211 protein-coding genes and 7 pseudogenes (1 of these 218 only partly in view) are annotated in these 227,616 nt (G+C 58.6%); 110 read left to right on the top strand and 108 right to left on the bottom strand.

The window, feature by feature from the left end:
* The 3 genes from urtC to urtA all read right to left on the bottom strand — a co-directional run.
* Positions 1–57, bottom strand: partial view of an urea ABC transporter permease subunit UrtC gene (gene urtC / locus GGE33_RS22135; RefSeq protein ID WP_183828059.1) — the 5' portion only. Its footprint begins 1,074 nt before the window's first position; 57 of the gene's 1,131 nt are visible here — the first part of the coding sequence; its start codon is at positions 55–57; the stop codon falls past the left edge of the window.
* Positions 58–67: 10 nt separating this feature from the next.
* Positions 68–994 (bottom strand): urea ABC transporter permease subunit UrtB, encoded by a 927-nt coding sequence (gene urtB, locus GGE33_RS22130; protein ID WP_183828056.1) that lies wholly within the window; start codon positions 992–994, stop codon positions 68–70.
* An 89-nt stretch (positions 995–1,083) separates the two neighbouring features.
* Positions 1,084–2,346, bottom strand: coding sequence for an urea ABC transporter substrate-binding protein (gene urtA / locus GGE33_RS22125; protein WP_183828053.1), 1,263 nt, complete (start codon positions 2,344–2,346; stop codon positions 1,084–1,086).
* A gap of 325 nt (positions 2,347–2,671) precedes the next feature.
* On the opposite strand from urtA, the gene GGE33_RS22120 reads away from it, so the two are divergent.
* A complete protein-coding gene (locus GGE33_RS22120; protein ID WP_183828132.1) occupies positions 2,672–6,046 on the top strand; it encodes a hybrid sensor histidine kinase/response regulator in 3,375 nt (1,124 codons plus the stop codon).
* On the top strand, positions 6,039–6,965 hold the full coding sequence (locus GGE33_RS22115; protein WP_183828050.1) for a response regulator transcription factor: 927 nt from the start codon (positions 6,039–6,041) through the stop codon (positions 6,963–6,965). Before GGE33_RS22120 ends, GGE33_RS22115 begins: the two co-directional genes overlap by 8 nt.
* 234 nt (positions 6,966–7,199) lie before the next feature.
* Here the strand turns inward: GGE33_RS22115 and GGE33_RS22110 are convergent, their stop codons facing one another.
* Positions 7,200–8,327 (bottom strand): NAD(P)/FAD-dependent oxidoreductase, encoded by a 1,128-nt coding sequence (locus GGE33_RS22110; RefSeq protein ID WP_183828047.1) that lies wholly within the window; start codon positions 8,325–8,327, stop codon positions 7,200–7,202.
* A gap of 212 nt (positions 8,328–8,539) precedes the next feature.
* Here GGE33_RS22110 and GGE33_RS22105 point away from each other — a divergent pair, with 212 nt between their 5' ends.
* From GGE33_RS22105 to GGE33_RS22090, 4 genes are read left to right on the top strand one after another with little or no spacing between them, the layout of a single operon-like run.
* Positions 8,540–10,624 (top strand): hydantoinase/oxoprolinase family protein, encoded by a 2,085-nt coding sequence (locus GGE33_RS22105; RefSeq protein WP_183828044.1) that lies wholly within the window; start codon positions 8,540–8,542, stop codon positions 10,622–10,624.
* 6 nt (positions 10,625–10,630) lie between these two features.
* Complete coding sequence (locus GGE33_RS22100; protein WP_183828041.1) at positions 10,631–12,616, top strand: hydantoinase B/oxoprolinase family protein; 1,986 nt, start codon at positions 10,631–10,633, stop codon at positions 12,614–12,616.
* Positions 12,613–12,927 (top strand): (2Fe-2S)-binding protein, encoded by a 315-nt coding sequence (locus GGE33_RS22095; RefSeq protein ID WP_183828038.1) that lies wholly within the window; start codon positions 12,613–12,615, stop codon positions 12,925–12,927. Before GGE33_RS22100 ends, GGE33_RS22095 begins: the two co-directional genes overlap by 4 nt.
* On the top strand, positions 12,924–14,288 hold the full coding sequence (locus GGE33_RS22090) for an FAD/NAD(P)-dependent oxidoreductase (RefSeq protein WP_183828035.1): 1,365 nt from the start codon (positions 12,924–12,926) through the stop codon (positions 14,286–14,288). Before GGE33_RS22095 ends, GGE33_RS22090 begins: the two co-directional genes overlap by 4 nt.
* 6 nt (positions 14,289–14,294) lie before the next feature.
* On the opposite strand, the gene GGE33_RS22085 is transcribed toward GGE33_RS22090, so the two are convergent.
* Together GGE33_RS22085 and GGE33_RS22080 are read right to left on the bottom strand one after the other, a co-directional pair.
* Positions 14,295–15,203 (bottom strand): LysR family transcriptional regulator, encoded by a 909-nt coding sequence (locus tag GGE33_RS22085; RefSeq protein WP_183828032.1) that lies wholly within the window; start codon positions 15,201–15,203, stop codon positions 14,295–14,297.
* A 55-nt stretch (positions 15,204–15,258) separates the two neighbouring features.
* Positions 15,259–16,584 (bottom strand): NAD(P)/FAD-dependent oxidoreductase, encoded by a 1,326-nt coding sequence (locus GGE33_RS22080; RefSeq protein WP_183828029.1) that lies wholly within the window; start codon positions 16,582–16,584, stop codon positions 15,259–15,261.
* A 230-nt stretch (positions 16,585–16,814) separates the two neighbouring features.
* On the opposite strand from GGE33_RS22080, the gene GGE33_RS22075 reads away from it, so the two are divergent.
* Positions 16,815–17,291 (top strand): Lrp/AsnC family transcriptional regulator, encoded by a 477-nt coding sequence (locus GGE33_RS22075; protein WP_112509010.1) that lies wholly within the window; start codon positions 16,815–16,817, stop codon positions 17,289–17,291.
* 59 nt (positions 17,292–17,350) lie between these two features.
* Here the strand turns inward: GGE33_RS22075 and GGE33_RS22070 are convergent, their stop codons facing one another.
* The 7 genes from GGE33_RS22070 to GGE33_RS22040 form a co-directional block, all read right to left on the bottom strand.
* The gene (locus GGE33_RS22070; protein ID WP_183828026.1) at positions 17,351–19,006 is read right to left on the bottom strand and encodes an ABC transporter ATP-binding protein; all 1,656 of its coding nucleotides are present in this window, start codon (positions 19,004–19,006) and stop codon (positions 17,351–17,353) included.
* Positions 19,007–19,849 carry an ABC transporter permease gene (locus GGE33_RS22065; protein ID WP_112509013.1) on the bottom strand — a complete coding sequence of 281 codons (843 nt, stop codon included), beginning with the start codon at positions 19,847–19,849 and terminating at the stop codon, positions 19,007–19,009.
* 1 nt (position 19,850) lies between these two features.
* On the bottom strand, positions 19,851–20,801 hold the full coding sequence (locus GGE33_RS22060; RefSeq protein ID WP_183828023.1) for an ABC transporter permease: 951 nt from the start codon (positions 20,799–20,801) through the stop codon (positions 19,851–19,853).
* Positions 20,802–20,922: 121 nt separating this feature from the next.
* Complete coding sequence (locus tag GGE33_RS22055; protein WP_183828020.1) at positions 20,923–22,533, bottom strand: ABC transporter substrate-binding protein; 1,611 nt, start codon at positions 22,531–22,533, stop codon at positions 20,923–20,925.
* Positions 22,534–22,609: 76 nt separating this feature from the next.
* Positions 22,610–23,326, bottom strand: a complete 717-nt coding sequence (locus tag GGE33_RS22050; RefSeq protein ID WP_183828017.1) for an HAD-IA family hydrolase — start codon at positions 23,324–23,326, stop codon at positions 22,610–22,612.
* Between the two features lie 237 nt (positions 23,327–23,563).
* Positions 23,564–24,943 (bottom strand): aspartate aminotransferase family protein, encoded by a 1,380-nt coding sequence (locus tag GGE33_RS22045; RefSeq protein ID WP_183828014.1) that lies wholly within the window; start codon positions 24,941–24,943, stop codon positions 23,564–23,566.
* A gap of 13 nt (positions 24,944–24,956) precedes the next feature.
* Positions 24,957–25,796, bottom strand: a complete 840-nt coding sequence (locus GGE33_RS22040; protein ID WP_183828012.1) for a GNAT family N-acetyltransferase — start codon at positions 25,794–25,796, stop codon at positions 24,957–24,959.
* A gap of 335 nt (positions 25,797–26,131) precedes the next feature.
* Between GGE33_RS22040 and GGE33_RS22035 the strand changes: the two genes are divergently transcribed.
* A complete protein-coding gene (locus GGE33_RS22035; RefSeq protein ID WP_183828009.1) occupies positions 26,132–26,800 on the top strand; it encodes a haloacid dehalogenase type II in 669 nt (222 codons plus the stop codon).
* Positions 26,801–26,815: 15 nt separating this feature from the next.
* Complete coding sequence (locus GGE33_RS22030; RefSeq protein WP_183828006.1) at positions 26,816–28,090, top strand: NAD(P)/FAD-dependent oxidoreductase; 1,275 nt, start codon at positions 26,816–26,818, stop codon at positions 28,088–28,090.
* Positions 28,091–28,181: 91 nt separating this feature from the next.
* Here the strand turns inward: GGE33_RS22030 and GGE33_RS22025 are convergent, their stop codons facing one another.
* The 6 genes from GGE33_RS22025 to argE all read right to left on the bottom strand — a co-directional run bounded on the left by GGE33_RS22025 (position 28,182) and on the right by argE (position 34,747).
* On the bottom strand, positions 28,182–29,639 hold the full coding sequence (locus GGE33_RS22025; protein ID WP_183828003.1) for an NAD-dependent succinate-semialdehyde dehydrogenase: 1,458 nt from the start codon (positions 29,637–29,639) through the stop codon (positions 28,182–28,184).
* A 20-nt stretch (positions 29,640–29,659) separates the two neighbouring features.
* Positions 29,660–30,700, bottom strand: a complete 1,041-nt coding sequence (locus tag GGE33_RS22020; RefSeq protein ID WP_183828001.1) for a tartrate dehydrogenase — start codon at positions 30,698–30,700, stop codon at positions 29,660–29,662.
* An 11-nt stretch (positions 30,701–30,711) separates the two neighbouring features.
* The gene (locus GGE33_RS22015; protein ID WP_183827999.1) at positions 30,712–32,175 is read right to left on the bottom strand and encodes an aldehyde dehydrogenase family protein; all 1,464 of its coding nucleotides are present in this window, start codon (positions 32,173–32,175) and stop codon (positions 30,712–30,714) included.
* 121 nt (positions 32,176–32,296) lie between these two features.
* Entirely contained in the window at positions 32,297–32,653 is a 357-nt protein-coding gene (locus GGE33_RS22010) for a cupin domain-containing protein (protein ID WP_183827997.1), read from the bottom strand.
* Between the two features lie 24 nt (positions 32,654–32,677).
* A complete protein-coding gene (locus GGE33_RS22005) occupies positions 32,678–33,601 on the bottom strand; it encodes a 2-hydroxyacid dehydrogenase (RefSeq protein ID WP_183827995.1) in 924 nt (307 codons plus the stop codon).
* 15 nt (positions 33,602–33,616) lie between these two features.
* Positions 33,617–34,747: an acetylornithine deacetylase gene (gene argE / locus GGE33_RS22000; RefSeq protein ID WP_183828129.1), complete on the bottom strand. Its 1,131-nt coding sequence runs from the start codon at positions 34,745–34,747 to the stop codon at positions 33,617–33,619.
* A 241-nt stretch (positions 34,748–34,988) separates the two neighbouring features.
* Between argE and GGE33_RS21995 the strand changes: the two genes are divergently transcribed.
* Complete coding sequence (locus tag GGE33_RS21995; RefSeq protein ID WP_183827993.1) at positions 34,989–35,888, top strand: GNAT family N-acetyltransferase; 900 nt, start codon at positions 34,989–34,991, stop codon at positions 35,886–35,888.
* A 46-nt stretch (positions 35,889–35,934) separates the two neighbouring features.
* Here the strand turns inward: GGE33_RS21995 and GGE33_RS21990 are convergent, their stop codons facing one another.
* The 4 genes from GGE33_RS21990 to GGE33_RS21975 are packed head-to-tail and all read right to left on the bottom strand — an operon-like array spanning position 35,935 to position 39,400.
* Positions 35,935–37,245, bottom strand: a complete 1,311-nt coding sequence (locus GGE33_RS21990; RefSeq protein ID WP_183827991.1) for an NAD(P)/FAD-dependent oxidoreductase — start codon at positions 37,243–37,245, stop codon at positions 35,935–35,937.
* A gap of 5 nt (positions 37,246–37,250) precedes the next feature.
* A complete protein-coding gene (locus GGE33_RS21985; protein WP_183828126.1) occupies positions 37,251–37,979 on the bottom strand; it encodes an ATP-binding cassette domain-containing protein in 729 nt (242 codons plus the stop codon).
* 2 nt (positions 37,980–37,981) lie between these two features.
* Positions 37,982–38,638, bottom strand: coding sequence for an amino acid ABC transporter permease (locus GGE33_RS21980; protein WP_183827988.1), 657 nt, complete (start codon positions 38,636–38,638; stop codon positions 37,982–37,984).
* Positions 38,639–38,656: 18 nt separating this feature from the next.
* On the bottom strand, positions 38,657–39,400 hold the full coding sequence (locus tag GGE33_RS21975) for an ABC transporter substrate-binding protein (RefSeq protein WP_183827985.1): 744 nt from the start codon (positions 39,398–39,400) through the stop codon (positions 38,657–38,659).
* A gap of 176 nt (positions 39,401–39,576) precedes the next feature.
* Between GGE33_RS21975 and GGE33_RS21970 the strand changes: the two genes are divergently transcribed.
* Together GGE33_RS21970 and GGE33_RS21965 are read left to right on the top strand one after the other, a co-directional pair.
* Positions 39,577–39,810 (top strand): hypothetical protein, encoded by a 234-nt coding sequence (locus GGE33_RS21970; RefSeq protein ID WP_183827982.1) that lies wholly within the window; start codon positions 39,577–39,579, stop codon positions 39,808–39,810.
* A gap of 45 nt (positions 39,811–39,855) precedes the next feature.
* A complete protein-coding gene (locus GGE33_RS21965) occupies positions 39,856–40,341 on the top strand; it encodes a hypothetical protein (RefSeq protein WP_183827979.1) in 486 nt (161 codons plus the stop codon).
* A 159-nt stretch (positions 40,342–40,500) separates the two neighbouring features.
* Here the strand turns inward: GGE33_RS21965 and pqqE are convergent, their stop codons facing one another.
* Genes pqqE through pqqB form a run of 4 tightly spaced genes read right to left on the bottom strand, consistent with a single transcriptional unit; the run spans position 40,501 to position 43,632 of the window.
* Positions 40,501–41,649: a pyrroloquinoline quinone biosynthesis protein PqqE gene (gene pqqE, locus GGE33_RS21960; RefSeq protein WP_183827976.1), complete on the bottom strand. Its 1,149-nt coding sequence runs from the start codon at positions 41,647–41,649 to the stop codon at positions 40,501–40,503.
* On the bottom strand, positions 41,646–41,945 hold the full coding sequence (gene pqqD / locus GGE33_RS21955) for a pyrroloquinoline quinone biosynthesis peptide chaperone PqqD (RefSeq protein ID WP_246436364.1): 300 nt from the start codon (positions 41,943–41,945) through the stop codon (positions 41,646–41,648). Before pqqD ends, pqqE begins: the two co-directional genes overlap by 4 nt.
* The gene (gene pqqC / locus GGE33_RS21950; RefSeq protein ID WP_183827972.1) at positions 41,942–42,697 is read right to left on the bottom strand and encodes a pyrroloquinoline-quinone synthase PqqC; all 756 of its coding nucleotides are present in this window, start codon (positions 42,695–42,697) and stop codon (positions 41,942–41,944) included. Before pqqC ends, pqqD begins: the two co-directional genes overlap by 4 nt.
* Entirely contained in the window at positions 42,694–43,632 is a 939-nt protein-coding gene (gene pqqB, locus GGE33_RS21945; RefSeq protein WP_183827969.1) for a pyrroloquinoline quinone biosynthesis protein PqqB, read from the bottom strand. The genes pqqC and pqqB overlap by 4 nt, the downstream gene beginning before the upstream one ends.
* A 511-nt stretch (positions 43,633–44,143) precedes the next feature.
* Here pqqB and GGE33_RS21940 point away from each other — a divergent pair.
* From GGE33_RS21940 to GGE33_RS21915, 6 genes are read left to right on the top strand one after another with little or no spacing between them, the layout of a single operon-like run.
* Positions 44,144–45,277: an ABC transporter substrate-binding protein gene (locus GGE33_RS21940; protein ID WP_246436388.1), complete on the top strand. Its 1,134-nt coding sequence runs from the start codon at positions 44,144–44,146 to the stop codon at positions 45,275–45,277.
* 33 nt (positions 45,278–45,310) lie between these two features.
* On the top strand, positions 45,311–46,300 hold the full coding sequence (locus tag GGE33_RS21935; RefSeq protein WP_183827963.1) for a YVTN family beta-propeller repeat protein: 990 nt from the start codon (positions 45,311–45,313) through the stop codon (positions 46,298–46,300).
* A 28-nt stretch (positions 46,301–46,328) separates the two neighbouring features.
* Complete coding sequence (locus GGE33_RS21930) at positions 46,329–46,817, top strand: cupredoxin domain-containing protein (RefSeq protein WP_183827960.1); 489 nt, start codon at positions 46,329–46,331, stop codon at positions 46,815–46,817.
* Positions 46,818–46,869: 52 nt separating this feature from the next.
* Positions 46,870–47,742, top strand: coding sequence for an ATP-binding cassette domain-containing protein (locus GGE33_RS21925; protein ID WP_425486664.1), 873 nt, complete (start codon positions 46,870–46,872; stop codon positions 47,740–47,742).
* Positions 47,739–48,605 (top strand): ABC transporter permease, encoded by an 867-nt coding sequence (locus GGE33_RS21920; protein ID WP_183827954.1) that lies wholly within the window; start codon positions 47,739–47,741, stop codon positions 48,603–48,605. The genes GGE33_RS21925 and GGE33_RS21920 overlap by 4 nt, the downstream gene beginning before the upstream one ends.
* A complete protein-coding gene (locus tag GGE33_RS21915) occupies positions 48,605–49,234 on the top strand; it encodes a hypothetical protein (protein WP_183827951.1) in 630 nt (209 codons plus the stop codon). The genes GGE33_RS21920 and GGE33_RS21915 overlap by 1 nt, the downstream gene beginning before the upstream one ends.
* Positions 49,235–49,261: 27 nt before the next feature.
* On the opposite strand, the gene GGE33_RS21910 is transcribed toward GGE33_RS21915, so the two are convergent.
* Positions 49,262–49,642, bottom strand: coding sequence for a c-type cytochrome (locus GGE33_RS21910; RefSeq protein ID WP_183827948.1), 381 nt, complete (start codon positions 49,640–49,642; stop codon positions 49,262–49,264).
* Positions 49,643–49,899: 257 nt separating this feature from the next.
* Here GGE33_RS21910 and GGE33_RS21905 point away from each other — a divergent pair, with 257 nt between their 5' ends.
* Positions 49,900–50,109: a hypothetical protein gene (locus GGE33_RS21905; RefSeq protein WP_183827945.1), complete on the top strand. Its 210-nt coding sequence runs from the start codon at positions 49,900–49,902 to the stop codon at positions 50,107–50,109.
* 31 nt (positions 50,110–50,140) lie between these two features.
* Here GGE33_RS21905 and GGE33_RS21900 read toward each other — a convergent pair whose 3' ends face one another.
* Positions 50,141–50,485, bottom strand: a complete 345-nt coding sequence (locus tag GGE33_RS21900; protein ID WP_246436362.1) for a hypothetical protein — start codon at positions 50,483–50,485, stop codon at positions 50,141–50,143.
* Between the two features lie 416 nt (positions 50,486–50,901).
* Between GGE33_RS21900 and GGE33_RS21895 the strand changes: the two genes are divergently transcribed.
* From GGE33_RS21895 to gfa, 5 genes are all read left to right on the top strand, one after another.
* Entirely contained in the window at positions 50,902–52,824 is a 1,923-nt protein-coding gene (locus GGE33_RS21895; protein ID WP_183827942.1) for a methanol/ethanol family PQQ-dependent dehydrogenase, read from the top strand.
* A gap of 239 nt (positions 52,825–53,063) precedes the next feature.
* Positions 53,064–53,528 (top strand): c-type cytochrome, methanol metabolism-related, encoded by a 465-nt coding sequence (locus GGE33_RS21890; protein WP_246436381.1) that lies wholly within the window; start codon positions 53,064–53,066, stop codon positions 53,526–53,528.
* A gap of 64 nt (positions 53,529–53,592) precedes the next feature.
* Complete coding sequence (locus tag GGE33_RS21885) at positions 53,593–54,426, top strand: substrate-binding domain-containing protein (protein ID WP_183828118.1); 834 nt, start codon at positions 53,593–53,595, stop codon at positions 54,424–54,426.
* Positions 54,427–54,496: 70 nt separating this feature from the next.
* Positions 54,497–55,624 carry an S-(hydroxymethyl)glutathione dehydrogenase/class III alcohol dehydrogenase gene (locus GGE33_RS21880; RefSeq protein WP_183828115.1) on the top strand — a complete coding sequence of 376 codons (1,128 nt, stop codon included), beginning with the start codon at positions 54,497–54,499 and terminating at the stop codon, positions 55,622–55,624.
* An 83-nt stretch (positions 55,625–55,707) separates the two neighbouring features.
* Positions 55,708–56,289 (top strand): S-(hydroxymethyl)glutathione synthase, encoded by a 582-nt coding sequence (gene gfa / locus GGE33_RS21875; protein WP_183827936.1) that lies wholly within the window; start codon positions 55,708–55,710, stop codon positions 56,287–56,289.
* Between the two features lie 779 nt (positions 56,290–57,068).
* Here gfa and GGE33_RS21870 read toward each other — a convergent pair.
* The 5 genes and pseudogenes from GGE33_RS21870 to GGE33_RS27570 all read right to left on the bottom strand — a co-directional run bounded on the left by GGE33_RS21870 (position 57,069) and on the right by GGE33_RS27570 (position 60,974).
* Complete coding sequence (locus GGE33_RS21870) at positions 57,069–57,953, bottom strand: FAD:protein FMN transferase (RefSeq protein WP_183827933.1); 885 nt, start codon at positions 57,951–57,953, stop codon at positions 57,069–57,071.
* Position 57,954: 1 nt separating this feature from the next.
* Positions 57,955–58,944: an aldo/keto reductase gene (locus GGE33_RS21865; RefSeq protein ID WP_183827930.1), complete on the bottom strand. Its 990-nt coding sequence runs from the start codon at positions 58,942–58,944 to the stop codon at positions 57,955–57,957.
* Positions 58,945–59,039: 95 nt separating this feature from the next.
* Positions 59,040–59,522 (bottom strand): annotated as a pseudogene (locus GGE33_RS21860) (aldo/keto reductase); the annotation flags it as partial.
* 14 nt (positions 59,523–59,536) lie between these two features.
* Positions 59,537–60,340, bottom strand: a complete 804-nt coding sequence (locus GGE33_RS27575; protein WP_246436357.1) for an MFS transporter — start codon at positions 60,338–60,340, stop codon at positions 59,537–59,539.
* The gene (locus GGE33_RS27570; protein WP_246436355.1) at positions 60,228–60,974 is read right to left on the bottom strand and encodes an MFS transporter; all 747 of its coding nucleotides are present in this window, start codon (positions 60,972–60,974) and stop codon (positions 60,228–60,230) included. Before GGE33_RS27570 ends, GGE33_RS27575 begins: the two co-directional genes overlap by 113 nt.
* A gap of 134 nt (positions 60,975–61,108) precedes the next feature.
* On the opposite strand from GGE33_RS27570, the gene GGE33_RS21850 reads away from it, so the two are divergent.
* The 8 genes from GGE33_RS21850 to GGE33_RS21815 all read left to right on the top strand — a co-directional run bounded on the left by GGE33_RS21850 (position 61,109) and on the right by GGE33_RS21815 (position 67,001).
* Positions 61,109–62,002 (top strand): LysR family transcriptional regulator, encoded by an 894-nt coding sequence (locus GGE33_RS21850; RefSeq protein ID WP_183827927.1) that lies wholly within the window; start codon positions 61,109–61,111, stop codon positions 62,000–62,002.
* Positions 62,003–62,130: 128 nt separating this feature from the next.
* Entirely contained in the window at positions 62,131–63,207 is a 1,077-nt protein-coding gene (locus GGE33_RS21845; protein ID WP_183827924.1) for an alpha/beta hydrolase, read from the top strand.
* 153 nt (positions 63,208–63,360) lie between these two features.
* Positions 63,361–64,374 (top strand): alpha/beta hydrolase, encoded by a 1,014-nt coding sequence (locus GGE33_RS21840; RefSeq protein ID WP_246436354.1) that lies wholly within the window; start codon positions 63,361–63,363, stop codon positions 64,372–64,374.
* Between the two features lie 150 nt (positions 64,375–64,524).
* Complete coding sequence (locus tag GGE33_RS21835) at positions 64,525–64,869, top strand: carboxymuconolactone decarboxylase family protein (RefSeq protein ID WP_394353683.1); 345 nt, start codon at positions 64,525–64,527, stop codon at positions 64,867–64,869.
* A gap of 3 nt (positions 64,870–64,872) precedes the next feature.
* Positions 64,873–65,364, top strand: coding sequence for a (R)-mandelonitrile lyase (locus GGE33_RS21830; protein WP_183827919.1), 492 nt, complete (start codon positions 64,873–64,875; stop codon positions 65,362–65,364).
* 58 nt (positions 65,365–65,422) lie between these two features.
* Positions 65,423–65,830, top strand: coding sequence for a cytochrome P460 family protein (locus GGE33_RS21825; RefSeq protein ID WP_246436379.1), 408 nt, complete (start codon positions 65,423–65,425; stop codon positions 65,828–65,830).
* Complete coding sequence (locus tag GGE33_RS21820; protein WP_183827913.1) at positions 65,827–66,498, top strand: DUF4405 domain-containing protein; 672 nt, start codon at positions 65,827–65,829, stop codon at positions 66,496–66,498. Before GGE33_RS21825 ends, GGE33_RS21820 begins: the two co-directional genes overlap by 4 nt.
* 8 nt (positions 66,499–66,506) lie before the next feature.
* Positions 66,507–67,001, top strand: coding sequence for a hypothetical protein (locus tag GGE33_RS21815; protein WP_183827910.1), 495 nt, complete (start codon positions 66,507–66,509; stop codon positions 66,999–67,001).
* Positions 67,002–67,024: 23 nt separating this feature from the next.
* Here GGE33_RS21815 and GGE33_RS21810 read toward each other — a convergent pair whose 3' ends face one another.
* The 10 genes from GGE33_RS21810 to GGE33_RS21765 all read right to left on the bottom strand — a co-directional run bounded on the left by GGE33_RS21810 (position 67,025) and on the right by GGE33_RS21765 (position 76,546).
* Entirely contained in the window at positions 67,025–67,309 is a 285-nt protein-coding gene (locus GGE33_RS21810) for a DsbA family oxidoreductase (protein WP_281388865.1), read from the bottom strand.
* Between the two features lie 204 nt (positions 67,310–67,513).
* Positions 67,514–67,879, bottom strand: a complete 366-nt coding sequence (locus GGE33_RS21805; RefSeq protein WP_183827904.1) for a hypothetical protein — start codon at positions 67,877–67,879, stop codon at positions 67,514–67,516.
* A gap of 235 nt (positions 67,880–68,114) precedes the next feature.
* Entirely contained in the window at positions 68,115–68,414 is a 300-nt protein-coding gene (locus GGE33_RS21800) for a hypothetical protein (RefSeq protein WP_183828109.1), read from the bottom strand.
* Between the two features lie 159 nt (positions 68,415–68,573).
* Positions 68,574–70,199, bottom strand: a complete 1,626-nt coding sequence (locus tag GGE33_RS21795) for a bifunctional aspartate transaminase/aspartate 4-decarboxylase (RefSeq protein WP_183827901.1) — start codon at positions 70,197–70,199, stop codon at positions 68,574–68,576.
* 154 nt (positions 70,200–70,353) lie between these two features.
* Positions 70,354–70,947, bottom strand: a complete 594-nt coding sequence (locus GGE33_RS21790) for an OmpA family protein (RefSeq protein ID WP_183827898.1) — start codon at positions 70,945–70,947, stop codon at positions 70,354–70,356.
* Positions 70,948–70,951: 4 nt separating this feature from the next.
* Positions 70,952–71,374 carry a cysteine rich repeat-containing protein gene (locus GGE33_RS21785; RefSeq protein WP_183827895.1) on the bottom strand — a complete coding sequence of 141 codons (423 nt, stop codon included), beginning with the start codon at positions 71,372–71,374 and terminating at the stop codon, positions 70,952–70,954.
* 159 nt (positions 71,375–71,533) lie between these two features.
* Entirely contained in the window at positions 71,534–72,751 is a 1,218-nt protein-coding gene (locus tag GGE33_RS21780; RefSeq protein WP_183827892.1) for an alpha/beta hydrolase, read from the bottom strand.
* A gap of 121 nt (positions 72,752–72,872) precedes the next feature.
* Positions 72,873–74,624 carry a hypothetical protein gene (locus tag GGE33_RS21775; RefSeq protein ID WP_183827890.1) on the bottom strand — a complete coding sequence of 584 codons (1,752 nt, stop codon included), beginning with the start codon at positions 74,622–74,624 and terminating at the stop codon, positions 72,873–72,875.
* 252 nt (positions 74,625–74,876) lie between these two features.
* On the bottom strand, positions 74,877–76,103 hold the full coding sequence (locus tag GGE33_RS21770) for an HlyD family secretion protein (RefSeq protein ID WP_183827887.1): 1,227 nt from the start codon (positions 76,101–76,103) through the stop codon (positions 74,877–74,879).
* 2 nt (positions 76,104–76,105) lie between these two features.
* Entirely contained in the window at positions 76,106–76,546 is a 441-nt protein-coding gene (locus GGE33_RS21765; protein WP_246436351.1) for a hypothetical protein, read from the bottom strand.
* Positions 76,547–77,145: 599 nt separating this feature from the next.
* Between GGE33_RS21765 and GGE33_RS21760 the strand changes: the two genes are divergently transcribed.
* From GGE33_RS21760 to GGE33_RS21750, 3 genes are all read left to right on the top strand, one after another.
* Positions 77,146–78,543 (top strand): DUF3300 domain-containing protein, encoded by a 1,398-nt coding sequence (locus GGE33_RS21760; protein ID WP_183827884.1) that lies wholly within the window; start codon positions 77,146–77,148, stop codon positions 78,541–78,543.
* Between the two features lie 29 nt (positions 78,544–78,572).
* Complete coding sequence (locus GGE33_RS21755; protein WP_183827881.1) at positions 78,573–79,508, top strand: DUF2950 domain-containing protein; 936 nt, start codon at positions 78,573–78,575, stop codon at positions 79,506–79,508.
* A 233-nt stretch (positions 79,509–79,741) separates the two neighbouring features.
* Positions 79,742–79,990 carry a hypothetical protein gene (locus GGE33_RS21750; RefSeq protein ID WP_183827878.1) on the top strand — a complete coding sequence of 83 codons (249 nt, stop codon included), beginning with the start codon at positions 79,742–79,744 and terminating at the stop codon, positions 79,988–79,990.
* A 22-nt stretch (positions 79,991–80,012) separates the two neighbouring features.
* Here GGE33_RS21750 and GGE33_RS21745 read toward each other — a convergent pair whose 3' ends face one another.
* Both GGE33_RS21745 and ppk2 read right to left on the bottom strand, forming a co-directional pair.
* Positions 80,013–81,173 (bottom strand): AI-2E family transporter, encoded by a 1,161-nt coding sequence (locus tag GGE33_RS21745; protein WP_183827875.1) that lies wholly within the window; start codon positions 81,171–81,173, stop codon positions 80,013–80,015.
* A gap of 29 nt (positions 81,174–81,202) precedes the next feature.
* A complete protein-coding gene (gene ppk2, locus GGE33_RS21740) occupies positions 81,203–82,039 on the bottom strand; it encodes a polyphosphate kinase 2 (protein WP_183827872.1) in 837 nt (278 codons plus the stop codon).
* Between the two features lie 450 nt (positions 82,040–82,489).
* Here ppk2 and GGE33_RS21735 point away from each other — a divergent pair, with 450 nt between their 5' ends.
* The 9 genes from GGE33_RS21735 to GGE33_RS21700 all read left to right on the top strand — a co-directional run bounded on the left by GGE33_RS21735 (position 82,490) and on the right by GGE33_RS21700 (position 94,808).
* Entirely contained in the window at positions 82,490–82,786 is a 297-nt protein-coding gene (locus tag GGE33_RS21735; protein WP_148144265.1) for a hypothetical protein, read from the top strand.
* A gap of 226 nt (positions 82,787–83,012) precedes the next feature.
* Positions 83,013–84,704 (top strand): aspartate-alanine antiporter, encoded by a 1,692-nt coding sequence (aspT, locus tag GGE33_RS21730; RefSeq protein WP_183827868.1) that lies wholly within the window; start codon positions 83,013–83,015, stop codon positions 84,702–84,704.
* Between the two features lie 19 nt (positions 84,705–84,723).
* The gene (locus GGE33_RS27750) at positions 84,724–84,855 is read left to right on the top strand and encodes a hypothetical protein (RefSeq protein ID WP_281388862.1); all 132 of its coding nucleotides are present in this window, start codon (positions 84,724–84,726) and stop codon (positions 84,853–84,855) included.
* A 1-nt stretch (position 84,856) separates the two neighbouring features.
* Positions 84,857–87,598, top strand: a complete 2,742-nt coding sequence (locus tag GGE33_RS21725) for an aminotransferase class I/II-fold pyridoxal phosphate-dependent enzyme (protein ID WP_183827865.1) — start codon at positions 84,857–84,859, stop codon at positions 87,596–87,598.
* Positions 87,599–87,670: 72 nt separating this feature from the next.
* Positions 87,671–89,362: an aspartate-alanine antiporter gene (aspT, locus tag GGE33_RS21720; RefSeq protein WP_183827862.1), complete on the top strand. Its 1,692-nt coding sequence runs from the start codon at positions 87,671–87,673 to the stop codon at positions 89,360–89,362.
* An 89-nt stretch (positions 89,363–89,451) separates the two neighbouring features.
* Positions 89,452–91,158, top strand: a complete 1,707-nt coding sequence (locus tag GGE33_RS21715; RefSeq protein WP_183827859.1) for a SulP family inorganic anion transporter — start codon at positions 89,452–89,454, stop codon at positions 91,156–91,158.
* Positions 91,159–91,225: 67 nt separating this feature from the next.
* Entirely contained in the window at positions 91,226–91,672 is a 447-nt protein-coding gene (locus tag GGE33_RS21710) for an ion channel (RefSeq protein WP_183827856.1), read from the top strand.
* A 148-nt stretch (positions 91,673–91,820) separates the two neighbouring features.
* Positions 91,821–93,755, top strand: a complete 1,935-nt coding sequence (locus GGE33_RS21705; protein WP_183827853.1) for a mechanosensitive ion channel family protein — start codon at positions 91,821–91,823, stop codon at positions 93,753–93,755.
* Between the two features lie 618 nt (positions 93,756–94,373).
* On the top strand, positions 94,374–94,808 hold the full coding sequence (locus GGE33_RS21700; protein ID WP_183827850.1) for a DUF2721 domain-containing protein: 435 nt from the start codon (positions 94,374–94,376) through the stop codon (positions 94,806–94,808).
* 656 nt (positions 94,809–95,464) lie between these two features.
* On the opposite strand, the gene GGE33_RS21695 is transcribed toward GGE33_RS21700, so the two are convergent.
* From GGE33_RS21695 to GGE33_RS21665, 7 genes are all read right to left on the bottom strand, one after another.
* Positions 95,465–97,696, bottom strand: a complete 2,232-nt coding sequence (locus tag GGE33_RS21695) for a methyl-accepting chemotaxis protein (RefSeq protein ID WP_183827848.1) — start codon at positions 97,694–97,696, stop codon at positions 95,465–95,467.
* Positions 97,697–98,473: 777 nt separating this feature from the next.
* On the bottom strand, positions 98,474–99,637 hold the full coding sequence (locus GGE33_RS21690) for an ABC transporter ATP-binding protein (protein ID WP_183827846.1): 1,164 nt from the start codon (positions 99,635–99,637) through the stop codon (positions 98,474–98,476).
* A 15-nt stretch (positions 99,638–99,652) separates the two neighbouring features.
* Positions 99,653–100,576, bottom strand: a complete 924-nt coding sequence (locus tag GGE33_RS21685) for a carbohydrate ABC transporter permease (protein WP_183827843.1) — start codon at positions 100,574–100,576, stop codon at positions 99,653–99,655.
* Positions 100,573–101,460, bottom strand: coding sequence for a carbohydrate ABC transporter permease (locus tag GGE33_RS21680; RefSeq protein WP_183827840.1), 888 nt, complete (start codon positions 101,458–101,460; stop codon positions 100,573–100,575). The genes GGE33_RS21685 and GGE33_RS21680 overlap by 4 nt, the downstream gene beginning before the upstream one ends.
* 126 nt (positions 101,461–101,586) lie before the next feature.
* Positions 101,587–102,882: an ABC transporter substrate-binding protein gene (locus tag GGE33_RS21675; RefSeq protein ID WP_183827837.1), complete on the bottom strand. Its 1,296-nt coding sequence runs from the start codon at positions 102,880–102,882 to the stop codon at positions 101,587–101,589.
* Positions 102,883–102,912: 30 nt separating this feature from the next.
* Positions 102,913–104,658 (bottom strand): DUF2264 domain-containing protein, encoded by a 1,746-nt coding sequence (locus tag GGE33_RS21670; protein ID WP_183827833.1) that lies wholly within the window; start codon positions 104,656–104,658, stop codon positions 102,913–102,915.
* A gap of 8 nt (positions 104,659–104,666) precedes the next feature.
* A complete protein-coding gene (locus tag GGE33_RS21665) occupies positions 104,667–105,848 on the bottom strand; it encodes a YyaL domain-containing protein (protein WP_183827830.1) in 1,182 nt (393 codons plus the stop codon).
* Between the two features lie 272 nt (positions 105,849–106,120).
* Here GGE33_RS21665 and GGE33_RS21660 point away from each other — a divergent pair, with 272 nt between their 5' ends.
* Positions 106,121–107,167: a LacI family DNA-binding transcriptional regulator gene (locus GGE33_RS21660; RefSeq protein WP_183833784.1), complete on the top strand. Its 1,047-nt coding sequence runs from the start codon at positions 106,121–106,123 to the stop codon at positions 107,165–107,167.
* 83 nt (positions 107,168–107,250) lie between these two features.
* Here the strand turns inward: GGE33_RS21660 and GGE33_RS21655 are convergent, their stop codons facing one another.
* From GGE33_RS21655 to GGE33_RS21615, 9 genes are all read right to left on the bottom strand, one after another.
* On the bottom strand, positions 107,251–108,438 hold the full coding sequence (locus GGE33_RS21655; protein WP_183827824.1) for an NnrS family protein: 1,188 nt from the start codon (positions 108,436–108,438) through the stop codon (positions 107,251–107,253).
* Between the two features lie 2 nt (positions 108,439–108,440).
* Positions 108,441–109,652, bottom strand: a complete 1,212-nt coding sequence (locus GGE33_RS21650; protein ID WP_183827822.1) for an NnrS family protein — start codon at positions 109,650–109,652, stop codon at positions 108,441–108,443.
* 5 nt (positions 109,653–109,657) lie between these two features.
* A complete protein-coding gene (locus tag GGE33_RS21645) occupies positions 109,658–110,404 on the bottom strand; it encodes an ABC transporter ATP-binding protein (protein WP_183827819.1) in 747 nt (248 codons plus the stop codon).
* The gene (locus GGE33_RS21640) at positions 110,401–111,210 is read right to left on the bottom strand and encodes an ABC transporter permease (RefSeq protein WP_183827815.1); all 810 of its coding nucleotides are present in this window, start codon (positions 111,208–111,210) and stop codon (positions 110,401–110,403) included. Before GGE33_RS21640 ends, GGE33_RS21645 begins: the two co-directional genes overlap by 4 nt.
* Positions 111,211–111,218: 8 nt before the next feature.
* Positions 111,219–112,235, bottom strand: a complete 1,017-nt coding sequence (locus GGE33_RS27875) for an ABC transporter substrate-binding protein (protein WP_210303820.1) — start codon at positions 112,233–112,235, stop codon at positions 111,219–111,221.
* 98 nt (positions 112,236–112,333) lie between these two features.
* Positions 112,334–114,610 (bottom strand): TonB-dependent receptor family protein, encoded by a 2,277-nt coding sequence (locus GGE33_RS21630; protein WP_183827811.1) that lies wholly within the window; start codon positions 114,608–114,610, stop codon positions 112,334–112,336.
* 204 nt (positions 114,611–114,814) lie between these two features.
* The gene (locus GGE33_RS21625) at positions 114,815–115,498 is read right to left on the bottom strand and encodes an NnrU family protein (protein ID WP_183827808.1); all 684 of its coding nucleotides are present in this window, start codon (positions 115,496–115,498) and stop codon (positions 114,815–114,817) included.
* Positions 115,495–115,971: a hemerythrin domain-containing protein gene (locus GGE33_RS21620; RefSeq protein WP_183827805.1), complete on the bottom strand. Its 477-nt coding sequence runs from the start codon at positions 115,969–115,971 to the stop codon at positions 115,495–115,497. The genes GGE33_RS21625 and GGE33_RS21620 overlap by 4 nt, the downstream gene beginning before the upstream one ends.
* Before the next feature lie 13 nt (positions 115,972–115,984).
* Positions 115,985–116,140 (bottom strand): hypothetical protein, encoded by a 156-nt coding sequence (locus GGE33_RS21615; protein ID WP_183827802.1) that lies wholly within the window; start codon positions 116,138–116,140, stop codon positions 115,985–115,987.
* Between the two features lie 105 nt (positions 116,141–116,245).
* On the opposite strand from GGE33_RS21615, the gene GGE33_RS21610 reads away from it, so the two are divergent.
* From GGE33_RS21610 to GGE33_RS21585, 6 genes are all read left to right on the top strand, one after another.
* The gene (locus GGE33_RS21610) at positions 116,246–116,815 is read left to right on the top strand and encodes a cytochrome c oxidase subunit 3 (RefSeq protein WP_183827799.1); all 570 of its coding nucleotides are present in this window, start codon (positions 116,246–116,248) and stop codon (positions 116,813–116,815) included.
* Positions 116,816–116,820: 5 nt separating this feature from the next.
* Complete coding sequence (locus GGE33_RS21605; protein ID WP_183827796.1) at positions 116,821–117,093, top strand: cytochrome C oxidase subunit IV family protein; 273 nt, start codon at positions 116,821–116,823, stop codon at positions 117,091–117,093.
* 160 nt (positions 117,094–117,253) lie between these two features.
* Complete coding sequence (locus tag GGE33_RS21600; protein ID WP_148144240.1) at positions 117,254–117,706, top strand: c-type cytochrome; 453 nt, start codon at positions 117,254–117,256, stop codon at positions 117,704–117,706.
* 28 nt (positions 117,707–117,734) lie between these two features.
* Entirely contained in the window at positions 117,735–119,081 is a 1,347-nt protein-coding gene (locus GGE33_RS21595) for a nitric-oxide reductase large subunit (protein WP_183827793.1), read from the top strand.
* A 69-nt stretch (positions 119,082–119,150) separates the two neighbouring features.
* On the top strand, positions 119,151–119,954 hold the full coding sequence (locus GGE33_RS21590) for a CbbQ/NirQ/NorQ/GpvN family protein (protein WP_183827790.1): 804 nt from the start codon (positions 119,151–119,153) through the stop codon (positions 119,952–119,954).
* A gap of 11 nt (positions 119,955–119,965) precedes the next feature.
* The gene (locus GGE33_RS21585) at positions 119,966–121,864 is read left to right on the top strand and encodes a nitric oxide reductase activation protein NorD (RefSeq protein ID WP_183827787.1); all 1,899 of its coding nucleotides are present in this window, start codon (positions 119,966–119,968) and stop codon (positions 121,862–121,864) included.
* 68 nt (positions 121,865–121,932) lie between these two features.
* Here GGE33_RS21585 and hemN read toward each other — a convergent pair whose 3' ends face one another.
* A complete protein-coding gene (gene hemN / locus GGE33_RS21580; protein WP_183827784.1) occupies positions 121,933–123,285 on the bottom strand; it encodes an oxygen-independent coproporphyrinogen III oxidase in 1,353 nt (450 codons plus the stop codon).
* Between the two features lie 204 nt (positions 123,286–123,489).
* Here hemN and GGE33_RS21575 point away from each other — a divergent pair, with 204 nt between their 5' ends.
* Positions 123,490–123,771, top strand: a complete 282-nt coding sequence (locus GGE33_RS21575; protein ID WP_183827782.1) for a DUF2249 domain-containing protein — start codon at positions 123,490–123,492, stop codon at positions 123,769–123,771.
* Positions 123,772–123,841: 70 nt separating this feature from the next.
* Positions 123,842–124,351, top strand: a complete 510-nt coding sequence (locus tag GGE33_RS21570) for a DUF2249 domain-containing protein (RefSeq protein ID WP_183827779.1) — start codon at positions 123,842–123,844, stop codon at positions 124,349–124,351.
* A gap of 94 nt (positions 124,352–124,445) precedes the next feature.
* Here GGE33_RS21570 and GGE33_RS21565 read toward each other — a convergent pair whose 3' ends face one another.
* The 6 genes from GGE33_RS21565 to napE are packed head-to-tail and all read right to left on the bottom strand — an operon-like array spanning position 124,446 to position 129,082.
* Positions 124,446–125,147 (bottom strand): NapC/NirT family cytochrome c, encoded by a 702-nt coding sequence (locus GGE33_RS21565; RefSeq protein ID WP_343062610.1) that lies wholly within the window; start codon positions 125,145–125,147, stop codon positions 124,446–124,448.
* Entirely contained in the window at positions 125,147–125,638 is a 492-nt protein-coding gene (locus tag GGE33_RS21560; protein ID WP_148144233.1) for a nitrate reductase cytochrome c-type subunit, read from the bottom strand. Before GGE33_RS21560 ends, GGE33_RS21565 begins: the two co-directional genes overlap by 1 nt.
* Positions 125,608–128,112, bottom strand: a complete 2,505-nt coding sequence (napA, locus tag GGE33_RS21555) for a periplasmic nitrate reductase subunit alpha (protein WP_183827775.1) — start codon at positions 128,110–128,112, stop codon at positions 125,608–125,610. Before napA ends, GGE33_RS21560 begins: the two co-directional genes overlap by 31 nt.
* On the bottom strand, positions 128,087–128,368 hold the full coding sequence (locus tag GGE33_RS21550; RefSeq protein WP_148144231.1) for a chaperone NapD: 282 nt from the start codon (positions 128,366–128,368) through the stop codon (positions 128,087–128,089). The genes napA and GGE33_RS21550 overlap by 26 nt, the downstream gene beginning before the upstream one ends.
* Complete coding sequence (gene napF / locus GGE33_RS21545) at positions 128,361–128,861, bottom strand: ferredoxin-type protein NapF (RefSeq protein ID WP_148144230.1); 501 nt, start codon at positions 128,859–128,861, stop codon at positions 128,361–128,363. Before napF ends, GGE33_RS21550 begins: the two co-directional genes overlap by 8 nt.
* Positions 128,862–128,866: 5 nt before the next feature.
* Positions 128,867–129,082, bottom strand: a complete 216-nt coding sequence (gene napE, locus GGE33_RS21540; protein WP_183827772.1) for a periplasmic nitrate reductase, NapE protein — start codon at positions 129,080–129,082, stop codon at positions 128,867–128,869.
* A 459-nt stretch (positions 129,083–129,541) separates the two neighbouring features.
* On the opposite strand from napE, the gene nirK reads away from it, so the two are divergent.
* From nirK to GGE33_RS21510, 6 genes are all read left to right on the top strand, one after another.
* The gene (gene nirK / locus GGE33_RS21535) at positions 129,542–130,681 is read left to right on the top strand and encodes a copper-containing nitrite reductase (RefSeq protein WP_183686749.1); all 1,140 of its coding nucleotides are present in this window, start codon (positions 129,542–129,544) and stop codon (positions 130,679–130,681) included.
* Positions 130,682–130,763: 82 nt separating this feature from the next.
* Positions 130,764–131,660, top strand: a complete 897-nt coding sequence (locus GGE33_RS21530) for a formylglycine-generating enzyme family protein (protein ID WP_183686747.1) — start codon at positions 130,764–130,766, stop codon at positions 131,658–131,660.
* A 91-nt stretch (positions 131,661–131,751) separates the two neighbouring features.
* A complete protein-coding gene (locus GGE33_RS21525) occupies positions 131,752–132,456 on the top strand; it encodes a Crp/Fnr family transcriptional regulator (protein WP_148144226.1) in 705 nt (234 codons plus the stop codon).
* A 443-nt stretch (positions 132,457–132,899) separates the two neighbouring features.
* Positions 132,900–134,864, top strand: a complete 1,965-nt coding sequence (locus GGE33_RS21520; protein WP_343062601.1) for a PAS domain S-box protein — start codon at positions 132,900–132,902, stop codon at positions 134,862–134,864.
* A gap of 61 nt (positions 134,865–134,925) precedes the next feature.
* Positions 134,926–136,053, top strand: coding sequence for a PAS domain-containing protein (locus GGE33_RS21515; RefSeq protein WP_148144224.1), 1,128 nt, complete (start codon positions 134,926–134,928; stop codon positions 136,051–136,053).
* Complete coding sequence (locus GGE33_RS21510) at positions 136,050–136,475, top strand: response regulator (RefSeq protein WP_183827766.1); 426 nt, start codon at positions 136,050–136,052, stop codon at positions 136,473–136,475. Before GGE33_RS21515 ends, GGE33_RS21510 begins: the two co-directional genes overlap by 4 nt.
* 148 nt (positions 136,476–136,623) lie before the next feature.
* Here GGE33_RS21510 and GGE33_RS21505 read toward each other — a convergent pair whose 3' ends face one another.
* From GGE33_RS21505 to GGE33_RS21480, 6 genes and pseudogenes are all read right to left on the bottom strand, one after another.
* A complete protein-coding gene (locus GGE33_RS21505) occupies positions 136,624–137,034 on the bottom strand; it encodes a TIGR02588 family protein (RefSeq protein WP_183827763.1) in 411 nt (136 codons plus the stop codon).
* A gap of 7 nt (positions 137,035–137,041) precedes the next feature.
* Complete coding sequence (locus GGE33_RS21500; protein WP_183827760.1) at positions 137,042–137,911, bottom strand: TIGR02587 family membrane protein; 870 nt, start codon at positions 137,909–137,911, stop codon at positions 137,042–137,044.
* Between the two features lie 116 nt (positions 137,912–138,027).
* Positions 138,028–138,361 (bottom strand): annotated as a pseudogene (locus tag GGE33_RS21495) (exonuclease/endonuclease/phosphatase family protein); the annotation flags it as partial.
* Positions 138,362–138,505: 144 nt separating this feature from the next.
* A complete protein-coding gene (locus GGE33_RS21490; RefSeq protein WP_183827757.1) occupies positions 138,506–138,958 on the bottom strand; it encodes a pyridoxamine 5'-phosphate oxidase family protein in 453 nt (150 codons plus the stop codon).
* 93 nt (positions 138,959–139,051) lie between these two features.
* Positions 139,052–139,585 carry a TspO/MBR family protein gene (locus GGE33_RS21485; protein ID WP_343062599.1) on the bottom strand — a complete coding sequence of 178 codons (534 nt, stop codon included), beginning with the start codon at positions 139,583–139,585 and terminating at the stop codon, positions 139,052–139,054.
* A 2-nt stretch (positions 139,586–139,587) separates the two neighbouring features.
* Positions 139,588–139,845, bottom strand: a complete 258-nt coding sequence (locus GGE33_RS21480) for a DUF982 domain-containing protein (RefSeq protein ID WP_183827750.1) — start codon at positions 139,843–139,845, stop codon at positions 139,588–139,590.
* Positions 139,846–140,290: 445 nt separating this feature from the next.
* Here GGE33_RS21480 and GGE33_RS21475 point away from each other — a divergent pair, with 445 nt between their 5' ends.
* Positions 140,291–140,677, top strand: a complete 387-nt coding sequence (locus tag GGE33_RS21475; RefSeq protein WP_183686728.1) for a DUF4174 domain-containing protein — start codon at positions 140,291–140,293, stop codon at positions 140,675–140,677.
* 18 nt (positions 140,678–140,695) lie between these two features.
* On the opposite strand, the gene GGE33_RS21470 is transcribed toward GGE33_RS21475, so the two are convergent.
* From GGE33_RS21470 to GGE33_RS21460, 3 genes are all read right to left on the bottom strand, one after another.
* Positions 140,696–142,741: an ABC transporter ATP-binding protein/permease gene (locus tag GGE33_RS21470; protein ID WP_484477022.1), complete on the bottom strand. Its 2,046-nt coding sequence runs from the start codon at positions 142,739–142,741 to the stop codon at positions 140,696–140,698.
* Between the two features lie 164 nt (positions 142,742–142,905).
* Complete coding sequence (locus tag GGE33_RS21465; RefSeq protein WP_183827747.1) at positions 142,906–143,805, bottom strand: hypothetical protein; 900 nt, start codon at positions 143,803–143,805, stop codon at positions 142,906–142,908.
* 284 nt (positions 143,806–144,089) lie between these two features.
* Complete coding sequence (locus tag GGE33_RS21460; RefSeq protein ID WP_183827744.1) at positions 144,090–144,530, bottom strand: hypothetical protein; 441 nt, start codon at positions 144,528–144,530, stop codon at positions 144,090–144,092.
* A gap of 286 nt (positions 144,531–144,816) precedes the next feature.
* Between GGE33_RS21460 and GGE33_RS21455 the strand changes: the two genes are divergently transcribed.
* The gene (locus tag GGE33_RS21455) at positions 144,817–146,088 is read left to right on the top strand and encodes an NAD(P)/FAD-dependent oxidoreductase (protein WP_183827741.1); all 1,272 of its coding nucleotides are present in this window, start codon (positions 144,817–144,819) and stop codon (positions 146,086–146,088) included.
* Between the two features lie 67 nt (positions 146,089–146,155).
* Here the strand turns inward: GGE33_RS21455 and GGE33_RS21450 are convergent, their stop codons facing one another.
* Together GGE33_RS21450 and ku are read right to left on the bottom strand one after the other, a co-directional pair.
* On the bottom strand, positions 146,156–146,392 hold the full coding sequence (locus GGE33_RS21450; RefSeq protein ID WP_183686718.1) for a DUF6894 family protein: 237 nt from the start codon (positions 146,390–146,392) through the stop codon (positions 146,156–146,158).
* A gap of 383 nt (positions 146,393–146,775) precedes the next feature.
* Positions 146,776–147,615 (bottom strand): annotated as a pseudogene (ku, locus tag GGE33_RS21445) (non-homologous end joining protein Ku).
* Positions 147,616–147,867: 252 nt separating this feature from the next.
* Between ku and GGE33_RS21440 the strand changes: the two are divergent.
* From GGE33_RS21440 to GGE33_RS21415, 6 genes and pseudogenes are all read left to right on the top strand, one after another.
* Complete coding sequence (locus tag GGE33_RS21440; protein WP_183827738.1) at positions 147,868–148,863, top strand: MsnO8 family LLM class oxidoreductase; 996 nt, start codon at positions 147,868–147,870, stop codon at positions 148,861–148,863.
* Positions 148,864–148,908: 45 nt separating this feature from the next.
* Entirely contained in the window at positions 148,909–150,219 is a 1,311-nt protein-coding gene (locus GGE33_RS21435; protein WP_210303845.1) for an LLM class flavin-dependent oxidoreductase, read from the top strand.
* Between the two features lie 64 nt (positions 150,220–150,283).
* A complete protein-coding gene (locus GGE33_RS21430) occupies positions 150,284–151,471 on the top strand; it encodes a M20 aminoacylase family protein (protein WP_183827734.1) in 1,188 nt (395 codons plus the stop codon).
* Positions 151,472–151,494: 23 nt separating this feature from the next.
* Positions 151,495–152,037 (top strand): GNAT family N-acetyltransferase, encoded by a 543-nt coding sequence (locus GGE33_RS21425; protein ID WP_183827731.1) that lies wholly within the window; start codon positions 151,495–151,497, stop codon positions 152,035–152,037.
* Between the two features lie 8 nt (positions 152,038–152,045).
* Positions 152,046–152,945, top strand: a pseudogene (locus GGE33_RS21420) (amino acid ABC transporter permease); the annotation flags it as partial.
* A gap of 1 nt (position 152,946) precedes the next feature.
* Positions 152,947–153,300 (top strand): annotated as a pseudogene (locus tag GGE33_RS21415) (PLP-dependent transferase); the annotation flags it as partial.
* A gap of 19 nt (positions 153,301–153,319) precedes the next feature.
* Here GGE33_RS21415 and GGE33_RS21410 read toward each other — a convergent pair.
* The 6 genes from GGE33_RS21410 to GGE33_RS21385 form a co-directional block, all read right to left on the bottom strand.
* Complete coding sequence (locus tag GGE33_RS21410) at positions 153,320–154,321, bottom strand: GlxA family transcriptional regulator (RefSeq protein ID WP_183827725.1); 1,002 nt, start codon at positions 154,319–154,321, stop codon at positions 153,320–153,322.
* Positions 154,318–154,878 (bottom strand): isochorismatase family protein, encoded by a 561-nt coding sequence (locus GGE33_RS21405; protein ID WP_183686702.1) that lies wholly within the window; start codon positions 154,876–154,878, stop codon positions 154,318–154,320. Before GGE33_RS21405 ends, GGE33_RS21410 begins: the two co-directional genes overlap by 4 nt.
* Before the next feature lie 116 nt (positions 154,879–154,994).
* Complete coding sequence (locus tag GGE33_RS21400; RefSeq protein WP_183827722.1) at positions 154,995–156,689, bottom strand: ABC transporter ATP-binding protein; 1,695 nt, start codon at positions 156,687–156,689, stop codon at positions 154,995–154,997.
* Positions 156,686–157,642 (bottom strand): ABC transporter permease, encoded by a 957-nt coding sequence (locus GGE33_RS21395; RefSeq protein WP_183686697.1) that lies wholly within the window; start codon positions 157,640–157,642, stop codon positions 156,686–156,688. Before GGE33_RS21395 ends, GGE33_RS21400 begins: the two co-directional genes overlap by 4 nt.
* Position 157,643: 1 nt before the next feature.
* Positions 157,644–158,627, bottom strand: coding sequence for an ABC transporter permease (locus GGE33_RS21390; RefSeq protein ID WP_183827719.1), 984 nt, complete (start codon positions 158,625–158,627; stop codon positions 157,644–157,646).
* 60 nt (positions 158,628–158,687) lie between these two features.
* Positions 158,688–160,274, bottom strand: coding sequence for an ABC transporter substrate-binding protein (locus GGE33_RS21385; RefSeq protein WP_183827716.1), 1,587 nt, complete (start codon positions 160,272–160,274; stop codon positions 158,688–158,690).
* 406 nt (positions 160,275–160,680) lie between these two features.
* Between GGE33_RS21385 and GGE33_RS21380 the strand changes: the two genes are divergently transcribed.
* The 5 genes from GGE33_RS21380 to GGE33_RS21360 are packed head-to-tail and all read left to right on the top strand — an operon-like array spanning position 160,681 to position 165,870.
* A complete protein-coding gene (locus GGE33_RS21380) occupies positions 160,681–161,676 on the top strand; it encodes an aliphatic sulfonate ABC transporter substrate-binding protein (protein ID WP_183827712.1) in 996 nt (331 codons plus the stop codon).
* A complete protein-coding gene (locus tag GGE33_RS21375; protein ID WP_183827710.1) occupies positions 161,673–162,536 on the top strand; it encodes an ABC transporter permease in 864 nt (287 codons plus the stop codon). Before GGE33_RS21380 ends, GGE33_RS21375 begins: the two co-directional genes overlap by 4 nt.
* Positions 162,533–163,264: an ABC transporter ATP-binding protein gene (locus GGE33_RS21370; RefSeq protein WP_183686687.1), complete on the top strand. Its 732-nt coding sequence runs from the start codon at positions 162,533–162,535 to the stop codon at positions 163,262–163,264. The genes GGE33_RS21375 and GGE33_RS21370 overlap by 4 nt, the downstream gene beginning before the upstream one ends.
* Before the next feature lie 48 nt (positions 163,265–163,312).
* Positions 163,313–164,389 (top strand): LLM class flavin-dependent oxidoreductase, encoded by a 1,077-nt coding sequence (locus GGE33_RS21365; RefSeq protein WP_183827708.1) that lies wholly within the window; start codon positions 163,313–163,315, stop codon positions 164,387–164,389.
* Positions 164,386–165,870 (top strand): FAD/NAD(P)-binding protein, encoded by a 1,485-nt coding sequence (locus GGE33_RS21360; protein WP_183827705.1) that lies wholly within the window; start codon positions 164,386–164,388, stop codon positions 165,868–165,870. The genes GGE33_RS21365 and GGE33_RS21360 overlap by 4 nt, the downstream gene beginning before the upstream one ends.
* Positions 165,871–165,872: 2 nt before the next feature.
* Here the strand turns inward: GGE33_RS21360 and GGE33_RS21355 are convergent, their stop codons facing one another.
* The 4 genes from GGE33_RS21355 to GGE33_RS21340 are packed head-to-tail and all read right to left on the bottom strand — an operon-like array spanning position 165,873 to position 169,926.
* A complete protein-coding gene (locus GGE33_RS21355) occupies positions 165,873–167,144 on the bottom strand; it encodes an LLM class flavin-dependent oxidoreductase (RefSeq protein WP_183827702.1) in 1,272 nt (423 codons plus the stop codon).
* A gap of 18 nt (positions 167,145–167,162) precedes the next feature.
* Positions 167,163–168,182, bottom strand: a complete 1,020-nt coding sequence (locus tag GGE33_RS21350) for an LLM class flavin-dependent oxidoreductase (protein ID WP_183827699.1) — start codon at positions 168,180–168,182, stop codon at positions 167,163–167,165.
* 39 nt (positions 168,183–168,221) lie between these two features.
* Complete coding sequence (locus GGE33_RS21345) at positions 168,222–169,244, bottom strand: LLM class flavin-dependent oxidoreductase (protein WP_183827696.1); 1,023 nt, start codon at positions 169,242–169,244, stop codon at positions 168,222–168,224.
* A 52-nt stretch (positions 169,245–169,296) separates the two neighbouring features.
* The gene (locus GGE33_RS21340; protein ID WP_183827693.1) at positions 169,297–169,926 is read right to left on the bottom strand and encodes a GNAT family N-acetyltransferase; all 630 of its coding nucleotides are present in this window, start codon (positions 169,924–169,926) and stop codon (positions 169,297–169,299) included.
* Between the two features lie 233 nt (positions 169,927–170,159).
* Here GGE33_RS21340 and GGE33_RS21335 point away from each other — a divergent pair, with 233 nt between their 5' ends.
* The 9 genes from GGE33_RS21335 (at position 170,160) to GGE33_RS21295 (ending at position 181,199) form a co-directional block, all read left to right on the top strand.
* Complete coding sequence (locus tag GGE33_RS21335; protein WP_183827690.1) at positions 170,160–171,161, top strand: MsnO8 family LLM class oxidoreductase; 1,002 nt, start codon at positions 170,160–170,162, stop codon at positions 171,159–171,161.
* Between the two features lie 28 nt (positions 171,162–171,189).
* Positions 171,190–172,827: an ABC transporter substrate-binding protein gene (locus tag GGE33_RS21330; RefSeq protein ID WP_183827687.1), complete on the top strand. Its 1,638-nt coding sequence runs from the start codon at positions 171,190–171,192 to the stop codon at positions 172,825–172,827.
* Positions 172,828–172,864: 37 nt separating this feature from the next.
* Entirely contained in the window at positions 172,865–174,487 is a 1,623-nt protein-coding gene (locus GGE33_RS21325) for an ABC transporter substrate-binding protein (RefSeq protein WP_183827683.1), read from the top strand.
* A gap of 50 nt (positions 174,488–174,537) precedes the next feature.
* Positions 174,538–175,554: an ABC transporter permease gene (locus GGE33_RS21320; protein WP_183827679.1), complete on the top strand. Its 1,017-nt coding sequence runs from the start codon at positions 174,538–174,540 to the stop codon at positions 175,552–175,554.
* Positions 175,551–176,423, top strand: coding sequence for an ABC transporter permease (locus GGE33_RS21315; RefSeq protein WP_183827675.1), 873 nt, complete (start codon positions 175,551–175,553; stop codon positions 176,421–176,423). The genes GGE33_RS21320 and GGE33_RS21315 overlap by 4 nt, the downstream gene beginning before the upstream one ends.
* Positions 176,420–178,075 carry a dipeptide ABC transporter ATP-binding protein gene (locus GGE33_RS21310; protein ID WP_183827672.1) on the top strand — a complete coding sequence of 552 codons (1,656 nt, stop codon included), beginning with the start codon at positions 176,420–176,422 and terminating at the stop codon, positions 178,073–178,075. Before GGE33_RS21315 ends, GGE33_RS21310 begins: the two co-directional genes overlap by 4 nt.
* 62 nt (positions 178,076–178,137) lie before the next feature.
* Positions 178,138–179,460, top strand: a complete 1,323-nt coding sequence (locus GGE33_RS21305; RefSeq protein ID WP_183827669.1) for an NtaA/DmoA family FMN-dependent monooxygenase — start codon at positions 178,138–178,140, stop codon at positions 179,458–179,460.
* Positions 179,461–179,537: 77 nt separating this feature from the next.
* Positions 179,538–179,972 (top strand): VOC family protein, encoded by a 435-nt coding sequence (locus GGE33_RS21300; RefSeq protein ID WP_183827666.1) that lies wholly within the window; start codon positions 179,538–179,540, stop codon positions 179,970–179,972.
* 780 nt (positions 179,973–180,752) lie between these two features.
* The gene (locus GGE33_RS21295; protein ID WP_183686657.1) at positions 180,753–181,199 is read left to right on the top strand and encodes an RrF2 family transcriptional regulator; all 447 of its coding nucleotides are present in this window, start codon (positions 180,753–180,755) and stop codon (positions 181,197–181,199) included.
* Between the two features lie 368 nt (positions 181,200–181,567).
* On the opposite strand, the gene GGE33_RS21290 is transcribed toward GGE33_RS21295, so the two are convergent.
* Positions 181,568–182,617: an isopenicillin N synthase family oxygenase gene (locus tag GGE33_RS21290; RefSeq protein ID WP_183827663.1), complete on the bottom strand. Its 1,050-nt coding sequence runs from the start codon at positions 182,615–182,617 to the stop codon at positions 181,568–181,570.
* Between the two features lie 493 nt (positions 182,618–183,110).
* On the opposite strand from GGE33_RS21290, the gene GGE33_RS21285 reads away from it, so the two are divergent.
* Entirely contained in the window at positions 183,111–183,308 is a 198-nt protein-coding gene (locus tag GGE33_RS21285; RefSeq protein WP_183827660.1) for a hypothetical protein, read from the top strand.
* Between the two features lie 303 nt (positions 183,309–183,611).
* On the opposite strand, the gene GGE33_RS21280 is transcribed toward GGE33_RS21285, so the two are convergent.
* Genes GGE33_RS21280 through GGE33_RS21270 form a run of 3 tightly spaced genes read right to left on the bottom strand, consistent with a single transcriptional unit; the run spans position 183,612 to position 186,918 of the window.
* On the bottom strand, positions 183,612–184,688 hold the full coding sequence (locus GGE33_RS21280; RefSeq protein WP_183827657.1) for an amino acid ABC transporter permease: 1,077 nt from the start codon (positions 184,686–184,688) through the stop codon (positions 183,612–183,614).
* Positions 184,685–185,869: an amino acid ABC transporter permease gene (locus GGE33_RS21275; RefSeq protein WP_183827654.1), complete on the bottom strand. Its 1,185-nt coding sequence runs from the start codon at positions 185,867–185,869 to the stop codon at positions 184,685–184,687. The genes GGE33_RS21280 and GGE33_RS21275 overlap by 4 nt, the downstream gene beginning before the upstream one ends.
* 17 nt (positions 185,870–185,886) lie before the next feature.
* Complete coding sequence (locus tag GGE33_RS21270; protein WP_183686646.1) at positions 185,887–186,918, bottom strand: amino acid ABC transporter substrate-binding protein; 1,032 nt, start codon at positions 186,916–186,918, stop codon at positions 185,887–185,889.
* Between the two features lie 335 nt (positions 186,919–187,253).
* Here GGE33_RS21270 and GGE33_RS27560 point away from each other — a divergent pair.
* The 6 genes and pseudogenes from GGE33_RS27560 to GGE33_RS21245 all read left to right on the top strand — a co-directional run.
* Positions 187,254–187,393 (top strand): annotated as a pseudogene (locus tag GGE33_RS27560) (alkanesulfonate monooxygenase); the annotation flags it as partial.
* 392 nt (positions 187,394–187,785) lie between these two features.
* Positions 187,786–188,223 carry a PPC domain-containing DNA-binding protein gene (locus GGE33_RS21265; RefSeq protein WP_183686642.1) on the top strand — a complete coding sequence of 146 codons (438 nt, stop codon included), beginning with the start codon at positions 187,786–187,788 and terminating at the stop codon, positions 188,221–188,223.
* Between the two features lie 66 nt (positions 188,224–188,289).
* Positions 188,290–188,886: an ECF transporter S component gene (locus tag GGE33_RS21260; protein WP_183686639.1), complete on the top strand. Its 597-nt coding sequence runs from the start codon at positions 188,290–188,292 to the stop codon at positions 188,884–188,886.
* The gene (locus GGE33_RS21255) at positions 188,886–189,650 is read left to right on the top strand and encodes an energy-coupling factor transporter transmembrane component T family protein (protein WP_281388856.1); all 765 of its coding nucleotides are present in this window, start codon (positions 188,886–188,888) and stop codon (positions 189,648–189,650) included. Before GGE33_RS21260 ends, GGE33_RS21255 begins: the two co-directional genes overlap by 1 nt.
* Positions 189,647–190,498 (top strand): energy-coupling factor ABC transporter ATP-binding protein, encoded by an 852-nt coding sequence (locus tag GGE33_RS21250; protein ID WP_183827648.1) that lies wholly within the window; start codon positions 189,647–189,649, stop codon positions 190,496–190,498. Before GGE33_RS21255 ends, GGE33_RS21250 begins: the two co-directional genes overlap by 4 nt.
* Entirely contained in the window at positions 190,485–191,225 is a 741-nt protein-coding gene (locus GGE33_RS21245) for an energy-coupling factor ABC transporter ATP-binding protein (protein WP_183827645.1), read from the top strand. The genes GGE33_RS21250 and GGE33_RS21245 overlap by 14 nt, the downstream gene beginning before the upstream one ends.
* 73 nt (positions 191,226–191,298) lie before the next feature.
* On the opposite strand, the gene GGE33_RS21240 is transcribed toward GGE33_RS21245, so the two are convergent.
* Both GGE33_RS21240 and GGE33_RS21235 read right to left on the bottom strand, forming a co-directional pair.
* Entirely contained in the window at positions 191,299–192,486 is a 1,188-nt protein-coding gene (locus GGE33_RS21240; protein ID WP_183827641.1) for a YeeE/YedE family protein, read from the bottom strand.
* Positions 192,487–192,570: 84 nt separating this feature from the next.
* Positions 192,571–193,447 (bottom strand): annotated as a pseudogene (locus GGE33_RS21235) (sulfurtransferase).
* Between the two features lie 748 nt (positions 193,448–194,195).
* On the opposite strand from GGE33_RS21235, the gene tauA reads away from it, so the two are divergent.
* From tauA to GGE33_RS21205, 6 genes are all read left to right on the top strand, one after another.
* Positions 194,196–195,209: a taurine ABC transporter substrate-binding protein gene (gene tauA / locus GGE33_RS21230; protein ID WP_183827638.1), complete on the top strand. Its 1,014-nt coding sequence runs from the start codon at positions 194,196–194,198 to the stop codon at positions 195,207–195,209.
* A 55-nt stretch (positions 195,210–195,264) separates the two neighbouring features.
* The gene (locus GGE33_RS21225; RefSeq protein ID WP_183827635.1) at positions 195,265–196,056 is read left to right on the top strand and encodes a taurine ABC transporter ATP-binding protein; all 792 of its coding nucleotides are present in this window, start codon (positions 195,265–195,267) and stop codon (positions 196,054–196,056) included.
* Positions 196,053–196,907, top strand: a complete 855-nt coding sequence (locus GGE33_RS21220) for an ABC transporter permease subunit (protein ID WP_183827632.1) — start codon at positions 196,053–196,055, stop codon at positions 196,905–196,907. Before GGE33_RS21225 ends, GGE33_RS21220 begins: the two co-directional genes overlap by 4 nt.
* A 149-nt stretch (positions 196,908–197,056) precedes the next feature.
* Entirely contained in the window at positions 197,057–198,268 is a 1,212-nt protein-coding gene (locus GGE33_RS21215) for a trans-sulfuration enzyme family protein (RefSeq protein ID WP_183827629.1), read from the top strand.
* 196 nt (positions 198,269–198,464) lie between these two features.
* Positions 198,465–198,659, top strand: a complete 195-nt coding sequence (locus tag GGE33_RS21210; protein WP_183827626.1) for a hypothetical protein — start codon at positions 198,465–198,467, stop codon at positions 198,657–198,659.
* 93 nt (positions 198,660–198,752) lie between these two features.
* Positions 198,753–199,115 carry a BRA0787 family protein gene (locus tag GGE33_RS21205; protein ID WP_183827623.1) on the top strand — a complete coding sequence of 121 codons (363 nt, stop codon included), beginning with the start codon at positions 198,753–198,755 and terminating at the stop codon, positions 199,113–199,115.
* 26 nt (positions 199,116–199,141) lie between these two features.
* Here GGE33_RS21205 and GGE33_RS21200 read toward each other — a convergent pair whose 3' ends face one another.
* The 5 genes from GGE33_RS21200 to GGE33_RS21180 form a co-directional block, all read right to left on the bottom strand.
* Complete coding sequence (locus GGE33_RS21200; protein ID WP_183827620.1) at positions 199,142–199,909, bottom strand: ABC transporter ATP-binding protein; 768 nt, start codon at positions 199,907–199,909, stop codon at positions 199,142–199,144.
* Entirely contained in the window at positions 199,906–200,715 is an 810-nt protein-coding gene (locus GGE33_RS21195) for an ATP-binding cassette domain-containing protein (RefSeq protein WP_183827617.1), read from the bottom strand. The genes GGE33_RS21200 and GGE33_RS21195 overlap by 4 nt, the downstream gene beginning before the upstream one ends.
* A complete protein-coding gene (locus GGE33_RS21190; RefSeq protein WP_246436367.1) occupies positions 200,712–201,551 on the bottom strand; it encodes an ABC transporter permease in 840 nt (279 codons plus the stop codon). The genes GGE33_RS21195 and GGE33_RS21190 overlap by 4 nt, the downstream gene beginning before the upstream one ends.
* 14 nt (positions 201,552–201,565) lie before the next feature.
* On the bottom strand, positions 201,566–202,540 hold the full coding sequence (locus GGE33_RS21185) for an ABC transporter permease (protein ID WP_343062594.1): 975 nt from the start codon (positions 202,538–202,540) through the stop codon (positions 201,566–201,568).
* A gap of 82 nt (positions 202,541–202,622) precedes the next feature.
* Positions 202,623–204,131, bottom strand: coding sequence for an ABC transporter substrate-binding protein (locus tag GGE33_RS21180; RefSeq protein WP_183828094.1), 1,509 nt, complete (start codon positions 204,129–204,131; stop codon positions 202,623–202,625).
* Positions 204,132–204,368: 237 nt separating this feature from the next.
* Between GGE33_RS21180 and GGE33_RS21175 the strand changes: the two genes are divergently transcribed.
* Positions 204,369–205,601 (top strand): M24 family metallopeptidase, encoded by a 1,233-nt coding sequence (locus tag GGE33_RS21175; RefSeq protein WP_183827611.1) that lies wholly within the window; start codon positions 204,369–204,371, stop codon positions 205,599–205,601.
* Between the two features lie 86 nt (positions 205,602–205,687).
* Here GGE33_RS21175 and GGE33_RS21170 read toward each other — a convergent pair whose 3' ends face one another.
* The gene (locus GGE33_RS21170; RefSeq protein WP_183827608.1) at positions 205,688–206,401 is read right to left on the bottom strand and encodes an IclR family transcriptional regulator; all 714 of its coding nucleotides are present in this window, start codon (positions 206,399–206,401) and stop codon (positions 205,688–205,690) included.
* Between the two features lie 193 nt (positions 206,402–206,594).
* Between GGE33_RS21170 and dgoD the strand changes: the two genes are divergently transcribed.
* The 6 genes from dgoD to GGE33_RS21140 all read left to right on the top strand — a co-directional run bounded on the left by dgoD (position 206,595) and on the right by GGE33_RS21140 (position 213,307).
* Positions 206,595–207,758: a galactonate dehydratase gene (dgoD, locus tag GGE33_RS21165; RefSeq protein WP_183686605.1), complete on the top strand. Its 1,164-nt coding sequence runs from the start codon at positions 206,595–206,597 to the stop codon at positions 207,756–207,758.
* A 71-nt stretch (positions 207,759–207,829) separates the two neighbouring features.
* A complete protein-coding gene (locus tag GGE33_RS21160) occupies positions 207,830–209,491 on the top strand; it encodes an ABC transporter substrate-binding protein (RefSeq protein ID WP_246436346.1) in 1,662 nt (553 codons plus the stop codon).
* A 63-nt stretch (positions 209,492–209,554) separates the two neighbouring features.
* Positions 209,555–210,499, top strand: a complete 945-nt coding sequence (locus GGE33_RS21155) for an ABC transporter permease (RefSeq protein WP_183827605.1) — start codon at positions 209,555–209,557, stop codon at positions 210,497–210,499.
* Between the two features lie 8 nt (positions 210,500–210,507).
* The gene (locus GGE33_RS21150) at positions 210,508–211,482 is read left to right on the top strand and encodes an ABC transporter permease (RefSeq protein ID WP_394353682.1); all 975 of its coding nucleotides are present in this window, start codon (positions 210,508–210,510) and stop codon (positions 211,480–211,482) included.
* The gene (locus tag GGE33_RS21145; RefSeq protein ID WP_183827603.1) at positions 211,479–212,486 is read left to right on the top strand and encodes an ABC transporter ATP-binding protein; all 1,008 of its coding nucleotides are present in this window, start codon (positions 211,479–211,481) and stop codon (positions 212,484–212,486) included. Before GGE33_RS21150 ends, GGE33_RS21145 begins: the two co-directional genes overlap by 4 nt.
* Positions 212,483–213,307, top strand: coding sequence for an ATP-binding cassette domain-containing protein (locus tag GGE33_RS21140; RefSeq protein WP_183827600.1), 825 nt, complete (start codon positions 212,483–212,485; stop codon positions 213,305–213,307). The genes GGE33_RS21145 and GGE33_RS21140 overlap by 4 nt, the downstream gene beginning before the upstream one ends.
* A gap of 272 nt (positions 213,308–213,579) precedes the next feature.
* On the opposite strand, the gene GGE33_RS21130 is transcribed toward GGE33_RS21140, so the two are convergent.
* Together GGE33_RS21130 and GGE33_RS21125 are read right to left on the bottom strand one after the other, a co-directional pair.
* The gene (locus GGE33_RS21130) at positions 213,580–214,233 is read right to left on the bottom strand and encodes a GDSL-type esterase/lipase family protein (RefSeq protein WP_183827597.1); all 654 of its coding nucleotides are present in this window, start codon (positions 214,231–214,233) and stop codon (positions 213,580–213,582) included.
* Positions 214,234–214,297: 64 nt separating this feature from the next.
* Positions 214,298–215,209: a 2-dehydro-3-deoxygalactonokinase gene (locus GGE33_RS21125; RefSeq protein WP_183686593.1), complete on the bottom strand. Its 912-nt coding sequence runs from the start codon at positions 215,207–215,209 to the stop codon at positions 214,298–214,300.
* Between the two features lie 117 nt (positions 215,210–215,326).
* Here GGE33_RS21125 and GGE33_RS21120 point away from each other — a divergent pair, with 117 nt between their 5' ends.
* The 9 genes from GGE33_RS21120 to GGE33_RS21080 all read left to right on the top strand — a co-directional run bounded on the left by GGE33_RS21120 (position 215,327) and on the right by GGE33_RS21080 (position 225,038).
* Positions 215,327–216,235, top strand: coding sequence for a dihydrodipicolinate synthase family protein (locus tag GGE33_RS21120; protein ID WP_183827594.1), 909 nt, complete (start codon positions 215,327–215,329; stop codon positions 216,233–216,235).
* Entirely contained in the window at positions 216,232–217,398 is a 1,167-nt protein-coding gene (locus GGE33_RS21115) for a mandelate racemase/muconate lactonizing enzyme family protein (RefSeq protein WP_183827591.1), read from the top strand. The genes GGE33_RS21120 and GGE33_RS21115 overlap by 4 nt, the downstream gene beginning before the upstream one ends.
* A gap of 24 nt (positions 217,399–217,422) precedes the next feature.
* Positions 217,423–218,694, top strand: coding sequence for an ABC transporter substrate-binding protein (locus tag GGE33_RS21110; RefSeq protein ID WP_183827588.1), 1,272 nt, complete (start codon positions 217,423–217,425; stop codon positions 218,692–218,694).
* Positions 218,695–218,763: 69 nt separating this feature from the next.
* On the top strand, positions 218,764–219,690 hold the full coding sequence (locus GGE33_RS21105) for a carbohydrate ABC transporter permease (protein WP_183686585.1): 927 nt from the start codon (positions 218,764–218,766) through the stop codon (positions 219,688–219,690).
* A gap of 10 nt (positions 219,691–219,700) precedes the next feature.
* Entirely contained in the window at positions 219,701–220,531 is an 831-nt protein-coding gene (locus tag GGE33_RS21100) for a carbohydrate ABC transporter permease (protein WP_148144203.1), read from the top strand.
* Positions 220,532–220,533: 2 nt separating this feature from the next.
* Positions 220,534–221,616: an ABC transporter ATP-binding protein gene (locus GGE33_RS21095; protein ID WP_183827585.1), complete on the top strand. Its 1,083-nt coding sequence runs from the start codon at positions 220,534–220,536 to the stop codon at positions 221,614–221,616.
* Positions 221,613–222,596, top strand: a complete 984-nt coding sequence (locus tag GGE33_RS21090; protein ID WP_183827583.1) for an NAD-dependent epimerase/dehydratase family protein — start codon at positions 221,613–221,615, stop codon at positions 222,594–222,596. The genes GGE33_RS21095 and GGE33_RS21090 overlap by 4 nt, the downstream gene beginning before the upstream one ends.
* Positions 222,593–224,287 (top strand): SMP-30/gluconolactonase/LRE family protein, encoded by a 1,695-nt coding sequence (locus tag GGE33_RS21085; protein WP_183827580.1) that lies wholly within the window; start codon positions 222,593–222,595, stop codon positions 224,285–224,287. Before GGE33_RS21090 ends, GGE33_RS21085 begins: the two co-directional genes overlap by 4 nt.
* Positions 224,277–225,038, top strand: a complete 762-nt coding sequence (locus tag GGE33_RS21080) for an SDR family NAD(P)-dependent oxidoreductase (protein ID WP_183827578.1) — start codon at positions 224,277–224,279, stop codon at positions 225,036–225,038. Before GGE33_RS21085 ends, GGE33_RS21080 begins: the two co-directional genes overlap by 11 nt.
* Positions 225,039–225,185: 147 nt before the next feature.
* Here the strand turns inward: GGE33_RS21080 and GGE33_RS21075 are convergent, their stop codons facing one another.
* The 4 genes from GGE33_RS21075 to GGE33_RS21060 form a co-directional block, all read right to left on the bottom strand.
* On the bottom strand, positions 225,186–225,713 hold the full coding sequence (locus GGE33_RS21075; RefSeq protein ID WP_183827575.1) for a lipocalin family protein: 528 nt from the start codon (positions 225,711–225,713) through the stop codon (positions 225,186–225,188).
* Between the two features lie 21 nt (positions 225,714–225,734).
* Positions 225,735–226,286: a hypothetical protein gene (locus GGE33_RS21070; protein WP_183827572.1), complete on the bottom strand. Its 552-nt coding sequence runs from the start codon at positions 226,284–226,286 to the stop codon at positions 225,735–225,737.
* The gene (locus GGE33_RS21065; RefSeq protein WP_183827569.1) at positions 226,283–227,314 is read right to left on the bottom strand and encodes an SAM-dependent methyltransferase; all 1,032 of its coding nucleotides are present in this window, start codon (positions 227,312–227,314) and stop codon (positions 226,283–226,285) included. Before GGE33_RS21065 ends, GGE33_RS21070 begins: the two co-directional genes overlap by 4 nt.
* On the bottom strand, positions 227,311–227,616 hold a 306-nt coding region (locus GGE33_RS21060), incomplete at its 5' end, for a DUF1295 domain-containing protein (protein WP_183827567.1). The genes GGE33_RS21065 and GGE33_RS21060, both read right to left, overlap by 4 nt.

Below are 227,616 nucleotides of genomic sequence, written 5' to 3'. Positions count from 1 at the left end.
CAGGATGGCGAAAGAAATCCATCCCTGCTTCGAAAAGAAAATGCTTTCGAATTTCATTGGATGCTCCTCAGCGGCGAATGTTGAGTGTGAAAAGGCCCTGCGGGCGCAACATCAGGATTCCGACGACCGTCAGCAGGGTCAGCACCTTGGCCATCGATCCACTCAGGAAGAATTCCAGGGTGGACTGGGCCTGCGAGATGGTGAAGGCGGAGGCGATCGTACCGATCAGGCTGCCGGCGCCGCCGAAGACCACGACGAGAAATGTATCCACGATGTAAAGCTGACCGGCCGTCGGCCCGGTTGAACCGATCATGGTGAAGGCCGCGCCGGCGATCCCCGCGATGCCGCAACCGAGGCCGAATGTCATGCTGTCGACCCGCTTCGTGTTGATGCCGACAGCCCCCGCCATCACCCGGTTCTGCAACACGGCGCGGACCTGCTTGCCCCAGGCGGAACGGAACATGATGAAATAGACGGCGAACGAGACCAGAAGCGTCAAAGCCATGACGAACAGGCCATTGATGGGGATCTCGATCATGTCGGTGAGCGCGATCGAACCCATCATCCAGTCCGGCAGGGTGACGCCGACCTCACGAGCACCGAACACCGAGCGATAGACCTGCTGCAGGATCAGCGACAGGCCCCAGGTCGCCAGCAGCGTGTCGAGTGGCCTGCGGTAAAGGAACCGGATCATTCCCCATTCCACCAGCACGCCGAGCGCGAAGGACGCGACGAAAGCGGCGGCCATGGCGATGAAGAAATAGACGGGAAACAGGACCGGAATATATTCGGTGACGATATGCGAGCATATGTAGGTCACATAGGCTCCCAGGATCATGAATTCGCCATGCGCCATGTTGATGACGCCCATCTGGCCGAAGATGATCGCAAGCCCCAGCGCCATCAGGACGAAGACGGAGAAGAGGCTGAGCCCCGCAAAGCCCTGCATCGCAAGGATCGAGGTGAATTCGCCGAAAGTATAGTCGCCAATCATCGTGGCCTCGCCGGACAGGAAGCTGATATTTCAGATGACATCGAGGAAAGTGCTGCCCACGGGTGACCCGCGGGCAGCAAGGTCAAGGCTTATTGATAGCCTTCGGGGAATGGATCGGGCTCCATCAGGTCAGCCGTCTCGTAGACCAGTTCATACTGGCCGTCCGTCTTGGCGCGGCCGACTCTCGCCTTTGACCAGAGATGATGGTTCTCGTGGATCTTCACATAACCTTCCGGAGCCGTGGTCAGCTCGATGCCCGGCGAGGCTGCCTTGATCTTGTCGATGTCGAAAGAGCCGGCCTTCTCGACTGCAGCCTTCCACAGCCATGGGCCAAGGTAGGCAGCCTGGGTCACGTCGCCGATGACGATATTATCGCCCCACATCTTCTTGAATGCTTCGACGAATGCCTTGTTGTTAGGATTGTCGAGGCTCTGGAAGTATTTCATCATCGCATAGGCGCCGGCCATGTTCTCGCCGCCGATGCCGAGGATTTCGTCTTCCGTGACGGAAATGGTCAGGAGCAGCGGCTTTTCCTTGGCGAGGTCGATACCGGCAGCCTTGAGCTGCTTGTAGAAGGCGACATTGGAGCCGCCGACAACGATGGCATAGATCACGTCGGGCTTGCGCAGTTTGATCTTGTTGATCACCGAGTTGAACTGGGTGTGGCCGAGCGGGTAATATTCCTCGCCGACGACCTCAAGGCCCAGCTTTTCGATATGCTTGCGCGCGATCTTGTTGGACGTGCGCGGCCAGATATAGTCCGATCCGAGCAGGTAGAAGCTTTTGGCACCCTTCTCCTTCACCACCCAGTCGATGCCGGCAAGAATCTGCTGTGTCGCTTCCTGGCCGGTATAGATGACGTTCGGGCTCTCTTCGAGGCCTTCGTAGAAGGTCGGGTAATAGAGCATACCGTTATACTGCTCGAAAACCGGCAGAACCGCCTTGCGGGATGCTGATGTCCAGCAGCCGAATACGGATGCGACTTTGTCCTGTACCAGCAGCTTCTTTGCCTTTTCGGCGAATGTCGGCCAGTCGGACGCTCCGTCTTCTTGAACAAACTCGATCTTGCGGCCGAGAACGCCGCCCATGGCATTGATCTGCTCGATGGCAAGCTTTTCAGCCTGGACCGAGCCGGTCTCGCTGATCGCCATCGTGCCGGTGACGGAATGCAATATGCCGACCTTCACCGTGCTGTCGGTAACGGCCAGACCGGTCGTATTGACGGTGGCTGTCGGATAATCGGCGGCCGAAAGCGGCGCGCCCATCAGCGAAAGCAGCGGCAGGCTGGCAAATCCTGCAAGCAGTGTCCGTCGGTTCACGGACAAGACATTTCCCGGAACATCATCGCTCATAGCAACCCCTCTTCATGTCGCTCGTTTTTCGGCTTGAACTGGCTGATCAACCGCCAGCTGCACGAAGTTCGACAGGAATGATGCGATGCAACAATGGAGTATTTGACGTATTTCCCCCCGAGTATTTTGCCCGTACTATGTGCTCAATGGTTTGAAATAAAAACATCAAGATACTGAATTTCATAAGAAAAATGTCGCCGGATAATTGTCCGACACGAGGCCTAAGGCCTCCTGGATTTCCTTGCAAAGACCGTTGCGGAAGACTGGAACGAAGTTTGCTTTCGTTTCGTCGGTGCAAACACTGCAGAGTTGAGGGGGCTTGAGTTTGAACACGGCGCAGCGCATTCCGAGAAACCGGCGCACCTACAACAAGTGGGTGGCGAACCAGACCCTCGAAGACTATGCCCTGCGTTTCACCGCCTACAAGGTTCGCCGCTTCTCGAACTGGCGGATCGCCAATACCGCCATAGGCGCGATTTCATTTCTGGCATTGGAGGCAATCGGCGGAGCAATCACCCTCAACTATGGTTTCGCCAATGCCATCGCGGCCATCGCAGTCTCTTGCTCCATCATCATCCTGATGGGCATTCCGATCGCCTATCACTCGGTTAAATATGGCGTCGACATCGACCTTCTGACCCGTGGCGCAGGTTTCGGTTATATCGGCTCCACCTTCACGTCGCTGATCTATGCTACGTTCACCTTCATCTTCTTCGCAATCGAAGCGGCGATCATCGCGACCGCACTGCAGCTCTGCATCGGCTTGCCACTGCCGATCGGTTATATCGTAAGCGCGCTCGTCATCATTCCGCTCGTCACTCATGGGGTCACGTTTATCAGCCGTTTCCAGGCATGGACCCAACCATTCTGGGTGGTGCTGCAACTGGCCCCCTTCGTCTTCATTGCCTCCCAAAGCATGCCGTCGGTGCGCCAGTGGACAGGCTATTCCGGCCTGTTCGGACATCCGGATGGAAGCATTAACCTCGCTCATTTCGGCGCGGCATCCGCAGTGATCTTTTCGCTGGTGGCGCAGATCGGCGAACAGGTCGATTTCCTCCGTTTTCTGCCGCGACGAACCCATGCGAACCGGCTGCGCTGGTGGGCAGCCTTGCTCGCTGCCGGTCCAGGCTGGATGGTGATCGGCGGGCTGAAGATAACGGCAGGCTCGTTTCTCGCCTTCTATGCCTTTCAGCAGGGCGTCGATTTCAAGGATGCTTCCGATCCGACGCAGATGTATCTGAGCGTTTTCCGCGAGATGCTGGGATCACCCGAGATGGCGCTTGGCCTTGCCGGCATCTTCGTGGTCATCTGCCAGCTGAAGATCAACGTCACGAACAGTTATGCCGGCTCGATCGCCTGGTCGAACTTCTTTTCACGGCTTACCCACAGCCATCCCGGTCGTGTTGTCTGGCTGGTGTTCAATGTCATGCTCGGCCTGCTGCTGATGGAGTTCGGCGTCTACAAGGCTCTGGAACAGACATTGGGGCTCTACTCCATCCTTGCGGTTTCCTGGATGGGCGCGATCGTCGCCGATCTCGTGATCAACAAGCCTCTGGGCCTGTCGCCACGATCGATCGAGTTCAAACGTGCGCATCTCTATGACATCAATCCCGTCGGGTTTGGCTCAATGGCGATCTCGGCTCTGGCCGGACTGATCGCCTATCTCGGAGTCTTCGGCCCAACGCTGGCTGCCATTTACACTTATGTCGCGCTCATCTCCGCCTTTGTGCTTGCTCCTGTGCTCGCGCTCGCGACCCGTGGTCAATATTACATTGCCAGACAGTCTCCCGCAGACTGGAAAAGCGGGCAGGCGATCGAGTGCTGTATCTGCGAGCATCACTTTGACAGCGAGGATATGGCGCGTTGCCCGATCTATTCGGGGCCGATATGCTCGCTCTGCTGCTCGCTGGATGCGCGCTGCGTCGACGCCTGCAAGACCGACGCTCGTTTGATGCAGCAGGTCCGAGGCTTTGCCGTCACTTTCCTGCCGGGCCGCTTTTCCGCTTTCCTTGAGAGCCGTCTTGCCCGTTATATCGCGGTTCTGACGGTCGTCACCGCATTGATCGGGCTGGTTTTCTGGCTCATCCACTTTCAAAGCAGCCTCGACAAGACCATGCCCGCGGCCGAGATCGCCACGGTGCTGTGGAAGCTGTTCATCATCGTCTTCATCATCGCGGGCATCATTGTCTGGCTGTTCGTGCTTGCTCAGGAAAGCCGCAATTTTGCCGAGGACGAGGCGCGCAAACATACGCGGCTGTTGATGGATGAGATCCAGGCGCATGGGGAAACCGATCGTCAGCTGCAGAGGGCAAAGGAGGTCGCTGAGCAGGCCAATGTGGCGAAAAGCAAATATGTCGTTGGCCTCAGCCACGAACTGCGAACGCCGCTCAGCGCCATTCTAGGCTACGCACAGCTTCTGGAACGCCAGAAGGGACTACCCGTCTACATCCATAACGCCGCGCGGACGATCAAGCGAAGCGGCGAGCATCTGGCGGATATGATCGAAGGATTGCTCGACATCTCCAAGATCGAAGCAGGACGGCTGGAGATTTTTCGCCACAAGATCGCGCTGCGCCCCTTCCTCGATCAGATTGTCGACATGCTGACGCTGCAGGCCCATGCGAAAGGCATCGAATTCGAGTTTCGCGCCAGTTCGTCGATGCCTGACTATGTCGTCACCGATGAAAAGCGGCTGCGGCAGGTGCTTATCAACCTCCTTTCGAACGCGATCAAGTTCACCGATCACGGCAAGGTCTGCCTTGCCGTTACCTATCGCGGGCAGGTAGCGACCTTCGAAATCGAGGACACGGGTATTGGCATACGAGAGGCGGACATCGAGCGGGTATTTCTCCCCTTCGAGCGTGTGGAGCAGGCCGGTGATGTCATTCGCCCGCCCGGCACCGGATTGGGACTGACGATCACCAAGCTGCTGGTGGAAATCATGGGTGGCGAACTTGTGGTTCGCAGCGTTGCGGGTGCCGGTACCTATGTGTCCGTACGCCTGCATCTTTCCTCCGCCAGCAGTTCTGAGGATGCTCCTGCGGTTGTTTCGCGTATCAGTGGCTATGAGGGGGCACGCCGCACGGTGCTGGTCGCGGACGATGATGCCAACCAGCGGGCGCTGCTGGAGGATGTCCTGCGGCCGCTTGGGTTTACCGTCATCGTCGCGGCGGATGGACCGGCATGCCTTTCGGCGCTTTCGCTCTACCGTCCGGACATCCTTGTTCTCGATATCGCGATGCCGGGCATGTCGGGTTGGGATGTTGCGCGGCAGGTGCGCAAGCGTATCGGGCGGGGACTGCCGATCGTGATGCTGTCTGCAGACGCGGGCAACGAACGCACGCGGCCGGAATTCGCCGACCTTTGCGACGCTTACCTGATCAAGCCCTTCAGCTTCGACGAACTTTTCGACTGCTTTGCGACGCTGGTGCCGCTGACCTGGATGCATGCGGGCGAAGAGACAGTGGAAGCTGATCTGCAGCCGAACTTCGCTTCGGCGGAACTGCCCGAGCCACGCAAGCTCAAGCAATTGCGTACATTGGGGGAGACCGGCTTCGTCCGTTCGATCGAAGCCATGCTGAACGATATAGAGGCATCCTCGCCAGGGACGGCACGGTTCTGTCGCCATATGCGGTTCCTCGTCGCGAACTATCGGCTTCGCGATTTTCTGGCCGTCATTGAGGAGGTGAAGAATGTCTGACCTTGCCGCCGCCAACCGCGTCCTCGTGGTCGACGATTCACCTGACGCGCTTTTCATGCTGTCGGACGCCCTGACGCTCGAAGGCATGGATGTGCTGACCTGCAATAGCGGCCGGCAGGCAATTTCGCTGGCAAACAGCAGTTCCCCGGATATCGTTCTGATGGACGCGGTGATGCCCGGCCTTGACGGTTTCCAGACATGCCAGATCCTGAAAGCGGAGCGCGGCTTCGAGGACATCCCGATCATATTCATGACCGGCTTCAACGAGAGCGAACATGTCGTGCGGGCACTGGCCGCGGGAGGGGTCGATTTCATCAGCAAGCCGATCGAACTGAACGAACTGTTCGCCCGCATGCGCGTCCATCTGGGCAATGCGCGACGGGCTCGTTCCGCGCGGCGCGCGCTGGATTCCACCGGGCGCTGGATCGTCGCCTGCGACAGGAACGGACGGATCCACTGGTCGACACAACAGGCCGCCGACCTGATGCAACGCGCCGGGATCCGGTCCGACCAGGGCGCCTACCTGCCGTGGGAGGTCGTGGAACTGGTTGGCCTTGCCGTCGAGCAGTTGCCATCCGCCGCGCTTGGCCAGGCGCTTCGTTATTCACGCAACGGACAGGATCTGGAATTCCGGATATTGTCCGATGACGGGAATGACGAATTGCTGTTGCGGCTTGTCGACCGGCACCGTGGAACGGATGAGGAGCAACTCGCAAAAGCCTTCGCTCTGACGCTACGGGAAGCGGAGGTGCTGCTCTGGATAGCGCACGGCAAGGCGAACAAGGAGATTGCTGACATCCTGGAAATGTCGCCGCGCACCGTCAACAAGCACCTGGAGCAAATCTTCAACAAGCTTTCCGTCGAGAAGCGAACCTCCGCAGCGACGATGGCGGTGAGGGTTCTGTGGCGGGATAGCTGATAACCAGAGAAACCGTGGATTGCTTAGCTGCGTTTTGGACTGGCCGGAGAGTTTTTATTATCCTCTGAACCAAGAGATCAAAGCCTAGTTTCTTCCGCATGAAGAGCCATGTGATTGATAATTGATCAACCAGCTCAAGAGCGCTCGGTTACGGCCAGAGTGTTCTCGAAATTTCAGCCACATGCACTTTTCAAAGTCACCATTTCGATGCCAAGATCGGTGATCTTTATCTGCTCAAGAACTTGCCTGTCCCACCGGCGAAAACCGCCCAATCCGGAAATCTTTCAGGGGTATTTGCGTTTGGCCCGTTGCGATAAACTCCGCCATGACGTCACCCACTCCGGGTCCAAGCTGGAACCCGTGTCCACAAAAGCCGAAGGCGTGGTAAAGGCCTTCAGTCGTCGTGGATTGTCCGATGACGGGCAGGCCATCGGCGACATAACCTTCACAGCCCGACCAGGTGCGGATCACCGAGACGTTCGCAAGCGCTGGCAGCAAGGGCAGAAGTGCCCTTAGCTGTCCCGGCAGGCGGGCGGGATCGGCCTTGGCATGGCCGCTGTCCAGCGACACGTCGGTGCGTTCCGCTCCGCCGCCAAACACGATATTGCCGCGTTCGACCTGGCGAAGATAACCGCCGCCATGGTCATGGCCCCAGACGCCGACGACCGGCAGAACCCGATGTGGAAGCGGTTCGGTGACGCCCATTTGCGGACCTTTGGCGACGATCGGTACCGGTTCGGAAAATTGCTCGGCAATTCGTGCGCCCCAGGCGCCGGCCGTGTTGAGGAGTATCGGCGACGAATACAGGCCTTTCGAGGTTCGAACTTCGAAACCGTGTGGCGTTTTCCCTATGCTCTCGACAGTGGTTTCCTCGACGATTTCCGCGCCGAGCCGGCGCGCAGCATCCGCAAAGGCGGGCGCAATAAGGCGAGGATTGCCGCTTCCGTCCCGCGGGGAAAAGGAGGCGCCGATTGCGGTCGGGCCGAGGCCCGGAAAACGGTTCTGCACCTCTTTCGGGCCGAGTTCCTCCAGATCCAACCCCCAGGGCCGCGCCGCCTCGGAGAAGCTCCGCATCTCATTCAGCCCCTTCTCGGTAAAGATGAGACGAAGATGGCCGGTGGCGCGAAACTCGACATCGCGCCCAAGCAGCTTTTCCGCCTCCCTCCAAAGGGCCAGCGACCGGTGGGCGAGGGGGAGTTGGGGCAGATATCTGCCGCTTCTACGGATATTCCCGAACGATGCGACGGTCGCACCACTGCCGACGCGGTTTCGCTCGATGAGCGTAACGCGCAGCCCGCGGCGCGCCAGGAAAAAGGTCGAGGCTGCGCCCATGAGGCCACCACCGACAACAATCACATCCATCCGGCTTCCTCGTCATCATGAAAATCGCATGAAGAGTGACCGATCCGGCATCGGTAAGTCAAAGTCGAGCTTTAGGCAGTCCCATAAGTCGGACCTATGGGTTGGTCCGTTCGAGGGCATAAGTTCTGCTTATGGGATCTCGCCCTTTCCGTCTTGGACCGACGTGGTTCCATCGTGCCAGCTTTGCATAACCAGACGGAAAGGGATCCAATATGGACAATGCGCCAGCGCTCGGCAAAGGCCATCTCAAGGAACAGGATTGGAAGGTCGGCGTCGATATCGGCGGAACCTTCATCGACTTCTGCGCTCTCGAAACTCGCTCAGGCAGGGTCGCCTCCTTGAAGGTTCTGACCACGCCGGACGATCCGGGCGCGGAACTGATGACCGGGCTTTCGCTTCTCGCTGAGCGCGAAGGGCTCGATCCGACTTCGATCAGCCGCTTCGTGCATGGTACGACGGTCGGCATCAACACCGTCATCCAGAGGCGCGGCGTATCGCTGGCGCTGATGACCAATGCCGGCTTCGAGGACGTGATCGAACTGGCGCGCCTGAGAATGCCGGACGTCTATTCGCTCTTCTGCTCGCGTCCCGACCAGCTCATCTCGCGTGACATGGTCTTCGGCATTCCGGCGCGACTGAGGGCCGATGGCAGCGAAGCGCAGGCGCCGGACATGCAGGCCGTCATCGAAGCCGTTGCAACCGCCAAGGCAAGGGGTGCATCGGGCATAATCATCTCCTTCCTCCATTCCTGGCGCAACGATGCCCAGGAAGCGGCGGTCAAGGCGCAGATTGCAAAGTCGGCCCCTGATCTGTTCGTTTTCACATCCTCGGAAGTCTGGCCGGTCATTCGCGAATACGAGCGCACCACCACAGCCATCCTCAACGGCTACGTCCATCCGCGTGTTTCCGGATATCTGACGGCGCTGGAGGACAAGCTGGTTTCCCGTGGAGTGACGGCTCCGGCGCTGCTGACCAAGTCGAATGGCGGGGTCATGAATGCGGCGGAGGGCAAGCGCTCCTGCGTGCAGATGCTGCTTTCCGGTACCGCATCCGGCGTTATCGGCGCCGCCTGGCTTGCTCGCCGCGCCGGTGAAAAGCATATCCTGACGCTCGATATCGGCGGTACTTCGGCCGATTTCGCGCTGATCATCGACGGCGAGCCGCAATTCGGCACGGGCGAACTGATCGGCGAGTTTCCGCTGCATATTCCATCGGTCTCGGTCAGCTCCATCGGCATCGGGGGCGGTTCGATTGCAAGCGTCGATGCGCAGGGCGTCTTGCGTGTAGGACCGGAATCGGCCGGATCGACGCCGGGACCGGCGTGCTATGGGCGTGGTGGCACTCAGGCGACCGTGACGGATGCGATGGCGGTCTGCGGCTGGCTCGGCCATAGCCAGATGGCTTACGGCCAGTTGCAGATCAATGTCGGCCTGGCACGCGCGGCGGTCTCGAAGCTCGCCGACCAGATCGGCCGTACGGCCGAAGAGGCAGCGCAGGCCATTCTCGATATCGCCATTTCCGAAATGTTCGTAGAGGTCGAGAAGCTTGCCTCGCGTGCAGGCGTCGATTTGCGGGAATTCACCTTGATGCCGTTCGGCGGCGGCGGACCGATGCTCGGCGCTTTCCTGGCGCGGGAGTTCAAGATGGCGAAGGTCATCGGGCCACCGCGTCCGGGCGTCGTCTCGGCGCTGGGCGGCCTGGTGGCGGATCTTCGCGGCGACTTCATCCGCACTGTTTTCACGCATCTTTCCGCCGAGGCGACACCGCAGTTGCGCAAGGCGCTGGATTCGCTCTCTGCCGAAGGTCTGGCATGGCTTTCGAAGCAGGGACATGAGGGGCCGGCGACGCTGAATGTTTCCGCCGACATGCGCTATGTCGGCCAGAGCTTCGAGATCGAGGTGCCGGTTCTGGCAGCCTGGATCGCCGAGGGTAAGCTCAGCCCCATCAAAGATGCCTTCCATGCCATGCATGCGAAGCTCTACGATTTCGACGATCCGGACGGAGAGATCGAGATCGTCAACCTGCGCCTTTCGGCGATCGGTGCCGGTCCGGCTCTGGAGCTTCCGCTCGAGGCCGAACATGCCGCTGCTGCGGCTGTGCCGGAGCGGGAGATCCCCGTCTTCACCGGCAAGGAATTCGAATGGATCGGCCTTTACCGGCGAGATCTTCTGCATCCGGGCGGCCGGTTCTCAGGGCCGGCGGTAGTGGCGCAGGAAGATACGACCTTTGCCATTCCGGCTGGCGCCACGGTCGATGTCGACCGCCACCTGAACCTGCATCTGACCTTCTCGGAGTAACCAGCCATGTTTGACCCATTGAGCCTTCAGGTCTTTGCCAATCACACCCGCGCGGCTGCCGAGAACATGGCCTATACGCTGCAGCGGACCGCACATTCCGCCTTCGTCAAGGAGACGGAGGATTTCACGGTGATGCTGATAAACCGCAATGGCGACACGTTCGGCGTGCCGATGGGGCTCGGCGCCACATGGTATCCAGGGCTGACCTATACGCGGGCAATCGACATGGTCGCCGACTACAAGCCCGGCGATGTCGCCTTCACCAACGATCCCTATTCCTGCTTCGTCGCGACCCACGCGCCCGACACGCATCTCTGGAAGCCGGTGTTCTACGAGGGTGAGATCATCGCCTGGACCGGCGGCCACATCCATAATACCGACATGGGCGGCGCCGTGCCGGCGTCTCTTTCGCGCGCCCTGACCGAAATCCATCAGGAAGGCATCCGCTTTCCCCCGATGAAGCTGGTCAATGAAGGTGTCTTCGACGAGGACATCCTGAAGATCATGACCACCAATGTTCGCAAGCCCGATCTCAACATCGGGGATATCAAGGCGCTGGTGGGTGCGCTCAATACCGGCGAGCGTAAGATCCTCGCAATGGTCGAGAAATTCGGGAAAGAGGCCTTTCTCGAAGGCGCGGAAGTGCTGCTCGATCATGCCGAAGCGCAGGCGCGTGACATTCTGCGCTCCATGCCGGACGGTACCTATGTCTTCGTTGATTACGCGGACGAGGATTCCGTCGAAGCCAATCCATGCCGGCTGAAACTGACGATGACGATCAAGGGCGACGAGGCGATCCTCGATTTCACCGGTTCCGATCCGCAGCTCGGGTCTTCGCTTAATGTTCCCTCGGGTGGCGATCCGCGGCATACGATGCTGCTCGTCGGCGTCTATTATGTGCTCTACACGATCAATCCGAAGATCCTGCTGAATACCGGCCTGACACGCCCGTTTACCTGCATTGCGCCGCAGGGCAGCGTGCTCAACCCGATTTCGCCGGCTGCCGTCGGCATGCGGTCGCTTACCTGCGCCCGCCTGCGTTCGGTGATCTTCGGCGCCTTCTGCCAGGCCGTGCCCGAAAAACTTCCGGCAGCACCTGCTGGCAACAACTGCATCGTCAACGTTATGACCACCGACGAGCGAGGTCATACTGTCATCGCGGCCGTCAATCCGGTCGTTGGCGGAGGTGGTGGCATGCCGCATCGCGATGGCACCAACGGCTCCGGGGCTGATGCAGCTTACCTCAAGAACACGCCGATCGAGATTACAGAGACCGAAGTGCCGATTGAATTCGTCAAATATGGGTTGGCGAAGGACAGTGGCGGTGCGGGCCGCTGGCGTGGCGGTCTTGCGACCGAGATGGCGTTCCGGGTGTTCAGCCCGGGCAGCCGGATTACCGCGCGAAACCGTGACCGCAGCTTCTTCCGGCCCTGGGGGCTGCTCGGCGGCAAGGCTGCGGGCCTGTCCGACATGGTGCTCAACCCTGGTCGGGATGACTATCGCCGACTCGGCAATATCGATACCGCCATCCTGCAGCCCGGTGACGTGCTGGAGATCCGCTCGGCAGGCGGCGGCGGGCGCGGCAATCCGCTGGAACGTGAGGTCTGGCGCGTGGTTCGCGATGTCGAGCGCGGATATGTCTCTGCAGAGGCCGCAGAGCGCGACTATGGGGTCGTCATTCGTGATGGTGTTGCGGATGAGGAAGCGACCGAAAGCCTGAGGGCATCGCGTTCCGCATCTGCCGGCCACTTCCACTACGGTCCCGAGCGCGACGGTTATGAGGCGCAATGGACGCCGGCCGCCTACGATCTCCTGACCGACATTCTTGTCGGTCTGCCGATCCATTGGCGCTTCTTCACCAAGACGGAAATCTTCCGTCGGATGAAGGGCCGTGTCGGACCGGAAGGCGTGTCTGCGGCCCTGGCGGATGTCCGGGCGCGCTTCAGGGAAATGCCGGAGCCCGCGATCGAGGCGAAGGAGGCTGCTGAATGAAACCGCACCCGCGAACCGGGCGAATTGTCCGTCTGTCGGAAACGGCAAGACCGCGGGTGCATTTTCATCTGGATGGCTCGCCCTGCGAGGCTCTTGCCGGTGATACGGTGCTGACGGCGGTGTTGTCCTCTTCCCATCACCTGCGGCAATCGGAATTCGGGCCGGAGAGGCGGGCGGGTTTCTGCCTGATGGGCGCCTGCCAGGATTGCTGGATCTGGCAGGCCGATGGCGAAAGGCTTCGTGCCTGTTCGACGCCGGTCATGGACGGCATGCAAGTGCTGACAGAAGCGCCTGCCGGGTGGCCGTCATGAGTTCAGGCGCTGAAAAGGTCGTCATCGTCGGCGCGGGGCCGGCAGGCATTCGCGCCGCCGAGATGCTGGTATCGGCGGGTATAAAGCCCGTTGTCATTGACGAGGGAATGAAGGCCGGTGGCCAGATCTATCGCCGGCCGCCGGATGGTTTTACCCGATCTGCGCGGCAACTCTACGGAACCGAAGCCGACAAGGCGGTCGCATTGCATGGTCGGTTCGACCAGATGGTGGCCGAGGGGCAGGTAGATTACCATCCGCAGAGTTCCGTCCTTGCCTGCGCCAACCGAAGCCTGCATGCGTTGACCCCTTCGGGGCGGCGCGAATTCAGCTATGACCGGCTGATCCTTGCGACAGGCGCCACCGATCGCCTCGCACCGGTGCCAGGGTGGCAGTCACCCGGTGTCTACAGTCTCGGCGCAACCCAGATCGCTCTCAAGGCTCAGGGTGTCGCGCTCGGGCAGAAGATCGTGCTTGCCGGCTCGGGGCCGCTGCTGACGCTGGTCGCAACGCAATTGCTGAAGGCCGGGGCCGAGATTGCGGCCGTTCTCGACACTTCGTCATTGCGGACGCAGATGACGGGACTTCCCGGCATGCTGGCAAGGCCGGGACTTGTCCTGCGCGGGATGATGATGCGCGCCAAGCTGGGACGGCTTTATCATGCTGGCGTGAAGATACTCGGTATCGATTCCGACGAATGCGGCCCGGTGAGCATCCGCTGGCAGGATGCGCGTGGCGCAATGCGGAAAAGCGATTGCGACATGGTAGGTATCGGATGGCATTTGCGGGCAGAAACGCAGCTTGCCGGGCTTGCCGGTTGCCAGTTCGATTACGATGCCGGCTGGGCGCAATGGCTTCCACGCACCGACCGAATGGGAAGGGCTGCAGAACGGCTCTATCTTGCCGGTGACGGCTTGCGCATTCTCGGAGCCGATGGGGCGGAAGTCGCCGGTCGCCTAGCGGCGCATGCCTGTCTCTCCGATATGGGTCTGACTGCGCCGGACAGTTCTGCGGATCTGCGGCTGCTCACACGGTATGAGCGTTTCGCCCGTGGCATGGCGCGCGCCTTTCCCTGGCCGGCCGAGATGGTTCGCAGGACGCCCAACGAGACGGTGGTTTGCCGCTGTGAGGGGATCACTGCCGGTCAGTTGCGCGAGGGTGTCGATTACGGCGGTGCGGAAGCCAATCGGGTAAAGTCGCTCGCGCGGGTCGGCATGGGCCGCTGCCAGGGGCGTTATTGCCAATTGGCCGGTGCCGAACTGATTGCAGCAAAGGCCGGGATTTCCGTCTGCGACGCCGGGCGTCTGCGGGAACAGGCGCCGGTCAGGCCTGCTCCGATCGGAGCATGGGTCCGGGATGCCTGAAAGGCTCTAACGATTGAGATCTTCCGCCTTGGCCAAGACCGAGGCGCAGGCGTCGCGAATATTGTCGCGCATCGCCAGGTGGCTTCCCGTGAGCGGCCGGTCGCGGCTGGTGAGCAGCGCGATCGGCACCATCGCCTTGTGAGACAGCGGTTTGCGGATAAGGCCGGGAAACTGATCCCATGGAAGCAATCCATCGACCACGGCGACACCATAACCGTCACGGACAAAGGGCAGGGCAGTCAGCGAGATGTCGATCTCGATTGCCGGATTGAACATATGCTTTTCGGCCGCCGCCGCACTCAAAAGTATGCGGCCGGGATAGGTGCCGGCCCTGTAGGAGATCAGCGTTTCTTCCTGCAAGTCGGCGAAATTGATATGTTCGCGATCCGCCAGCCGGTGTCCTTCGGGCAGGATGCAGATCAGCTCGGTATGGCCGAGCGTCTCGACCTCGATGCCTGGTCTCGCCATGTTGTTCATCACAAGCCCGAGTGCGGCATCGCCGTTGCGGATCATGTCGACGACATTGACCAGCGGTGCGATGAGTGAGCGGATCACAACATCCGGATGGGCTTCGCGAAACGATGCGAGCGCCTTCGGCACGATCGACATGGCCGGTGGTGCGGAGGCCGCAACCCGGATGATGCCGGTGCGGCCGAAGCGCATGTCGGTCGTATGCCGCTTCAATGCGCCCAGTTCCGAGAAGATTCTCTCACATTCGGGATAAAGCTCCTCGGCCTCGCGGGTGGGGACCAGCTTGCCGCGAACTCGATTGAACAGCTTGAAGCCCAGCTGGTCTTCCGCATGAAGCAGGATCTGGCTGAGAGCGGGCTGCGATATGTTGAGCATGGCGGCGGCGCCGGTCACAGTCCCGCAGCGCATCAGCATGCAGAAAACTTCCAGTTGGCGTGCCTGCATGCGTTCTTCCGTGTCCGTTGGTGGCCAGTCTCAGCTTACATCAAAGGGTAATCAGTCAGAAGTCGGCGACCTTGCCCCATGAAGACCGCTCGAAGCGCTCGGGACGGTAAGGGACAGGATCAACGATGGGCTGCGCGCCGGTAATGATATCGGCGATCAGGCGGCCGGCGCCCGGACCAATGCCGAAGCCGTGGCCGCTGAAGCCCGCAGCAAGTACGAGGCCGGGAACGACTGCAGTCTCGCCGATGGCGGGTACGCCATCCGGCGTGGAATCGATATAGCCAGCCCATGCTGCCGTGACCGGCCGCCCCTTGAAGTCGGGCAGAAGTTCGGTGGCCCGCTCATGCGTCAGCTTGACCGTGTGGCGATCGACTACGGGATCGAGGATGCGCATCTCTTCCATCGGCGTCGGCCGATCGAGGCGCCACATCTTCAGGCTTTCATGGCCGCTGCGAATGCCTTCTAATCCACCGGGAGAGAGGCTGCGCCAGCGCCGCATGAACATGGGGAGAAACTGTGCCGAGAAACGCATGTTCTGCGCTGTCGGGTCGACACGGCCACGTCCGCTGATCGCCAGCGTGTGTCCGCCGTCGCCGCGGCGGGTAACCGATACCCGCGCCGTATGGAGAGCATCCGGAAGATCGCCCTGGCCCGGGCCGACGGAGAGGATGGATGAGCGGATTGAAGCCTGCGGGAAGCGGATGCCGAGCTGGCGGCAGAAGGACGAAGCCCATGCGCCGCCGGACAGGATCGCCACCTTCGTCCTGATCGTTCCGTGTTCGGTGACGACGGCCGAAAGCCTGCCGCCTTCCATCTCTATACCGCGGGCTGCGCAGTTCTGGTGTACGGAACTACCCAGCTTGATGATTGCACGGGCGACCGCGGGGGCGGCATTGGCGGGATCGGCCGTGCCGTCCGTGGGCGAAAATACGCCACCCTTCCATGAGCGGCCGGTCGCCTTTCCGCGTTCGCCGGCTGCAACGCTGTCCAGCATATGCGTGGTGACGCCTACGGTCCTTGCAAAATCCCGCCATCTGGCCCAGCCGGCGATCTCTTCCTCGTTGTCGCTCAGATAAAGGAGACCGCAGCGGCGGAAGCCCGTGTCTTCTCCCGTTTCTGCGGCAAAACGCTGCCACAGATCGAGGCTTTTCGTTGCCATCGGGAGTTCGCGGGCATCGCGGTTTTGCTGGCGGCACCAGCCCCAGTTGCGGCTCGATTGTTCGGCGCCGACAAAGCCCTTTTCAACCAGCGCAACCTTCAGGCCGCGCGTCGCCAGATAATAAGCGGTAAAGACACCGACAATGCCGGCGCCGATAACGACAGCGTCGGCAGACTGCGGGAGATCGTGGGACGTCGGGACGAGCGTGAGCGGCGCTGGCATGGCATTTCTTCTCCTTGTCGCCGCAAGCATAGCGAGACGAACCATCCATCGGTTACCGGACAGATGGCGCGGACGGCATTAAATGCTGCATGATCCGGAATAAGCAGATTTTCCTGCCGTAGCGCTTGCTGCACAATGGAATAGACAAGCGTCTTCATAGTGTTAAGCTGGTTTTCAGAAAACGGCAGAATAAAATGCTGCCGAGTGCTGGTCGCAAGGAGAGATCGCAGATGAAGCTCGACCGTATCGACATCAAGATTCTCTACGAACTCCAGAAGAATGGCCGCATCACCAATGTCGAGCTTGCCGAACTGGTCAATCTTTCCCCCAGCCCATGCCTGATGCGGGTGAAGAAATTGCAGCAGGAGGGCTATATCGACGGATATTCGGCCCAGATCAATATCGGCAAACTGGGCCAGACCCTGACCGTATTCACCGAGATTACGCTCAAGAACCATCGGCAGATCGACTTTGCCCGTTTCCTTGCGGCGGTCGAGAAAGTCGATCAGGTCATCGAATGCCATCTCGTTTCCGGCGGCTATGACTATCTGCTGAAATTCGTCACCGCCGGTATCGGCGAATACCAGACGATCATGGAACGCCTGACGGACATGGATATCGGCATCGACAAATATTTCAGCTTCGTGGTGCTGAAATCGCCGATCGTGAAGGCGCACATGCCGCTCACCAGCCTGTTCCTCGTTTAGCGCATTCCATTTTCTTGTCAGAGGGATCACCGGCATTCGCAATGCGGTGATCCTGGCGTTCAGGCATGTCCGTAAGCCTTCACCAGTTCGGGATCGCGTTCGAGGCTGTCGAGCCAATTGGGGTCCAGCTTGGGCACCGACGAAAAGAGCAGTTGCGAGTAGGGATGCTGCGGGACCTTGGAGATGGCCGGTGTGATCTGCTCGACTTTCTTTCCGCGATACATGACGACAATCTCGTCGCAGATGGCTTCCACCACCGACAGGTCGTGACTGATGAAGATGTAGGAAAGCGCAAGTTCGCGCTGCAATTCCTTTAGAAGATCAATGACCGCAGCGGCGACGACCGTATCGAGTGCCGAGGTGATCTCGTCGCAGAGGATGATCTTCGGCTCGGCGGCTAGCGCGCGTGCGAAATTGACGCGCTGTTTCTGGCCGCCGGAAAGTTCTGCCGGCGTTCTGCTGCGCAGTGCTTTCGGCAGATGCACCATGTCGAGCAATTGATCGATGCGGGTGCTGCGCTGGCTGCCCTTCATGCCGTGATAGAAGGTGAGGGGGCGGCCGAGAATGTCCTCGATCGATTTTGCCGGATTGAGAGATGTATCGGCGTGCTGGAAGACGATCTGCAATTCGCGAAGCTGCTCGCGGCTTCTCTGTCGTGCCGAGGGTGCCAGTTGGCGCCCGTCGAGGGTCAGTTTGCCGGATGAAGCTGGCAGGATGCCGGCGATCGAACGGGCAAGCGTGGATTTGCCGCAGCCCGATTCACCGATGATGCCAAGATTGCGTCCCTTTTGCACCGTGATGCTGGCTTCCTGAACGGCGCGCACCAGCGGCAATCCGTCTTCCTGAACCGGTCCATAACCTGCGGTCAGGGCATTGATCTCGAGCAGAGGTTTTGCTTCGGCAGCAAGGTCCAGCTGATCGCCACGTGGCTTGGGTTCGAAAGCGGACAGAAGTTCGCGCGTGTAGGGATGTTTGGCATCGTTGAGAATGGTTTCGGTGGAGCCGACTTCCTGCACTTCGCCATTGCGCAGTACGAGAATGCGGTCAGCGATCTGGGCGACGACAGCCAGATCGTGAGACACGTAGACACCGGCAATTCCGCTCTTCTTCATGACGGACTTGAAGGCGCGCAGAACCTCGATCTGGGTCGTCACATCCAATGCCGTCGTCGGCTCGTCGAAAATCACGAGTTTCGGATCGCTGATCAGCGCCATCGCGGCGGCGAGGCGCTGCAGCTGACCACCGGAAACCTGGTGGGGGTAACGTTCGCCGATCTGCTCCGGATTGGGCAGGGAGAGTGCCTTGAACAGAGAGATGGCCTTCTGCCTGGCCTCGGCCGGTGGCAGGAGCTTATGGATATGCGTGACCTCGACGACCTGATCGATGATGCGCTTGGTCGGATTGAAGGCAGCGGCGGCCGATTGCGGCACGTAGGATATTTCCCGACCCCGGATCATGGCCCGTTGCCGCTCGCTCAGCGTCACCATGTCCTTGCCGGCGACACGGATGCTGCCGCCGGATATGCGGCAGCCGGTGCGGGTATAGCCCATCAGGGTGAGGGCAATGGTGGTCTTGCCGGAGCCGCTTTCGCCGATCAGCGCGACGATCTCCCCCGGTGCTATATCGAGATCGACGCCTTTGATGATGTCCAGGCGGCGGCCGGAATCGGTTGTCGCTTCGACCTTCAGCCCGCGAATTTCTACGAGATTTTCCATTCACGCACTCCGGTCGCGGATCTTCTTGGGCAGGTTGTCGATCAGCAGGTTGACGCTGATCGTGAGGCTGGCAATCGCAAGCGAGGGCACGATGACAGCCGGTGCGCCGAAAGGCAGGCCGCTGATGTTTTCGTGAACAAGCGCACCCCAATCGGCATAGGGCGGCTGTACACCGAGGCCGAGGAAGGAGAGGCCGGACAGAAGCAGCGTGATGAAGACGAAACGAATGCCGAAATCCGCCAGCAACGGGCCGATGATGTTTGGCAGGATCTCGGAAAAGATGATGTAAAGGATGCTTTCGCCACGGGTACGCGCGACAGTGATGTAGTCCATCGTGTTGACGTTGACGGCAAGCGCGCGGGCAAAGCGATAGGCGCCGGGGGTGTAGATCACCGCCAGCATGACAATCAGGACATTGATCGAGGAACCGATCGCCGCAGCAACGACCAGGCCGGAAAGCTTGCTGGGAATGGAGTTTAGCGCATCGAGAAAGCGGCTGAGGATCGTGTCGAACCAGCCGCCGATGACGGCTGCGGCCATGCCAAGCGCGGTTCCGGTGAAGCAGGCGATGCAGACGGCTGCGAGCGAGATGCCGACGGTGTAACGCGCACCCATCATCAACCTGGAGAGCATGTCACGACCGAGATAATCGGAACCAAGAAGCAGCTTGCTGCTCATCGGGCCGAAATAATCCTCGTCGACGATTTCTCCGATCGGGTAGGGAATGATGTGCGGGGCCGCCAGTGCGATGACCGCCCAGAAGACGATGATCGCAAGCCCGACCATTCCGACCCAGCTGAAGCTGTAGCTGACTTTGCTCGAAAAGGGCGTGGATAGGGTCATGTCAGCGCAGCCTCGGATTGGCAAGAATGGCAACGATATCTGCAAGCGTGATCAGGGCGAGATAGCCGATGCAGAAGATGATGGCGCAGGATTGGATGAGCGGCAGGTCGCGGGTCGAGACACCATCTACCATCAGCTTGGCAACACCCGGATAGTTGAAGATGGTTTCGACGATGATGACGCCGCCGACGAGATAGGAAAGCGACAGCGCGATCGCGTTGGCGATGGGGCCGACCGCGTTGGGCAGCGCATGGTATAGCACGGCGCGCGGAGGCGAAGCGCCTTTCAGAAGGGCTGCTTCCACATAGGGCGTGTTGATCGTGTCGATGACGGCTGCGCGGGTCATGCGGATCATCTGTGCCGAGACGACGAAAGCAAGGGTAATGACCGGCATGGCATAGACTTTCAACACCTGCCAGAAGGAGGTCACCTCGTTGGCAAAGGAAAGTGCGGGCAGCCACTTCAGATAGACGGAAAAGACGAGGACCGCAGACGTGGCGATCATGAATTCGGGTACGGAGATCACGCCGATCGTCAGGATTGTGACGATGCGGTCATAGATGGAGCCGCGGAACATGGCCGAGGTGATGCCGAGCGTCAGGGCAACGGGTACGGCGATTAGCGTCGTGATGCCGGCAAGGCGCATCGTGTTGACGAAACGTCCGCCGATCAGATCCGCCACCGCGACATTGTTGACGTAAGACGTGCCGAGATCTCCCTGGGCCAGGCCGGCGAGCCAGCGGAAGAAACGGAACACGGCAGGTTCGTCGAGATGCATGGCGGCGCGAAGACCGGCCACGGCTTCGGGTGTTGCCGCCTGCCCCAGCAGGATGCTGGCGGTATCGCCGGGCAGCATGGCCGTTGCGAAAAACACCGCGAACGAGACGATCAGCAGCGTCAGACCTGCGATGAGAAGCCGGTGCACAATGAGATTGAGTACGAATGTCCTCAAGATCGGCTCCCTGGTTTTGAGAAGTTCCAATTGCCGGCATGCTCCCGTCTAGAGCGGAATATGCCGGAACATGCGGCACGAATGGCAGGAGACGGATGTCTCCTGCCATCATGCATGAGCCTCAGGCGTCGATCCAGACGTATTCGGCAAACGCGTAGCCCATCATGCCGCCAAGCGGGTTGGCCTGAAGGCCCTTCAGCTTTTCGGTGATTGCATCGACATTCGAGATGTAGACCGGAATGATCGTACCTGCCTCTTCGGCGATCATGATCTGCATCTGGCCGTAGATTTCCTTACGCTTGGCTTCATCAAGAAGGCCGCGTGCTTCGACCAGCATGCTGTCGAACTTTTCGGACTTGTACTGGCTTTCGTTCCACGGCGCATTGGACGCGTAGAGAAGCGAGAACAGGATATCCGGTGTCGGACGCGGATTTATGTTGCCGAAATGGATCGGCGCCTTCAGCCAGTAGTTCGACCAGTAGCCGTCGTTCGGAACACGCTGGACGTCGAGATTCATGCCGATTTCGGCAGCCGATTGCTGCACGATGGTCGCCATTTCGACGGCAGAGGTTGCTGCATCGGAGGTGATGACCGGGATCTTCTGCCCGAGCACGCCGGCTTTTTCGAAGTGGAACTTCGCCTTGTCCGGATCGAAGGCCTTCGGCTTGAGTTCCGCATTGTGATAGATGCTGGCCGGGGAAACCGGCTGGTCGTTGGCGACGTCGGCCAAGCCACGCAGAACCGACTTCTGGATCTGTTCGCGGTTGGTGATGTACTTCATGCCCTTGACGAAGTCGGCCTTGTCGCCCGGTGTCATGTCAAGACGGATATTCAGGTCGGTATAGTTACCGGATGTGGTCTTGGAGAGGACGAAGCCGGGCTGGCTTTCGACCAGACGCATGGAGCGCGGCTTGATCGAGGCGGCAAGATGGATGTCGCCGGAAAGAAGCGCATTCACGCGGGCATTGTCGTCCGAGATAGCAAAGAATTCGAACGAGTCCACATGAGCGCCGCCCGACTTGAAGTAGTTCGGGTTCTTGGCGAAAATCGACTTCACGCCCGGTTCGAAAGTCTCGAGCTTGAAGGCGCCGGTGCCGATGCCCTTGGAGAAATCGGTCGTGCCGTCCTGGACGATCATGAAATGGTGCATCGACAGGATGGTCGGAAGGTCGGCATTGGGGTTGGCGAGTGTGATCTCGACCGTTGTCGGGTCAACCGCCTTGACGTCGGTGATCTGCTTGGCGATCGCGTTGACCTTGGAGCCCACGGCCGGATCAAGGTGACGCTTCAGCGAGAAGACGACGTCAGCGGAGGTGAGCGACTTGCCGTCATGGAAGGTAACGCCCGAGCGTAGCTTGACGGTCCAGGTCTTGGCATCTGCGCTTTCGACCTTCTCGGCAAGTTCCATCTGCACGAGGCCGGCCTGATCGAGGAAGGTGAGACGGTTGTAAAGCGCGCAGCAGCGGACGTAATCGGTGGAAAGAGAGGCTTTCGCCGGGTCGAGCGTGTCGGCTGTCGAGGACGACCAGCCGGCCGCTTTGAGGTTGCCGCCGCTCTTCGGGGTGGCAGCGAGGGCATCGGATGCCCGGCCGAGGATCATGCCTCCGGCGGACATTGCGACGCCGCCTGCAAGCATCATGCTGAGCAATTCGCGCCGTGTGGCTCCGCGGCGAATGGCATTCTCGACCATTGCGTCGTCTGACGCGGTCCAATTGGTGATCCTGTTATGCATGTCATTCCCCTTTTCACCGTTGGCGGACGGCCGGTCTTCAGCCGGCTTGGCCCGATGTTACGAAGATCGTTGATGGTCAGTTCTCGTTGGCAATCCTCACGGCTTCGGCCAGTTCGACCATCGAAGTGAAGTGGTAGTCAGGCTTGGTGAATTCGGCAGGCTCGATAGTGCCGCCATAACCTTTCTGGGCATGCCGGCGCTGGATCCAGCAATTGGTCATGCCGAGCTGACGGGAGATGCCGATGTCATGATATTGGCTCTGGGCGACGTGGAGGATGTCGTCCTTGCTTGCGCCCTCTGAGGAGACGAAGTCGAAGACCTGATGGAAGAAGGCCGGATCGGGTTTCTCGGTGCCGGTATCATCGGCTGTGAAGGCGGCATGAAATGGATTGCCGAGTTCTTTGGAGAAAAACTCGAATGCCCAGCGACGCGCATTGGTCATCGCGATCAGGCGATAATGCTGCTTCAAGTCGGCCAGGGCCTTTACGCTGTCCGGGAAGGCCTTCCAGCTCTTTGCGGAGTCGCGCAGGCGTTCGCCATAGGCCTTTTCTGCAGGCAGGCCGAGTTTCGGCGCGATCAGGAGGTAAACGCGAACAAGATCATCCGGGAAAAGGTCTGTCGCGTCCGAATAGCGGGCTGCGCGGTAGAGCGCCAGCGCTTCCTCGCCATCGACCTCTACACCGCTTTCGGTACCTATTTCCTTGAGACAGGAGGTCAATCCGCCTTCAAAATCGATCAGCGTGCCAACGACGTCGAAGGACAGATATTTGAATGTTGTCAGAGATTTCGTCACGTTAGCATCCCGTTTTATGGGCAATTGGCGCGCTGTGCAGCCGAGTGCCAAAGATTATGCTGTTCCGTGCCCTGTTGTTTTTCCCCTTCCTTGGCAGGTTTTATGGGGTTTTGGGCTTTTGTTAGATTGAAGTTTGACAGTTCGGCCCCGCCATTTTCTCCGAATTGGCGGGGTAGTGCGGCACATAATTCTGAAATTTGCCGGTTGGCGGTATAAGGCCCGGTACGTTATCCAGGCTCAATCCTTCATGGCGCGGCGGACATCAGGATCATCCAGCGTCTGATCGAGGGTCTTTGCGGTACGCTCGATGATCGCATCGATCTCGTCATCCGTGCAGCAGAGCGGTGGAGCATAACCGAGAACGCCATTGGCGAAGGCGCGGATCACAAGGCCATTATCCCAGGCGCGGTCGAAGACCCGCCGTGCCGGAGCCGCCTCTACGGGAAGCGGGGTCTTGGCGACCTTGTCGGTCACGAGTTCGACGGCGGCCAGCATGCCGCGTCCGCGAATATCCCCGACCAGCGGATGATCTCTGAGGCCTTCGAGGCCGGCCATCAGCCGTGCGCCAGCTTTGACGCCGTTTTCCAGCAGGCCGCCTTCTTCGTAGAGTTTCAGGACTTCGAGACCGACTGCTGCACTGACCGGATGAGCCGAATATGTGTAGCCGTGGCCGACTGCCGAGGCACCCGCACCATCGGCGATCACCTGATAGACGTGGTCCGCCATGAACACGGCGCCCATGGGAACGTATCCGGATGTCAGGCCCTTGGCAGTCGTCATGAAATCGGGAACGATTTCGTCTTCGGTGCAGGCGAAGAGCGGCCCGGTGCGACCGAAGCCGGTTATGACTTCATCTGCGACGAACAGGATGCCGTATTCCTTGCAGAGATTGCGCATTGCCTTCAGCCAGCCCTTGGGCGGCACGATGACGCCGCCGGAGCCCTGGATAGGCTCGGCATAGAATGCCGCAACCCGATCCGGACCGATCGTCTCGATCTTGTCCTTCAACTGGGCAAGCGAAGCATCGATGATCGCCTGAGGATCCTGGCCGACAGGATTGCGGTAGGGATAGGGCGACGGGATCTTGTGCTGCCATTCGAAGGGAATGCCGAAGCCTGTGTGGAAGTTGGCAAGCGCTGTCAGGCCGGCGCCGACCGTCGAGGAGCCATGATAACCTTGTTCGATGGAGATGAACTGGTCACGCTGCGGCTGACCTCTGGCAATCCAGTAGTAGCGGATGAAGCGGATTGTGCTGTCGATGGCATCAGAACCGCCAAGCGTGAAATAGATATGCTTAAGATCGCCGGGCGCGCGATCGGCCAGTTCCGCAGCGAGGCGGATGGGGGCTTCTGAACCCAGTCCGAAATAGGCTGTCGCATAGGGCAGTTCACGCATCTGGCGCGCCGCGGCTTCGACGATCGAGTCATGTCCGTAACCGGCATTGACGCACCAGAGTCCGGCAAACCCGTCGATCAGCTGATGACCGCGGGCATCCGTGACAGTCGCGCCCTTGGCAGATGCAAGCACCCGCACGCCCTGCTGTTCATGGCCGCGATAGGATGCGACCGGATGGACCAGATGGGCGCGATCGAGTTCGATGAGCGAATTACTGAGCATGATGTTCTCCGGATCAGCCAAGGGCCTGATTGGCAAGGGCAAAGGTTGTCGCCGTAGAGGCGGCGGATTGAATGGAATGAGGCCGCGACATGGCGATGCCGCCGCCGACATGGGAAAGAGCGTGCTCCGAAAGCCAGGGAGCGAGGCCGGCAGCAGCGATGGTATCAACTCGAACGAAACTGCCGATCCGCTGAGCCAGGAAATGAGACACCAGTGATTGCGCGTCCTCAAGATTGCCGGTGACCACCGGTCCGATGACCTCGCCGCGACCGAAAACACGGATGCAGGCAAAGCCGGTGATTTCACTGTCATTGCGGATGACGGCAAACTCGCCGATCTCGAAGAGCTTGCGCATGAGCGATGTGCGGTCTGCGCCAAAGGCCTGTCTGTCGAGTGCAGTTATCGCGGGCAGGTCATCAGCGGTTACGGCCTGCGTATTGGCTGAAGATCGTGCCGAGGCGACAATCCCCTGGTGCTGGAGGATCGCGCCGGTTTGCCCAAAGCCGAGCTTTTCATAAAGAGGAAGCCCGTCGCTGGTGGCGATCAGGCGAAGAGGCCGTGCGCCACCGATAGCCAAGGCCGCATCCATCAGCCGGCGCCCGAGGCCGCGGCCGCGCATGGCGGAGTCGACGATGACCATATTGATCGTCGCACAATCCGAACCATAGGGCGTGACGAGAGCTGTGCCGACCACGTTGCCGTTCTCTTCTACAGCAACCACGCCCTCGCTCAATTGCTGGGCGACCAGCCAGTCTTCTGGACGGTGCGGCCAGCCGGCCTCCTGCGAGAGACGAACGGCCGACGCAAGGTGTTCGGCGGCAAAGGCCCTGATCTCGATGTCACCCATCTGCATGGACGATGCTCCCTTTTCTGCATTCGAGTTTCGGGGGGAATAGGCCGGACTATTATCCAAAGGCGGCGGCTGTAACGATATCTTCCGCCAAAGCGGCGGCTCGTTGCCGCATCTTATGCCGCGCGTTGATCTTGCCGCTGCGTTTCAGGGTGGTTTTGGCCGGGCCTCAGGCCTGGTTTCTGCAAGCAAATGCCAAAGCGGCGGCAGGATACGGAACTTTCTGCTTCGAAAGAGGGGAAATCAGTCGGCAGACGCGCGGGAAGCAGTTCTATTATCGATCATCACCCGAAAGGCCAGCCAGGCCTTCCCAAAGGCCCCATGCAAGGATGAAGCGCATGACCACCTTCCGCCCGAAATACATCACCTTCGATTGCCATGGTACCCTGATCAACTTCCAGATGGCCGAAGCGGCGCGCGACCTTTATGGCGACCGTCTCGATGAGCCGGCCATGCTGGAGTTCATCAAAAATTTTGCAGGTTATCGGTTCGATGAGATCATGGGCGCCTGGAAGCCCTATGCCGAGGTTGTCTACAACTCGCTGGAACGGTCATGCAAGCGCAATGGCGTGACCTTCACGGACGAGGATGCCAAGATGGTCTATGAGCGCGTCCCGACGTGGGGGCCGCATGCGGATGTGCCGGCAGGGCTTGCCAAGGTTGCCAAGGAAATTCCGCTGGTCATTCTCTCCAACGCCATGAACGACCAGATCCCTTCCAACGTCGCCAAGCTCGGTGCTCCATTCCATGCCGTTTATACGGCCGAACAGGCCAATGCCTACAAGCCGCGCTTCCAGGCCTTCGAATATATGTTCGACATGCTCGGCTGCGGCCCGGAATATATTCTCCATTGCTCCTCTTCCTTCCGCTACGATCTGATGTCGGCCCATGATCTCGGCATCAAGAACAAGGTCTGGGTCAATCGTCGCCATGAGCCGGCCAACCCCTATTACGGCTATACGGAAATCGCCGATATCTCCGGCCTGGCCGGCGTTGTCGGGCTCTAGGAAGGGCCGAGGCTGATGAAATACGTCTCTTATTGGCATGATACGGCATCCCGCTTCGCGGGAGCCGTTCAGGGACCTGTCGAGGGTCATTACGACGTTGCCGTCATCGGCGGAGGATTTACGGGACTTGGCGCTGCGCGGCAGCTTGCGATGGCGGGCGCCAAGGTCGTCGTACTCGAGCGAGATACCGTCGGTTTCGGTGCTTCGGGACGCAATGGCGGCCATCTGAACAATGGCCTGGCGCATAGTTATCTTGCCGCCAAGCAAGAACTGGGCAAGGAGCGGGCGATTGCGCTTTACAAGGCGCTCGACGATTCCATCGACACGCTCGAGGCAATCATTGCCGAGGAAGGCATAGACTGCAATTTTCGTCGTGCGGGCAAGTTGAAGCTCGCTTCCAAGCCGCAGCATTTCGCAGGACTGGCGAAGAACTTCGAGGCCGTGCATGCGGAGGTCGATCCGGATACGGCACTTCTGTCTCCCACTGATCTGAAAAGTGAAGTCGGCTCACCCTTCCATGGCGCAATGCTGTCAAAGAAAAGCGCCATGATGCATATGGGGCGCTATGCCGTGGGCCTTGCCGAGGCCGCGGCGGGACGCGGTGCAACGATCGTCGAAAATGCCCTGGTGACGGAGCATTCGCAGGCCGGTGGGCGTCATATCCTCAAAACCGCAAAGGGTGTCGTGACGGCTGACAACGTGCTTGTGGCGACAGGTGCCTACACGACGCCAAACTTCGGCTATTTCCGCCGCCGCATCATGGCGGTCGGCAGTTTCATCATCGCGACACGGCCGCTCACCGATGCGGAAGTGGCTGCCACCATGCCCGGTAACCGCACCTGCGTGAACACGATGAACATCGGCAATTACTGGCGCTTGTCGCCGGATAACCGGCTGATCTTCGGTGGCAGGGCGCGATTTTCCGCCACATCCGATCAGCGTTCGGACGCCAAGAGCGGGGAAATCCTGCGCGAAAGCCTGGGCAAGATCTTTCCGCAGCTGGCGAAGGTCGAAATCGACTATTGCTGGGGCGGTCTCGTCGATGTCACCAAGGACCGTTATCCGCGTGCCGGTTACCATGACGGCCTGTGGTACGCGATGGGCTATTCGGGCCATGGCGCCCAGCTTTCCACTCATCTCGGCATGGCGATGGCTGACGCGATCCTTGGCAGACCGGACAGAAACCCGGTGAAGGATCTCGATTGGCCGGCCGTGCCCGGTCACTTTGGCAAGCCCTGGTTCCTGCCGTTTGTCGGCCTGTATTTCAAGATGCTCGACAAGATCCAGTAGGCCAACGCTGGTTCCGTCATCAGTCGTGAAAACAAAAAAGAGTGGGGTTGCGTGCAACTCCACTCTTTTTCGTGACACCTTGAGGTCGGGCTCAGGCGAGCCCGCCAACATGGAAGGTCTTCACTTCCAGATATTCATCGATACCGAGCTGTGATCCCTCACGACCGAGGCCGGATTGCTTGACGCCGCCGAATGGGGCGACCTCCGTCGATATCGCGCCGGTATTCAATCCGACCATGCCGAATTCGAGCGCCTCGCCGACCCGCCATGCCCGCCGGAGACTTTCGGTGTAGAAATAGGCGGCGAGACCGAAGGGCGTGCCATTGGCAATGGCGATCGCCTCGTCTTCCGTCTCGAAGCGGAAGAGGGGAGCAACGGGGCCGAAGGTCTCTTCGTTTGCAAGCTGCATGTCCGTCGTTGCGCCGGTCAATACGATAGGAGCGGTATACTGCCCGCCTGTCGGCAGTTCAGGCTTGTCGGAGATGATCTTAGCGCCCTTGGCGAGTGCGTCTTCAACGTGGCGGTTGATCTTGGCGATGGCGGCCTGGTTGATCATCGGGCCGATCGAAACGCCTTTCTCCGTGCCGGGGCCGACCTTCATGGCATTGACCCGTGCCGTGAGTTTTTCGGCGAAACGCTCGTAGACGCCGGACTGTACCAGGATCCTGTTGGCGCAGACGCAGGTCTGCCCGCCATTGCGGAATTTCGAGATGATCGCGCCTTCGACGGCAAGATCGAGATCGGCATCGTCGAACACGATGAAAGGCGCGTTGCCGCCGAGCTCCAGAGACAGGCGTTTGACGCTGTCGGCAGCGCCGCGCATCAGGAGCGAGCCAACAGGGGTGGAGCCGGTAAAGGAGATCTTGCGCACAGTCTGATTGGCCATGATCTCGTTGCCGATTTCCTTCGGCATGCCGGTAACGATATTGACCACGCCGGCCGGAATTCCCGCCATTTCGGCGAGCACGCCCAGCGCCAGCGCTGAGTAGGGAGTGAATTCGGATGGTTTTACGACGACCGTGCAGCCGGCGGCGAGCGCCGGGGCAATCTTGCGGGTAATCATCGCATTCGGGAAATTCCACGGCGTGATGATGCCGCAGACACCGACCGGCTCCTTCAGCACGATGATGCGGCGATCCGGCGTCGGCGACGGGATGGTCTGGCCGCCGATGCGGCGGGCCTCTTCCGCGAACCATTTGACGAAGGATGCGCCGTAGCGGATTTCGCCGCGCGCCTCATCGAGAGGTTTGCCCTGTTCGGTGGTGAGGATCAGTGCCAGATCCTCGATATGCTCGATCATCAGGCCATACCAGGCTTCGAGCAGCGCTGCGCGCTCGGCATGGGTTTTCTTCTTCCATGCCGGATAGGCCTTGTTGGCCGCTTCGATCGCCGCACGCGTCTCGTCACCGCCCATATCCGGAACAGTGCCTATGACCGTCTGGCTGGCCGGGTCGGTGACGTCAACCGTCTTGCCTGATCGGGCAGAGACCCATGTTCCGCCGATCAGGCCTTCCTGCCGAAACAGGGACGAGAGGTTCAAATTCTGCATTGGTCCGGTCCTCGGTAATGTTAGATCGCGGCAAGCAGCGCGCTGGTGATGGCGTCCGTCCGGTCCTTGCCGGGGACGCTACCGATGCCGCTTGCGGTGGTAGCCTCGACCGCCTTCATGATCGTGGTGGCGGCTTCCTTTTCTCCCAAATGGTCGAGCATCATGGCGCCGGACCAGACCGTGGCGATCGGATTGGCGATGCCGAGATGGGCGATATCGGGAGCGGAGCCGTGTACCGGCTCGAACATCGACGGGGCGTTGCGCTCGGGATTGATATTGGCGGAAGCGGCGAAGCCAAGCCCGCCCTGGATGGCAGCGCCAAGATCGGTCAGGATATCGCCGAACAGGTTGGAGGCAACCACGACGTCGAGGCTTTCAGGGGCCATCACCATGCGTGCTGCCATGGCGTCGATATGATAGCTGGTGACCTCGACATCCGGATATTCGGCGGAAAGCTCTCTCGTCACGTCGTCCCAGAACACCATCGAATATTTCTGGGCGTTCGATTTGGTGACGGATGCAAGCTTGCCGCGACGGCTGCGTGCCTGTTCGAAGGCAAAACGAAGGATACGCTCCACGCCTCTGCGGGTGAAGATCGAGGTCTCGACGGCGACTTCGTCGGAACTGCCCTGGTGGATGCGTCCGCCGGCGCCCGAATATTCGCCCTCGGTATTCTCGCGGATGCATAGGATATCGAATTGCGTCGCCTTGAGCGGGCCTTCAACGCCCGGCAGCAGGCGATGCGGGCGGATATTGGCAAATTGCACGAAGCTCTTGCGGATCGGCAGAAGCAGTCCGTGCAGCGAAACCGAATCCGGAACCTCTGCCGGCCAACCGACAGCGCCGAGCAGGATCGCGTCGAAGCCGCGCAGGATCTCGATGCCATTGGCCGGCATCATCGCACCGGTCTCCTTGTAGAAGGCGCAGGACCAGGGGAACTCGGTGCCCTTCAGCTCAAATCCGTATTTGCCGGCGGCCTTTTGCAGCACCGACCAGGCGGCCGCGGTCATGTCGCGGCCGATACCGTCACCGGGGATCAGGGCTATCGTGTGTGTGTTCATGTTCTTCATCCTTAGAGGCTGATCAGGACACTCTTGCTTTTACGGTTGGCCTGGAATGCTTCCCGGCCGAGATCCTTGCCAATACCCGACTGCTTGTAGCCGCCTGTCGGCAAAATGTGGTCGCGCGAACGGCCGTAGCGGTTGACCCAGATCGTGCCGGCCTGCAGGCGGCGGGTGAGCCGGATTGCGCGCGAAAGATCGCTGGTGAAGAGGCCGGCGGCCAGCCCGTAGCTCGGGTGGTCGGCAAGCGCCATGGCTTCTTCCTCCTCTTCGAATGTCTGTATGGTCAAAACAGGCCCGAAGATCTCCTCGACCACCGCCGGAGACGTCTGGTCGATGCCGGTCAGGAGCGTTGGCGCGTAGAAATAACCGGGTAAATCCATGGAACTGCCGCCCGTCAGCCGTTCCGCGCCGGCTGCGACCGAGGCGGTGACGATGTCATCGATGCGCTGGCGCTGCCTGTCGGAAATGATCGGTGAATACTGGCTTGCCGCATCCCAGGTCGGGCCTGGAACAATGGTCTTCATCCGTTTCAGGATGGCTTCGATAAGCCGAGCGGAGGCGTTCTTTTCGACGATCAGCCGGGATCCTGCAACACAGGCCTGTCCGGCATTGCTGGTGATGCTTGCCGTCACCGCCGCAGCCGCCTTCTCGATATCTGCATCTGCAAAGACGATCTGCGGGCTCTTGCCGCCAAGCTCAAGGGTCATCGGCTTTATGCCGGTGCGGGCGATATTCTCCATGATCGCCGAGCCGGCGCGCGTCGAGCCGGTAAAACTTACCTTGGCAATGTCGGGGTGCCCGGTAATGGCGTTGCCGGTGGTCATTCCGTCGCCGAGCACGATGTTGATCAGGCCCGCCGGTATGCCGGCCCGAACTGCGAGTTCGGCAAGATAGAGCGTCGAAAAGGGTGTCATCTCGGATGGCTTGAGGACAACGGCATTGCCGGCGGCAAGTGCCGGGCCGAGTTTCCACGCTGCCATGTTGATCGGGAAATTCCATGGGGTGATGGCACCGACCACTCCATAGGGTTCCGTCATGATCATGCCGAGATTGCCATCGTCGGTCGGCACCAGCTCGCCGCCTTCCTTGTCGGCGAATTCGGCGAAGAAGCGGATCTGCTCGGCGGAGACCGCGATATCGCCCGAGACCAGCTGACCGACTGGGCGGGTGGAGGATATGGCTTCCAGCCGGGCCAGCGTTTCCGCCTCCTGCTCGATGAGATCGGCCCAGCGATGCAGGAGGTTCAGTCGCTCGCGCGGGCGGAGGCCGCCCCAATTGCTGGTTTTCAGCGCCGATTTCGCGGTCTGGACTGCCTGATCAACGACATCGGCGTCGGCAACCGGGCAGCCGGCATAGTTTTTCCCGTCAGATGGCCGTTTCATCGGGATCATGCCCTCGGCAGCGACAAGCCGATCGCCGATAAAATGCCCCACAGGCAAGGTCAGGCTGTCGGGATCGAAACTCAGGCTCATCGCTATGCCTCCGGTTACGTGACGACGATACCGTCGTTTGCGCAATGCCTGTCCATGGGGTTTCGGCACATGGCCGAATGCGGCGCGGCTTGACCATCAAACCGCGCCGCCTGCATTCGTGTCAGGGCGTGACCGTGATGTAGATCTTGCGAACTGTTTCGATGGTCTTCCAGACACCGACGAAACCCGGCTTCATGACAAAGCTGTCGCCGGCCTTGTAGACGACCGGCTCGCCATCCTTGGGAGTGATTTCGACGATGCCGGAAATGATGTGGCAGAACTCGAAGGTCTCGCCCTTGATCGAGTGGGTGAGGCCAGGGGTCGCTTCCCAGACACCGGTATGGATAAGCTCGCCATGTGCTTCATCCTGCGCCCATGTCTTGAACTGCGGGTCGCCGGAAATCAGCCTTTCGGGCGTGGGGCGTCCTTCACGCGGGGCGAAGGACGGGTTGGTTTCGATGGTCTTGAGGAGCGACATGGTTGTCCTTTCGATGTCGATGTTTCAATATCCGCGCTGTCTGTCGACGAGGCCGACCGGATCCAGTCCGGCGCGAAGCCTCTTGATATTGTCGATCACGGCACGCGCGGCTGTATGGGGTTGGGTGATGCTGGCGATATGCGGCGTGAGCAGGATTTTCTCATGCCGCCAGAATGGATGGCCGGCCGGGAGCGGCTCCGGGTCTGTCACGTCGATGACGGCTGCCGAAAGCTGGCCGTTATCAAGGGCGGACAGCAATGCATCATGATCGAGTTGTGGGCCGCGTCCGACATGCACGAGGCCTGCACCCTTGGGCATCGCGTTGAAGATATCGGAGTTCAGGAAGCCGCGTGTCTCGTCGGTCAGGGGAAGCAGACAGATGAGAATGTCTGTTTCGGACAACATGGCCTTCAGACCATCCGCGCCGCTGTAGCAGCGAACTCCATCGATGCTGCGCTCCGACCTGTTCCAGCCGGCAAGAGGAAAGCCAAAGGGCTTCAGGCGATCGAGCACGGCCTGGCCGAGATTGCCGAGGCCGAGGACGCCGATACGGCGTTCGCCGGCCTGTGGTTGCGGCAATACCTTCCACGCTTCGGCCTTCTGCTGCAGCAGATAGGCGGGAAGGTTGCGGTGAAGCGCGAGCACGCCGAGCACCACATATTCCTGCATCATCCGCACGATGCCTTCTTCGACCATCCGTACGATCTTTACATGCTCTGGCACCGAGGCCGTGCTAAACTGGTCTATGCCGGCTCCGGTGGAAAACAGCACTTCGAGGTTGCGGTAACGTGCAAGGTTTTCCGGAACCGTCCAGGTGATGAGGTAACGAACTGCGTCGGGATCGACGGTCGAAGGGTTCATGGAATAGGGCAGGTCAGGAAGTTCTCGGGCAAAGGCGTCCCGGAAAATCTGGCCGCGCACGGCGTCTGAGTGGAAAAGGAAGGTCATGATGCTGTTCCCATCTCAAGTTTGCCGGCAGCATATCTGGCCGAGCATCTCGATCATCGTCTGGCAAGCAGCCAGTTCGCTCGTCAGGATGAATTCGTTCGGCTTATGGGCGCGGGCGATATCCCCCGGCCCGCAGACGATCGCGTCAATGCCCGCCTGCTGATAGAGACCTGCCTCCGTGCCATAGCTGACCGCGGCGAGCGGCTCGATGCCGGTTAGGTCTTCAAGAAGGGCCGCGAGCGGTGACGAGGAGGCAAGTAGAAGGGCAGGGTAGGCGCTGAGCAATTGCCAGTCGACTTCGAAACCTCTGGCGGTGAGTGCTGCTGCTACCGTTCGCACGGGAGCAAGCAGTGTCTGCGGTTCCGCGGACGAAATGGCTCGTGCCTCTATCTCGAGCGAGCAGTGGTCCGGAATGACGTTGACGGCCTGGCCACCGCGGATCGTTCCGACGGAAATGGAGGAATAGGGCGGCTCGAATTCTCTTTCGAACGGACCGTTTGTCAGCTCCGCTGCCGCAGCGACGGAGGCCTGCAATACTTCGGTCATCGCATGAATAGCATTGAGGCCGAGATCGGGCCTCGAGGAATGTCCCGTTCGCCCCGTGATCGTGACCCTGGCTGCGGCTTTTCCCTTGTGCGCAAGGATCGCCTGCATGCCGCTCGGTTCTCCGATGATGGCGCCAAGCGGGGCCAGGCACAGGTCCGGCAACCGGGTAAGTAGATGCGGCACACCCCGGCAACCGGCCTCCTCGTCATAGGAGAAAGCAAGATGGATCGGGCGTGCAAGGGGGGCAGCGACAAGCGCGGGAACGGCTGCCAGAACCGCTGCCAGAAAACCTTTCATGTCGCTGGTGCCGCGGCCATACAGCTTTTCGCCATCGGCTCTCAATGCGAAAGGATCGCTATTCCATCCGGCCTCGCCGGCCGGCACCACATCCATGTGACCTGAAAGTATATAGCCGGGCCTGTCAACAGGGCCGATCGTCGCGAAAAGATTGGCTCGGTCGCCCTCAGGGCCTGCCAGCACATGCGACTTGATGCCAAACGAGGAGAGATAGGCCGCAATCCACTCAACGATATCGTTGTTTGGCGTGCCGACGATGGAAGGGAAACCAACCAGTTTTTCCAGGATCTCGTAGGTGCGCATCGATCTTGCCGTCATGCCCAGTTGCTATGTGCCGTAATGGCGGCATCTCCCCGATTTGAAGACCAAGGTTAGTCGTCGGGAAAAGGGATGGCTGCTGAAAGTCGAAGGGATACGGTGCAATCTTGTGCCGAAACTCGTCTTCGCAGTGAAATGTTTCGCCAGGTACGGGCTAACATAATCACTGGGAGTGATGGGCTTTTTACCGGGCCTGCAAGAAAGTCCTGTCGCGGCTGGGTGAAGGATGAATACGAAGATACCTCAGACATTGCATGTCGATGCGTTCGAGATGCGTACGGCCGACATCGCGGATGTCGAGCTTTCACAACTTCAGGCATTGTCGATTTCCGTTGGATGGCCGCATCGGGCGCCCGATTGGCAGCACGCACGCGATGTCGGCCACGGCTTCGTCGCGCTTGACGAGATCGGGCGAATATCCGCATCCACCATGTGGTTTCCTCATGGAGATCAGTTCGCCACTTTCGGCATGCTGATTACCGCCCCTCGACTGCAGGCGAACGGCGCTGCGAGATGGCTGATGGAACGTGTGCTTGCGGATTGTTCCGGCCGGCATATTCGTCTCAACTCGACCCGTGAGGCACGCCGCCTTTACGTCTCGTTCGGCTTTCGCCCGCAACGGACGATATTTCAATGTCAGGGCGAGGCCGTTGCGCCGCCGGCAACTGCCGCAATCGCCGACGGCCTGACGCTCAGACGCCTGGATCGCGCCGATATCGAAGCCGTGATTGCACTCGATACACCCGCCTTTGGCGCGGAGCGGCGGGTTCATCTCATCCGTCTGCTTGAAAGCTCGATCTGCTACGGTCTTTATGACGGCGACCGGTTGCTGGCCTATTCGATGAGACGCCGGTTCGGGCGCGGGCATGTGATCGGCCCGATCGTCGCGTCCTGCGATGCGGATGCCATCGTCGTGACACGTCCGCATATCGTTGCGCATGTCGGGAGTTTCCTGCGGATCGACCTTCGTTTCGAGACCGGCGACTTTGCGAATTTTGTCCAGCAGTCCGGCATGTCCGTCTACGACACGGTCAAGACGATGGTGACATCCGAGGCCGCGAGTTATGGCGAAAGCGACGGCGGCCGGCCGATCGTTTATGGGTTGGCTTCGCAATCCTTCGGCTGAAGGTGCGCGTTAGCGGAACTGCCTGATGGAAGCATTCGGGCCTGCGTTACCGCTGGTCCCAGCGGTCACGCATCTCGTAATAGAGAACGACGAGGGGTAAAAACCAAGGCTTGCCGTAATAGAGATGACGGCTGCGGAAGGGCAGATCTTCGTAGGCACTCGGTTCATCTTCGATACCCAGCATGCGTTGGGCTATCTTGTGGCCAAACCAGCTGGCGCGCGCGATGCCGGTCCCGTTATAACCGCAGGCGTAATAAACACCCTCATGTTGACCGAGATGCGGCAGCTTGTCGAAGGTGAAACCGGTCTGCCCGTGCCAATAGTGGGAAATCCCTGCATCCGCCAGTTCGGGAAAAACCTGCAGCATCTGTTTACGCAGATGCGCGGCATTTGTTTCCACTACGTCCTCACCGGTAACCTTTAGCACGCGGCCGCCGAAGAGGATGCGCGTCCCGTCCGGCGATGGCCGGAAATAGGTGACGACACGCTGGCTTCCGGCAAGCATGCGCCGCTTCGGCATCAACCGGCTCATGACGGCGGATGGCAGAGGTTCGGTTGCTATGATTGCACTGCGGATCGGGATGATACGGCGCTGCAGGAAAGGATAGAGCGGGCCGGTATAACCGTTCGTGGCGAGCAGAACCTGCTTTGCCCCGATCTGCCTCTTGCCGTCCGACACCCGGAAGCCTGCTGCTTGCCGTTCGAGTGCCGTCACGCGCACGCCAGCAACGATGTTTACGCCCGCTCGTTTGACAGCATGTGCCAGGCCTGCAACGTATCGGGCCGGATGTAACCCGGCATAGCCGGGAATGGCGAGGCCTCCATGATAGAAATCGGTGCCTATCTCGCCATGTTGTTCCGCATATGGCACGAGATAAGCATCACAGGGCATGACTTTGCGGATACGCTCCAGCTGCGCGCCCATCGCATCGTAAGCGCGCGGTGTAACAGCGCCGCGGAAATATCCGACGACTGCCAGATCGCAATCGATTCTCTCCTGGTCGACGACATCCTTTACGTGCTGCAGGGCCTGAAAGCTCTCGGTGACGATTGCCCTTGCCTTGTCGGGACCATAGGCCATGGCCGTGTCGAATGTTGCCCAGCCCGGCCCCAACATGCCTCCGTTTCGTGAAGAGGCGCCCCAGCCGGGGGCTTCGGCATCCAATACGGTAACCTGTCGGCCTGCCCTGGCAAGCGTCAGGGCCGCATTGAGGCCGGTGAAGCCGCCGCCGACAATGACCACCTCGCTGTGGGAAGGCAGATCCGCTTCCAGGGTTGCTGTCGGTTTCGCATCCTCCCACCAATAGGGTTCATTGACGGCGTCATGGGTGAAAAAGCGGCTTTTCAGCTTTGTCATGGCCGTTACGCTTCCAGAACGCGTCGCAGGAAATCCTGTGTGCGCGGGTTTTGCGGACGGCTCAACACTTCTTCGGGAGGCCCCTGTTCGACCAGGACCCCACCATCGAGAAAGAGCACGCGATCGGCAACTTCCCGCGCAAAGCCCATCTCATGCGTAACGACAACCATGGTCATGCCTTCCGCGGCCAGTGATCGCATGACGGCAAGAACCTCGCCGACGAGTTCGGGATCGAGCGCGGATGTCGGTTCGTCGAACAGAATGGCGTCCGGCTGCATTCCGAGCGCCCTGGCGATGGCCACACGCTGCTGCTGGCCACCCGACAGTTGGGGCGGATAGCTGTCTGCCTTCGCGGCAAGTCCAACGCGTGTCAGGAGTTCGCGGGCATGTTCGAGCGCTTTCTCTCGCGGTTCCTTCTTAACGTAGATCGGCCCTTCCGCGACATTCTCCAACGCCGTCATATGAGGGAAGAGGTTGAAGCGCTGAAACACCATGGCCACCCGGGTGCGGATGCGCCGGATGCTTTTGCTGGCGGTATCGACGCGATCGCCATGAACCCTGATCTCGCCGCCCTGATAGGTCTCAAGTCCGTTGATGCAGCGAAGCAAGGTCGATTTGCCGGATCCCGAAGGGCCAATGATGCAGACGACCTCGCCCTTTTTCACCGAGAAGGAGATGTCGTGGATGACTTCGATCGTGCCGAAACTCTTGCGGATGTTCTTCAGTTCGATGATGCTCATCGCGATTTCCCCAGACGTCGTTCAAGCCATGAATTGAAAGCCGTCAGCGGCAGGCTCATGGCAAGATAGATGAATGCGACAAGCGTGAAGATGATCGTGTTTTCGAAGGTCGAGGAGGCAAGCAACTTTCCTTGCAGCGACAGCTCCGCGACGGTGATCGTCGAAGCGAGCGAGGAATCCTTGAGCAGCATGATCATCGTGCTGCCGTAGGGTGGTAATGCAACACGGATCGCCTGGGGCAGGATGATCCGTCGCATCAGCAGGCCCCAGCCCATGCCGATCGAAAGCGCCGCTTCCGTCTGGCCCCGGTCGATGGCTTCTATGCCTGAGTGGAAGACCTCCGCCATGTAAGGCGAATAGGCTATGCCCAGGCCGATTATGGCTGACTGAACGGCCGTCAGCGACAGGCCGAGATCCGGCATGACGAAGTAGATATAGAACAGGATCACCATTCCGGGAATGCCGCGGACGATGATGATGATCGTGCTGGCGGTAAAGGCGAGCGGCGCAATGCCGCTCACCCGCATCGAAGCCCAGACCAGACCGAGCACGGTCGCAAGGACAAATGCTCCAATGGTCACGAGCACGGTCAGATAGACGCCCTGCATCAGGATCGGCAGATAGCTGGGCGCCTGCTCGAAGAAATGAGACATGATCTTTGTTGCCGAGTCTTAGAGGCCCCACTTCTTCTTGATCGCGTCGAAGCGGCCGTCCTCTTTCATCTTGGCAAGCCCGGTATTGATCTTTTCCAGAAGCTCGGCATTGCCTTTGGTGACCGCGATATTGATCGGACCGACGACAGCCGGCTTGTAGGATTGAACGAGGCGAAGTCCCGGGAAACGTCCCTGAGCAATATTATAGGAGAGAATCGGATAGTCGCCGACGCCGCCGTCCAGGCGACCATTGGTGACATCGCGCAGGATGTCGGGCAGAGATTCATAGGCGTTTACCTCAGACGGCGCGCCGGATGATTTCATGTAATCGATGTAGCGGGTGCCGACCTGAGCCCCGAGCTTCTTGCCCTTGAGATCTTGGACGCTGATGTAATCGGTCGTGTCCTTGTCAGATACGACCAGGCCTTCGCCATAGGCGTAAACATCCTGGCTGAAGTCGACGACTTTGGCGCGCTCGGGCGAGCCATACATAGCTGCTGAGATGATATCGATCTTCCCGGAGGTCAGCGCTGCAATCAACGCCGAGAACTGCATCGGCTGGATCTCGATCTTGAACCCGCCGTCCTTGGCGATCCCCTCGATGACATCCACCATCACTCCCTGGATGGTATTGGTTTTCGCATCGAGGAAGGTGAAGGGAGTACCCGTCGGTGTCGACCCGACCTTATAGACCGTCTGCGCCTGAGCTGTATGCGCGGCGACTGCGAAAGATATGGCAACCAGAGTAGTCTTGAACCACATTTTACCTGTTCCCTTTTTATATTTTTCAAGAAAATGCATCGCGGATTATCTCCGACAGACAAACGTAATCTCTCGGAAACATTGTTGCGTGTGCAGAGCATTGAAGCCCGGTGCAGGATTATAAAAATCGTCCGGTAGGACAGAGTGTCTCATCTCGGAATCGTACGATGTTGCGAATGGCGAATACTTCACAGCAGATAATGCTGAATCATGAGCTCATTCAAAATCATTGGGATGACCGCGCATTTGATTTATCAATTCCGCTTGGCTGGGTGATGGTCGCGCGAGCTTGTAAGATAACTTCCATGGATAAGAATTCACGCCGTATGATTTCATCCAACACAGCGGTTTGCTGCCTGAAAGATATGGTCAAAAGTTCGTATCTCATTAATAGCTTAATTACGCTCTGACCCGCAGCGAGTTTTCCGGAGGCCGTCAAAGCATACACGGAGGAAATGAACCGGCTGACCCGGGATCGCCGCGCGCAGGCGCAGAACGATCGGAAGTCGCTCGCTAAGGTCGAGAAGGCCATCGCCGGGATCATTGCGGCCATCGAGGACGGCGTGTACCAGCCGTCCATGAAAGCCCGCATGGACGACCTTGAGCGACAGAAGGCGGAGATCGTCGCCCGCCTTGGGCAAGTGCCGGCGGACATGCCCGACATTCACCTTAATCGCGCCGACCTCTACTGCCGCCGCGTCGAGCGTCTGTCCGACATCCTCCAGCGCCCCCCGGACGGCGGCAGGCAGGCGGCGGAAGCTCTCCGCTCACTCATCTGGGAAATCGTCCTTACCCCACACAACCAAGCGGGGCTAAGTTCACGCGAACCTACGCGGCGAGTTGTTAGGCATTCTCGACTTCGCCAGAAGCCGAGGAAAAAGGCAACCCGGTTTTATGCCAGAGGTCGAAGCCTGCCGCCGCAACCAATATTCCCGGAATAAGATCGATCCTCCTCGCGAAAGCCCGGTCTATGTCGTCCGGAGCGAAAAATCTTATGTACTCTCCTGCCTCTCCGCAGGCACGTTTGCCCTCACAATCTTGCAAAACTTCAGCTTCCGCTGGCCCAAAATTCCTGTGCACCTCAATTTACATGCAGAGGGCTAGTTTCTCAGTTCGGTGCCTACTGCCTCGGTGGCATCGCATGCGTGGTCAGCCATACTGCGTGCTATCCGGCGATAGTGGAAGACATCCTGCCTGGATGTCGTTGCTTCCTCGATCAAGGCCGCCATGCGCGCGTGCAATGGAGATTTGATGCAGGCGGGATCGGTGGCGGCAGCGTTTCCTGCAATCGCCATCGCCTGACAGCGACAGCCGCCCCAGTCTATTTCCTTGCGGTCGCAGGTACGGCAGGGTTCCGCCATCCAGTCCGTGCCTCGAAAGGCGTTAAATGCGGAAGAACCGTGCCAGATGTCGGCCAGGCTTTTTTCGCCGAAACGGTCGAAAACAAGTCCCGGTATGGTGTCGGCAGCATGGCAGGGAAGGACGGTGCCGTCCGGCGCCACCATGAAGGCGTCGCGCGCCCAGCCGCCCATGCAGGGTTTGGGGTAAATCGCGAAATAATCGGGCGTGACGAAATCGATGGCGAGAATGCCGTGAAGCCGTTCCTGCGCTTCCCGCACGACATTCACCTGGCGTTCGACGGCGGCACGGTCCGGCATCAGGGTATTGCGGTTGAGAAGCGCCCAGCCGGCATATTGAACATTGGCGATCTCCAGCCTCTCGGCGTCAAGTTCGAGCGCCAGTTCGATGAAGGCCGGGATCTCATCGATATTGTGGCGGTGGATAGGAGCATTGATCGTCAAGGGCAGGCCAGCTGCACGCACCTGTTCGGCCGTCCCGATCTTCTTGACATGCGCATCGCGATAATTGCCGATCTTTTCGGTGGTGGCGGCGACAGCGCCTTGAAAACTGATCTGGACATGATCCAGTCCAGCCCGCGCCAGATCGTCGATCCGTCCTTCACGAATACCGACGCCGGCGGTGATCAGGTTTGTATAGACGCCGCGATCGCTCAGGCGGCGGACCAGAGTTTCGAGATCCTGCCGCAGGGTCGGTTCACCTCCTGACAGATGGATCTGGAGCACGCCGAGATCGGCTGCCTGGTCGAACAGGGCCAGCCAGTCTTCCGTTGCCATTTCACGGTTTGCCTTCAGAAGTTCGAGCGGGTTCGAACAATAGGCGCATTGAAGCGGACATCGATGCGTCAACTCGGCCAGCATGCCGATCGGGGGAAGAACCGCTTCGGTCATAACGTCACCAGCGAACGGTCCGACCAGTCCTGCAGAAAGGTTTGGACGTCGAAGGTTATCTCTTCGATGGGTGCGTCATATTGCATCGACAGTTCCTCCAGGATCTGGGTCACCGAATGCGTGCCGTCACATAGGTTGAGAATATCGAGGCTCACCTCATCCGGCCAGAACACCTTTTCCGGTGACAGCAAAGCCCAAGCCTGCCGGACAGTGTCATATTGCAGCCGCACATGGGGCTTCAGCGTCGGCGTCGATCCGGAAGAAATAACGATGCGCTGCCTTTGCGGTCTCATCATGGCTGCTTCGGATCGAAGGCGCCGGGTGGAATGTGACCGTGATCGCCGTAAGCCTGTTCCAGCGCGTCCAGCATGGCCCAGAGCAGGTCGCATTTGAAGACGAGCGCATCGATCACCGCCTGCTGTTTTTCGGGTGTATCAGCATGTTGTCGCACATAGGCGAGCGCATAATCGGCATCACGCGAAGCCTGCACCGGCCTCGGCTTGAAATATTCGAGAATATCCTCAGTGACATAATCATACTTCGCGAGCATGGCGGGAACCCGCTCGCCGATGATGACGGGTGAAAAAAGCTCGGTCAGGGAAGACGCCACCGCCTCCAGTAGGCTTTTATCTGTACAGAAGGACAGATATGCGCCGACGGCGAAGCGGGTGGCCGGCAGTGCGCCCTGCTGGCTCGCCACAAAATCCCGATCAAGTCCGAGCCCAGTTGCAAGTTTGAGCCATCGGGCAATGCCGCCATTCCAGCCGTCACTGCCGTCGTGATCCTCTATCCGCTTTCGCCATTCGGCCCGAAACGCGGGATCTTCCGCATGCGACAGGATCATCGCGTCCTTGCGGGGGATAACAGCCTGATAACAATAGCGGTTTAGCGCCCAGGCCTGCAACTGCCCCTTCGAAAGCTGGCCCGAGGTCATCTGATGATGAAGCGGGTGGCGGTTGTGATAACGGGAAAGGCCGATTTCGCGCAGGATACGCTCAAGTTCATTTGGCGTCAGTCCATTGCCTGCAGCATCAGCGAACTCGTTCACAGGCGGATCTCCATTCCGTCATATCCAATTTCCCAGCCGCCTTTGCGCACCGCCGCCGCTTCGGGCGAATGATTGTCCAGGATGGGATTGGTGTTGTTGATATGCACATAGATCCGCCGTCCGATCGAAAGATCGGCCAGAGCATGCATCGAGCCGTCATCGCCGGAAATATGCAGATGGCCCATGCGTTGCCCGGTTTTCGTGCCGACGCCGGAGGTCAGCATTTCGTCATCGGTATAAACTGTTCCATCGAAGAGAAGGCATGAGGCCCGATCCAGGCGCTGTCGGAGGTTGCCGTCGATGCGGGCGCAGCCAGGAATGTAAAAGACGGCCGACACGGCGTTTCCAGACGTGATCTTCAGGCCGATCGTATCGCCCTCTTCGGTCCCGAAACCTTGTTCGGCCTTGGCCTGATCTTCCAGAAAAAGGGCAATCTTGCCGGGCACCGCGAATGCTTCCACCGAAATGCCGGTTGGCCTGTTCTGCCAGTCCAGAATGGGAGAGATTTCATGCAACTTCAGTTCACGACGCTCGACCAAGGCCGGATCGACCACGTTGAAGATCGCATTCTGCTCCAGCACCGCAAGAACGCGTGCCGTGGCATAGATGACGAACCGCTCCCGCTCCCGCAGGTTGAGCAGACCGGCAATATGATCGACATCCGCATTCGTCAGCACCACGGCGGAGATTGGGGTGGAACGCGGTGGGGCGTTTTCGGCCGGCTGCAGTTCCGGCGTCGCTGCAATCTGCTGTCGGATATCCGGCGACGCGTTGAACAGCACCCACCGCGCTTCGTCGGCGCTAGCGGCAAGACTCGACTGGGTTCTGGGGCGGATGTTTTCCGCGCCTTTTCGGGCATCGCGGCTCAAATGAAAATTACAGTTCCACTGGGGGAAGCCACCTCCGGCGGCGGACCCCACAACCTTCAGGTACATGAAACCCTTCCCCTGACGAGATCTCGCCACGGCTCAATATCATATCTGAAAGACGCCCCATCCGGGGTCCGGATGAGGCTGCTTTAACTGCTTATTTTTTCGACGGAAGTTGTGCGGGAAAGTATCGTGACATTTCCATTCCGACGGGGACGGTGCACATCGTCGGTTTCTTCCAGATCTTCTTCATAAGTTTCTCCTCCTCATAAAGGGCCTCTTCGGCCAAGATCATCATACGCGCAATCCTGCGATGTACAACTGTAGATTAATGCGAAGTTTAGAGGCAGCTTCACATTTACAGGTTGTAATCCGATGCGTCTGCGCTAATCTGACCACGGCACCGATAATCCATGGCAGATCCGAACAGTATCGGAGATGTGTGTTCTTTTGCGAGCATATAGGATGTGTGGTGGCTGTTTTCGTCTTTTTACTCATTTCAGTTTTTCTTGCGGTTCTGCCTCTCGCAGAAGCTAGCGCACAAGCTTCATCCAAACCCGGAACAGCAGGTCAGGTACTGCCTGAACCTGAGGCATCCGAAGTCAGGCTCGGCTACATTCGCGCCTATGCGCCGCAATTGGCGCTGTCGGTTCTCGATGTACCACCGCGCGACGAAGGGGTGGCGGGGGCAAGTGTCGCCATATCCGACAACAACACGACCGGTCGTTTCCTGGAGCAGAAATTCTCGCTGGACGTCGTTGAAGTAAAACCGGATTCGGATGTGCTTGCCGTTTTCGATGTGATGGCGGGCAAGGGGATTTCGACAATCCTTGCCGATCTTTCCGCAGTTCAGCTTCTGGCGCTGGCGGATGCAGCCCAAGCCAAAGGAATAATCGTCTTCAATGTCGGTGCCACGGACGACCGGTTGCGGGAAGAGGATTGCCGCGCAAACGTCTTTCATACTGCACCGACGCGCAGCATGCTGGCAGACGGGCTAGCGCAATATCTGATCTGGAAACAATGGCCGCGCTGGGCGCTGGTTTATGGTTCGCATGAGAACGACCGGCTGTTCGCCGACGCTCTGCGCCGGGCGGCCGAGCGGTTCGGCGCGGAGATTGTCGCGGAAAAGGAATTTGCCGATACCGGCACGGCGCGACGAACCGATAGCGGCGTGGTGCAGATCCAGCGGCAAATGCCGGTGTTTACGCAGGGGCTGGCCGAGCATGACATTCTGCTGGTCGCCGATGAGAGCGAGGTTTTCGGCACCTATGTGCCGTTTCGCACCTGGCAGCCGCGGCCTGTAGCCGGCACGGCGGGACTTATGCCCTCCGCCTGGCATCCAGCCAGCGAGCAATGGGGCGGCACACAAATCCAGAATCGTTTTCTCAAGGCCACAGGACGGCGGATGCTATCGAAGGATATGTCTGCCTGGACGGCAGGACGCATCATCGGCGAGGCGGCAACGCGTACGCGGAGTGCCGATCCGGCCGAGATCGCTGGGTTCATCCGCTCCGACGAATTCTCCATTGCAGCCTTCAAGGGGCAGAAGCTGACCTTTCGGCGCTGGAATTGGCAGTTGAGGCAGCCGATCTTCATCGGCGATGGCCGATCGGTGGTGTCGACCTCACCGCAGGAGGGATTTCTGCATCAATTCTCCGAACTCGACACATTGGGCATCGACCAACCGGAGACGAGGTGCGTGCTGAAATGAGGTGACAACAGAGGAGCCTTGGGAGGGGCCGACATGCAGAAAAGACCGACTTCAGTCGCCATTACGTTTGCTTCGCTGCTATGCGGCGGACTGATGGGCGCACAGCCGGCCGAAGCCTTCATGGCCTATGTGTCGAACGAGAAGGACAATACGGTGACCGTTGTCGACACGGCAACCGGCACTGTGGTGAAAACACTTCCCGTCGGGCAAAGACCACGAGGCATCACCATCTCGCACGACGGCAGGTTCATCTATCTCTGCGCCAGCGACGACGACACGATCGAGGTGATCGATACGCAGACGCTCCAGATCGTCGACACGCTTCCCTCCGGGCCGGACCCGGAACTGTTCGTTCTGTCGCCGGATGGCAAGACGCTTTATGTCGCCAACGAGGACGACAATCTGGTCACCGTCATCGACATCGAAAGCCGCGATGTGCTGGCGGAAATCCCCGTCGGCGTGGAGCCGGAGGGCATGGGCATCAGCCCCGACGGCAAGACCATGGTCAACACGTCGGAGACGACGAACATGGCGCATTTCATCGATACCGACAGCCATGAGATCACTCATAACGTGCTGGTGGATGCGCGGCCGCGATTTGCCGAATTCAAGCCGGACGGATCGGAAGTGTGGGTGAGTGCGGAGATCGGCGGTACGGTTTCGGTCATCGACAATGCCAGCCGGGAAGTGAAGCAGAAGATCACTTTCGAGATCGCCGGCCTGCGCTCCGAGGCGATCCAGCCGGTCGGCGTGCGCATCACCGCCGATGGCAGAAAAGCCTATGTGGCACTGGGGCCGGCCAATCGTGTCGCGGTGGTCGATACGGCCACCTACAAGGTGGAGAAATATGTGCTGGTCGGTCAGCGGGTGTGGCAGCTCGCTTTCACGCCGGACCAGAAGACGATCATCAGCACCAATGGCGTTTCGAACGACATTACTTTCATCGACGTGGCGAGTGACGAACCGGTGCAATCGGTGACGGTCGGAGCGATGCCGTGGGGCGTGGTGGTTTCGCCGAAATAGGAAACTGGGATAACGGGAGGAGGAAAGTATGCTGGATTATCGGACATTGGGGCTGGTCGCATTGGCGGCTGTGTTTCTGTCTGCGGGCATCGGCTTTGCGCAGGACAAGGATGATGATGACGACGACAAGCCTGCAGCCAAAACGGCAGTCTCGACGGAAAAGGTGACACGGGCGAGCAAGGATGTGCCGGAACTGGTGCTCGGCTCGGCAAAGGACAGTTTTGCCGTCAATCGCAAGGATTTCGAGCTGGTGGCGGGGCAGGGCTATCGCTGGAAGATCACTTCTGCCGCAGGGCTGGAATACAAATTCGTCACCGACCTGTTCCGCAATGTCTGGGTGAACCAGATCGTCATCAACGATCTCGAGGTCCATATGAACGGCGCGCCGGCGTGGCTCGAATTCGACAGCGAAGGCACGATGCAGGTGCAATTCACCGCTGTTCGTCCCGGTAGCTACACATGGTCAGTGCCGGATCTCGCCGACAAGGGAATGAAGGGGACGATTACCATCAAATAGGAAAATGAGTTTGTGTGGCGTCAGGCGGGCGCAGTGGTGAGCGTGGAGGAACATGATGCACGGTATCGAAGACGAAGGCGGCCCAGCACAAGCCATGGCGCTGGAGGTCGCCATGGTCAGCCATTCCTATGGGCAGAAGAAAGCGCTCGATGCCGTCTCCTTCTCCCTTCCCGCAGGTAGCTTCACCGTTCTGCTGGGTCTGAATGGCGCCGGCAAGACAACGTTGTTTTCGCTGGTCAGCCACCTTTACGACACCCGCCAGGGATCGATCCGCGTCTTCGGCCGGGATATCAGGCGTGAACCGGGCGAAGCTCTGCGCCGGCTCGGCATCGTCTTTCAGGCGCGCACGCTCGATCTCGACCTCTCCGTCGGCCAGAACCTCGCCTATCACGCGGCGCTGCATGGTATGGGCAGGCGGGATGCAATGGTGCGGATCAGGGAGCTGCTGGCGCAGGTCGATATGGCTGACCGGCTGCACGACAAGGCCCGCAATCTTTCAGGCGGACAGATGCGGCGTGTGGAGATCGTGCGGGCGCTGTTGCATCGGCCATCCTTGCTTTTGCTCGACGAAGCCACGGTCGGGCTGGATATCCGCTCGCGCGCCGACATCCTGGCGACGATCCGCGCGCTGGTGGCGCAGACCGGCTTGAGCGTGTTTTGGGCAACGCATCTGATCGACGAGGTGGATCAGGCCGACGATGTGGTGATCCTCGACAAGGGATGCGTGCTGGTGGCGGGGGCGGTTGCGGATGTGGTGCGTCAGGCGGGGGCGAGGGATATCGGCGGGGCTTTCGCAGGTCTGACAAGCGGAGCCTCGCGCTCCGAATTGAGCGTGGCCGCCGTCGCAGCGATAGGGGAGAGCAGAGATCTTGCCGCGCGCTGCGAGGTCGATGCGGCGGCTCCGTTGGTCGGAGCGGCGCGATGAGCATTCCCGCCCAGACCGGCACCGTCTCAGGCAACCCGCAACGCGGGTTCGGCATCGCTCAATACGCCGCGTGCCTCACCGGTATCATGCTTCGCGAGGGCCTGCGTTTCCTCAATCAACGCGAACGTTTCATCTCTTCGCTGGTGCGGCCGCTTTTGTGGCTGTTCGTCTTTGCCGCCGGCTTTCGCCAGGTTCTGGGCGTGTCGATCATCCCTCCCTACAAGACCTATGTTCTCTACGAGGTCTATATCACTCCGGGGCTTTGCGGCATGATCCTGTTGTTTTCCGGCATGCAGTCGTCGCTTTCCATGGTCTATGACCGCGAGATGGGCAACATGCGCACCCTGCTCGTCAGCCCGTTTCCGCGCTGGTTTCTGCTGGTCTCTAAACTTCTGGCCGGTGTCGCCGTGTCGGTTTTGCAGGTCTACGTGTTTCTTGCCATCGCCTGGTTCTGGAGCGTCAAGCCACCGGTGATCGGTTACCTGCTGGTCCTGCCGGCATTGGTTCTGGCGGGTATGATGCTGTGTTCGCTCGGCATGCTTCTGTCCTCGATGATCCGCCAGCTGGAAAATTTTGCCGGCATCATGAATTTCGTGATCTTTCCGATGTATTTTGCATCCTCGGCGCTCTATCCGCTTTGGCGAATTCAGGAATCCAGTCCACCTCTTTTCCATATCTGCCAGGCGAACCCTTTTACCTATGCGGTGGAACTGATCCGCTTTGCGCTTTACGGCCGGATCGACTGGATATCGCTTGCAGTCGTTTGCGGTTTCACCGTGCTATTCCTCGGCGGCGCCATTCTTGCCTATGACCCCGCCAAAGGGCTGTTGAACCGCAAACGGGATTCAGGAGGAAATGGCTGATGTTGTGGTTCATGCGTGCTCTGATCGCTGCGGCCTTGGGATTTGCGGCGTTGTCACGGCCGGTTTTTGCCGCCCAGGGCGACGATCCCGACTGGCCCTGCATCCAGCGTAAGGTGCCTGAATTGTCGATCGGCCAGATCTGGACGGGGCCGGAACTGCCACCGCAGGCCGCAGACTGGTCAAAGGATGAGGCGGTGTCGGAACTGGTGGATGATCTCGCCGCGCGACGCCTTCCGCTGCCGGAGGCGCAAGAGAAGATCAAAGCCTATCGCGACACGCTGCCGACAGACCAGCGGACACTCCATATCGCCATGCTGATACAGGGCCTGTTCGACAAAATGAATGGCGAGCGCAGCCATGTCATCTCCGGCATCGCCCGTTATGCGCAACGCCAGCGTGATTTGGCGGCCAGCCTTCGTCGGGAAGGCTCTGCGCTTGATGCCATGCGGGCAAAGCCGGATGTGGACCAGAACCAGGTGACGCTGCGCAGCGAGCGGCTGATGTTCCAGACGCGCATCTTCCAGGAACGCGTCCAGTCGCTCACTTATGTCTGCGAGGTGCCGACGTTGATAGAGCAGCGGCTGTATGCGCTGGTCAAAACGCTTGCCGAGGCCTCGCCCGCTCAGTGAAGCGGGTCGGGCCGCCAACACCAGATGTCACGGCGAAAATTGCTTCAGATAGGCGATGACATCGGCCACGTCCTTGTCCGCCTTCAGCCCGACGAACGCCATCTTGGTGCCTTTGACGACGCCTTTCGGGTCATGAAGATAGGTGGTGAGTGTGGCTTCATCCCACACCATGCCGCCCTTGCCGGCATCGCTCATGGCCGCAGAATATTTGAAGCCCTCATGGGATCCAGCCGTTCGTCCGAGCAGCCCTTTCAGAGAAGGGCCTATCTTGTTCTGATCGGTATCGGAGACATGACAGGCCTTGCATTTCGCAAATACCTTTTCACCCGCAGCCGCATCCTGGCCAAAGGCATAGCCCGCCATCGGCAGCACAAGGCCGATGGCGCCAATATAACAGATGGCACGCATAGAGTTCCTCCCAAAAGCATGAGCGGTGACGGGTAACTCGGTTCGACACCACGCCTGCACACGCAAGGGTAGTTCGTCATAACGCTAAGTCAACATCCCGAAATCAGGTCGTCTGCAAAATAAGGTTGCATTAGAGATTTCGTACGTTCGGCATGTCTGATTGACGGCTTTTTCGGGCAAGCGTATTCTGTAGCCTGCTGACGGCCCCTGCAGGCCGACAAAATCGCGGTCCACATGATGCAGGAGAGGGGCTTGCGATGAACATGGTCGATCTTGTCCTGACGGTGTGTCTGTTGGCCAATCCCAGCGATTGCCGCAATGAGCATCTGCTTTTCGAGAGCCGCGGTTCGCTGTTCCAATGCATGATCCTGGCGCCGGCGGAAATCGCGAAATGGTCGGGACAGCACCCTGCGGTAAGAATTGTACGCTGGAAATGCGCCTTTCCGGATAAGGGTCGCAAGGTCTGATTTTCCAGCCGCTAGCGAATTGTCAACACGGTCAGAAACAGCGAACGTCCGCCTCCGCCTGAGCGCGTCGCAGCTCGGAAACGGCCGATTTCGCCACAGCTCCCTGTCGGAAAAGTACACCTCGCTCGCCCGTCTGCAGGCCCAGGCTCATAAAAGTCTCGGCCGCCTCGTAACGCTCATAGGGTATGATCGACGAGATGACATCGATCGAGCAAGAACAACTTTGGAGTGCGTTTCGCGTTTCGCCGTTCGCTTTCATGCAACCGTGGACATAATCGACTATTGCAACCGTTGGGTAATCGTCCCGCGCCAGGGAGATTGTGGTGAAGCAGAGTGCAACGAAGAAGAATGAGAGCTGAAAAATTCTGATAAACATCAAAAACCTTCCTTGTTCATGGCGTTGTACTCCCAATGCTCAAAGAGAATTCCGCAATCATCTTCAAATTATCATATGTTTTATCTAAGTAATACTCCTGAGCATTTGCAATAAAATATGTCGCGGAGCAGCAAATTCAATTATAGATCAAGTCAGCTCAAATAATACACTTGCCGCGATTAATGTAATACCCTATCTTTTAAACGGTTTCCGGCTTCAAGGTCTTGTTTTTGGGAGAGGCAAGATCCGCAGGCCTATCGGGTGGGCAGTAAAGGTGCCCTTGGCCCATCCTTTTGCCGTGACACGCTGACGGAAACGTTTCCCGCACATTGAGAAAATCACTTGGCTGCGCTGGAGCATGCGACGGTTCGCGACGACGAATCGTGCGTGGATAATAAGCATCGGGAGGATTTCACATGCGGATACCTGTCAATTCCAACATTGCACGAAATCTATTTCTACCACTGGCGACCGCGGGCGTTCTGGCCACGGGGTTTTCCGGGGCGGCTTTCGCCAACGACGACCTGACCAAGCTTGCCAAAGACCCGAAAAACTGGGCGATGCCGACCGGCAACTATGCCAACCATCGTTATTCGGAACTCAAGGAGATCACTGCGGGCAACGTCAAGAACCTGCAGGTGAAATGGACCTTTTCCACCGGCGTCCTCAGAGGCCATGAGGGTGGACCGCTGGTCATCGGCGACGTGATGTATATTCACACGCCATTCCCGAATATCGTCTATGCGCTGGACCTGAAGAACGACGGCAAGATCCTCTGGAAATACGAACCCAAGCAGGATCCGAACGTCATCGGCATCATGTGCTGCGACACCGTCAATCGCGGAGTTGCCTACGGTGACGGCAAGATCATCCTGAACCAGGCCGATACGACGGTGGTGGCGCTCGATGCCAAGACCGGCAAGGTCGTTTGGTCGGTGAAGAACGGTGATCAGATCGATGGCGGCAAGGGCGAATCCGGCACGGCTGCGCCGCTTGTGGTCAAGGACAAGGTGCTGATCGGCATCTCCGGCGCCGAATTCGGCGTTCGTGGCTGGACTGCGGCATATAACCTGAAGGACGGTTCGCTCGCGTGGAAAGCCTATTCGACCGGGCCTGATGCCGAAACGCTGATCGACCCGGAAAAAACGACCCATCTGGGCAAGCCGGTGGGTAAGGATTCCGGCATCAATACCTGGGAAGGCGAGCAGTGGAAGACCGGCGGCGGTACGACCTGGGGCTGGTTCTCCTACGATGCGAAGTCCAACCTCATCTATTACGGCACCGGCAATCCCTCGACCTGGAACCCGGTTCAACGACCTGGCGACAATCGCTGGTCGATGACCTTGATGGCGCGCGATGCCGATACGGGCAAAGCCAAATGGCTCTACCAGATGACCCCGCATGACGAGTGGGATTATGACGGCGTCAACGAGAACATTCTCGTCGACGGCATGGAGGTCAAGGGCAAGAAACATGATGTTCTGGTGCATCTCGACCGGAACGGCTTCGGCTACACGCTGGATCGGGTGAGCGGCGAGTTGCTGGTGGCCAAGAAATACGATCCGAAGGTCAACTGGGCGACGGAAGTCGTGATGGATCCGAAGAGCGAGCAATATGGCCGGCCACAGGTGGTCGCGAAATATTCAACGCAGCAGAATGGTGAGGACGTCAACTCCACCGGCATTTGTCCCGCAGCACTCGGTTCTAAGGACCAGCAACCGGCGACCTATTCGCCCAAAACAGGCCTTTTCTACGTGCCGACAAACCATGTCTGCATGGATTACGAACCCTATAAAGTGAGCTACACGGCCGGCCAGCCTTATGTCGGCGCGACCGTGTCGATGTATCCGGCGCCGGAAAGCCATGGTGGCATGGGCAATTTCATTGCCTGGGATGCCGCCAAAGGTGAGATCGTCTGGTCTATACCCGAACAGTTCTCCGTCTGGTCCGGGGCGCTGGCAACCGCCGGAGACGTGGTCTTCTACGGCACGCTGGAAGGCTATATCAAGGCTGTCGATCTGAAGGGCAAGGAACTTTACAGGTTCAAGACGCCTTCCGGCATTATCGGCAATATCAACACGTTCGAACATGGCGGAAAACAGTATATTGCCGTGCTTTCGGGCGTTGGCGGCTGGGCCGGCATCGGTCTTGCCGGTGGGCTTCTCTCTCCTGAAAACGCTGCGGCATGGCATGGTGCAGTGGATCAGGGGCGCGGCGGACAGGATGAGGCTGCCGTCGTCGGAACGGCGGGTCTCGGCGCTGTCGGCGGTTATGCGGCGCTTGCCGACTACACCACGCTTGGCGGCCAGCTGACAGTATTCGGCCTCCCGGACAACTGACCACGGAAATATCCTCCGTCGAAGGGTCGTGCTCGCGTGGCGCGGCCCTCAAGGTGCCCTCTGGGCATCAAATGATCATCCGAAACGACTGTGCGGGCAGGCTTCTTCATTTGGTTGGGAGCTTTGAGGCGGGCTTTTTCATCGCTCCCGAAATGTTTCACATGTGAGGTTCATCAATGGCTTTTTGCAAGGCAGCTATCGCATTTGGCATCGTGACATTATCGTTTCTTACACCCGGAATGGCCTTCGCCGATGATGACAAGGAAAAGGCGGCGGCGGCGACCGAGGAGGATGGCAAGTTTCTCGACAAGGAGGGAAATCCGACCTTCAAGATCCAGGCGGACGGTACGGTCGACTGGTATACGTTCAGCGGCTACCGCCGATATCATTCCGACTGTCATGTCTGTCATGGGCCGGACGGCGTCGGGTCCAGTTATGCTCCGGCCTTGGCAGACAGCTTAAAGCGGCTGGATTATGCGAGTTTCCTGTCGATCGTGGCGGAAGGGCGCAAAAATGTCGGTGGCGGCAAGGAGAACGTCATGCCGGCTTTTGGCGATAACAAGAATGTCTACTGTTATCTCGACGACATCTACGTCTATCTGCGGGCGCGTGCGGTCGGTGCAGCCCCCCGCGGTCGTCCGCCGAAAAAGGCCGATAAACCACAAGGGGCGAAAGACTACGAAACCTCCTGTATGGGAGGCTGAGATGAAGCATGGTGTCCAGCCCGGCATCTTTCCGGTAGTGCGGAATCTCGCCCATGGCGGATGGATGATGGCGATTTTCGCAGCAGCGATGAGTGTCATGACACATCAGGTTCTTGCTCAAGGGGCTGGTCTTGGCGCGGCGGGAGAACTTGTCGATCCGGATGTTCTGCGCGTCTGTGCCGATCCGTCCAACATGCCCTTTTCCGATCAAAGCGGCGACGGTTTCGAGGACAAGTTGGCACAGATTGTTGCAGAGGGGACGGGACGAAAATCGGTCGCGTATACGTGGTTTCCCTCGATCAATGGTTTCGTACGCAACACGCTCGGGGCCAACCGCTGCGATGTCATCATAGGATACGCACAGGGTGATGAGTTGGTGCAGAACACCAATGCCTATTACCGCTCGTCCTATGTGCTGGTCTATCGGAAGGGCGGCGATCTGTCGGGGGTCGAAACGCTCGCCGACCCGAAGCTTAAAGACAAGCGCATCGGGGTTGTCGAGGGTACGCCGCCGACGGCTAACATGGCCAAGGCTAAGCTGATGGGGAAGGCGAAGGTCTATCCGCTGATGGTTGATACGCGTGCCATGCCCTCCATGGCAGAGTTGGCGTTGCGTGACATGCAGTCGGGGGTAATCGACGCCGCAGTCCTCTGGGGTCCGATGGCCGGTTATTATGCCTCTCGATCCGGTGCCGAGATGACGCTCGTGCCGCTCACTCATGAAAAGGGCGGCCAGCGCATGATCTACCGGATCACAATGGGAGTTCGCCCTTCCGATCAGAGCTGGAAGCGCACACTCAATACGTTCATCAAGGAAAACCAGGCGAAAATCGACAAGCTACTGTTAGATTATGGCGTGCCGCTGCTCGACGAACGGGATCAGAGGATTACCCAGTGAAGCCATGAGCAGGCTTGAGGCCGGGAAAAACGGCCTGTTCCAGGGACAGTCAAAGGGGAGTGAGGGAAAGATGGATGTCCGCGCCGCTGTAGCCGTTCAGGCAGGTAAACCGCTGGAAGTGATGACGGTTCAGCTCGACGGCCCGAAGGCCGGCGAAGTGCTGGTCGAGATCAAGGCCACCGGGATTTGCCACACCGACGATTTCACCCTCTCGGGCGCCGATCCGGAAGGCCTGTTTCCCGCTATTCTCGGCCATGAAGGCGCCGGTATCGTCGTCGATGTCGGACCTGGCGTCACCTCGCTGAAGAAGGGCGATCACGTCATTCCGCTCTACACGCCGGAATGCCGCGAGTGCTATTCCTGCACCAGCCGCAAGACCAATCTCTGCACCTCGATCCGCTCCACCCAGGGCCAGGGCGTCATGCCGGACGGCACGAGCCGCTTCTCGATCGGCAAGGACAAAATCCACCACTATATGGGCTGCTCGACCTTTGCGAACTTCACCGTTCTGCCGGAGATCGCGCTTGCCAAGATCAATCCTGACGCGCCGTTCGACAAGGTCTGCTATATCGGCTGCGGCGTGACGACTGGTATCGGCGCCGTCATCAACACGGCCAAGGTCGAGATCGGCTCCACCGCGATCGTCTTCGGTCTCGGCGGCATCGGCCTCAACGTGCTTCAGGGCCTGCGGCTTGCCGGCGCCGACATGATCATCGGCGTCGACATCAACCCGGACCGCAAGGAATGGGGCGAAAAATTCGGCATGACCCACTTCGTCAACCCGAAGGAAGTCGGCGAGGATATCGTTCCTTATCTGGTCAACATGACCAAGCGTCATGGTGACCTGATCGGCGGTGCCGACTACACGTTCGACTGCACCGGCAACACCAAGGTCATGCGCCAGGCGCTGGAATCGTCGCATCGCGGCTGGGGCAAGTCGGTCATCATCGGCGTTGCCGGTGCCGGCCAGGAAATCTCCACCCGTCCGTTCCAGCTGGTCACCGGCCGCAACTGGATGGGCACGGCCTTCGGCGGCGCCCGCGGTCGCACCGACGTGCCGAAGATCGTCGACTGGTACATGGAAGGCAAGATCCAGATCGACCCGATGATCACCCACACCATGCCGCTCGAAGACATCAACAAGGGTTTCGAGCTGATGCACAAGGGTGAATCGATCCGCGGCGTGGTGGTCTATTGAGCGGTTTTTTGCCACAAGACGAAGAGACTTGGGGCAACCGCCGGTAACCGGAACAGGATTTTAAGCAGAGGAGGAGACTTGCAATGGACAGTGCAGTTCAAGTTCGCATCCATCCCGCGGTGGATGGTGGCGTAAAGCCCGCCGGCGCCGGCTTTTCCGGTGGCACATTGGTTTGTGAGTGTGTCGACCGCCCGGTGAAGGTGAAAATCGAGGGACAGGTGGCACATAACCACGCGTGCGGTTGCACCAAATGCTGGAAGCCGAAGGGTGCCGACTTTTCGATCGTCGCCGTTGTGCCTCACGACAAGGTGACGGTGCTTGAAAACGGCGACAAGCTCGCCGTGGTTGATCCGAGCGCGCTCATCCAGAGACATGCCTGCAAACAATGCGGTGTTCATATGTATGGTCCGGTCGAGCGGGACCACGCATTCAAGGGACTGGATTTCATCCATCCGGAGCGGTTCCAGGAAAACGGTTGGGCACCTCCGGGGTTTGCTGCTTTCGTATCGTCGATCATCGAATCCGGAGTCAATCCGGAGCGTATGGACGGTGTCAGGGCCCGGCTCAAGGAACTGGGACTCGAGCCCTATGACTGCCTTTCGCCCGGCCTGATGGATTATGTCGCGACATGGGTGGCGAAAAAATCTGGAGTGCTCCCGGCTTGATTTTTGCCTGCAGGATGTTCCCGTTGGCGAAATGCCATACGGCACGGGTTTGCCGTATGGCTCAAGGGGCGGCAATTTGGGCGGGAGGAAGGGTTCGATAGTCGAGGTTACGGACGTCCTCCCTGCCGGTTTGCGATCTGGCGCCGGTAGGGCAGAATTTCTTGTGCTTACTCTTCTTCCCTGGCGATGGTAGCTCCTCGTCCTCAAGGACCATACCTGAAAGCGCAACGCGCAAAGCCAGCCCGTGCCCGCTACCTGCGCATCGCGGCGGTGCTTTTCATATCTCTGATATTTCCGCTTACAGCCCTCCGCGGACATCAGATATAGCCGAGACGCTTCGCATACGGTCGGTAGCGTCGCGTCTTCGGCCCGCGCTCATCCTCGTTCGGCCCGCTGCTTGATCTGAAGAATGGCATCGTTGAATCTTTTTGGCGTGCCGCTGGAACCCGCCAGTTTTCCGACCCTGACCTGATCGATGCGTTTGCCGACCACCATCCTCGGCACGGCGGCCGCGAAGGCACGTTGGAGTTCGAGGGAACGAGGGACATAGGGACATAGGCATGCGGCGTCACGGTGACGGCAGCGATGACTCCCTCGTTGAGTGTCGCCGTGACGGTGATGTGTGAAGGTTGTCCTCCATATTCGCCTGTCGCCGCGTACACCCCGTCGGCATAGCGGGAAGGGCGAGCACTTTGTGCTTCCGCCGTTCCCGCGAGCGTCATCGTCAGAATGGTGCTTAAGAGAATGTTCCTTGTCTGGTTAAGCATCGTGGTTCTTTCTCATGTGAACAGCACCCCTTCAAAATTGTCGGAGACCTCGAGGTGGCCATCGGCAAACATGCGGACGAAGGAGAAGTCATAGGTTGCCATCAGCGGCTGGGTCGCGTCGAAGAAAAGTGCAGTCGCGAGCCCATCGGCCGTCGCCGTGTCGGCCGCGATCACCCAAGTTGCGATGACGTCGGAAGTCGGCATTCCGGTGCGGGCGTCGATGACATGGTGCAGACCATTGCCCCACGTTCGCCGATTGGTCGCGGATGCGCATATGGAGGCGTTGCTCAGGCTGGCCACCCCGATCACCGCGCCCGGATCGAGAGGGTGTTCGAGGCCGACCTCCAGCGCGTGGCTGCCACGATGGCGGATGTCACCACTACCATCGACGATAAAATCCTCAAGACCAGCGGCCAGTAGCAGTTCCGAGACACTATCGACGAGCGCACCCTTGCCAACCGCTCCGAGATCGATCACCAGCGGCCTACGGGTCGTAAGCCTGCTGCCATCCCGGATGACATCGCGGTACCATGTCGGGTGGGAAGTCCCTACCTCCATTCTCTGAGGCGTGAGGGAACACTGCCGATCATATCCCAGCAGTTCGAGGTCGCGACCGACCAATGGATCGACAGCCCCGTCGGTCATCGCATGAAGCCGATCGAACAGATCGAACATCGGGATCGCGTCTGCGGGAAAGTCGAATGTTCCGCCATTCGTTGCGTTCGCAGTCCGCGTGACGATGGAGTCGTCCCGGAACCGCGAATAGACGCTGTCGAAGCGCTCGACCATGTCCAGGATATACTCCTGGATTTCCGCTGCGAGCGGTGCAGGCGTGTCGATCTCCCAGGACGTGCCTATGGCATCGAACTTGAAACGGGAGGACGACACGCCGTCCATGTCAGAGGCCAGTCATCTTCAGGACAGCTTCGGGCAGGCGCTCGCCGACGACCTCGAACTTCGCGAGCACGGACGCGATCTCCTCAAGGTCGGCCAACGTCAGTTCGAGATCGACGCTTCCCATGTTCTCCTTGAGACGGTGCTCCTTTGTCGTGCCGGGGATCGGCACGATCCATGGCTTCTGGGCGAGCAGCCAGGCGAGCGCCACCTGCGCTGGGGACGAGCGCTTGTTCTCGGCGATCACAGTAATCGCATCGACCAGCGCATAATTCGCCTTGCGGGCCTCGGGCGTGAACCTCGGGACAGCGTTGCGAAAGTCGGTCGCGTCGAATTTGGTGTTTTCATCGATCTTGCCCGCCAGGAAACCTGCACCGAGCGGGGTGAAGGGCACGAAACCGATCCCCAGTTCTTCGAGCACGGGAAGCAGTTCCGTCTCGGGGCCACGCCAGAACAGCGAATATTCGCTCTGGACGGCAGCGACTGGCTGGACAGCGTGTGCCTTGCGGATCGTGCCGACGCCTGCCTCCGAGAGGCCGAAGTGCTTGACCTTGCCCTCGGCGATCAGGTCCTTTACCGCACCCGCCACGTCCTCGATCGGAACGGCGGGATCGACGCGGTGCTGGTAGAAGAGATCGATACGGTCGGTCTTGAGCCGCCTCAGGCTTGCTTCGGCGACGGCCTTGATATGCTCCGGACGGCTGTTGGTGCCGCCACGACGTTCACCTGTTTCCAGATCGATATCGAAGCCGAACTTGGTGGCGATCACCACCTTGTCTCGGATCGGGGCGAGAGCCTCGCCGACGAGTTCCTCGTTGACGAAGGGGCCGTATGCCTCGGCGGTATCGAAGAAGGTAAGGCCTTCGTCATGGGCGAAACGCATCAGCTTGATCATCTCTGCCTTGTCGGCGGCGGGGCCATAGGCCGAGCTCATGCCCATGCATCCGAGACCGAGGGCGGAGACTTCGAGGTTTCCGAGTTTTCTGGTTTTCATTGTCATTCTCCTGATGTCACTTGCCGACGCGCGCCTGGAGGTGCGCGGGATATCTGTCTCCGACGATGTCGATCTTCGAGAGCGCGTCCGCGATCTCGAATGGTCTGCGCGCCAGCTTCCGACAGCCCGAAATGCTTGACCTTGCCCTCTGCGATCAGGTCCTTGACCGTTCCGGCAACGTCCTCAATCGGCACGTTCGGATCGACGCGATGCTGGTAGAGCAGATCGATGACATCGGTGCGCAGACGCTTCAGCGACCCCTCTACCGACTGGCGGATGTAGTCGGGCCGGCTATTCATGTGTTGGCCGCCGTCCGGGCTCGGAAGCTCGAAGCCGAACTTCGTGGCGATCACAATCTTGTCGCGGATCGGCTGCAGTGCCTCGCCGACGACATCCTCGTTGGTGAACGGACCGTAGACCTGTGCCGTGTCGAAGAAGGTGACACTGTGATCGTAAGCGGTGCGGATGAGGGCAATGGCATCCCTGGTGTCTGTCGCCGCTCCATAGCCGTGGCTGAGCCCCATGCATCCGAGGCCAAGGGACGAGACTTCAAGTGTTCCGAGGGTTCGTTTTTTCATTGTCATTTCCTTGATCAGGCCGCGCACTTGGCTTGCGCGGCTTCTTCCTGGGACAGAGCCTGCCGCCGGGCGGCAGGAACGATTGTGAAAATCGAGATCAGCAGTGTCGCCACCAGCATGATGGTGCCGGCATCGAACGCATGAGAAACCCTGTGGGCGGTCAGGTCAGCTCCTGTCAGGCCCGAAGAACCGATCGCCGCTATGGCGATGAGGATGCCAAGTCCCACGGAACTGCCGATCTGATGCGCGACGTTTACCGCACCAGAGGCGGCACCTGCATCCTCACGAGCAACACGCGCCACACCGGATGAGGTGAGCGGGCTAAGTGTCAGGCCCTGGCTGATGCCGATCAGGATCATCGGTAACGCGACAGCGGTCCAGTAGTTCGATCCGACACTCGCGCGGCTGAGCCATACCATGGCCACGATGCCGATCAGCATACCCGTGATCAGGATCGTGTTGTGACCAAAGCGCCGAATAAGCCGTGGAACGATGATCGCGATCGGGACATGCAGCATCGTCGCCGGTACGAAGGCCAGGCCTGCCAATGCGGGGCGTAGGCCCGCGACCTGCTGGAGATATAGGGTCGTGAAAAAGAAAAACCCTACCATCGCGCTGATATAGAGGGCGCGGCCTGCATAGGCTCCCGAACGTTCCATGTCGGAAAACAAGCGAAGCGGAAGAATGGGCTGGCTGGCACGTCGCTCAATCAAGACAAACGCACAAAGAATGAAGATGGCTGCGACAATGGTAGCGAAAGTCGTTGTATCCCAGCCTGCCTGCGCGGACCGGATGAAGCCGTAGACGAAGGCACCCATGCCCAGCGTGGACGTCACTGCGCCGGGCAGGTCTAACGTTCCGACGTCTGTTCGTCTCGTGGATGTAGATACGTGCTGCGATGATCATGGCGATGCCGATCGGAAGATTGATCAGAAAACCGATGCGCCATGAGAGCCAGTCGGCAAGGAGGCCGCCGACGACAAGACCGACTGTCGCGGACACGCCTGCCGCCGCACTGTAGAACGAGACCGCTCGGACGCGTTCTTCGCCTTCGTCGTAGGTGGTCTGCAGAAGCGCCAGCGTGGTTGGCGCGAGAATGGCAGAACCCAGTCCCTGGACGGCACGCCAGGACAGCATCCATGCCGATGACTGCGACGCACCGATTGCGACGGATGCGACGGTAAAGATCGCAATGCCGATAACGAACATACGGCGACGGCCGAGGATGTCTCCGGCCCGTGCACCGAGCAGAAGAAAACCGCCGAAGGTGAGCGTGTAGGCGCTCTGGACCCACGCAAGCCCGGCGTCGGTAAAGCCGAGTTCGTTGTGGATTTTCGGCAGACCGGTGAGGACGACCGAGATGTCGAGCACGATCATCACATAGCTGATCAGGATGATAGCCAGGATCGCGGTCTTGTGTGGTGGTGAGGTGGCGGTGTTTCCGTGTGGCATTGAAATCCCGATGATTTGGATGGCTTTCGCCGTCCTCCACGGCAAAGCTGCATTGTGCTGACGAGAAGATAGCTCTTGCCGACCATGTCGATTAGGGGCAGTAATCGGGATGAAGCTATAAGGATGCCTAATGAATGCCGCAGGAGAATTTCAACGATCTGGTCGCATTCGTCACGGTCGCGCGTGAGGAGAGTTTTACGCGGGCAGCCGTGAAGCTCGGTGTCTCGCAGTCAGCACTTAGCCAGACCGTCCGCGGTCTCGAGGAGCGCCTCGGGCTTCGGTTGCTGACCCGCACGACTCGCCGGGTATCGCCCACGGCGGCAGGCGAACGTCTTCTCCAGACAGCAGGCCCTCGGTTCGATGAAATCCAGGCCGAACTGGCAGCGCTCAGCGAGATGCGTGACAAACCCGCGGGCACCGTCAGGATCACGGCTGGCGAACATGCCGCGATCTCCGTGCTGGCACCCGCGCTTGAAAAATTTCTTCCTGATAATCCCGACGTCAACGTCGAGATCACCGTCGACTACGGCCTGACCGATATCGTCGCCGAACGTTACGATGCGGGTGTCCGCCTGGGCGAGCAACTTGCCAAGGACATGATCGCAGTGAGGATCGGACCGGAGATGCGGATGGCCGTTGTCGGCGCGCCATCATATTTTCGCCAACACCCCTGGCCGGAAGTCCCCGAAGACCTGACGGAACATAACTGCATCCAGATCAGGATGCCGACCTACGGCAATATCCTGGCATGGGAGTTCGAGAAGGACGGGCATGAACTCAAGGTGCGGGTCGAGGGGCAGATGGTGTTCAACAACATCGCAATGCGTCTCGATGCGGCGAGACGCGGCTTCGGCCTTGCCTACATGCCGGATGACCTCGTGGCGGACGATATCGCGCAGGGAAAACTGATCCGGGTGCTTGAAGACTGGTGCGCGCCGTTTCCCGGCTATCACCTCTATTACCCGAACCGCCGCCACGCCTCGCCGGCCTTCGCCCTCGTGGTGGACGCGCTGCGATATCGCGGATGATGGGTAATCAACGGAACGTGATTAATAAGGCAGGCTAATACGTTCAATCGGAAATAGGTATCTAATCACCTGAATGGCGTTCGCGTAGCCTCTGTCCAACTTCATGTTGCAAGGCAGGTATCGCGATCATGTTCACCAGAACCCTTTCCGCTGTTGCGGTTTCCGCACTGATCCTCTCCTCGGCCACGGCTTACGCCCAGACAGCGCCAAAGCCGGAGCCCCTGATCATTCAGGAGCAGGGTAGCTTTGCGGTCGGTGGTTCGGTAGCGGCCACACCCGGCACCTATGAAAACAATGCGCCGACCGCTGCGGGTCAGACCCTGCATGGCGACCATGCCTACGTCTTCTACCAGAAGCCGCAGAACCCGAAGCCACTGCCGATCGTCATGCTGCATGGAGCCTTCCAGTCCGCCCGGAGCTGGGAAACCACGCCTGATGGTCGCGAGGGATTCCAGAACATCTTCCTGCGTAAGGGCTTCTCCACCTATCTCGTCGATCAGCCGCGCCGTGGGCGGGCTGGCAATTCCACCGTGGCGGCCACGATCGAGCCGACACCCTACGACCAGCTTTTTTTCGACCAGTTCCGGCTTGGAAAATGGCCGGACTATTTTCAGAACGTCCAGTTCGACCGCAGCCCTGAAGCCCTCAACCAGTTCCTCCGTTCGGTCACTCCCAATACCGGGCCTTACGATGCCAACGTGATCTCCGATGCGATGTCCGCGCTGTTCGACAAGACCGGACCCGCCATCCTCTTCACCCATTCGCAAGCAGGTGGCCCGGGCTGGCTCACGGCAATCAAGAACACCAACGTCAAGGGCATCGTGGCACTTGAGCCCGGCAGTGGCTTCATCTTCCCGGAAGGTGAGGTTCCGGCCGACATGCCGAGTGCGGCCGGCACGCTCAAGGGCGAAGCCGTGCCCGTCGCCGATTTCGAGAAGCTGACCAAGCTGCCGATCGTCATCTACTACGGCGACAATTTCCCGGTCGAGCCGACCAGCGAACGCGGTCAGGACAACTGGCGTGTGCGTCTGGCGATGGCCAAGCTCTGGGTCGACACCGTCAACAAGCATGGCGGCGATGCCACGCTCGTCCATCTGCCCGACGTCGGCATCAAGGGCGGTACTCACTTTCTGATGTCGGACCTGAACAACGTTGAGATCGCCGACCAGGTCTCGAAATTCCTCGCCGACAAGAAGCTCGACTGATCCACCGCCGCAGGCGCGAAAAGAGCTTCAACACCCTTACCGGAACAGACAAGGAGCCAGGCAATGGCCACCGATATCATCAGCCCAAACAGACGCGAGTTTTTGGGAGCGTCTGCTCTCATCGTCTCCGGTGCTATCTTAGGAGTATCCACAATGCCGACGAAAGCAGTCGCTCTCGACTACAAGCAGAACCCGTTTACCCTCGTTTATGACGGCGCGATCACCAAGAACGAACCGGGCAAGGTCAATATCCATCCGGTGAAATACAAGCTCAACGGCCTCGACATCGTTGCCAATGTCTACACGCCGGCGAACTACGATCCGGCCCAGAAATATCCCACGATCGTGCTCGCGCATCCCAACGGTGGAGTGAAGGAGCAGACGACCGGCCTCTACGCCCAGCGTCTGGCGGAACAGGGCTTTATTACGATCACGGCCTATGCCGCCTATCAAGGTGGTAGTGGTGGTGCGCCGCGCAGCACCGATAGGCCGCAATACCGCATCGAAGACATCCACGGCATGGCTGACTTTATCAGCGGTTTTCCCGGTGTCGATACCGCGCGTCTTGGCCTGTTCGGCATCTGCGGTGGCGGTGGTTACTCCCTCGCAGCCGCCAAGACCGACAAGCGCTTCAAGGCGCTCGCAACGCTCAGCATGTTCAACTCCGGACGCGTTCGTCGTAATGGTTTCAAGGATAGCCAGATGGACACGATCCAGCAGCGCCTGCAGCAGGCATCCGCGGCCCGCGCTCAGGAAGCGGCCGGTGGCGAAATCCTCTATTCCGGCGACGCCAATATGACGAATGCGCAGATCGCCGCCTTGCCGTTCGATCTCTATCGCCAGGGCTACGAGTATTATTGGCGCACCAACGCCCATCCCGGATCGACCTTCCGCTATACGACAAGCAGCCTGATGGACCTGATGCGCTGGGATGCGACCGACGAGATCGCGCTGATCGACGTGCCCCTGCTGATGATCGCCGGCAGCGACGCCGACACCCTCTACATGACCGAGGACGCTTTCCCGAAGGCGACCGGCACGAAGGACAAGGAACTCTTCAAGATCGAAGGCGCGAAGCACATCGAGACCTACTGGCTCCCCGAATATGTCGATGCTGCCTTGTCGAAGCTGAAGCCATTCTTCGACCGCCACCTCGCATCGGCCTGACGGTCATTCCGGCCGGGCGCGCCGCCCGCAGCCCCATCCGTCGGCAGATCGGTGCGGGCCAGAACATCCAGAGAGGAAACTATCTTGAAGAAAATCATGTCGGGAATTCTCGGCGCAGCCATCGTGCTCGGAGCCGGATTGGAGACAAGCATGGCACAGGAACCAGCATCGAACCTTGAGACCGCAAAATCCCGGACCCAGCAACTGATGGGCGACATCGCGCCGAAGCTCGCGGAACTGACCGACGATGTTCTTTACGCCGATGTCTGGGAGCGGCCGCAGCTTTCCCAGCGTGACCGCAGCCTCGTGACCGTCAGCGCGCTGATCGCTCTCAACCGTCCGGATCAGCTCAGGTCGCATCTCGTTCGGGCGAAGGCAAATGGCCTGACCGAGGAGCAACTCGTCGAGACCATCACCCACATGGCCTTTTATTCGGGCTGGCCGAGCGCCGTTTCGGCGGTTGCTATCGCCAAAGACGTGTTCGCGGAGAACTGAGCCATGAATCCCAAGTCCATCATGACCGCCGCGATGGCGCTCGGGGCGACCACGGCCTTTGCCGAACCTGATCGTGAGGTGTCCGTAACGCGTGCGGCCTCGCAGGTGGCGACCGCCGGCGCGCCGGAATATTTTACCGGCTCCGTGAAGGTTCAGTCCCGTTTTCAGGCGAGTTCGCCAGCCCGCGTCGGAGGAGGTCTCGTCTCCTTCGAGGCCGCCGCGCGGACTGCCTGGCATACCCACCCGCTCGGGCAGACGTTGGTCGTGACGGAAGGTGTAGGACTGGTCCAGCACTGGGAAGGCAACATTCAGAGAATTGGTCTTGGCGACGTCGTCTGGATACCGCCCGGCGTCAAGCATTGGCACGGGGCCGCTCCCGAAAGCGGCATGTCACATATCGCCATTGCCGAAGCCCTGGATGGCAAGACCGTCGACTGGATGGAGCATGTCAGCGACGAACAGTATGGCCAGAAAAGCGGAGATGTCGGTGAGTAATATCCTTAAAACCTTCGGTGCCGCCGCCGTTGTCGCCACCACCGTCCTCACGGTCGGCATGCAGGTTCACGCCGAACCAACACGCGCGACGATGCCCGACATCGACAGGCTCGTCCACTATACGACAGTGAACCGCGGTGAAGTCACCGAGCACATCATGACGACCCGTGAAGCCATTGAGGCGGTCAAGGCCGGGCAGCCGATTCCGAACGGCACCCATGTCGCTCTCGTCGACTACCGCGACGGAAAGGTGTTCCGCTACTTCATCATGGAGAAGGGCGAAAACTGGGGGCAGGACTACGACGAGAACCGCCGAACGGCCGACTGGCAGTTCCAGTGGTTCAAGCCGGACGGTACGATCAACATGGACGAGAACACCGCACGCTGTCAGCGCTGCCATACGTCGCGGTCGGACAGGGACTTTCTATACACGTTCAACGAAATGCGCCGGTTCGAATTCGAATGACCACTGTCTTTCGTGTCCGACTCTTTCTCGATTTCCTGGCCGTCGCGTTGATCATCGCCTGTCTCGCCTATTGGTGGCTCGACAACCTTTTTCACGAAGTCTTCGGCACAGCGCTGTTTGCGCTTGTGATCGGCCATAACGTCTTCAACAGACGATGGTACGGGAACGTCGCAAAAGGCAGGCGCGACGCAGTCCGGCTGTTCAACATCTTCACGATCGTCTGTCTGGCGGTCGCGATGCTTGTCATGCTGGCGACGAGCCTGCTGATATCTCGCGATCTGTTCTCGTTCATGGCATTGGATGGTGCATTCGCGGTGCGCGAAATCCACATGTTTGCGGGATACTGGACGCTGTTCATCATCGCAATTCATCTGGGTACGAGGTGGCCAGTCGTGATGGGTACTGTCCGGTCGGCGCTGGGTCTAAACTTGCCGAACACGCTTCGCACGATAGTCCTTCGAGTGACGGCGCTGGCCATTTCGATCTGGGGCGTGAAGAGCTCATTCGAGATGGCGTTCGGGGCGAAGCTTATGCTGACCTATTCGCTCGACATGTGGGACTTCCACGAAAGCACGCTTCAATTCTTCGTCAACTACGGGTCGATTGTCGGTCTATGCGCGCTCGTGACGTACTATGGGCTAAATCTTATCAGACGGGTGACGCGTTGATATGTCGGATGCGAACTTGCGAGAGGAATTACGATGGTATTTTCGGGATTTCAAATTTCTATGGGAGCCGCTCTGGCTTTCATCGTCAGCGTTGGGTGGGTCGTCCACTGCTGAGAGTTCGCGGTCCTTCGTATGCGTATCGCAATCTCTCGAAAAAGACCGAATGCTGCCAGCAGAGTGCCGATGCTGCGCCCGATCCAGCGTCCAAAACGCTGGTCAGCCGGGCGGGCCATTCGGCCGGACAACAACACCGTCACGAAGCTGCACCAAGGGATTTCAAGCGCAAATCCACCGAGCAGGTCCGTCAGCTTTGCCCGGATGGCCGTCTCCGGGGGAACGGCTACGGCATAAAGACCGATAAGAAGGCTCTGCTGCTGCGTAAATTCCTCACGCTTAAAATTGCGGCAGAAGAGGCGGTGTTTGAGAGTTATGTCAGTGACCGCTTTCGGCCCAAAGCCGCCATCAGGTCTCCACTATTCTGTAACCGTCGGCGTCGCAAATGATCGCCTGATCGCTCTCCATCCGTTTAATCCTGAAGCAAAACCCGCTCGAGAGCCTTGTTGAACACCTCCCGCGGTTGCGCTCCCGAGAGCGCCACCTTGCCGTCTATCACGAAGAGCGGCACGCCGGTTACGCCGATCTCTTGGGCTGTCTGCAGATCCGCTTCAATATTGGCGTCGATGTTGGGGGATGAGAGTACAATGCCGATTTTTTCGGGGCTCAGACCGATGCTTTTAGCGATCCGCTCGATCACGGAGCGCTCGCCAGTGGCCTCGCCGTCATTCATGTAGGCCTCGAAAAAGAACCTCAGCCACTTTGGCGCCCAAGCCTTCGCCGCTTAGATGTCTTACCGCTCTCGTTGCAATTGCCGCCGGGCCTTGCGCACGCCGTAGAAATGGAAGGACCTGGAAGAAATCATTACATCAGCCCAGGCTTTGTTTCATGCCGCCTCCATCATGACTTTTATCAGGCGGATTACCCCGTAGTAAATTCCTGGACTAACCTCAAGCAAGAGTCATTTAATGTAGAATATCAGGCTGCCATTCATAGTTCTTTCAACCCACTGAATATCATCTGGTCTGATCTTTCTTGCCCTCAGCTGTGCTACAAGCCACTCGTTCCCTCGCGCAGAAGATCGGATAGCTTCTATTTCTTTTTTTGTTCCAGGCTTGGGATGGTGCCCTGTTTCATGCTGCGTGTGGTAATACAAAACGGTGAAGCGTTTGCCATGAAACTTCCTGACCGATTCTGGCAGATTTTCTGCCCAATTCATTCTCCGATGTTCTTTCCGTATCGTCTCTTGGGCATTGGCAGATGGTTGCGCCAGGATCAAAAGTGACAGGGCTATCACAAGATTAAGAAACGATATTCGCTTCTTCATTGGTTGCTCCTTCACATGGCGTTCTGATTAAGCTCAAATGAGGAAGCACCATGGTGGTGGCTTCTGCGATAGATTTTACCGGATTTTACGCAATTTACTCTGGGCTGCGAGGTGAAGAGGGGCTTTTAATAGGAAAGTTCCGACGGGGCGAACACTAGATCGGGTCCAGTCCTCTCACTTCGTCATGAGGCCAGCCTACTGCGGCCACGTGGTGTGATCACCGCTTCAGCGCCAATCAGCGTTTGGCATCGCGTGCCTGTCCAGACGCCCGCAAATCTTCCAGGCTTTTTCCTGCGCAACTGCCACCTGAGAGTGCGTCACCAACCGCCTTTGCCTGCCCGGTCACTGTGATCGTTCCAGCCAGTCGATCGGAGGCCGTAAAGGTTGCCGTTCCGTCTTTCGCTATCCTTGATAGATAGAACACATGATAGGTGTCCTTATTTTGGCAGGTTATGACGAGCGGAAAGTCGTCAAGCGGTCCCTGTGCGTTGGCTGCCGGGCAATGCACGAGCGAGATGGTCGCAGCCGCAAGAATTGAGTTCCTGAGGGAGGAAAAACGCGCCTGTGTATGGTGATATCGCATTGTCTTATCCTCACAAGATTGACGGGGGCAATTTATCTGCGTGGTTGTCTTGCCTCTCCATTGCGGGCGGGCGAGAAACATGCGGGCCAACACTGTCCGGCCCATCGACACTTACGGCTGAGCTGTCTGTCCTTTAGCGGCACGATAGGCCTGAAGATAGCCGCGCGCGACGGAGCGGATGCCGCGCCCGATGGCTGAATAGGATTCGTCCGGTAGGTTGGCGAAAGATACGCGTACAGACCAGTTCGGCGCCTCGAAGCCAGAGCCGTTCAGAACAACGATACCGTGATCCTCGGCAAGCTTGAACGCAATGTCGAGCGGGTGCACGTTCTGCTTGACCCAGTCCGTGACCTCATCGCCGACATATTTTCGCGCCCAGTATTCGTAGTCGATGACACCGTAATAGCGGTCGAAATAGGGGCGGGCGGCAAACTCGATGCCCATGCCATCCATAAGCATTTGGAAGCGCTTTTCACATATCGCCATACACGCTTTTTGATAGAGTTTGTTCTCGTCCATCATCTCCACAAGGCCGAACAATGACATCATGACCTGTTGTGGCAAGGACAGGCCGGCAGTGTGGTTCAGTGCAACATCGCGGCTGTCGGCTACAACTCGGTCGATGAACTTGATGTCGCGCGGCTTCGGCGTTAGCGCTTTGTAACGGGCGTCCATGAGCTTCTGCGTCGCTTCCGGCATCGCCCGGATTGTCTTGTCGAAAATATTGTCCTGGGCGACTGCGACGACACCGAGCCTCCAGCCGGTGCAGCCGAAATATTTGGAGAAGGAATAAACGCCGATCGTGTTGTAGGGGAGATGCCCCATGACGGATTCGAAATTCGGCACGAAGGTCCCGTAGACATCGTCCGTCAGGATCATCAGGTCTGGCCTCTTGGTGCGCACAAAGGAGACCAGCCTTCCCATGGAGTCCGGATCGATGGCGACGGCGGAAGGATTGCCCGGATTGACGATGAACAGCGCCTTGACGGTCTTGTCTTCCAGCGGTCGCAGATCGTCGTCTGTCAGCTGGAAACGATCTTCCGCTTCCGCCGAGATATGGATCTGTTTGAGGGCGTAATCTTCGAGATGCGGCATTTCGAGATAAGGGGTGAAGATCGGCGTGACGAGCGCGATCGTATCGCCGGGATTGAGCAGGCGAGCATTCTTCAGCGCCTTGAAGATATAGCACATAGCCGCCGTGCCGCCCTCGACCGGGTAGAGATCGAACTTCGCCGTCGGGCGGTGACCTGCACACATCGCCCACATCAGATATTCATGGGTTATGGCCTCATTGTGGACCAACGACCGGTCCGGTACCGGGTAGTGATCGCCGATAATCGAGTCCGTCAGTTCGTTGACGAACTTGTCGGGATCGAACCCGAATTTCATGATTGCAAAATCGACGGCAGCTTGCAGCGTATCGGCTCCCGGTGTCTCGGGATCTGCCTTGCGCCTTGAAGTCCACGTCTTGAGACGATCGTAGCAGCCGCTGGTTGGTGGCATGCCGGCCACCCCGGCTTCAGCATCGAAGAAGGTGCGCTTGGATTCCGTCAGGGCGAATTGGCCGAGAAGAAAAAATGCCTCGCGTGCTCGAGTGGCGATCCAGTTGGGATTTCCTCGCCCGGCATTGAGGTAGGCCTTTCCGGCCTTGTCGACCTGTGCAAGTCTGATCAATTCATCCTTGATCTCGAACGGGCTCAGTTCTTCGAATTTCGCATAAATGCTTGCGTCACCCATAATATCCTCCTCGCCAACCCGAACGGGTGGGACGTTTCAGTTCGTGGATCTGTTGAGCGGTTTCGGATCGAAATGATTATCTCCGAAGCCACGGCATATGCGCGGATATGCGGTCGGGCGAACCCGGCCTTACGAAAACGAGCGCCGGCGATCGCTAGGATCTGCGCTTGAACACGCCGAGATTGATGAGCTGAACCCGGCGGTTTACGGATGCGTCTTCCTTGCTCCCCTCGATCGGCAGATGCTCTCCGACACCGACGGCGTAAAGCCGCGACGGATTGACTGCAAACGTGGTCGCGAGGACCTCCTTGATCGCATCGGCGCGTCGGCCACTGAGATCGAGATTATGTGCGTCGCTGCCTGTCGCGCTTGCGTGGCCTACGACAAGAAAATTGTAGTCCCAGAGGTTCGGATGATGCAGCGCATCCGCGATCATTCCGAGCGTTCGGTAGGATGTTGGCTGGATAGCAACTGAATCGTTTTCGAAATTGATCTCGACCACCATCTGCGGAAGCTTTGCTAAACGTCCCCAGTTGGGGAGCGCGGACATTGGCTTGTCGCCGCCATTGATTGCTTCCTGGCGCAGGATCTCGATATCGATTGCCGGGGCTGCGGCGGTAAGCTTGCCTAGGCCCTTGACGATCCGTTCCTGGGAAACTTCCTGAGCGAAAGCTGGCTCCGACACCGCCATCGGCAAGGCCATTATGGAAAGCAGCAGAAGTGCGGCTCTGGAATTCATAGGCTGCATGGCATCATCTCCAACCTGCGTCAGTGATCACCTGGTAGCATTCCGGGCTGACACGCTTTTCCTTCTTAACCAGACAGGCAAGAACGAAGCCGTCGCCTTTGACGCCGGCGCATCGCGCATTCATGTCTCGCTTGCATGTCTGTTCGTAGGAGGACTGGGCCTCTTCACGCTTGCTGATGGATTGGAAAACCTGGGCAAAGGAACCTTTGCAGCCTGCCGAGACCTTGGCGGCATTCTGTTGCAGGCACTCTAGGATCCGCCCGTTGCCGAGATTTAGGCCTTTGCAGAGCTTTTGAATGTCGCCTCCGCAGGTGTCGGCCAGCCTGGTGGTTGCTTCCGCATAGCTGAGCGTCTGCGCCGCAGCGGGCATGCCGAAACCGGCCGCACCAGCCACGATGGTGACGATGAGCATACGTCTGTTCAGCATCTCGCGCTCTCTTTCTGTCGGTGATCAACGCACTTGAAGCGTGGCACGACGAGAGCCGTTCGGGGACGTATTTTACGGTAGTAGACGTGTCATGCCGGCTATCCATGGCGGTCGAGGTAGCGGGCATTGCCTCGATGAGCCTCTACGGCCATCCCGTTCCTATCGAACGAGCTGCTGAGGCTTGAGGTCTTCGTCGAGTGTCGTTTCCGCGGGCGGCCGTTTTGTCTTGGCTGACAACGGCCGCTCGACGATCGTTGCCGGTGCGGCCACGGCGCCCGCGGCAACGGCACCGATATTCGTCACCGTTCCGCCGACCACTGCGGTGATACCCTGACCGAGCGTGACATTGGAATCCGTCAGGGTTTGTCCCATGATCAGGCGTTGCCCTATCAGCTGCACGATCTCGGGGCTCTCAGCGAATTTTCCGTGGTTGAGCCCGTCTTTCGTCTCCACTTTCGTGAGGTCGATTGCGGTGATGCCCGCTTTTTCCAGCCGTGAGCGATAGGGCTCTTCGGCTGGATTGATTGCCCCCAGGCGGGACACGCGTCCGGTTATGAAGCTGGAGGCTGCAAGTGCCTTGTCGTCGCTCGACATGAAGATCGTGAAGCGCGGCCGCGGTTCACCCATTTCTACATATTGCTTTGCGAATACCTGAATATCGATATCGGGTGAGGCAAGGATCACGTTCTTGATTTTCGGATCAACCCGGCCGTCTCTGATTCCCATCTGCCGCAGCGCTTCCATCGCGAGCCATGAGCCCATCGAATGCGCCAGCACGGTTATGTCTTTCACGCTGGGATCGCCGGCAAGCGTTCGCAGCGCCTGTTCCAACCCTGAACGGGAGTAATTCGTGCTTTCCTTGTCGTACAGATACCCAGTGATTTCCGCGCGTGACGGCCAGGTAAACAATATGGGGGTCGCCTGCATGTTGCTGTCGTGGACGATCTGGGCGAGGCGAAAGACGGCATCGCCATAGGTGTTGTTGAAGCCATGGATGAAAACAAGGGCATGGCTGCCGTTGGCTTGTTGCCTGAACCAGGCGCGGCCCTCGGCAACTGTCTCCATCTGCCGGACATTCGTAACGGCAAAGTCCGTCCTGGGGTCGGGAGGCAATTTCTTTGGCCACTGGACACTGCCCTGCTCACGGCCATTGGGAATTGAGACGGTAATCTCGGTCAAATGCGGTTTCGAGCCACGTTCGCCGTCGAACAGTGTTGCTGTCGATCCGGAGGGTTGGCGTGTCGTTGCGACAAGCATATCGACCTTGCCGGCGACTTTTGTGCCGCCAATCGGTGCCGGAACCGGTGCCATTACTCCTTTCGGATGCCCACAACTCGTCAGAAGAACGATCAGGGCTGCCGTGCCATATTTCTGCATGTGTATCCCAGCGAAATACCCTGATACTGAGTGAGGATGCTACCATGCAGGTTCGAAGGTGCCCTGTAGCATCGCGTATCATCTACTGTCGTCGACCTGGCTGATGCAGAGATGAGTGAGATCAGTTGGAGATCGGGTTCGCTGTGAGTGCCAATCCGGCTGCCCGCAAACCAGCGAAAACCTTTTCCTGATCTTCGGGCCTGGCGAGCCGTGCCGTCACTTCCCGTTTTATGTTTGGCATCAAGTTCTGCGCATTCGCATTCAGCCAATCCAGCTCCTGGCGGGCCTGTATCGTCTTTCCCGAGGCGCCAAGTATCGCGGCCAGTACCATTCGATGCATGGGGTTATAGGTCAGGTCTGACATCCGCGACCAGAGCTCCGCGGCCTGAAGGTCTCCCCTCATGAACGCACAAAGCGCCATCCCCACTTCGTAATATCCCGCTGGGCCGGCACCATGACTGACCGCCTTGCTGACAAGATCGCAGCCGGTGTCCCATTTCCCACTCATGGACAACCGCAAGCCATACTCGCCGACGACCTCCGTGTCGTTTGGGTTCAGGGCATAGGATGCTGCGCCCGCTTCCAGGGCGGCAGGGATATCGTTGCTGAAGAAATAGGACAGCATGAGTGCCTGTAGCACACGAGCATTTTGCGAATCGATGGCGAACGCACGGTTGGCGAGTTCAGAGGCCCTTTCTAGCGCATCTTTTGGCGCAACGAGTCCGAGCTTGTAGGCGAAGCGTACCTGGTCAAGATTGGTCAGCGACAGCATCGCGAGCGACGTGGCATCTTCCGGGTATTTCTGTATCAGGGCTGTTAGGCACTGTTGTGATGTCGCTAGGGCGGCTTTTGTCATGATCCTGCGATAACTGTAGTAGGAAAGGGTACAGTCATAAGCCTCCCAGCCTTCGGTCGCCGCCAGATCGGACGAAAAAATGACGCCGAATGGTTGCGCTACGGCCGTTGCAATCTTTTCGGCGACTGCAGTTTCCGCCTCCAGCACGCTCTGGATGCTGAGATCCGTGTCATAGTTGTTTGCCCAGATGACAGCATTGTCCGACTGGCGAACCAATCGTACGCTGGATCGAATTTTGTCCTGGTGTTTTCGCAGGTTACCCTCAAGCAGATATCTCGCATTCGAAGGTCTCCCTTTTTCTGCAGCTGCGTCGATCACCACGATCTCTTTGAATTTCACGAGCTTGGTAATGAGTTCATCGATGGTGCCCCGCGACATCTTCGACAGGTCCCTGTCGTCGGCAGGATAATCGAATAGATCGACGGCAATGGTCGCGCGGCCGTCACCATTAGTCACGAGCGGGTTACGCAAATCGTGGAGGAAGAAAGTGAGCCCGGCTAGCACCGCACCTGCGGTCAGTCCCGCGATGAAGAGGCGGCTCACTATCAGTCGGCTCTCGGACGACGGAAGATCCACCAAGGGGTGCGGGGCCGGAATAGTTACGCTGCTTGGCGTAACTGCGAGCGGACCATCCGGGTTTTCTTCGATAAAACCTCCTCCCCTCTCGAATGTCGGAACATATCCGCCTTTCGGGATCGTGATGATGACCGGCTCTCGCGGTCCCGCCATGAGATAGTAGCGCTCCAGTTCACGGCGAATGCGGCCAGCTTCTATCCGAACTGCAGGATCGCTTTGCGCATCGAAATTGCGCCTTCCGAAGACCACATCCGCGATCGTATATGCTTTGAGATATATTGAACGTCCCGCAAGCGTTTCAGAGACAACGAAGCGGAGAAATTTGCGTGCGCGTTCCGGTAGATTTACTCGCTCGCTGGAAAGTATTCGTTCAAGCTGTGTGTTTATTTCCTCCCCGCAGGGCTCAATAAAAATCGCCTCAGTGGATCTTGTATTTTCCATCGCTCCCCCCTCGTACTTTGAAAGTACAGCGTTCTACTCGCGACGCTTCTACATAAGCACAGTCTTAAATAGATGACAATATGTCAGTTGTCGCACTGCCGCCATGGACCGCGATTGGGGATGTCAGCGCGACGACCTGGAACTGCTGTCCATCTGCTCTTTCGTTCGACAAAGGCGCCAAGCTGCAGGCAGCAGGCGCCTTGAATCTTCGGCCGTCATCAACGGGGCGGACCTATATTGATCAATTGCAGTTCAGTGGCCTGTCAGAACCAATGTCTGCACCGGGAGGAAAAGAGCCTGCATGCGCAGGATCATTGCATGCACAAGACCGACTGCATCGATTGCATGCAGGAAAAACCATTGCACCACGCCGATATTCTCGTCCGCGAGAGCCTCGTGATTATTGGTATAGGCATTTGCGATGCAGCTGCTGCCGGGTGGAATATTGTCCAGGCCGCCTTCGTAAAGAGGCTGCAGGAAAACCGTCAGTGTTCCGGGCTTGCTCAGTTGTTGGACGTCAAGAAGTTGGTCGGTCGGGCGCAGCTGTCCGGCGGCGATCACGTCCTGGACCTCGGTCACGACGAGAGGGATAATGGTGAAAGGCTTGCCGATGCAGGTCGCCTCTGCGATCATACCCTTCTTCATGACTTGCGCTTCGATCTGCCCGAAACCCGCGACAAGATTACCCCGTCCTGCCTCGGCCGGCACGAGAATGCCCGCCGGACGCAGCATCGTGTTGACCACGTCTCCGACGCGGAGGGTAAACTGCTGTACGGTTCCGGTAACGCCGGCGTAGACAACTGTCTTGTCCAGTTCCACCTGTGCCTGGGCTAGAGCTGCTTCGGCGCTTTGCTTTTGCGCCGGCAAAAGGACGTTGATCTGCGTGATGAGAGTTTGCTTCTTTGCCATCGCGGCGCCGAGAGTTCCCTTTCGGGCCTCAATGGTATTCGCAAGCCGCTGAACTTCCCGCCGCGCAACGGCATCCTTTGCCAGCAGTTGGACCTTCATTTCGTATTCGTCGACAGCAACCTGTAAGGAGCCCTGCGCCTCCTGTATCTGTGAATCTGCCGTCGCCAGTTCCGTTTGCGCCACATGCGCTTGGGCATCGATCTCCGCGACTTGTCGTCGAGCGGTTTCGACTTCGGCTTTCTGTTTTGAATCATCCAGCCGGAAAAGAGGTGCTCCAGCGGTAACCTTTTCGTTGATCCCGACATAGATCTCGTCAACACGGCCGACCGTTTCAGGCAGAATGGTCACTGTGCGAAAAACAGCGGTTACGCTTTTGGTCGAGGGATGGAAATAGAAGATCAGCGTGATCAGCGAGATGGTGAGCAACAGGCAAGCCGAGATACCCCAGCGAAGTTCATACCACATGGTGTAAAGCGTAATTTCGCGACCGATCCGCTTATTCTGCGCAAAGCGCCTATAAAGGTAGTCCGGGAAAATCGTCAGGAGGGAGCAGAGCATCAGTTCCAGCATTGTCAAACTCCCTCGCTACCAGGTATGTTTTTCAAATTGGCGTCGTCTGGAGGTGGTGTAATTTCCTCTTCGGGTCTCTCGTCAAGCTCCATGCGGACATCGCGACCGGAGAGCTTTCCGAGCGATTCCGCGATTGAGTAGAGCGGCGTGGAAAAGTCCGGGATCTGGATGAAGGCGAGCAGCAGGCCAGCGATCCAGAAGAGATGATTGTGCGTGAAAAGCGAAATCAGGGCGAGAACCGCGACAACCTCCATCTGCACCTTGCTGGTGCGATGTGCCAGTCGTTCAGGCACGGCGTGAAGCTGGAAGTAGAGGTTGCCGATGATTAGAATGGCCACGATCAGGAAGATGACAACGGCGACGAAGAGATAGTCAGTCTGGCCTGGCTCGGTAATGAAGGCTGGCAGGTGATCGATCGCCGCCGGATGAATGTCTTGCGCCATTGCGATTTCCTTTAGCATAATAAGTCATAATCAAAACCGGACTGCCGAAGGTGCTTGATCTGCCGTCTTTCGCAACGTCGACCAGCCTTAGGACTCCCGCGAATAGGCGTCGGCACAAGCGACCTTGGGGTTCATAACGACGATACGCGCCTAGTGGGGTTTCACGCTCGTAACATCGTGTAATTTACGGCGGATTTGCTTCTGGTTCTCCGGCATTTTCCCTGCCGCTGTTAGGGGAAGTAGGAGAATTGAATGACTGGTGGATCCGTATCGGTTTCGTTGTGGATAACCGAAATACATCGCGAGGCCGATAAGGACGCTGCGACCTCGCCAGATGCACTTGAACGCTTGAGGGTATCTTGCCGCCTCAGCCATTTTTCGTCCTGCAGAACGCGTCAAGGGCGAAAAGTAGGATCGCGTAAACTACGCCCCAGCGCCGATTTGGCGGTTTATATGTGCCTTGGGCTGCCGCAACGTCCGTTGCTGCCGAACTGCGTCGAGACATAGAGATCTATCCTCTGTGTCCCATCCATTGTGACGCGAACGCGACCTCTTCAGCCCGCAAGATCTTTCATTGAACAGGATGAGGTTGACGGGTGATGAAATCGAAGAGCTTCACGTTGGTCGCCGGGTTGTCCGCGCTGACACTTGTCTCGTCATATCCCGGCCCGCCCGCCTTTTCCCAGGCGCCGGTGCCCCAGCCTAATCCGGCCGCGACATCCGTTCAGGCGCCTGCGCAAACTCCCTTGTTGTCGGAGGACCAGCTCGAAATTCTGGTGGCGCGGATAGCACTCTATCCGGACGAACTGGTTGCTGCGATTTCCGCCGCTTCACTCCTCCCGTTGCAGATCGTCGAGGCTGATCGGTTCCTGCAGGCCAAGCAGAAGAACAAGGACTTGAAGCCGAATGAAGGGTGGGATGGAAGCGTTATCTCGCTTCTCAACTACCCCGACGTCGTCAAGATGATGAGCGATGATCTTGCCTGGACACAAGCACTTGGAAGTGCGCTGACCTATCAGCAAAAGGACGTGCTTGTGGCCATCCAGCAGCTTCGAGACGAAGCAATGGCCAAGGACCTGATCAAGACGGATGAAAAGATCACCGTCGTCGTCGAAAATGAAAACGTCATCATTCGCCCCACGGATCCGGAAAAGGTCTATATCCCGCAATATCCGCCGCAGATGCTCTATGAGCCGGGTTATGCCGCCCAGCCGGTTTATTATTCCGATAGTTATTACGACAACTACTATTATCCCGGCGCCGCATTTTTCGCTGGGGCGGTCACGGGGATTGCTTGGGCGGCCATCGTCAACTGGGACGACTGGGGCGTCTGGGGCGGAAGATGGAACGGCGGCGATGTCGATATCGACTGCAATAACTGCTTCAACGACCGGAATTTCAACGGCAAACTGAAATGGAACGATGTCGACTGGAGCAAGGTAGATCGCAGCAAGCTGAATATTGGCAAGGACCAGTTCGCGAACCTCGATCGTTCCGCGATAAAATCCGGTCTGGTTTCGGACAATCGTAATTCCCTCAAAAATCAGGTCCGTGATCGCAAGGCTAGCGACGGAATTGCAAACAGGCAAAACCTGTCCCGCCCCGACGACGTTCGCCGGAAGACTGCTGAGGGGCTGAAACAGGGAACCAGATCCGCAACCAACAGGGCTGCCGAAAATCGGCCCGCAGCAAACCGTAGCAATCAGGCGGCCAATCGGCCGGCCGCGGAGCAGCGTCGCAGTTCGCAGTCCGCTCCGAAGGCCAAGAAAGCGAACAAGCCGAAAATGGCCGCTCGGCCGGACAACCGCGCACGGCAACCGAATGCGCTCGGCAATGTCCAGTCGGGACGGCGGGAATCCGTTGCCTCTCAGCGTGGAGGACACAGCATGGGCGGAGGACAGCGTGGCGCCCCCCGCGCGGCACCTCGCGGCGGCGGACGCCCCATGCATCACGGTGGTGGTCGCGGCGGCCGCGGCGGCGGTGGTGGACGCAGATAAACGTTCCTAACAGTGTTTGGAGACAGATCATGAGGCAGAAGATTAGTTTATTGGCTGGCCTGACTGTCATGGCCGCTGCAGTGGCCATCGCGACACCGTCAGAGGCCGCGCAGAAGACAAACCTTCAGGAATTCAAAGGCGAGATACCACCATCCTTCGTGGAGCCCTCAGCCGCGATGGACGAATTCGGCAAGGTGCTGAAGGCGCAGGATGTCGACGGCTTGGCAAAGCTGCTTGGGCTCAATGCCAGCAAGCTACGTGACAGCAGCGAGGCCATGACGAGCCTCGATCTGATCCGCGAGGGGGCAGCGAGACAGTTGCGCCTTCAGGACGTGAGGGGATTCAAGGTCGTTGCCGTCGGAGATATCCTGTGGCCTTTGCCCTTTCCGCTCTCCAAGCAGGCCAACGGGCAATGGTCGTTCGACACGGAGATAGGGCTGGAAGAGATCGTCAACCGACGGATTGGCGAGAATGAACTCGTCACGATCGATACCATGCGTGATTATGTCGACGCCCAATACGAATATGCCCGGATAGACGAAGACGGGGATCAGATTGTCGAGTTCGCTCAACGGCTGATCAGCTCGCCCGGCAAACGCGATGGACTATATTGGCAAGCCAACGACGATGAAGAGGAAAGCCCGGCAGGGCCGATGCTCGAATCTGCAGCCTTCAGCAAGGCCAAGCAGGGTGAAGGGTATTACGGTTACCGATACCGTATTCTGACGGGGCAGGGGCCGAATGTGCTTGGCGGCGAGTACAGCTATATCGTGAATGGTAACATGACGAACGGTTTTGCACTGATTGCTTGGCCGGTTACCTATGGCGTCACGGGCGTCCAAACCTTCATCGTCAACTACTCTGGGGTCGTATACGAGAAGGACCTGGGAGACGAAACGCAAGAACGTGCGTCGCAAATCCGGTTGTTCAATCCGGGTGACGATTGGGATATCACGATGGACTAGCCTCTGGTGGATGCGGTTCCGTAAGACTTGAAACAAAAGCGACAGCGCGGGATCACGCGCTGTCGCGTTCTGCGCAATGGGTAGCTTCCGAGATAGACTTACCGCTATCGTGCTCCATGCGTTGCCCGACCCGAAGCGGGTCGCTGAGATATTTTCAGGCTTTTGATTGCGACATTGGAACTATCTGGTGCCTCGTCGAATTTTGTCGGAGAGGTTGAACCAAGGCAATCGGGATGCAGTCTTCCAATGCCCGCAGCGGGCGCAACAAACTCATGTTGAAATTGCCTGCACTGCGAGATCAGCTCCGCAGTCATGTCAGCGACACGATTGCCGATCTTTTCGAATCCTACGACCTCGCGACAATCGCGCTGGATCGTCTACGATTGGAGCGGCCAACCGACGTGAACCGCGTTCATGAATACGAAGACCTCTGCCGTGAAATCGAACGCGAAGTTTCTCGCTATTGCTCTGAGATGAGTTGAGCATGCTGGGTGCGTGTTGATTTCAGCTTCCGGGTGAATTCTCCGACCCGATCTCCTCGGCTGATTTTTTGAGAGAGGTGGATGGTTGTGAAACGGGCGGCTGCGGCCATGCCCAGGCGACGATCAGATCATAAAATACGCCCAGAACGATCGGACCGATGAAAAGTCCCACGAGTCCGTGGGTCAGCGTGCCACCAATAACCCCGACCAGAATGACAGGCATGGGCGTCGAAAGTCCTCTGGAAATCAATATAGGTTTCAAAATATTGTCCACCAGCATGACCGGCACGATAATTGCCGTGAACAGAGCGGAGACGTTGAACGGCCAAGAAAACCAAATCCAGACAAGAAGCGGTAACAGGATGAGGGCTGGCCCAATCTGTATCAGGCACAAAATGAATACGCCGTAGGTTAAAGCCCCTCGCACCGGCACACCAAAGGCCATGAAGATCAATCCGCATAAGATGGCCTGGAGCAGTGCGACGCCAATCACGCCGCGCGAAACGTTCCTAACCGTCGTGCCTGCCAGTTTCGCGAATCCTACACCTCTTTCGCCAGCGATGCGGCTTGCCAAGATCTGAATGCCGGAGGCGAGGCGAGGCGCCATGGTCAGGAAAACACCACACAGAATTATCGAAACGATGAAGCTGAGGATCCCACCGCCGATTGATAGAACCCTGCCCAGAATGACCCCACCCGCCTCACGCAACGGCTGCTTGAACGACAGTATCGCTGCGGCCACGTTGGTGGCAGCCTCATTCCAGGCAGAGTAGAGTTTTGTTCCGACGATCGGAACCTCATTCAGTCGCTCTGGCGCCTTCGGTATGTGGAAGCCGACGGCATCCGAAAAAAATGTCTGCAGGGTATCGACAAAGTTCACCGCAGCGAGCGCCAGAGGGCTGATGATCACGATAAGACATGCGGCGACGAGAGTGGATGCCGACAGGAACTGCCTTCCCCCGAGGAGCTTGGTCAAAAGGTTGAACAACGGATAGAGCGCCACTGTCATTATCGCCGCCCATATAATGATCAGGGCGAAGGGCGCGATCAGTTGCGCCGACCAATAGGTGAAGGCCGCAATGACCCCGATCCGGACGATATCGCTTACGCGCGCCTCGATCGAGATATGGCTTGCCGCGACGGGATGCGGCTCCTGCTTATCGGCTGGGGCAGCGGCGTTCATGATCTGGCCTCGCTGGCTGACGAACGGGCTCAATTACTGTGGCGTGCTGATCGGCTGATGTCAGGCACGATATGTCGAGGACTTTGATCTTCGATATAGTCGTTCGGCCGCTTCTGGCGTTTGCCGAGATCAGGGATCTTGAACGCTATTCTCTCATAGGGAATGGATGAGAGAATGTGGGCGATGCAGTTCACGCGGGCACGCTTCTTGTCGTCTGAGGGGACGATCCACCAAGGCGCGTGCTCGGTGTCGGTCATGCGTAGCATTTCGTCATAGGCCTGAGTGTAGTCCCACCAGCGCCGGTAGGATTCGACATCCATCGGGCTCAGTTTCCACTGCCGCAGCGGATCTTCGATACGCTTCTTGAAACGGCGTTCCTGCTCTTCCTCGCTGACGATGAGAAAATACTTCAGGAGCAGAACGCCGCTTTCGACGATTGCGGCTTCGAAACGTGGTGCGAGCTCTAGGAAACGGCGCGCCTTCTTCTCGCTGCAAAAGCCCATGATCCTGTCAACGCCGGGCCGATTATACCAGCTGCGGTCGAAGATCACGATCTCACCGGCGGCAGGAAGATGCGCAATATAGCGTTGCATATAGATCTGAGACTTCTCACGCTCTGTCGGAGCCGGAAGCGCGACAACCCGAAACACTCTGGGGCTGACCTTCTCAAGGATACGTTTGATGACGCCGCCTTTGCCGGCCGCATCGCGTCCTTCGAATATGATGACGACCCGCATGCCGGAATCCTTGACCCATGCCTGAAGGTGAGCAAGTTCCACCTGGAGCCTCTTGAGCTCCTTGTCGTAGTTCCACAACTTCTTTTCCTTTTTTCCGATCTCGTGATCCGCGTCATGCAACTGGTTCATCCTAGCCTCCTGTACTGCCTGAATATGCCGGGCCATGATGAGGCCGAGCCGTGATCGGAAAACGCAGTCCAGACGGCAAAACCATTGACGGTGTTGAGAGTGGGCCTCAGGAAGAAATGAACAACACGGCCAAAAAATAGCGGTATGCTGTCGCGTCGATTGCGAGCCTTCGGTTAATCTAGTGCGGCCCGTTTCGCGTGGCTCGTAACTTCCCGTAATCTCTGTGTTACGGCGTGTCGCGGCGAGCTAACGGTCGTGAGTTCGACGATCGCATGCCTTCGATCGCATCGGATCCGGCGATGCAATGACGCGATGGCTGTCGGACAGGTCAGGCGGCCGAGGAGAGGTCTCCCGTCGGAGGCTTGGTAATTTCGAGTATAATACGTCACGCTTTCCCGAACCGCGCTACGATAATCAATCTGTCGCAATCGAAGCCTTCGTGGGGGTGTGATGGGATCCAGCTCAGATAAGGCACCACATTCGCGGGGACTTGCCGCAGCTCGCGAGCGATTTCCGGATTTGCTGAGACAGATAGATAACCTGTTCGAACTCGATGAAGAGTTCAGGGTTCTTTGCGAGGACCTTGCGGATGTCAAAACCGCTCTGAACGAATGTCGGCATCTGCCTGCCGATATCAGAGATGCAAGGCGGCTCGAGTATGAAGAGCTTATCGACAGCCTTGCCAAGGAAATCGAACAGGCCCTATCACGAGCCAATGTCATCCTGTTGCGGCCGCCGCGCCACTAGCCCCATGCACACTTTGCGGACAGGCTCTCTGGCTCGGGGCGCACGCTTGTAACCAGTGTCAGCCGCCGCGGTATAATACCGTATTCTACTTCGCGAACACTCTCCGGTGAGCGACCCTGAACTCGGCGCTCCACCCACAAGCGGTTTGGAGCAAAGGAGAGCCGTCCGGGTGCATTCAGAGGGAAACGACCTCCCATGCCCCTGTGATCAACCGAGAGAGGGACCGATGGTTGACTGGTTCGTAAACACGCTCCGCACCTATCCTGAAATTGCGATCTTCCTGTCGCTGGGCCTTGGCTATTACTTCGGCTCATTCACCTATAAAGGGCTGGGTCTGGGTGCCGTCACTGCAACGCTGATTGCCGCGGTTCTTATCGGCCAGCTCGGCATCACCATTTCCCCGCCATTGAAGTCGACATTCTTCCTGATGTTCCTTTTCGCGATCGGGTATGGGGTTGGCCCCCAGTTCGTGAGAGGGATCGCGAAGGACGGAATTCCGCAGGCAATCTTTGCCGCCGTGGTCTGCCTCTTCTGCCTGGGGGCTGCCTATTTCGGCGCACTCATCGCCGGTTATGACATTGGCTCCGCCGCCGGGCTCTATGCAGGTTCCCAGACGATTTCGGCCTCGATGGGGTTGGCGACGGATGCCATCAACCGTCTTGGCCTTCCGCCTGAACAGAGCAAGGCGATGCTGGATGCAATGCCTGTCGCCTATGCTGTCACCTATATTTTCGGGACGGTGGGCTCTGCCATTGTCCTTGCGCTGATCGGGCCATCCCTACTGGGCATAGACCTGGAAGCGGAATGCAAGCGTTACGAACTCGAGCATGGCGGCAAGAAGGCTCTGGGTGGTGCAGGGACTGCATGGCATCATTACGAGCTGCGCGCCTACCGGGTGAAGGAGGGGGGACGAGCCGCGGGCCTGACCGTACTCGAGGCAGAACGTATGCTTCCGTCCGAACGCGTATTCATCGAACGCATCAGGCGCGACGGAAAGGTGCAGGACGCAACCGTCGATACTATAATCGCCGCCGGCGACATTCTCGCCGTGGCAGGTCGACGGGAAATCCTCGTTGATCTCATCGGCAGCGTGGCGGAGGAGATAAACGACCAGGAACTGCTCGCAGTCCCGGCCGGCGGCGTCGACGTCTTCGTCACCAACAAGGCGGTGGACGGTAAGACGCTCGCCGAGCTCGCATCCATGCCGCTCGCCCGCGGCGTCTTTCTGCGCAAGATTGTTCGCGGTGCTACCGCAACCGAAATTCCTATCCTGCCGAACACCCAGGTGCAGCGCGGCGATATTCTGACGATTGTCGGGCGCACACAGGATACCGCTGCGGCAACAAAGGCTCTTGGCCGGCCGGACGCACAGACGGACATTGCCGACGTGGCTTTCATCGGCGCCGCTATCGCAATCGGCGCTTTGATCGGGGCGATGACCTACAAGGTTGGCAGCGTCCCCTTGACGCTTTCGACATCCGGCGGGGCATTGATTTCTGGCCTTTTCTTCGGATGGCTTCGGTCGGTCCGTCCGACATTCGGGCGCATACCTTCACCCACTGTCTGGTTCATGAATTCCGTTGGTCTCAACGTTTTCATCGCCGTGGTCGGCATTTCGTCGGGACCGGGCTTCGTCGCCGGTCTGCAGCAACTCGGGTTCAGCCTGTTCCTCTGGGGTGTGATGGTGACGACGGTGCCGCTGATCCTTGCCATGTATGTCGGCAAATACGTTTTCCGCTTTCATCCGGCAATCCTGCTGGGATGCTGCTCCGGCGCGCGCACCACGACGGCCTCCCTCGGGATGATCAATGACCGGGCAAAAAGCCAAATTCCGGGCTTGGGCTATACCGTGACATATGCCGTCGGAAACACGCTGCTGACCATCTGGGGCATGGTTCTGGTCCTGCTTCTAGCCTGAAGCAGACAGCAGGCTGGAGGTGACCGATCTCGTCACTTTCGGCGCCGCGCAAGTCTTTGCATCTGCAGTTTTCTTTCATCGCCAGCGGCTGGAAGCGCGGCACGGCTCGACCGGTGCCGCCAACCATAATCGGGAAACAACGGGAGCGTGAAATGTCAAATCGAAACGTACAGATCGACCAGTTCCTCCTCCTCCATTCAGCGCGTGCAGACAAATGGCGCGAACTGACGACAATGGCCGATGCCTGGGCAAAACAGCAGGGTGACAGGTTGAAACTGGAAGCAATCTTGAGCGCCCTGGAAGCCATGGAGGAATATCACGCCTATCCCGGGCCTCAGCTTCTTGCGGCGCTGCGGGAAAGTATTGCGGCGAATGATGCCGGCGGTGCTGCACGATTGGCCCGGCGGATCTCCAACGGACTGCTCACAGATGCATATCGCAGCCGGTCGGCGGAATGGGACGTTCACGACGAGATATCGGCGTCGGAGGTTCCCGACATCCTGCCGCCCTCGGCGAATGAAGCCAGTGAACGGCGTCCCTATTTCGAGGTCCTGTTCGTCAACAGTCAGCCGGCTGCCAGATGGCCGGCCTTTGCACGTGAAATACGCCGGCTGCGGCGGCGCGAGGATGCCTTCATCTACGAGCCCGTGATGGTGGGCTCCTTTGAAGATGCCATCTGCGCGACGATCCTCAACCCCAACATCGTTGCAGTCGTTCTCGCGGAAGGTTTTCCCTATCGCTCGCGTCACGATGCGCCGATCCTGCGTTCCGTACTTGATCCGCTCGGCGAGGTGGAGAGTGCAGACGCTTCTGCCCTTCGTCTCTCCAGTGCCCTGCGGAGGCTTCGCCCGGAACTCGACGTCTATCTGCTTTCCGATCGCGAGGTGGAGAAGATCGCGGGCGACCCCAACGCGAAGGGCGTGCGACGCGTCTTTTACGCGGTCGAAGAGATGCTCGAATTGCACCTTGCCGTGTTGGAAGGTGTTTATGCACGCTACGAGACGCCATTCTTCGACAACCTCAAGAAATATGCCCGCCGGCCGATCGGCACATTTCATGCTTTACCGATCGCCAGAGGAAAGTCGGTCTTCAAGTCGGACTGGATCCGCGATTTCGGCGAATTCTACGGCCTGAACCTGTTTCTGGCCGAGAGCAGTGCCACGACCGGCGGACTGGATAGCCTTCTGGAACCAACGGGCAATATCAAACGATCTCAGGAAATGGCGGCAAGGGCGTTTGGCGCTGACCACGTCTTCTTCGTCACCAACGGCACGTCAACCTCCAACAAGATGGCTGTGCAGGCGCTGCTGGCTCCGGGCGATATCGCCGTCGTCGACCGCAACTGCCATAAGTCGCATCATTACGGAATGGTTCTGTCGGGCGCGCAGCCCTATTATGTCGAAGCCTTTCCTATGACGGAATATTCGATGTACGGGGCCGTGCCGCTTGCAACGATCAAGCGGGCGCTGCTGACCTTGAAGGCCGAGGGACGGCTCGATCGGCTTAAGCTTCTGGATCTGACCAACTGCACGTTCGACGGCCATATGTACAATGTGCGGCGGGTGATGGAGGAATGCCTTGCGATCAAGCCGGATCTGATTTTCCTGTGGGACGAAGCCTGGTCGGGTTTCGCTCGCTTCTCGCCCTTCCTGCGCCCAAGAACAGCGATGGGTGCCGCGGAGGAAATCGAAGACTGGCTGCGTGATCCGGCGTCTTTGAAAGCATTCGAGGCGCAGAAAGCGCAACTTGGCGAAAATCCAGGCGATGATGCCCTGCTTGCGGCGCGGCTCATTCCCGATCCGCGTCTTGTCCGGTTGCGTGTCTACCAGACAAATTCGACCCATAAGTCGATGTCGGCTATTCGGCAGGGGTCGATGCTTCTCGTCAAAGACGTCGACTTCCATACCGTCGCGGCGCAATTCCGCGAGGCCGTGTTTACCCACGCATCGACGAGCCCCAATCAGCAACTGATCGCAAGCCTTGACGTTGCTCGCCGGCAGATGGAGCTGGAAGGCTACGGGCTGGTGATGAACGCGATCGAGATTGCGCTCAAGATCCGGCGTAGCGTCAACGAGCACAAGCTGATCTCGAAATATTTCAAGGCGCTCGATGCCGATGATATGATCCCCAAATCCTATCGTCAGTCGGGGTTTGAGGGATACATCCGCGAGGGCACCACCTGGGCGGATGCCGCCAAGGCGATGCACGAAGACGAGTTCTATCTCGACCCGACGCGTATTACGCTTGTTTGCGGCACGGCCGGCTTCGACGGCACGCAATTCAAGGGCCTGTTGGCCGAGAAATACGGCATCCAGCTCAACAAGACGTCCCGCAACAGCGTGCTGCTGCAATCCAACATCAACAACACCCGCAGCGATGTCGCGCATCTGATCAGGGTTTTGGTTGAGATATGCCAGTCCATCGAGGAGCGCCTCTCCGATGGCGGGGAAGGCGAGCGCACTGCCTTTGCTGCACGCGTGAAATCGCTCATGACGGACGTACCGGATCTGCCCAACTTCAGCCACTTCCACGAGGCTTTTCGTCACGATGCAGGCCGCGACACGCCGGAGGGCGATATCCGGACAGCATTCTTCAAGGCCTATGATGCGTCGGTATGCGAATATGTGCCTCTGTTCGGTGCCGAATGCGACAAGCGCCTCAAGGACGGGCCGGAAATGGTCTCTGCCAATTTCGTTATTCCCTATCCGCCCGGCTTTCCGATCATGGTTCCGGGCCAGGTCCTGACTCAGGAGACGATCGACTTCATGCGTAAACTGGACGTGAAGGAAATTCACGGTTTCGAAAAGGCGAGGGGGCTGAAGCTTATCCGTTCAGACGCGATTGCGGTGGCTGAACGACCACGAAAGAGCAAGGACGACAAGCGATCGCATTGAGAATGGTGCCGGACCTTCGGCGCCGGGCATTCTGGCCCGGCGCGTTCCGGGAACAGACAAGGCTGGTTTTCAATGGTCTGGACCGAACAATTCCTTATCAGGTATCCCGAACTGGCGGTGTTTCTCGCGATCAGCATCGGCTATCTGATCGGGACCTTCAAGATTGCGGGCTTTAGCCTGGGGCCTGTGACCGGTTCACTGTTTGCCGGTATCGCGATCGGACAACTGGCCGATGTGCCGATTGCCTCCATGGCAAAGTCCTTCCTGTTTCTCCTTTTCCTCTTCGGAACAGGCTATTCGGTCGGCCCGCAGTTCATGAAGTCGATCAGGCGAGACGGGCTGAAGCCTATGCTGCTCGCCGTGGTGGTCACCGTCACCGGGCTGGGCATGGCGATCACAATCGCCAGGCTTCTGGATCTCGATCCCGGCTTCGCGGCTGGTCTTCTCTCCGGATCGCTGACGGAAAGTCCGGCGATCGGCACTGCCGCCGAGGCGATCAACGCATTGCCGTTACCCGATACGGAGCGCCAACGACTGGTGGCGCATATCGCTGTGGCCGATGCGGTATGTTACGTTTTCGGCGCCTTAGGCGTGATCCTCTTCTGCAGTGTAGTCGCTCCCCGGCTGCTCGGGATCGACCTGCCCGCCGAGGCGCTGAAACTCGAACGTGAACTGGGTATCGTCCGCCGATCCGAAGGAGTGGCATCTGCATGGCGCCGGTTCGAGTTGCGGGCATATCGGGTTGCAGAAAACGGACTGGTCGCGGGTCTTTCGATCGCTGCCGCCGAACGGCAGGCTTCGGGGGAGAGACTGTTCATTCATCGGTTGCGTCGAGGCGATGCCCTGATCGATGCGACACCCTCGATGGTGATCGTTCCTGGCGATGTTCTTGCCGTCTCCGGTGAGCGCGCGAAGCTCGTAAGATTGATCGGTCCGCATGCCGAGGAGATCGAGGACAAGGCTCTGCTCGATATGCCGGTCGTCTCCACCGACGTCATAATGACCAACCGCGATCTCGATGGGCGAACAATTACACAATTGGGAGAGGGAAACCTCGCCCATGGCCTCTACCTGCGCGGGGTGACCCGTGGTGGAAACGAGGTGCCGATCGCGCCCGGCGTTACCGTGCAACGTGGCGATATTGTCGGACTTGTCGGGCCGGAAGCGGTGGTCGAGAAAGCTGCCCGGCAAATCGGGACAGTCATATCCGCAACGCAGACGACGGACTTTTTCGTTCTAGGACTGGGGATTTTCCTAGGTGGGCTTGTCGGCGTCATCGTGACATTTCCAGTCGGCAGCGTGCAGATTTCGCTCAGCACCAGCGTCGGTGCCTTGTTGTCAGGCCTGCTGGTCGGACATTTGCGCACGCGCTTCCCGCTTTTCGGCCGGATACCGGACGCAGGTGTATCGCTGATGACCGGCCTGGGGCTTTCAGCGTTCGTGGCGATGATCGGTCTGCATGCCGGACCTGTCTTCTTCTCAGCGATTGCTGAAGCGGGATTGAGTCTTCTTTTCGGAGGCATGATCGTGACGATAACGCCGTTGATCGTCGGGCTGTATTTCGGCCGCTACATCCTCAAGATGAACCCGATCCTGCTTCTTGGCGGACTTGCAGGGGCGCAGACGATGACAGCTGCCATGGCGGCAGTTCAGGAGCGTTCGGGCAGCACGGTCGCGGTGCTCGGGTATACGCCGGCCGTGCCGCTAGGCCACATCCTGCTTACGACTTGGGGAAGCGTCATCGTCAATGTGATTGCAGGTTAGGGATCGCTGATGCCGGGCGATCTCGTGAGCGAATATCCGGTTTGGCGGGAGAAAGGCAAGTTCCGCCGTGATTGTAAGGAACGGTAACGATGATCGGGCCATCATCCTCTGGCAGCACTGCGGATCTGTCCTCTGCAGGAAGCATCCGGCGAGATGTCATCGCTGGCTTGACGGCGGCAGCTGTCGTCCTGCCGAAGGCCATGGCCTACGCTACGGTTGCCGGATTGCCCGTGATCGTCGGCCATTATACGGCATTCGTACCAATGATCATCTATGCCTTTCTCGGTTCGTCGCGGGTGTTGAGCGTCAGTTCGACGACAACCATCGCAATCCTGACCGCAGCTGAGCTGCAGTTAGTCGTACCCGATGGCGATCCAAGCAAGCTCATCGTCGCTACCGCGACCTTTACGGCTTTGACGGGCGCGCTGCTGCTCGTTGCGTCCGGTTTGCGGCTGGGCTTCGTTGCCAATTTCATCTCGGTGCCGGTGCTGACTGGGTTCAAGGCAGGTATCGGGCTGGTAATCATCCTGGACCAGTTGCCGAAGCTCTTCGGGCTTCACATTACCAAGGCCGGCTTTTTCAGAGACATATTGGCGTTCGTGGAACAGCTTCCCCAGGCATCGGTAATCACCGCAATTGTAGGACTGACGGCGCTTTTCCTGTTGTCATTGGTAGAATGGATCCGTCCTCACTCTCCGGCGCCGCTTGCTGTCGTCGGGGGCGCGATTACCGCCTCATGGATGTTGGGCCTGAGCGACAGAGGAGTTTCCATCATCGGCGAGATTCCACGGGCGCTGCCAACGGTGACCATGCCCGATCTCGATCTGATCATGATGCTGTTGCCTGGGGCGATCGGTGTGGCGCTGATGAGTTTCACCGAGACCGCGGCTGCAGGACGCGCTTTCGCAATTTCTTCGGATCCTCCAATCCGCCCTAATCGAGAGTTGTTCGCCATCGGTGCGTCCAATCTCGGTGGAGCATTTTTCGGTGCCATGCCAGCCGGGGGAGGGACGTCGCAAACCGCGGTCGTACGTGCCGTCGGAGGGCAAACCCAGCGCGCCTCACTGGTCACGGCCGCCGTCTCCGTTGCGACGATGCTGGTGCTCGCTCCCCTGCTGGGGCTTTTGCCTCAAGCAGCGCTTTCCGCAATCGTCATCGTCTATTCACTCGGTCTGATCCGGCCCAGTGAGTTCAGGAGTATACTCCAGGTTCGCAGGATGGAGTTCCGCTGGGCCTTGGCTGCGCTGGTGGGAGTGCTGTTCTTTGGCACGCTCCAGGGTATCGTTGTCGCTATCATCGTCTCTTTGCTCGGCCTATCCAGCCAATCCGCAAACCCACGGATACATGTAATCGGTCGTGCTCGCGGAGACAGGGTTTTGCGGCCCGTTTCTGACAAGGACGATGAAGAGAATATTGTGGATGGGCTACTGATCCTGCGCCCGGAAGGGCGGCTTTTCTTTGCCAATGTGCAGCAGGTTGCCGATCGAATCCGCGACCTAGTACTGCAAAGAAAGCCGAAGGTCCTGTTGCTGGATCTGAGCAGGGTGTTCGATATTGAATATTCCGCGATGCAGATGGTGATCGCGAGCGATCGAAATCTCGCGGATCAGGGCGTGACATTATGGCTCGCGAGCCTCAACCCCGATGTACTCGACTATGTTCGCGCCTCAGGCTTCGCTGAAAAACTTGGTACAAGCCGCATGTTCAAGCGGTTGGATGACGGGGTTCGCCACTTTCAGCACAGTATCGAGGCACCTGTCTCAAGCCCGATGAAGCCCGGTCCGCATCATAGCTGAAAGCGGGAGAGGAACCGCGAATATGTGATTGCCGATCAGCACCTTATACAGGAAACGGGGCACCGCCATGTTCATGGTCATCCTTCTTTCTGCCGGCATACTGTTTTTCACCATCATCATTCACGGGCTGGTCGTGACATGTCTCTACAGCCTGTGCATAGGGGCGGTCAGAAATGCCCGAAACCTATCCGGCATAGCCCGGCTATGCCTCACCTACGTCTTCGTCTTGGGGTTTGTTTTTGCCCATTTTTTTGAAATCGTCATCTGGGCTGTGGCCTACCGGGCATTGGGCGCGCTCGAAAGCATGGAGGAGGCAGTCTATTTTTCGGCCGTCACTTTTGCGACAATTGGCTATGGTGACGTCACGCTTTCGGGTGGTTGGAGGATCGGAAGTGCAATAGAAGGCGTGAATGGCATTCTCCTTTTCGGCTGGACGACAGCATTCCTTTTCAAGGTTTCGGGAACACTCTGGTTCTCTGAAGACAGTGAGGATCCAAAGGCGGGTCAGAGATAAACATCTACGGTGTCAAAGAGCGACAGAGGGCATGCCAGTTCGTACGGCTCGCCAGTAGGTTACGGTATTCTACGTATACGCAGGCAACGTCCACGATATCATTCGGCAAAATAACTTTTACTGAGTAGCTATCCAGGACATACGGATAATGAAGTGGCTGGCGCTATCGCTGTTTCTGCTTTTAGCCGCCGCGCCTGCCTATTCGCAGCCGGCGCCTCCTCTGCCCGAAAAGATCGAAGCGCTTACAACACTGCTTCAGGATCCCGAGGTCCAGTCGTGGATAAAGCGGACAGAGGATAAAAGCACGACGCCTCCAAAACCATCTTCCGAACCTTCGATCTCGACGTGGGAAACGGCCATCCGGGCCCGCATAGACAGGATTGCCGCGGCAATCCCCCGGATCCCAACCGAAGTTCTGAAAGCTGCCAAACGCGTCAGGGGGGATGCGGTCTCGAACGGATACGCACCGGTCTTCCTGATGTTTTCCGGGCTTATCCTGGTCGGAATGATTGTCGAGCGGCTTTATCTCAGGATGCGGTCACATGTCGACAATGGCGTTTACGGCCTGCTGTCCGTTTTCATTTTTGCCTTGCCGCTGGCCATCATATTCTTCGCCGTTCACTGGCCGCCACTCGTGCGTGTGGTTCTGCTTGTCTACCTGATTGCCTTCGTGGCCTTTCGGTTGGCTTCTGCACTGGTTGTGCTTGCTGTCCCAAGGGAGGGCCTGATACGGGCACAGCTTCTAGTGGGCGCCGCCGTGCTGGCGATCGCGAATTCCATCGCCGGTTCTTTGATCGGTATCGATCAGGACGTGGTGGATGCTTTGTCTTATCTCAGCTCGATCCTCCTTCTGGCCTTGTTGCTGGAAGCTGTCTGGTCGGTGCGGACGCGCAGCCTGCAACGTAGGTTCACGTTGACTTTTGCCATCGTCGCCATCTGGGCGCTTTGGTGTCTGGGATTAAAGGGGCTTTTCTGGATCGGGGTTTTTGCGCTCATCCTGCCTTCTACGCTCCAGTCAGTGGGAAAAGCAGCACTGCGTCTGGTGCCGAATGCCACAGGGATGCGTAGCGTGCTTATCACACGCGGCGCGCGTGCCGCGATCATCGTCGTTGCCTTGACCTGGCTCGTCTTTGTCTGGAAGATGAATCCGGAAGGGCTTGCGCAGCGGGATCCTGCGCTCTCGGCGGTCTTTTATGGGCTGTTGAAAAGTGTCGCAGTCGTGCTTGTTGCCGATCTTCTGTGGCACATGGCGAAATCCTGGATCGATGGGCAGCTCGTCACAGGTGACGAGACAGGTTTAACAGCTCAGGAAACGTCGCGCCGCGGTCGTCTGCGCACCTTGCTGCCGATACTGCGAAATGCGCTGGCGGCGGTCGGCCTGACGATAACCGTGCTTCTCGTCCTGGCGGAACTCGGGGTGGAGATCGGCCCGCTGATCGCCGGAGCAGGGGTTTTCGGAGTTGCGATCGGCTTTGGGTCCCAGACCTTGGTGAAGGATGTTATCAGCGGTGTCTTTTACATGCTCGACGACGCGTTCAGGGTCGGAGAATACATTCAGGCGAAGAGTTACAAGGGTACCGTCGAGGGCTTCAGTCTCAGGTCTGTCCGTCTCCGGCACCACCGGGGGCCTATTTTTACCGTCCCATTCGGCGAACTCGGTGCGGTGGAGAACATGAGCCGGGATTGGGGTGTGGTGAAATTTCGCATTTCCGTCGGCTTCGACGCCAATGTCGAGAAGGCGCGGAAATTGACGAAAAAGATCGGTGCGACAATGCTGGAGGATCCCGAGTTCGGCCCCATCTTCATCGAGCCCCTGAAGATGAAGGGCGTCGAGGAATTCGGCGATTACGGAATGGTTCTGAGCTTCGGGATGACGCTCAAGCCTTCTCCGATGCAGTCCTTCATTCGCAGGCGTGCAAACCTTCTGTTGCGTGAGGCTTTCGTCTCGAACGGAATTCAGTTCGCACAGCCGACGGTGAATGTCGGAGGAGAGGGGGCGGCGGGCAATGCGTCAGCGGCGGCATTACAGGCATTGAACAGGAACACGCAGCTAGCCGCGACCATCGATGGAAGCCCGCCATGACTACGAGGCCGCTCTAAATGAACGGGCGCCAATCAAGAATGAAACCGGAAGCCGGTGTTTTTGGGTGGTGGAGGCGAGACGCAACCGGCAACGATTTCGGGTTCTTCTGCGAGGTAACGGATTATGGCCTCTCGAGAGACAGATGTTGAGGCGCTGTGGGGCAATCTCTCTCACAGACAACGTCAAGCGGTGTTCGGAATTTTGCTTCGCGATATCGCTGAAGCGTATCGAATGTCGGACGACGAGTCTAAAATGCGGTGGTCCGGGCCGATACTGGAGCTCATCGAGATATTGGAAAGACTTAGACGTGATCCTGCCGATAGCAAACGAGGCGCGGCGCTTGAGGCAATAGAGCTAGGCTGTCGCTTCACTAGCCAGGTTTTGCCGAAAGGCCAAACTACATCTGGTCGAGAGACCCAATAGAGTGACTGCGTTCCGAAAAGGCCCAGCTTTGCTTGGCGGAGTCATACGCAAATTGCATTGGCCGGCTTGACTGCAGGATAGCCAAGACTTCCGGTCTGCCCTACCATTTCTCTATTGCTTCAGGTTGTTGCCCCGGTGGACGAAGAGGGCTTCGGAACTTCTCAGCGAGGACGATGCCTGGACGAGGAGGAAATTATGGATACACCACCCATCATCAACCAGTATGCAGGGATAATCCAGACATCGTTGGCTCCTGTCTTTCTGCTTGCCGGGACAGCAGCGTTCGTGAGTATCTACAGCCTGCGGCTGGGCCGAGTTGCGGACCGCCTGAATGAAGTCGGAGACAAACCCGATTTGGGAGAGAGAGGAGTGCAATGGCTAACCTATTTGAGCCGTCGCACGCTTATTCTGGAGATAGCAGTCATCTTTGGAGTGGTAGCGGGTTTGTGTACTTGTGCCGCAATTCTCAATCTTCTTGCAGGCGGCCTTTCCATTCGGCTTCGACCGGAAAACCTGCCATGGCTCTTTGGCGGGGCAATCATTTGTCTGATGCTTTCGCTTCTCGCGTTCCTTCTGGAGCTTGTTTATGCGGGTAGGAGTATGCTCCAGCAAATCCGTGAGCGGCGCTAGCCGGCTGAGCTTTTCACGCCAATCCCCGTCTCGGCTTGCTCACGAACCGCACCACAATCTCTTGGATATCGCCGTACTTCGGGTGCTGTTCGGATAAGCTGGTCGCACTTTGATCATCAAGGAGACAATCAAGAGCGGGCTTCGAAGAGACCGAGAAGTCAGACATCCGATTGTGCGATAGTTTTCGGGATAATTTCAGTGCGTGTCGAACGAAATACCGAGTTTGAGCTGTCTGCTGCGACGATGGTCAAAAGTTGGAATTCCAATCAATTTGAACCGGCGAATGACATTGCGCAGCTGGTATCTGTTCAAGATGTTCGACTTATAAGGCAACTCGCCATATTCGAGAGCAAGGTATATCGCCGACGAACCTGGCATAAAGCCGGTCTGGTCTTATCAAGAGCTTGAAACCACGAGCGCCCTGGCCATTTCGTAGCGTTTCCGGACATCGCGACTAGGTGGATGGCCCGAAGATGTCTTGGGTGGGGTCGTCGGCGGGATGATTGCGTGCGGCATCATTTTCCCTTCGGCCGACAATGGGCATTACTTGAAGTCGGATCCACGGTGTTTTTCTGTTGATGTCGCGTTGCGCTCGCGGATGAGCGCAACGCATTTAGGCTTTCCTGAGCTACGATACAGTTGCGGAACTCATTTCATCAGGCGGCGCGCATTCTTGAGCCTTGGGTAGCTGCTTGGCGCATCTCAAAACGCATGAGCAGCTCTGAAAGGCGGCCGCTTTCATCAGCAAGGCCAGCGCCGGCGGCATTCATTTCTTCCACCATGGCGGCATTCTGCTGGGTTACCTGGTCCATGTGATTGACCGAGGTGTTGATTTCAGTGAGACCCGATGCCTGCTCCCGCGCGCCGAGGGCGATCGCGTCCATGTGCTGGTTGATGGCGGAGACGAGATTCGCGATCTCGTTCAGCCCGTTACCGGTATCGTTGACCAACGCCACTCCTTGCGTGACCGCGGCTTCCGAATTGCCGATCAGCGTCTTGATCTCCTTGGCTGCGTTGGCGGAACGCTGGGCGAGTTCACGGACTTCCTGGGCAACGACCGCAAATCCCTTGCCCGCTTCGCCTGCACGGGCAGCTTCCACACCGGCGTTAAGGGCCAGAAGATTGGTCTGGAAGGCGATGTCGTTGATGACACCGATGATCTGGCCTATCTGTGTGGACGCTGCCTCGATCTTGCTCATAGCATCGATCGCGTTCGATACGACCGAACTGGAGGAGTTTGCGCGGGCGCTGGCATGGCGAACCATCTCGCGAGCCTCGGAGGCTCGTTCCGACGTCTGCTTGACGTTTGTCGTAACCTGTTCGAGCGCCGCGGCCGTTTCTTCCAGCGAGGCGGCCTGCTGTTCGGTGCGCTTGGCGAGTTGGTCCGAGGCAGTGGAAATCTCGTCGCTGCCGCTGCGAACCGTCAGTGCCGACTTGGCGACCCCTTCCAGCGCAGTCCGCAGTTGGCGGATGGAGCTATTGAAATCGTGGCGCAAGGCTTCGAACTGCTCGGAGAACTCCTCTTCGATTTCGCAGAGCAGATCACCGGCCGCAAGACGGCGCAGGCCGGAGGCGAGGCCGGAAGTCGCCTGGGTGAGGCGGGCTTCGGCTTCGCTTTCGGCGCGTTTCTGGAAGGCAACGCGCTCGGCTTCGGCCGCCTGGCGGGAGCCGATTGCTTCTTCTTCAAGCTGGCGATTGTGGATTGAGGCCTCGCGGAAAACCTCGACGGCGCGGGCCATGTCGCCGATTTCATCTTTGCGTGTAGCACCATCGATCTTGGCCGAGAGATCGCCGGCGGCGAGCGTGCGCATGGCGCCGGTCAGGGCGGTGATCGGGTTGGCGATACGGAAGATGATGGTAGTGAAACCGACGATGGCGAGCGCTAGAGCAAGAAGCGTGGCAACGCCATAGATGACGATCGACCGTGTAGACGCGGCCGCATTGGCGCCTGTCAGAGCCGTCATTTCCTTCAGCGATGCCGAGGCGATATCGGCAAGCGATGCCTGCGCCGGGCCGGCGGGCTTGCGCCAGTCATCCACATTCATGGCAAAGGATTGCCCAGCTTGGAACTGCTTGATGGCGGACGACTTCTGTTCGGCATAGGCGCCGGAGAAGTAGGTGTTCTGCGCAACCTTGTGCAGATCGCGGATGGCGGCCGGCGTCGTGTCGCTTGCAACAATCTGCGAGATCACGTCCCAGGCCAGAAACACGCGGGCGTCCTGCACAGCGATTTCAGCCAGCTTTTCTGCCGAAAGCGGCTGCTTGGAAATGATGGCACCAACGATCGAGGAATTGGCGGTACCGAGCTGCGTGCGGGAGGTCCAGGCAAGCGAACGCAGCTGCGTGAACATGATCATGGCAGGACCGCGAGCATTGATGACCGCTTCGACCTGATAGGAGGCCTTTTCGAGGTCGACGAGCATCTGGTCGGCGAGGCCGAGCGCGTTCTTTCCGACACTGGCATCGCGATCCTTTACCGGAAGGGCGAGTCCCGCATCCACCTTCGCGCGAAGATCCAGCCATTTGCGGTAGTTTTCGAGAACTGGGCCGAGGCTGATCTTCAGGCTCGCCGGCTCGACTCTGTCGATGATCGATTTGGCATCATTGAAGGCGGCATCGAGATCACGTCTGCCATCCTCGATATTCTTGCGGGTAGAGGCCATATCCACCGGTTCTAGCTTGACGGCTGAGCTGATGGCGCCGCGTTCGCCGCGCATGCCGAGCAGCGCATCGAACAGCGATTTATCGAGCGAGGCCAAGCCCGCCAGTTGGGTGGATACGCGCTGGGTTTCGATCTGTCGCAGCAGCTGCTGCAACATAAGACCCATAACTGCGAAACTGAGAACCGCAAACACGGTGACGAGTATGTTTCGAACCGAAAATTTCATTGCAATGCCCCCAAAGGGACCGGCACGGAACGCAATTCCCCTTGCACACGCCGATCCGATATCCTCCGCGCGATCAAGGCGATCTCGCATTACAAGATCAATGTTCAATATTGACTAAATCTTTCCTAATTCACGCCCGTATCGATCAAATTATTGTGCGTATTTGTTGTGCGGCGCAACATTCGGCATGCGGGTGATGGAGGGTATGCGCATAGGTTTGATTACCGCGTGCCCTATCGACTACTTACAGATGATCCGAAGTCGTGGCGACAGCCGAGCGTTTCTCGACTTCCAGTCGTAGGAGGACTGCAGACGTTTTTGGAATACAATGTCAGGCATCACGGAATGAAGTCGTTGGCTGAAACAAGCGGAAGGACCAAGGTTCCGATGGCTCCCGCTGCATCTCACTTGGTTCCAACGAGGCCAGGAACGCGACACAAAGCGTTGCGGAAGCGCCCGGAAAGGCAAGGTCGCGGCAGGAAAACCACCGGGAGTAATGGTCAGATCCACGATCTTCTTCTGTAGCTCCGCGGTTACGCGCGAGCCGGCAGATGTGTGCTGCGGCAACGGCGTTCTGAAGGGCAGTTGACAGCTAAAACAGAGACTTCACGCTTCAGAACCATCAGCTTTCCAGGTCCGTTTTTGCGCGCCAAGCCTCTTCGAGCTGCAGCAAACCGCCGATCCTATTCAAGGGAAGGCGGTTTATGTTGCGCGGCTCCAGCTGACAGGTGTGTGCTGCGTCCTTTGGCGCAGGTGTTACCTGTCAAGCTAGGTAGCTTAAGCCGGTTGCAATGCGCTTAGCGTCAGATTCAATCCGGTATCCGCATCGAATATGTGTGCCTTGTCCATCACGAAACCGAGCGGGATCGTCTGGCCACGTTCTGCTTTGTCGATCTCGCCGGCAAAATCGGTCGGGACACGGGCGGCAAACTCGTGGCCGCCAAGATCGAAATAGGTATAGACCTCGTTGCCCATATGCTCGCGCAAGCGGAAAGTGCAATTGGCGACGGAAGCACGTTCCTGCGATCCCGCAGCAAGAATGCTGCGTGGCGTGCCGATATTTTCAGGGCGAATACCGAACTGCACCTTCTGGCCGATTCGATTGCGAAGGGCATCGGAAAATGCAGCGGGAAGCGGCAGCATCGTATCGCCGATCTCGACACCCAACCCGCCGTCGCGCGCCACCACCGTTGCCGGGCGGATGTTCATTTCGGGCGAGCCGATGAACCCGGCGACGAAGGCATTGACGGGGCGATCATAGAGCGTCGTCGGCGTGTCCACCTGCTGGATCGTGCCGTCTTTCAGCACGCAGATGCGTTCGCCCATGGTCATTGCCTCGACCTGGTCATGGGTCACGTAGATTGCCGTCGATGGCTGTCCCCGGTCACGCAACTCGCGATGAAGTTCCGTCAGACGCACGCGCATCGAGGCACGCAGCTTGGCGTCGAGGTTGGAGAGCGGCTCATCGAAGAGGAACACGTCCGGCCGCTTGACGATGCAGCGGCCGACAGCCACGCGCTGCGCCTGACCACCCGAAAGCTGGCGCGGCAGGCGATCGAGCAGATGCTCCATTTCCAGCATTTTGGCGGCCTGGGTGACACGTTCGTGGATTTCCTGCTTGGGCAGACCTGCCAGCTTCAGGCCGAAGGCCATGTTGTCATAGACTTTCATATGCGGATAAAGCGCATAGTTCTGGAATACCATGGCAATCCCGCGCTCCTTGGCGCGCAGGTTGTTGACGACAGTATTGCCGATCTTCAGTTCTCCGCCGGAAATCGATTCCAGCCCAGCGATCATGCGCAGAATGGTGCTTTTCGAGCAGCCGGACGGGCCCACAAAGACCATGAATTCGCCATCGCGCACTTCAAGGTCGACACCGTGCACGGCCTCGAAACCGTTGGGATATGTCTTGACGATCTTTTCGAGATTAACGCTAGCCATGATGGCTCCTTCTCCTCAACCCTTGATGCCGCTCGAGGTCGCGCCCTCGATGAAGTAGCGCTGCGCCAGGAAGAACACGGTCAGTGACGGCAGCAGGGCTACGATGGAAATTGCAATAATATTGGCCCACTCGACTTCGCCGCTGACGTCCATGCTCATCTTGAGCGCGAGTGACACAGGGTATTTCTCGACGGTGGAAATGTAGATCAGTGGCCCAATGAAGTCGTTCATCGTCCAGATGAACTGGAAGAGAGCAACCGAGATCAGCGCCGGTTTTAAAAGCGGCACGACGATGTGCCACAGAAGCTGCAAGGCGTTGCAGCCGTCGATGATCGCCGCCTCTTCCATGTCGCGAGGCGTGCCGCGCAGGAACTGGACGACAAGGAAGGTGAAGAAGGTATCGACGGCAAAGGCCGATGGCAGGATCAACGGCCAATAGGTGTCGATCATGCCCAGTTCCTTGAACATCAGATATTGCGGCACGCGCAACACGATCGGCGGCAGGAGCATGGTGCCGATCATGATGGAAAACAGGAACTTTTTCCCCGGATATTCAAAGCGTGCGAAGGAATATGCCACCAGCGTGCACGAAATCAGCGTGACGATGACCCGCGGGATGACGATGAGGAACGAGTTCAGGAAGTAGGTTGCGAAGGTAAACTCGGTCCGCGTCATCCAGCCATGGTAATAGGCGCTGAAATCGAGCAACTGGGTAAGGTCACGCGGCAGGAACCAGATCGTGGTGAAGATTTCCTGGTTCGATTTGAACGATGCTCCCAGCAGCCAGAACAACGGATAAAGCATCAGCAAGCCGACGCTTCCCAGTATCAGATAGCGCAAGGCGAGTGAAATCCGCTCCCTGCGTTGGGTGCGCAGCACTTCCGCGTTCGACGGGATTCGCGTTTTCGGCAGCGCGGTTGCGACTGTGTCACTGCTCATCGCGCTTTCTCCTTTTCCCCTGAATAGAAGACCCAATATTTCGAGGACCAGAACAGGACGCCTGCAATCGCGACGATCAGGAAGAACAGGACCCAGGACAAGGCACTGGCGTAGCCCATGTTGAAATATTTGAATGCTTCGTCGTAGATGTAGATGGCCATGAAGTAAGTGGAGTAGAGCGGGCCGCCTTCGGTAATCATGTAAGGCGCGTTGAACTCCTGGAAGCAGTTCACGATCTGCATGATCATGTTGAAGAAGATGACCGGCGTGATGATCGGCAGGGTTACACTGCGGAACTGCTGCCAGAAGGATGCACCGTCGATTTCGGCTGCTTCGTAAAGCGATTTCGGCACGCCCTGGAGCGCGGCCAGAAAGATCACCATGGCAGCGCCGAACTGCCAGGTGTTGAGCGCGACAATGGTCCAGACCGCATAACGCTCGCTTGCCAGCCACGGGATCGGATCGATGCCGACCGTATCGAGGATGATGTTGACCAGCCCCTTCTGCTGGAAAAGGAACTTCCACATCACGGAGATGGCGATCGAGCCGCCGAGAATGGTCGGGAGGTAATAGGCGGCGCGGAAGAAATTGATGCCGCGCAGCTTGAAGTTCAGCACCTGCGCGATGAAAAGCGCGACCGCCAGCCGGGCCGGAACGACGATGAGGGCGAAGGACACCGTGACCGTCAGCGACTTCCAGAATAGATCATCGTCGAAAACCATCTTTTCGTAGTTTTCCAGCCCGATATAGGTGGGTGATCCGATCAGAGGATAGTCGGTAAAGCTCAACGCGAACGAGGCCGCGAAAGGGAATAGATTGAAGGCGAGGATGCCCAGAATAAAGGGCAGCACAAAGATATAGCCAAGGCGTTTGCTTTCATACATCCGCATCACCTGAGAAATGTTCGGCCGATGGCCGCGTGGAAGGGTGAGTGCGCCGACAGCAGCCGTCGCACTCTTCCGGAAAGGTCGGGCTCATCCGGACCTCGCGGGCCGGTGACCGTTGTCGCGCTATAGGCGGGACAGTATCCGGGTGGCTTCCTTGATCAGCTTCGGCGCAGCTTCCTCCGGTGTGGTCTTGTCGAAAGAAAGCTCCTCGAAGGTATTGAACAGAAGCTTGTAGATCAGCGGATGTTCGAAATAGAGCGAGAAGCGTGGCACAAGTCCCTTCTCATCGAGCTCCATGATCTGACCTGTTCCGATCTTCTGGATCGGCGGGATGAGATTTTCGTTGGTCAGGACATCCCATTGCGTTTTGGAGGCGGGGATGGCGCGTGACGTGCCGATGATGCGGGCAGCTTCGGCATCCGTTGTCAGGAAGTTGATGAATTTTGCCGCCGCTTCCTGCTGCTTGCTGTGCTTGCTGATCGAATAGATGAAGCCGGTGCGGCTCATGGTGCCCGCGGTCTTGGCGTCAGGCAGCATGATGTAAGGGCCGACTTCCAGCTGATCGAGACCGCCGCTCAGGGTATCGGCGCGCGATGTCAGCGTGGAATCCTGCGAATAGACGCCGCCCCACTTACCTTCCACCCAGTCGGGCATCTGCGATGTAGGCTTGTTTGCACCGCCCATGGCGGTACGCGCCTTGATGCTGACCAGAACATGTTCGTTTTCCAGTCGTTTGAAGAAGCGCAGCCAGTCGGCCACCTGTTCCTCGCTCATCGTCACCTTGGGTTCGTCCGGATCGATGAAGTTTACATTGTATTTCTGCATGGCCCAGGACAGCGAGATCAGGAAGCTGCCCTGCGTGGTTGGATCGAGCGGGTAATAATCGTCGCCTAGACGCTCGCGCATCAGTTTCCCGGCTTCGAACAACTCATCCCAGGTTTTCGGATAGTCGATTTTGGCCTTCTGCCACGGTTCCTTGTTGTACAGGAACAGGAAGCCGGTCGAGCCGATCGGCACGCCCTGCATCTTGCCGTTGATACTTACCTGCTCAAGCGTGGTCTTGGGGAATTCCTCAAGATTGATCAGGCTGGAGAACTTGTTGATGTCTTCAAAGCCGTCGCCCTTTTTCGAGAACATCGGCAGCCAGGCCAGTAGTACCTGCATGACGTCCGGCTCAGTTCCGCCGGCAAACTGAGTGCTCAGGCGTGTCTGGTAACCGTCATAGCCGGAATATTCGGCTTTCACAGTGATGCCCGGGTTTTTCTCCTCGAAAAGCTTTATGACTTTAAGTGTATTTGCTGCGCGTGCTTCGTTACCCCACCAGGCGAAACGGATCGACGCGTCCTCGGCAAAAGCCGCAGATGTAAGTGAAACAAGCGCTGTGAATGTCAGCGCCGCAAGTGTCTTTCGTTTGAACATGGTCTCCTCCTAAATTTCCTCTTCAGCTTGTTATGATCGCCTCCCGGCGGTCAGGCATGTGCGCATGAGACTGCGGCCGACGGGTATGGAGCCGAGCAAGGCAGGCACTGCGGAATGGGGATGGACAAGATTGGTGTTCGGCGCACAGGGCAGCACGCGGCGCTTTAACCGGCCATCGAGATCGCGCAGGTCGCTGAACAGCGTCAAACCTTCAGCCACCGGCCTTTCCTCGGAAGGCCCTTCGCTTTCGATCACCTGCTGCAAGGACCGCGGCGGTATCCACAGATCTGCCGCATGGCCCGTTGCAAGAACCTGCAGCGGGAAATCTGCCTCGATCGTACTCTCGCGCAACTCTCCTGCATCGCTCGGTCGCTGTCGTGTCGTCACGCGGCAACCGGGAAAGGATGACCAGACCGTTTTCAGTTCACCGTCTTCGAGAACGGTTTCGTCGATCTCAGTGCGAAATGCCCAGGTAACGCCATCTCGACTAAACGCGAGCAGGTTGTCGCCGGCAAAGCCGCTTGAGATCCAATCCAGCGATTCCACGCAGAAGCCGTGATGTGAGGAATAGGCAAATTTTGCGTATTTATCGGCGACATGCCGGATCTCTCGATGTCTCGGCGGCGGCGCGACCAGATAGGAAACGCCGTTGGAGCGCCAGGTAATCTGGCGCGATACGGCAACTGCATGGAGAGCGGGCGGAGTGTCCGCCTCCTCCGCGGTGCTCCAAAATGGATGGTCGGCAGGAAGGGCCAGCGGAGCGAAGGCTTTCAACGCCCAGAGTGGTGATTGCGCACTGTTGTAGAACTCGCTCATCAGCAGGTTAGGGTAGGCGTAACCTACGGTCAGGCGTCCTTCCGTGTCGAAGATCGGCTGACCAAGCCACCAGCGCATCGCCCGCGACCAGAGGCCACGCAGCTTTCCTGCACTCAGTTCAGGATGGCCGAATTCGGCGAGGAGGCCCCAAAAACCGGCGGTTCCGAAGCGATAGGTCATCGAGCGGCCATAGGCGATAGCCGCACCATCTTCTGCAAACCAGTGGCGATACGAGAGAGCAAAGGTTCTCGCCCGCTCGATATAGCGCGCCGACCGCTCGGGATCGTCAACCGCGTGCCAGCGCGCATAGAGAAGCCCGTAGAAATGGAAGGCGAAGGGATTGTAGTAGTCGAACCGTCCCACCTCAGCGCCGTCCTTGTACCATCCTTCACCGACATACTGGCTGTCGATGAAATCAAGTTCTTCGGCGAGGCCTTTCCTGTCGGCCGGCCAGCCGACGCTGGCAAGCGCATCGATCACCAGAACTCTGAAGAAGCGCCAGTTGCTTGGGTTGATGCGGGCGTGCTGAATTTGCGATAACCAGCGGAACAGGTTTTCGCGGCAAGCCTGCGACATCAGTCTGTTCAGGAGCTCGGGTTGTTCACGCAGGAACACGGCAAGCGCTGCCATCTCGACCAGCCGCTGATCCATGTCGCCGGCTTCACCCCAATAGGCAGGATGATCCGGGTCGGAGCCGTTGGCCAAACCTTCGACGATGGCCTCAACTCCGGGCACTGAACAGCCACCCGCGAGCGCTGGAATCACACCCCATAACAGGCGTGAAAGCCCCTCAAGGCGCGCGGCGCGTTCATCATAGGCAGCAACCGTCGATCCGAGCTTGAGCCCGGCATTGCCTTGCGTGAACACGCCGAGATGGTTGCCGATGAGCCATGAGAGGAGATGCGCGGCGGCATTCCGGTCGATGGCGGCATCTGGATTGATTGGTGGCGAAGGACGCATCGTCGGTCTCACCAGCAGAAACGGGAATGGCCGAGCGACCGCATGAGCGCTTCCATGAAATAATAGTCGCCATAGGGCAGCATGTTGCGCACCGAGCCGCGCCGTACATGGGCCGCGCCATAATCGAGCAATCCCTGCGCCCCTTCAATTTGCGTAACGTCGCAAGTCTCGATCAGCCCATCGAGCAGTCGATCGGCAAAGGCGCGCCAGCGGATTTTCTCTTCACCGCTTGTCACATCCGCCAGGATGAAAAGCCCGGCCGACAGAATGGCCCCTGCCGAACTGTCGAGATATTGCGGCTCATCGGCCGGAAGGCGCAGATCCCAGAGAGGCACCTCGTTATCGCCCATAAGCTCTTCTGCCTTGGCCGCGGTCAGCCGAGCCGCATCGAGATATTCGGGATTGCCCGTCGTGCGGTAGGATTGCGCAAAGCCATGCACCAGCCAGGCCTGGCCACGGGCCCAACAAGAATCATGCGCATAACCCTGATGGGTTTCACCGCGTAGCGGCGCGCCGGTTGTGGCGTCGAAAACGAATGTATGGAAGGACGTGCCGTCTTCCCGGATCAGATTGCGGCGGGTAGTTTCCGCATGGGCGTCGGCAATCATCTTGAAATCGGGCGCGCCGGTTTCTGCATGCGCCCAGTAAAGCAGCGCAAGGTTCTGCATCGTGTCGGCAATGATGCGTCCGGCGACGAAGGTGGAGCGCGTCGTATTTTCCGTACCATGCGAGTTCCAGGCCTGGATATAGCCGCCGGCGGGTCTGAAGCGGGCGCGCAGCGCTTCTGCAGCGCGCAGGGCCATCTGCCGCGCTGTCTGCGATCCGGTCAGTTTCCAATCGGCCACGCAGTTCAGTGAAAAGATGAAACCGAGATCATGATCCTGCGCAGCGAGGTTGGACAAAAGCAGGTTGAGGTCAGACTGACGGGCTCGCGCGAGATTGGCCAATCCCGGTTCGCCACTGAACTGATAAGCGAGCCAAAGCTGCCCGGCATAAAAGCTGATGACCCAGTCGAACGGATTGCAATACTGCCAGCCGTTTTCCACGCTGCCGATCTGAGGGTTGCGCAGCCCGAAAATGCGCGATGTCGACTTCACCCGTTCGACGCACCGCTCCAGGATTGCCTGGCGACCATTTGGTTTTGCCCTGGCAGGAGATTGGACGGAGTGTGGAAGGGTGGCGGTGAGCATGCAGGTTTCCTCGCTGTAGATGCGAAGACTTTGGCATGTGCGAAAATTTTGTCAATTAAGAAAACTTTTCGCACATGCGGCGAAAAATCCTTTCATAAATTGTCAATTGCTAGGCGTGCCAATCATGTGAAACTATCTCGCGTGTTGATTTAAATGCGAAAATTTACGAAAATCGCGGAAGATGGCGCACAGCTTTAATACCGAAAATTTTCGTGATAGACATTCTGTCGCGGAACCGATCGCGGGTGTTAAGAACCGCAGAGACAAAGTGAATGATGAGCGATCCAGACTCGTATCTTTCAACGGCGACACTTCACGATGTTGCAGCTGCAGCCGGCGTTTCGGTTGGCACTGTATCCAAGGCGCTCAATAGACGTGGTGGCGTAAGTCCGAGCGTTGCAGCGCAAATCATTGAGACGGCACGCCGGCTCGGATACCAGAAGCGCCAGCTGCCACCGGAACCCGCATATAACGTGGCGTCCACGACGATCATCACCTTCGACCGGTTCGTGGTGAGCGGTCAGTTTTACGGCGAGATCCTCGACTCGATATTGAAGGAAGCCGAAAGGCGCGGCATTGCCACCAATGTGGAGCTTCTTCCTTCCGTCGAAGTTCCAGCACTGCTAGCCCAGGAAAGCTGGTTTGGACGGCAGCGCCCCGAAAGTCTCATCGTGCTTGGCATCGATACGCCGGAAATGCTGGATGCGATCAGCGAACTTGGCTGTCCTGCCGTGATTGTCAACGGTGCCGACCGCCGGATGCGGATCCCGAGCGTGTCGCCCGACTATCACTTCGGCGGGTGGTTGGCTGCACGGCATCTACTGGAGCAGGGGCATCGCAAGATTGCGCATGTGACGCATCCCTGGCGCGTGTCATTTGCGCTCCGGCTCGACGGCTTTCGTGATGCGCTTTCGGATTTCGGAATCACCTTCGATCCCGAAGTCCACCTTATTGATACACAGAGCCGGGCTCTGATGAGCCTCGATGCGCGACGTGCCGTCGAGCAAAGGTTGGCAGCCGGCAGGCTGGATTATACCGGCTTTGTCTGTGCTGCAGACATGTTGGCGCTCGGCGTTATACAGGCTGCGACCGCGGCCGGTCTCTCGGTCCCCAATGACATCTCGGTTATCGGCTTCGATGATCTGCCTGTGAGCAGTCACTCAACGCCGCCGCTCAGCTCGATCCGCATCGACAGACAGGAAGTCGGCCGCACGGCGGTCGATCTGCTGCTTGAGCGAGCTGCGATGCCGGATCGCGTTGCGCGGCGGGTCGGCATCGGCGTCTCGCTTGTCTCGCGTGCTTCGGTTGGCACTATTTAGTTATTGCTAATTGATCGTTCGGGAAGCAACGGCCTTCATAGGCATTGATCTCGGAGCGATTGGACCCGCGACATGCATTGACGCTATTTGGACAGTATGTACCTGCCATAGAAAATCGCGTAGCCGCAAAAGGCAAGAACCCAGAGCAGACCGGCGAGCGGTAGAAGCAACATCGTGTATTGTGGCGCAAGCGCTGCGGCGATGCGTAGTGCGGCAGCGATAACGATTGGCAGGTAGATGACGAAAACCGTCGAAGCCGGCGCATGCAGTGCCTGACCGGAGTGGCCACGGGTTGCGCGGGTCATAACCGCGAGCGTCATGGTGCCGATCGCCCCCGATGTCCAGGCATGGATACCGGCCGATGCGAAGCTTGAATCATAGGCAAGCAGGGCGATGCCGGTCAAGACAAAGCCAAGTGGCACGAATAGGAAGGCGACGTGGAGGATGGTGACGAGCGGTTCGTGGAGCGTGCGTTCGGGACACCAGCGCGCCTGTCGGACCAGTTGAAGAGTACCGGCGAGCAGCATCAGGATTGCGGCCGGTTTTGCCAGAGCGTCCCAGTGCGACGCCAGCGGCCAAGTGGCAAGCGCTATGGTCGAGATCACCATTACGAAAAGATCGAAACGACCGAAGGGTGGCGGCTCGCGGCCGGGATTATTCTTTCTTAGCCAGTTGCCGGTAAAGGTGGGAATGATGCGGCCGCCGACGATAGCGATCATCAGGATGATGGCGGATATGGCAAGGCGTCCCGCGACATCGACATGGGCGAAGCGGGAAAATTCATAAAGGAAAAGCGCCTGCGCTGCCGCGATCAGGCCGATCACGGCCGCCAGTTTGTAATTACGTTTGTTTCTAGCTGCCACGACTTCGCGTAGCGCATAAAGGCCGAGCACTACGAGGAAGGCGAGGTTGATGACGCTTGCGGCGGTGAGGCCGGTATATTCCGAGAGGAAGGTCGCCAGCCGTCCCGCTAACCAGAGGGCAAACAGAAGAACGAGCGGCGTGCCGGTCAACCGTTTGCGTTTGGTCCAGTTGGGCATGGCTGTCAGTAGGAAGCCAGCGATAATCGCGGGCACATAACCGAACAGAAGTTCATGCTGGTGCCATGCGATCGGCGACAGTGCCGTCGGCACATGCAGAAAACCAAGATACCAAGGCACCCAGAGCAGGATCGACAGTGCAGCATAAAGTGCGCCGAACAGAAAGAACGGTCTAAAGCCTTCGAGCGCGAGGTTTGAAAGACGGATTTTCGGGGCGGAGGTGTTCGACATGGTCAACATCTGTCCTGGTCGATTGTGGTGGTTGACCACAAGAGGGGGATATAGGCGTAAAGCCAGAGAAGGAAGGCGGCAGCCCAGGCGAGGGCGGACGGGCCATATTGCCCACCGGGCAACGTGAGAGATGGCCAGAATTCCGGCGTTACGCGCAGCGCCAAAGCAGTTAGAAGGCAGAGAATGGCAGCGCGGGTGAGGCGCGAAAAACCGAGTGGCTGGCCGGTATGCAACAGGCCGGCAATCGACAGGACCTGCAGCACACCGAGGCCAAGACCGCCCATCAGCATCAGGTGCAAGCCCCCGAGCGTCGGGATATCTAGGCCAATCCTGCCGAAGCCGACGAGAAGAAGGCCCAGGCCGGCAAGCAGGCTTGAAAGCCACAGGCCTGCGATCTTGAACGTCCAACCCTGTCTGCCGATAAAACCTTCGGCGACGCGGTCGAGGAATGCAGCGCCTGTCGCCAGTACCAGGTAACCGCAGACGGCATCGGAAAAGCCTGAGAATTCGGCGGCAATCAGCAGTCCTGCAAGGCCCGGCGCGAGGTTGATCCGCCCCGGATGCGGACGGTAGGGCGAGGTTTCCTCACTCGGGTCGAGAACACGATTGGTGATCGGCACGGTAATGCGAGCCAGGGCCAGGCCGAGAAGGCCAAGCAATGCATATTGCATGAGCCGTATAGTGCGCTCGGCCAGATCATAGGCGTCCGTCAGCATGGAAAAACGCAGAAGGCCGGCGGCGATTGCCAACGTTGCGAGCAGCAGGACGAAGCCGGTCAGCGCCATCGTCCGTTTTCTCCACCCCAGACAGGCGGCGTAACCAACAAGGAAAACCAGCCATATCTGATCAAAAATGCCGCCGAGAAGGATTGCGGCGTCAATGCCGAATAGGCCGATGAGCCGCGCTGAAGTCCACAGGCCTGCGAGGATGAGCAGTGGCCTTCCCGAAAATCCCTTCGTATCCGTCCATTCCGGCAAAGCCGAGGTGAGAAACCCGAGCAATGCTGCTCCAAACGATCCAATAAGCATTTCCTGGGCATGCCAGTGGGCCGGCAGGGTGTTGTGGGCGAAGGGCAGGCCGAGCTGCCAGCCTGCGACCCAAAGCAGAGGCCAGAGAGCTGTGTGCAAAGCGGCAATCGGGAAGAACAACCGCAGCCCTTCGGCGGTCGCGGCCCGCAGGATAGTGCGCCATCCCGAAGTTGTATCAACGGGCATCACCGTCATCCCGCCCTCCGTTCGTCGAGTTCCTCGACATGTCGAAACAGCGGGTCTTGCTTCATGAAGTGCTGAACGGTCTCGAAAACCATCCGCTCGTCACGTTCTCCAGGCATGAGCGATATGTGACGCTTCCCAGATATTCCGTTTCCGCGCCGGTCCAGCACGACGACCCGATGAGCGATCCGCACTGCCTCTGCCATGTCATGGGTGATGAAGAGGCCACCGCGTTTGCCGCTGCCCACATGGCCGATGACGATATCCTGCATATGGCGGCGAAGCGCGGGGTCAAGCGCGGTAAACGGCTCGTCGAAAAACAGAAAATCGGCTTCGCTTGCCAGCGCGCGGGCAATCGCGGTGCGCTGCTTCATGCCGCCCGAAAGCTGGACCGGATATTTGTCGAGATCTTCGCCTTCAAGAGCGGCCGCCGCCGCTGCAGCGAGGATACGATCGTGACGGTCGCGAACCGAGAGCCTTTCCGGAAGGGCCATGCCGATATTCTTGCGCGCCGTGGCCCATGGCAGGAGCCTCGGTTCCTGAAACACGACTGCGTGTCGTCCATAAGTCCGGTTGATGCGGCCATGTCGCGGTTCGACAAGCCCCGCGGCGATATGCAGAAGCGTGCTCTTGCCGCAACCGGATGGCCCGACCAGGGCCACCAGTTCGCCTTCGCCGATGTCGAGTGTAACCCGATCAAGAACCGTGCGGCCGAGAAAGGCGTGTCCGATGTCGTTGAGAGTGAGGGCGCTCATCGCTTGACACCCCATGGCCGGGCGGCATGGCGCCATGCTTCCAGCTCGGAACGTGTCGGCTGGATCAGCCCATATTCGACGGCAAGCAGTGCACTTACCGATAGCAGGATCCAGGCAAGTGCGTTCGCCACGTCGAGATTGGAACGCGAGACCGCAAGCGCTTCGCCGATCCCTCCGGCATTGGCGAGAAGTTCGGCCATCACGGCGGCCTTGAAAGCGGTTCCGAGCGCCATGACGAGGATCGGGAAGAGGCGGTTCAGCATTTGCGGAGCGGTGATGCGAACAAATCTGCCAACCCGCCCCATGCCGAGCGAGAGCGCCATGTCGTCAAGCAGCCTGTCGCGACTGGCGATACCTTCCGCCGCACCGAGAAAAACGATCGGCAGGCAGGCGACGGCAGCTGTCGTCGTCACCGTCGCTGAACCGGTGCCGAACCAGATCATCAGAAGCACGATCCAGGCAATCGGCGGCACGCCGAGCATCAGGGTGATCTGCGGTTGAACGAGGCGCAGGATCGCCGGATGAAACCCGGCAAGGCATCCGGCCATGGTGCCGATCACGCCGGCAAGCGCGAAGCCCGAGAGTGCGCGTGACGAGGTGGTGAGCAAGAGCTGCCAGGCGGAAGCCTCGCCCAGAAGGGCCCTCGCAGCGGCAAGCGTTTCCAGCGGCGAGGGCAGGATGAAGCTGCCATAGGCTTCATGCGCCACCTGCCAGAAGGCTGCAAAAACGCTCAATCCTGCAAGGCCGGACCAGCCGGACCAGAGAAATTGTCCCGTTTTTGAAGCGCGCTCGGCAAGTGAGGTCATGGTTGGGCTCACAGATACAGCGTGTCGTCGGGTAGTTTTCCGCCGATCATTGGTGCGTTGGTCTTCGCGATAGCTTCAAGCAGCGCCTCGATCTCGGGGCGCGCCTTAGCTGCGGGCGTTGCGACGAGATTGGAGAAAGGCACGGATTTTTCGATGACCGGCCAGGGCAGTTCCAGCGCCGAAGCGGCGTGGCCAGCCGCGGCTGCCGGGTTGACAACGACATCTGCTGTAGCCTTTTCGAGACCGGAGAGAAGGGGGGCGATCCTCTCCGGGTAGTCGCGCAGAAAGGCAGGCGCCAATGCCAGTCCCGCCTGCGGCATGATGGCCGCAAGCCCTGTCACTGCGCCCCATTCCTTTTGCATGTCTATTGCGCGATGGACGGTCTTGCCCGTACTCGAGGCCTTGATCATTGCCGCGGTCGCGGCCGGTTCTGGCACCAGTGCCGTTTCGATCCGGCCGGAAAGCAGCAGCTGGATCGCCTCGATCGGCGAGCCGGAACGGCTGACCTTCACCTTGTCAGCCAGACCGTGATGCGCCAGCACGGCGTCGAATACCAGTTCCGGCGTATCGTTGGGGAAGGGTACGGTGATTTCTCTGCCGGTCAGATCGGCAATGCTGCGGATTTCGGGGTTGGTCGAGATCACATAGAGCAGGCCATTGGTCATCACATTGGCGAGCTTGACGCCGAAGCCACGGTTGCTGAGGTTTGCCGCTGCCGTCACCGGCATGACCACGGCCTGCATGGTACCGGAGGTGAGGCCTGCGCGCGTTTCGTCCGGCGTGCGCCAGATGCGGAAACGCACACGCTCGGCGACATCGCGCAGCAGGCCGGCGCCAACGGCATAGGCAAGCGTGATCGAAGGGCCGGCCGGAGGTCCGTAAAGCACGAGTTCATCAAGTGTGGCGGCATTGACGCGGCTGACGAACGGAAGCGCAAGCGCTGCAGTTGCGGCCGTCCGCAACAGGGAGCGGCGGTCGATACCGTTCAAGGTGCTGGAATTCTCGGGTTTTGCAAAAAGGTTCACGACGGATTCTTTCCAAGGGGGCGATAAGGATCTTATCCGGTCATCACGCCGGCTCTTTGCGTAAGCGCAAGAAACGGCGCGACAACAGGGGCGGATTTTCAGAAGCGGCTCCTGAGGCCGGCATAGAAGCCGCGACCGTCGCCCGGAATGTAGGCGGCCTGTCCCGCGGTCGCCTGATCGACCACCAGCGTCGAGGAAGCGTATTTTTCGTCGAACAGATTGGTGATCTCACCGAAGAGCGAGAGTTTGTCGTTGATGCGGTATTCGGTCTTCAGATCGACCACGGCGTAAGGATCGGCCCATAACGTGTTCATGTTGTCGACCGGCGTCTCGTCCGGCACCCATTTCAGGTTGGTGGAAATCGTCCAGTCGTCGGTCGCCTGATAAGCGAGCGCCAGGTTGACGATGTGGCGCGGTGCGCCGGCAAGGTAGTTGTCGCCACGCAACGGATCGTCGACGAAACGAAAATCCTGGAACGTGTAGGCTACCCGTCCGGTCAGACGGTCGGTGAGATCGGTGGATAGGCCGATCTCGATGCCGAAATGACGGGTTCGATCAGCATTGATGGCGCCAATGGATGCGCCGGTCGCATCGCGCAGGCTCAGAAGCTCATTGTCGATCCAGGAATAATAAGTGGTGAGGTCCCAACCAACTCTACCGGTCTGGCCGCGCCAGCCTCCTTCGAGTGTCGTTGCCGTCTGAGCTTCGAGAGCGGGCGTGATGAAGGCGTTGGAGGGCAGAGACGGGTTCGCAGGTGCCGGGCGTCCGGGGCTGCTGTTCGGGGTACCATTGATGGTCGCCAGCAGGTCGTCATGCGTTGGGGGTTCGAAGCTGCGGCTGATGGCGGCAAAGAAGATGTGATCGGTGGATGGTTCGTAAGTCACACCGAGACTGGGGCTCCAGGCCGTATAGCTGCGATCATAGCTGGTATCAGTCGCAGTTATGGCGCCGTTCGGCAGGCGTACCGTCGGGTTCATCGGATTGTAGGCGATCGTCGGACGCGTTGCCGACGAATAGGTATCGCTATTGCGCCGCGAGGCATGCGCGTATGAAATGGCAGGCGAAACTGTCCAGCCGTCGGCGACCGGAATGTTGAAACCGGCATGCAGCGACAGGGTCGAGGCGTCGAAGTCGTCTTCACCGAACAGGCCGCCGCGTGTACCCGCTTCATTGAGGTAATAACGGCGATCCGCCGAGCCGATCGTATAGAGCGCCGAGGTTTCGAACAAAGGCAGATCGCCAAATCCGTCCGGTGCATAGCTGTAGCGGGCCATGCCCGTCAGGTCGCCGCCGACCGTTTCGCGAATGCCGGCGGATACCGGAAAACGGAAGCTGTCGTCGGTATGGGTGTAACCGAGGCCGAGATCGATGCGGTGTTCGCCGAGATCGATCGTGGTACGCGAACCGAGCATCACCTGCGTTGCATCCCGGCGCGGCTTGTCGCGCAGCACATTGGGGCCGGGATTGGTGGCGACGCCACCGACAATGACAGGGCCTGCCGAAACCTGGCTCGGATCGCTTTCGAGCGCCGCCTTGTTGATCGGGCCGGCGACGTCAAAACCGAGATCGGTGTAATCGAAGAACACGCGGGTGGTCACGACATCGGAAAGCTCGGCAACGAAGCTGCCGCCGAAACTCACGCGCTCGGACGAATTGTAGTCACGAAAGCCGTCTCGTCGTGTCGCATCGGCATAGATCGAAGCGCCGAGGCTTTCATCGCCGAAATTGGCGCGCGCCGTGCCGCCGACCTGGCCGAAGCTGCCGCCGCCGGTGGTAATCTCGACGCCGGGCGCGCCGGCAATCGGTGGTGACATGAAGTTCATGGCGCCGCCAAGCACGGTGGCACCGAGCCGGTTCGCCATGTAGCCACGATAGACTTCCACGCCCTGCGCGGTCGAGGGATTGGCAAGCCCGACAATATAGGAGCCGTCGGCGCGGTTTATCGGCAGGCCGTCATGCAGCATCAGGATGCCGCGCTCGACCGGATTCTGCTGCAGGCCGGAGCCGCGGATCTGGATGCGCGGCTGGTCGTTGGCGCCGAAGAAATCCTGCACCACGACGCCCGGAACTCCAGCCAAAACATCCGACAGGGTCGGCGCAATCACACCTTGCCAGCTGTCGGCCTGAACCAGCGTGACGCCGCCGGCCATCCTGTCCATCACGCCATCGGACCAACCGGTAGTCGTTTTCTGCCCGAATTCCAGAACGATCGGCTCAAGTACGGTTGACGAACCTGGCACCGCAGATTGCGCCAGCGCTGTCTGGCTGAGCGAGGTGGAGGCAAAGAGAAGGATGAACGTATGGCTTGCTAAACGCTTGACGCCAGCGTTTCGATTGAGCGGTGTCTGGGCGACGCGCTCTTGTGTAATGGACATGATGAAAGGCCCCCGGACTGCATGTTTTGGATGCCACGCCCGTGCGCCATCAGGCGCCGCGAGGTGGCTACGGACAGAGCGAGGGGAATTCTTGGGGAAGGAGCACAGGCGCAACGGTCATGTCGCCAGCGTTAATGGAGCGCCGGTCCGGCTTCTTTGTCGGAGCGCAAACAAGGCTGACAAACTGGCCGTCGTCAGGACGTTCTATATGGTAGCCATACTCAGCGGATCGGCGCCGAACAAAAGGGCATGGCCGCCGAGGAGAAGCCAGAGGGTCATCGCCGCTGTCAGTGCAAATGCAAGCGCCATCGGGGCATCGACCTTCATCCTTTTTCTGCCGGTCGCGAATGTGGCCAGAGGCAGCAGCGGATGGTCCGCGCAAAATGCGCTCCAGCCCTGGCCAAGCCGACGCTTCGCGCGCCTGTCCAGCATGAGGAAACCGGCTGCGGAAAATAGGCCAAGTCCGCCAAAGAGGATGAGAGACCGCAGGTCGCCATTCGCAATCACGTGACCACCAGACCAGAAGAGGAAACCCCACAGAACAGGATGGCGCGTGACCGCGACAATGGCGCCCGGTCGATCACTGTGCCGGAAGGTTATCGAGGCGGGGTTGGGTGTGAACAGGCCGGAGAGGACAAGAAATATGCCAATCGGAGCGAGCACGAGTGTCACCATGGCATGGCTGCCTGATGGCTCCCAGAGTTCCACATAGGGCGTGTTCAAGGCGGCATGGAACACCCAGACGAGCAACAGAGTCGAGACGACCGAATAGATCAGGAGATAGGTTTTCCGGCCGAAAATAGCGATTGCGCCGTTACGAACCGGTGGGAGTGCCGGTACCGAATGCAACAATATGAATGCGATCAGGGCGAGATAAAGCTGGCTCAAGCGAAAATCTCCCGCTCTTCCGCCTCCGCGGCCAACAGGGCTTCCATCATCAGTTTCTCGGTGGAGACGTGGCGGCGCAGGCACTCCAGGAAGCTACGTAGCATTCTTGCTATCGTGTCGAGGGGAAGGGCGCACCGGCCCTCTGAAAGCGCTGTGAGGGTCAGCCGCAACTCTTCTCCCGCCAGTCTGTCGTAACGATGCTCGGCCTTCAAATGTTCGATAATCATGACCGAAAAACACGAACCTGCGCGATGGTCAAAGCCGGGAAATAGAACCCGCTCCTCCAGATCATGCGCTTCCCTGAGCAGCAGGAATATGGAATTGGAAAGGCGTTGCAGATCGACGTATTTCGGATCGGTTCCAATCTCTTCCATAGCCTGCTCGAGCTGAAGGCTCAGACTGAGGAGCTGCTGGTGATTGGTTTCGAGCCGGCGAATATTCGGTGCGTTCAGTGGAGTGACTGAGACTGTCATGACGCTTCTTCCCTTATTGTTGCAGGAACAGCATGCCGGCGATGATGACCGAGGCTGCAACTGCCGAAAGCGTGCCGGTGCGCTGAAGCACACCCATGCGCTGCAGGGTGAGCGCGAAGCCGATGATGATCGGTGTGGCGACGAGGAGGCCGACCTGTGCGTCCGTCATGATAGAATTCCTTTCGATGCTCCCACCATGCCTTGCTGATGCGCAATTCTCTTTGCCGAAGCGCAAAGAAGGACATCTTCGCGACGCCTATCATCGGGCATGACCATGCAAAATGAAATATCAGGCGGAGCGCCTCTGCAGATCGCTCATGAGACGGCTATCGATGACGACGCTCTGCTTCTTTGGATTCTGGTCTGGAGCGAGCTTATCGCCTTCGGCATTCTGCTCACGGCATTTCTCATCATGTCAGGCATACACGCAGACGACTTTGCGGTCGCCCGCATTCACCTAAACCCCGGCCTTGCGGCGGCAAACACTCTCGTGCTTTTAACCAGCGGCTGGCAGGCCGCGATTGCGGCACGGCGGCGGGCGTCGCCTTCAACAGCGCGGATTCCATTTTGCCTGGCCGCGGCCTTCGGGCTTCTGTTCGTCGTGATCAAATGTATCGAATACGCCGCCGAATTCCGTTATTCTTTCGATGCGACCTTCTCCTATTTTTTCCAGCTTTATTTTCTCATTACCGGGTTTCATCTTCTCCATGTCGTCTTCGGCAGCTTCGTCCTGCTTCTCGTCGCGTGGCGACCGGCGCGGGGCAATATCCTGCTCATCGCCACACTCTGGCACGCGATCGATCTTGTCTGGCTGGTAATATTCCCGATCATCTATCTGGTTTGAACGATATGCATGACACCCGTTTCCCAATACTTAGGACATTCATTCTCGTTCTTATTCTGGCTATCGGTGGCGCCACGATCGCGACTCTGTCTGACGGCAACCTGATCGCCATCGGTACCGTGCTGTTGATCGCTTTCGTCAAGGCGCGGTTCGTCATTCTCGACTTCATGGAACTGCGTCATGGCCAGCGTGGCATGGCACTCTCACTGTTGGCATGGTGCGCCCTGTTGCTTCTTGTGGCCCTGGCGCGGCCGCTTCTCGTTTCATATCTCGCCTAAGCCAAACCGCTCCCTTCTTTGCCAATGCACAAAGAAGGCTTTTCACCGAACAATAGAAAGAAGACGTCCCGCATGGCCGGCGAGGGGATCGTCCGGCCGCAACATGGCGGGGGATTTCGAGCCGTGGTCACTGACTGCGTCAGATGAGAGGACGTAAGGTATGGCAGAACGCCTCACCAAGACCGGAGCCCGCAACGTCTTTTACGGCGGGTCCATATTCTTCTTCGCGATTTTCGTGGGGCTGACAGCCCATAGTCACTGGTACATCCGCACGACCTCGACGGATGAAACGGCGCTCACCGACAGCGTTGCCCGCGGCAAGCATGTCTGGGAAAGAAACGCCTGCATCAACTGTCACACCTTGTTGGGGGAAGGGGCCTATTTCGCGCCTGAGCTGGGCAATGTCTGGGTTCGTTATGGCGGCAAGGACGACCCGGAAAGCGCCCGCGACAGCCTGAAGGCCTGGATGGCGGCGCAGCCCTCGGGCATCGAGGGGCGGCGCCAGATGCCGCAGTTCAACCTGACCGAACAGGAACTGAACGACCTCGCCGACTTCCTCGAATGGACGAGCAAGATCAACACCCAGAAATGGCCGCCGAACGACGCCGGTTGATGAGCTCGGACCCAAGGAGAAACATGCGATGAAATACCAAACTCAAAAGGTCGCGATGCTGTATTTCTACGGCGCGATCGGCCTCTTCCTGGCGCAGGTGCTGTTCGGCGTTCTGGCCGGCACGATCTATGTCATGCCAAACACTCTTTCCGAACTTCTGCCGTTCAACATCGTCAGGATGATCCATACCAATGCGCTGATCGTCTGGCTGCTGATCGGTTTCATGGGGGCAACCTACTATCTGCTTCCCGAAGAGGCGGAAACCGAACTTTATAGCCCAAAGCTGGCAATCGCGCAGTTCTGGATCTTTCTCATCGCCGCGGCCGTTGCCGTCGTGGGCTACATGTTCAAGATCCATGAGGGACGCGAATTCCTCGAACAGCCCTTTGCCATCAAGGTCGGCATCGTCATCGTCTGCCTGATGTTCCTCTTCAATGTCACCATGACTTCGCTGAAGGGCCGCAAGACCGTCGTCACCAACATTCTGATCTTCGGTCTCTGGGGGATCGCGATCTTCTTCCTGTTTTCCTTCTACAATCCGGCCAACCTCGCGCTCGACAAGATGTACTGGTGGTATGTCGTCCACCTGTGGGTCGAAGGCGTGTGGGAGCTGATCATGGCCTCGGTCCTGGCCTTCCTTATGATCAAGCTCAACGGTATCGACCGCGAAGTGGTTGAGAAATGGCTCTATGTCATTGTCGGCCTGGCGCTGTTTTCCGGCATTCTCGGCACCGGCCACCACTATTACTGGATCGGCGCTCCGGGCTACTGGCAGTGGATCGGCTCGCTGTTTTCGACGCTCGAAGTCGCACCCTTCTTCACCATGGTCATCTTCACCTTCGTGATGACATGGAAGGCCGGACGCAAGCATCCGAACCGCGCCGCTCTTCTATGGTCGATCGGTTGCTCGGTCATGGCATTCTTCGGCGCCGGCGTCTGGGGTTTCCTGCACACGCTGTCATCGGTGAACTACTACACCCACGGCACGCAGGTGACCGCAGCGCACGGCCATCTCGCCTTCTTCGGTGCCTATGTCATGCTCAACCTTGCCATCATGGCCTATGCCGTTCCGGAAATCCGTGGCCGCAAGCCCTATAACCAGTGGCTGTCCATGGTGTCCTTCTGGATGATGTGCACGGCCATGTCGGTGATGACCTTTGCGCTCACCTTTGCGGGTGTCCTGCAGGTTCATCTGCAGCGCGTGCTGGGCGAAGGCTACATGGACGTGCAGGACCAGTTGGCACTTTTCTACTGGGTCCGCCTGGGCTCCGGCGTCTTCGTCCTCATCTCGGCATTGATGTTTGTCTGGGCCATTCTGGTACCCGGCAAGGATCGCGTCCCGGCGATTAGCGGCATCGCTGAGCCGGCCGAATGAGTGACTTTCCGGCTCGCGATCCTGAAGCGTGGGCCGGGAATTATCCTTTCATCCTTAAGGAAATCTCCGATGAACATGCATCTGCGTCACTCGACCTCCCAGATCCCGGCCTATGCGCCGGCAGGCAATGAATGCGCCCTGTTCGAAACCGCCTGGACACGCCAGCTGCCTCTACTGCTGAAAGGCCCGACCGGTTGCGGGAAGACCCGCTTTGTCAGCCATATGGCGGCAAAGCTCGACCTGCCTTTGACCACCGTGTCCTGCCATGACGATCTCGCCGCCGCCGACCTTACCGGCCGTTATCTGCTGAAGGGCGGCGATACAGTTTGGGTCGATGGTCCGTTGACGCGGGCGGTGCGCGATGGCGGCATTTGTTACCTCGATGAAGTGGTTGAAGCCCGCAAGGATGTTGCGGTCGTGCTTCACCCCTTGACCGACGACCGCCGCATTCTGCCCTTGGAGCGCACCGGCGAACAGCTGGAAGCACCAGGCTCGTTTATGCTCGTGGTCTCCTACAATCCCGGTTACCAGAGCCTGTTGAAGACGCTGAAACCTTCCACCCGCCAGCGTTTCGTGGCGATCGAGTTTGATTTCCTGCCCAAGGCACGCGAGATCGAGGTCGTGGCGGAAGAAAGCGGCCTCGATGCCGCCCGTGTGGAACCGCTGGTCGAACTTGCCCGGCGGCTGCGGGCGCTGAAAGGCCATGATCTGGAAGAAGGCGTTTCCACCCGTCTTCTCGTCTATTGCGCGAGCCTGATCGATGCCGGCCTTGAATCGCGTGATGCGGTGCGCTCCGCGATGATCGAGCCGCTGACTGATGAGCAGGATGTGCGCTCGGCGCTTCTCGAACTGATGCAGGCGGTAATCCGCTAGGGGAGAACGCGATGCTGGATTTTCTCGAACTCGAAGAAACCGTCGGACGCGCCTGGCACAATTTTGCCGGCAATACCCGCACCTGGCCGCGATATGAGGCGGCGGCGGTGAAGCTGGAAGAGGTGCTTCCGGTGATCTCCGTCTGCTTCCGTGGTTTCGGTGGCGAGCGGGCGGTACAGCTCGTTCCCGCCCGGGGCAAGGCATCCGCGCATCGCCTGAAACTCCGCCAGCGCATGGGTTTGGGAGAAGAAAAGCTCGTCCACCCGGCCCGCGACGAGGCATCGTTGATGTTGCCGCCGGTGCTAGACCTGATGCCGCAGCGCGATCTCAACCGCGATCTCTATCTGTGGCTCGCGGCGGTCATGGCGCGGATGGATCTTTCGCCGATCCATGAAATCGATCCGCTTCGCCGCGATCTGGCACTGCTTGAACAGGCGGTACGCCGGGTGGAGGATGTGCTTGAAGCCTTCCCAGGATTGATGCCGCGTTATCAAAATCTCTGTCTGTCGCTGATCGAACAACGCCAGCGCGGAAAGCTGCCGCGTATCGAGCAGATGGTGGAAAATCGCATCGGCGATCTGTTGCGGCATGGCGCCGGTCTTGCGCCGCTTTACCAAGCGGGGCCGTGGCCGCTGAAGGCACCGCCCGGTTATTTGCCAATGCTGCCGGTGCCGCTCTGGCCGGATGCGTTTTCGCGTGAGGAGGCGGAACCGCGGCAGGAGGAGGATCATCCCGCCGGTGGCGCAACGCAGGATGCCATGGCGGGTGGCCGCCATATCGCCGTGCGCGAAAAGGATTCTCAGAGGAAAGGCGAGCGCAGCCCTTTTATCCTCAACCGTTTCGAAAAAATCCTCGCCATGGCGGAGATGGTTAATGTCGATCGCCCCAGTGACGATAGCGACGATCATGACGCGGCGGCTGCCGACGAATTGGACGAGATGACGCTCGGCGAGCGAAAGGGGCGACCATCGGCAAAATTCCGTTTCGATCTCGACCTGCCGCCGGAAGCGCTGGTGCATACGCCTCTTGTCGCCGAACTCACCTATCCGGAATGGGATTATCGTCGCGGCGTCTATATGCGCGATCATTGCCGGGTCTTTGCCGGTCCGGCTCCGCTGGAGGGCGAGGATTTCCAGCAGTCCGAGCAGGTCAAAAACCTCATTCGCCGGGTGCGGCGGCAGTTCGAGGTGATGCGGCCGAAACGCGAAATGCTGCGCGCCCAGTTCGATGGTTCCGATCTCGATCTCGATGCCGTGGTGCGCAGCCGCACCGACCTGAAGGCCAGCGGCGAATGCTCGGACCGCATCCATTTGATGAGCCGCCCGCAGGCGCATGATCTGGCGGTAACGCTGCTGGTCGATGTGTCGCTGTCTACTGATTCCTGGTTCAACGACCGCCGTGTGCTCGATGTGGAGAAGGAAGCGCTGATGGTGCTGGCGGAAGGCCTCTCCGCCTGCGGTGACAACCATTCCATCCTGACATTTACCTCGCGGCGTCGCGACTGGGTGCGGGTGGAAACCATCAAGGCATTCGACGAGCCGATGAACCAAGCTGTGCGCCGCCGTATCGCCTCGCTGAAGCCGGGCTATTACACCCGTATCGGCGCTGCCATTCGCCATGCAGCGGCAAAACTGTCCGAACAGCCCAACCGTAAGCACCTTATGCTGGTGCTGACCGATGGCAAGCCCAATGATGTCGATCACTACGAAGGCCGGTTCGCGCTGGAGGATACGCGGCGTTCGGTGATCGAGGCGCGTCGCAAGGGTGTGCAGGTGTTCGGGGTTACCGTCGATCAGGATGCCAAATCCTATGTGCCGGCGATTTTCGGTCAGCATGGATTTGCTGTCGTGCCGGATATCCGCAAGCTGCCTTCGGCACTTCCGGCCATCTATCGCGGGCTGGTCGGTTAATCCCCCAACCGACTCCAGCGAGGACCCGGCCTTACCCGAAGGCCGGGTCCATCTTCTACAATGAGCGTTTAAGCCGCTTTGGAATGGGTGCGGCCCGCCTGAGCAAGATAGGCGTCGAAACACGCAGCAACTGCCCTCACCAGAAAACGCTCCTCGCCGCGCAGGAGCAAAACCCCATTCTCCAATGTTACGATTTCATCTGCGAGCAGGCGTTGAAGCTGCGGATTCCCATTCACGACCGTATCTGCCGAGACACCGTGAGATCGGCATATCGCGGCAAGATCGACCGAAAAATCGCACATGACCCGCTCGATGATCTCGGCTCTCAGCCGATCGTCGGTGGTCAGCCGATAGCCTTTGGCAGTGGCAAGCTGGCCAGTGGCGACGGACTGCGCATATCGGCCGATAGCGACCTCGTTTTGCACGTAGCCGTGAGCTGAACGGCCGATCGCAGAAGCGCCGAAGCCGATCAGGGTCTCACAGGCGTCCGTCGTGTAACCCTGGAAATTCCGATGTAGCGATCCGGTTTTGGCGGCTATCGACAGGCTGTCGCCGGGAAGGGCAAAATGGTCGAGCCCGATCTGCCTGTATCCGGCATCGAGCAAGGTCTCGGCAATCGCCTCGGCCTGTGCATGGCGCCCGGCTGCGTCTGCGAGCGCTGCCTCATCGATCAGGCGCTGATGTTTCTTGAAGGTCGGGACGTGGGCATAGCCAAAAACGGCAAACCGGTCGGGGCGCATGGATATGGCGGTTTCTGCCGTTTCGATTGCGGAAGCGACGGTTTGATGCGGCAAGCCGTAGATGAGGTCGAAATTGATACTTCCGACACCGGCGGTGCGGAGGCCTTCAGTTGCAGCGCGGGTCTGCTTTGGCGTCTGAATGCGGTTGATCGCTTTTTGCACTTTCGGATCAAAGCTCTGTACGCCCAGGCTCGCACGCGTGACACCGGCCTTGCCGAGGGCAGAGATCATCTCATCGGTCAGGGTGCGGGGATCGATCTCTACCGCCAGTTCCGTTTTCTCGACAAAAGCGAAACGGCTGCGCAGGTGGAAGTCGAGATCCAGAAATTCATTTGGTTCCATGATCGTCGGCGTGCCGCCACCGAAATGGATCGTGGCTATTTCCGGTTTTCTCGGCATGGCGTCAGCAACCAGGCTTATCTCCCGTTTCAGGACATCGAGATAATCGAGTATCGGCTGGTCTTTCAGGGTGATCGTCGTGTGACAGCCGCAGTACCAGCACATCGACCGACAGAACGGAATATGGACATAAAGAGAGATGGGATCGTCGCCCTCGATCTGGGACAACCAGTCGCCATAGGTTCCACCACCAATGGACGGAGAAAACCGCGGCGCGGTCGGATAGCTGGTGTAACGCGGCAGGCGGGCGTCGCCATAGCGCTCAAGAATGCTTCTCTTCATCGTTCAACTCCTGTGACAGGAGCAAAATTAGAGGTCGCACACCTATCCTTCTTTGCCGAATGCCAAGCAGCGAACGGATTGGCTGGATCTGAAAGATCTTTGAGCCGAAACAACGAGGGGGCGTTTTGCGTGTGTTAGCGAAAAGTCATAGGCCGCGCCCCAGGCCCGACATATCTCGCGGGCAGATGAAGGACGATAAACACGATGAATGCAAAGCTTGGTGAGGTTCTCTCGATCGATGTTCGCGAAATTCCGGGGGCTCAGCGTCATCGGCGCATTTTCGGCACGCTGGAAACGCTTGAGCCTGGTGAGGTGCTGCACATTACCGTAGATCACGATCCGATCCCTTTGCGTATGCATCTCGATACGAACTTCGCCGGCCTTTTTGGGTGGGAATACCTCGAGCACGGCCCGCAGCTTTGGAAGGTTGAGCTCAAGCGGCTCAAGCATGATGGTTGCGGTTGTTCCTGCGGTGGCAATCACTGATATAAGCCGGCTGTTTTGAAACTGTCGGGTTAATTGCAGCGGCCCACATTCCTTTATTAGGAGAATCCGCATGTCGCAGGTTTACAAGGAACTCGATGTCCGCCCTATTCTGCGCGAAGGCGGGGAGCCTTTTCAGGACATCATGGCGGCTGTTCAGTCATTAGCGCCAGGAGAGGGGCTGCGGCTTCTCTCCACATTCAAGCCGACACCGCTTCTGCCGCTGATGAGCAGACAGGGTTTTTCAAGCGAAACCCTTGAGCTCGATACCGGCGATTGGGAGATTATCTTTTCGCCGATTGCAAAACAGACGGCTCATGTCGCCGTATCGAGCGGCGCCGAGGACGCTTCGGATTGGCCGGAGCCGTTATGGCAGCTCGACCTCGTCGGTGCGCAACCACCAGTCCCGATGGAAAAAGTGCTGTCGCGACTTTCGTTGATGGAGTCGGGCGAAGTCTTGTTTGTGCTTTTTGACCGCGAGCCAGCATTCCTGGCGACCGAGCTCGAAAACAGGGGGCACCGCTGGGTCGGTGCTTCGGATGGTTCAGGCAACGTCTATCGAATGCTTATCCGGGTCGGATAGCGGACTGGACCTGTTTCCATCCTGATCGTATCGCGTGTCATCGCCACTAAACAGTATAATCAGCCCCGTTTCGGGGCTGATTATATCGTAGCGATCAGTCGATAATGTTACCTTCCCGGGCGGCCAGATAGGCTGCCAGCTGATCGGTGTCCTGAAGACCGTGCGAGGCGGCTTTACCCATCAGCTCGGCCGGAACCTTCCAGCCGGGATCGACACCATCCATGTTGGGAAGTTCATGCGCAATTCCCTTGTGGCAGTCGATGCAGGTCGCCTTGCCCGAGAGGAGATAACGTGTGTGAATGTCGGCGGCGCGTTTCGTCTGCTTGGTCAAATCCATAGCAATCGACGAGTGGCAGTTCCGGCATTCCAGGCTGTCATTGGCCTTCAGACGCGCCCATTCGTGCTGGGCAAGCTCAAGCCGCTTGTCGAGAAACTTCTCGCGCGTGTTGATCGTGCCGAAAATCTTGCCCCAGACTTCTTTCGAAGCCTGCATCTTGCGGGCGATCTTATCGGTCCATTGATGCGGGACGTGGCAATCCGGACAAGATGCCCGAACACCCGAACGGTTGGAGAAATGCGCCGTTTGCGTCAATTCCTCGTAGACGTTTGTCTTCATTTCGTGACAACCGGTGCAGAATTTTTCAGTATTGGTCACTTCCAGTGCCGTGTTGAACGCGCCCCAGAAAATCACCCCTCCAACAAAACCGCCGAGCGTGAGGAAGCCCAGGCCCAAGGTTCCCGCGGGCGTGGCGAGAATACGCCAGGCCCAAAGGATCACTGCTTTGATCATGCCGATCATTGTCCAGATCCCGCCGGTTTGAAGCCGAGTTCGCTCATATCCTTGAACGTGTTGTCGACCAGGGGCCGCGTATCTGCCTGCGGGACGTGGCACGCAGTGCAGAAATAACGGCGCGGCGAAACGTCGGCCAGCATCTGGCCCTCACGGTTCATATAATGGGTAACGCTGATCATCGGCGCACCGGAACCTTCTGTCAGTTCACGTCGGTGACAGGACATGCAGCGGTTGGTGTTGACCGACAGCTGGTATCCCTCGATCGAATGCGGGATGACCGGCGGCTGATCGGGATAGTTGCGCATCTTCTGGATGTCGTCGACGATCCATCTCGGCAGCGGATCCGCTCCGGTGTTTTGCATCGGGCTTGAACGGCCCGATAGTTGCGGCACGGTCTGTGCGAGAGCGACCGTGCCGGTGACCAGACACAGAGCAAGCGCGAAAAGCGTCCAGAGACGCCGACTCAGGCGACGGGAAGGATCTTGACTGCGCATTTTTTGAAATCCGTCTGTTTGGAAATGGGGTCGGTGGCATCGAGCGTGACCTTGTTGATCAACTGGCTGGCGTCGAACCAAGGCACGAAGATCACGCCATGCGGCATGCGGTTACGGCCGCGGATATCCACCCGGCTGATGATCTCGCCGCGGCGCGACTGGATTTTCACCTGTCCGCCCTGGTTGATGCCGAGCCGGCGCGCGTCGTCGCCGTTCATGAAGCAGCGGGCACCTGGGAACGCTCTGTAGAGTTCGGGAACGCGCATGGTCATAGAGCCGGAATGCCAGTGTTCGAGAACACGGCCGGTGACCAGCCAGAAGCCGAACTCGTCATCCGGTGATTCCGCCGGCGGCTCGTAAGGGGCGGCGAGGATGACGGCGCGACCGTCCTTCTGACCGTAAAATTTGACGCCTTCGCCTGCTTTCACGTAGGGATCATAACCTTCACGGTAACGCCATTTGGTTTCCTTGCCGTCGACCACCGGCCAGCGCAGACCGCGAACTTCATGATAGAGGTCGTATGGACCCAAGTCGTGGCCATGGCCACGTCCGAAGCTCGCATATTCCTCGAATATGCCTTTCTGGATGTAAAAGCCAAAAGCCTTGGCCTCGCGGTTTTCGTAGTCTGGCGAGATTTCGGTGACCGGGAACCGGTCGACCTGACCATTCTGGAAAAGGACTTGGTAGAGGGTCTTGCCTTTATAGTCCGGGTTCTGGTCGAGAATGTCCTGCGGCCAGACTTCCTCGGTGGTGAAGCGCTTGGAGAACTCAACCAACTGCCAGAGGTCGGAGCGGGCTTCGCCCGGCGCGTTTACCAACTGGTGCCATACATGGGTGCGGCGTTCGGCATTGCCGTAAGCACCTTCCTTCTCCACCCACATCGCAGCGGGCAGGATAAGATCGGCACTTAGGGCCGTTACCGTCGGGTATGCATCCGAAACAACGATGAAATTGTCCGGGTTGCGATAGCCGAGATAGGCCTCATTGCTGTTGTTGGCTGCGGCCTGCATGTTGTTGTTCACCTGAACCCAGTAGAAGTTCAGCTTACCATCATGCAGCATGCGGTCCTGCTGGACGGCATGGTAGCCGGGCTTTTCCGGGATGATGCCGTGCGGGATCTTCCAGAGTTCCTCTGCGTGTTTGCGGTGCTCCGGATTAGTCACAGTCATGTCGGCCGGCAGGCGGTGGGCAAATGTGCCGACCTCGCGGGCGGTGCCGCAGGCCGAAGGCTGGCCGGTCAGCGAGAAGGGGCTGTTGCCCGGCTCGGAGATTTTACCGGTCAAGAGATGGATGTTGTAGACCATCTGGTTGGCCCAGACGCCGCGGACGTGCTGGTTGAAGCCCATAGTCCAGAGCGACATGACCTTGACCTTGGGGTCGGCATAAAGCTCGGCCAGCTGTTCAAGGAATGCTTTGTCGACACCTGCAAGCTCGGCTACCTTGTCGAGCGTGTATTCGGAAACGTGCTTCTTGAAGGCTTCGAAATCGATCGGCGTCATCTCGGCCGCCTTGGCCGCACCGGTCGCCTTGACTTCCAGCGGGTGTTCGGCGCGCAGGCCATAACCGATGTCGGTCGTCGCCTGCATGAACTTGGTGTTCTTGTCGATGAATTCCTGGTTGACGCGACCGGTCTGGATGATGTGGTTGGCGATGTAGTTGAGGATCGCCAGATCCGTGCCGGGCTTGAAGACCAGCGGAATGTCGGCAAGGTCCATGCTGCGATGGGTGAAGGTCGATAGAACAGATACCTTTACATGCTCGTGGCCCAGGCGACGGTCGGCAAGACGCGTCCACAGGATGGGATGCATCTCAGCCATGTTCGAGCCCCACAGCACGAAGGCGTCGGCATGCTCGAAATCGTCATAACAGCCCATCGGCTCGTCCATGCCGAAGGTGCGCATGAAGCCATAAGCTGCCGACGCCATGCAGTGGCGGGCGTTGGGGTCGAGGTTGTTCGATCGGAAGCCAGCGCGCATCAGTTTTGTCGCGGCATACCCTTCGAAAATCGTCCATTGGCCGGAGCCGAACATTCCGAGCGCTGTCGGCCCCTTTTCCTTCAGGGTCTTCTTGGCCTTCTCGGCCATGATGTCGAAGGCTTCTTCCCAGGTGACGGGTTCGAATTCGCCTTCCTTGTCAAAGACGCCGTTGCGTTTGCGTAGGAGCGGTGTCGTCAGCCGGTCCTTGCCGTACATGATTTTCGACAGGAAGTAGCCCTTGACGCAGTTGAGGCCGCGATTGACCTCGGCCTCCATGTCGCCATGGGTGGCAACCACGTGGTTTTCCTTAACACCGACCATGACACCGCAACCGGTGCCGCAGAAGCGACAGGGGGCCTTGGACCACTTGATTTCCAGTGCCGCAACGCCACCGGGGACGGATTGGGCGGCTGCCGGCATCGCGATGCCGGCTGTCGATGCTGCGATGGCAGCAGCTTGCGCTTTCAGCACGTCACGCCGCGTGAGTTCTGCCGTCATCCGACATCTCCTTTTCTGTAATTGTCTGTTCGAAGACCATGTGTGCGGCGATGACGTCATCCATCGCCGAAATTCCGATCAATGTTTCACCGAGAAAGCCGGAACTCGGGCCTTCGATGACGATGACGATCTTGCCGCCGCCGGTGGCATGCACTTCGACGCCTTCGATATCGGTGAGGGCGGCAGTCATACGCTCGACCGCTTCCGGCCGCACGACGACCACGGCGCTCGATATATGGTGCTGTGGTTCACGCATGCGCCACCTCCATCCTGTTTGCCGTCATGGTGATGGACTGGGTGGGACAGACCGAAATGCAGGCACCGCAACCGGTACAAGGATCGGTATCGAGCACCGGCACGAAAGGCCCGCCCAGCCGGGGTTTGAACCGGATTGCCGTCGTCGGACAGGCATCGCGACACGCCTGGCAATCAACGAAGTTCAACGCGAGACAGCTATCTGCGATGACGGCATGATGCGCGAATGATGTGGCGGGTTCAGGCGGGAAAACCCGCTCAGGACATCGCGCGGAACATTCACCGCAGAACGTACATTCGCCGACTTGAAAATCGACGGTGGGAATACGATCACGCAGGCTGATTATTTTTGTCGGACAGGCATCAACGCAGTTACTGCAGCCCGTACAGTTGCCTACGGATTCATCTGTAACGCCGGGCGGATAATAACTGCTGTTTTCGCGCAAAACGCTGCCGGTCAAGAATGCGCGACGCGTGCTGGCCATCTGCCCCATGTCACTCACTCCGCCGAATTTGGCCGTGCCGGGTTTATGTCGTGCGGGCCAGGGGGGCCATAGACGATCTGGTAGGCCCAAACTGCGAAGCCATAGGTGGCAACAGTGCCGACCGCGACTATGGGCCAGATACCAAACGCAAGAACAACAAAAGTCAGCAGCTCGCGACGCCGCTTTTGACGGAACGATGTCTGTTCGAGAGTTGCGGTCGGCTCAACCATATTCGCTTCCGGTTCTGGCAAGATCTGAAATGCAAATATGCACCAAATGCCTTAATTATAACCAAATCCGACAATCGTTCACCTTGATAAAAATCAAATAAGCCGCAGTTCGCCAAAAAAATATGCGTAAAGATTAAAAAGAAGACAAACGAAGGTTGTGCCGCGGGCGACGCACAACATTCAAGACGATATTGCCAATGTACTGAAACCAAGTCCCATCATGGTTCGGATCGGCCACTACCCCAGGGCTCGATGAGCAAAACTTTCTTCGCCCGGTACTTCAGTGTTCCCTAAAAACCAGCATTGATCAAGTGGACGAGTGTCTCTTCACGTAATCTACCTATACGCGATAACTCTCGTTTTTATTTGTGTTGGAACAATAACGCGCATTCAAGTCGATCTAACTTCGAAGCTGCGGAACAGACATTGGTCCGCTTCTTGAAAAAGGGAGAGACTTTCATGAGTGAACAGTTTCGGTTGACCCGCCGGAGCATGCTGGCCGGCGCAGCTGTCGCGGGAGCATTGGCGCCGGTCGTCACCTCTGTTGCACATGCCGAAGGTGGAGATATCAAGACAAATCCCGCTGCAACAGCAGCAAACATCGCGACGCTGAAGCGCGTCAAGGTTGACTTGGTCAGGCCGCCGTTCGTACATGCCCACACCCAGAAGGCTGAGGGCGCGCCAAAGGTTATCGAGTTCAAGATGACCATCCAGGAAAAGAAGATTATCGTCGATGACAAGGGGACTGAAGTCCATGCGATGACATTCGATGGATCTGTTCCGGGGCCGATGATGGTCGTTCACCAGGACGACTACGTCGAACTGACGCTCGTCAACCCCGATACCAATGAGCTGCAGCACAATATAGATTTCCATTCGGCGACGGGTGCGCTGGGTGGCGGGGCGCTGACGGTGGTCAATCCCGGTGAGACGGCGGTGCTGCGCTTCAAGGCCACCAAGGCGGGTGTCTTTGTCTACCACTGTGCCCCCGCCGGCATGGTGCCATGGCATGTCACTTCGGGCATGAATGGCGCGATCATGGTTCTGCCGCGTGACGGACTCAAGGACCACAAGGGCCACGACCTCGTTTACGACAAGGTGTACTATGTCGGCGAGCAGGACTTTTATGTTCCGAAGGATGAGAACGGCCAGTTCAAGAAGTACGAAAGTGCTGGTGAAGCCTATCCGGATGTCCTGGAAACGATGAAGACACTAACCCCGACACATGTCGTGTTTAACGGGGCGGTCGGCGCTTTGACGGGTGAGAACGCCTTGCAGGCAAAGGTTGGCGACCGCGTCCTGATCCTGCATTCGCAAGCCAACAGAGATACGCGTCCGCATCTCATCGGGGGCCATGGCGACTATGTCTGGGCTACCGGCAAGTTCGCCAATCCGCCAGAACTCGATCAGGAAACATGGTTCATCCCTGGAGGCGCTGCAGGGGCGGCTTACTACACGTTCCAGCAGCCTGGTATCTATGCATATGTAAACCACAATCTGATCGAGGCGTTCGAACTTGGCGCGGCCGGCCACTTCAAGGTGACGGGCGACTGGAACGATGACCTTATGACAGCCGTGGTCTCGCCGACCTCGGGTTGACGATGTTTGGCTCGGCCTCGGATCGAGTGCCGAGCCGCATCTCCGTGCCGGTCAGAGGAGGCCGGAGGGATCGGAGGATTCTATGACGTTTTTCAATGCCGCTCTTCTTCGTAATGCCTTTTCGTCAATCGCTCTTCCGTTCGCACTTGTTGTCGGTTTGACGGGCGCAATTGGCTTTCAGTCTGGATTACTACCGACGCGTGGAGACGGCGGCCCAGTTCCTGAAACCATCAGCATCCCTGCGGGTCGCCTGGAGTATCGTGAAAGTGGGGAGTTCTTTCGCAATGGCCTCGCCGTCGACGCGCCGATGACCAAAACTCTCCGACAGCCGTTGGAAATCATGAAGTATCAGGTAAGTGCCGAGAGCTACGATCAATGTGTTCTCGAAGGGGGCTGTACTCGCCGCGATTTGCCGACATCGTCACGCGCCGATTTGCCCGTGACCGGGGTAAGCTTTGACGATGCGGCCATCTATGCCCGCTGGCTTTCCGATAAAACCGGAGAGGTCTGGCGATTGCCGTCCATTGAGGAACTGGCGTTTGCTGCAGGCTCGAAATATCCGGACGACGCACTCGGCATCGATCCGGAGAGCAAGAATCCCGCATTGCGTTGGCTTGCGGACTATGAACGCGAAACCGCGCGCAAAGCCTCGCGTCTTCCTCATCCTCAACCCTATGGGAGTTTTGGCGAGAACGAACACGGCCTTGCCGATTTCGGAGGAAATATATGGGAATGGACATCAACCTGCCTGCGCAGGGTCATGCTGGACAGGTACTCGAAGCCGATATCGGAAGCCGAAAGTTGCGGTATCTATATTACAGCCGGCAAACACAGCGCCCCGTTGAGCTCGTTTATTCGTGAACCTAAAGGAGGCGGTTGTTCGGTCGGCGCACCACCCGACAACGTAGGCTTTCGCCTCGTGCGTGACAGACGGTGGTATGCGCCGCTGCTTTTTGCCATTTCGGGCCGTCCGATGTAGCGTTACTCAGCCCGATTCCTCAGGGAGGGAAGTGGGCTGCGTTTCACTATGAACGCGACCTGACCGGCTTCGCACCGAGGAACAAGCCACCTTGAAAATCGACCGCTCGCTTATTCGATCTATTTCGCTTTTCGACCTTATGCCGGACGATGAGTTGGATCGGTTGCTGCAACATGCGTCTGCACGGCGCTTTGCCCAAGGGGAGGCAGTTTTCGAACAAGGCGGATCCGCCGGCAGTTTCTTTCTTCTTCTGCACGGCCGGCTCAAGGTGACGCAGGTGACAGAAGACGGCCAGCAGATCATTGTCCGGGTCGTGCATCCAGGTGATTTGTTCGGCTTTGCCAGGGCACTGCAACGTACGGACTACCCAGGCACGGCAACGGCCGTAGCCGAAAGTGTCACGCTGGCCTGGCCAACGGAGCTTTGGCCGAGCTTTGTGGAGCACAATCCGCGCCTTGCCGTGACGGCCATGCAGACTATTGGGGAGAGACTGGAAGAAGCACATGTTCGCATCCGTGAAATGTCGACCGAGGAAGTGGAACGACGGGTTGCTCACACCGTTCTGCGCCTTGCCAAGAAGGCGGGGAAACAGGAGGAGCGTGGCATCCGCATCGATTTCCTGATTTCCCGGCAGGACATTGCGGAAATGACCGGCACTACCCTTCACACAGTTTCACGCATTTTAAGCGCGTGGGAACAAATGGGGTTTGTGCTGGGCGGGCGACAAAAGCTCTTTGTAACAGATATGTCAGGGCTTGAGAGTATTGCCGCGGGCGAATTTCGACGGAGAAAATAAAACGCCGCTTTATTTTCCTACGAGGTACGGAGACGAAAGAGTTCTCGTGCCTGCGAAGAAATCCTCGAATTTTGGAAGATAATTCTCCTTGGGAAGGACACCAGACACTGCCTGACTTCGTCCGAGCGATGGATGACCACAAGGCACTTGCAGACAGTGCTAGCCGGTGATTGCATGCCTATAATGGCATCAATTGTCTCTATGATTTGCTCTTCTCGATAAGGTCGAGAAGAACACCGTTTTCGGCCGGAACTAGATCGCCTGGCGTCGTCGACATGGTCAGACACAATGATCTTGATCGGTGACCAGCGGTCGCGAATAATCGCGGCGAGCGGCATGCCATCTATGCCACGTGGCATGTCAACGTCGGTCATGGGCCGTGACCAGAGTCAGAAATGGTAGCTTGGCAGAGCAGGCTTTGATTTGAAGAGGGCCTGCATTGGATGCCTCTAACCTCAAAGGTCGGTTCCCTTCGCTTTCCGAATTCATTGCGGAATGGCCTTGCAGCAGTCATCTGCCGCCATAAATCTGCCAACAACCAATCGGGAACACGATGCGCAACATCGCAGCGGCAGGTAGAGCGGGTACCAATGCGAAGCGGGACTGGAAAAACCTTCAAAGGGACGGACGAGATCTCGCGATTGATCGAGAGCGGAAGATGGGACGATTCTTTCCTCGGTCCGCCACCAGCATGGCCTCGCTGTCTGCAATCCGCTGTCGATATCATGCTGCCGGCCAAGGCCCAGATCGTCATGTTCTGGGGACCAGATCTGGTCGCGCTCTACAATGAGTCTTACGCTCCGACCATCGGCCGTCGGCACCCTATAGCTTTTGGCCGACCCGCGCGCGAGAATTGGCCCGAGCTTTGGGACGATCTCGAGCCACTCTTGCGCCGTGTGATGGACACAGGTGAGACAGTCGCCGCGAAGGATCGCCCCTTCTATATCGAGCGTCACGGCTATCCCGAAACCGTCTATTTCGACATCTCGTATTCCGCAATCCATGATGAGGACGGGGTCGTGCGAGGCGTCTTCTGCATCGTGAATGAAACGACGGACCGCGTTCGCGCCGATCAGGCCCTGCAGGAAAGCGAGGAGCGGCTAAGAGCTGTCGTGTCGCAGTCGGCAGCCGGCATCGGCCAAGGCAGCCTGAAAGGGGAGATCCTGCACGTCAATCGGCGGTTTTGCGAAATCGTCGGTTATGAAGAACGGGAGCTCATCGGAAAGAGTATCGTCGACATCACCTACCTCGATGACATGCCCGAGCAAAACCGGCTGTTCAGCCAGCTTGCAGCCACCGGCAAAAGCTTCGACATGGAGAAGCGATACGTCAGGAAAGACGGCAGTCTCGTATGGGTTAACAACACCGTTTCTGCGCTGCGCGATGCCCAAGGGCGTATCCATCAGGTTTCTGTCGTTTCGATCGACATCAGTGAGCGAAAAAAGGCTCAAGAGGCAGAGCGCCGGTTAGCCTCGATCATCGCGTCCTCAAACGATGCGATCCTTGCGATAGACCTGGACATGAATATCACATCATGGAACGGCGGTGCTGAACAACTTTATGGCTACAAAGCCGATGAGATCCTTGGTCAGTCTGTTCTGGCTTTGGTGCCAGAAGACAGGGCTGAAGAGGAGCCGGCTCTGCTCGAGCAGATCAAAGCCGGCTCCGTAATCGAGGCCTATGAGACCAGGCGTCGCCGCAAGGACGGCCATCTGGTCGACGTTCTGCTGAGCGTCTCACCCATTCATGACACTGCCGGCAAGATTGTCGGGGCATCGAAAATCGCCCATGATATTTCCACAAAAATGGAGGCCGATCGGCTTCAGGCGGTTTTGATCGGCGAGTTGCATCACCGGGTGAAGAATGTCTTCGCGACAGTGATCGCCATCGCGCGTCAGACCTTTGCGAAGACGACTGATACAACAGATGCGGTAGCCGCATTCGAAGCGCGGCTGTCGGCAATGGCGCACGCTCACGATCTGCTTGCAGAAGGTGACTGGCAAAGCGCGGATCTCGCTGCGGTGGTCGAGCAGGCGGCTGCACCTTACCCGCCGGAGCGTTTCAAAATCTCCGGTCCATCAGTTCTACTGCCCCAAAAGGCCGTCGCAACATTGTCGCTCGCCCTCCATGAACTCGGAACGAACGCGGCCAAGTACGGTGCCCTTTCCGTACCGACGGGCAAAGTATCGATTACCTGGCTCTATGACCCCAAAACCACTTCTCTTCGTCTCCGCTGGCAGGAAAGGGACGGGCCGAGCGTAGGCGCCCCGACCAGGACGGGCTTCGGATCTCGACTGGTCGAGCGTTTGCTGGCGGCCGAGCTCAATGGAACATCGACGATCATATATGATTCTGCCGGGGTCATCTGCGAAATCGAAGCGTTAATGCCGCCACACGGCAGGGCATGACCAGCAGGAACCATTTTCCCCGCCATGACTTCTCTCGTGACGCAACTCAATCAGGGCTAATATGCAGGAAAAGGATCAACACCAACGCGAAGCACGCAGCGCCGGGGACCGTTTGGTCGCCGGGCACGTGAGTGAGGACCCATTCGCGGCGGCGTTCAAAGCCACGCGTATGCCAATGATCGTCACGGATCCAAACCAGGCTGACAACCCGATTATCTTCTGCAACGAGGCTTTTAGAAAGCTAACTGGCTATAGTGACGATGAGGTCATCGGCCGCAATTGTCGTTTTCTGCAAGGGCCTGAGACTGATCGGGATACCATCGCGCTCATGCGCGAACGGATCGGAGCCGGTCAGGACGTGGCCGTGGACATCCTCAATTATCGCAAGGATGGCTCCACGTTCTGGAATGCCGTATTCATTAGCCCTGTGCGCGATGAAGCAAATAGGATCATCTACTTCTTTGCTTCCCAGCTCGACTTCACGCCGGTCAAGAGTCGGGAAGCGGATCTGGCCGCCGCGCGGCATCAGGCCGAGGCGGAGGTTGCAAAACACACGGCGAACCTGCGCTCTGCGCTGGACGCCCGCACGCTCCTCGTCCACGAGGTCGACCATCGGGTAAAGAATAATCTTTTGACGATGGCCTCGATCGTCAAAATTCAGGCGCGTGTCACCAAGGATGATCGACAAAAACGCACTCTCATGTCGGTGCTGAACCGGATCGAAGCGCTCAGCACGGTTCAGCGCAAGTTGTTCACCCTGGACGATGTCTCGAAGTTCGACATGTCGGAGTTCACACGAGAGCTTGTCACCGACCTTGTCGATGCAACGGGCCGCAAGGACATTCGCCTTTCGCTGGATCTGTCACCTCTTCTTGTTCCGGCCGTCAAGGCAACACCGCTCTCGCTGATCGTCAACGAGCTCGTCGGGGACGCCGTCCGGCGCGGGCTAAGCGATGGCGGCGGCGATATCCATGTTGTCGTAAAACGCCTCAATGGCCACTTTCTGATCCGTGTCGAAGACACCTCGGAGCCGGTCGAGCCTGACAGCGAAAGTGCTGAGCTTGGACGGATGTTGCTTGAGGCCTCCGCCCTGCAGCTCGGCGCTGAAATCGAACGGAAGCGGGACGGGCAGAAGACGATTGTCGACGTCGTCCTTCTCGTCGGCGACCATCAGGAGAATACGCATTGAAAGTTATGATCGTAGAAGATGAGATGCTGCTTGCCATGGAGCTCGAAAGCGAGGTGGAAATGGCAGGACATATCGTGACCGGGCTTGCCATGAGCAGCGCCCAGGCACGCCATCAGATCGGCAGTTCCAAACCGGATTTTGCGTTTGTGGACATTCATCTCATGGATGGGCCTACCGGCATCGATGTCGGGCGAGAGCTTGCTGCTGCAGGTATTCCCTACGTGTTCGTCAGTGGCAACATAAAGAAAATTCCCGATGATTTCGCTGGTGCTCTTGGCGCAATAGAGAAGCCTTACACGATGAACGGGATGAAGAACGCACTCGCTTATGTGTCGGCAATCATCCAAGGAGACGATAGCGGCTCGCCGCCGGTGAGCCTGGTTCTTGCCGAAGATGCGAATGCGGGACGGCGATCTACGTGAACACCAACAGTGCAATTGATTTCGGCCCTCCAAGGGAAGACACCGAGCTGCCTAAACTTAGTTCGATGTCTTCGCTTGTCACTGCCTTCCTTCTGATCGTAATTTTTGGCCCGGCAGTTTCCGACTGACCGTCGCGTCAGCTTGGCAATTACGGCTCACTGAAAGCCGTCGCTCTGACCTCGAGCTCCCTCCCAGTCGGATTTTGCCGAAAAATCAGTCCGCCGCCAGCCTTGGAATGTCCGGGAACGTAATCCAAGATGGTTTCTTTACTTTCCAGCACCGAGCCTTGCTCTCTTATTTCTCCTAGAATTTTCACTTGGGATGCGGTTGCACTGGAAGCGTTTTCGATTGCGAATAAGACCTGAAACCCATCGCTGCGCTCGTCTATCTGCACTACCTTCCCATGAAGGTTCGGCGAGGTATCGCGGTCCAGGAACCCGTCCTTTCCTATCCAGACGATCACGCCAACTACGATGATCCCGGAGACAGCACCTGTGATCCATTCGATCCAGTGAGGGGCGCCGGCCTCGATGTTTTTACCGTTCGAGATTTTGGTCATCGCGGCCTCACAGGATCAGGCGAGCGGCCGCCGCGCCGATCGCGCCGGGGAAGCTCAGGATGACGATAGTCATCAGGATTTGGGTGGATCCGATGTCATCGGTTCTGAGGAACGTCCAAAGGCAATAGGCACTGATCAAACAAGCAATCAGATATCCAGGCAATGTGAAGCGGACAAAAGCATGCCAGCTTGGCGTGCCCTCGGCGAGATCATGGCTCCCCCTAAAAGACAGGGCGTAGACAAAACCATGCATCACCGCCAGCGAGGCGGCGATGATGACGAGGGCGTGCCAGGGCGTCATCTTATAAGACAGCAGGATCATTTCTTCGGTGGGCGCAACGTTGAGATTGAGGAACAAGGCACCGACAGCCATGAGAAACAACTCCCCAGCGTAGCCTGTCTCCCTTTCGTGAACGGGGTCGTCATCGTTTCCGCCCGCTTCGTCGTTTCTATCATCCGACTGCCCACCGAGTTGGCTTCGGCCCAGCATCGCACCGATACTCGCGGGCACGGCCTGAAGCGCGATCATGCCAATAATCTCGTGCGCTGACTGGTCTTGCTTGATGACTCCCATCGCCACCAAGATCAATGCGCAGGAAACGATACCAAGAGCATAGGCAATGCTTGCATCACGGATCGCTTGCCGCCACGTGGATGTCTCTTCGAAGCCGACCCTGTCGGAGAGAATGATCAGCAGAGGTATATTGACGAGGAGAAGGAGCAGTAAACGGCTGCGGTCCATGTAAACGCCAAGCTGCCACATTTCCATGGTCATAAGCATCGGCAGGGAGAAGAGAAGGGCCCCTGCAATACCGCGTGCAATCCCGGCGAAAAATTTGCTGTTGTCAAAATCCTCGCGCGTCGTCGCGATACTCATGCCAAGTTTTCCTTAAGCAAAAAATTCCACCAGCCGAAGATAGAGGCAGTTGCGTTGAGGACCAGGGCGCTTGTAGCCGAAGCCCGGTTGGCTGGAGAAGAGCGAGCGCTGGGTGAATATTTCCAGAGTGTGTAGATCCGCTCGTCTGGATGCAAATGGCGGATCGCATCCCGTCCAGCCTTGTTCGATCAAGTGCGAATAGGCTTGGCGGACCTCGGGGCGATAAAGCGTGTCAGCGATTCGACGCTCCAGTTTGTAAACGTCCGGTGCGGTCGGCATGACATTGAAATCGCCAACCAGCAGGGCGATAACGTCTGGCTCTAGAATTTTCATTGCATATTCCTGGAGCCGCCGGAACTAGCGCAGTTTGTAGTCGAACTTGGGGCCTGGGGCAGGGTTGCCGTTCGGCAGGTAGAGGCACCCTATCAATACGCCATCGATGGCCGCCTCAGCCTCCCCGTCATCTCCGACGAAATCGACGACCCAGTAACCGGCGCCTTCATGCTGGACGCGTGTATGTTTGAGACTCATCGTCATCCTCTCAATCGATAAAATTGAAGCTCGCCCGGGTCCTGCCGGTCCATCACGCAAAACTCAGCAAGCTTCGCGCTTTGCGAGAGGGATGCGGCCGTTCTCCTCGCCGTCCCAGTACTGTATCTCGGTGGCAGAGACCTTGATCAGTACGATTCCAGCGGTATCGATCCCTTCCGGAAACCACCGCTCAAGGTCTTTGACCCAGTGAGCCTCAAACTGCGCCTTGTCACGGATCAGGCTTGCGGTACCGTCTATCGCCAGGAATATGCCGGGCTTACCGAGTAAGCTGGGTGGCGCGGTAAACGTCAGGCCGACGCGAGCGTCTTGCTCGATGTCGCTGACCTTACGGGTCTGATCGTATGAGAAGAAGTAGGAGTCGCCGCCGTAATCGACGTCACCATTGTTGCTCATCGGGCGAACGCTGAACACGCCAGGTTCGTTCTTCGTTTGGAGCATGCAGAAATCGATTTTCTGCAGCTGCTTTGATAGTTCTTCCAAGGTGTGCGCCGCCATGTGGCTCTCCAGAAGTCGAGGACGTGCCACTGAAACTCGCTGCCACAGCGTTCGTTCCGTGAATGCCGGGCCGGGAGCCTGTGCCAACCTCTTCTAGTTCAGAAAGAAGATGGCGGCATTGAGCGACGTCGCGTAGGCAAGCCAGAGCGCATAGGGCACGAAAGACCATCGCGCCACTCGGTCTTGGGCCTTGATCAGAAAAGCCATGACCACCAGAAGTAAGCAAGCGATGACGGCAAGGCCTAAGCCGACTTGGCGAAAACCAAAGAAGACTGGCGTCCAGGCCCAGTTCAAAAGCATCTGCAAGGTCCACAGGCGGAATAGTGTGGAACTCAAACCATGACCGATTGTGACCCGCCAACCGGCGATGGCAATGAGGATGTAGACTAATATCCACGCCGGCGCGAACAACCAGTTCGGGGGCGTAAACCACGGTTTCACCAACGTCTCGTACCAATCGCCAGGCCGGATGGCTATCCCAACGGTAAAGCCCGTGATGAGTACGAGCGTTAGGAAAATACCGAGAGTCCCATAGTGTTTACGTGTTGTATTCAATGCAAACGACCTTGCAGATTGAAGCGTTCGTGATTGGTCAGGTGTAGAGTGAGGTCGGCATGTCTGGCGCACGCTCAATGCCGGCGGAGATCGAATTGTTTGCGGGCTTCGGCCGCAGCCGCTTCAAAAGCTACTCGTGCCTCATCGATCGTCTTGTATCCAGCAATCGCGCCGCGGCAGGCGCTTCGCGCGCGGACGAAATTCAGCCCCTGTGAAGCAAGCCAGTTTTCCATCATGTGTGCAAGCGCTTCGAATGGGCCGCTCACTTTATGTGAGCCAGTTGGAAAGGCGATCTCAACAGGCTCTTTCCATCGTGCGTTTGGACCAGACATAATGCTCTCTACTCCCTACATATCTGCGGCGTGAGAACGCCGAGTGGCAGGACAAGTTCCGATCTCAGCGATAATATTAGGCAACGGATACAGAGGAAGTCAGGCCTCGATCGCGAGCTTGCTCGGTTCAAGGACGGCTGCCATCTGGCATGCCTGAGACGGACATCGCGTTAATCAATCAGCCTTTCCCGCGATATTTGTTGGTTCGAGCCTCAGAATTTGTCGCTTGCGATGGAACAGTGAACGCCGCGGGCCTGCTTGATCAAACACCTTGAAAACTCCGCGCGGTGGACGACGGCGTTTAGGGCTGCGCGCGCAGGTTAGAGGTTCACGTAAATGAACACTTGCACGCCCGCCTTCGGAGGAACCTTCTCTTTTGCTACCGGTTTTACGGTATCCGCGGTGTAGCCGTACGGCTGCAAATCTCGCTGTGAAGGATCACCATATGTCTGCTTTATTTGAGGCCAATTGCAAACCGGAATGGATTTTGCTGGTCGCGGGAGATGATACCGGCTTGCGACGTCAGCAACTGGATGAACTCCAGCCACACGTGCAAGAGCTACAGGAACGGGCAATCGTTGTTTTCGAGGTTTCACGAACCGAGGTTACGGCCCTCGAGCAAGGCTGTCGCTGCGTGGCAGGTCCGGCCGATGTTGCCAAGACTTACAGATTCACCTTCGACCGCTTCACGGCCTCCCTCGTTGATGGAAACGATTCCGTAAAATGGGTGGCACCAATCCCAGTATGTTTTGCAGACATAGTCGCAACTATCGAAGAATTACCGCATCGTGAAGCCGAGAACGCAGCGAGGGGGCCATCGTTATCTGGTTAACCTCTGGCTGGACTGCAGTCAGTGTCGATCCTGTCTCTTTCCCCACATCCGAGAGATTGACATGCGCTTCCCTTTCTTCGGAATGAGGTCCACGTCGCTGACAAGCCTTGCCCCGCCATCCCGTTTCTCAAGAGTAATCTTTCGGCTGTGAAATGCCTCAAGTTCTGCTCGGTGACCAACACTCAGTATCGTAACATCCGGCAACTCATTAATGACCGTCTCCATGATCTTGTCCTGGCTTTTGTCATCCAGCGCCGATGTTGCCTCATCCAGCACAACAATGTCGGGGGCATTCAGCAGAAGCCGGGCAAACGCCAATCGTTGTTTCTCGCCGCCGGACAAGGTGTGGTCCCAAGGGGCTTCATCGGCGATTTTGCCCTTGAGATGTCCCAGGCCAACCTTCTCCAGCGCTGAACCGATTTCCTCGGTGCCCCAGCTATCGGCTTCTTGCGGATAAGCGACCGCCCGTCGAAGTGATCCGGTCGGAATATAAGGCTTCTGCGGAAGCATGAACAATCGAGCGTTGGCACGGAAATTGACGCTTCCTTCGCCCCAAGGCCATAGCCCTGCGATTGCCCGCACCAATGTGCTTTTGCCAGAGCCGGACTCTCCGGCTACCAGCACACGCTCGCCCGGTTCGATCTCTACTTGGGTTTCCTTCACGACGGCTCTACCGTCACCGAGGGACACGGACAGATCGCGAAGACTGAGCATGGTATTGTCAACAGCTTCGCCTCTGGCGATGCGGCCAAGGCTGTCGCTGGTTTCGGCGCGTTCGAGGCCGTCTAGCGACATCATCAGAGACGCGACGCGGCGAGCACAAGCGTTCCAGTCTGCAAGACGGGGATAGTTATCGACCAGCCAGCCAAAGGCCGTCTGGACGATGGTAAACGCCGATGCTGCCTGCATGACTTCACCAAGTGACATGCTTCCATCGAGGAATTTTGGCGCGCATAGCAAGACCGGCACCACGGGAGCAATCAGCATCGATCCGTGCGAGACGAGCGTAGTGCGCATATATTGATGAGCAAGCTGGCGCCATTGCTCACGCACCTTCTGAAACGTTCTGTCGAGATCGTTTCGCTCCTCTTCTTCACCTCCGAGCAGAGCAATGCTTTCGCCATTCTCCCTGACCCGAGTGAGTGTATAGCGAAACTCGGCCTCGACCTGGTTCTTGACCTCGGAGACCTGCACAAAGTTGCGGGCGATGTAAGCGATCGAGCCTGACGTTACGAATGCGTAGATCACCGCGGCGACAACGAGGAACCCCGGGATCGTAATAGACGATCCGCCCACCGGCAGTGTTAAGGCGCCGCCGATTGTCCAGAGTACAACGATGAAGGTCGAGGCAGAGAGAAAGGCGGAGATGACACCTGACACAAAATCCACTGGAGACTCGGTTGCGATCCGCATGTCTTCGGAAATTCGTGCTTCCGGGTTCTGATGGTCGCCATCGATCAGGTTCAGTTGGTAATATCTACCATTGGCAAGCCAGCGGGCGATCAATGCCTTTGTCAGCCAGGAACGCCAACGTCTCTGGATCAGCATCCTGACGAATACCTGAATGGTAACCAAGGCTACGCTGCCTAGTACCAGCGGCGGAAACAGAGCTCCCAGATAATAGACCGACGAGGCATTGCGTTGCTCGATCGCGTCGAAAATTTCCCTGTTCCAGACGTTGATTCCATATTGGAAACCGACGTTCAGACCAATCAAAGCGAGGAGACCAATGGAGACTGGCCATGCCAGACGGTCACCACGACGGCTCCAATAGCCGCGCGCACTGATCCAGAAGCGCTTTAAAAGATAGGATTTGCGGGCCTGCTCGGCTTCCTCGGGTGACATTGCCTGATCGGGCTCAATGGCCTCAGGTACCGGCTCAGCCTCTGAGTGCTCTTCATCCTTCTGTTGAGGGACTTCAGCACCCTGTGATGTTGCGAGTTTTTCAGTTGCGGGGTCGATTTTGCGATCACTCATGAGCCCCTTAACGGCGCTTGAGATAAAAGGTTTCACGCTTTGGTGATGGAATTTCAATACGCTGTTTAATGCGCAGGCCGGGCTCATTGCTCTCGTCATTCAAGAAGGAAACGAAAGTCTCGACATCCCGTCGCTCGTTCTCCGGCGGGCCTGAAGGCACTAAAGCTTTTTCCCGAGTGCAACCGGGGCGACTTGATGAAGATTGGCGAATTCGCGTCGGCTAGATTGTCATCGCCGACGCGTAGAATTTGTCAGAACTTAGCGATAAGTGCCGCTTCTTCGTCGTCTCGCTGTCGTCCCCCAAGTGCCGCGGCCGCAGAAGCGATGAAGGCACCAACCAAGAGCGAGAGTGCGCCAAGCATAGCTGTTGTGGAGGCTGACTTACGAGCCTTGTCTGCTGCTTCCTGAGTTTCAATTTTCGCCTGATCGATCCGCTGCAGCACAGCATCGACGCGCGCTTTTGCTTCCTCGGGCGTGAGCCCAGTGCGAGACGCCACGACGGCCGACAAGTAGGTCTTGTCTTCGTCGGGCATCGACCCAGCCGTTGCGGAATTGAGGAGGATACGGGAAACCTCCGCAACTGCGGCCGCATCGTCAGTCTGGGCGCGATTGCGCAAATCCTGCGGACGAAGCAAGGCATCCGTGAAATATTCCGCCGCCACGTTAGGACCTGTGTTGTCAGCGCTGCCGGATGTAGCGCCAGCAATCGTCGCAGTCGAGGTGGCAGATGCCAAAGCTTGAACTCCGCCGCCTACAAGGCTTGTGAAAGCAGATCCGGCCAATCCTGCAACGAGCACTGTTGCAAGCGCCCAACTGAGAAAGCCGTGCGCGGTGTCCCGAAAAAACACCTCGTCGGTGTGCACGCCGGCCCATTTCGTGCGCAGCCGCCCCGTCAGATAGCCGCCGAGCGCGGAAGCGAGCCACTGGACCACCACAAACCAGATTGCTGCCGTGATACTTACTGTGGTGAATGAAGCGCTTTCTCCCGACCATGGCGACACCATCGTCAGACCAACGCCGGCCCCCAGCAGAAGCAGGATGAGCGCAGTGGCCGCTGCAGCGACCGCGCCACCTATTACCGGACCCCAACTGAGAGCCGAGGCCGAGGATTCAACTCCGACATCTGATACACCAGATTGATAGAGAGGCATGTCATTCTCCTAGCGCATAAATAGAACAAGAAGGATGATGATCGGCAACGGCACGCCGAGAAGCCAAAGAAGAATACCGCGACCCATAATAACCTCCGATAAACGACTTGTTGTTGGTATCGCCTGAACGCTTCTGAAACTTCCCGGTTCCTCGTCATGTCGCTTTGTACGGTCTTCGAGACTTTCTGCCCATGAGAGCCGCCGTCACATCGGCGTAGGTTACGGAGTTCCTCAGGCCGTCTTCTATTGCCCGAACACCGTACCCGCCATCGAAGACCACCGCATTACATGCAAAGCGGCTTGATAACGTCCATCCTGATATCGCCCTCAATTACTCCGCGAACCAAGTCGCCCCGCCCGTGTTCGATTTCGACGACCGTGTAGAGCTTTTCATCCCTGAAAGCGCTTGCGGTCCGGGTTGACACATCGTCGGCGGGAGCCGCGTCGATTTCCATAAAATCCAGCTCTCGTTCCGCGGCCACTATTCGCGCGTCTCCGGCTGTACGTGCCGCGACGACCACCACACCGTGTCCCGGCTTGTTTGCCCACGCGGGATCATCTGCAGAAGCTATCGGCTCAAGCCGGTAAATATTGAGAGCCTCCTCAACGAACTTCGACGGTGCAGAGTCCGCGATCTGACTTTTACTCTCCATGGATCGACCGAATGTCGTGCTGCTTGTTGAACTTCCGGTAATCTCTGGATGAATGTCTTTCAACTGGGGCATTGCCGTCCTCCGATTGAGACGAGAACACTCTCGGCCTACCGGTGTTCCATTAAATGTCTGGAACAGGCCACTGTGTACGTTCATCGCTCTTCCAGCGGAACAAGCTGCTCCTATCTTCAATTCAAAACATGGGAGGAATGCATTTGAACGTTAGGATCGACGAAGATGAGCTGTTTGGTTCACCCGGGCTAAATCGTATCAGCCGAAAGGCCCGGTTGAATGCCCCCACTTACCGAGAACGTCATCGTGGAGCCATTTACGGTCGCAATGCGAAAGTTCGCCAATAATGGTGTCATCGCAGATCCGATCGACATCGGGGTCCGGCAAGCTCGACGCCGCCGGTTCACTCACCCATCAGCAGCCGCTCCGCCACGCGCAACCCCTGTGGCTCGCCAAACCGCGTGCATCTATCGTCACAAGAAAGGTCCCGTCATCCGATCGCTTTGATGTCATAGTGGTGGGTGCGGGAATTGGCGGCGCCCTCATGGCCCACTCACTCTGCGGCAAAGGATTGCGCATCCTGACGATCGACCGCCGCCATCCGGTTCGTGGTAGCAGCGCCGCGAGCACTGCCATGATCCAGCATGAGATCGATGTCCCGCTTCATCGTCTCGCTAGAACGATTGGTCACGAGAAGGCTTCACGCGTCTGGCGCAGGTCGGCAGGTGCAGTTGAGGAGCTGAAGAGCCTCATTCGGGATCTCGGCATCAACTGCGAATTCCAGTCGCGGCACACGCTTTTTCTCTCCGGGCAAGAGCTTGGCGCGCGAGCGTTGAAAAGAGAGGCGCAGGCTCGCCAAGAGGTGGGAATCCTGGCCGAATATCTCGATCGGGCGGCGCTTTTGGAGCGTTATGGTATCAACCGAAGTGGAGCGATCAATAGCGCGATCTCCGCATCGTCAAATCCTGTGCAGATGACAACGGGCATTTTTCGCGCAGCCAGGCGACAGGGGGTGGAAGTCGTAGGCGGGCTGGAGGTCACCGATGTTCGCGAGGCCGGCGATAACGTCATCGTTGCGACAGATCAGGGGAAGATGATTGAGGCGGCCCACGTCGTATTCTGTAGTGGATATGAGTTTCTCGAATGCTTGAGAAATCCACGCCACAAGCTCATGTCGACATGGGCCTTGGCTAGCAAGCCAAGGCTGAACCGACCTGACTGGCTGGATAAATACCTCGTATGGGAGGCCTCGGACCCTTACCTCTACTTTCGTTCCACATCCGATGGACGCGTCATCGTCGGTGGGGAGGACGAGAAAGGTGAGGCTGCCTATCTCGACCCGACAAAGATCGAACACAAGACAGCGGTCCTTGTCGAAAAGCTGGCTGATCTGACCGGGATTTCGCTCGGCAAACCTGATTTTTCCTGGTCGGCCGCGTTCGGCGTCACACCTGACGGGCTTCCGATGATAGGGACTGCGCCAGGGATGAGCCGGGTATTTGTATCGATGGGATTTGGAGGGAATGGCATTACGTTTGCAAAGATTGCGGCAGACCTGATATCCGCTGCGGTTCTCGGCCACGAGGACGTAGATTGGGATCTGTTTCCCCTTCGGTAGCCTGGAACGGTTTCTAGGTGTGGCGATGCGCTAGCAGCGCACCGCATCGAATTCTTCGGCATTTTGACTAATCGAATTTGAGCGCGGACTTGAGCGGGACAGTCAGCGCTACCGATCCATCTGGTCTGACGACCTCAAGAGAGTCACCGTCGATGATCTTCCCATTTTTGACCTTGTTTGCAAGAATCTCTCGGGCCGAACTAACGGCGTAATCATGGGCTTCATCTAACGTCGTGAATTCCGAGCCGTCCGGATCCTCGGTGAGCACGCCATCCTGCCTGATATGAAAGAAATATTTCTGCATGAAACCTCCTTCGCGGCTGTCTTAACCATGGAACGTGGTGAACGTTCCAGACTTGTTTCGCCGCTCATCTGAGTGGTGCGGTAGTTGCCGAACGCGCGATAAGTGTCACGACTTTGGGTTCACCACCTCCGATGCTGGGGCGGTTTCAGTCTCTCCGGGAGTTTTGCCGAATACGTAGTAACCAGCGAGCAAGAGCCCGATAACGAAGATTATACTGACGAACGCATACATCCTTGATCGAGCTTTACCACCTGTGCTCATGTTCTTCCTCATCTTCCATCCATATTGGTAACATGCGCATGCGCCATGAGATGCGCTGAGATATCGCCGCTACAGGCAGCTTCCACTCCAGTAAGGACGCAGTGGCATTGTAGTTTCGCTCCCTATCCGGCTTTGCGATGAGACGACGCGGCGGATTTGGACTTGCCGCTCTTGGCCACCGTCTTTCGGGTAGTGTTGGAGTTGGCGGATTTCCGCTTGGTCGGCTTTTTCTAGGCAGCGCCGGCGCTGTCCCGCAATGCCTGGAGGAGATCGCTCGGCTTAGATGCCTTTGGTGCTACAATCTTTCTGAATGGCTTGCCTTCGATCTTGGCTTTTACCAGTTCGGCAAGGGCCTCCTCGTAACGGTCATCAAAATTCGACAGGTCGTAGGTGCCCGTCTTCGTGCTCATGATATGGGAGGCCAAGTCGAGCATTTCCTTGTCGATGTTGATGTCGGCCATGTCATCGAAGGCCTCGTCTGCCGATCGCACCTTGTAATCAAAATTCAAGGTCGTGCCGATCAGGCCATTGCCGTGAGGGCGGATCAGCAGCGTTCTAAGCCGGCGGAACAGCACCGTGCTGGCAATGGCGGCCACCTAGGCCTCTTTCATTCCGTCACGGAGCAGAGCAAAGGCCTCTTCGCCCATCTCCTGTGGTGCCAGATAGTAGGGCTTGTCGAAATAGACGTCATCGATCTCGTCGCACGGAATGAACGCCGTGATTGAAAGGGTCTTGTCGCTGTCGGGAACCGCTGAAGCGATCTCGTCTGGCTCTAGCACGACACAGCGGCCATTGCCGGTCTCGCTATCCACAAACTCGCGGCGCACCCGATTACCGGTCTTGCGGTTGAGTATGTTGAAGCTGATCCGCTCGAAGGATGAGGTGGCTGTGAACAAGGCCACAGGACAAGTGACCTCGCCGAACCTGATGTGGCCCTTCCAGTTGGCGCGTGGCGATGCCATGTCCCGATATCTCCGATACAGCTTTGCCCATAAACAGGACAGGCGCTGAATCGTTCCGGCTATTTATCGTTCTGAGCAACGGCCACCACCGACTCTCTTTACAGCACGGCGTAGCGCTTTCGGCGGCGCGATCGCACCCTGTAACGCAGAAGATTTTTCCGCTTCACTCGTCGCAATCGCAAAGATTGCCCTTCATAATATACAAAATCAGTAGACAAATGGACGCACGTAAAAGATGCGCGTGGGTGCCGGATGTACAAAATCAGTTTGCTCGACAAAAGCCCTATTGCCCAAGGAGAGACTGCGGTCTCCGCCTTGTCGGCGACCGTCAATCTGGCAAAGCGAGCCGAGGCGCTGGGATACCACCGCTTTTGGGTGGCAGAACACCATGGAACAAGTGAGTTGGCGAGTTCTGCGCCGGAAGTTCTAGTGTCGTGGATCCTCGCTAACACATCAAGCATCCGGATAGGTTCCGGCGGCGTCATGCTACAACATTATAGCCCGTTCAAGGTCGCGGAGGTGTTCAATCTTCTGTCTTCCCTGGCACCGGGGCGGGTTGATCTCGGGATTGGCAAGGCGCCCGGCGGCCTGCCCAGGGCAACGGCGGCATTGCAGGTCTATCGTTCAGAAAAGCCGGAATTCGAGACGCAGATCGCTGAGCTTAGCGCCATTCTCGACAACTCCGTCGCCTTGCAGCGGGATGACTCTTTTGCCTTTGCGGGGCCGCAGCCGCCATTCACCGCGGAGCGTTTTTTGTTGGGAGCCAGCCCGGGCAGTGCTCGCCAGGCGGCGCAGCTTGGCTGGAACTTTGTCTTTGCTGGTCATCTTAACGGCGATTCTGAAAACCTGCGCCAAAGTCTTGAAACATATCGCGAGGAAAGCGGCGGGCGCTCACCGATGCTTGCACTCGCCGCCTATGCCTCGGAAAGCGCATCAGATGCGGCAGAGCAGGTGTCGGAGCTGAAGATCTTCAAGGTGTTTCTCGACAATGGTCAGTCGGTCAGCCTTGGTCGACGCGACCAGGCCGAGGATTTTGCAAAACAGGCGGGCTCCAAGAACTATCGGATCGAGGAGCGCAAGCCGAGCGTGCTGCACGGGACCCCGGATGAGATCCACGCGGAACTGGCTCGTCTGGCGGCGGCCTACGAGATCCAGGAATTTATTTTGGAACCGCCGGCAGTCGGGGCTGACCGCCGGCTTGCATCCATCGAGCTCTTGTCCCGCAAACCGCTCTCTGCGGCAGCCTGATTTCAAGGAGAAAGTATCGTGAGCAGGAAGATCAATTTCGGAATCATGCTGCAGGGTGCCGGCGGGCATATGAATTCCTGGCGACACCCCAAGAGCCCTGTCGATGCGAGCGTCAATCTCGATTTTTTCAAGGCTACGGCCCTGAAGGCAGAGGCCGCCGGCATCGCCTTCGCCTTCGTCGCGGATGGCCTCTATATCAACGAGAAGTCCATTCCGCATTTTCTCAATCGCTTCGAACCCTTGACCATCCTATCCGCGCTTGCCACGTTGACGAGCAAGATCGGCCTGGCGGGCACGGTTTCCACGTCCTACAGCGATCCCTTCACCATTGCCCGGCAATTTGCCTCTCTCGATCTCATCAGCGGCGGGCGCGCCGGCTGGAACGCGGTGACAACGCCGCTCGAAGGAACGGCGAAGAATTACAGCCGCAACCACCCCGAACACGCGCTTCGCTACGAGATCGCCGACGAATATCTGGAAGTGATCAAGGGTCTGTGGGACAGTTGGGATGACGACGCCTTCCTCCGCGACCGCGTCAGCGGCAAATTTTTCGACCGCGACAAGCTGCATACGCTTGGTCACAAGGGACGCTTCTTCCAGGTCGAGGGGCCGCTCAACATCCAGCGGTCGCCCCAGGGGCAGCCGGTGATCTTTCAGGCGGGGTCTTCCGATGCCGGAATCGGCCTTGCCGGCCGACATGCCGATGCCGTCTTCACCAACGGCGTCTCGATCGAGGAAAACCGGACGTTCTCACAACGTGTGAAGCAAGCGGCGGTTGCTCATGGTCGCTCTGCCGATCACGTCCAGATCTTTCCGGGCATCGGTCCGATCGTCGGCAGCACACAAGCCGAGGCCGAGGAAAAATACCAGACCATCCGCAACCTGATCTCGGTCGAGGAAGCTCTCGCCTATCTCGGCCGTTTCTTCGATCATCACGATTTCAGCGCCTACGATCTGGATGCACCTTTCCCCGAGCTTGGCGACATTGGCAAGAACAGCTTCCGCTCGACAACGGACCGGATCAAACGGGTGGCAAAGGAGAAGGCGCAGACCCTGCGGGAGGCGGCGCTTGATGCCGCCACGCCAAGGGAGGGGTTCGTCGGTACGCCGGATGCCGTCGCGTCCAAGCTCATCGATTGGTTCGACAATGGTGCAGCCGACGGTTTTATCCTCGGTTTTCCGGTGATTGCCGAAGGGCTGGACGATTTCACGAGCCACGTCCTGCCGATCCTTGAGGAGCGTGGCTATTTCGACCCGCAACTCCCGGGACATACGCTGCGCCAAAATCTCGGGCTGCCCTACCGGGAAAGCGTTTACGCGGCAGGCGCGGGAGCGGCGGAAAAGGCCAGGGCCTGACATTTCGACAGGGTGAAACGGCCGGCCACGAGAGGCGCGGCGCAACCTTTGGAAAGTGACAACCATGAATATCCATGTTGACGGCGCGCGTCCTCGCGACGACGCCGAGCGGCTGATCCTTGCCTCGATAGACGAGTTCATCGACATCCGCCGGGACCTGCATCAATATCCGGAGCTCTCCTTTCACGAGAAGCGTACTGCCGGGATCATCGCCAAATATCTGCTCTCCTACGGTTACGAGGTGGCGGAGGGTGTCGGCGGCTACGGCGTTGTCGCCACCCTCCGGCGTGGTTCGGGCGAGAAGCGGCTAGGAATTCGCGCCGATATCGACGCGCTGCCGATTGAGGAGGCGACGGCGCTTGCCTATTCGAGCCGTAATCCCGGCGTCATGCATGCCTGCGGCCATGACGGCCATACGACGATCTTGCTTGCCGCTGCCCGATATCTGGCAGAGCACGGCCGTTTCTCGGGTACAGTGACGCTGATCTTCCAGCCGGCCGAGGAAGTGGGGGCAGGCGCCCGCAGGATGATCGATGATCGACTGTTCGAGAGATTTCCGGTCGATGCCATCTTTGGCCTGCATAATTGGCCGGGCGTCGCGGCCGGCCAGTTGGGCTTCGTCGAGGGGCCGGCCATGGCCTCGGTCGACAAGGCGTTGATCCGTATCGTCGGCAAGGGCGGGCACGGCGCTTCGCCGCATGAGACGGTCGATCCGGTTCTGGCGTCCGCCTCCTTCATTACCGCCTTGCAGAGCATCGTTGCCCGCAATGTCGATCCTCTCGAAATGGCCGTGCTGACAGTCGGGTCGATCCATGGCGGTTCCGCGTCCAACGTCATTCCGGAAAGCGTCGAGCTCAAGCTCACGGCGCGCGCCTATTCTCCTGCAGTTCGCGACAAGCTGGAGGCGCGGGTGCCGGCACTTGCGCGCGCCCAGGCTGAAAGTTTCGGCGCTGAAGCGGAAGTCGATTATCTGCGTGGGTTCCCACCGGTGATCAATCATGTGGAGGAGACGCGGTTTGCCCGCCGGGTCGCCGAGGAGAATTTTTCTACGGATCAGGTGGCCAGCAGTTTCAGGCCACGCACGGCAAGCGAAGATTTCGCCTACATGCTGCAGGAGCGGCCTGGCTCCTACCTTTTTGTCGGTAACGGCGACAGCGCGCCTCTGCACAGCCCCCTCTACAATTTCAACGACCAGATCATCGCGCCGGCCGCCCGTTACTGGGCGCGGCTCGCTGAAGCCTTCCTCTCATGACCGGCAGGACGCAGGAGACACCCGTGAGCGACCGCTTTCTCTACACAAGCCCACTCGACCCGCTGGCAGTGCCGCTGATCGAAGAACTGACTTACGAATACGATAGCCGATACGGCAGCTTCTACGACGCCGAAGGGGCGACCAAGGAAATGAACCGTTGTTCGCCGGATGTCTTTGCTCCGCCCCACGGTAATTTTCTGCTGCTGCTACGCGAGGGCAAGGCGATCGCGGGCGGTGCCTTCATGCAGCACGAAGATGACGGCACGACGGAGTTCAAGCGCATCTGGACCCATTCCGACTATCGTCGCCAGGGCCTGGCGCGCAAGGTGCTGCTCGAACTGGAAGAGCAGGCCGCTCGACAGGGCTATCGGCGTGTCTACCTGACGACGGGCTTTCGCCAGCCGGAGGCCGTCGGTCTTTACCTCACTAACGGCTATTCCGCACTTTTCGATACGGCAGCAGATCCTGAGACGATCCAGAAACTGCCGTTCGAGAAGTCGCTTGAATTTGCCATCGTCCCTGCGGGTACGGCCATCGCTGCGGTGACGCTGCACGGTTCTGTGTGAGGGGTATCATGACCATCAGCACTGATTTCAACGATGTTACGCGTGCTTCGGCCGAGACCAGCAAACCGGCCAACGGCGACTATTCGCATTACCGCATCGTGCCGGCTCGTTATCCGGCTCGCACGGTCGGAACCGTGTTCGCTGTCGTCCTCATCGCTGCGACGGTGCATTCGGTGCTAGGCAACGAGCGCTGGGGCTGGGGCGTGTTCGCCGAATGGTTCTTCGCCGAGCCGGTTCTGGTCGGCCTCGGACGAACGCTGCTTTTGACCGCGCTCGGCGCATCGCTGGGCTTTCTTCTCGGCACCGGACTGGCACTCGCGCGCGTCTCCGGCTCACCGCTGCTGGCCGGGATATCATGGACCTATGTGTGGATCTTCCGATCGATTCCGCTGATCGTGCTCCTGCTGATCCTCAACAATCTCGGCTATCTCTACGAGACGATCACCATCGGGGTTCCTTATACTGGTATCAACTTCATCAGTTGGAACACGACGCAGCTCATCACGCCGTTCGCCGCAGCAGTACTCGGCCTCGCGCTGCACGCTGCTGCCTTCACCTCGGAGATCGTGCGTGGCGGCATACTTTCCGTAGACCAGGGTCAGCACGAAGCGGCGGCTGCGCTCAGCTTGCCGCGCCACAGGCAGTTTACCCGCATCGTGCTGCCGCAGGCGATGCGCAGCATTCTGCCAAACGGGTTCAACGAAATCATCCTGCTCGCGAAGGGGTCCTCTCAGGTCTACATCCTCGCCCTACCGGAACTCTTCTACACGATCCAGATCATCTACCGGCGCAACCTCGAAGTCATTCCGCTGTTGATGGTGGCTACCGTCTGGTATCTGGTTATTCTCACCGTCCTGTCGATTGTCCAGCATCAGATAGAACGTCACTACTCGCGTGGCGCGCTTCGCAAGGCCAGAGGTTGCACAGGTCCTGCATCCCGCATTGCCGAGTTTTCCGGGACACGATCTCTGGAAGCGCGATTTCAAGGGCGCAAGCGGCATCTTCTCCTTCGTTCTGGCGGTTCCCGAAAAAGCGGAACACAAGCGCAAGGCTCAGGCATTTCTCAACGCGTTGGAGCTTTTCGGCCTCGGCTATTCCTGGGGTGGTTTCCCGAGCCTCGCGCTGCATGTCAATCTGTTTGACCGTCGCGTGACGCCACCACCGTCGGGCGGACCGGTGCTGCGCCTGCAGATCGGCCTCGAAGACGTTGCCGATCTGATTGAAGATCTGGAGCGAGGTTTATCGGCTGCAAAGGCAGGCTGACCCGGAAACGTTGTACCATTCAGCCGCTGTTTCTGGTGCGCGCGGGTGGTTGATCGTGCAGCCGGTTCCAGGCTCTTCGAAACTGCCGAGCCGACGAAAAACCGGCTCGGTCTGCGACCTGCTCCATACCTAACTGCGATCCGTTGACCAGCTCCTTGGCAAGGGCGAGCCTTATCCGGTTGACATAGTCGGTCACACTCATGCCGACATGCTCGTTGAAAAGCCGCGACAGATGCCGCGGACTGGTGGCGGCGACATTCGCCAGTGCATCGACTGTCCAGGCGTGGGCGGGATTCGCGCCGATTGCGTCTTGGGCTTTATGAATGGCCCGATGGAGATGACTTCGTCCCTGCAGCCATGGCGACAGCTGCGGATCTGCGCCCGCCCGGCGCAGATAGATGACGAGTGTGCGAGCGGCCGCAAGCGCCGTCGCATGGCCAACCTTGCGCGCCACAATCGCCAACATCAGATCGATGCCAGCCGTCACGCCGGCACTGGTCATGCATTCGCCGTCCTCGATGAAGAGCCGGTTTTCCAGGACGCGCGCGGTCGGCGCCAGCCGAGCGAGGTCTGACAGCATCGAGTGGTGGGTCGTACATTCGCGCCCTTCCAGCAAACCGGCACGCGCAGCCAGTAGCGCTCCCGAACAGATGGTGGCAAGCTCAACACCCGGCTGGATGCTACCGCGCAACCATTTGACGATAGTTTCCTCCAGCGGCCCGTCGCCCAGACGGTCTTGGGGCCTTCCGGTACCCAGCGGCTCGTCGACCGAGCCGCAGACGATAACCATCGCACCTTCCGGCAGTGTAGCCGGCAACGGCACGATGCCGGAAACGCTCAACCCGACCGAACTGCGAACATCAGGAGAGGGCCCGATATAGGTAATATCGAAACGAACCGCCGATTGCTCGAGATTAGCGCGGCGCAAGACCTCGACCGGGCCAGCAATGTCAAGAAGCAGCACCCGTGGCGGAACGACCACGAAAACCGGAATTTTCCGAGGCCGTTCCTTATCGCTCAAGCTGCTGCCTTCCCGTCGATTGCCAACGCGTCCCTGACGGTCAGAATCCGTGCGAAACGCCCCGCCAAAACCAACTCCGTCCGCGCCCTGATTTCACTAGCGGACCATTCACGCCCATTTGCATCGGTCATCGGAAACGTCAAGGTTGCCTCACTGACATAATCGACGCCGTAACCGAGATCCGATGCATGGCGAGTTGTCGTTTCGCAGCATTGTTCGGTGCGGATACCCGATACGATAAGACGCTGGATGCCGTTTTCTGTCAACCACACGCCGAGACCGGTGCCGACAAGGGCGCTGTGACGGTGCTTGTGGAAGACCACGTCGGGCGCAAATGTGAGAGGCGCGATCGGCCTCACAAGTCCGGAAGCGATTGTAAATTCAACGTCTTCATCCACATGGAAAATCTGCACGACAGGGATGCCGCCCGCCTTCGCACCGTCGATCAAGGCCTGCTGCTTTTCGATGTAGGGCAGGAATTCGTCGTCACGGAAATAGGGCCGATGGCGAAACGATTCCTGCGCGTCGATGACGAGAAGCGCTGTTTGGTGAGGCATGGTGAGTGATCCCTTTTGTTGCTGGAAGCAACAGGAAACAGGATTTTGCAGGCTGCTTCGAGACCACACTCAGACCGGAAGCGGACAATTCGCGCCAAACGCATTTTCCTCCCATGTCATGCCTGAACTACTGGCCGGGCAATTGGCTCGGACAGAGCGGCCTCGCGTCGCCGGAACACGTCCTGGATGTCCGGCGCGGCCGCGAGCAGCATTCTCGTGTAGGCATGTTGCGGCCGCTCGAACACCTGCTCGACAACGCCTTCCTCGACGAGAACCCCACCCTTCAGCACCCCGACCCTATCGGCCATCTGGCGTACCACTGCAAGGTTGTGGCTGATCAGCAAGTAGGTGAGGCCGAATTCCGCCTGCAGCCCGGCCATCAGGTCCAGCACCTGTGCCTGAACCGAAACATCGAGGGCGGATGTCGGTTCATCGCAGACGATGAACCGCGGGCGGCTGGAAAGCGCGCGTGCTATGGCAATCCTCTGGCGCTGGCCGCCGGAAAATTCGTGAGGATAACGATGGCGGGCCTCGGGCTCGAGCCGAACGCGTTCCAGCAGTTCTGCGACCTGATGGTCGACCTTGGCACGACTCTGTCCAAGACCGAGCCTGCGTATCGGTTCGGCAATGATGTCGCCGACTTGCCAGCGTGGATTGAGGCTGGCATAGGGATCCTGGAATATCATCTGGACGGCGCCCTTGTGCGCTGATCGATCGTTCGGAGCGATTGCCTTGTCGCCGACCGATATCCGCCCCGATTGCGCCCGCAGCAGTCCTGCCACCATACGGGCGATAGTGGATTTTCCTGAACCGGATTCTCCCACAAGCGCGAACGTCTGACCTTCTCCTATGGTAAAGCTGACGTCGTTAACCGCGGTTATGCTGCGCACCGGGGAAAGGCGCCTCAGCAGCGGCAGGGAGAAGCCGCCGGGCAGTTCAAAATCCCGGCGAATGGTTTCGACCCGCACCAGTTCGCGGACACCTGGGAGCGCCGGTCGCGCGCTTTTGCTATGGATCGAAGGAATAGCGGCGATGAGGGCGCGGGTATAAGCCTCCTGCGGATTGCGCACAACGTCGGTAACGGCGCCAGTCTCGACGATCCGGCCGCGGTTCATAACGGCCACACGATCGGCAATTTCGGCCACCACGCCCATGTCGTGGGTGATCAGCAACACGGCCAGCCCGCGCTTTTCGCAAAGCGACTTGAGCAACGCAATGATCTGCGCCTGAACCGAGACATCGAGCGCGGAGGTCGGCTCGTCTGCAATCAACAGGTCCGGATCGGCGGCAATCGCAAGTGCGATCACGACACGCTGGCGCATTCCGCCGGAAAACTGGTGCGGATAGGCATCTACGCGCCTTTCCGCCTCGCCGATACCGACCTCGCGCAGCAACTCGATCGCCCGCTGACGCGCGGCCTTTGCATCGAGCGGCAGGTGGCTGCGAATGGTCTCGATTAGCTGGCGGCCGACCGTGTAAAGCGGGTTCAGGCTTACCAACGGATCCTGAAAGACCGTACCGATGCGCCGCCCGCGAAGGCTTTTCAGGGCCACCTCCGAAAGTCCGTCGATCCGCTCGCCCTGGAGAAAAATCTCGCCGGATACGACCCGGCCTGGAGGATCGACAAGTCCGGTGACGGCCGCACCTGTCATCGATTTTCCGGCACCGGACTCTCCGATCACGCCGAGAACTTCGCCGCGCGCGATATCGAGCGAAATGCAGTTGACCGCCTTGAAAGACCCAGCACTGGTCGGGAACTCCACCGTCAGGTTTCGGATGCAAAGGACGGTATGATTGTCGGTCTTTGTCATCGGCGACCATCCCTCAGGCGTGGATTGAGCGCATCGCGCAGGCGGTCGCCGATAAGGTTTACCGACAGCGCGAGGAGGACGAGCGTTGCGGCCGGAAAGCCGAGGATCCACCACTCACCGGAAAACAGGAATTGCTGGCCGATGCGGATCAGCGTGCCGAGCGACGGGCGGGTCGGGGGAACGCCGACGCCAAGATAGGAAAGCGTTGCCTCCTCGATGACCGCCAGCGCAAGGCCGATCGTTGCGATCACGAGGACGGGGCCGGCAAGGTTGGGCAGCACATGGGTAACGAGTATGCGGGCAGGCGATACACCGATCAGTTTGGCTGCCGCGACGTAATCCTTGCGTTTTTCGACCAGCGTCGCGCCACGCACCGTGCGAGCGAATTGCGGCCAGTTGGAAAAGCCGATGGCGAAAATCAGGATCCAGACCGCGGCGTTCTCCTGTTGCGCTGCCGGCACCACCCCTTGGGCGATGCCGAACACTAGAAGTGCGATAAGAATGGTCGGGAAGGTGAGTTGTGCATCGGCCACCCGCATGATGATCGCATCCGTCACGCCGCCGGCATAGCCGCTGACGAGACCGGCCGTCACGCCGATGGCGAGCGACAGGAAGGTCGCGGCAAACGCGACAGTCAGCGAAACGCGACTGCCATAAAGGATGGAGGAAAAGACATCACGCCCCTGGTTGTCAGTGCCGAACAGGAAGGTCTTTTCGGTGAAGGCACTCGGTTGCATCGGCGGGGTCATGCCGTCGAGAAGATCGAGCGTGGCCGGATCGAATGGGTCATGCGGTGCGATCAGTGGCGCAAAGAGGGCGGCCAGCATCAGGCCGACCGCCAGCACCAAGGCAAGCCAGGTGACAACGCCGAGCCTGCCCCCGATACGGTCGGGTGTTCTCGGGATCGGTTGGCTGGAAGAAGGAGGGACGGTCATGTCGGGATCAGCAGCCATGTCATGCTTCCCCGCTGGTATGTCCGACGCGCAGGCGCGGATCGACGGCGTAATATAGAATATCGACAACGAGATTGATGAGGACGAAGAGAAGAGCGATGAAAACGAGGTAGGCGGCCATGACCGGAACATCGACGGACTGGACTGAATTGATGAACAGAGAGCCGACACCCGGCCATTGGAACACCGTTTCGGTGACGACCGCGAAAGCGATGACCGAACCCAACTGCAGGCCGGCGACGGTGATGACCGGCACAAGCGTATTCTTCAGCGCATGCCCAAAGTGGATGCGTCTTTGCGGCAGACCGCGAGCGCGGGCGAAACGGATGTAATCCTGCCGCAGCACTTCCAGCATTTCCGCCCGTATCAGCCGCATCAGCAGCGTCGTCTGGAACAGGGACAGCGTGATGGCCGGCAGGATGATCGAGCGCCAGCCGGACAGGGTCAAGAGACCGGTCGTCCACCAGCCGATCTTCACCGTTTCGCCGCGGCCGAAGGACGGAAGCCAGCCGAGTTCGACGGAAAAAAGATAGATCAGTCCGATGCCGATCAGAAATGTGGGGAGAGACACGCCGATCAGAGAGGCGGTCATGATGAAATGCGTCAGCGCGTTTTCGGGTTTCAGGGCGCAATGGATGCCGAGAACACCGCCGAGGACAAGTGCCAGTGTCGCCGAGGCGAGAGCCAGTTCCAGCGTTGCCGGCAGACGTTCCTCGATCATGCGCGTTACCGGTTCCTGCTGTTTGTAGGAAATGCCGAAATCGCCGCTCAGTCCGCGCTGGACGAAGGAGGTGAACTGGAAGACGACCGGCCGGTCGAGCCCGAGCCGCTGCATCATGATCTCGCGGTCTTCCAGCCGGGTTTCCTGGCTGGTCAGCGATTCCAGCGGATCGCCGACGAAACGGATGACCACAAAGGCGATGAGGGCGACCGCCAGCATCACCAGCATGGATTGGAATATGCGTCTAAGAATGAAACCTGTCATGCTACCACCCGAACGGGACAGGATGTCGCCATCCTGTCCCGGATCCGCCTTGCCCTGATTTTATTCGCTGATCGTCACACGGCCGAGTTTTGGCGATGCATCCGGCGGCACCTCGATGTCGATGTTGTCACGCACTGCCCAGGTTGTGATCTGGTTGTGAAGCGGCAGGTAGATCGCCTCCTCCTTCACCTGTTTCCACAATTCGGCGATCGTGGCATCGCGCTTGGCGACGTCGGTTTCCGCACCAAGCGACTCGATCTTCGCATCAACGGCCGCGTTGGAATAATAGGTCGGGTTGTAGGCGCCGTAACGGCCCGTTCTGGTGTGAATCAGGTCGTTGAAATTATAGGCGCTGTCGAATGTCGGAACGCCCCAACCATAGAGATAGAAGTCGGATTTGCGTTCGGTCAGCAGCGGAGAATGCTGTGCGAAGGGACGCGAGGCGAGCGTGACCTTGACGCCGATGCGGCCGAGGAAGCCGACGACGGCCTGGGAAATCGCCTCGTCATTGACATAGCGGTTGTTCGGCGTGTCGAGCGTGATGGTGAAGCCGTCCGGATAACCCGCTTCGGCAAGCAGCGCCTTGGCCTTGGCGACATCGGGCTTCGTGTAGGCATCCAGCTCTTTCGACCAGCCATGCACGAAGGGCGGCACGATGACACCGGTCGGGATCGAGTTTCCGCGTAGCACGACCTTCTGCAGCGCGTCCCGGTCGATCGCAAGATCGAATGCCTTGCGTACCCGCACGTCGTTCAGCGGGTTCTTGTCCTTGATGTTTGACGATGCAAGCGGTGTCTCATCGACACGGTAGCCGAGAAAGATGGAACGGTTTTCCGGTCCGCTAGTGATCTTGATGCCCTCGGTCTTCTTCAGGCGCTCGATGTCCTGCACCGGCACGTCCTGCACGAAATCGACCTCGCCGGACAACAGCGCCGCGACGCGCGTCGCGGAATCGGCGATCGGCGTATAGACGATCTGGGTCACGTCGGGCTTGGCCTCTTCCCAATGCTTGTCGAAAGCGTCGAGCACGGTACGGACACCGACCTCGCGGGACTTGAGAACATAAGGTCCGCTGCCGTTGGTGTTGCGCACGGCGTAATTGTCCTTGCCGGCCGCATAGTCCTGCACGTCGACGACGTTGTTCTTCTCTGCCCAGCCCTTGTCGATAATGTAGGTGCCGGTCAGGTTGTTCGGATAGATCAGGTTCGGCGCACGAAGCTTGACCTCGACGGTCAAGTCGTCGACAGCCTTGACCTCAACGACATCGGCGTGAAGCTGGCGTAAGTTCGACTTATCGGACCGTGCGCGGTTGAGTGAGAACGCCACGTCTTCAGCGGTCAGATCGGCGCCATCGTGAAATTTCACACCCTTGCGCAGCGTGAACACCCAGGTCGACTGATCGCCGTCCTTCACCTTCCACTCAGTGGCGATGCGCGGCGTCAGGGCGCCCTGGGCATCACGCCAGACGAGGCTTTCGTAGATGTGGTTCAAGAGCGCATGTGTGACGCCGTCGTTTTGCGCATGCGGGTCGAGCGTCAGCGCGTCGGACGCCCGCGTCCAGCGAATTGTCGCGGCGTCCGCCGCGAATGTGGTGAGCAAAAAGGAAAGTACCGCTGCGGCAAGACCCGCAATATGGGCATTTATCATCGAGGATCTCCGTATCCTTCTGGCGCGCGGCTTGAGGAGCCAGCCACGCCGTCAATAAATTCTAGTAAATCAGTAGAAATTTAAGCCGGACAGAAAAATCCTTTGCGAATTTGGCCGCGAATGGAGATTGTTTCTGCTCGTTCTGTGGATTTTCGAGAGCGCGTTTTGTTGAGAAGTCCCAATCGAGGCCCGCGGGAACAAATCGAATCCCAAAATGTGGAAGCTGGGATTTGGCTTGCAAGCGGCGAAATCAGTCTGGCGGCTAGGCGCTTCGGCGTCTCTGACGGGCATCCGAGCCGATACAGATTTTCCCCAATTTAGAAAAATTATGGGAAACCGTTCCGAGACCGTGAGTTCGCCATCCGGCTAAATTGATAGTCTATCAATTCCATAGATTGGGAACTGTATGACCATCAAAATCTCGCGCCGTAATGCTCTGAAACTCGCCACCGCCGGGGCCGTCCTCGCATCACCATTCAGCGCTTCGCTTGCGTCCGCGCAGCCGCCGGATTTCCCAGCCGAGCTGCGGCTCGACTGGGGCTTCTATTCCTCCCACACATTGCTCATCAAGAACAAGGGTTGGCTGGAAGAGGCGTTCAAGGATGTCGGTACCAAGATCAGCTGGGTTCAGTCGCGCGGCAGCAACAATTCGCTTGAATTCCTCAAGGTCGGCTCGACCGACTTTGCCGGATCTGCAGCACTTTCGGCTTTCCTGTCGCGTGCCAATGGCGTGCCTTTGAAGATCATTTACGTGGCAAGCTGGGGTGGTTCGTCGATCATCCAGGTGAAGTCCGACTCGCCGTTGCAGTCCGTTGCGGACCTCAAGGGCAAGACGATCGCGGTGACCAAGGGAACAGCTCCCTATTTCACGCTTGTTCGCGCGCTCGCCCAATCCAATCTGACGATCAACGATCTCAAGGTCGTCAATCTCCAGCATCCGGAAGGATTCGCCGCGCTCAGACAGGGCCAGGTGGACGCCTGGGTGGGCATCGATCCGCAGACCGCGCAGGCGGAAATTGCTGGCGACCGGGCGATCTTCAACGACCGCAGCTGGCGGGAAGGAAGTGTCTTCAGCGTGTCGGAAGAGTTTCTCGGCAAGCATCCGAAAGCCGTCGAGCGGGTGCTCGGTGTGTGGGTGCAGACGCAGAAATGGATCCGCGAGAACAATGACGAGTTCGTCGCTTTCGTGACGGAGCAGGCCGGTGGCGATCCAGAGGTGACGCGCCGCACAATCGCAAGACGCGACTGGACCGATCCGGTGCCTGGCGACGAGCTGCTGGCCTCCATCAAGACGGCAACCCCGCTGCTTGGCCCGGAAGTGCTGCGGCCGGGCGTCAATGTTGATAACGTCCTCTCGCAGCTTCTGGATCCGACGCCGGCCAGGAAGGTTATCGGTGCATGACGATCTCGACCCAGGAGTTTCGGGGCGAGAACCAGACTGAGACCGGGAAGTCACCCGGGCGGCTTTCCCGCCTGGGCGGCAGGTTGTTTTCGATGGATCTGCGTGGCGCGATCGTTCCAGTCGGCGCACTTGTGCTGCTGGAGCTTTTCGTCCGTATGGCGTGGGTCAGCCCTTACGTGCTGCCGCCGCCATCGGATTTGTACACGACCTTCCTCTATCTGGCGGAGGGGCCGCTGTGGACGAATATCGCTGCCAGCAGCCTGCGGGTGCTGATCGGCTTTGTCGCGGGTTCGCTGCTCGCCATCGTCATCGGCTCGATTGTAGGCCTCTGGTATTCAGCCGAGCGGTATCTCGAGCCGAGTTTCCAGGCATTGAGAGCGGTGCCAAGCCTCGCCTGGGTGCCACTCCTGATGATCTGGTTCGGTATCGGCGAAACGTCGAAGGTCGTCCTGATCGCCAAGAGCGCTTTCTTTCCGGTTTATCTCAGCCTGTTTTCGGGCATTCGCAACGTCGACCGGAAGCTGGTCGAGGTCGGCGAAATGTATCGGCAGCCGTTGCCGGTGCTGGTCTGGCGCATACTGATCCCCGCGTCGCTGCCGCATCTATTCACCGGATTGCGCTACGGCCTGTCGCTGGCATGGCTGAGCGTGGTGGCAGCCGAGCTTCTCGCCGCGTCGGAAGGCATCGGCTATATGCTGTCCGACGGACGCGAGCTCTCGCGCCCCGATCTCGTGCTGATCGCGATTATCTGTCTGGCGATCCTGGGAAAGGTGTCGGACAGCGTGTTCAAGCTCGTCGAAGACCGGTGTCTTTCGTGGCGCGACACCTATTCGACGTCGATCGGAGGGCGCCCGACATGAGCATCCTCGATATCGAAGTGCGTGAAAAGGCGTTCGGCAGCACAATCGTCCTGCACGATATCAAGCTGAGCCTGGACAATGGTGAGGCTGCGGTACTGCTCGGGCCGAGCGGCTGCGGAAAAAGCACGCTACTGCGGATTGCCGCCGGCTTGGACAAGCGGTTTTCCGGCAAGGTTTCGGTGCAAGCGGGTCTCGATGGCGCCTCGTCTTCACCACCGATCGCCTTCGTCTTCCAGGAGCCACGGCTGATGCCCTGGCTCACTGTGGCGCAGAATATCGGTTATGCGGACGGGCGGCGTTTCGATGGTGCGCGGGTGAACCGGCTGATCGACGATGTCGGGTTGAGCGGCCACGCCGATACGCTGCCGAAGGCGCTTTCCGGAGGCATGGCGCAACGCGTGGCGATCGCCCGGGCGCTTTACACCGAACCGCGAATACTGCTGCTCGACGAGCCGTTCAGTGCGGTTGATGCTTTCACGCGGATGAAGCTTCAGGATCTCGTCCTGAAGCTGGTCGAGCAGCGCGGCATCTCCTTCCTGCTGGTGACCCACGACATCGACGAAGCGCTGTATCTCGGCGACCGGATCTACATGATGGGCGCGAGGGATGGCGGCATCCAGCAGGATCTTTCCGTCGACCTTGCCCGGCCGCGGGACCGGCGGGCCGCACGGCTGGCCGAGCTGAAGAGTGATGTCCTTACTGCCTTGCAGGCCGCCCATGTCATCTGAGCGGATGCATTTCGCTCTCCCGTTTTTCGAGAAAAGATAATTTGGCCAATGACAAAGCAGTCGGAATTCCTCTGGTATATCCCCAATCAGGTCGTTGCCGGGCACCGCGGAGAGCCGGTGAGCAGTGACCATAACAGCCTCGATACGCTGACCGAGCATGCCAAGGCGCTCGAGCAGCACGGATGGCGGGGCGCTCTTATGGGAGCCGGCTGGGGCCGGCCGGACACGTTCACGGTCGCGACCGCTCTTGCCGCGCGGACTACGTCTTTCGAACCTCTGATCGCCGTCCGCCCCGGTTACTGGCGCCCGGCCAATCTCGCATCGGCGGTCGCGACGCTCGACCATCTTTCGGGTGGCAGGGTGCGGCTCAATATCGTCTCGGGACAGGACACGATCACGGCCTATGGCGATCAGGAAGGCGATCAGGCGGAACGTTATGGCAGAACGCAGGAGTTCATGCGGCTGATCCGCCGCCTCTGGACCGAGGATAACGTGACATTCAAGGGCCAGCACTATTGGGTCGAAAACTCGACGGTAACGCCGAGAATTGCCGAGCGGGAAAACCGCACCCATCCGAAGCTCTATTTCGGCGGAGCGTCGGCCGCAGCCGAGCGCGTCTCGGCTAGCGAAGCCGACATCCAGCTTTTCTGGGGCGAACCGCTTGAGGGCGTCGCTGTACGGATCGACCGGCTGAAGCAGTTGAGCAAAGCGCAGGATCGCGACTTGCCGCCGCTGGAATTCGGGTTGCGGGTTACCACGTTTGTGCGTGACACGACCGAGCAGGCATGGGCCGATGCAGAGGCCAAAGTTGCTGAAATGGCAAGAATTGGCAAGGATGACTATGTCGACGAGCGCAGAGTTCAGGCCGTCGGGCAACAACGCCTTTATGACCTGGCCGCAAAGGGCGATGTTCTTGACGAAAATCTCTACACCGCTCCCGGCCGATATGGCGGTGGCGGTGCGGGGACGACTTGGCTTGTGGGGTCGCCGGCCGATGTCGCACGCTCGCTCAAGCGCTACCGGGAACTCGGGATAACCCATTTCGTTTTGTCTGATACGCCCTATCTGCGCGAGATCTCCAGGCAAGGCGATCAACTCCTGCCGCTGCTGCGCGAACCGGCATGACGCTCGTCTTTTCGTTACCACCTGATGTCGCTGTCGACGGGCACCCGGAGGGTGGTAACAAGGCGCCCGTCATCCTGATTATCGGCGGTGGATATTCGGGGGCGGCGCTGACGATCCGCCTGCTGGAACGTCTGCGAGGACCGCTACGCATCGTTATTGCCGAGCCTCGCGCATCGCTCGGTCGCGGACAAGCCTATAGTACGACCGAGACGGTCCAGTTAATGAACGGCCCTGCCGGTAATTTTTCCATTCACCCCAACGACGCTACGCATCTGGCTCGCTGGGTGGAGAAAAATGCGGATATTGGACTTTCCGCTCGTCCGGAAGATGCCAATAGTCGGTTCATTCCCCGAGGAGTGTTCGGCCGCTATGTCGAGGAAGAACTGCACCTTGCAATAGCCAAGGCGGCGGACAACGTTGATGTCAAGCACTGGCAATCGCAGGTCGTTCATTTGGAGAGGCAATGCCGGTGGCAGGGCATTTTCGCCCGGTTCGCCGATGGCCGTAGACTTCGGGCAGACCTCGTGGTGCTGGCAACTGGTGTCTTTCCCCTCGCGAATGATCCCGCGCTCGCTCCCCTCTTGGGGGATGATCGGCTGGCGACGCCGTGGGAGAGCCAAAAGCTGGATCGTCTCAGCCGATTGGACAACATCTTGATCGTCGGTGCGAGCCTGAGCATGGTCGATACCGTTGCGAGCCTGGAGAGCAGGGGATTTCCCGGGCGATACCATGTCATCTCACGTCGTGGTCACCTCATCGAACCGGTTCGCGTTGTCGGCGATCCTGTGGAGATAATCGATCCCAAGCAGCTACCAAAGTCGACCCGCGAACTTCTGGTATTGATGATCGACGCACGCAGGAAGCTTTTGATGGAGGGGCGGGACTGGCAGGTTCTGCCACTCAGCCTGCGCCCGTTCATCCTGCCCCTGTGGCAGAGCGCGACGACCGCCGAGCGCCTCCGGTTCGCACGCCATCTGCGTTCCCTTTGGGACGTGACCGTGCATCGCGCCGCACCACCTTCCTTCGAAGCGATCCAGGCGGCTAGAGATGCGGACCGATTTTTCGCACGCGCGGCAAGATTGGTATCAGCAACCCCCATGAGAGAACAGATCGAGGTTGTTGTTCGCCCACGAGGCAAACGGCAAACGGAGACCCTTCTCGTTGACGCTATCGTGGATGCCCGCGGGCATCAGGAGCACGATTGGGGCAGGATTTCCGCACCTCTAGTGCAAAATCTCTTGCGAGACGGGCTGGTGAGGCGTCACGAGACTGGTTTCGGGATCGACGCAACAAACGAATTCGCAGTGATCAGTCGGCAGGGCGTGGCCCATGCCGACATCTTTGCGATCGGCCACCCCTTGCGCGGTGTCGCCTGGGAGTCCAGTTCTTTGACCGAACTGCGTTTCCAGGCCGAAGTGTTGGCGGACAGGATTTGGGCTGCCTTGAGCAAAATAGCCATATCCGACCAGACCAGCGTCTAACACTAGGCGGCAGGTCTAAGGCCGAGGTTACCCTTCAGTGTACCTCTCGTGTAGTCCTTTCGGTAAACGCCCCATTCCTGCAGATGTGGTATAACTTTCTCGACGAACTCGTCGAATCCGGTCGGGGTCAGATGCGGGGCGAAGACGAAACCGTCGGCAGCATCTTCCTGCACATAGCGGTTGATCTCGCGCGCTACAGTTTCCGGCGTGCCGACGAAATGCTTGCGCGCCGTGACCTTGATCACCAGCTGGCGGATATTGAGCTTTTCATGCTCGGCGATCTCGCGCCATTTGCGGGCGGTATCTAACCGGTCGTCGAAACGGTTCGCACGGCCCTGCGCCAGCGCCGGCGTGGAGACTTCGGGATCGACATCCGGCAACGGTCCTTCGGGGTCGTAAGTGGAGAGATCGCGGTTCCAGACCTGTTCCAGAAACACGATGGCATTCTTCGGGCTCACCTGCTGCAGGCGGATCAGTCGCAGCCTTTCCTCGGCATCTTCCTGGCTCTCGCCAAGGGCAAAAGCTGCACCTGGCAGGATCTTCAGATCGTTGTCGCTCCGTCCGTAGCGGGCAAGCCTTGCTTTTACATCTCGGTAGAAGGCCTGCCCTTCTTCGAGTGTACCGTGACGGGAATAGATGAGATCGGCATGGCTTGCCGCCAATTCGCGTCCGGTATCGCTATCGCCCGCCTGCGCGATGACCGGTCCACCTTGCGGGGAAGGAGGCAGATCGGTTCGGCCAGCAATGTCGAAATGTTTCGAGTTTGCCACGAAATCGCTGCCCTGCCAGATCGCGCGCGCTGCGTCGATGAACTCCCTTGCGCGCTCATATCGTTCGGCAAACGGCAGGTGATCGCCACGCCGGAAATTCGCGCCGGTAAAAGCGCCGGGCGAGGTGACGACGTTCCAGCCGGCACGGCCCTGAGACAGCGTGTCGAGCGTCGCAAGCTGGCGTGCCAGCGCATAAGGCTCGTTGAATGTCGTGGTCAGCGTACCGATCAGGCCGATATTCTCGGTAACGGCTGCCAGGGCCGTCAGGATCGCCAGCGTGTTGGGGCGGCCGACCACGTCAAGTTCATGGAAACGCCCTTTCTGCTCGCGCACGCGCAAACCCTCAGCCAGAAAAATGAAATCGAGTTTCCCGCGTTCGACGGTTTCGGCAAAATGCCGGAACGATGAAAAGGCAATCTGACTGCCTGCAGCGGGATCGCTCCAGACCGTGAAATTGTTGACGCCTGGAAACTGGGCTCCAAGGATGATTTGTTGCTTCGACATGGTCGTGCTCCGGATTCGTCAGGCTGCGTTGACATAACGGTTGGTAGCGACAGGCAGGGCAAGGCGTTCACGCAGGGTCGATGCCTCTTGTGGCCGGCCGATGCCTGCGGTCCGTAGAGCCGGCAGGAGGTGATCGACCACCGGGCGTAGATCACGGTCGGGTTGACGCGGCAGAAGTCGGATGCCGGCAAGACCCGATGCCGCCCACTCACGCACTCGTGCGGCGATGCGTTCAGCCTCGTCTTGCCATTGCCGGTCTGTTCTCTCCTCTGCGGAAGCGGAGCTGAGGTCGATGTCGGCGAAGAAGCGCAAATCGGGTTGGGCTGCTGATACGGTCTTCAGCACGGAGGACAATTCGTCGATGCCGGCGCGCAGGAAAACCAGGTCGACATTGGCTTTTGCAGCTAAGTCACCTGCCTTGCTGATGGTTGCGGCAATGATCGGTTGGCCCTGTGGCGGGCGTGGCGTGATTGAGGGACCAAGCACGCTGAAATTATTGCCCTTGAAATCGATATAACGCAGCTTGGCCCCATCAACGAAACGCTGGCTTTCCACATCGCGGATCACCGCGTCGTCCTCCCAACTGTCCCATAGCCGCCGGATCACGTCGATCGTTTCGCCAAAATCCGTGTCGAGCGCCTGGCGGTCATCCGCCGGATAGCCGTTCAGAGGTCCTGTAAAGCGCCTGGCAGACGCGGCGTGATCTCCCGCGAGCGACTGCGCCAAAAGCCCGGCCCGCCCCTCAGTCACATAGTCGAGTGTCGCGATCGCGGTGGAGATATGAAAAGGCTCTAGGACGTTGATCGGCGCGCCGGCAAGGATCCCCGCATTTTGGCTTTTGGCGCCAAGCCAGTTTGCAAACAGCACGGCATCAAGCCCATCGCCGTCGGGCCGGGCGAAACGGTCCTCGATGATGATGAGGTCGGCGGCTGCATCCAGCCTTTGCAAGAGGCCGCCCGGACCGGTTTCAGTGTGAAAGATATTACGGGATCCGGCATCAAGGCCGATGCCGATATGAAGGCCTTTGGTCAATGTCATGTCTTGCTCCGAGCAAAAGGTTGCGGGTCTGTCGGTTGATCAGCTGGCATTGCGCAGGCCGTGATCCGCCTCTTTTGCCGCTGGAAACAGTCGGGTGAAATCGGTGATGATCTGGCCGTAATCCTCGGCAGCGAATTCATAAGGAAGTTCGAGCCTGAATTCGGAGATTTGCGGCAGGACCGGGTCTCGGGACAGTTGGTCAAGGATTTCGTCTGTCGTGCCGATGATGTCTGGCAGGAACAGCGTTCGCCGCGGGCCGTGAGCGATCTTGGTGCGCTCCGTACGGGCGGCGACGAAATCCGCATATTTCCGGCGTGTGGCCGGGCTGGCGCTATCTGTCGGCAGGATGACGCGGCCGAGTGCGACACGCGGCGGGCGGGCATGCGTCCATTCCTGCTTGAAACGGTTGATCAGCGCTGCCTGCGCAGTCAGGAAATCGTCCGTGCCTTCACCGCTGACGATATTGCCGGTGAGAAGGTTGAAGCCGGCCTGTCCCGCCCAGCGAGCCGAATTCTGGGAACCACCACCGTACCAGAGTCTATCGGCAAGCCCTCGTGCGAGCGGGCGCAGGCGGGGCGTCTGGGCACCCGCCGCATTGCCGGAGAGCAGTTCGTCGGAGAGAGGCAGCGATTGAAGCGCGCGAGCCAGTTTTTCTGCGCGTCCATGTCCGTAATCGGCCTGCGGTGCGTCATCGGCATAGTCTGCGATCAGATCGCCGAAAGGCGGTGCACCGACCGATACACCGACATTCAGGCGTCCGCCCGAAAGGATGTCTACCGTCGCCAAGTCCTCGGCGAGACGAAACGGATTTTCATAACCGAGCTGGATGACTGCGGTACCGAGCCCGATCGTTTTTGTGCGCTGTGACGCGGCAGCGAGAAAAGTCGCGGCAGAGGAGATGCCGCGCTCCAGATGGCGCTGTCGCACCAATGCGCCGGAATAACCTAGCCTTTCACCGAGCTCGATCAGTTGCAGCGTTTCCTCTATCCCCTTGGCGGGGTTGTCGTCATCGTAGTTACCGGGAACGAGAAACGAAAATTTCGAGATGTGGGACAGCGGCATGGCAACTCTCAAATGAAAGGGGGAGTGAATGATGGGCGTGGCTGGCGGACAATCACGCCGCAGACAGGGCACGATGTCGGGCAAGCCGATCGAGTATTCTCTCTTCCTGCTCGGCCTTCAGCGCCTTTACGCGTTCTGTCGCCGCTTCGAATGAGGCGGCCGGCGGGTAGATGGGGGTTGAGGGTGTCTGTTCGGCCTTGGCGCCGATATGTTTTTCGAAGGGAAGCGATCGATAAAGGCGAGGATCCGCATCGACCTCGAAGAGCGGCCGATATCCTAGGCTCAGATACAGGTTGACGGCTTCCGGCTGGCGAAAACCGGTCGAAAGATAGGTCCGCGTATAGCCGAGGCTGACGGCACTGTCTTCCAGGGCGGTCATGATGCGTCGGGCAAGCCCCTGTCGTCGCAACGAAGGATCGGTCCAGATCCTCTTGATCTCTGCCGTCTCGTTGTCGTGGCTCATGAAGGCGCCACCGGCGATGGTCTGCCCGTCGCGTTGCAGGAGAAGAAAATCGCCGAGCGGCGGAGAATTGATGCCGTCAGGGTAACGGAAGAGTTCCGTCCGCGCTCCGCCCGGTCGACTATCGACACCATAGCGACCATCATACTCGCTGATCAGCCCCTCAATCAGAGGCCGGGTCGAGGGATCATGAAGGGTAGTCCGGATAATGACGTCGGGCATGGCTTTCCTCGCAAGGGGCGGTAGCCAGCTGTCCAGACGGTCTCGCTCAAGCCTCCTCATCAAAGACCCGGGCCCGCCCCAGCCGCGCGTAAAGCATGGATCAAGGAGGTCATGGTTGGCGCGGCATGATCTTTTATTGTGCAGCTGAATAAGGAAACATCATTGCTCGATTATTAGTCTACAAAAAATATAGCTTTTATCAATTCGACAATCTGCCCCCAGAAGGAATGTGGATGACCTTTGGTTTGAGCTTTCTCGATAAGAGCCCGATTCACGAAAATGAAGGCGCTGCCGCTGCACTTCGGCGAACCGTCGCTCTGGCTCAAAAAGCCGAGTACCACGGCTTCCGGCGTTTCTGGGTCGCCGAGCATCATAACTCTCCGAAGCTTGCAAGTTCGTCGCCGGAAGTGCTGATCGGCTATCTTCTGGCGCAGACGAAGCGGATCAGCATCGGTTCCGGCGGCGTCATGCTACAGCATTACAGCGCCTACAAGGTGGCCGAGAACTTCAATCTCCTCGCCTCTCTCGCGCCCGGCCGTGTCGATCTCGGCATCGGAAAGGCGCCCGGCGGGTTACCGATTTCGACCCGCGCGCTTCAAGGCGCCTATGATCCCACGCGCAGGCCGTCGTTTGACGCACAGCTTGCGGATCTCGACCGTTTTATTCGCGGCGAGGATGCAGCAACCACGCCGGAAGACAGGCTCAGCGCTTATCCTTCTCCGCCTACGGCGCCAAATCGCTTTCTCCTCGGTGCGAGTCCGGAAAGCGCAAGGCTCGCCGCCAGCCTCGGTTGGAGCTTCGTTTATGCCGGCCACATCAACGGCGAAGAGAACGCTGTATCGGCTACGCTTGCGGCCTATAGAGACGCTGGCGGAACCTATGCGGTTCTGGCCGTTGCGGTGGTGGTCGCCGAGACCGATCAGGCAGCCGAGGCCCTGGATGTCGAGGGGCGCCGCTTCCGTGTCGAGATCGAGGGCGGACAGGGCGTCAATGTCGGCAGCGAACTGCAGGCGCTGGAATATGTACGTCAGGCGGGCGCTGCCAGCTACCGGATCGAGGAGCGCTCGCCGCTGATCATCCGGGGCTCTCCCACAACCGTTCAGGCTGAGCTGCAACGGCTCCACCACCTCCATGGCGTCGATGAATTCATCGTCGATTGCCCGGTCTCGGACGGGGCGCATCATCTCAAGGCCATCGAATATCTGGCGACAGCCAGCCGCGCGCTTGCCGCGTGATTTCAAGACATAGGTTCAGGGGATTAGCATGGTAACCAGACGTCACTTCATTCTCGCAACCGGCGCCACGGCGCTTCTTGCAACAACCGGCCTTGCCATCGGCGCCGAAGGCGCAGTGGAAGCGCCCGTCAGCGGTGGTTCGCTGACCTGGGGCGTGGAAACCGAACCGAGCACACTCAACCCGCATTTGAATGGGCAGGCCAAAGCCAAGCTGATCCTGCGTAACGCCTATGAATCGCTTTTGGCGCGCACACCGGAAGGCGGTTATGTGCCGTGGCTGGCCAAGAGCTACTCGATTTCTGAAGATGGCCTGGAATACACCTTCGTTCTGCGTGACAATGTCACCTTCAGTGACGGCGAGAAGTTCAACGCCGCGGCGGTTGCCTTCAATCTGACAAGGGTGAAAGATCCGACCTATTCGACCGGCAACAGCTCCGGGCATCTTTCTCACGTCAGAGAGGTTGTGGCGCAGGACGAGCATACGGTCATCATCAGGCTCGCGCGTGTCTATTCGCCCTTCCTTGACGGCGCTTCCGCAATCGAGATCTTATCGCCGAAATCTTTCTCCTCAGCGCAATTGAAGTCGGGTGGGCCGGAAATCGCCGGTACGGGTCCGTTCATTCTTGATCGCTACGTCAAGGGCCAGGAAGTCCGCTTCGTCAGGAACCCGCATTATGACTGGGCCCCGGAAAATGCCGATCATCAGGGGCCTGCCTATCTGGATGAGGTGATCTATCGCTTCCTGCCGGAATCTGCTGTGCGCAGCGGCGCGCTCTCTTCCGGCCAGGTGCATGTCATCGAGGGCATTCCGGGCAATGATGCCGGTCTTTTCCGCGACGATCCGGAATTTTCCTACCAGACGGCGATCAATACCGGCACGCCCTACACACTCTATCTCAACATTCATCACGGGCTGACGGCGGAGCTCGCCATTCGCAAGGCGTTCCACGCCTCAGTCGATGTCGATCAGGTGCTGCAATCGGTCTATCGCGGCGAGCGGCAACGCGCATGGGGCATTCTTACCCCCGCCGATACCGATTTCTACGACAAGAGCATCGAAGGTGCCTACGGGTTCGATCCGAAACTGGCCAACCGCCTGCTGGACGAGGCTGGCTGGTCGGAGCGCGATGGCGAAGGTTTTCGCATAAAGGATGGCAAACGGTTGACGATCGAGGTCGTCCAGTCGCAGGCGACGGTGCGCGACCAGCGCGACATCCTTTTGCAGGCCGTGCAGGCGCAGGCACGCCAGCATGCTGGCATTGATATCGCCCTGCAATATGTCGATGCGGGAACCTATTCCACCCGTCAGAAGGATGGGCAATACGGCATCATCCCGAACTCGACGACCACGCAGGAAAACGGCGTCACGATCTATTTCCACTACCTACCGCGCGACAAGGGCGGCTCGATCAACTACAGCCGAACCGAAGCTCCGGAGGTTTCCGCCTGGCTCGATGAAGCCGCATCGACCCTCGATACAAACAAGCGCTTCGAAATCTACGCAAAACTGCAGCGCTACGCCATCCTGGAGCAGGCACTCGGTTTGCCGCTTTACGTGCCAGACGACCAGATCGCCGCCAGTGGCGAGGTCAAGGGCGTCGGCTTCCGCCCGTTTAAACGCCTTCCCGAAAACGCCTACGACATCTGGCTTCAGCAGAACGCCTGACCAGTCTGTGGTTCAACATCTTTCACGGAGTTTACGCATGTTCGATCGCAGACAATTCATTCTCGCCGGCACCGCGCTACTGGCTCTTGCCGCCGTCCCGGTTGCCTCCCTGGCGCAGGATGCGAAACCAGTCAGCGGTGGTGTGCTGACCTGGGGCGTGGAAACCGATCCTGCCACCCTCAACCCACAACTCAACGGTCAGGACAAGACCAAGCTTTTGTTGCGCAACGCCTATGAATCGCTCTTGGCCCGCACAGCCGACGGCGGCTACGTGCCGTGGCTTGCCACCGGTTACGAGATTTCCAAAGACGGCAAGACCTATACGTTCAAGCTGCGTAGCGACGTCACTTTTACTGACGGCCAGAAATTCGATGCGAAGGCAGTGGTCGCCAATTTCGAAAAGCTCCGGGATCCGGCCTATTCGACCAGTGTCAGTGCAGGGCCCGTCGCGCGCATTGCCGAGCTGAAGGCGGTCGATGACCACACGGTGTCCTTCACGCTCAAGGCCATTTACGCGCCTTTCCTCGATTATGTTGCGGGGCTGGAAATCCTGTCACCGGCGGCATTTTCCTCGTCGCAGATCAAGTCTGGCGGGCCAGAGATCGCCGGTACCGGGCCGTTCATCCTCAAGCGCTACGTCAAGGGGCAGGAAATCCAGTTCGAGAAGAACCCGGCCTATGCCTGGGCACCATCGACAGCCGCTCATCAGGGGCCGGCCTATCTCGATCAGGTAACCTATCGCTTCCTGCCGGAATCCTCCGTGCGCACCGGCGCGCTGACATCGGGTCAGCTCGACGTGATCGAGGGTATTTCGGGCAATGATGCAGCACTCTTCAAGGAAAATCCGGATTTCACCTACCGGACAGCACTGAATACCGGCACACCCTATTCGCTTTTCCTCAACGTCACCTGGGGGCCAACCCGGGACGTGAAGGTCCGCAAGGCGCTGCTCGCATCTCTCGATATCGACAAGGTTCTGCAGGCCGTCTATCGCGGCGAGCGCACACGGGCATGGGGCATTACCTCGCCGATTGACCCGCAATTTTACGATAAAAGTATCGAAAAAACCTATGGCGCCGATGCCGAGATCGCCAACGGCCTGCTCGACGATGCCGGCTGGAAAGACAGGGACGCGGAAGGTTTTCGTGTCAAAGACGGCAAGCGCCTGACAATCGAGGTCGTGCAGGCGCAGGCGACGGTGCGTGACCAGCGTGATGTACTGCTACAGGCCCTGCAGGCGCAGGCGCGGCAGGTCGCGGGCATCGATCTCGCTATCAATTATGTCGATGCCGGCACCTATACCGAGCGCCGCAAGACCGGCCAATTCGGCTCGATCGCCAATTCCAACACACCGACGGATGCGATTGATATCGAATACCATTACCTGCCGCTCGATAAGGGTGGAACGATCAACTACAGCCGCGCCTCGGCACCGGAACTGGCCGCATGGCTGAGCGAAGCCGCCTCGACGCTCGATCAGAAGAAACGATTCGAAATCTACACCAAGCTGCAGCGTTTCGCGATTGTAGAAGAAGCTTATGCCATCCCGCTCTATGAGCCGGAAGATCAGATTGCTGCCGCAAGCCATGTGAAGGGGATCAGCTTCCGGCCGTTCAAGCAATTGCCCGAAAGCGCCTACGACATCTGGAAAAGCGAATAGTCCGACATGCTCACACGGCAGATCGGAGAAAAAGTGCAGGAGCGGATGGCATGACTGCTGACAATGTGACGACCGTTGGCCACGCACCCGTGGCCAATTACCGCCGCAGGCATTTTCTTGCGCGAGGCGGCCTGCCGATGCAGGTACTTGGTCGTATCGGTTCGGGCATTCTCGTTCTCTGGGCGGCGGTGACGCTAAGCTTCATCAGCGTCCAGCTTGCACCCGGCGATATCGTCAGTCTGTTGATCGGCGAACAAATCCGTACGCCGGAAGTGGAGGCTGCGATCCGTGCCGAGTGGGGGCTGGACCAGTCACTGCTGGAACAGTATCTGGCTTATCTCGGACGGCTGTTACAGGGCGATTTCGGGCGGTCCTATATTCTCCAGACCGATATTTCCGGTCTTGTTGCATCACAGATGCTGCCAACGCTGAAGCTGACAATGGCTTCACTTGCCGTCGCCATCATTTTTGCCATCGCCAGTGCGGTGCTGACTGCCGGCAAGCGTATTCCGCGTAGCATTGCCGGGGGGCTCGAACTGACACTGATCTCGACGCCGACCTTCTGGCTCGGTATCCTTCTGCTTTATGTCTTCTCCTTCACGTTAAAAATCTTTCCGGTTTCTGGAGACAGAAACCTTTCGGCACTCGTGCTGCCTGCCTTGTCGCTCGGGCTGTCGCTCGGCGCCGTGCTCGGGCAGGTACTGCGGGAAGGATTGGAGCGGGCGCTGGAGGAACCGTTCGCGCTGACCGTTCGCAGTTGGGGTGTGAGCGATCTCGCGCTACGGCTTCGCCATGGTCTACGCCATGCGGCACTGCCGGCCGTGACGCTGGCCGGCTGGCTGGTCGGAAATCTTCTCTCCGGCGCGGTCATCACCGAAGCGGTGTTCGGGCGGCCGGGGCTTGGGCGCATCACCGTCGACGCTGTTCTGGCGCATGACATGCCGGTCGTGCTGGCCGTCGCCATCCTCTCAGCGCTCATTTACGTGGCGATGAGTACGCTGGTGGATATCCTTTATCTCCTGCTCGATCCACGTTTGCGTAACGAGGGTGGGAGGGCGAAGGCATGAGCGTTTTCTTCGATCATTCCCTGACTGCGGCGGGCCATTCCAGAAAGATAGTCACTGCATTTCTTTCCCGGCCGGGTGTCGTGCTTTCATCGCTGTTCCTGGTTTTCGTCGCAACAGCAACCTTCTGGCCGCAGCTCGTCACAGCCGACAATCCGCTTTTGGCCGATCCGATCAAATCGCAGTTGCCGCCGTCTGCCGAACACTGGTTCGGCACCGATCATCTGGGCCGCGACGTGTTTTCCCGCGTGGTCTACGGGGCTCGCTATTCGATCCTGATCGGTGTCAGTGCGATTGCCATAGCGGCGTTGGCAGGGTCCTTTCTCGGGCTGGTCGCGGGGTTGACGCGCGGCATTGTCGACGAGGCCATTTCGCGTTTCCTCGATGTCGTCTCCTCCTTTCCCGACTTGCTTTTGGCGCTGGTGCTGATCTCGTTTACCGGGCCGGGAACCGTCAATCTCATCTTTGCTCTGGGTGTCGCCTCCGTGCCGCGTTTTGCCCGTGTCGTGCGTGCGCAGACCTTTGTCATAGCCAAAAGCGGTTATGTCGAGCAGGCGAAAACCTTCGGGCTCGGGCGTAATACGTTGGTCATTCGCCACGTTCTGCCGCACGCGATCGCGCAGGTGCCGATCCTTGCAACGATCGGCCTCGGCTCCACGATCATCCAGGCGGCTGGCTTGAGTTTTCTCGGCATGGGGCCGCAGCCGCCGATACCCGAATGGGGCGCCATGCTGGCGGAGGCGCGCAATTATCTTCGTGTCGCGTGGTGGATCGGGGTGTGGCCGGGCGTGGCAATCACACTCACGGTCATCGCCATCAGCATTCTCGGCAAACGCTGGCAACTCGCATTCGAGGGCAGGAGGCAGGCATGACGCCACTGATCGATGTTCGCAATCTGAAGATCGGCTTTCCGCGCGACGGTGAGCAAAACACCGTCGTGCAGGGTATCGACCTGACCATCCATCGCGGTGAAACCGTTGCGCTTGTCGGTGAATCCGGTTCGGGAAAATCGGTGACGGCCAGGTCGCTTATCGGACTTTCCGGAAATACGGCGAGCGTCTCTGCCGACAAGTTCGAAGTTTCGGGCACGGATGTTCTTTCGTTTCGTGAAACCGACTGGCGTTGCTTGCGGGGTGAGGAGATCGGCTTCGTGCTGCAGGATGCGCTGGTGTCGCTCGATCCGTTACGCCGCATCGCCCAGCAGCTTTCCGATGCCGCCGGACGGCGAAAGCTGTTCTCGCGCTCACGACCGGGTCTGGACAGCAACCTGCTGCTGAAATCTGTCGGAATTCCCGATCCCGACCGGCGACTGCGGCAATATCCGCATCAGCTTTCCGGCGGCTTGCGACAGCGGGCGCTGATCGCCACGGCGATCGCACGAAATCCGTCGCTGCTGATCGCAGACGAACCGACGACGGCGCTGGATGCCACCGTGCAGAAACAGATCCTCGACCTTCTGGCCGAGCGGCGCAAGGCCGGGCACACACTGCTTTTGATCAGTCATGATCTGGCAGTTATCTCGCGCCTTGCCGATCGGGTGCTTGTGATGAAGGAAGGCCGGATCGTCGAGGAAGGATTGACAGCGGAGCTGTTGCGCAATCCGCGCCATCCTTACACGCGCCAGCTCCTCGATGCCGTGCCTTCAGCCGGTTCGAAAGGTTTTCGGCTTTCGGCTTCGGTGACAACGTCTGCTGAAGATCATGTCAAAGTGGGGGTGCCACGCGCGACACGTATCCCTCTGCCTTCAAAGACGGTGCATACCGGCACCCACGTTCTTTCGGTCCGTAACCTCGTCAAACATTACGGCGGCCCCGAAAGCACGCCAGTCGTCAATGATGTTTCTTTCGATCTGTCCGCCGGCGAGGCGCTCGGCATCGTAGGCGAATCCGGCTCAGGCAAGACAACCGTCGCCAAAATGGTTCTGGGACTTGTTGAGCCGGAGGAAGGCGAGGTTTTCGTCGATGGCCAATTGTGGAGCAACGTCGCCGAAAATACTCGCCGGCCACGCCGCAGCATCATGCAGTTGATCGCGCAGGATGCGTTCAGTTCCTTCGATCCACGCTACACGGTGGAAAAGATCGTCGGCGAAAGTCTCGATGTGACCGGCCTCTTTGGCGCGGAGCGACGTGACCGGGTGCTGGAAGTGCTCGAGGCGGTGCGGCTTAGCGGCGACTTTCTCAAGCGGTATCCGCGCGAGCTTTCGGGCGGCCAGCGCCAGCGTGTAGCGATTGCCCGCGCCTTTGCACCCCGGCCAAGGCTGCTCATCGCCGACGAGCCGGTCAGCGCGCTGGATGTTTCAGTGCAGGCACAGGTTCTTGATCTTCTGGCCGAACTTCAGGCCGCTTCCGGTACTTCGCTTCTGTTCATCTCTCACGATCTCGGCGTCGTGCATCACCTCACCGATCGTGTGTTGGTGATGAAGGACGGCCGAATCGTCGAAAGCGGCGATGTGGCTCAAGTGTTTTCTGCGCCGCGGCATGGCTACACACGAACACTGATCGAGGCCGTGCCGACGCTCGCCTGAGCTGCCGGATGGCCGTGGCGAACAAGTTTTACGACATCACATCCATTCAGGAGAAACCGACTATGGCACTCAATCGCCCCCGCCGCTTGAAAACGCTTACCGGTGCCAGCAGCGTGATTGCGGCATCGAACGACCCTACACCTACGACCGGGATAAACCGAGCGGTAGCACTGGCGAAAAAGGCTGAGGCGGAGAAGATCACCGGCCTTTTTACTGCCGATCTGCTTCATATCGATCCGGCCGGCCTTGCCGGAACGGCGGGCATTCAAGAGCCGATCGTCACGCTTTCGGCACTCAGCCAGGCAACATCGCAGATCGGCCTGATCGCCACGATCTCCACCACGTTTCATCACCCGTACAATCTCGCCCGCCAGATAGGAACACTCGATCACTTGAGTGGCGGCCGCGCTGGATGGAATGCGGTCACATCCTCCGTCGGCGAGGAGAATTTTGGCGAGACCTTGCCGAGCCCAGAAGAACGCTATGCCCGTGCCGCCGAGTTTATCGAAGTGGTGAACGCACTTTACGATGCCAATGACCGTGATGTCGCCCAGCGTCGCGCGAGCGGGGCTATCACGGTGGATCATGCGAAATTTCATCCCATTGCGTACAAGGGCAGGCATTTCGACGTGCAAGGCCCGCTGAACGTGCCGCCATTGCCGCAGGGCAGGGCTGTGCTTTTCCAGGCGGGGCAGTCGGAAGCGGGCGTTAACGTCGGCGCGCGGTATGCCGAAGTGGTCTATACATCGCAGCCGCGTCTGGACGATGCGATTGCCTTTACCACCGAACTGCGGCGCCGCGCCACCGGTTTCGGAAGGGCTGCGGGCCTGCCCTTCATCATGAACTCCTTCCACGCCGTGATCGGCGAGAGCGATGCGGATGTCGCACGCCGGCTGAAGGAGAAGCACGAAAAGATCGACTACGAACAGGGTCGTCTGAAACTGGCCGACATGCTGGGCGGCGGATTGGATCTCTCTGAACTACCACTTGATGAACCTTTGCCGGATGCGTTGCTTCCAGAGGTAACGAGCATCAACCGCCGTCGGGGCCGGGTGGAGGTGTTCAGGCGTTATGCCAAGGAAGGGCTCACCCTGCGCGAGTTGATCATCCAGGCGCAGGAAACGGGGCACTGGTCGCTAGCCGGAACGCCCGAACAGCTCGTCGATGCGATCGAGGAACGTTATCGCGCGGGCATTCTCGATGTCCTTTCTCTTCACGGCTTCGGAAATCCCGAACAGGAGGATTTGCTCGTGAACGGGCTCCTGCCGGAACTGCGCCGTCGTTCGATCATCGATACGGATTACGTCGGTGACGACTTCCGATCCAATCTGGAATTGCCCGGCCTGAGAGACCAGGCTGCAACGAGGCAAAGATTGGCGAGGTAATCTACGCGACGTCGTGATCGCTCAGACCGCCGCCAACGGATTGGATTATCTTCGGATCAAATGTGGAAATGCTGACAATGACTGCGAGCGAATTCTACCGTCAGCCGATGCGTCGCCGCCTGAAGGATACGACGGGCCAGAAACCGCGGACATTGATCCGGGTATTTGTGTCACCCGGCAAGTTGGAGGAAACCATCGCATATTACGAAAATCTTCAAGATGTGGAACACGACGCCTTTTTCCCTTTTGCTGAAGTCGGTCTGTATCTGGCGATGGTCGGCTCGTTCCTCATTATCGAAGGCACTGACGAACAACTTTCTCCCTTCCGTGAGACGACCGGGACCGTACTGGTTGATGACGTTCAGCCATACTTCGAAAAGTTTGTGGAGGAAGGTGCAGAATTCGTCTGGGACCTCCATGACGTGCCGACAGGTCGGGCTTTCAATGTTCGCCATCGTGAAGGAACGGTCGTCGAATATGTTCATCATCGCCCCGACAAGAATGGACGATAGTGGCGACGAAACGGATGAATAATTGCTCGGCCAGTTGTCGTTGACGATCGCAGGTTGGAGATCTGTCCAGATCCTCGTTCTCACGCTTGCGTGTGCCGGGTTCAGAACATAATCTTACTACTCTATGAGAAGCATTGTGCCGCTCGTTTTCTTCCGGCGATAGCAGTGGGTTGTTCGCTGCCATGTTTATGCTGAGCTATCTTTCGTTTGGTATTCCGGTCGTGATTGCCGGCGCAGGCATCCCGTCAATCGGCCTTCACGCAACGGTTTCGGCCCATGGGACGTAGATTGTCCTCATGGCTTCAGCGGCAGGAATATTGCCACAGCGCAACGCCCGCCGCGGGTGATTCAGGCGCGGATGGCAGTCCGCCGAATTCAAAGACTTGTCTTTGCATTGGAAATGTCTCGCTCTCGTCGTCAATCATGTCTGAATAGTGTTTCGCTTCGTGTCGACATGCGCATTCGATTTTCGAGATCGCGACAACAGGAAAGGCTTGCGACACTCATCGCGGGGTATAGACCGTGATGATGGTGATGCCGGGCCTACTTTCGAGAATCCGACTCTGTTCGGGCCTCTCAGGTTGGAAAAAGATAACTACTGATGAGCTGAAAGTTGGAAGCCTGCTGTCTATAATCCGCGGAGCTGCTGTCTGGACCAAGCCACCGATCAAGCCCGGTTACCCTCAACAACCCTTTGTTGAACGTTTTCTCCAACTCCTGTATCGGTCAGCATGACCCGGTGATTGCGCGGTTATTGCTCATGTGGAATTTTGAACCTCGATGCTGACAAAAAAGGGAAAATACGGCCTCAAGGCACTGGTTCATCTGGCGCAACTCGAGCCTGGCAAAACGGCTTTCGTGAGCGAAATTGCCGAGCAGAACAACATCTCAAAGAAATTCCTCGATGCGATCCTTCTGGAATTGCGTAAGGGTGGGATACTGCGCTCGAAAAAGGGCCCAGGCGGCGGTTATGCCCTGTCTAAGCCGGCGTCGGAGATTTCGATTGGACAGGCTGTCAGGATTCTCGATGGTCCGCTTGCACCGATACGTTGCGCCAGCAAGACGGCTTTTGAGGCGTGTGATGATTGCGATCACCCTGATGACTGTCAGGTACGCCATTCGATGATGGAGGTCCGCGATGCCGTCTCCGAGGTCCTGGACAAAATGACACTTGAAGAAATGGTCACAAAGCGCTCCACATCCTCGGTGAAGACGGCGAACGGCTAGACGCTGCAGGTCATTTTCGGCAATCGATATCCTGCTATGACGGGAGATGTTCGACGGGTTGGACCAATATCGGCATTCAACCGCCATATTCCAGGCGTGTCATTCTCCGCATGGACAACGTCATTTACCCCACGAAGACATCTTCGGATCGGGTAATCCTCGGTCTGCAAGGGGCTTTTTCAGCATATTCGTTGGGTCAAACGCAGGGCGTAACGCCTTACTTCTGGCCCTTTGGCGACTGCTCTGTTCGTGGCTGAAAGCAACCAACTCTAGGAATTGGCTCCTTATCGGATCAGGCATATCGCGCGTCACGAAGATAGAATCCGTAAAATCGTCGATGAGCGTGGATGCATGAGGACCTGTCCGGGTCAGGCTGGTGCCCGCTGTTGTGGCAGAAGATCCGAGTGATGTGCCAGCGCGACATCCGGATGGGATCGCAGCCTGCTCTTGAGATGGTTCTGACCGACTTCTCTGAAAATCGGATTGAGGGGATCCACGGTGATGCCTCGCTCCACCTTTTTCAGGTCTTCCGGCAATTCAACGACCGGAATGGTTGCGTCGTAGCGTGAGCCGAGGAAAAAGGCGACCGAAAATCGCTCAGTGCCAGCCGGCGGTGCGACGACATCGTGGACATCGGCACGCACGAAGCCGTTGGTGGCCAATTCAAGCAATTCGCCGGTATTGATGACGAATGTGCCGGGAACCGGTGGCGCATCGATCCAGACACCGTCTTCGGTGCGGACGCGAAGCCCAGGCGTCGTATCCTGCAGAAGTACGGTGACGAAGCCGCCATCCTTATGGGCTCCGACCCCCTGGTCGCTTCGGGCGATTTCACGACCGGGGTAGCGGATGATTTTCAGAAGCTGGGATGGCTGTGGTTCGTAAATCTCGGCGAAGACGTTTTCCGCTTGGCCGAGAGCCGCTGCGATCGCTTTCAGAATGTCGATGCCGACACGGGTAACTTCCGCCTGGTATTCGAGAAGCAGCGGCTTGAGCTCAGGCAGTGCGGTCGGCCATTGGTTCGGTCCGAGCAGACGTTTCCACGCGGGCGTATCAGGACCGATTGCAACCGGTGTGCCTTCCGTGTTGACGTCCAATTGTTCGCGCCAGTCCGGCTCTCCGCGGGTACGTTCCTGCCCCGCACGGTTATACCCGCGAAAATGCGGTGAATTGACCATCTCGATCTTGAGTTTCTCGTCAAGGGGCAGAGCGAAGAAACGTTTCGCAGTGGAGACGACATCCTCGATCAGCGTCGGGCTGACACCGTGGCCTTTCAGATAGAAGAAGCCATGATCATAAAGCACATTGCGCAGCTCGGAGATGAAAGCTTGTCTTTCTTCTGCCGTCCCGTGAAAGCGAGAAATGTCGAGGGTAGGGAGGGAGGTCTCGGTTTCGACCGCTACAGAATCAAGGGGCACGATCAGCCTCGTATTGTTAGAATGCCGGGCGAAATCTCGCCGTTGATCCCATGTTATTGTCTATCGAAAAAGTAGACAAAGAAGATAATCGCGAATATGCGCCATCGTGTAGAAAAGGTTTCCTGCCGGCTATACTCGAAGAGCTCACCCTCGATCCGCCGCGTCCCCGTGGCAAGCAAGGTGATGATATTGAGACGTACCGGCGACGGTTGCTTGAATCGTTCGAGCGCTCATCGTGTCAGGCGCTGAGGCACCATTTAGGCGTGGTTTCATGACCGATAGCATGTCACCCATGCCCAGCAGGATTCTCATTCCACGTCTTCCACCGAACTTCTTGCTTGTAAAAACTCGTGTTTCCTCAGGTGTCGAAATTCGGGCAAGTTTGTCTCCGCTGACCGTGTAAATTAGTGCAGTATTTTAGTAGACAATATTGGAAATTGCCGTGGTTGCGGCGAAACTGTGCCGTATGTTTTCCAAGGTACGGAGGCTGACAATGATTGGCGGTGGTATTTCCCTTTTCGGTTTCGACCTATTCGGTCCGGTGCGCAAGGTGATAGCGAATGCGCGGGAAGAGGCACGATTGACGCCCGAAGCTTTTGCGCGGACGGCCAAGGAAGATCACGATGACCAGGAAACTGTGGAGCGTGACGACAACGTGACCCTGTTCTGGAGCGTTCATTTCGCTTACTAAGAGGAGGTTGTCATGGCGTTGGCTTTTGAGCGGCGTCCGGCGCTTCGCCGGGATATTAACAGGCTGCGAGTAACGTCAATTCACATCGAGAGATGGTTGGCGCATTGCGCAATAACTGGCGCATTTGGTTTCGTGGCAGGAACTCTGATCTTTCTCTGACGAATTCGCGGCTCCCTATAGGAGCCGCTTTTCATTGAGGCGCGACTTCTGGCCTTCGCGGGGGCATTTTGTTCAGGGCGGCGACGTTACAAAGAGCGTTTTTACCGTCTTGCTGATCTCGATAGATCTCCTCCAACAAACAATTCATAGGCGGGTGTCTGCTCGCAATCGGCGCTCCAGCCAGAGGCTGTACCGCGAAGCGCCAAAACACATCACGAAATAAACCAGCGCCATCACGAGATAGGCTTCGTTGTAAAAGCCCAGCCAATTGGGGTCAGTTGCCGAAGCACGGGCCGCATTCAGCAGATCGAAAATTCCGATTACCGCGAGAAGTGAGGTGGCAAGCAGAAAGCCGATCGCTAGATTGACCATGCCCGGTATAACCAGCCTTAGCGCTTGCGGCAGAATGACCAACTGCATCGTGCGCCAATAGCCGATGCCGAGCGCGGTCGCTGCTTCTTCTTGCCCGGATGGAATGGCTTGTAGTCCGGCGCGAACGACTTCGGCGATATAGGCTGCCCAGAACAGGGTTATCATGATCATGGCCCGGATCATTTTGTCGAAATGGGCGCCGGGGAGTGCCATAGGCAGGATCAACATGGCGACGTAAAGGATTGCCACCATGGGCGTACCGCGCATGACTTCGATATACGCGATCGAAAATGTTCTCAAACCGCCGAGCCTGGAGCGCCGGGCGAGCGCCAGAAGGATCGCGATCGGCGTCGCCGCGGCAAAGCAGACTGCCCATACGAACAGTGTGACTGGCAAGCCGCCCCATTGGTTTGAAGAGACCGGGGAAAGTCCGAACCCACCTGTGAGCAGAAACCAGCATGCGGCCACCGCGAGGGGCCATGCGACCAGCAGTTCGTTGCGCCAGAAACGGGGCAGGGCGCTGGCACAAAGCAAGCCGACGAGGATCAGGATAACGGCAATCGGTCGCCACTGAAGCTCCTGCGGATAAAAAGCGAGAAACATGAAGCGGAGCTTCGCTATGACAAATGCCCAGCACGCGCCATCGCGCGCGGCACAGGCCGTCTGATCGCCGCTCCATGTGGCTTGGAGAAAAGCCCAACGGAAAAATGGTGGGACAAGCCATGCCAGCAAGGCAAGTGTCACAAGCGTGACGATCGTATTGGTGGTCGATCCGAACAACCCCACGCGCAAGGCCGAAAAGCGCTTCCGTGTCAGGCGCCGAACCTCGATTTGTGATGCAACGGTCATCGCGCCATCCCTTTCAATGCAACGCGCCTGTTGTACTCGTTCATTAGTGCCGACACTGTGAGATTGATCGCAAGGTAGGTTCCGATCAGGATGAGTAGCGCCTCCAGTGATTGGCCTGTCGTGTTGGCCGTGGTGTTGACGATGCTGACGAGGTCGGGATAGCCAATCGCCACGGCAAGGCTCGAGTCCTTGGTCAGGTCGAGATAACTCGACGTCGTCAGCGGCGTGATGACACGCAGCGCCTGCGGCAGGACGACCAGACGCATGATCTGGCTGTTATGCAATCCCAGAGACCTTGCCGCTTCCCATTGCCCCCGATTGACGGATTGGATGCCTGCACGAACGATTTCGGCGATGACGGCCGAGAATTTTACGACGAGGCCGGTTAGCAGTGCGGCAAATTCCGGCGAAAGATTGTAGCCGCCTTTAATGTTGAAACCTGAAAGCGCCGGGGCCTCGAACGTGATGTCGATGCCGCCAAGGTGAAGGACTGCCGCGACCGCCGACAGGATTCCCAAGCCGGCCAGAATGGCATTACGGCCATTGAGCTTGCCCGCTCGGAACAGAACAAGAAGCATGACCGCGTAGACTGCAGTGGTCGCGGCAAAGGCTGCGGGTAATCCCATGGCCAGGTCTTCGACCTTTATCGACGGAATATAGACCCCGCGGTTCGTCAGATAGACTGAGCCGAGAAGGGCGACTGCCTGCCGCGGAGCGGGAAATGCCTTTGCAAGCGAAATCCAGAAGAACAGTTGCAGCAACAGCGGCGTGTTGCGGATGACCTCGATATACCAGCGTACCAGTGCCGCAAGCAGGAGATTACCGGAGAGCCCGGCGACGCCGATCATGACACCGAGGAAGGTCGCCAGAACACAGCCGAACAGGGAGACCTTGAGCGTGTTGATAAGGCCGACAACGATGGCCCGAATATATGGATCGCTTGCGGTGAACGGGATCGTGCTTTCGCCAATCTCGAAATTCGTCGACCGCCAAATAAAATCAAAGCCCGGAGAGATGCCGATACGCTGCATCGTGTCGCCGACATTTATTGTCAGGTATACGATCAGGGCCACGAAAAGCCCCAATATTACGAGTTGAAGCAGGACCCGGCCACCCCACCACATCTGCAACCGGCGATGAAAGCCGGGCCTGCGGGGGCCCGGCGTTGCAATGATCGACATAAGCGATGATTGCCTTCTCAGCGGAACGGCGGAGAATAGAGCAGACCGCCATCCGTCCATAGACGGTTGTAACCGCGATCCCAGCCAAGCGGTTTCAGATGACGATCAAAGATCTCGCCATAATTGCCGACCGTTTTGATGATGTTGTAGGCCCATTTCGGATCAAGGCCGATTGCTGCGCCCAGCGCCGGATCGACGCCGAGGAAACGCTGGATGGCAGGATCTTCCGACTTCAGGAATTCATCGACATTCTTGGAAGTTATACCCCATTCCTCGGCCTGGATCGTGGCATTGACCGTCCAGTTGACGATTTCCAGCCAGCGGTCGTCACCGCCCGCAATGGCGGGCGCAAGCGGCTCCTTCGACAGGCGCTCGGGCAGAATGATGTAGTCATCCGGTTTCTTGAGCTGGGTGCGTTTTCCGACGAGGTCGGACGAGTCCTGGGTGATGGCATCGACACGTCCGGATTCGAGTGCGGCGATGAACTGTCCGGTATCCTCGATCGTTACCGGCGTGAACTTTTTGCCGGTCTTGCGGAAAAAGTCAGCCACGTTGAGTTCACCGGTCGTGCCGCTTTGTGCGCCAATCGTTGCGCCATCGAGATCCGCAGCTTTTGTGACGCCGAGATCCTTGCGGACGAGAATGCCCTGGCCGTCATAAAAGATCGTCGGGCCGAAGTGGAAACCGAGCTTGAACGCTCGCGTAACGGTCACGGTGACCCCCGAAAGCAGGATATCGAACTCGCCGCTCTGCAGTGCGGGAAGGCGCTGCTGTGGAGAGGAATTCGTGAACTCGACCTTGTCGGGATTGCCGAATACCGCGATTGACAGCGCGCGACCGTAGTCGATGAAGAAACCCTGCCATTTGCCAGCGCTATCCGGCGAGAAAAAGCCGGGCGTCGTGCCCACACCTACCTTGATCGTGCCGCGCTGGTTGATCTTGTCAAGCGTCGGTCCGGCGTTGGCAGGGGCAGAAAGGCATAGCGCCGAAACCACTATTGCAGCGATCGCCGGTTTCAGCGCGGCGCGAATAAGTCCTTGGGATTTCATATGAAAAACTCCTGATGACAATCAGGCTCCTGCCAGCGGTTTGTCCCCCGATGTGCCGAACCTGATATTACATTAATTTAATGGACTATTTTCGCGAGGGAGGGCTTTGCCGAAATAAGCGAGCTTTAGAAAAGGCATTTGCTTAATATCGCGGCACTCGGGATGAACTTGCTAAGGCTGACTGTCCGTTAGCGACTACAAATTCATTGCGCCGTCTCCCCAAGGGTCGGGAAGCTCCCGCGTGGCGCATAAACGAATGCGTGTGAATCTTTGCCGCTTACCTTTCATTCCTTCGCAGCACGATAGGCCGTTCGGGTTTCTCCAAAGCTGCAGGCCGTTGTTGGACCGCTACGGCCTTGGTCGGCTCACCGAAAACGATCTCTGCTCGGCTGCGGGAATGTCGGTGCCTCGGGACTGATACCGTTCGCATCCGGGCTATCCTCATCTCGAGGAGGCATTTTGCGTAGCCGATCTCAAAGTCAGGCAACGGGCCTTGTGAAGGTACTGGCAAGGTGGCGGCTGTTGACCATACCCAATCTCAGCCTGTCAGGGCTTTGGCATCCAGATGCGAAAATATCATCTTCATCATGCCGATTCATCGACCACAATTATTTAAGTGCGGCGGCGAGCGCAGAAATAAAAAATCTATAAAAATTATAGAATATTTGATCTGCTCGATACCTGATCCAAAGCAGAGGGCATCGCTCCGATAACGCCGATTTCCAATTCAACACCGAAGGATGGACACCAGCCATCCGCCAGCATTTCGCTTGCGTCGCGCAGTCGACAGAAGCTCCCTTCATTCACAAGACGGCGCATCACGGTGCCGTTCTCAATTGCATCAGATAAATCTAGAAAAGGTGAGAAATGAGTGAGTATGCGAACGCGCCATCAAGCGGCGCGCGCTTTTATGCGGTCAGATTGAAACCTGGCCAGGACGTCGTCAAAGAACTGAGAGCCTTCGTCAAGGCCAACAGTCTCAAGGCCGTTTCGATTGTATCGGTTGTCGGAAGTCTGAACACGGCGCTGCTCCGCTATGCAAATACAGGCGTCTGGGCTGAGGTCAGCGGGCATTTCGAGATCGTTTCGCTGGTCGGTACGATCGACGAGAAGGGCGAGCATCTTCATATCTCGCTTTCCGACCGGACAGGAAAAACGATAGGCGCCCATTTCGGTGAGGGGTCGGCTGTCTACACGACGGCGGAAATCACGCTCGCGGAATTCACCGATTTGTCGTTTCGCCGTGAACTCTGCCCGCAATCGGGCTGGGAAGAACTTGTGGTCGAACCACGCTCATCCATCTGAACATCAACGAGCGCATCAGTCTGGTCGGGGCCAGGCCGATGCGGCGCTCAATAGGGGGTAATATCCATGTCAACTACAACCAGAACCTATTTCGATACCAAGGTTCTTGCGCTTATCGCAGTGGCGATCGTGATCAACATCGTTGGCGGTCAATTCAATGATCTGCTGCGTTTGCCGATTTTCCTGGATTCAATCGGAACGATATTGGTGGCGGTGCTGGCGGGCCCCATTGCCGGCGCGATAACCGGCATATTCACCAACGTGATCATCGGGTTGATCTTTGCACCCGTTGCCGCCGCCTTCGCACCGGTCGCGCTGGTCATCGGCCTTGTTGCAGGTCTGCTGGCGAGAGCCGGCTGGTTCAAGACGATCTGGCAGACCGTGATTTCCGGCGTTGTCATTGCAGCTGCACTGACCGTCGTAGCCGTGCCGATCCGGATCTACCTTTTCGGCGGTGTCACAGGCTCCGGTGCCGATTTCTTCGTTGCTTATTTCTCAAGCGTTGGCCAGACCCTGGTCAGTTCCGTCGCATTCACGGTTTTCGGTGCGAACGTTGCCGACAAGGTGCTTTCCGCATTGCTTGTCTGGGGTCTGGTTCGGCAGTTGCCAGAACGACTGACTGGCGGTTACGACTATTTGAAGTTCAGCAGAGCTTCTGTTTGATGCTGAATACATCCATTTATTGCCCGGGGAAGAGTGTGATTCACCGGGCAAACCCGTTGACGAAATCAACCGCATTGCTTGCCCTCGTGGCGACATCTTTCATTTTGCCGCCGCTGATGCTCTGGATGGCAAGTGCGGCCATACTCCTGATCGGCGCATTTTCCGGGGTAGGACGAAATCTTGCCTGGCGGTACGTCGTTCTTTCGCTTCCATTTACCGTCGCTGTCTTCATCTTTCACGGCGCCATCCTTCCTAGGCCCGACATGAAACCGGCACTGGGATGGTTGTTCTACAGCTCGACCGGCCTGGATCATGCGTCGCTTGTCGGCGGGCGGATTTCGCTGATCCTGTCCGCATCGTTGCTGTTCGTGTCGACCACTGCGCCCGCAACACTGCTTCGGGCATTGGATGCTGCGCGCTGGCCGCCCGGCCTTTCCTTTCTTCTCGCAAGTCCGCTCCTGCTTCTGGATCAGTTTACCGCACGGGCAAAAGCGATCAGCAACGCTCAGCAAGCGCGCGGGCTGAGGGTCGATGGCACGCCGTGGCGGCGTCTGCAGGCATTGCGCATGCTGCTTGTCCCACTTTTGACTTCCGCACTCGCTGACGCCCAGGAGCGGTCCCATGTGTTGACGGCACGAGGGTTTAGGGCTCTGCCCTCCCGGACTGTGGTCGATCCACCTGCCGATACGCTATCACAGCGAGTTCTACGCTGGTTGCTGACCGTTCTCACAGCAACGGGAATCGTGGTTGTGGTGTTGCGATGATCGAGGTAATCGGCCTTCACGCGGGATTTGCATCCCGTGAGGTACTCAAGGGTGTCTCCCTGCGGGTCACCCAGGGAGAGCGGATTGCCGTTCTGGGCGGCAACGGTTCCGGTAAATCAACGCTTGCGGGATGGCTGGCAGGCTGGTTCAGTGGTGGCACTCACCGACTTACCGCAGGCGGCTGCCTGTGGAACGGCAGGCCGTGGGAGGACTACAGTCTGGCGGAGCGCGCCGCCTCCGTTCAGCTGGTCGGACAGTTTCCTGCGCAGCATATTTCCGGACGCGCCTTTACGGTAGCCGAAGAGATTGCGTTCGGCCCCGAAAACCTGTGTCTTCCGACGCATGAGATCATTACGCGGCGCGACGAAGCTCTCTCATCCTGCCGCTTGGAACATCTTGCTGACAGGGATCCCTTCACCCTGTCTGGCGGAGAGCAGCAGCGATTGGTGATCGCCTCGGCGCTTGCCCTTCGCCCGAAAGCCCTGATCCTCGACGAGCCATTCTCCAATCTCGATCCGGAGGCCCGTTCTCACACGCTTTCAGTCCTGAACGCTCTGCCTTCGGAAGTCAGCGTGATCATCATGGACACAAGTCCGGATACGGTTCTTGGATGGGCCAACCGGTTGCTCGTTCTCCATGAGGGAAAGCTTTGTGAGATGGAAAGCATGCGTGCTGCGCTTTTTGATCCGGCTGTGGTTGCAACAATCGGGCTGCCTTCCGTGACGCGAGGCTTTCTGGAGATTGAACCGGCCTTGGAAGCCGCAGAGCAGGTATCGCAAAGTAATCTTCCATTGACCCTGGATGAGGCAGCCGCGATTTTGAGGAGATCAAGAATTGCTCGAGCTTAGGAAACTTGGCTTTGCCTATCAGGGCCAGCCGGCATTGTTCGATGCCATCAGCGCGGTTGTCCCGGATGGGCATATCCTTGCGATCGTCGGTCGAAACGGGGCAGGCAAGAGTACTCTATTCAGGATCATCAACGGCCTTCTCAGGCCGCAGAGCGGCGATGTGCTCGTTGACGGGATATCGACGTCTGGCAAAAAGATATTCGAGATCGCGGCTTACATGGGGACAGTGTTCCAGTCTCCCGAGCAGCAATTGTTTGCAGCGCGCGTCGAAGACGAGGTGGCTTTCGGGCCGCAACAACTCGGATTGTCGACGGAGAAGATATTGGAGCGAGTGACCGACGCTCTGAACAGAACATCCCTGCTGGACCAGAGCACGCAGCATCCCCTTGATCTGTCGGCTGCCGAAAGACGGTTTCTGGCGATAGCATCCGTACTCGCAATGGCGCGCCCTGTCTTGCTGCTCGACGAAGCTCAACGAGGGCTTGATCGGGTGTGGACCGAACGACTGGAGGATGTTCTTGCCGCAGAGCGGGCGGCGGGCAAGTCGATCATCGTGATTTGCCACGATATGGATTTCGTCGAGCGAAATGCCGATACTGTTCTGGCGTTGGGAGGACTTAATCCGTGCCAGATCCCTGTGTCGGAGTTTTTCTCCGACAAGAAGCTCCTGACTGAAGTATCCGTGGAACCGCCGGTCGTCTATCGTCTGCGGGAATTCATGACTTAACTCCGTTATGTCATGGTGATTTTGGGGAACTGATGACTGATATCGTGCAACAGGTGAACGCTTGTTGGCGCGACTAACGGGAAGCCTGCCGATCGGAAAATGCTTTCCGCACGGCGAGCCCGAACCACGCCCCGGCGGTGCAGAAACCCAGAAAAATCCAGCCGGAAACGGCGCCTGCGTGAATGCCCGACAGCAAAACGCCAATGGTGCAGCCGAGTGCAATCATGCTTGCCCAGCCCATCATGATGCCGCCAAGCAGGCGGGCGATGAGCCCACGAAAGTCCGGCCAGGAAGGCTTGAACTGATCGGCGATCAAGGCGGAGGAGAAACTTGCAAGCACAAGCCCTCCCACGAAAACTCCGTTGGGCGACAGAATGCCTTGCTTGACGGCGCTGATGCAGCCACGGAGCGTGTCGAGCCCGGGCAAGCCCTCTGGCAAAACGGAAAGGCGTATTCCCGCAGTCCGGACGATACTTCCGAGCTCCGCGGTCACGCCGAGCGGTGCGACACGAAAATAGGTAAACGCGCTGATAGCTGCGACAAGGATCCCTGTTGCGACAGGAGACCACCGTGCAGTCCATACCCTCTTCAGCGGTGACAGTCGCCCCTGATCCTCGGCCGGGGTGCTGGACGTCATCGGAGCTATCTTCAGTGCCCCCGCCGTCAAGACCAGCAGAGCCACAAGCGTTGCAATCAGCGAACCCGCATAACCGAGATGGTGTGGCAGCCAAACCGGAGGATCGTCGAAGACCGTGAAAGTATATAGCCGGGGCCATGTCAGGAAGCCGAGAAGGAAGCCTATGGCGGCACCGCCGATCGCAACGAGCGAGCCGAAAGCGCCCTCTCCGAGACGATAAAAGTGGGCGGAGAGGCATGATCCGGATAAGGCCATCCCTAAGCCGAAGACGAAGGCGGCGAGCGCCAGTATGTAACCTGCCGGCCCGATATGCGCACTGGGGGGAAGGCGGCCTTCGAGCGGCAGCGGCATCCATGCGGTGATGATGATCTGATAGAGCACGGCGCCGGCGCCGAGTGCCACGAGTATGGCAATCGCACCATCGCTGCTGCGTCTTTCGAACAGGTCACGAAAATTGCACAGGAAGCAGAAGCGGCCGCGTTGCAGGACGATCCCGAATGCGGATCCTGCCAGCAGTGAGAACGCAAGAGCCCGGCCTTCCGCATCGATGGCGAGGGTGTAACTCGACGTGAGAAGGCCTGCGAGGATGATTGCAGCCGGCACGATGGCCATTCGAAAAGTCATGCGTAAAAGCCTGTTGAACCGAACTTCTGCCGGACAGCTCTCACGAGAGCTGTCCGGCAGAACCAATTAGATGCAGTGGCTGGATTATTTGCCGGTCCAGATCGTTCCGGAAGGATTGCTGACCGGTACTCCGACCGCATTTCCATATTCGGTCCAGGAGCCATCATAATTGCGAACGTCGTAGCCGAGGATTTTCTTCAGCGCGAACCACGTGTGGCTGGAGCGTTCGCCGATGCGGCAATAGGTGATGATCGGCTTTGAACCGTCCACGCCTTTCGCTGCGTAGAGAGACTTGATTTCGTCTGCCGGCTTGAATGTCCCGTCGGCATTGACGATGGAGCCCCAGGGAACATTGACGGCACCGGGGATGTGACCGGCCCGAACCGACAGCTCCTTCACGCCTTCCGGCGCGAAAATCTTGCCGGAATATTCATCGGCAGAACGGATGTCGATCAGCTTGATATCGTGTTTGCCTTCCGCAACCGCGACCACATCGGTGAACCGGGCGCGCACGGAAGGATCCGGATCCTTGACCTTGAGGTTGGTTGCGGCATGCTCCGTGGCCTTGCTGTCGAGTGGAAGACCTTTTGCCTCCCAAAGCTTGCGACCGCCATCCAGCAGCTTGACGCGATCTCCCAGGCCGTAGGTTTCGAAGACCCAGGCCCCCCCAGGCCGCGAACCAGTTATTGTTGTCTCCATAAAGAACGATTGTCGTGTCCTCGCCGACGCCGGCGGCCTGCAGATGCTTCTCGAAGGTTTCGCGGCCGGCAATATCGCGTCGTTCGCGATCGACAAGATCCGTGTGCCAGTTGAGATTGGCTGCGCCGGGAATATGGCCTCGCTCATAGGCTCCCGTGTCGACGCTGACTTCGAATATCCGTACCTTTGGATTGTCGAGGTTCTTTTGAACCCACTCGGCATCGACCAAAGCATCCGATGCATAAGCTGCCGTTGATGCCATAAATGCGATCAGCGCAGTGGAAATTGCAGTCTTGATTGCGGACATAACCTCACCCCTTTCAGTAAGCGATGAGCAAGATGGCCGAACGGGCAGACGCTGATAAGGAACAAAACTCCATTAATTAAGTAGAAAATAAACAATGCAGCTTTATCGACTTTTGCGGGAAGATTATGAATCCATTCCGGATTATCACGGAAAAGTTCTTCTCTGGGTTGCGTATGGCGCCAAGGTTGCTGAATTCCAGCATCACGCACCTCACATGGGATTGAGGTGAAAAACATTCCGTGGTGACATTTGGTGCGTGACTAAAGTCAATCGTTCGAACGTAAATGAATTCCCCTACGCCGGCGAAACCAGCAAAGTCATTCCTTCATCCAACGCGCAGTTCCGCTTAGTCTTCCCTCGACCCGTCGCCTGCTATCCTTATGCGATTTGCTGACGGGCTGTTCCCTCTGGAGGCTGAAGCCTCACGACTATCAAGGGCGCCGTATATCGGTCGCCCTTCTTTTTTGCTCTTCGTTCGCCGGCCTTTCCGATGTCCCCTTGTTGGCTAGTAAAAGGCCGACGTGCTGATCGGGATAACGACCGCAAGCAAGACAAAAAATGGGCTCGTCGATCGCTTGGGAATTTTCCTTATCCATTTATTCTATAAAAATAGCAGTTTTTTGCTGTCTTGCCGGCCTCATGCGCTCCTATTCTTTAGGGGTGGAAACAACAGGGGACCGGATATTTCCGGGCAGAGGGCAAAATGAACATCAAAACCATTCTTACGGCCGCGGTTTTTGGTATCGGCAGCGTCGTTGCGGCCGTCAGCGCTCACGCCGCTGACAAGAAGGTCGTCGTCGCCTATCAGACCGACGCGCTTCCCTCATCCGTTGCCATTGCCAATGGCGAGTTCTCCAAGGAAACCGGTTACGAGATTGACTTTCGAAAGTTCAACTCCGGGGCCGAAATTTTCGCGGCGATCGCTTCCGGCGATGTTCAGGTCGGCTATGTCGGTTCGAGTCCGTTTGCTGCAGCCACGTCACGCGGGTTGGCGGTAAAGGCATTTTACCTTTCCTCCATCTCCGGCATCGATGAAGCACTGGTTGTCCGCAATGGCTCGGGCATCGACAGTCTGTCGGACCTCAAGGGCAAGAAGCTTGCGGCAGCTCCAGTTTCGACGGACCACTATCAGCTTCTCGCATTGATCAAATCTCTTGGCCTTACCGAACGGGACGTCCAGGTTTTTGCAATCCCGCAGCCCGAGATCGTTGCAGCGTTCAATCGCGGCGATCTCGATGGCGGCTTCGTCTGGGATCCGGCGCTGACTGAACTCAAGAAGAGCGGCAAGGTTCTCGTCACGTCGAAGGAAGTTGCCGAAAAGGGAGCACCGACTTTCTCCGCCTGGGTTGCTGCGAGCAAGTTCAGCGACGACAATCCGGAATTTTTGAAAAAATTCGCAGGTGTCATCAACAAGTATTACGCTTCGTTCGCGAAGGACAAGGCCGCCTGGAATACTGACAGCGCCAACGCCAAGGAACTCGCAAAGCTTCTTGGCGGCACAGCCGAGCAGCAGGCTTCGGCACTCAACAACCTCAACTTGCTGACGCCGCAGGTGCAGGCATCTGCCGAATGGTTGGGTGGCGGCGAAAAATCAGGTGCCGCCAAGATCCTCAAGGACACTGCACAGTTCCTGAAAGATCAGGGCAAGGTGACAGAAGTGCTGCCGAGCTACGCCGAATTCGTCACGGCTGATGCACTTGCCGGCGCCAGCAACTGATGAAACGGGACGCCGGGTGAAAAACCTGGCGTCCCGACTTGAGAAGGACACCCCCATGCTCAAGATCGAACGCGCGAGCGTCTATTTCAAAACCGACCAGGGCCGTATCGTCCATGCGCTGGACCAGGTCTCACTGGATATTCCGGACAAGGGATTTGTCGTTGCGCATGGTGCCTCGGGTTGCGGGAAATCGACACTCCTCAATGCCATTGCGGGCTTCCTGCCATTGTCCGACGGGACAATCACGCTCAATGGGAGCTCAGTATCGGCGCCGGGATCGGATCGAGGCGTGGTTTTCCAGAAGGATACGTTGCTCCCCTGGAAGAATGTTATCGACAATGTCGCGCTCGGGCTGAAATTTGCTGGTGTCTCGAAGACTGAGCGAACACGTCGCTCCGCAGCACTGCTCGATCTGGTCGGGCTGAGCGATTTCGCCAAAGCCTTTCCTTACGAGCTTTCCGGCGGCATGCGCCAGCGGGTCGGTATCGCGCGGGCGCTTGCAGCCGATCCGGACACGCTTTTGATGGATGAGCCTTTCGGTGCGCTCGACAGCATGACGCGCGAGCAGATGCAGGAACTTCTGGTCAATGTCTGGAAACAGACCGGAAAGCGCATTTTCTTCATTACCCATTCCGTTGAGGAAGCGCTCTTCCTTGGTACCCAGGTGATCGTCATGTCACCGAGGCCTGGTCGCATCGTCGCGCGCTTCAATCTCGACTTCGTCCGGCAGTTTGCCGACACGGGAGATGCGCGAGCGATCAAGACATCGTCAGACTTCAACAACCTGAGAGAAGACATCCGGGCGCTCTTGCATGGCGGGCAGGATGCGAGGAGTGCTGCGGAATGACGGATATTATTGAAACCGTACCGGGCATCGCGCTTCCGGAAGCTGAAAAACCGCGCATTGTCGAGATGACTCGGTTCGGTACGAGCGGCAGCAGGACGTTGGCAATCAGCGTTCTGACCGCGCTTCTGATCATTTTCGCATGGTGGGGCGCAGCAAAGCTTGCAGTCGTGCCTCGTCTTTTCCTGCCGACACCTCAGGACGTGCTGACCCAGTTTAATCTCATTTTGAATGATGGTTATGCAGGCGCCTCGCTTGGCGAGCATATTACCGCAAGCCTGTTCCGGATTCTGACTGCGGCGGCGATCGCGATAACCGCGGCCATACCGATCGGTCTTCTGATGGGTCTCAACAGGTGGGCAAAAGGCATCCTGGATGTGCCTATCGAGTTTTATTGGCCGCTGCCGCCACTCGCCTATCTGCCGTTGATGATCATATGGCTCGGCATCGGCGAGACTTCGAAGGTGACGCTGCTCGTTCTTGCCATGTTCGCTCCCATCTGCCTTTCAGCGCAGGCCGGCGTCAGGTCCTTGCCCATCGAGCGGGTCAATGCTGCGCGCTCTCTGGGCGCAAGTCGCCTGCAGCTTTTTCGCGACATCGTTTTCCCCACCGCATTGCCGGAAATCCTGACCGGCATCCGTATCGCACTTGGTGTCGGCTGGAGCACGCTGGTGGCCGCGGAACTGATCGCTTCCAATCAAGGTATTGGTTACGTAATCATGTCTGCGTCACATTTTCTCGCAACGGATGTCGTGTTTGTCGGTATTCTGATTATCGCTGCATGTGCTTTCGTATTCGGTCTGGCGGTTCGTTTCCTTGAGGTTCTGCTGGTGCCCTGGAAAGGCCGGCTCTGATCGTTCCGTGATACCTTCAAACCGCATCCGACATGCGATGCCCGATCGCCATCCAGGTGGTGATGAAGGCGGATGATGGATGACAAGAGATATTTGACAAGGAGGCGCGGTCTCTGCCGGGCGGCACCTCAGATTTTAGAGTTGGTAAGATGACTGCAAGACCGGACAAACAAGACCCAAACACTCTTTCCTTCGAAACGCTGGCGGTACATGGTGGCAATGAGGTCGATACGGCTTCCGGAGCGATCCGGACGCCAATCGTCATGGCAAACTCCTATCATTTGCCGACCGATCCTTCCGACGTCGACTGGTCCGACACCAGCATCGCGCTTTACACCAGAAACTCCGGTCACAACCAGATCAGGCTTCAGCAGAAGCTCGCGGCCATGGAGCAGGGCGAGGATGCTGCCGTGTTCGCCACCGGTGTCGCTGCCCTTCACGCCGTGTTCTTCACGCTGCTGAGAACCGGCGATCACGTCGTCGTCAGTGATGTGACCTATGAGGCCGTGTGGCGTCTTTTTGCGGAACTGCTTCCTGAACGTTACCAGATCGAAGCGACATTCGTCGATACGAGCGACATCGAGGCGGTCAAGGCGGCGATCCGCCCGAACACGAAACTGATACATACAGAAACGATAGCTAATCCGACGACAAAGGTTTCCGACATCGCAGCCTTGTCCTCCGTTGCAAAGCACGCGGGCGTGCTTCTCAGCGTCGACTCGACCTTTACGCCGCCGCCTCTGTTTCGACCCTTGGCAAGCGGAGCCGATCTCGTCATTCACTCCCTGACGAAATACATCAATGGCCACGGTGACGCCATGGGTGGGGCCGTCATAGGCAGTAGGGACCTTGTCCAGCGCATAAAGGGCGACGCACTTGTCGATGTCGGGGGAAGCATCGCGCCGTTCAACGCCTGGCTGATCATGCGTGGCTCCGTGACCCTTCCTTTACGGTTGGCACAACATTGCCGGTCCGCAGAGTTCGTCGCACATCATCTCGCGTCCGATCCCCGCATCGCCTATGTCCATCACCCATCATTGCAGAGCCATCCGCAGCATGAAATTGCCACACGTCAGTTCGGCGCCAGGGGATTTGGGGGTGTGATCGCGTTTGCTCTCGAAGGCGATCCTGCGACACAAAATCGCTTTGTTTCGAACCTGAAAGTGATCACTTCGGCCGTCTCACTTGGTCACGATGAGAGTCTGATCGTGCATGTTGGCGCAACGGCGAGAGGCGGTTCCGACCGTTGGCCGGATGAGTTTCGAAAGTACGGTCACCTGCGCCTGTCGGTCGGGCTCGAGGAAACCGACGATCTCATCACAGATATAACAGCTGCTCTGGATCTCACATTCGACGGATGACATCGAATGGGCGACGAAGGCGGGATCGATCCTTCCCACTTGCGAAAAACAAAAAACTCTGACCGCAAGGCGTTCGTGCAATAGAGCTCCAGAAATTGGCTGCAGAATAGTGCACTAATTCTGTAGACAATATTGACCGCAGCAACGTTCTGGCCGAGCATCCGGTATTGTGATGAACCGGAGCTGGAGGTGTTTCATGATCGCGAGCAGCCTTCCTTTATTTGGGTTTGACCTCTTTGCGTTTTCGGCGCGTCCTCGGCTGTCGCAGGACCTGGCGGTACGCTCCGAGCGACAAGCTCGTATCGATCTCAATCAGGCTGATGACGAGAATCCGTCGCCGGAAGAGCGGCATCCCGAAAGCTTCTATTGGGGAATTCACCTGCCCTATTGAACCACAAGTGATTCAATGGCGTTGCCGTGCACGAGTCTCGTTTCGTGACGGTGGCCTGTAACCTTTGCGGATGATCAAAAAGGGAGAATACGCATGACGTCGACTTTGCCTGCGCTACAGGACGGACACGCACCAATCACCCTGCAATATCTCTTTCGCGATGCCCTTCACGAGTTTGAAGACTGGGACGCTTATGTCCCGGAACCGGAGGTGGCTTTCGGTCAATATGTCGTCCGAATATCTGAGGTGTTCGAGGCTCTTAGAGGGTGCTCGGACATTGTGCCGGCCAGCATTGCCGGGGGCGTCGTCGACAGGCTTTCGAAGCCATGGGAAGGCGAAGGGCCTCTGGACGAAATGGAGTTTTCGACCGCAGCGCGGGTGATGAGCGTTCTCGTCCGCAAAAGGCTGCTGGCGGAGCAACGATCCGAACTGCCTGGATCAATCAAGAACCACTGAACCGCCTTGCAGCCTCGTTCAGTCGTTCAGGAGGCTGCAATCCCGGAACGATTCGGCATACGCGGAATGCTGGCCAGCAGGGCGCGCGTATAATCATGGCTGGGATTTGCAAGGATGGTGCGCGTTTTCCCGCTTTCGACGATGCGGCCTTTCTCCAGAATGATCACGTCCTCGCAAAGCGATGATACGAGGCTCAGATCGTGTGATACCAGCACGAAGGTCGTCGTTCGCGACAGCTCCTTCAAAAGCTCGACAATGCGAATGCGCGTGGAAAGGTCCAGCGCACTGACCACCTCGTCTGCAAGGATCACATCGGGTCGGGAAACAATGGCTCGCGCAATGGCGATGCGCTGTCTCTGACCGCCCGAAAATTCATGCGGATAACGCTCGGCGGCATCGGCCGTCAGCCCGACCGCCGTCAATGCCTGCAGGACGGCAGTCTTCCTGTCGCCTTTGATGCCCAGCGAGCGAAGAGGTTCGGCAATGATGTCGAAAACCCGTTGGCGTGGATCGAGTGAGGAATAGGGATCCTGGAAGACTGCTTGCACCCCGCTACGGAAGCGACGCATGAATTCGCGGTTCCCGAGGTCAAGCCGACGCCCCTCGAAGCGAATCTTGCCGGTCGTCGGGATATTGAGACCAAGCAGAAGGCGCAGCAGTGTCGTCTTGCCCGAACCGGACTCGCCGACGATGCCGAGACTGCGGCCTTTCTCCAGGGTAAGGTTCACGTCATGGAGCGTCTTGCGCTGCCGAGTATAGGAAAAGGATACATCACGGATGTCGATGAGGCTCATCTGGCGATCTCCAGAGCGTTGTCGAATGCACGCGCTGCCGCGACAAGACTTTGTGTATAGGGATGGCCCGGCCGCCCGAATACATCCGAAACCGCGCCGGTCTCGACGATACGGCCGTGCTGCATGACCACCACGCGGTCCACAGCGCCGGCGACGACCGGAAGGTCGTGGCTGATGAAAAGCAATGCCATATCCCGTTCCTTCACGAGACGCGCCATGAGCGCGAGGATTTCGGCCTGTGTGGTCACATCCAGCGCCGTTGTCGGCTCGTCGGCAATCAGCAGCTTGGGTTTGCACGCAAGTGCCATGGCGATTGCTGCCCGCTGACGCTGTCCGCCGGAAATCTCGTGTGGCCAAGCGTCGACGATGCGATTGGGCTCGGGCAGTGCGACCTGATCGAGCAGGGCCACCACCTCTTTCGTGATGCTTGCCTTGTCCGTCGTGGCTCCGTCACGCTTGGCACGCCGTTTGACCGCTTCGCCGACCTGCCTGCCGATCTTTACCAATGGGTCGAGCGCGGTCAGCGGTTCCTGAAACACGACGGCCGCGGCCGTTCCGCGCAACGGCACGAGATCACGGTCTCGCGCACCGATCACCTCGCGACCGCCGAGCAGGACCGAACCGGACGCCTTCAATGTATCGGGCAGCAAACCAATTGCGGCGAGTGCAGTCAGTGACTTGCCGGAGCCGGATTCACCGATAAAACCGACACGTTCTCCGCCATCGATTGAAAGCGAGACATCGGCGACCAGCGGTTTTCCGCCGGTCTGGATTGCCAGGTTCTCGATCTTGAGCAATGCGGTCATCGGCGGCTCCTGCGGGTCGGGTCGGCCAGATCGCGCAGGCCATCGGCAAGAAGGTTGATGCCGATTACCAGTGAAACCAGCGCAAGACCCGGCGCAATCGCTCCGATAGGAGCCGTATATACGGTTGCCTGTGCTTCCTGCAGCAGCCTTCCCCATGATGCATTCGGGGGCGGAGCGCCAAGGCCAAGATAGGAGAGCGAGGCCTCGGCAATGACGGCGAGGCCGAATTGCAGCGCCAGATTGACGAGCAATGTCGGCCATATGTTCGGCAGGACATGGATCCACACGACGCCCATCCAAGATGTGCCGGATATGCGTGAGGCCGTGATGTAATCCATAGACAGTACGCGCTTGGTGAGGATGCGTGTGAGCCGCGCGACGATGGCGGAATTGGCGATGCCGATCGCGATGATCGCGGTCCAGAGGCTTGCGCCATCGCTCGATGCAACGATCAGCATGGCAAGCAGCAGCGTTGGAAAGGCGATCAGGATATCGAGGCCGGCGGCCAGAACGTCATCCAGGGTCTTCGATGCGAAGGCTGCCAACAATCCGATCGTGATGCCGATCAACCCGCCGATGAGGATCGCTCCGGTGCCGACGGTCAGCGCGATGCGCGAGCCGATCATGATCAGCGAAAAGAGATCGCGGCCAAGTCTGTCAGTGCCGGCCAGATGCTGGAACGACACGGCCTCCAGACGCCCCCCCGACATCGCGGCTGGGTCGTAAGGCGTCCAGATCAGTGTCATGAGGCCGATAGCAAGATGCAGGCCGACAATCAGAGCGCCGATAGTGAATGTCCAGGAGCGTCGCTTCCGTCCCTGTTCCGAGCTTGTCATGGTCGTGGTGTTGCTCATCGTGCTGCCCCACCGCTGCGGTCTCTCAAGCGTGGATCGATCAGCCGCTGTGCCAAGTCGGCGAGAAAGCCTACGAGCAGAACCAGAAGCGTCGAAACGAACAGCACGCCCTGCACGTTGGGATAGTCTCGCTGCTCTATGCCGAGCAGCAGCATGGAGCCGAGACCCGGTAGCGAAAAAACGCGTTCGACGACAACGGCACCAAGCAGGGTGGAGGCAAGCTCGATGCCGAGGACCGAAATGACCGGCACGGAAGCGTTACGGATACCGTGGCGGATCAACGCCTCGGTAAAGCTTGCGCCAAGTGCACGGGCGGTCCGCAGATAATCGCTTCCGAGCACATCCTGGGTCGCGGAGCGCACGTAGCGGATCAGTGACGCCGACATGACGATCGCAATGGTGATGACCGGAAGAACGAGCGCATCGAATGCCGCTTCCGGCCTCTGCCAGCCGCGGGGAGGAAAACCGCCGGAAGGAAAGAGCCTGAGATTGACCGCAAAGACGGTCACCAGAAGGATGCCGATCCAGAACACAGGGACGGCAATTCCGAACTGGGAGACGACCGATATCAGAGAACCGTACCAGCGGTTCGATTTGACCGCGGCAATGATCCCGAGCGGCAGCGCGATCGCAAGCGCCAGAAGAAATGCCATCAGCGTCAACGGTACCGTTACGGCCAGTCGCTTGCCGATCTCCGGCAGGACAGGCGCATGGCTGATGAAGGATGTGCCGAGATCGAAGCGAGTCAGGCTGGAGACGAAACGGAAGAATTGTTCAGAGAGCGGCAGGTCCGAGCCCACCTGGCGGCGCGCCGCCTCGATCTGCTCGGGGTCGGCGCCGACCGAGACCAGCGCATTGGCGGGATCACCCGGCAACAGGCGCAGAAGCAGGAACAGCACCGCAGCCGCGATGAGGATGGATATGAGAAGAATGACCAGACGACGAAACAGATAGGAAAGAATGGTCGGCACCTTTCATGGGAAAGCCGCCCGGAGGAACCGGGCGGCCAGCCTTATAACGCAGATTATCGATTTGCCGAGAGCAGGATGATAATCAATCGGCTTTCTTGATGTTACCCGCGAAAAACTGTGCGTTCAGCCCATTGAGCGGATAGCCGGAGACCGATTTGGCCGCCACGACGATCTGCGGATAGAGATAGAGCCAGTTGCTGGCAGCATCCTCGGCAATGATCGTGTTGGCTTCCTTCAGCCTTGCCATCTGCTCGTCTGTCGTGGTGCTGGCTTCTGCCTGCTTGATCAGATCGACAACCTTCGGATTGTTGTAACCCCAGTAGAAATCGGGATTGCCGTAGAAGACGATGTCGCGGTGATTCACATGCTCCTGCAGTGTCGCCTGGAAATCATGCGCCTTGTAGATCTTCGAATACCATTCGTTGGCGGTGATGACGTTGATGTTCACCTTGACGCCGATCTTTGCGAGTTCGCTCTGCAGGAACTGCGCGGCGATCGGATGCGGATCGTAGTTCGGCGTATCGATGGTGAAGGAGAAGCCATCCGGATAACCGGCCTCCTTCAAAAGCGCCTTGGCACCTTCGACGTCATAGGCGTCGGTCTTGGTCAGGTCGACGAACCACGGATCGGTCGGCGGCACCATGGAGCCGATCAGCGTGCCGTAATCGCCCCAGACCGCCTTCAGCAGCTTGGCATCGTCCACCGCACGGGCAAGCGCCTTGCGAACCTTGACGTTATCGAATGGAGCGACGCGGTCGTTATAGGCCAGCAGCAGCTTGGTGGTAGACTGGCCTTCAGCGACGGTAAAATCGGCATTGTCCTTGAACTGGGCAAGCGAATCCGGGCTCTGGACGGAGGTAATGATATCGACCGAGCCCGTCAGAAGCGCGTTGTTGAGCGCTGTCGCCTCGGTGAAATACTGGAATACGACATCTCCATTATCAGGTTTCTGGCCCCAATATCCATCGAAGCGGGTGAGCGCCAGCGAGGAACCGCGGCGCCAGTCCGCAAGCTCATAAGGCCCGGTGCCGTCTTCGGTGGCGGTCAGGTTTGTCGCCGTATCGTTGACGATCCAGACATAGCTGAGATTGTAGGGCAGCGAGATAGACCGGGACGAAAGCTTGATCACGACGGTCGCATCGTCAGGCGTCTCGATGCCGGCGATCGGCTTCAGGCTGTTTTTACGCGAACTCTTCGATTCGGCGGAGGTAACACGCTCGATCGAGAACTTCACATCCTTGGAGGTGAGCGGATCGCCGGAATGGAATTTCACATTCGGCTGCAGGGTGAACGTGTAGGTAAGGCCATCGTCGCTGACCTTGAATTCCTTGGCCAGAACCGGCTCCACATTGCCTGTGTCGGCAAGCCGGAAGAGACCTTCATAGACATTGTTGTTGAATGCTTCGTTGATGCCCTGGCCGGCGCCGGCCGTGTTGTCGAGGTTCTGCGGCTCGTAAAGCGAACCAATATTGATCGTGGCATCCGCGTCGAAATCGGCGGCTTGCGCAGATCCTGCCGCCAGCGCGGAAAGAAGGATCGCTGCAATCGCGGTGCGCGCGCTTGCCTGTCTGTTTTTCAGGGTTGAGCCCATAAGGGTCGTCAAACCGCTCATCTTAAAACTCCCATTCACTGGCCGATCGGGCCATCATTCACGTCGCGCAGCATAGCCTAGTCGCAATCCACCGGAAGAGCGACGAGGGTAAAAAAGCGGTCTTGAAGGGAATGCGCTGCTCTTGCAGCAGAGGGGTATGAGAAATTTGTTTCGGTTCTGGAACTTTGGGCTCAGTCCGATTAAGTCCTTCACATACATCAGGGATTGGATCAGGACATGAGCGATATCGACCGAAAGCGTGCAGCCAGGCTGATGAATGAGGCCGGAATCGATGCGCTTGTCCTCTTCCAGCCGGAAGCTTTTCGTTACGCTGTCGGCGCGCCGGCAGGCGTAGCGACTATGTGGGGGCGGGCAGGGGCCGCGGTGGCGCTCGTCCCCGCCCAGACAGACGCACCACTTGCAGCCATTGTCAGCGACCACGCCGCGTCTGCACTGCGCGCCAATGCACCAGAAGTCGATATCCGAACCCATCGCATCTGGATCGATATGCTCGATGTGACCGGTGCGGAGACGGTGCAGGAGATCAATGAGGCCTATCGACGGACCGGCACAGGCGGGCCTCGTCCCGAGACGTTCGATCGATCCGTGGTTTTCGCTCTTCTCGGCGATCTCTTGCAAGAACGTGGCCTGACGAACGCGCGTCTGGCTGCCGATCTCGAATTCATGCCGGCTGCCGATTTTAAAGCTCTCAAGGAAAGTTTGCCGCAAGCCGAATGGCTGGACGGCTCGACTGTGCTGAGACGGTTACGGGCGGTAAAGACTGCTGACGAGATAGAGCGTTTGCGCCGAGCCTCTCAAGCCGCCGAAGCCGGTTTGACGGCAATGGCGCAGGCAATCCGGCCTGGCGTATCCCTGCCGGAACTTTCGGCCGCGTGGAAAGCCGGTGCGCAGATCGCCGCTTCCAACGGTGGCTTCTCGCTCAGCGGACATTGGGATTACATTTCTGTCGGCGCGGATCTTGCCAACATGACCGCGGTGGTAGCGCCGGGCGACCTCATCAAAGCCGACGTTGGAACGCTCGTCGACGGTTATTCTTCAGACGGAGCGAGAACCTACACATTTGGTCGACCTTCCGGGCTTGCGATCGATGTCTTCAAGGCGCTCGAAACGGCGTTCCATGCCGGGCTTGCGCAGATCCGGCCCGGCAATCCCTTCAGCTCGGTTCATGCGGCGATGCTTCAATCGATGCGCAAGGACGGTTTTGCAGAATATTACCGGGGCCATTTTGGACACGCGGTCGGTGGAAGTGTCGGCATCGAGGAATGGCCGTTCTTTTCCGCTGGCAATATGGAGATCATCGAGCCGAACATGGTCGTGGCGCTGGAAGCGCCATTCTATGGTCAAGGACTGGGGGCCTTGATGATCGAGGATCAGTTTCTTGTAACTGATTCAGGGGCCGAATGCATGAATCGCCTGCCTCGTGGGTTGGTTGACGTGAGCAATCTTTAGGTCAGTCCGCCGCTCCGAAATCCCGCTCGAATTTGACGCCTTCCGCATGCCAGGCGATGTGTTCCATAGTAGGGCATACCCACCCGCTATTTCAGCCGGATCACAAAGCCTGATCGCTGAACCTCTGTGCGAGCGATATCCGCAAATCTCTTGAAGTCCTCGTCCGTCACATCGACGCTGAGGGCATTTATAGTTACGGCACCAAGAAATATCCCGTCCGCCTCGAATAGTGGAATTGAGATCGAGGCATAATGCCTCAACCTTTCACCGCGCGAGATGGCAAAACCGTCTTCCCTGACCGTCCGATAGAGTTGGTTGTCCGGCTCGGAATAGGCGAGAAGCACGCGTGCAGCCGACCCGCCATGCGAAAGCGAGACCGACGCGCCGACATCCACGAAGTAGCTGTGGTTGCGATTCATCCGGCTGCGAACAAGACAGAGGCGATTGCTTTCCGTCCGGATGTAGAAGGCGGTTACCTGATTAACCTGATCGCTAATCCGGTTGAGCGGCTCGGCAATCCGGTTGACCAGATTGGACGTCGCCTTGAAGATCGCCGCGAGCCGCATGTTCATCGGCCCCGGTGAATAACTGCCATCCGCATGCCGTTCCAGAAATCCCCAATTCGATAGCGATTTCAGCGCCCTGAGTGTTGTCGCCTTGTCCAGGCCCGAGATCTCCGAGATCTCGCGCAGATGCATCTGGCTGCGCTCCATGGTGAACAGGCTGAGGATTAGAAGTCCCCGATCAAGGACGCCTGCAGGCGGTGCATTTTCGTGGTTTTCGGCTGAATCGAGTGTCATCCGGACATCCTAGTCATCGCGCAAATCTTGACAAGCACGCTCCATGAGTTTTATTAAATGAAATACATATCATTGAATGAAACAGTTTGCTACCGTTTTATTTGCTTGAGCAAAAACCTTCCGGTCTCCCGCAAAAGATTGGAAATCCGTTCTCTAGCGAATTGATGGACAATATCGAGGCGATCAAAGACACATGAAAATCACATCGGTCGAGCCAATATTCGCGGACATTTTCCTGTTCGTGCGCATCACCACTGACAAGGGCATTGTCGGCTACGGCGAGTGCGGCACCTGGGGGCATTATGATGCCGCGGCTGCCGCCATCCAGCGCTTCGGGCGGTTTCTGGAAGGGCAGGACCCGACGACGATCGAACGGCACTGGAATGTGATGTTGCGCGCCAACCACTATACGGGTGCGGCGATCAACGGCGCGGTATCCGCCATTGACATGGCGCTGTGGGATATCAAGGGTAAGGCACTGGGTGTGCCCGTCCACGAGCTGCTCGGAGGCCGAATGCGTGATCGCGTCCGCCTTTATGCCTGGGTCAAGGGTCGTAGCGCCGACGAATTCGTCGAGCAGGCACAGATGCGCAAGGAGCAGGGATTTACCGCGATCGGTCATCTCAATCCGCTGATGGATGATGCCGACAGCGTCCATTACCGCTCCCATGCCTCGCAGATGCAGGCGGGCGCCGAGCTTGTCGAGCGGGTCCGCAAGGCTGTCGGACTTGAGGTCGATATCTGCCTCGAGCTGCATCGCCGCCTGTCGGTGCCGGAGGCGATCACGCTTGCCCGTCTGGTCGAGCCGTCGCTGCCGCTGTTTTACGAAGATCCGGTCAAGCCGGCCTCGATCCCGGCCATGGCGCGGGTCGCCGAAAAGATCGCCATCCCGATCGCTACCGGCGAGCGTTTCATCAACATCCAGCAGTTCCAGGAATTGCTCGATACTCGCGCGGCCGAATATCTGCGTGTATCGGTCGGCGTTTGCGGCGGTATCACGGCGGCCAAGAAGATTGCCGCCATGGCGGAAGCGAGCGATGCACAGATCGTTCCGCACAATCCGGTCGGCCCGATCGGACTTGCAGCCTGCCTGCAGATCGATGCGGTGATCCCCAATTTCGCCATCCAGGAGTATCCGCTCGGCACGCCGCATATCGACCAGCGCACTGGTCTCGCCGGCGAAGACATGCTCGTCGACTTTCCCAAGGCCGAAGGTGGCTTTCTTGCCATCCCGGATGGCCCTGGTCTCGGCGTCGAACTGCGGCCGGGTTTCGAGGAGAAATTCCCGCGCCGCGAACGCCCGATCCAGAACATCAAGATGCGCGCTCATTTCGACGGCTCCGTCGTCGATCACTGACATTCCCATCCATCGCATTTGACGGCCGCTGGCGAAATGCCGCGATCTCAACCTGACCAGGAGACGTAAGTATGGACAATGATTTTCGACATCGCGGCAGCAACGGCGTGCTGGCGATGAACCGTCGGCAGTCGCTGAAGCTGCTGGGCATCGGTAGCCTGGCGCCGCTGGCCGGCGGGCTTTTCGCACGCCAGGCCTTTGCAGCCGAGAATGACGTGCTGCGCATCATCCACCCGGCCTTCTCTTCCGACTGGTCGCCGCTGCGCGGTGGCGGTCAAAGCTACCGCCTGAACTCCTTCTGGGTCGCAGCCCCGCTCTATTATACCGGCAAGGGCGAGCTGAAGCCCTACATCTTTGCAAAATGGAGCGCCAACGCCGACAACACGGTCTGGCAGTTCGAGATCGCCGAAACGGCTCGCTTCTCTGATAACAGCCCGATCACGGCGGCCGACGTCAAGGGTTCGTGGGAATTGGCGGCGATGCCGGCCACCAAGAACCAGCGTATCGATCAGGTGCTGTCCACGGTTCAAGGTTACGGCGCGATCAGCGGCGGCAAGGCGACCGTGCTCGAGGGCGTCGTTGCCCTTAACGACCGCACGATCGAGGTGCGGCTGAGTGCGCAAGACCCGATGTTTGCGGCAAAGCTTGCCAATCATCTGGCGCCGATCGTCAAGGTGTCGCTGGCGCGTGGTGCCGATGGCAACGAAGTGCCCGGCTGGTGGAACCCGACCGATCACGCCGTAATCGTCAGCGGTCCTTTCGTGCCGGTCAAGATGGATCTCGATGCCGGAACCTTCGTTTTCGAGCGCAACGCCAATTTTTTGGGCCCTGCGCCGTCGCTGCGCCGCATCGAGGTTCAGGTCATCGAGGATGCCTCGACAGCAACGGCTGCTCTCAAGTCGGGCCAGTTCGACGTCCACACCCTGATCCAGACAACGACGCTGATCGGCGATCTCGGGGCAGATTTCCTATCTGGTCCGCTTGCGCCGGAAGGCGATCATTTCTGGCTGAACATCAGCCGCAAGCCGACCGACGACATCAACGTGCGCAAGGCGTTGATTTCGGCGGTGGATCGCGAACAGCTGTGGAAGCTTACCTTCCCGCAGGGACCAGAAGTGCGCGCAACGCAGATCCTGACGGCCGTGCCCGGCATCGATCCGAATTTTCGCGAACTGCCCTTCGACCCGGATGCAGCCCGTCGTTTTCTGGCGCAGTCGAGCTATGGCAGTGCGGCGGCATTCCCGCGCATCAACTTTGTCGGCATTTCCCGTCAGGTCGCCGAAGCGGCCGCCCAGTATATCGCCGAACAGTGGCGCACCGTGCTTGGCGTCGAGTCGGTTGCCATGAAGCCGCAGATCGACAAGTTCGAAGGCCCGGACCAGAACCGCGTCCAGATCTTCCGTGACAATGTCGGTACCCGCGTTTCCGACAGCACGACCTATCTGCGCGGCATCGTTCATTCCTCGTCGTCGAACGCCAAGAACAAGCTCGGCGGCTACAAGAACGAACAGGTGGACGCACTCCTGGACAAGGCGTCCATTCTTGCCGCAGGTTCGGAAGAACGGCTGGCGCTTGCCCGCCAGGCGCAGCAGTTGGCCGCCGACGATGCCATTTACATTCCGTGGGCCTATCGCAACATGCCGCAGATGGCGATGCCGTGGGTCAAGGGCATCGAGAAAAACATGGACTGGCAGGTCAGCGAGCCCTGGAACGTCACCGTAAGCCGCAGCTAAGCCGAATGCATGGCTGCGTGCCTTCCAAGGTCCGCAGCCATGCCCGGTTTTCAGAGGAACTGAATGGCCTTTTTCATTCTCAAGCGTGTGCTGACATGGATACCGTCGATCCTCGTCGTCATGTTCGGCATTTACGCACTGGCCTTTTATGGCGCTGGCGACCCGATCAAGCTGATGTTCCTCAGCGCGCCGGGCGATGTCGCTTATGATCCGGCCCGTATCGACGCCATTCGCGAGGCCGCCGGACTGAACCGGCCGTTCCTCGAACAGTTCAGCTCCTATCTGTGGAACCTGCTGCACGGCGATCTCGGCAATTCGCTGGTGTCCGGCCGTGCGGTCAGCTCCATCATTGCCGTTGCAGCGCCTGTGTCGTTGCAGCTCGGCCTGGTTACTATCGTGGTCACGGCGCTTGTCGGCGTGCCGCTCGGCATGGCCTGCGCCTTCCATCAGGGGCGGGCACTCGACAATCTGGTGACGTCCGTGGCGCTGTTGTTATGGGCGGTGCCCGCCTATGTCATCGGTCCTCTCATGCTGGTGTCGCTGATCATTTTGCGACCGGGTGAAACGCTGCCGATCGGTTGGGGCGGCCTCACTGATCCGCGCGTCATCCTGCCGGTTCTGGTTCTGGCCCTGCAGCCGATTGCGCTGATCCAGCGCCAGACGCGCGCCGCCGTGATCGACATCCTGTCCGAAAATTTCATTCGCACGGCCGTTGCCAAGGGCGTGCCGCGTTTTCGCATCGCGGTGGATCACGTCATGCGGCCGGTGCTGACCCCGATCGTCACCCAGCTCGGCATCATTCTGATCACCTTCATCAACGGCGCCATTTTTGTGGAAGTGGTGTTCGGCCTGCCGGGGCTCGGACGCCTGACGATCAGCGCCATGACGGATTCGGACTATCCGGTGATCATGGCCTTGGTGCTGATCGGCACGGTGGCGGTGCTGTCGGCCAATCTTCTCGTCGAAGTGCTCTATCCGCTTCTCGACCCGCGCGTGCAGGCAAGGTGAGGGCAGCCATGACCGAACAATCCTCCATGACATCGCAGCAGCCCCAGTCTGACACCGCCGAACAGGCACCCGCCGGTCTCGGCCGTGACGCCTGGCTGCGGCTTCGTCGCAACCGGCTGGCCATGCTCGGCCTCGTCATCATCGCATTTTATCTCTGTGCCGCCATCTTCGGGCCGTGGCTGATGCCCTATGATTTTGCCCAGCAGGATCTCGCCCATATCAATTCGGGTCCCAGCCTCATCCATTGGCTTGGCACCGACAATCTCGGGCGCGACCTGTTTGCCCGTATCGTCGGTGGTGCGCGCACGGCGCTGATTGTCGCCTTTTTCGTCACCGTGCTGTCGTTTTCCATCGGGGCGATTGCCGGTGCGGTCTCTGGCTTTGCCGGCGGCGTGACCGACCGCACGATCATGTGGTTGACCGACGTCACCATGGCGGTTCCCAGCCTGTTGCTGGTGGTGGTCATCAATACGTCGCTGACGCCGCTTCTCAGTGGCTGGATGGAAGACCTTTTCCTCAAAACCGGCAACCCGATGTTTCGCGACACCACATTCCTCGACCTGTCGCTGGTTTTCGGCACGATCGCGCTGATCAAATGGCCGCAATATGCACGGCTCATGCGGGCGCAGGTTCTGTCCATCCGCAATGCCAACTACGTCACCGCCGCCATCGCGCTCGGCCTGCCGCCCACGACAATCATCCGTTCCTTTGTCGTGCCCAATGCGCTCGGACCCGTCATCGTCGCCGTCAGTTTCGGCCTCGGCACGGCAATGGTGCTGGAAAGCTCCTTCAGTTTTCTTGGCATCGGTGTGCAGCCGCCGACGCCCAGTTGGGGCCGGATGATCGCAGATGGCATGCGTGTCTGGGGTGCCTATCCGCATCTTCTGATCGTGCCGGCACTGGCGCTTGCCATCATCACCATGGCCTTTGCCTTTGTCGGGGATGGTCTCAACGATGCGCTCAATCCCAAGGGCAAGAAATGACCGACGCCATAAGCAAAACCCCGCTGCTCGCGGTTCGCGATCTGCGCGTTTCGCGACAGACCGAAACCGGCGAGGCGGAAATCGTCACCGGCGTCGACCTGACGCTGAACGAAGGCGAGGTTCTCGGCATCGTCGGTGAGTCCGGCTGCGGCAAGAGCGTGTCCATGCTCAGCCTGCTCGGCATCCTGCCGCCGGCGCTGCAGGTCAGTGCCGGCAGCGCCGTGTTCGAGGGCGAGGATCTTTTTGCCCAGAAGGAAACGAGACTGGCGAAGTTGCGGGGAAGCCGCATCGGTTTCGTTTTCCAGGACCCGATGACGTCGCTCAACCCGGTGATGACCATTGGTGCGCAACTCAGCGAACCTTTGCGCTACCACGCCGGCCTCGGCCGGAAAGAGGCTTGGGCGGAAGCCGGCAGGCTTCTGGCTCTGGTCGGCATTCCGGGTGGCGAAAGCCGCCTGTCGAACTATCCGCACCAGCTGTCCGGCGGCATGCGCCAGCGGGTGATGATCGCCATGAGCATCGCCTGCCGGCCAAGCCTGCTGATCGCCGACGAGCCAACCACGGCGCTGGACGTGACGACGCAGGCGCAGATCGTCGATCTCATCTTCGACATTCGCCGCCAGTTCGGTCTTTCGGTCATCTGGGTGTCGCACGATCTCGCGCTGCTGTCGCAGATTGCCGACCGCATCGCAGTCTTCTACTCCGGGCGCATCGTCGAGGAAGGCACTGCCGAGCAAATCTGTTCCTCGCCGGTTCACCCCTATACCCAGGCATTGATATCATCGATGCCGGTGGCGAATCGCGGCGAGGGGCGCCGGCTGAAGACCATCGACGGACTACCGCCCGATCCGGCCCGCCGCCCGATCGGCTGCGCGTTTGCACCACGTTGCGACCGGCGCGAGGCGCGATGTCTGGTCGCGCCGCCGGCTCTCCTGCCGATGGACGGAGAACGCCGGGCGGCCTGTTTCGTGGCGCATGACGACGCAAGGGAGCTTGCCCGATGACAGACACACACAGATCGACGGAAGCGCTCGTTTCGGTGCGCAATCTGACCCGAACCTTCGACTTCAGGGGCGGGCAATTCGGGCAGTCGCGGTCACAGGTGCATGCGCTGCAGGACGTCAGTTTCCATGTCTTTCGCGGCGAGACGCTATCCATCGTCGGCGAATCCGGTTCGGGAAAATCGACGCTCGGCATGAGCCTGCTGCAATTGACCCGCCCGACCTCCGGCTCCGTCTGGTATCGCGGCAAGGATATCGTCAAAAACACCGCAGCTCAGAACCGCGCCATGCGACGTCATCTGCAGATCGTTTTCCAGGATCCGTTTTCGACGCTCAATCCGCGCGCAACGGTCGGGTCCGCCATCGCTCTGCCGCTGCTGCATCATGGTCTAGCGACACGGGCAACGGTGCGCGAACGCGTGTATGCGATCCTGTCGGACGTGGGCCTTGGTCCTATGTTTGAAAACCGTTATCCGCACGAACTGTCGGGCGGCCAGGCCCAGCGGGTGGCGATCGGCCGGGCGATTGCCTGCGAACCGGAATTCATTGTCTGCGACGAGGCGATCTCGGCGCTGGACGTTTCCGTGCAGGCGCAGATCATCAACCTGCTTGTCGACCTGCAGGAAAAGCGTGGCCTGACATACCTGTTCATCGCCCATGACCTCAGCGTCGTGCGCCATATCAGCGACAGGGTCGCAGTGATGAAAGGTGGCAGGATCGTTGAAGTCGATGTCCCGCAGCGACTGTTTACGAATCCACAGGATGCATACACACGGACGCTGATTGCGGCTACGCCGGTCTTCGAAGATCGGCGTAGCCGATAACCGTCTCGTGAAAGGGGGTAACGATAGTTACGCCAAGATAGTCAACGCGGGAACGCCAAGATAGTCAACGCGGGAACGCCGTGCCTCGTGGATGATATCGCCGTTATGATGCCGGTCTTTCGCTTTTGCCACATAGCGCCGAGGTATGCCCGGATCTCATCGTATGAAGGATGGTGCGTATGAAAATGGCAGAGGCTGCGCAGGCTGCGAACACGACCACCGATTTTGCGGCGCATGTCGCCTTGAAACTGGTGAACGCCAATCTTGTTGGGTCAGAGCGTGGTCGCAGCGGGCATGGACGGGCTTAAGAGCCGCAATACTTTCTTAAGCGATGCTGACCAAACCGCATAACCCGCCGCATTCATGTGGACCAGATCGGGCAGATAGTATCGGAACATCGGCAAGCCGTTCTCGCCGATCAGGCCGGTACCGACCTCAATCCACGAGGTGTGATCCCGGCCGCCGCACCAGTCGCTTGCCAGCCGGTTGAACAGATCGAACTCCTGCCGATAAATCCAGCGTGCCGGGCTGTGCTTGATCGATAAGACAAAAACCTCCGACTGCGGAATGACGCGCGAAATCCGCTCTCTCAGATCCTTCAGATGGCCAAGCGTCGTATGGGCGGTGAGGCCATCACTGGCGATATCGTTTTCACCAAAATAGAGCGCTATCCTGCTTGGCCTCAGCGGCGTCAAAAGCTGATCCATGTAGTGGATGCCCGAAAGAAATGTACCTCCTCCGAAACCCAGGTTAACGACGTCCAGCGAGCCTAGATCTTCTGTGATGGAACTCCAGATACGGAAGGAGGACGAGCCATAAAAGGCGATCGGATTGGCAGGAAGGCCGACACGCTCAAGTCGCGTCAGCACCGTGATGATATCGTTTTCGTGTCGACCTGTGCCGATACTGACTGGAAAATCGTACATATTTACCCTCGGACATGTGTTTGGAAGTGTTTCTCCGGCGAGCTCCCGCCTTGCTGCATCGCGTCTATGAAAGCGAGCGACGCATTACGTCGAGCGCGCCACGGATCAGGACGTCGTCGGCACCCAGAGTAATCTTGAGGTCGAATACAGTCGCGGCGATCACATAAAGATCGTTGAGACCGTCATTCCCGACAATGGTGGCCTCGTCACCTTCCGAATACCAGCCAACCTCGCGCGCCTGCCTGAACTCTTGGCCAATTACCATGCCGTGGACATAGGACCGCAATTGATCCGCCGTAAGCCTTCCCACCAGTCCGCCGGTCCGTGCCGAAAACAGCAGGGAGAGCATCGCCGCGGAGCTCTTCGCCTCTTCAAGCCCCCGGAGATAGGCTTCCGGATCATCCACCGTTGGCTGCGTTGCGCCGCGAGCGATGAAGGAATTGTTCAAGAGTAGCGCAAAGATCTCGCCGGTCACAAAGGTTTGAAAGCTGTCTATACGGCCGGCTTTTACCTTAGTCCACTTGCTGTGTGTCCCGGGGATGATTATTGTTGCGTCGTCAGCCAGCCCGTGTCCGGCAACCTGAATTTCCTCACCGCGCATGACGTCGGGGAAGGGCCTGCGTGAGGGATCCGTCAGGCCCGGCAGAAACACCAGATCAGATCCGTTCGACAAGGATTTCCGCAAGCTGCCTGCAGCAAGCTCAGCCGGACCTGCAGGGCAGGCCACATAGGGAACTTCGATCCAGCCGTTGCGGCTGGTGATCATCCCGAGTGCGGCAATGGGCAAGGCTCCGTGAGTGGACAGCCATGGAGCAAGCGCCGTCATCAGGACCACTTCATAGTCGCCCTTGTTGAGCTTTGAGATACCTTGGGGCGTCTCGATGTTCTCCATTTCGTTGCCGTCGTCATCGATCAGCGTTGCTCGAAAGGAAGTGGTTCCCCAGTCGACGACGATTGCCGCTGTTTCTGCTGCCATGTCGTGAGCCTCCTCCGCTCATTTCATCTGGGGGCTTGCCATAGGGCGCGAGCATATGTAGTGTCAATTAGTGAATTCATGGTTTCACATTATGATACTTCATTGGGAGGTGAAGAAATGGCAACTGGTCTGAAGGGCATCTTGCCTGTCCTGCCAACGCCCTTTTTGGCGAATGGCGATGTTGATGAGGCGGGGATGTCGCGGCTGGTGCAGTTCGCTCTCGATCAGGGTGTGGATGGTGTCGTGTTTCCTGGTTTCGCCAGCGAGGTGGAAAATCTCACCACAGAAGAACGTGCGGGACTTTTGAAGATCGTCGTTGCCAGCGTGGCGGGCCGGGTACCCGTGGTTGCCGGCGCAAGCGCCGCTGATTGGCGCGACGTGGTCGAGCATGGCCGGATCGCGGCAGGCCTCGGTATTCGCCATCTGATGGTACAGCCACCGAAGTCGGTAGGCACCGATGCAGCGGCCCTTATCGAGTTTCTTGGCAAGGTGGTCGAGGCGCTGCCGGACGTGGAGATCATCCTCCAGAATGCGCCGGCCCCTCGCGGTTCAGATCTGTCGCCGCAGGCGATCGTCGAGATCATCCGTGCCTTGCCACATATTTCCTATGTGAAAGAAGAGACGCTGCCGGCAGGGCCGGCGATAAGCCACATCATCGCCCATGCGCCGGAAAGCCTGAAGGGCGTCATCGGTGGCGGTGGCGCGCGTTATATTCTCGACGAATATGCACGCGGCGCGACTGCCGCGATGCCTGCTCTGGAGATCGCCGGCGAACATGTGGCGATCGACCGAGCGCTCGCCGGCGGCAAGCGCGATGAGGCACGCCAAATCTATGTTCGCACCCTGCCGCTTCTCGTCCTGCAGGCGGTTTACCGCATGCGGCTGACCAAGCATGTATTGGCGCGTCGAGGCGTGATCGGGGGCGTCGGTGTGCGCGCTCCTACACCGGAACTCGACGCCGCGGCAATTGCGGACATTGATGCAAACCTGGTTGAACTCGGCCTTCTGGCTTCGGAGGCTGCATGAACAGCCCCGTCGCAACCATCGAGGTTTTTACCCTCACCCAGTCACGTAAAGTGCCCTATCTCGGCGCATTGCGGGAAGGAGAGGTGGTTAATCCAAACGGTTATATCGTCCGCAAGGGCAACCGCACGGTCTATCCCACCTTCGACCGCAGCGTTCTCGTCCGTATGACGACACGGGCCGGTACCGTTGGATGGGGTGAAACCTATGGCATCGTCGCGCCCGGTGCGGTTGCCGCTCTGATCAACGATCTTCTTGCCGGCTTCGTTATCGATCGTGACGCGTCGGATCCGTCCTCGATCTACGATGATCTCTACGACATGATGCGGGTGCGCGGTTACACCGGTGGCTTCTACGTTGATGCACTGGCAGCCCTCGATATCGCGCTGTGGGACATTGCGGGTCAGGAAGCGGGAAAATCGGTTCGCGATCTGCTCGGCGGGGGCGTTGACCGCTTTCCGGCCTATGTCTCCGGTCTGCCGGAGAAAACGCTGCAAGCTCGCGGCGAGCTGGCGAAATACTGGCAGGATCGGGGTTTCGATGCCTTCAAATTCGCAACGCCAGTGGCAGACGACGGCCCGGCGGTGGAGATGGAGAACCTGCGCAAGGTTCTCGGACCCAAGGCGAAGATTGCCGCCGATATGCATTGGAACCAGACGCCGGAGCGGGCGCTTGAGTTGATCGCCGAGATGGCGCCGTACGATCCGTGGTTTGCCGAGGCACCTGTCTGGACCGAGGATATTGCCGGTTTGGAAAAAGTCTCCAAGGGTACGGATATTCCAATCGCAGTCGGCGAGGAATGGCGCACCCATTGGGACATGCGTGCCCGTATCGAGCGTTGCCGCATTGCTATCGTACAGCCGGAAATGGGGCATAAGGGCATTACCAATTTCATCCGCATCGGTGCGCTTGCTGCCGAACACGGTATCGACGTCATCCCGCATGCCACGGTCGGCGCCGGTATATTTCTGGCCGCGAGCCTGCAGGCGTCATCCACACTGCCGACGCTCAAGGGGCACGAATTCCAGCATTCGATCTTCGAGCCGAACCGTCGCCTTCTCTCCGGTGACATGGATTGCCGCGAAGGTCTCTATCATCTGCCATCGGGGCCTGGGCTCGGAGTGAAGCCATCGGAGGTGGCGCTAGGTCTGCTTGAACGTATCTGAATTGGTTCTTTGGAGGAGGAAGCCATGAACAAGAGAGTGAAAAGACTGGCGCTCGGCGCCGCGACTGCAGCCGTGATGACGATGGGTGGCTTTGCTCCGGCAATGGCCGATACGGTATTGAAATTCATTTCCTGGCAGACCGATGACGCCGGAACCGGTGAATGGTGGCATTCGGCGATCGCGGAGTTCGAGAAACAGCACCCCGGCGTGAAGATCGAGTTCACCAAGGCGGAGCGCAGCTCCTATGCCGATACGATGACCACGCTGTTTGCCGCGAACCAGCCGCCGCAGATCGTCCATCTCGCCTCGTTCGAATTCCAGATGTTCGCAGACAGCGGCTGGCTTGAGCCGCTGGATCCGTGGCTGAAGAAGGACAGCATCGACATGACCGGCTGGGCCGGCCAGAAGACGTGCGAATGGAACGGCGAAACCGTCTGCATCATGACTAACTACTTCGGTTTCGTCATGGCCTATAACAAGAAGATCCTCGATGAAGCCGGCATTGCCGTGCCGAAAACCTATGACGAATTCCTGGCAGCGGCAAAGGCGACCACCAAGGATCTCAACGGCGACGGCATCATCGACCAGTTCGGCACTGGCCATGAGACGAAGGGGGGGCCGGGCCAGTATCTGACCGAGATGCTGAACTACATCATCGACGCGGGCGCCTATTGGACCGACAAGGAAGGCAATATCACAATCGATACGCCTGAGATGGTCGAGGGGCTGACGCGCTGGAAGACTGTGATGAAGAGTGGCATCAGTCCGGTCGACATGAGCGCCAGTGATGTGCGCAAGCTGTTTGCCGATGGCAAGATGGCCATGCGCCTGGACGGACCGTGGCTTTACGGCACAACTGAAAAGGGTTCGGCCAAGAGCGATATAGTCTATGCCGCGCCGCCGCTGACGCCGCCTCTTGGTGGATCATCGAATGTGCTGGCCATGCCGTCCGATATTCCCGATGACCAGAAGCAACTCGTCTGGGATTTCATCAAGCTGACGATGACGCCGGAATTCCAGCGCAGCTATGCGACGATGGGCGGAAACACGCCGCCAAGCCCGAAGGCCGATGTCTCCGGCGTGGAGAAAACCATTCCGCATTTCCCGGTGCTGCTCGCGACAATGAAGGCCGCATCCGAGAAGGGGATAGACCGCGTGCCGATCGGCCTTGAGCTCTATTACAACGAGTTCAGCAAGATGATCATGGAGGAGAGCCAGCGGATGATTATCCAGGATCTCGATCCGGCGGCTGTCGCCAAGACCATGCAGGCCAAGGCCGAAAGCATCAAGGGCTGATCCGCTCTGTCAGGGCATGGCTCGCCCTGCGGGCCATGGGCAATTCAAAGCATTCGGAGGAGACCATCCATGACCGATACCGTTCAGGCGGGGCGGCGCAAGTTCTTTGACCTTGCGCGTCCCAGCCGGCAGCATCTTCTCGGCTATATCCTGATCGCTCCGGCGGTGCTGATGGTCGCCGCCATCATCGTCTGGCCGCTGATCCTAGCGATCGACCTGTCCTTTCAGCAGGTTAAAATCCCGAGGCTCGGCGGCGCCAGCCGGCCGTTCTCAGTGAGCAACTATGTCTGGCTGTTTTCGTCGCAGGAATTCTGGCTGGCCTGCTGGGTGACGCTCAAGCTTGTGGTCGTCGTGACCGCCGGTAGCGTTGCGGTTGGCTTGAGCACGGCGCTTCTCGTCAACAACCGTTTCGAGGGCCGCACGGTTGCCCGGCTCGGCATGGCGCTGCCCTGGGCTGTGCCGGAAATCATCGCGGTCGTCATCTTTGCCTGGATGTTCGACACATCGTTCGGTCTGTTCGGCTGGCTGGCGATAAAGCTTGGCTTCACCGACCAGATGATCCCTTGGGTCAGTAGTTCGACAGCGGCTTTCTGGGCTGTTGCGATCACCATGGTATGGAAGGGTTTTCCCTTCGTCTCGATCATGTGCCTTGCGGGCCTGCAGTCGATCCCATCCGATTATTACGCCGCCGCCAAGGTGGATGGTGCAAGCACCTTTCAGCGGTTCCGCTGGATCACCATGCCGCTTCTGATGCCGGTTCTGGGCGTCACGCTGGTGCTCACGCTGCTCTGGGTGTTCCGGGACTTTTCCATCATCAAGGTCCTGACCGGCGGCGGCCCTCTGCGTTCAACGCAGACACTGTCGATCATGACCTACGATCAGGCCTTCCAGTATCACAATTTTGGCCGTGCCGCCGCTGTCGGTGTTCTGACGCTGGTCATCTGCATCATCGCCAGCGTGCTGATGCTCGGTCGACGTTCGAAATCTATCTATTGAGGAGGCCTTGATGAGACGCACACTGGCACAAAGCCTCGCACTTTACGCAACCGTGATCTTCACGCTGGTGATGATCCTCTTCCCGGTCTACTGGCTGCTGGTCACGGCGCTGTCCACCACTGACGAACTTTACCGTCTTCCACCGACTTTCTGGCCGGATAATCCGCAATGGGATGTATTCGCCCGCGTCTGGGCGGCAAAGCCGATCCTGCTCTGGCTGTGGAATTCGATGCTGGCGGCGGTGGGTTCCGTGGCGCTGTCCATGCTGGTTTCGGTCAGTGCCGGTTATGCGTTGTCGCGTTATTCGATGCGCGGTGGTGCAACGATGGGGCTTTTCGTCCTCACCGCAAAGATGCTGCCCGCCACGCTGCTGGTCATCCCCCTGTTCTCGATCTTTTCAAGCTTCGGCCTGATCGGAAGCCTCTGGACGCTGGTGCTCGCACATTCAACCATGATCATTCCCTTCGCGACATGGATGCTGAAAGGGTATTTCGACACGATCCCGAAAGAGCTTGAACAGGCGGCCATGGTTGATGGATGCTCGCCGATCGGTGCCATGGTGCGTGTCGTCCTGCCGATCGCAACCCCGGGTCTGGCTGCCACAGCACTTTATGCCTTCGTGCTCAGTTGGGCCGATTACGCCTATGCGCGGACATTCCTGGTCAATTCGCCCGACAACTGGACGGCCAATCTCGGCATCACCACGATGCAGGGCGAATATGTCACCTACTGGAACGACATCGCCGCCGCATCGGTGTTCATCGCTCTGCCGATCATCGCAATCTACCTGTTCCTTGAACGTTATTTGGTCGGCGGCCTTACCGCTGGCGCGGAGAAATAAGCATGGCCAATATTTCAATTCGCAATGTCAGCAAGTCTTATGGTGCGCTGAATGTGCTCAGACCCTTTTCGCTGGAAATCGAAAATGGAGAGTTTGTTGTACTGGTCGGCCCCTCCGGCTGCGGCAAGTCTACCATGCTGAAGATCCTGGCAGGTCTGGAGCCTGCCACCGAAGGTCAGATCTTCATCGGCGACCGCGAAGTGACCGATCTGGCGCCCGGCGATCGCGATATCGCCATGGTGTTTCAGAACTACGCGCTTTATCCCCATCTGACGGTGCGCCAGAATATTGGCTTTGGCCTTAAAATGCGGGGCACCGACAAGACCGAGATCGACCGGCGTGTCGATGATGCGGCGCGTATCCTGGAAGTAACTCCCTATCTCGACCGTAAACCCAAGGACTTGTCGGGTGGTCAACGCCAGCGTGTGGCACTGGGGCGTGCCATCGTACGCCAACCGCAGGCATTTTTGATGGATGAGCCGCTGTCTAATCTCGACGCTAAACTGCGTGTCCATATGCGCGCTGAAATCGGCGCTCTGCATAAGCGTATCGGCGTCACCACCGTCTACGTGACCCATGATCAGGTCGAAGCGATGACAATGGCTGACCGCGTTGTCATCATGCAGGGAGGGATAATCCAGCAGATTGCCGCACCTGACGAGTTGTTCAATAATCCTGCCAATCTGTTTGTTGCCGGCTTCATAGGCTCGCCGGGCATGAATTTTCTGAATTCGGAACTGCGCGACGGCAAGCTTACCGCTTTTGGCCAGCAGATTTCACTTCCGCGAGCCACCAGCGCTCAGGGCCCGGTGGTGGTGGGGCTCAGACCGGAACACCTCGTTCTGGGCGATGCCCCCGTCACCTTTGGTGTAAGGCCGACGCTGGTCGAAAGCTTGGGGTCTGAAAAATACGTCTATTTCGATGCCAAGGGCGCCCGGATCGCTGATGGCGAAGAAGGCAAGTCCAAGGGGTTGATCGCCCGCGTTTCGCATACGGGCAGCCTGCCGAGGGACGAGGAGATCAGGCTTGGCTTTGATCCCGCTCAACTCTACCTTTTCGATGCAAAGACGGGTGAACGGCTATGATCCTTGTTACCGGATCGTCCGGGCGTGTAGGCCGCGCCGTAGTTGCAGCCTTGCGCGACAAGGGCCGGATGGTGCGGGGCTTCGATTTGCGTCCATCGGAAACAGGTGGAGACGAAATTATTGGCTCGCTTGAGGATGCAGACAGACTGGCGGAGGCTACTCACGGCATCACCGATATCCTGCATCTCGGCGCCTTCATGTCCTGGGCTCCTGCGGACCGTGATCTCATGTTTGCTGTGAATGTCGAAGGTACGCGCCGCCTGCTGGATGCCGCCTCGGCTGCCGGCGTCCATCGTTTCGTGTTTGCCTCTTCCGGCGAGGTCTATCCGGAAAACCGCCCGGAATTCATGCCGGTAACCGAAGACCATCCGCTCAAGCCGAATTCGCCCTATGGGCTGACCAAACTGCTTGGCGAGGAGATGGTGGGCTTTCATCAGCGAAACGGCTCGATGGAAACGGTGATCCTGCGTTTCTCGCATACGCAGGATGCCTGCGAATTGCTGGATGAAGACAGTTTTTTCTCCGGTCCACGCTTCTTCCTGCGCCCACGCATCCGCCAGCAAGAGAGTTTCGGGAACACGGCTGTCGCCGATCTTCTGAAGGCGAAGGATATCGGAGTGCCGGCCCATGTGCTGGCGCGCAACGAAAATGGCCGGCCGTTTCGCATGCACCTAACCGACACCCGTGACATGGTGACCGGCATTCTTCTTGCGCTCGATCATCCCGATGCGGCCGGCGGCACATTCAATCTGGGTGGAAATGAACCGGCGGATTTCGCCGAACTTCTGCCGCGTATTGCGACATTGACCGGTCTGCCCATCGTGCCAGTCGATTTTCCCGGTGAGGGCGTTTATTACCACACCTCGAACGAGCGTATCAGAAACACGTTGGGGTTTGAGGCGGAATGGACGATCGACCGGATGCTGGAAGAGGCCGCCGCAGCAAGGCAGCGACGCCTCGCCGGGGAGAAGAGGCAATGAAACCTGAGACACCGGGTGGCACAGCAGCACTGGCGAAAGGCCTGACCCTTCTGGACATGGTTGCCGATGCGCCCGAGCCTTTGCGTTTTGCCGAACTCCTGCGCGCGTCCGGCCTGCCAAAACCCACATTTGCCCGCATCCTGCGCACTTTGATCGCCTATGGGTTGGTGCGCCAGGACGAAGCCCGCGGCACCTATGTCCTTGGCCAGCGGTTTCTCGAAATGTCCCACAAGGTTTGGGAGAGTTTTGATCTGGTCTCCGCCGCCACGCCGGAGCTCGAACGGCTGGCGGTCGAACTCGGCGAGACAGTCGCATTGTGCCGGCTGGATGGCGTTACGGCGCAATATCTGGCCGAACGCTCGCCCAACGGACTGTCAGTGCGTGTTGAAGTTGGCCGCCGCGTGCCGTTGCATTGTACCGCTCCCGGCAAGGCCCTTCTCGCATTCCAGGACCCCGCGGTGGGACGGTCGCTTACGGAACGCCTGACGCTGGACCGCCAGACGCCGCAGACGATCACCACTCTTGAAAGTTTGCAGGCTGATCTGACTCTGACGAGGGCACGCGGTTATTCGATTTCCTATGAGGAGCATCTGCTGAGTGTGAATTCAGTCGCTGCCCCCGTTATGGGACGCGACAACACGCCGATCGGTGTGCTGGTGGCGCTCGGCCCTTCATCGCGCCTTGAGGCATCCAATATTCACCCGGTGGGGCGCGAACTGATCGCGGCGGCCCGTCGCATAACCGGTGCTGCAGGCGCCGTTGCCATCAGCTCGCGGCCCCGGCCACGCTCCGCGACGGGGAAGCCGGCGGCCGAACTGAGCTGTATTCTGCCTTGGGGAGCTCAGCTGGGCGAAAGTCCGGTCTGGCATGAGGCCGAGAATGCGCTCTACTGGGTTGATATCCTTCACCCCGCCGTTCACCGTTTTGATCCTGCAACGGGTCGCAACGACACCTGTGAAACGGGCAAGCTTGTCAGCGCTGTCATTCCGGTCTCCAAGGGACGCCTCTTGGTTGCATCTCAGGACGGACTGGAATGGCTTGATTTTGCCTCCGGCCGCCTTGCGCCTTTTGTCAGTCCGGAGGCCGACCTTGCAGGCAATCGGCTGAACGACGCAAAATGTGGGCCGGATGGAGCGATTTGGGTCGGTTCGATGCGTATCGATGCCTCCAAGCAGACCGGTGCGCTCTATCGCATCGATGAAACTGGTGCGTTTGAACGCAAGGAAGGTGGCATCATCGTTTCCAATGGCCTTGGCTGGAGCCCGGATGGCCGAACTTTCTATTTCGTCGATACGGTGCCGGGTCTGATCCACGCCTACGATTTCAATCCCGCGACCGGCACGCTCTCAGCGCGTCGGGAATTTGCCCGCATTCCGGTCGCCGATGGTCGGCCCGATGGTCTTGCCGTTGATGCGGAAGGCGGCGTCTGGTGCGCAATCTGGGATGGCTGGTGTGTGCGACGTTACATGCCCAATGGCAAGCTGGATCAGGTAATCGACATGCCCGTGCCGCGGCCGTCGAGCATCGCATTTGGCGGACCGGACCTTTCCACGCTGTTCATCACCAGCGCGCGCACACGCCTGCCGGCCTCGACACTGGCCGATGCGCCACTATCCGGCGGCTTGTTTTCCTGCCGTCCCGGTGTTGCCGGTGCGCACATTTCATTGTTTGGGGGAAATAATGAATCTTGAAATCCTCTTTGGTTTGAAGGGGCGCACGGCGCTCGTCACCGGTTCCAGCCGCGGCATTGGCGCGGCCATCGCGGAAGGACTGTCGGCTGCAGGAGCACATGTCATTCTGCATGGCACCAAAGCCGGCGGAGCGGCTGTCGTGCACCAACGCATTGTCGAAAACGGTGGCACGGCACAAGAACTGGTGAGCGACCTGTCGGCACCTGGTGCCGGCCGCGATCTGATCGAGCACGCCGAAGACATCGCTCCCGTCGATATCCTGGTCATCAACGCCAGTGCTCAGATCAACGCAACTTTGCCGGATCTGAAGCCGGGGGATTTTGCCTTTCAGGTGGCGGTGAACTTCGGTTCGACCGTAGACATGTTGCAGACGGCACTGCCACTCATGGCTGCCCGCAAATGGGGAAGGGTGGTCTCCATCGGTTCGATCAACCAGCTTCGTCCAAAAGGTGTCGTCACCGCGTATGCGGCAACGAAAGCTGCACAACACAACCTCATCCAGAGCCAGGCGCGGGACTATGCCATGGACAATGTTTTGCTCAACACGCTTGCTCCCGGCCTGATCGATACCGACAGAAATGCCCATCGACGCGACGAGGATCCGGAAGGATGGGCTGAATATGCCCGCACGCTGAACTGGATGGGACGGGCTGGTCGGTCTGAAGAAATGGTCGGCGCGGCAATCTTCCTTTCATCGCAGGCCTGCAGTTTCATGACTGGCGAGGCCGTTTTCCTGACCGGCGGTTATTGATGGATCTGCAGGCAAGCTAATCGACCTGCGCCAGCGCGGACCGGCGGTTCATATCCCATCAAGACCTAAGTGCGCGGCTCGATTGGCAGGACATGAGACTGAGAACTGGCTTACGCCAGTTCCAGCAGGTGCATAATGTAGTATCCGCTATTGCTCGGGAAACTCCAGCCTGCGAACATCATAACCAAGCTGACTTGCTTTACGGACCATTGTCTTGAGTTTGGCTTTTGATGGAACTGTGCGCGCATAAATCCATAGATTGGTCATGTCGGGATCAGCGCTGATAAACCAGTTCTTGTCCGGTGATTTATAGAGGACCCAATAGTTGAAGGTGATCAGCAACGGATAGCGGACACGCATCTTGGCCTTGTCGCTGTCAAAATCGAGTATGCGCCCCGTTCCACGGACAGTCTTCAATCGACCCTTCGGATTACCGACGCGACATCCGTCTTCGACAATTACCTGATCTGGTGATTTGCCGCGGTGATATGAGGAATAGCCGGCGACGCAACCATCGGTCAGCCACATCGGCCGGCGACCGATCTCAAGCCATGTCCCGCGATAATGGTCAGCACCAACCTTGACCACTTCAGGCTCGGCTGCCGTAGCGGTGTGCGGCGCGAGTGTTCCGGCGAGCCAGAAGACGCCGACGAGGCATTTCCAAAAGTCGTGCATGTCATCCTCCAGTATGTTTAGCTAGCATTTCTCCCGGGTTGCGGGTTCCGCGCCCGTCGACAAACCTGCGTATCTTATGGCGATGAGCGCCATCAGGCATGCGGCCGCGAAAATGTTGAGATCGAGAAGCACGGCAAGATCAGTATCACTCCAGCCGTGGAATGGTGGTCCGCCGATATGGCGCGACAAAAGGAAGATGGCGAAAACGACAGCTGTCACACTGCGCTGAATCCATTTTTCTTTCGTTCGGAAAGAGACTGCCGCGAGCATGATACAGGCTCCGAAGAACAATTCCGTCCCGGAGCTTTCGCCAAATAACGTTGTCTCGAACAAGGTGTCGAATGCCCCCACGATGGGAAGCGAAATCCGCGCAATGATGGGCCAACGACGGGCGATGGACGGAATTGCCAAAAAGACCGGAGCCGCGAGCAGCGAACCAAGTGACGCAACGACGCCATCGCCGACGAGATACCAGACATAGACCGGATAAAATGGCTTGTTGAGACATATGACCCAGGCGATTGTAACCGTCGCCTGGGTAAGAGGATCGAGAGGAACTCGTTGCGCGCTCATGGCCTTGCCGGTTTCAGCAGATAATGGCCTACACCCCAGATATCGCCGTCATCGTGACCAAACAGGCCGGCGGTCGCGAGGAAAAACAGCCGCCAGCGGCGTAGCCAGAGCGGTGCGTCTTTGCCGTAAACCTCTGCGAAAATAGGTTCAATCTGATCGGACTCCCGGTCGAAATTGGCGAGCCAGTCGAGCGCCGTACGACGATAATGGGTTCCGGACCACCGCCATTCCTCCTCGACCGCGAACAGATCCTCGAAACGATGAGGCAGGTCATGCGCCGGCATGATACCGCCGGTGAAGAAATGATGGGCGATCCAGTCTGCCGGATCGTCGTGGTCGAAGCGGTAGGAGCGGTCCTTGTGAGTGAAGACATGCAGGAAAAGCCGACCTTCTGGCTTCACCCAGTCGCGGGCACGCTCAAAGAGCTTCCGCCAGTTGGACATGTGTTCGAACATTTCGATCGAGACGACACGATCAAAACGCTGTTCGATCGAAAATTCGTTCATATCGGCGGTTATCACCGACAGGTTGGAAAGTCCGCGCTGATTGGCCGTCGCCAGGATGAAGGCGCGTTGCGAGGAGGAGTTGGAAACGGAGACGATACGCGAGTTCGGAAACTGCGCCGCCAGATAAAGCGAAAGCGAGCCCCAGCCGCAGCCGAGTTCCAGGATCGTCATGCCATCCTCGATCGCGGCATGCCTCACCGTTTCGGCGAGGGCATGAACCTCTGCTTCCTTCAGTGTCGTATATTCGGTCGGATAAAGGCAGCAGGAGTATTTTCGGCTTGGGCCGAGAACCCGCGAAAAGAAAGCCGCGGGCAGTTCATAATGCTGGCGATTGGCCTCGTCCGCATGGATCGCCACCGGGTATTGGTTCATGGCATCGACAAACAGATTTTCCTGGCTGGCCGCCGTGGCGGCGAGACGACGCTTGGTACGACCACAAAGGAAGTCGATCCCCGCGAGCGACATGCCATCGGTCAGAGGCGCGCGTTCGGCGGTGTTGATAGCGAAGGCCAGCATGTTCATTTCAACTCTCCTTCTGGATGGATATCCTGCCTTCTGGGGCCGGGGAAAAAAGCATTTACGCGCTGCTGCAGGGCGCGAAATTTCTGGCCGCGCGAACGCAGCATATGATCTTCAAGTGGCGGAATGCCGGAGACATGCACAAGCAGCCAGTACATGAGGAGCGGCGCCAACAAGGACAGCCAGCTCACAATGGATGGCGAGGCGGCAAACAAAAACCAGCAACACCAGAACATCCACTCGAAGAAGTAGTTCGGATGGCGCGAATACCGCCAGAGGCCGGTCTCGCAGACCTCGGTCTTTGC

The sequence above is a fragment of the Aliirhizobium cellulosilyticum genome (genome assembly GCF_014198105.1).
Classification (GTDB): domain Bacteria; phylum Pseudomonadota; class Alphaproteobacteria; order Rhizobiales; family Rhizobiaceae; genus Neorhizobium; species Neorhizobium cellulosilyticum.
This window is presented reverse-complemented; position numbering and strand designations above follow the sequence as displayed.

What these genes read in the sequence shown, in the direction of transcription:
- urtB (WP_183828056.1), bottom strand. Translation starts at nt 994, where the DNA reads ATGATTGGCGACTATACTTTCGGCGAATTCACCTCGATCCTTGCGATG.
- urtA (WP_183828053.1), bottom strand. Translation starts at nt 2,346, where the DNA reads ATGAGCGATGATGTTCCGGGAAATGTCTTGTCCGTGAACCGACGGACA.
- GGE33_RS22115 (WP_183828050.1), top strand. Translation starts at nt 6,039, where the DNA reads ATGTCTGACCTTGCCGCCGCCAACCGCGTCCTCGTGGTCGACGATTCA.
- GGE33_RS22110 (WP_183828047.1), bottom strand. Translation starts at nt 8,327, where the DNA reads ATGGATGTGATTGTTGTCGGTGGTGGCCTCATGGGCGCAGCCTCGACC.
- GGE33_RS22105 (WP_183828044.1), top strand. Translation starts at nt 8,540, where the DNA reads ATGGACAATGCGCCAGCGCTCGGCAAAGGCCATCTCAAGGAACAGGAT.
- GGE33_RS22100 (WP_183828041.1), top strand. Translation starts at nt 10,631, where the DNA reads ATGTTTGACCCATTGAGCCTTCAGGTCTTTGCCAATCACACCCGCGCG.
- GGE33_RS22095 (WP_183828038.1), top strand. Translation starts at nt 12,613, where the DNA reads ATGAAACCGCACCCGCGAACCGGGCGAATTGTCCGTCTGTCGGAAACG.
- GGE33_RS22090 (WP_183828035.1), top strand. Translation starts at nt 12,924, where the DNA reads ATGAGTTCAGGCGCTGAAAAGGTCGTCATCGTCGGCGCGGGGCCGGCA.
- GGE33_RS22085 (WP_183828032.1), bottom strand. Translation starts at nt 15,203, where the DNA reads ATGCAGGCACGCCAACTGGAAGTTTTCTGCATGCTGATGCGCTGCGGG.
- GGE33_RS22080 (WP_183828029.1), bottom strand. Translation starts at nt 16,584, where the DNA reads ATGCCAGCGCCGCTCACGCTCGTCCCGACGTCCCACGATCTCCCGCAG.
- GGE33_RS22075 (WP_112509010.1), top strand. Translation starts at nt 16,815, where the DNA reads ATGAAGCTCGACCGTATCGACATCAAGATTCTCTACGAACTCCAGAAG.
- GGE33_RS22070 (WP_183828026.1), bottom strand. Translation starts at nt 19,006, where the DNA reads ATGGAAAATCTCGTAGAAATTCGCGGGCTGAAGGTCGAAGCGACAACC.
- GGE33_RS22065 (WP_112509013.1), bottom strand. Translation starts at nt 19,849, where the DNA reads ATGACCCTATCCACGCCCTTTTCGAGCAAAGTCAGCTACAGCTTCAGC.
- GGE33_RS22055 (WP_183828020.1), bottom strand. Translation starts at nt 22,533, where the DNA reads ATGCATAACAGGATCACCAATTGGACCGCGTCAGACGACGCAATGGTC.
- GGE33_RS22045 (WP_183828014.1), bottom strand. Translation starts at nt 24,943, where the DNA reads ATGCTCAGTAATTCGCTCATCGAACTCGATCGCGCCCATCTGGTCCAT.
- GGE33_RS22040 (WP_183828012.1), bottom strand. Translation starts at nt 25,796, where the DNA reads ATGCAGATGGGTGACATCGAGATCAGGGCCTTTGCCGCCGAACACCTT.
- GGE33_RS22035 (WP_183828009.1), top strand. Translation starts at nt 26,132, where the DNA reads ATGACCACCTTCCGCCCGAAATACATCACCTTCGATTGCCATGGTACC.
- GGE33_RS22030 (WP_183828006.1), top strand. Translation starts at nt 26,816, where the DNA reads ATGAAATACGTCTCTTATTGGCATGATACGGCATCCCGCTTCGCGGGA.
- GGE33_RS22025 (WP_183828003.1), bottom strand. Translation starts at nt 29,639, where the DNA reads ATGCAGAATTTGAACCTCTCGTCCCTGTTTCGGCAGGAAGGCCTGATC.
- GGE33_RS22020 (WP_183828001.1), bottom strand. Translation starts at nt 30,700, where the DNA reads ATGAACACACACACGATAGCCCTGATCCCCGGTGACGGTATCGGCCGC.
- GGE33_RS22015 (WP_183827999.1), bottom strand. Translation starts at nt 32,175, where the DNA reads ATGAGCCTGAGTTTCGATCCCGACAGCCTGACCTTGCCTGTGGGGCAT.
- GGE33_RS22010 (WP_183827997.1), bottom strand. Translation starts at nt 32,653, where the DNA reads ATGTCGCTCCTCAAGACCATCGAAACCAACCCGTCCTTCGCCCCGCGT.
- GGE33_RS22005 (WP_183827995.1), bottom strand. Translation starts at nt 33,601, where the DNA reads ATGACCTTCCTTTTCCACTCAGACGCCGTGCGCGGCCAGATTTTCCGG.
- argE (WP_183828129.1), bottom strand. Translation starts at nt 34,747, where the DNA reads ATGCGCACCTACGAGATCCTGGAAAAACTGGTTGGTTTCCCTTCCATC.
- GGE33_RS21995 (WP_183827993.1), top strand. Translation starts at nt 34,989, where the DNA reads ATGAATACGAAGATACCTCAGACATTGCATGTCGATGCGTTCGAGATG.
- GGE33_RS21990 (WP_183827991.1), bottom strand. Translation starts at nt 37,245, where the DNA reads ATGACAAAGCTGAAAAGCCGCTTTTTCACCCATGACGCCGTCAATGAA.
- GGE33_RS21980 (WP_183827988.1), bottom strand. Translation starts at nt 38,638, where the DNA reads ATGTCTCATTTCTTCGAGCAGGCGCCCAGCTATCTGCCGATCCTGATG.
- GGE33_RS21975 (WP_183827985.1), bottom strand. Translation starts at nt 39,400, where the DNA reads ATGTGGTTCAAGACTACTCTGGTTGCCATATCTTTCGCAGTCGCCGCG.
- GGE33_RS21970 (WP_183827982.1), top strand. Translation starts at nt 39,577, where the DNA reads ATGGCGAATACTTCACAGCAGATAATGCTGAATCATGAGCTCATTCAA.
- GGE33_RS21965 (WP_183827979.1), top strand. Translation starts at nt 39,856, where the DNA reads ATGAACCGGCTGACCCGGGATCGCCGCGCGCAGGCGCAGAACGATCGG.
- pqqE (WP_183827976.1), bottom strand. Translation starts at nt 41,649, where the DNA reads ATGACCGAAGCGGTTCTTCCCCCGATCGGCATGCTGGCCGAGTTGACG.
- pqqD (WP_246436364.1), bottom strand. Translation starts at nt 41,945, where the DNA reads ATGATGAGACCGCAAAGGCAGCGCATCGTTATTTCTTCCGGATCGACG.
- pqqB (WP_183827969.1), bottom strand. Translation starts at nt 43,632, where the DNA reads ATGTACCTGAAGGTTGTGGGGTCCGCCGCCGGAGGTGGCTTCCCCCAG.
- GGE33_RS21935 (WP_183827963.1), top strand. Translation starts at nt 45,311, where the DNA reads ATGCAGAAAAGACCGACTTCAGTCGCCATTACGTTTGCTTCGCTGCTA.
- GGE33_RS21930 (WP_183827960.1), top strand. Translation starts at nt 46,329, where the DNA reads ATGCTGGATTATCGGACATTGGGGCTGGTCGCATTGGCGGCTGTGTTT.
- GGE33_RS21925 (WP_425486664.1), top strand. Translation starts at nt 46,870, where the DNA reads ATGATGCACGGTATCGAAGACGAAGGCGGCCCAGCACAAGCCATGGCG.
- GGE33_RS21920 (WP_183827954.1), top strand. Translation starts at nt 47,739, where the DNA reads ATGAGCATTCCCGCCCAGACCGGCACCGTCTCAGGCAACCCGCAACGC.
- GGE33_RS21915 (WP_183827951.1), top strand. Translation starts at nt 48,605, where the DNA reads ATGTTGTGGTTCATGCGTGCTCTGATCGCTGCGGCCTTGGGATTTGCG.
- GGE33_RS21910 (WP_183827948.1), bottom strand. Translation starts at nt 49,642, where the DNA reads ATGCGTGCCATCTGTTATATTGGCGCCATCGGCCTTGTGCTGCCGATG.
- GGE33_RS21905 (WP_183827945.1), top strand. Translation starts at nt 49,900, where the DNA reads ATGAACATGGTCGATCTTGTCCTGACGGTGTGTCTGTTGGCCAATCCC.
- GGE33_RS21900 (WP_246436362.1), bottom strand. Translation starts at nt 50,485, where the DNA reads ATGTTTATCAGAATTTTTCAGCTCTCATTCTTCTTCGTTGCACTCTGC.
- GGE33_RS21895 (WP_183827942.1), top strand. Translation starts at nt 50,902, where the DNA reads ATGCGGATACCTGTCAATTCCAACATTGCACGAAATCTATTTCTACCA.
- GGE33_RS21890 (WP_246436381.1), top strand. Translation starts at nt 53,064, where the DNA reads ATGGCCTTCGCCGATGATGACAAGGAAAAGGCGGCGGCGGCGACCGAG.
- GGE33_RS21885 (WP_183828118.1), top strand. Translation starts at nt 53,593, where the DNA reads ATGATGGCGATTTTCGCAGCAGCGATGAGTGTCATGACACATCAGGTT.
- GGE33_RS21880 (WP_183828115.1), top strand. Translation starts at nt 54,497, where the DNA reads ATGGATGTCCGCGCCGCTGTAGCCGTTCAGGCAGGTAAACCGCTGGAA.
- gfa (WP_183827936.1), top strand. Translation starts at nt 55,708, where the DNA reads ATGGACAGTGCAGTTCAAGTTCGCATCCATCCCGCGGTGGATGGTGGC.
- GGE33_RS21870 (WP_183827933.1), bottom strand. Translation starts at nt 57,953, where the DNA reads ATGGACGGCGTGTCGTCCTCCCGTTTCAAGTTCGATGCCATAGGCACG.
- GGE33_RS21865 (WP_183827930.1), bottom strand. Translation starts at nt 58,944, where the DNA reads ATGAAAACCAGAAAACTCGGAAACCTCGAAGTCTCCGCCCTCGGTCTC.
- GGE33_RS27575 (WP_246436357.1), bottom strand. Translation starts at nt 60,340, where the DNA reads ATGGGTGCCTTCGTCTACGGCTTCATCCGGTCCGCGCAGGCAGGCTGG.
- GGE33_RS27570 (WP_246436355.1), bottom strand. Translation starts at nt 60,974, where the DNA reads ATGCCACACGGAAACACCGCCACCTCACCACCACACAAGACCGCGATC.
- GGE33_RS21850 (WP_183827927.1), top strand. Translation starts at nt 61,109, where the DNA reads ATGCCGCAGGAGAATTTCAACGATCTGGTCGCATTCGTCACGGTCGCG.
- GGE33_RS21845 (WP_183827924.1), top strand. Translation starts at nt 62,131, where the DNA reads ATGTTCACCAGAACCCTTTCCGCTGTTGCGGTTTCCGCACTGATCCTC.
- GGE33_RS21840 (WP_246436354.1), top strand. Translation starts at nt 63,361, where the DNA reads ATGCCGACGAAAGCAGTCGCTCTCGACTACAAGCAGAACCCGTTTACC.
- GGE33_RS21835 (WP_394353683.1), top strand. Translation starts at nt 64,525, where the DNA reads ATGGCACAGGAACCAGCATCGAACCTTGAGACCGCAAAATCCCGGACC.
- GGE33_RS21830 (WP_183827919.1), top strand. Translation starts at nt 64,873, where the DNA reads ATGAATCCCAAGTCCATCATGACCGCCGCGATGGCGCTCGGGGCGACC.
- GGE33_RS21825 (WP_246436379.1), top strand. Translation starts at nt 65,423, where the DNA reads ATGCAGGTTCACGCCGAACCAACACGCGCGACGATGCCCGACATCGAC.
- GGE33_RS21820 (WP_183827913.1), top strand. Translation starts at nt 65,827, where the DNA reads ATGACCACTGTCTTTCGTGTCCGACTCTTTCTCGATTTCCTGGCCGTC.
- GGE33_RS21815 (WP_183827910.1), top strand. Translation starts at nt 66,507, where the DNA reads ATGCGAACTTGCGAGAGGAATTACGATGGTATTTTCGGGATTTCAAAT.
- GGE33_RS21805 (WP_183827904.1), bottom strand. Translation starts at nt 67,879, where the DNA reads ATGAAGAAGCGAATATCGTTTCTTAATCTTGTGATAGCCCTGTCACTT.
- GGE33_RS21795 (WP_183827901.1), bottom strand. Translation starts at nt 70,199, where the DNA reads ATGGGTGACGCAAGCATTTATGCGAAATTCGAAGAACTGAGCCCGTTC.
- GGE33_RS21790 (WP_183827898.1), bottom strand. Translation starts at nt 70,947, where the DNA reads ATGCAGCCTATGAATTCCAGAGCCGCACTTCTGCTGCTTTCCATAATG.
- GGE33_RS21785 (WP_183827895.1), bottom strand. Translation starts at nt 71,374, where the DNA reads ATGCTGAACAGACGTATGCTCATCGTCACCATCGTGGCTGGTGCGGCC.
- GGE33_RS21780 (WP_183827892.1), bottom strand. Translation starts at nt 72,751, where the DNA reads ATGCAGAAATATGGCACGGCAGCCCTGATCGTTCTTCTGACGAGTTGT.
- GGE33_RS21775 (WP_183827890.1), bottom strand. Translation starts at nt 74,624, where the DNA reads ATGGAAAATACAAGATCCACTGAGGCGATTTTTATTGAGCCCTGCGGG.
- GGE33_RS21770 (WP_183827887.1), bottom strand. Translation starts at nt 76,103, where the DNA reads ATGCTGGAACTGATGCTCTGCTCCCTCCTGACGATTTTCCCGGACTAC.
- GGE33_RS21765 (WP_246436351.1), bottom strand. Translation starts at nt 76,546, where the DNA reads ATGGCGCAAGACATTCATCCGGCGGCGATCGATCACCTGCCAGCCTTC.
- GGE33_RS21760 (WP_183827884.1), top strand. Translation starts at nt 77,146, where the DNA reads ATGAAATCGAAGAGCTTCACGTTGGTCGCCGGGTTGTCCGCGCTGACA.
- GGE33_RS21755 (WP_183827881.1), top strand. Translation starts at nt 78,573, where the DNA reads ATGAGGCAGAAGATTAGTTTATTGGCTGGCCTGACTGTCATGGCCGCT.
- GGE33_RS21750 (WP_183827878.1), top strand. Translation starts at nt 79,742, where the DNA reads ATGCAGTCTTCCAATGCCCGCAGCGGGCGCAACAAACTCATGTTGAAA.
- GGE33_RS21745 (WP_183827875.1), bottom strand. Translation starts at nt 81,173, where the DNA reads ATGAACGCCGCTGCCCCAGCCGATAAGCAGGAGCCGCATCCCGTCGCG.
- ppk2 (WP_183827872.1), bottom strand. Translation starts at nt 82,039, where the DNA reads ATGAACCAGTTGCATGACGCGGATCACGAGATCGGAAAAAAGGAAAAG.
- GGE33_RS21735 (WP_148144265.1), top strand. Translation starts at nt 82,490, where the DNA reads ATGGGATCCAGCTCAGATAAGGCACCACATTCGCGGGGACTTGCCGCA.
- aspT (WP_183827868.1), top strand. Translation starts at nt 83,013, where the DNA reads ATGGTTGACTGGTTCGTAAACACGCTCCGCACCTATCCTGAAATTGCG.
- GGE33_RS21725 (WP_183827865.1), top strand. Translation starts at nt 84,857, where the DNA reads ATGTCAAATCGAAACGTACAGATCGACCAGTTCCTCCTCCTCCATTCA.
- aspT (WP_183827862.1), top strand. Translation starts at nt 87,671, where the DNA reads ATGGTCTGGACCGAACAATTCCTTATCAGGTATCCCGAACTGGCGGTG.
- GGE33_RS21715 (WP_183827859.1), top strand. Translation starts at nt 89,452, where the DNA reads ATGATCGGGCCATCATCCTCTGGCAGCACTGCGGATCTGTCCTCTGCA.
- GGE33_RS21710 (WP_183827856.1), top strand. Translation starts at nt 91,226, where the DNA reads ATGTTCATGGTCATCCTTCTTTCTGCCGGCATACTGTTTTTCACCATC.
- GGE33_RS21705 (WP_183827853.1), top strand. Translation starts at nt 91,821, where the DNA reads ATGAAGTGGCTGGCGCTATCGCTGTTTCTGCTTTTAGCCGCCGCGCCT.
- GGE33_RS21700 (WP_183827850.1), top strand. Translation starts at nt 94,374, where the DNA reads ATGGATACACCACCCATCATCAACCAGTATGCAGGGATAATCCAGACA.
- GGE33_RS21695 (WP_183827848.1), bottom strand. Translation starts at nt 97,696, where the DNA reads ATGAAATTTTCGGTTCGAAACATACTCGTCACCGTGTTTGCGGTTCTC.
- GGE33_RS21690 (WP_183827846.1), bottom strand. Translation starts at nt 99,637, where the DNA reads ATGGCTAGCGTTAATCTCGAAAAGATCGTCAAGACATATCCCAACGGT.
- GGE33_RS21685 (WP_183827843.1), bottom strand. Translation starts at nt 100,576, where the DNA reads ATGAGCAGTGACACAGTCGCAACCGCGCTGCCGAAAACGCGAATCCCG.
- GGE33_RS21680 (WP_183827840.1), bottom strand. Translation starts at nt 101,460, where the DNA reads ATGTATGAAAGCAAACGCCTTGGCTATATCTTTGTGCTGCCCTTTATT.
- GGE33_RS21675 (WP_183827837.1), bottom strand. Translation starts at nt 102,882, where the DNA reads ATGTTCAAACGAAAGACACTTGCGGCGCTGACATTCACAGCGCTTGTT.
- GGE33_RS21670 (WP_183827833.1), bottom strand. Translation starts at nt 104,658, where the DNA reads ATGCGTCCTTCGCCACCAATCAATCCAGATGCCGCCATCGACCGGAAT.
- GGE33_RS21665 (WP_183827830.1), bottom strand. Translation starts at nt 105,848, where the DNA reads ATGCTCACCGCCACCCTTCCACACTCCGTCCAATCTCCTGCCAGGGCA.
- GGE33_RS21660 (WP_183833784.1), top strand. Translation starts at nt 106,121, where the DNA reads ATGATGAGCGATCCAGACTCGTATCTTTCAACGGCGACACTTCACGAT.
- GGE33_RS21655 (WP_183827824.1), bottom strand. Translation starts at nt 108,438, where the DNA reads ATGTCGAACACCTCCGCCCCGAAAATCCGTCTTTCAAACCTCGCGCTC.
- GGE33_RS21650 (WP_183827822.1), bottom strand. Translation starts at nt 109,652, where the DNA reads ATGCCCGTTGATACAACTTCGGGATGGCGCACTATCCTGCGGGCCGCG.
- GGE33_RS21645 (WP_183827819.1), bottom strand. Translation starts at nt 110,404, where the DNA reads ATGAGCGCCCTCACTCTCAACGACATCGGACACGCCTTTCTCGGCCGC.
- GGE33_RS21640 (WP_183827815.1), bottom strand. Translation starts at nt 111,210, where the DNA reads ATGACCTCACTTGCCGAGCGCGCTTCAAAAACGGGACAATTTCTCTGG.
- GGE33_RS21630 (WP_183827811.1), bottom strand. Translation starts at nt 114,610, where the DNA reads ATGTCCATTACACAAGAGCGCGTCGCCCAGACACCGCTCAATCGAAAC.
- GGE33_RS21620 (WP_183827805.1), bottom strand. Translation starts at nt 115,971, where the DNA reads ATGACAGTCTCAGTCACTCCACTGAACGCACCGAATATTCGCCGGCTC.
- GGE33_RS21615 (WP_183827802.1), bottom strand. Translation starts at nt 116,140, where the DNA reads ATGACGGACGCACAGGTCGGCCTCCTCGTCGCCACACCGATCATCATC.
- GGE33_RS21610 (WP_183827799.1), top strand. Translation starts at nt 116,246, where the DNA reads ATGCAAAATGAAATATCAGGCGGAGCGCCTCTGCAGATCGCTCATGAG.
- GGE33_RS21605 (WP_183827796.1), top strand. Translation starts at nt 116,821, where the DNA reads ATGCATGACACCCGTTTCCCAATACTTAGGACATTCATTCTCGTTCTT.
- GGE33_RS21600 (WP_148144240.1), top strand. Translation starts at nt 117,254, where the DNA reads ATGGCAGAACGCCTCACCAAGACCGGAGCCCGCAACGTCTTTTACGGC.
- GGE33_RS21595 (WP_183827793.1), top strand. Translation starts at nt 117,735, where the DNA reads ATGAAATACCAAACTCAAAAGGTCGCGATGCTGTATTTCTACGGCGCG.
- GGE33_RS21590 (WP_183827790.1), top strand. Translation starts at nt 119,151, where the DNA reads ATGAACATGCATCTGCGTCACTCGACCTCCCAGATCCCGGCCTATGCG.
- GGE33_RS21585 (WP_183827787.1), top strand. Translation starts at nt 119,966, where the DNA reads ATGCTGGATTTTCTCGAACTCGAAGAAACCGTCGGACGCGCCTGGCAC.
- hemN (WP_183827784.1), bottom strand. Translation starts at nt 123,285, where the DNA reads ATGAAGAGAAGCATTCTTGAGCGCTATGGCGACGCCCGCCTGCCGCGT.
- GGE33_RS21575 (WP_183827782.1), top strand. Translation starts at nt 123,490, where the DNA reads ATGAATGCAAAGCTTGGTGAGGTTCTCTCGATCGATGTTCGCGAAATT.
- GGE33_RS21570 (WP_183827779.1), top strand. Translation starts at nt 123,842, where the DNA reads ATGTCGCAGGTTTACAAGGAACTCGATGTCCGCCCTATTCTGCGCGAA.
- GGE33_RS21560 (WP_148144233.1), bottom strand. Translation starts at nt 125,638, where the DNA reads ATGCGCAGTCAAGATCCTTCCCGTCGCCTGAGTCGGCGTCTCTGGACG.
- napA (WP_183827775.1), bottom strand. Translation starts at nt 128,112, where the DNA reads ATGACGGCAGAACTCACGCGGCGTGACGTGCTGAAAGCGCAAGCTGCT.
- GGE33_RS21550 (WP_148144231.1), bottom strand. Translation starts at nt 128,368, where the DNA reads ATGCGTGAACCACAGCACCATATATCGAGCGCCGTGGTCGTCGTGCGG.
- napF (WP_148144230.1), bottom strand. Translation starts at nt 128,861, where the DNA reads ATGGGGCAGATGGCCAGCACGCGTCGCGCATTCTTGACCGGCAGCGTT.
- napE (WP_183827772.1), bottom strand. Translation starts at nt 129,082, where the DNA reads ATGGTTGAGCCGACCGCAACTCTCGAACAGACATCGTTCCGTCAAAAG.
- nirK (WP_183686749.1), top strand. Translation starts at nt 129,542, where the DNA reads ATGAGTGAACAGTTTCGGTTGACCCGCCGGAGCATGCTGGCCGGCGCA.
- GGE33_RS21530 (WP_183686747.1), top strand. Translation starts at nt 130,764, where the DNA reads ATGACGTTTTTCAATGCCGCTCTTCTTCGTAATGCCTTTTCGTCAATC.
- GGE33_RS21520 (WP_343062601.1), top strand. Translation starts at nt 132,900, where the DNA reads ATGCCTCTAACCTCAAAGGTCGGTTCCCTTCGCTTTCCGAATTCATTG.
- GGE33_RS21515 (WP_148144224.1), top strand. Translation starts at nt 134,926, where the DNA reads ATGCAGGAAAAGGATCAACACCAACGCGAAGCACGCAGCGCCGGGGAC.
- GGE33_RS21505 (WP_183827763.1), bottom strand. Translation starts at nt 137,034, where the DNA reads ATGACCAAAATCTCGAACGGTAAAAACATCGAGGCCGGCGCCCCTCAC.
- GGE33_RS21500 (WP_183827760.1), bottom strand. Translation starts at nt 137,911, where the DNA reads ATGAGTATCGCGACGACGCGCGAGGATTTTGACAACAGCAAATTTTTC.
- GGE33_RS21490 (WP_183827757.1), bottom strand. Translation starts at nt 138,958, where the DNA reads ATGGCGGCGCACACCTTGGAAGAACTATCAAAGCAGCTGCAGAAAATC.
- GGE33_RS21480 (WP_183827750.1), bottom strand. Translation starts at nt 139,845, where the DNA reads ATGTCTGGTCCAAACGCACGATGGAAAGAGCCTGTTGAGATCGCCTTT.
- GGE33_RS21475 (WP_183686728.1), top strand. Translation starts at nt 140,291, where the DNA reads ATGTCTGCTTTATTTGAGGCCAATTGCAAACCGGAATGGATTTTGCTG.
- GGE33_RS21470 (WP_484477022.1), bottom strand. Translation starts at nt 142,741, where the DNA reads ATGAGCCCGGCCTGCGCATTAAACAGCGTATTGAAATTCCATCACCAA.
- GGE33_RS21465 (WP_183827747.1), bottom strand. Translation starts at nt 143,805, where the DNA reads ATGCCTCTCTATCAATCTGGTGTATCAGATGTCGGAGTTGAATCCTCG.
- GGE33_RS21460 (WP_183827744.1), bottom strand. Translation starts at nt 144,530, where the DNA reads ATGCCCCAGTTGAAAGACATTCATCCAGAGATTACCGGAAGTTCAACA.
- GGE33_RS21455 (WP_183827741.1), top strand. Translation starts at nt 144,817, where the DNA reads ATGGTGTCATCGCAGATCCGATCGACATCGGGGTCCGGCAAGCTCGAC.
- GGE33_RS21450 (WP_183686718.1), bottom strand. Translation starts at nt 146,392, where the DNA reads ATGCAGAAATATTTCTTTCATATCAGGCAGGATGGCGTGCTCACCGAG.
- GGE33_RS21440 (WP_183827738.1), top strand. Translation starts at nt 147,868, where the DNA reads ATGTACAAAATCAGTTTGCTCGACAAAAGCCCTATTGCCCAAGGAGAG.
- GGE33_RS21435 (WP_210303845.1), top strand. Translation starts at nt 148,909, where the DNA reads ATGCTGCAGGGTGCCGGCGGGCATATGAATTCCTGGCGACACCCCAAG.
- GGE33_RS21430 (WP_183827734.1), top strand. Translation starts at nt 150,284, where the DNA reads ATGAATATCCATGTTGACGGCGCGCGTCCTCGCGACGACGCCGAGCGG.
- GGE33_RS21405 (WP_183686702.1), bottom strand. Translation starts at nt 154,878, where the DNA reads ATGCCTCACCAAACAGCGCTTCTCGTCATCGACGCGCAGGAATCGTTT.
- GGE33_RS21400 (WP_183827722.1), bottom strand. Translation starts at nt 156,689, where the DNA reads ATGACAAAGACCGACAATCATACCGTCCTTTGCATCCGAAACCTGACG.
- GGE33_RS21395 (WP_183686697.1), bottom strand. Translation starts at nt 157,642, where the DNA reads ATGGCTGCTGATCCCGACATGACCGTCCCTCCTTCTTCCAGCCAACCG.
- GGE33_RS21390 (WP_183827719.1), bottom strand. Translation starts at nt 158,627, where the DNA reads ATGACAGGTTTCATTCTTAGACGCATATTCCAATCCATGCTGGTGATG.
- GGE33_RS21385 (WP_183827716.1), bottom strand. Translation starts at nt 160,274, where the DNA reads ATGATAAATGCCCATATTGCGGGTCTTGCCGCAGCGGTACTTTCCTTT.
- GGE33_RS21380 (WP_183827712.1), top strand. Translation starts at nt 160,681, where the DNA reads ATGACCATCAAAATCTCGCGCCGTAATGCTCTGAAACTCGCCACCGCC.
- GGE33_RS21375 (WP_183827710.1), top strand. Translation starts at nt 161,673, where the DNA reads ATGACGATCTCGACCCAGGAGTTTCGGGGCGAGAACCAGACTGAGACC.
- GGE33_RS21370 (WP_183686687.1), top strand. Translation starts at nt 162,533, where the DNA reads ATGAGCATCCTCGATATCGAAGTGCGTGAAAAGGCGTTCGGCAGCACA.
- GGE33_RS21365 (WP_183827708.1), top strand. Translation starts at nt 163,313, where the DNA reads ATGACAAAGCAGTCGGAATTCCTCTGGTATATCCCCAATCAGGTCGTT.
- GGE33_RS21360 (WP_183827705.1), top strand. Translation starts at nt 164,386, where the DNA reads ATGACGCTCGTCTTTTCGTTACCACCTGATGTCGCTGTCGACGGGCAC.
- GGE33_RS21355 (WP_183827702.1), bottom strand. Translation starts at nt 167,144, where the DNA reads ATGTCGAAGCAACAAATCATCCTTGGAGCCCAGTTTCCAGGCGTCAAC.
- GGE33_RS21350 (WP_183827699.1), bottom strand. Translation starts at nt 168,182, where the DNA reads ATGACATTGACCAAAGGCCTTCATATCGGCATCGGCCTTGATGCCGGA.
- GGE33_RS21345 (WP_183827696.1), bottom strand. Translation starts at nt 169,244, where the DNA reads ATGCCGCTGTCCCACATCTCGAAATTTTCGTTTCTCGTTCCCGGTAAC.
- GGE33_RS21340 (WP_183827693.1), bottom strand. Translation starts at nt 169,926, where the DNA reads ATGCCCGACGTCATTATCCGGACTACCCTTCATGATCCCTCGACCCGG.
- GGE33_RS21335 (WP_183827690.1), top strand. Translation starts at nt 170,160, where the DNA reads ATGACCTTTGGTTTGAGCTTTCTCGATAAGAGCCCGATTCACGAAAAT.
- GGE33_RS21330 (WP_183827687.1), top strand. Translation starts at nt 171,190, where the DNA reads ATGGTAACCAGACGTCACTTCATTCTCGCAACCGGCGCCACGGCGCTT.
- GGE33_RS21325 (WP_183827683.1), top strand. Translation starts at nt 172,865, where the DNA reads ATGTTCGATCGCAGACAATTCATTCTCGCCGGCACCGCGCTACTGGCT.
- GGE33_RS21320 (WP_183827679.1), top strand. Translation starts at nt 174,538, where the DNA reads ATGACTGCTGACAATGTGACGACCGTTGGCCACGCACCCGTGGCCAAT.
- GGE33_RS21315 (WP_183827675.1), top strand. Translation starts at nt 175,551, where the DNA reads ATGAGCGTTTTCTTCGATCATTCCCTGACTGCGGCGGGCCATTCCAGA.
- GGE33_RS21310 (WP_183827672.1), top strand. Translation starts at nt 176,420, where the DNA reads ATGACGCCACTGATCGATGTTCGCAATCTGAAGATCGGCTTTCCGCGC.
- GGE33_RS21305 (WP_183827669.1), top strand. Translation starts at nt 178,138, where the DNA reads ATGGCACTCAATCGCCCCCGCCGCTTGAAAACGCTTACCGGTGCCAGC.
- GGE33_RS21300 (WP_183827666.1), top strand. Translation starts at nt 179,538, where the DNA reads ATGACTGCGAGCGAATTCTACCGTCAGCCGATGCGTCGCCGCCTGAAG.
- GGE33_RS21295 (WP_183686657.1), top strand. Translation starts at nt 180,753, where the DNA reads ATGCTGACAAAAAAGGGAAAATACGGCCTCAAGGCACTGGTTCATCTG.
- GGE33_RS21285 (WP_183827660.1), top strand. Translation starts at nt 183,111, where the DNA reads ATGATTGGCGGTGGTATTTCCCTTTTCGGTTTCGACCTATTCGGTCCG.
- GGE33_RS21280 (WP_183827657.1), bottom strand. Translation starts at nt 184,688, where the DNA reads ATGACCGTTGCATCACAAATCGAGGTTCGGCGCCTGACACGGAAGCGC.
- GGE33_RS21275 (WP_183827654.1), bottom strand. Translation starts at nt 185,869, where the DNA reads ATGTCGATCATTGCAACGCCGGGCCCCCGCAGGCCCGGCTTTCATCGC.
- GGE33_RS21270 (WP_183686646.1), bottom strand. Translation starts at nt 186,918, where the DNA reads ATGAAATCCCAAGGACTTATTCGCGCCGCGCTGAAACCGGCGATCGCT.
- GGE33_RS21265 (WP_183686642.1), top strand. Translation starts at nt 187,786, where the DNA reads ATGAGTGAGTATGCGAACGCGCCATCAAGCGGCGCGCGCTTTTATGCG.
- GGE33_RS21260 (WP_183686639.1), top strand. Translation starts at nt 188,290, where the DNA reads ATGTCAACTACAACCAGAACCTATTTCGATACCAAGGTTCTTGCGCTT.
- GGE33_RS21255 (WP_281388856.1), top strand. Translation starts at nt 188,886, where the DNA reads ATGCTGAATACATCCATTTATTGCCCGGGGAAGAGTGTGATTCACCGG.
- GGE33_RS21250 (WP_183827648.1), top strand. Translation starts at nt 189,647, where the DNA reads ATGATCGAGGTAATCGGCCTTCACGCGGGATTTGCATCCCGTGAGGTA.
- GGE33_RS21240 (WP_183827641.1), bottom strand. Translation starts at nt 192,486, where the DNA reads ATGACTTTTCGAATGGCCATCGTGCCGGCTGCAATCATCCTCGCAGGC.
- tauA (WP_183827638.1), top strand. Translation starts at nt 194,196, where the DNA reads ATGAACATCAAAACCATTCTTACGGCCGCGGTTTTTGGTATCGGCAGC.
- GGE33_RS21225 (WP_183827635.1), top strand. Translation starts at nt 195,265, where the DNA reads ATGCTCAAGATCGAACGCGCGAGCGTCTATTTCAAAACCGACCAGGGC.
- GGE33_RS21220 (WP_183827632.1), top strand. Translation starts at nt 196,053, where the DNA reads ATGACGGATATTATTGAAACCGTACCGGGCATCGCGCTTCCGGAAGCT.
- GGE33_RS21215 (WP_183827629.1), top strand. Translation starts at nt 197,057, where the DNA reads ATGACTGCAAGACCGGACAAACAAGACCCAAACACTCTTTCCTTCGAA.
- GGE33_RS21210 (WP_183827626.1), top strand. Translation starts at nt 198,465, where the DNA reads ATGATCGCGAGCAGCCTTCCTTTATTTGGGTTTGACCTCTTTGCGTTT.
- GGE33_RS21205 (WP_183827623.1), top strand. Translation starts at nt 198,753, where the DNA reads ATGACGTCGACTTTGCCTGCGCTACAGGACGGACACGCACCAATCACC.
- GGE33_RS21200 (WP_183827620.1), bottom strand. Translation starts at nt 199,909, where the DNA reads ATGAGCCTCATCGACATCCGTGATGTATCCTTTTCCTATACTCGGCAG.
- GGE33_RS21195 (WP_183827617.1), bottom strand. Translation starts at nt 200,715, where the DNA reads ATGACCGCATTGCTCAAGATCGAGAACCTGGCAATCCAGACCGGCGGA.
- GGE33_RS21190 (WP_246436367.1), bottom strand. Translation starts at nt 201,551, where the DNA reads ATGACAAGCTCGGAACAGGGACGGAAGCGACGCTCCTGGACATTCACT.
- GGE33_RS21180 (WP_183828094.1), bottom strand. Translation starts at nt 204,131, where the DNA reads ATGGGCTCAACCCTGAAAAACAGACAGGCAAGCGCGCGCACCGCGATT.
- GGE33_RS21175 (WP_183827611.1), top strand. Translation starts at nt 204,369, where the DNA reads ATGAGCGATATCGACCGAAAGCGTGCAGCCAGGCTGATGAATGAGGCC.
- GGE33_RS21170 (WP_183827608.1), bottom strand. Translation starts at nt 206,401, where the DNA reads ATGACACTCGATTCAGCCGAAAACCACGAAAATGCACCGCCTGCAGGC.
- dgoD (WP_183686605.1), top strand. Translation starts at nt 206,595, where the DNA reads ATGAAAATCACATCGGTCGAGCCAATATTCGCGGACATTTTCCTGTTC.
- GGE33_RS21160 (WP_246436346.1), top strand. Translation starts at nt 207,830, where the DNA reads ATGGACAATGATTTTCGACATCGCGGCAGCAACGGCGTGCTGGCGATG.
- GGE33_RS21155 (WP_183827605.1), top strand. Translation starts at nt 209,555, where the DNA reads ATGGCCTTTTTCATTCTCAAGCGTGTGCTGACATGGATACCGTCGATC.
- GGE33_RS21150 (WP_394353682.1), top strand. Translation starts at nt 210,508, where the DNA reads ATGACCGAACAATCCTCCATGACATCGCAGCAGCCCCAGTCTGACACC.
- GGE33_RS21145 (WP_183827603.1), top strand. Translation starts at nt 211,479, where the DNA reads ATGACCGACGCCATAAGCAAAACCCCGCTGCTCGCGGTTCGCGATCTG.
- GGE33_RS21140 (WP_183827600.1), top strand. Translation starts at nt 212,483, where the DNA reads ATGACAGACACACACAGATCGACGGAAGCGCTCGTTTCGGTGCGCAAT.
- GGE33_RS21130 (WP_183827597.1), bottom strand. Translation starts at nt 214,233, where the DNA reads ATGTACGATTTTCCAGTCAGTATCGGCACAGGTCGACACGAAAACGAT.
- GGE33_RS21125 (WP_183686593.1), bottom strand. Translation starts at nt 215,209, where the DNA reads ATGGCAGCAGAAACAGCGGCAATCGTCGTCGACTGGGGAACCACTTCC.
- GGE33_RS21120 (WP_183827594.1), top strand. Translation starts at nt 215,327, where the DNA reads ATGGCAACTGGTCTGAAGGGCATCTTGCCTGTCCTGCCAACGCCCTTT.
- GGE33_RS21115 (WP_183827591.1), top strand. Translation starts at nt 216,232, where the DNA reads ATGAACAGCCCCGTCGCAACCATCGAGGTTTTTACCCTCACCCAGTCA.
- GGE33_RS21110 (WP_183827588.1), top strand. Translation starts at nt 217,423, where the DNA reads ATGAACAAGAGAGTGAAAAGACTGGCGCTCGGCGCCGCGACTGCAGCC.
- GGE33_RS21105 (WP_183686585.1), top strand. Translation starts at nt 218,764, where the DNA reads ATGACCGATACCGTTCAGGCGGGGCGGCGCAAGTTCTTTGACCTTGCG.
- GGE33_RS21100 (WP_148144203.1), top strand. Translation starts at nt 219,701, where the DNA reads ATGAGACGCACACTGGCACAAAGCCTCGCACTTTACGCAACCGTGATC.
- GGE33_RS21095 (WP_183827585.1), top strand. Translation starts at nt 220,534, where the DNA reads ATGGCCAATATTTCAATTCGCAATGTCAGCAAGTCTTATGGTGCGCTG.
- GGE33_RS21090 (WP_183827583.1), top strand. Translation starts at nt 221,613, where the DNA reads ATGATCCTTGTTACCGGATCGTCCGGGCGTGTAGGCCGCGCCGTAGTT.
- GGE33_RS21085 (WP_183827580.1), top strand. Translation starts at nt 222,593, where the DNA reads ATGAAACCTGAGACACCGGGTGGCACAGCAGCACTGGCGAAAGGCCTG.
- GGE33_RS21080 (WP_183827578.1), top strand. Translation starts at nt 224,277, where the DNA reads ATGAATCTTGAAATCCTCTTTGGTTTGAAGGGGCGCACGGCGCTCGTC.
- GGE33_RS21075 (WP_183827575.1), bottom strand. Translation starts at nt 225,713, where the DNA reads ATGCACGACTTTTGGAAATGCCTCGTCGGCGTCTTCTGGCTCGCCGGA.
- GGE33_RS21070 (WP_183827572.1), bottom strand. Translation starts at nt 226,286, where the DNA reads ATGAGCGCGCAACGAGTTCCTCTCGATCCTCTTACCCAGGCGACGGTT.
- GGE33_RS21065 (WP_183827569.1), bottom strand. Translation starts at nt 227,314, where the DNA reads ATGAACATGCTGGCCTTCGCTATCAACACCGCCGAACGCGCGCCTCTG.